Raw genomic sequence first — 230,686 nt, forward strand, 5'->3', positions numbered from 1 at the left:
AGTGCTGGATTCTTCTGCAAGTTTACGTATTTCGTCGGCAACAACGGCAAAACCCTTTCCTGCCTCACCTGCATGGGCGGCTTCAATGGCCGCATTCATAGCCAATAGGTTTGTCTGACTTGCAATATGCTGAATAACATTGCTGGCTTCCAAAAGCCCGCCCGATTCTTCGGCTATTCGTTGAGTTACACTGTTTGCTCCCGCAACGGTTTCCTTTCCGTCAGCGGTGGCTGAAGCGAGTGTCTTTATAACATCATTTGTTTTATCCAGAGTTTGAGTGATTGAGGCGATATTGCCTACCATCTGTTCGATAGCTGAGGAAGATTCTGCAACGCTTGCTGCCTGATTTTCGATACTTCCGTTAAGATTTTTTATAGTCCGGATAATCTGTTCTACGGTAGCTGCCGTTTCACTGACGCTTGCAGCTTGTGTAAGAGCCTGTTTTTTTACTCCGTCAATGTTTGCGCTTATCTCATGCACGGCGCTGGCTGTTTCCGTCATATTGCTTACAAGCTCCGAACCTGTGTTTGTCATCTCGGCACTGTTTTTTCCTACGACTTTAATTGAAGAGCCTATTTTTTCGATTGTTTGATTGAAGTATTCGGATAGATCCGTTACCTCATCATTTCCGACCAAGGGCAGACGGACGGTCAAATCTCCTTCACCTTGGGCAATATCCTTGAGGGCGGAAACTACAACATTTATAGGCTTGATCATTTTATAGGATGTAATGAAAAGTATAACTAAGCTTACCGCTAAGATACTAAAACCTATAAAAAGCATTCTGTTTCTCAGAGTATCAATACTTCCCATAAACTGTTTCATCGGGGCTCTAATAACAACAGTCCAGTCGGTATTACTCATCTTTGCATAAGATGCTATATAGGTTGTTCCATCATATTTATAAAAACCTATTTCACTTTTTGTGCTGTCCAAAGCTTTTTGCGTAAATTTGGCTAATGAAGTCAATTCAGGGTTTGTTTTTGCATTATTTAAAATATTATCCTGAGAATTTACCAAATTAAAATCTTTATGTGCTATTGTTGTTCCGGAGCGGCCTAAAATATAACAGTTTCCTGTTTCTCCGACGATAATATCATTAATATCATCGGATAGGTGTTCGGCTCCGATTGCGCAGTTTAATACACCTGTAACAGTTCGATCTTTATCGTATACAGGAACAGCAAATACAAGTACAAATTTGTTAAGGGAACGGGATAAAAGAGGTTCTGAAGCAAAACGTTTTCCGCTTGCAGCTGATTTAAACCATTCACGGTCTTTTACCGATATAACTTGTCCGTCATTTGCAGTACGTGTTCCTGAAAGGTCGTACAAATTGAGTTGATCCAACCTTTTATTAAAAGATGCTTCTTTGTCCAATACTGCAGCTTTTTCTGCATAGGGCACGGTTTTATCGGTTAAGACAGGCATACGGGCTATCCCTTCCAAAAATTGGAAAAAAGCCGTAACCCTTCCGTCAATAATTTCAGCCGTATCGGCAGCCTTATCTTTAAGGTGAATCTCCACCTTTTCAGTTACAGTTTTTCGGGCTGTTCGTACTCCTAAAACACCCAGCGTAAAACCTGCCGCAAAAATCAAAGTACCGAATATAATCAATAGCTTATTCCGCATTGAAAACCTTTTTTTCATGTAGTTCCTCCCTCAGGTAAAGTAATGTTTAATATGTGAATTGAAAAATATGTATGAAGCTTTCCATGTAAATAATTGCAAGTTTTAATAGTTACATGGTAACTAGTATAAATTTTTAAGAATTTTCAGTATTTTCTCCTTATTCCCAAAAGCCGTTTTTTTTTGTATAATATCTTCTTATGAATAATCAAAATCATGGCGGACACCTAAATAAGCTCATCGTAAAGGGTGCCCGTGAACATAACTTAAAAAACATTGATGTGGAGCTTCCTCGCGATAAGCTCATCGTTATATCGGGCCTTTCAGGTTCGGGCAAAAGCTCGCTCGCCTTTGATACCATCTTTGCCGAGGGGCAGCGCCGCTATGTCGAGTCCCTTTCGGCGTATGCAAGGCAGTTTTTAGGCAGGATGGATAAGCCCGATGTGGACTACATTGAGGGGCTTTCTCCCGCTATTTCTATCGAACAAAAAACCACTCACCGTAACCCCCGCTCCACGGTCGGCACGGTAACGGAAATTTACGACTACTACCGCCTCCTTTTTGCCCGTACGGGGCACGCCCACTGTCCTTCTTGCGGAAAGGAGATTAAGGAGCAGACGGTTGACCAGATTATAGACACCATTATGGCCTGGCCTGAAGGAACCCGCGTTCAGATTCTGGCTCCCATCATAAAGGGAAAAAAGGGAGAACACCAAAAGATTGTAAGCGATGCGATTGCCGCAGGCTTTGTGCGTGCCCGCATCGACGGCCTCCTCGTAAACCTTGAAGACGGAATAAAGCTCGATAAGCAAAAAAAGCACACAATCGAAATAATCGTAGACCGAATTCAACTGTCGGGCGATGTAAGAAAACGCCTTTCCGAATCCGTGGAAACTGCCTTGGAAAGTTCGGGCGGAACCCTTCTTGCTACAAGGCAGGACACCAAGGATTCCCCTGTAATCGAGGTTTTCTTTTCGCAAAAAAATGCCTGCTCTGACTGCGGAATTTCGATGCCCGAATTACAGCCCCGCCTTTTTTCTTTTAATAACCCGATAGGGGCCTGCCCGGAGTGTACCGGCCTCGGAGTGACCCAGCACTTTGACCAAGACCTCATAGCCCCCGATAAGGGCCTTTCGTTCAATGAGGGCGTCTTTGTTCCGTATAACCCCGAATCGGATTGGAACAGGGTGCGCTTTGAAGCCCTCGCGGCCCAATACGGCTTTTCCCTTGATACGCCTCTAAACAAGCTCCCCAAAAAAATTCAAACTATCATTTGGGAGGGCTCGGGCGACACGAAGATTCAGTTTTCGTACACGGCCAAAAGCGGAACAGGCAAGTACTCTTATAACCGCCCCTGGCCCGGCATAATGGCCGACATGAATAGGAAGTATAACGAATCCTACTCGGCCTCTGTCAGGGAGTACTACGAAAAGTTTATGTCGATAAAACCCTGCAAAACCTGCGGAGGGATGAGGCTTAAGCCCGAGGTGCTGGCCGTAACGGTGGGCAATAAAAACATTCATGAGCTCACCTGCCTTTCGGTCGGGGATTCTATCAGCTTCTTTGAAAAACTAAAACTTTCCGAAACGGAAGAACACATAGCCTTTCAAATCTTAAAAGAAATTAAGGCCCGTTTGGAGTTTATGAAAAACGTCGGCCTCGATTACCTGACCCTCGAAAGAAAGGCCGCAACCCTTTCGGGAGGGGAAGCTCAGCGCATAAGGCTTGCGACCCAGATAGGTTCAAGCTTGATAGGCGTTCTTTATATTTTGGATGAGCCTTCGATAGGACTTCATCAAAGGGATAACCAGCGCCTTATCGACACTCTTTTATATTTGCGCAATTTGGGGAACACCCTCATCGTTGTAGAACATGACGAGCAGACTCTCCGCACGGCCGACTACATTGTAGACCTAGGCCCCGGGGCAGGCGTTCACGGCGGAAACATTACGGCGCAAGGCTCGCCTGAGGAAGTAGCGAGGGTAAAAAACAGTTTAACCGGTCAATATCTTGCAGGAACCCTTAAAATGGATATCCCCGAAAAAAGGCGTGAGGGCAACGGAAAGGCCTTGGTGCTTTCAGGCGTGAGTGAGCATAACCTAAAAGACGTTTCGATAAAAATTCCTCTGGGAGCCTTTACCTGCATCACCGGAGTTTCGGGTTCGGGGAAGTCCACCCTGTTGACCGATGTACTTTACCCTGCCGTTTCAAACAAGATTATGCGCTCCTCCCTTCCTGAAGGGGCCTATAAAAGACTGAGCGGCCTTGAACACATAGACAAGGTTATCAATATCGATCAAAGCCCCATCGGAAGAACGCCCCGCTCAAACCCGGCAACCTATGTAGGAGTTTTTACGGGGATAAGGGATCTCTTTGCAAGCCTTCCCGAATCGAAGGCGAGAGGTTATAAGCCCGGCCGCTTTTCATTTAATGTGCGGGGCGGAAGGTGCGAGCATTGTCAGGGGGACGGAACCCTCACAATCGAGATGAACTTTTTGCCCGATGTTTATATAGCCTGCGATGTTTGCCGAGGGAAGAGGTTTAACAAGGAAACCCTCGATGTCCGCTATAAGGGCAAAAACATTGCCGACGTTTTGGATATGACCATCGAGGAAGCTTCGGAATTCTTTGCTCCCATTCCTCACATTGCCCGAAAACTTCAAACCCTCTTATCGGTAGGCTTGGGTTATATAAAGCTTGGCCAATCGGCGCTTACCCTTTCAGGAGGAGAAGCCCAGCGTGTAAAACTTGCAAACGAGCTTGCCAAGCGCTCTACGGGCAAGACCCTCTATATCTTGGACGAGCCGACAACGGGCTTACATTTTGCAGACGTTAAGCAGCTCATGCAGGTTATCCACCGCCTGATTGATCAGGGAAACACCGTCGTTATGATCGAGCACAACCTTGACGTTATCCTGCAAGCCGATAAGATTATCGACCTCGGTCCCGAAGGCGGAACCAACGGAGGGCAAATCATAGCCGAGGGAACTCCTGAAGAAGTTGCAAAGATAAAAAAATCCTATACGGGATATTACATAAAAGAAATGCTTGAAAGAGTCAGGTAAGACGGAATAATGAAAAAAGCTTTGCAGGGGGTAATCTTTATTCTTTTTCTCTTTTCGGTAAATGTTTTGGCATCCGAGGAAAAGCCTGAAAAGCCGATAAAGGTTACGATTAACTCTGCAGAGCTTACCGAGTATGTGAAGGTGCCTTCTGCCCCTGTAACAGAATTACCCGATACAGGTTCTAAACCTAAAAGCGATGAGCTCATTATTTTTACCGGCTTTGTTTCAATTTCGGTAACGGATGAAAATTCCGTATCTACTATCACAGCAGATAAAATAATTCACAATAAGACCCGGGAAACCTTGACAGCAATGGGTAATGTTGTTTATACTCGCAAGATAGGATCCGATGAGGGGGAAAGCTTTAGAGGGGATGCTCTCATTTTTAATATTCAAAAACTTGAGGGTGTCTTTGTTGACGGCATCATAGAGCAGGCTCCTGCAAAAAAAAATCAAGATCCTTTTAGAATTCATACCGGTCTTGCCGGAAGAAATGAAAGCGGTGCCATAGCTTTTAAGGATGCCCTGCTTACGACAAGCAAGGAAAAATATCCCCTGTGGTCTATCAGGGCAAGCCGTCTTTGGATTTTACCCGGAAACGAAATGGCTTTTTTTAACGGTTTTTTGTCGGTCGGTGTTGTGCCTATCATGTACTTTCCGTTTTTTTATTATCCGGCTGACGAGATGATTTTTCATCCGGTCTTCGGTTTTAAAAACAGGGAAGGAGCCTTTGTTCAAACTACTACCTATATTTTGGGCCGCAAACCTGCGCCTAAAAGCGATGAAGCTACTTCGTTTTCAAATTTTATGCAAAGCGATACTATAAAAAAACAAAAACTTGAGGGCTTGTTTTTAAAAAAATTGGATGAACCTGCATCGGATACGGGCGGCTCCTATCTAAAGCTTATAGCAGATGCCTATTCCGGTCTTGGATATTTGGCAGGTATCGACGGAAAAATTATTCCTAAAAAGGGTTATATAAAACAAGCCGATTTTCACGGTCTTTTAGGATTTTCTTATACCTTGTATCCTAGGAACAGTATTTTATTTACCCTGTATGGAGAGCCGGGTAAAGAAAAAGCTGTCAATAGGGCAAACCTTTTCGGTAAAATAGTTCCATTCAGATATAGTTTCAACTTTAACATGAGCGTGACAAAGAGCCCATTCAATGTTTCCATTCTGTTTCCGTTTATTTCGGATCCTTTTTTTAAGAGCGATTTTATGGGAAGAAGCGAAGACATGAATTGGTTTAAGTATTTTTTAAACAAAGATAAGCTGGCTGAAGCTAAAGGGCAGGTAAGTGAAAATTTTTATTCATGGAAGCTTGACGGTTCGATCAATCCTAGTTTTTCCGTATTGAAGCCTTGGATAAGTTATATGTCTCTTGAGTCTTTTTCAGGGAAGGTTAATTTTGAATCAAAGAAAAATGAAAGCCTTAGCGGAAGCGATTCTTTGTATGCTCCGGACAGATTATTTTACTATCCTAAAAATATTTTACCGGCATTAAGAGCCGGCTTGGGCGGTACTATTTTTTCAACATCGATGTTATCTCAAAGAAAGAATAGACAGCAAACACAAGACATAGCAGGCATTAAAAACCCTTTTGAAGAAGATACTGTCAAGGATAAGAACGATAAAGTAAATAATAATGAGGAAAAAAAAGACGAAGCTCCGGCCTTTTCCAATGACCTCTTTCCTGTATATAAAATTGACAGTGTAAAAACAAACCGGTTTTTAAATTTAATAAGTTATGATTTAACCTATAAACTAAACGGTTCCGTCTTTCAAGATATAATTTTTAATCATAAGGATTGGAAAAAGCCTTTTGACATTGACTGGAATGATTTTTATTCAGCCTATTATAAATTAAACGGACAGGCTAAGATCGACAGCCGTCTTTCATATAATCAAGGTTTTTTGAATTTATCCAATTCTATTGAACTTAGCGGTAATAATCAAAAACACACATGGCATAAGGACAAGGCAGAGCAGGATAAGCTCCAATTAAATAATTATAAATTAAATGTTTATAGCGTAAATAATTCAAACAGCGTAAAATTTAGTCCGTTTATTTTTAACGAATTATTTAAACCGACTTTTTTAGAATGGTCTATTTCGGAAGTTCTTCTTCAAAATAAATTTAAGGGAACTGTTGCAAAACCTGAATGGGAAACTATCAAGGCAAAATGGGATAAGGAATATATTAAGACCCATATTGCATCTGCAGGTTTTGGAATTAATTTAAAAAATTATACCCAATTGATTACCTCATCCATGAATTTAAACCCGCTTTTGGAAGCCTATTCCTTTACAGGAAACTTTGCTTTTCCTTACGGTAAACTTAATATTTCTACAAGATTATTTGAAAAAGAAAATAATGTAAAAAAATGGTTTTGGGATCCGCTTAATATCGGCTTAAATTTTTCGTTGCCTTATAATATTTCTCTAAGTCAATCCTATGTTTATAATATTGAAGGAAAGAGAAGTGACAGATATGCCGCTTCTTTTTCATGGAAATATATGTCGGCAGTTTATGCAATGAGTTATGATACTCCGTATAAATTGACTTCGGGAGTAGGATGGGTGTCCTTGCCTTATAAAGAATTTATTCCGAGATCTTTGGATATAAATTTTTCCAACTCATCACAGCCTATTGAATTGTATGCTTGGAAAAATAGAATTAAATTGCAATTTTCATTTAATTCATCTCTTAACTTTAATTTGATAAGAGTAACGGATTCTTCATTTTCGTTTTCACCCCGCCTTGTGTTTAAGATACACGAGTTTTTAGATATAAGTTTTAGTGCATATAGCCGGAATGATGTTATAGCAAGATATTTTCAAGACTCTCTTAATCTGCCGATTGTTATCCCCGGTGAAAAAAATGTTTTTAAGGATCTGCTTTCTTCTTTTTATTTTTGGGATGAAAGATCACGATTGCAGTCAGGATTTAAATTAAAATCTCTTAACCTTGATTTAACTCACTATTTAAAAGATTGGTTAATGAAATTCTCCTATTCGCTAAAGCCGGTGCTCCGTACGGGTGGTGTAAAAAAATATTATGAACTTGTGCCTACTATAACATTTTTTGTGCAATGGAATCCGATAGGAGATGTCAAAGTGCAGACAAAAAAAGAAGACAATGTTTTTTCCGTAACGAGCGGAGAATTAAAATAAAGGGCTGAACCGGATACCGAATTTTAAGCCCTTGATTTTCTTCTTTTTATGGTATATACTCACAATATTATGGAATTTACGAATGAGTTTATTGAAGGTCTCAGTGTAAACGAGGTCGATATTATGAAGCGTATTGCAGAAGAGCTTAACATAAAGCTTGCTCAAGTTTCTGCAGTTATAAGTTTGGTTAATGAAGGCTGTACAATCCCCTTTATTTCGCGTTATAGAAAAGAGATGCACGGCTCTCTTGATGAGGTACAAGTAAGAGATTCAGACCGCCTGTTTAAATCTTATACAAATTTGGAAACCCGCCGTCTTGAAATTGTCCGCGGAATTTTTGCAGCAGGAAAGTTGACCGACTCTCTTTATGAAAATATAATGAAGGCCGGAACCCTTACCGAGCTTGAAGATATTTGGCTTCCCTTTAAAAAGAAAAAGAAAACCCGCGGTATGCTTGCCGTCGAACGAGGTTTGCAAGCCTTGGCCGATTTAATGAAGGAACTTGAAGCCGCTCCTCTTGAAGAAAAGGCTAAGGATTTTGTCGTTACAAATGCAGAAACGGAAGAACTCAATGTTCCCACTGTTGAAGATGCCCTTCAAGGTGCCGCCGATATAATTGCCGAAGAGATTTCCCAAGATACCGAAAACCGCAAAGCCGTTCACGATTATTTTATAAAGACAGGAAAATTTGAGGTTAAGGGATTAGGAGATGAAGAGGCTGCAAAGACATCGGTTTATCAGATGTACTGGGATTATTCCGAAAACTTAAACGAAATTAAACCCCACCGTGTGCTTGCAATTAACCGCGGAGAGAGGGAAGGGGTTTTGGAAGTAAAAATAGATGTAAGCATTGAAGATGCAATTTCTCTTTTACAAAACAAGTACACATTAAATAACGATTACCATAAGGAAGCTATCGCAGACGGTCTTGTGCGCTTACTTGCTCCTGCCGTTTTACGCGAGATAAGAAGCGATCTTGCCGATACCGCTGACGAACACGGTATAAATATTTTCAGCGAAAACCTAAAACATCTTTTGATGACCCGGCCCATCAAGGGTACCAGAGTTCTCGGAGTTGACCCCGGTATAAGGACAGGTACTAAGTGTGCCGCCCTTGACGAAACAGGAAAGTACCTCGGCTCCTTTGTGATGCACCAGCATAAGACAGACGAGGCTAAGTACCTTGTTCTTGAGGCCGTTAAAAAATACAATGTGCAGCTCATCGCTGTCGGGAACGGCACGGGCTCCCACGAGGTGCAGGAAATAGTTTCTGCCGTTATAAAAGAATCTTGTCCCGATGTTTTGTTTACGGTTGTTGATGAAGACGGAGCTTCCGTTTATTCTGCAGGCGATGTTGCCCGCGAAGAGTTTCCGGATTTGGACTTGACGATAAGGGGTGCAATTTCTATCGGAAGAAGATTACAGGACCCGCTTGCCGAGCTTGTAAAAATAGATCCCAAATCCATAGGAGTCGGCTTATACCAGCACGACTTAAACCAAAAAAAATTAAGCGAAGAGCTTGATGCCGTTGTAGGCTCGGTTGTAAACAATGTAGGGGTAAACCTAAATACCGCAAGTGCCTCTTTGTTAAAATACGTTTCGGGCGTAAGCTCCTCCCTTGCAAAAAAGATTGTTGCCCGCCGAGAATCCGAAGGAATCTTTACCGACAGGGAACAATTAAAAAAGGTAAGCGGAATGGGGCCTAAGTCTTTTGAGCAGTGTGCAGGTTTTTTAAAAATCCCTGAAAGCTCCAACCCATTGGACAATTCCTGGGTTCATCCCGAAAACTACGAAACGGGAAAACTCATCTATGATGTAATTCATAAAAATGAAGAAGTATCGGGAGAGCTCCGAAGCGAGATAAAAACCAAGTACAATATCGGAGACCAAACCATAAACGATATTATCGAAGAATTAAAAAAACCTAACCGCGATCCGCGTGAAGATTGCCCCAAGCCCATCATGCAGCAGGGTGTTCTTCAATTTGAAGACTTAAAAACCGGAATGACCGTAAAGGGTAAAATCAAAAATGTGGTCGACTTCGGCGCCTTTGTCGATTTAGGCATTAAGGAAACTGCCCTCTTACACATATCCGAAATGAGCGATTCCTATATCTCCGATCCGCTTGAAGCCGTAAAGGTAGGCGACATTGTAGAGTGTAAAATCATTTCTCTTGATGAAGACCGCCGCCGAATTTCTTTGAGCCGAAAAAGCGGGGAAGGTAATGCCGAAGGAAATGCCCGTCTTACAGCAAAGCAAAAGAGTGAGGTTAAAAAACTTGTCGTAAAAACCAAGGACGGCAAAACCCTTACCGTCAAAACCGCCGCCGGAGCACCGGCAGTGCAGGGAGGCAAGGAACTTTCCGAAAGAGGAGAAAGAAGTCCCGCAGCAAGGGGTGAAAGGTCTCCTGCCCATCGAGGCGACAGAAAAGTCGGCGAACCCCGCTCCCGCAAGGATGATGACGGAACCAAATACAATCCCTTTGCAATTTTATTGCAGGGTAAGAAGTAAATCATAAAAAACCGCCAAAAGCAATTTGCCTAGGCGGTTATTTTATATGATGAAAAATAAAACTATGATTAAAAAATATATTGTTGAAGCAGCGGCAATTATTTTTATATATGCTTTCACATTATTTATTTTTTTACTTTTAGGTTATGTAATAGTAAAGAAAGATATATTTTTATTCCCAATACCGATTTTAATCTTATTCTTTAAAAAAAGCAAATCGCGAAAATTAATATTGACAGAAAACAATGTAGGTGAATCTCTAAAAATATTGATAGCTATAAGTATTAACATATTTTGTGTTGTGTTTCTATTTATATTTGCTGCTGTAACATCAATATTATTAAGATCAATATTTATTACCAAAATTATATTGACGGCTATTATAACGATGGTAGTTTTTATGGATTATTATTACCAATCCATTGGATGTAAATTTTGTAAAATTAATTTTAAAACTTTACAGTTTCCTGTATTGTTAAATAATATAGTTGGTATATTATATACTTGTATGGTAATACAACCTGTTTTTCTCCTTAAATTATTCGGAGGTGCTTTTATTGGTATGGAGGTTGTTTTGCTTTTAGTAAAAAAAACAACTTTGATCTTATTTTGTTTTTATGATAGGGCAGTTGATTAGGTAAAATATAAAAACAAAGATTATGATATATAATTTTATAAAAGTCCTCAGATAGCGATTGGAAGGGAGCAAAATAAAAGGAATTGAAGAAATGAAATATATTAAGTATTTTATATTTATTAGTTGTATTTTTACAATGTCATGTGTATGTTTTATGGGGAGGGAAGATGAGGAACCATGGACTCATCTTATAAGACGGGTATATAAAATTAATGGAAGTGAAATAAATGACAATATTCTATGGGGATATGATGCATATTTTCATAAGTGTAAGATAAGGTTTAAGGGCAAGGTCTCCGGAAAAATTAGGATAAGAATATACGAAAGCCCTGAAGATCATAAGAATGATTCATCTTATAGAGAATATATCTTTAATGAGGGTATTATAAACCGTGAAGGCGGAGGAGAATGGTATTCTGAATATTGTATAATAAAAATAGTTCCTGAAGATGCAAGCGTAACCGGCGAGATAGAATTTGCTTTTAAGGCTTTTGCTTTTAGCCAGGGTAGGGCATCGGATATTGATAAAGAAAAACGAGGGAACTAAAAAAGATGTGTGATAAGTATTATGGACGATTAACAGTATGAACCCAAAACTTTGTATTTATCCACAAACAAGTTACAGGACTTTCCGAATTAGAAGTGGAGGCTCTATAAGAATCAGCCTTTTTGAAAATAGATCGGCTATAAAGTCTTAAGTTTTTATTTTTTATGTGCAAAATAAAATTTTGCCCATTCTTTATCTGAAATTAAGATATGGTTAAAAAGCCAATCGCGCAAAAACCGCACGAAGGTATTTGCAACAAATTGTTTTCCGTTTTGATAGTCTTTTACGGAATGCAGTATTTCCCGTACAAAATCTTCATGGTGCTGCTTATGTTCTTGTATGCCGGGATAGTTAATTTCTTCCATTAGTTTTTCTTCATCCTTAAAATGAATCATCACGTAATCTACAAGGTTCTTCATTACATGGCGGAAGGTTTCATCTAAGGCTCCTTTTTCGCCTAGACATGCCCGGTATAAATCGTTTATAAGCTCAACTAAGTGTCTGTGCTGTTTGTCCACTTGTTCAATATTCAAATCATAACTTGCATCCCATGATACAAAATCATTCATAAAAAACCACCTCAAGAAAAATTATCGGCATTATATTTTTATAAGTAAAATTTAAATTACTTTATTGTACGGCTTGCTCTTAAATTTAGCCATTTTTCAAAGGCCTTTATTGTGTTTATTCGGTCTTGCCGGCCTAAGTCTCTTGAAGAGCCGAGTAAGAGGCTTGCAAGAATATCGTTTCCCCTTATATCGCCTAAGCCTGTTAAACTTTCCTTTGATTGAATAAAAAAGCAAACAGGAAAGAGGGCTATATTTTCCGAAAACTTTAAATCCTTTTCGTTTAAAACAGTGTATGTGCCTTCTTTTAGACCCTTAGGGAGAGGAGTGTCCTCAGAAATTATAAAAAAGGCGCCTGAAAAGGCATTCGGATTTTTGTTGTAATAGTCTAAAAGGCCTTGAATTTGGGCTCCTTCACCGATTAAAAACAGCTCCGTATCTCCAAAAAAACGAAGTATAGCGGACAGATTAGGGGTTAAATCTTTATTGCTGCTGCTTTTCGATGCCTGTGCAGTTTCTGTTTTAAACACCGAATCGAACACGGAAAAAAAGATTTCGGAACTTTTCGGTTTGTACTTATACCCCGGTTTTTTAGGCAGGGATAGGCTTGCAATCTTATACCCCTCATTTAAAAGATATCGGTCAAAGGTTCCGACATATTCTTCATTTGGGAAAGGCGGAACGATTATTATAGCTTCTTTTTCGTTATGGCAGGGTTCCGGTTCATAATAAACCCCTGCTGTTTTTTCTTTCTCATCGGTAATAAAAGAAATCCTTTCTTTTTCGGCAAGGGAGACAAAAACCGGATATTCTCTTTCCGGCGAAAAATAAAAAGCTGCAAAAAAAGAGGCGCCTAGAAGGGCAAGGACGAAAATTCTTAACAAAATTGAAGGAATTGTGTAAAAATTATTAGGAACTTGCCGTAAAAACATTACAAATCTTGAAAATTCTGTTATAATACAGATTATAACTATTAGTGCTGTGGGAATAAGTGAGAAGATTAAGCCTTGGCCGATAATTGAAAGAATTAAGACTATTAAAGATACAAGGGGTAAACTTGAGATTGCGTCAGCTGTTTTAAGAGCTTTTGAGAATGGACGAATCAAAGGTAAAATCAACAAAATTAAAACAAGTATTTCGCTGACAAAAAAATCAGACATAGAATCCTCACAAGTACAATTTTAAGGAGCTTACATGACAGACGGTGCTGCAGAAAAATTAAACCTCGATGAACTGGAATTTTCTTTTCCCGAATCGAAGATTAGGGAATTAAAAAATAACGGAGCCGACTCAACCATAGTAGGTCAAGACCGTGCTCTAAAGGCTATTGAACTGGGCCTCGGTATCGAGGGCGAAGGCTATAACATTTTTGTTATGGGTGCGCCCGGAACAGGCCGAAGAACCGTTATATCATCTCTCTTGCAGAATTATAAACCAAATTTTGCAAAAATTCAAGATATAGCCTATGCTTACAACTTTAGCCGCCCGATTGAGCCCATTGCCCTTTTTTTCCCTGCGGGGGAAGGAAGACTGTTCCGCAAAAAGATAAAAAAAGCTATAGGTCATATTCATACTCAGACTCTTGCCCTCTTAAAGTCGGAAGTTTTTTTAGCCGAGCAAAAGAAGATAATTACCCAAACAGATAATGAAGAAAACCTTCTTTTGATGGAATTTGAATCTAAGATGCTGCATACAGGCTTCAAGGTCTTACAGATAAAGGATGAAAACAACCAATCCTTAGACTTAATTCCCATCATAAAGGGAAAGGAAGTTTCTTTTAGCGAGCTACAATCACGGGCAGCTCGAAAAAAATTCAGCGAACAAGAGCTTGCAGCCTTGCGCGAAAAATACTATGCTTCGCTCGATGAAATGTCCGAGCTCTTTTCTCTTTTGCGGGATAAGCGGATTGAAATGGACGAAAAGCTGATAAAACATCAAAAAGATTCCGTTATGCCGATAATTAAAGATGCACTTGCTCCATTAAGAAAGCTGGTCGATTCCTATACGGCAAAATACGGCAACCCCAAACAAATAGAAGACAATAAAAAGATTCTCCTATTTTTAAAAAAGGCCGAAGAGGATTTAATCAGCAGAATGAATATCTACAGCGCGGAATTTAAGTCTTCGCGGATAAAGAAAAACTTTTTCGGGCGCTACCTTATCAATCTTATTTGTGAAAATAATAAAGATAAAAATTACGTAATAAATGAAAATCTTCCCAGCTTTACGAATTTATTCGGCACTATCGAGTCTCATTCCGATTCGGATGCTCCCGAAATTAACGGGCATTTGCGCATAAGGGAAGGTGCCGTCCACAGGGCCTTCGGCGGCTATCTTATAGTAAGGCTTCACGACTTGCTTGAAGAAGACGACTCTTGGTCCTATTTAAAAAGAGTTTTGCAGTCGGGCAAAATCGAAATACAGATTCCCCCTTCGGGGAACCATACTCCGAGTGTTTTTAAGCCCGAAGCCCTCCCTGCAAATTTTAAGATAATCATAATTGGGGGAGAATACACCTACGATATCCTGTATCAGGAAGACCCCGACTTTTATAAGCTCTTTAAGGTCTGTGCCGAGTTTGATTCGGTAATGCAAAAGAACGATAAAAATATAGCTGCCCTGATTCATTTGACCGAGTACCTTTGTAAAGAAAAAAAAGCTCTCAGCTTCGATGATTCGGGATACAGCCGCCTGATTTCCTATGCTTCAGAGCTTGCAGGTTCCCGGCATCTCCTTACTGCTCAATTTACTAAAATTTCGGATCTCATTATCGAAGCCGATTTTAATGCAAAGCAGCAACAAAAAAATGCCATTTGCGCCGCCGTCTTAAACGACACAATCGAAAAGAGGCACTACCTTCATGCTCTCCCTGAAGAAAAATTTGCAGAGATGGTTCAGCTGGGCGAAATTTTAATAGATGTTTCGGGCTCCAAGCTTGCAAAAATAAACGGCCTCGCCGTAGAGGAAAGGGGATATCATTCTTTCGGTGTGCCCGTTTCGGTTACGGCCCAAGCTTCCCCGGGTACGGGAGGCATCATCAATATAGAAAGGGAAGCCGGCCTTTCGGGCGAAATCTACGATAAGGCCCACCTTATCATAACCTCTCTTTTGCGGGAAAAATTTTCGAAGGATATTCCTCTTTCAATTTCTGCAAGTATTTGTTTTGAGCAATCCTACAGCTACATCGACGGAGACTCCGCTTCTTGCGCCGAATTTTTAGCCCTCATTTCTGCCATCGGAGGCTTTGAGATGAGGCAGGATATAGCCGTTACGGGAAGCTTAAACCAGCACGGCATGGTTCAGCCGGTAGGCGGTATCACCGAAAAGATTGAAGGCTTTTTTAATACCTGTAAAATTTTAGGCTTTACCGGCACTCAAGGCGTTATGATTCCGTTCAGCAATAAAAACAATTTGTTTTTATCCAAGGAAGTCAGAGAAGCCGTAAAGGACGGTAAGTTTAATATTTGGACAATAAAGACGATCGATGAAGGAATAAAACTTTTGTCGGGGCTTCAAGAGGAGATGTACACTTGGATGATTTCTCAAAGGCTTGAAGAGTTTTACAAAAAGGTCAACGAAATTTCTTTGAGGAAAAATTAAGATGGTGCAAACTTATTCCGTATATGAAATTACTTTGCAGATAAAAGAGCTTTTAGAAAGAGGCTTCGGCTATGTTTCGATTGAAGGCGAAATTTCAAACTTCCGCCCCTCGGCGGCCGGCCACCTCTATTTTACTTTAAAGGATGACAAGGCTTCAATTCAGGCCGTGATGTTTAAGGGAAAGACCCGCAGTTTGAGCTTTGAGCCAAAGGACGGCATGACCGTAAAAGCGGAAGGAGCAATTTCGGTATATGAACAGCGCGGTTCTTATCAGATTATTATCGAAGAAATGAGCCTTGCGGGTGAGGGCAATATTTTAAAAATGCTTGAAGAGCGCAAAAAAAAACTCGCCGCTGAGGGGCTTTTCGATTCCGAAAGGAAAAAAGCCCTGACTTATTTTCCGAACCGCATTGCAGTAATTACAAGCCCCACGGGGGCCGCAGTCAGGGACATTATAAATGTGGTAAAAAGACGGAACGAAAAAATCGGAATAGTTGTGCTTCCGGCGATAGTGCAGGGGGAAGAGGCCGCTCCCGCCCTAATCAGGCAGTTAAAAATTGCCGACGAAAAAAACTTGGGCGATGTCATTATAATAGGGCGGGGCGGAGGCTCTTTGGAAGACCTTCTTCCCTTTTCGGATGAAGAGCTTGTAAGGGCAATAGCGGCCTGCAAAACGCCGGTCATCTCTGCCGTAGGCCACGAAATAGACTGGGCCTTATCGGACTTTGCTGCCGACATGAGGGCTCCAACTCCCTCCGCAGCCGCAGAGCTGGCCGCTCCCGTCTTAAACGATATAATGTACTCCATAGACGTAAACCGCGATGACCTTACACAAAACATCGAAAACCGCCTTGAAAGGATAAGGCTCATGCTGAATAATTTTAAGCCCGATTCCTTGGAACTGCGCTTTAGAAACATTCAGCAGCCCCTTCTTGTACGATTCGACAATGCAAAGGAAGAAATCCTTGCCGGTATGCAGGATAGGTGCCGGGAATTTAAGCAAAAGCTTTTAATTTTAAACAAGATTTTGGAAGGGGCGAACCCTCAAGCTATCTTGGACAGGGGCTACTCCATTGTGCGCAATGCCGAAACAGGCAAAACCATCCGCTCCTTTTCGCAAGTTAAAGAAGGAGAGCTGGTTTTAATCCAACCTTCAAAAGGAACAATTGAAGCTGAGGTAAAAAAAGCGAGGGGTTAAAGCCTCTATAAAATAAACATCCGATTTATTTTTCTACAGCAAAGCTTTTCTTATTCCGATACAATAAAAAGGACTCTTTTACAGAGCCTATTTTTAATTTATGGAGGTTCTTATGAAAAGAACTGTAGGTCTTGTAGTATTACAACTTGCCTTAGCCTTTTTTTTGATTGTGGCAGGAATTTTGGGGCTTATCCGCTCCAGTGCAGGAGAATTGGGTCAGGCTGTTGCTCTTTTGGATGCCGTCTTTAAAAGTCAAACAATAACTACTGTTATTATAATAACCTTGGCTGTAGCCGAATTGATTGCAGGCGTATTTTTGATTGTAGAGTTTTTTTCCGGCGAAATTCGCTTAACCAACGTGATATTGGTTGTTTTTATGATTTTATGGATTGTAAATATCGTTTTAATCGATATTATCGGGCCCATAAACGGCAATATTTTTAGAAGCACTATGTCGGTATTAAATTATCTATCCCAACTTTCAAGACATTTGATGATTTTAGGTGCAATAATCGCCGTAAAAGACAAAAGCAGGGTTTAAGAAATTCCGATTGGCGAATGGCAAATGGCGATTGGCCCATGTCATTCGCCGGCTGTCGCTTGTTATTTGATAAAAGCTGTGCTGAACCATGGAATATATGTAATTAAAAGCAAAATAACAAATTGAATAGCCAGATAGGGCAGTATGCTCTTTACTATTTTTACGACAGGCTTTTTAAATGTATAACTTGCTATAAAAAGATTTATTCCTATAGGCGGTGTTAAAAAGCCGAGAGCCAGGTTAGTTAAAAATATTACTCCGGTATGTACCGGGTGTATACCGAAGCTTTCGGCAACAGGAATTATAAGAGGCGATACTACCAAAATAGCCGAGTATAGGTCCATAATACAGCCTACTATCAAAAGCACTATGTTTAATAACAGCAAAAATAAAATTTTTGACCCGACAAAGGTAATTGCAAGCTCCGAAAGCATTTCGGGGATTCCTGCATATACTAAAAATAGGGCCAATCCCTTTGCGGCTCCTATTATTACAAGGACTCCTCCGGCAACCGGTATACTTTGTAAAACAACTTCAAGGGCTTTTTTTATGCTAAAGTCTTTTCTTATAAAAACTTCCAGTACAAACGAATATAAAACCGTAAAAGCTGCGGTTTCAAAAAGGGTAAAATAGCCTCCGAAATATACAACTACTATTAGAATGGGGAGAAGATGCTCAAAAAATGCCGCTTTAAAGCTTTGAAAAAGAGCCTCCCTTGAAAACCTGATTCTTTTTGAGTTTTTATCCTTTATAATTCCTATGGCCATCATCGATAAGGCCAAAAGCGCTCCCGGAAGAACTGCCCCCTTAAAGAGGTCAAATATATTTACGGTCATAAAATTAGTTGCCCCATAGACTATAACGGCCAGACTTGGAGGTAATAAAAGTCCTATGGAACCAGATGCCGTTATAAGAGCTTCCGAGTCATCTTCGGAATAGCCTGAGCCCGTTAAAATTACGCTTAAAATTCCTCCAAGGGCTAAGATAGTTACTCCCGAGGCCCCTGTAAAGGTTGTAAAAAAGGTTGCAACCAAGACTGCTGCAATCACAACTCCGCCCCTTATACAGCCGACAGAGCTTTTTACAAAGTCCAAAAGCCTTTTTCCGGCACTTCCTCCTGCTAAAAGGTAGCCCGCAACCGTAAATAGGGGTATTGCAGCGATTGATGTATCGGTCAAAATATTATAAGTTTCCATGGGGATGCTTTCTACATAGCCTCCTGTGGTCATAAAGGCAAAATATGCCAGACCTGAAAGTACAATGTAAAGCGGCATACCGAAAAGACTGAATACGGCGAATAGAAAAACTATAGCCCAAATTCCCTTTGCCGAAAAAGCTTGCATAAACATAAAAATGTCGCTTAAAACTAAAGCAAAGCCCGAATCGTTTATTTCGGGGTACAATGAACCGAATATCAGATTTAAAAGCCCCAGAATAGAGCCGGTACTTATTAAAAATCCTGCTAATAGCCCTAAAATACTTGAAACTATGCAAGTGTTTCTTTTTATTTCCAATGCAAGCATTATAAAATACATTGGAGGCAGGGCTGAAAAGAAAATTTTTATAGGAATATACAAAACATGATCTTCCGAAGAAAGTATATTGTAGTTCGGGAATACCGAGAAAAATACGGCTGTAAGGATTGCGATATTTGCACAGGATAAAAGCCGGTTGATGATTAGCTGAATTTTTTTATCGAATTTGGAAGTAAAAACTTCTATATTGAGTTGTTTTTTTTCTATTGTTGTTATGATACCTGCAAAACATGCAAAAACAAAGACCAGTTGAACAATCAGGCGTTCATACTCTAAACTATTTTTGCCAAAACCTACGGCTATGTGGACTATAAAAGGCAGTACAATAAGTACTGCCGTAAGAGCTAAAATAAAACCGGTAACTATTTTTTTCATTCTAACATAATATACTTATTTGCGGTATGCTTCAAGCTCTTTTGTTATTTTTTCGTAGATTTCTGTATTTATAAGGTTCGGCATAATCTTTTGAACCTTTTTCATATCTTCATGGAATTCCTTTGTCCAGTCCTTTTTTTGCTGATGGTTAAGGCTTATTATTTTTATACCTGCCTGCTTCATTTCTTTTACATATTGTTTTTCCATGTCCTCAAGGGCTGCATTCAAATTCTTAGTCGTTTTATTCATCGCTTCTAACATTGCCGGTTTGTATTGGTCAGGTATGAGGGCCCAAGATTCGTCCGACATAACAAAGCCTGCCATAATGGGACATAGACGGGCATCAAGCATGTAGGATACATCCTTATATAGCCTGAGTGTGTAAGTAAGGATAGAAACAGATGCAAAACTCCTTGCTCCTGCCGAAGCCTTTAACTCCTGATTAAATTTGGCGGGATCTACGGGTAATACATTAAAACCTGAAATTTTCAGCACATCAGTAAAGTCCTTTGTATCGTTTGAGCATAGCATTTTAATCTTTTTTAGCTCATCAAGACCGGAATATGAATCCTTTGTGTAGAAAGAAAGCCAGCCTACATTGGACCATGTTATAAGCTTACATCCGTTTTTTTGAATTTCACTTTCAAAGGCATATCCGTATTTGCTTAAAATCAAATCAAGTTCTTCTTGACTTTGTATTAAAAAAGGCAGGGAAAGGGTAAAAATTTTTGCATTCGGTGCAAGCTCATTTAGGCCTACGGGAGTTAAAATGGCTCCGTCTATTTGAGGCCTTTGCCCCGGGCGTGAAGGCTTCATTTTTACAACCCCTGCTTTTTCTCCTCCAAGAACGGTCATATCCATAAATCTGACGCTTACAAGGCCCTTGGTTATCTTATTCCACTCTTGGGCTAACTTTTTTAATTCGATATCCCAAGGAGTTCTTGCCGGGGCACTACTTGCAATCTTTAAAACAATTTTCTGTTGAGCAAAGATTCCTGAAACCGTTATAAGTGCAAAAAAAACAAATAATAATTTTTTCTTCATTCTTATTCTCCCAATATGAACATATCTTTGTTTTGCTTTAGCCATCCTGCATATCTTTGTGAAATGCTGATGACCAGTTTATTATTCGGATCCGACTCGGGATTGATTGCTAGGGCTTTTTCTATTGCCTCATCAAATCCCTTGCTATCCTGTTTAGGTACACAAAAAGAAAGGGCGTAGGTTACATATATTGAAGGACTTTTTCCTTGAGAAAGCTCAATGGCCTTTTTATAGGCTTTTTCGGCCTTTTCAATACCGCCGCCTAGGCTGTCAGGAGCCGAGGCATAAAATTTTGCTAAAATTTCCCATGTTGCCCCGCCGGAATAGCCCGGATCAAGGCGGCAAACTTTTTCGAGCATTAAGACGGCTCCCTGCACGGACTGTAAGCTTTGAATATCTAATGGGTCAAGGGAAAAGGCCGCTAAAATACCGGCCCCGGCCCAATGCAGGGCTTCCGTGTCGTAGGACTTGCATTTTTTTAGCATTGCTTCTATTTTTTCCGGATTATCGGAGTTTATTGCTTCGGTAAATCCCGGATAGGCCGTATCCAGGGCTGAAAGGATTTTGTTATAACCCCTTTTATAAAATTTTTTTGCTCTTAAAAAGGCCTTATCCTTTTTATCGTATTCGTCATCCGAAAGATAGTTGGCAGGACCTTCCACATAGACATTTGCATACATTATGTAAAGCTCGCCCGTCATTATGGCAAGCCCCCTATGAGCAGGATTTGCAATGTGCATGCCCTCATATAGTTTTAAAATGATGGGAAAAACCTCGCCGACCAGTTCTACATCGTCTTCTCCCGTTAGGGCAGTAATCGGATCAGGTGCATCGGGAGCCGGTTTTACCTTTTTTTCAGGTAAAGGAGCCATTGCATTGGCTGCAGAATTGTAAGCCATCTTTTTTATCGAGCAAGAAGAAAAAATCAGGCTTATAATAATGATGAGAGTAAAGATAATTTTATTTTTCATTTTTCCAGTCCTCTATAAATTTTTCGTAGGCTGCAATTGAGGCTGAAAGAGCTATTTCATGTACCTTACTGCGCCCGTCGATATTGTTCCCTTCAAGAATATAAAGGGCATCTAAGGTACCTTGAAGATCGTCAAGAGTACAATCCTTGGAATTTTCGCGTCTTCTGGTTAAAACTCTAATTTCGTCATCAAAGAGCTCGTTAAATTTTTTTGTTTCCCAGTCTGTAATTTCCGATACATTTTCTGACATAGAAACAATATACCCAATTTTGATACTTTTTACAAGAAGCACGATTCCGATTTAAGATAGCAATTGTTAATGTGAAGTTCTTCTGTTTAAAATCGTTAATACTCTCGACATTTCATTATATAAAATCATTAAACCTTCATCGACGCCCATTCCCGGTTTAGCTATAGCTTGGATTGGGCAGGTTGCTAATGCGATATTGGCACTTATCCTTGCTGAAATATCTGTTTCGGTACAGCTGCCTCCTAAAAAAGCTCCAAACCTATATTTATTACAAAGTAAAACAGCCTCAATTGCATTGTTAATACCTCCTAGATCAGGAGTTTTAATGTGTATTATATTTCCTGCTCCGGCATTTATAAAATCGCGCATATCTTCTATTGTGTTACACCATTCATCATTTACAATATCTATCTTTATATCTTCTTTTTTCATAAATTGAGTAAGTTCAGAAACATACTTTATTGTTTTTTCTTTACTGCCTCCATCTATTGGAAATTCTATCCGGACTTTATGATTTCCGGCAACATTTTGCACTTTTTTAAAATATTCACAAATATCCTTGTAGTTATCCGACCCAAAGGCTAGCCCAATCGTACCGTATGTATCAAAATGAAGAATTGGGGAATATTTTTCACCCGGCCGAAGTTCTTTAATTCTACTTAATATCCATTGAATATATTCAAGAAGTTTTTCACCTTCGTTTCCGAGTTTTTCTTCAACATTGTTAATTAGCCCATGCGGCAAAACATCAACATCCTTTAATATCATTTTGTCGACATTTTCATATCTTGAATCACCGGATTGTACGTAAATAGGAATTATATCCTTTGATATTTTTGTTCCATATTCTTTTGCAACAACCTCTGCCATTGTTATATGCTTATATTTTGCAAAAGCATCCAGTAATGCACCTGTTAATCCATATCTAATAGCTGCATGAATTTTCCTCCCGCTCGATTTATCATTCATATTATCACATTCTTCAGCAGCTTCTCTAAATGAAGTAAAGTTTCTGCCGATTATTTTTGGAAGTACTTCGTCATCAATAAAATTATAATATGTATCTGCTATAAACAAGGGATCTCTGCCTCCTGCTCCGGAGTATTGAACAGATACACAATCTCCTATAGCTATTTGTCCATCATCCAATTCCAATATAATTGATATAGATTCGCTTCGCTGCCTGATTGACCGGAACCCTTTTGTTTTTATTTCTCCTTTGTAAATAAACCCGTCTGATTTTGCTCCTAGTCTTATAGCCATTTGATCATCATAAAAAAAACCTCCCTGTCCGCGTGAACAGTAAGCATCAATTATTTTCATATTTTAAGCCTCCCATAAATTAAGTATATAAAATGTCATTATTCAAAGACCGATTTACAAATACCAATTGCATTCACAACATCTTCTTGTGTCACATCCTGGTGAAAAACAGCTCTAATGAGATTCTTTTCTACAACACCCAAACACAAGCCGTTATTTGTTAAAATTTCAACAACCTCATTAGCTGTTTTATTTGTTTTTGAAACATCAATCATGACAATATTGCTTTGAACTTTCTCAATATCTACATAAATTTTTTCCAAGTTTTCAATACCTGAAGCAAATTTAAATGCCTTTTTATTGTCTTCAGCAAGTTTTTCAATATTGTTTTCAATGGCATAAATTGCCGGAGCTGTTATAACTCCTGATTGACGCAGCCCGCCGCCTAAAATTTTTCTCATTTCTCGTACTTCTTTTATAAATTCTTTTTCTCCACAAACAACAGACCCAATAGGAGCTCCTAATCCTTTTGAAAAACAAAACATCAATGAATCGGCATATTGACATATTTCTTTTGTTTTTACATTAAGGGCTGCTACGGCATTAAATAATCGGGCTCCGTCCATATAGACATGTACGTTCCTTTTTTTTGCACACTCATATATTTCTCTAATTTCATTTGGAGATAAAACAACTCCGCCTCTAAAGTTATGAGTATTTTCAATACACATAACTTTTACTTCATAAGAACCTAATATAGTTTTTATACTTGATATATCAGGTTTTCCATTATCTTTTAACTTATAAAAAAGAGGCTTAAGATTGGCAATTTTTTTTGAGAATAAAGCTTTTTCCGATCTATAGAGATGCATTGTATCATCTACAAGGATCTTATTTTCTGGTGAACTTAAAGCCATGATCGATACCGTGTTTGCAAATGTACCTGATGGAACAAAACAAGAATCCTCTTTTCCGGTTATATGAGCACAAAGTTCTTCTAATCGGTTCGTAGTTTCATCCTCTCCCTTGCCTGTTATTTCAGATATTCTTCCATCATCACCAAGTTGAGCAGTATTAATAGTCATTAACATTTCTTTTCGAGGAATTGTTATAGTATCGCTTCTTAAATCAATCATAAAACATCCTTATATTTGTTTTTTGCAAAATATACAGCCTGTTTTGCAAGCGCATAACTCGCATCAATTATTGGAACCGGAAGCGTACAGCCATTTAGTAATATCGGGACCTCAGTACATCCGGCAATTATTGTTTCTGCGCCTCTTTCAGCTAAGTTATTTGCAATTATGTTACATTTTTTACAAATATCTTCACTTTTGTCCCCGCTTTTTACACATCTTATAAAGCTCATAAGTTCTTTAATTTCTTCTGGAGAAGGAGATAATATTTTTATATTTGCTGTTTCATACACTTTATGATAAATATTTGATACATACATAGCCTCACTTCCCATCAAGCCTACGACTTTTACATCAGTTATAGTATTTTTTAAAAGCCATAAAGAAGCCTTCATTATATTCAATACAGGTATATCTACAGCATGTATTATTTCGTTATACCATAAATGAGCAGAATTACATGCAATTATTATAAGGCCGCATCCTGCATCTTGCAAAATCTTAGCTGATTCTTTAAGACCGGGAAGAGGAGATGGCCCTATTCCAAAATATGCCTCATTTCTATCCGGAATTTTTGTATTACAATCAATTATAACACGAACATGTTCTTGATCTGTATTAGATATGTCTAAATGTACTAGCTTTTCGAATAAATCTACAGTAGACTCAGGCCCCATTCCGCCTATAATTCCAATTATTTTTTCCATAAAATTATCCTCCATGAAATTCTAATCAGATAAACAGAATAATTGGGCTCTATTTTTAGCTTATAAAGCAAAGAGCCCAAAGTCCTAACATTATGCTTATTTATTTTGTTTTAATAATGGTGAATCCGGTTTTAATAGTTTGTCTATTTTTGCGGCCATTATCGTAGCTGTTGTATCACCAAATACATTATTCATTGTTCTAGGCATATCGGCAATTCTATCCACCGCCATAACAAGGCCTAAGCCTTCGACCGGCAAACCTGCTGAAAGTAAAAGAATTCCTATAGTTGCAGTTCCGGCCCCTGGAACACCAACTAATGAAACACAAACGGTTGCTGCCGTTATAGCAATAATTATTTGTGAGCTTAATGTTATGTTCAAACCATAAGCTTGAGAGATAAATACAACACTTATAACTTGATAAAGAACAGTACCGCTCATTCCTACTACATTTCCAAGAGTTGTGCCGAATATACCAATACCTTTAGGAACACCGGCTTCTTCAACAGCTTGAATATTTGCAGGGAGTGCAGCCAATGAGGAGGATGTTGTAAAAGCCAATATGGCCGGTTTTTTGATAATTCCTAGATATTTTTTCATATTAAGGCCGGATGCGCCTATTAACAAAACATTTGTTCCCGCAATTACTAACTCTCCTATATATATAAGAACAACAAATAAAGCTAAAGAACCTAGAATCTTGGGACCATTAACTCCTATAGAGTAAGCCATTATTATTCCTGCTGCGTATGGAGCAAATTTCATTATTGCATTTAACATATTCATAGCAACATCAGTAAACTCTGTAAAAAAGGTAAGTAATGTAGGATATTTTTTTGATTGGGCAGACATTATGCTTGCAAATACAACAACTACAAAAACTATCTGCAATAAATTTCCTTCAGCAAAGGCTGCAACAGGATTCTTGGGTATTACATTCGTTATCATGTCTATGAAACTTTGCCTGTTAGGTGTATATGTAAATCCGGGAGGAATTTGAGCTGCAGTGCCTACTCCGGGTTTAAATATGTTTACCAGTAATAAGGCTATTGTACAAGCAATAATGTATTGAAGTACAAATAACAATATAATTTTTGTACCGGTTTTTCCTATTTGTTTTGGACTTTCAACAGAACAAAAACCGCTTATCATAGCGGGTCCAACAATGATTATTACCATCATTTGTACCGCTCTGATAAACATTTTTCCTATAGGTTCAAACACAATCAGTGAAGGACCGACGATAGCACCGATAACGCCTCCAACAATAACACATATTAAAACTTGATTGGCAATTCCTAAGTTTTTCCACTTTTTTAACATAAGACCTCTCCTTTAAATAAATATCCTAATTATGCGGAATAATTACAGTTAGGATATCAAAACACAACTACAGTTGTTTGATAAACAACTCCACACATGCTGTTTATATTAAGCTTTACTAAATCTATTTACCCGATAACACCTCCATCAAAGTTTAAATGAAAGATTTTCCTTAATAAATGTGATTTTATCCACTTAAAAAAGAAACCTTGTAATATAACGTAAAGAATATTAAGCGTAAGAACGTATATTATTTTTTTGTAGCGATATGTGTGAAAATAGATAATGCAGCTAAAGCAATTTATACGTAGGAATGTTGAGTCATTTTGACTCAGTGGGGGGGGGGTAAAATGGCACAATTAATTTATGAAAATTTTTTTGGTGAGTCATATAACCAATGGGGAGTGAATCTGTTTGTAGAGATATTTTATTTAATAAAACTACCTTTCTAAGCATACTTATTCCCTCATGTAAGATTATCTCATAGTAATATTGTATTGTCAAGTAAAATTTCTATTATGTATCATTTATTTGATAATTAAATAATCTAAAATAAGGCTGTATAATTCGATTTTTTATATGCACTTGACATAGTACTCTTTTAGTAATAGACTATCTCCAACACGATAGATTTTTTAGGAGGCGGAATATGGCAAGAAAAATAAAACTTGTATTGGGCGTAATAGGCTCTGATTGTCATGCTGTCGGCAATAAAATTTTGGATTACTCTTTAACCGAGGCCGGTTTTGAGGTAACAAACATAGGCGTTTTAAGTCCCCAGGAGGACTTTATAAATGCAGCTCTTGAGACAAATGCGGATGCCATTTTAGTATCATCTCTTTATGGTCAGGGAGAGCTGGACTGCAAGGGCTTACGCGAAAAGTGCGATGAAGCGGGCTTAAAAGGAATTAAGCTATTTGTCGGCGGAAACATAGTTGTAGGTAAACAGGACTTCGATGAGGTACGCAAGCGCTTTACCGAAATGGGTTTTGATCACGTTTATCCGCCTGGAACACCTGTCGAAACGACTATTAAAGATTTACATGCCGATTTCCCCGACCACGCATAGAATTAAACAGAAATTGAGAATTACTGAAAAAAATGAACTGTTATTTATTTGTTGATTTTGGAAGTACGAATACAAAGATAACCCTTGTGGATATCGAAAAAGAAGATATAGTAGGTACAGCAAAGGCCTATACCACTGTCGAAACCGATGTTATGACAGGCTACAATAATGCCCTGGAGCTTTTACATCAAAAGGTCGGAAAAGATTATAAGGTAGTAAAAAGTCTTGCCTGCTCTTCTGCGGCCGGAGGCTTAAAAATTATAGCCATAGGCCTTGTTCCTGAGCTTACAAGCGAGGCTGCAAAGAGGGCTGCCCTCGGTGCGGGAGCCAAGGTAATTCACACTTATAGCCATAACCTCAATAAGAGCGAGGCAGAGGCTATAGTAAATTCAAATGCCGATATCATCCTTTTGGCTGGCGGCACAAATGGAGGCGATTCGCGTTGTATTATCCACAATGCACAGATGCTTGCGGATTACGGAGTACGCGTTCCTGTAGTTGTTGCAGGCAACAAGAGCGCCGAAGACGAAATCGTCGAGATTTTTAAAGGAAGAGTCGATTTTTATGTAGCCGAAAACGTAATGCCCAAGATAAACAAGCTTAATGTGGAAAGTGCCCGTGAAACAATACGTAATATCTTTATGAACAATATTGTGCACGCAAAGGGTATGACCCATGTCGAAAGCAATATCGATAACATTTTGATGCCCACCCCCGCTGCTGTCCTAAAGGCAGCTCAGACTCTTTCAGAGGGTACCGAAGATGAAGACGGCTTGGGAGATATAATAGTTTTAGATATCGGAGGGGCTACAACCGACGTCCACTCGGCTGCCGATGGAGAGCCGACTCAAAATTCGGTCTTTTTATACGGTCTTCCCGAAGCCTTTTTAAAGCGGACAGTAGAAGGCGACCTCGGTATGCGCTACTCCCTTCCGACTGTTGCTGAGGTGCAAGGGCCTCATGGGCTTCGGCACTATCTTTCAAAAGAATATAAGTACAATATCGAAGAAGAGGTAAAAAAACGAAACGAGCACACCGATTTTATTTCTGAAAATGAAAAAGACCTCGCTTTTGATTGTGCCGTTGCCAAGGTTTGTGCCGATGTTTCTATGAGCCGGCATGTTGGAGTTTTAACCCCTGTCTATACGGGCTGCGGTGCCAGTTTTCAGCAAGAAGGAAAGGATCTAACTGATCTTAGATATATAATAGGAACGGGCGGAATTTTGGTTTATAATCCCAATTATAAGGAAATTATGGAGGCCTGCAGGTTCCGTGAGGATGATCCTTTTAGCTTAAAACCTAAAAATCCTCAGTTTTTGCTTGATAAGGAGTATATTCTATCGGCTATGGGGCTTTTGGCTACCGAAGATCCGGATATGGCCATAAGGATAATGAAAAAACACTTAGTATAGGGGCATTTTGTATTGACTTTTTGTGAGTTTTAGTGTAATATGGTCCCTTAAATGTATAACAAGGCCGCAGTGGTGCGGCAAATACGCTTTTTTAATTTTAGATATTTTGTAGTGGAGGATTGAGTATGGCTGTACCAAGAGCGAATACATCAAAAGCTAGAACAAGACGCCGACGCGGTGTTAATATGCGTTTACAAGCGCCAAATCTTGTTGAGTGTTCCGGATGCGGTAACTTGATTATGCCTCATCATGTATGCCCCAAATGCGGGTTTTATAAAGGCAAGCAGGTTATTAACCCCGATAAATTAGACTAAAAGGAGATAGTTTATGGACGATTTATTCAAAAAGATTCAGCAATTAATTGCAGCAAAGTTGGAAATTGAGGAAGACAAGGTTACCTTGGATTCTTCATTCCGGCAAGATTTAGGTGCCGACAGTCTTGACACCTATGAACTTGTTTATGCTCTCGAAGAAGATATGGGTATTAAGATCCCGGACGAAAAAGCAAATGAGTTTGAAACTGTCCGCGACGCCTATGAATTTATCAAATCTCAGCAAAAATAAGTTTTGTTTTAAGGAGCAGCTCTTTGTTTCCGATAAGATGCGGTCTTGAACCCAAGAGGAAGCAGGAGCTCCTCGAGTTCCAAAAGCAAGCGGGATTGAAGTTTAAAGATTTACGCTTGCTTGATCTTGCTTTCCACCACAGGTCTTTTTCCAACGAACATAATAATTTCCACGCAAATAACGAACGCCTCGAGTTTTTGGGAGACTCCGTGCTGGGTCTTGTTGCGGCTTCCTATCTTTATAAGTCTTTTGAAGATAAGCCTGAAGGAGAGCTTGCAAAGATAAAGGCTTCCGCGGTTTCCGAAGAGGCCCTTTCTAAGGCTGCTTCTAAATTAAATATAAGTAATTTCTTGGTTTTGGGCCGGGGAGAGGAAATGTCCGGCGGAAGAGAAAAAAAGGCCATCCTGGCCGATGCCCTTGAAGCGGTTATCGGTGCCTACTACCTTGATTCCGGGTTTAAGTACGTTCAAAAATTTGTCCTAAGAATTTTGGAATCAACAATCAATTCCGTTTTAGAAAAAAAGTTTATAAACGATTATAAGTCCCTTCTTCAAGAGTTGGTTCAAAAGAAATTTAAAACCGTTCCTAAATACGAGCTTAAAAAGGCTAGCGGCCCCGACCATGACCGAACCTTTTGGTTCTCGGTTTCAATAGGCGGTAAGGTTTATGGTCCCCTTTCAGGTAAGACAAAAAAAGAAGCGGAGCAGTCTGTAGCAAAAGTAGCCTATGAAGACCTATCTTCAGATTCTACTGTGTCAAAATAACTCTATTCAAGATGAAATTTTGACACAATAGTATTTTTTGTCACGCTTTAATTTATATTTTTCTATTCTTAAAAATCAAAAATCGGCTTATTTTATTCTTTTTGATTTTATATTTCTATATTAGATATAGACTTATAAAATTGTGCCAAAATATACACTTTTTTCTCATTTCTTGGCATTAAAATTGCTTGTATATAAGTGAAGCTTAAAAGACAGGCGTGAAAAAACCGCTTGACGAGCTTGATAAAACAAATTATAAGCAGGAGGTGCTTTATGAATAGTTTAAGTCTTTTTAGTCCGTCCTTTACAGACAGCGTATTTGATGCAATTGATAGGAGTTTGGCTCCCAATTTTGGAGTATTTGCTCCGATCAAGAATGCAAACTGCGGTCTTCCGAGTGTGGATATCCGCGAAACCGAGAAAGCCTATATCATGGAAGTGGATCTTCCGGGCTATACCGAAAAAGATGTTGAGATCAGCTTAAAGGATAGACTTATGACAATCTCTTCTTCCAAAAATGAACAAAAGGAAGATAAGGGTGCAGAGTACATCATACGAGAGCGAAGCTCAAGGCATTTTATGAGGCGTTTTACCTTGCCTGAGGATATAAACTCCGATGAAGTTTCTGCAAAATTTGAAAACGGGGTCTTGGTTGTAGATATTCCGAGAAAACCGGATACTCAGCCTAAACAAATCGAAATTAAATCTGCATAGGATTTAGTTTTACCTCTGTTAACTAGCAGACTGCGTCCGGCCGTAGGAGTTTGCCTTACGGCGGGGCGCAGTTTTTTTATGTCCGAGTTTGCAATTAAGTTTGTAATGCTTTTTTGAAAAAATACCGATAATTGTATCGATGGTTTCCGTATATAGACAATATGAAAATTCTAACTTCTCGGTATTACACAATTCGCTTTTGCGCAGGGAATTCCTTTACGGTTTAAAATTTTTTGCCGTTCAAGAGAATTTTATGAGCGGGCAAGGGGCTGTATTGCGTATGAGAATTTCGTTAGCCTGTGTAGAAGCCAGAGCTGTGGTAATCGATGCTTATATTCAAACCGACGGGAGCCTCTCATATCTTTTTGTTCTATGTTCATCGATTCTGCCTCCTCAAATTTTTTCTGAAGCCGTAAAAAACATACTTCCGAATGCGGTTATCGAAGAATTTTATAAGTCTCAGGCCGAAGGTTACTTGGAATCGGCATCTCAAGAAACTCTTGCAAAAAAGCCCATTCCCTTTTTCTCACCGGCAGGAGTAAATTCCGAATCAAACCATCTTTTAATATCTCTTTTTATTGAACACAGGGCTGTCCTCTTGGAGAACAAAAAAGGCGGTCTCTTGGAAAAAAGCCTAAAACAAAGGTCTAGGAGTCTTTTAAATGAGGCCTCCGAGATACGGAGGTACTCTGCCGCAAACTTGGATGTAAACATCTTGCTGTTTCAAAAAGAAAATCTCATCCTGTCGATTCCTGTTTTTCAGATCAAAAAAATCGATAAAGATGTTTTTCAAAAAAAGTTTATTCAAATTCTTCCCGAATACGGCGGAAAGAAAATCTATGTAGACGATGTCTTTTGCATAAAAAACATAGATCTTTCCAAAGTGAATTTTACCAAAAGATTGAGACGGGGCATATATAAGATCGTAGTCTCCGGCGCCAAGACAATCTTGGAATTTAACCTTTTAGTCCCTTCAATGTATGAGTGATTTTCTATAAAATAAATATTTTTTTAAAATAGACTATATGTTACAAAAAATTTCTACAATAATAATGAAGTCAGCAAAAATAATTTGCTGTGCTAAGGAGAAATGTAACATGAACGATGAAAAAACTATTTTAAATCCCAAAATAGATTGGGTTTTTAAACTGATGTTTTCAAAAGGCGAAGAAGGAAACAAGGCCCTTATAAGTTTTCTTAATGCCTTTTTGCAAGACTCGTACGGAAAAATAACTAAGGCCGATATCCTAAACACCGAATTGATCCGTGATAAGCCTTCAGGAGAGACCTATCACCTTGATTTTTTAATCCAAACAGATACAGGTCTTATTGTTGACCTTGAGATGCAGCAGTTTTGGAAAACAAACTATCCGCGCAGGAGTCAAATGTATCTTTTACGCCTTGCCTCCCGATTTTTAAAGATGGAGCCTAAGGAGGATAATCCTTTCTATGCTATAAGTATTTCTGTTTTCGGCTGCGATGTTCCCAAAAATGCCGAGCTTGTAAGGATGCCTAAAAGCTCTGTAATCCAGTATCTATATATTGAATTGAACGAGTTAATAGGTTATACTATGAAAAAGAACTTGGAAGAGTACAGTTTGCAGGATTTTTGGATAAGATTTTTATCCCGCTATGAAGAAGATAAAAAAAGCGGGATGTTGGAAAAACTATGCAAATTAGAGGAGGGTATAAAAATGGCGGAAGAAACACTCCTTAGGGTAACGGAAGAAGAAAGACAGATAGCAAGAGAACTGTCTGAAGAAAAGTATCAGATGTATGTCGAATGTGAAAGAAATGATGCAAGAAGAGAAGCTTTGGCCGAAGGCTTTAAAGAAGGTATTGAGCAGGGATTAGAAAAGGGAGTTGAACAAGGCCGGCAAGAAGGTTTTGCAGATGGAGTGAGCAAGACAAGGCTTGAAATGTCAAAAGTACTAAAGGATTTAGGTGTTCCCTTGCAGACAATAGCCCAAGCTGCAGGTTTACGTGGGGAAGAAATAGAAGCTTTATAGATGAAAGTATCTATAGACAGACCCTAATTTTTTGTGTAAACTCGAATCCCTATGCGTTATCCTATTTCACAAAATATGAAAGAAATTGCTTCTATTCTATCCAATGCCGGTTTTTCGGCCTACCTCGTGGGCGGAGCCGTGAGGGATTGGATTTTAGGGAAGCCGTGCAAGGATTACGATATAGCGACCGATGCCGAACCCAAGGAGGTGCAAGCCCTTTTCAGAAAGACAATTCCGACGGGGATAGCTCACGGCACAATCACGATTCTGTATAAGGGAGAAAAAATAGAATGTACCACCTTCCGCTGCGAGGCAGATTATTCTGACGGCCGGAGGCCGGACAGTATCAGCTATGTGCGTTCTATCGAAGAGGATTTAAGCCGCAGGGATTTTACTATGAATGCGATAGCCGTTTCTTTAAAGGACAGCTCCATTGTCGATCCCTTTGAGGGAGTCAAATCCATCAAATCAAAGATTATTAAAACCGTAGGGGCTCCCCTTGACCGCTTTGGCGAAGACGGTCTAAGGCCTATCAGGGCAATCCGTTTTGCTTCACAGCTGGGCTTTAAAATAGAAGAAGAAACCTTAAAGGCGATTCCTCTAAGTATTGAAGTTTGCAAAAAAGTTTCGATAGAAAGGTTTCGCGACGAATTCGTAAAAATGCTTTTAAGCGGGCATCCTATAATTTCTTTAAGGCTCCTGGAAGATACGAGGCTTTTAAAGGCCTTTTTGCCAGAGCTTTCGGCCTGCCGCGGGGTAGAGCAAAAGGGAATGCACTCCTTCGATGTACTTGACCACAGTTTTTTAAGCTGCGATGCCGCTCCGCAAGATAATCTTATTGTGCGTTTGGCTGCCCTCTTCCACGATATAGGGAAGGTGAGCACGAGGGAAAAAAATGAGTACGGCGACTACACCTTTTATAAGCACGAGATAGAATCGGAAAGGCTTACAAAAAAAATCATGCAGCGTTTAAAATTTTCGAATAAAGAAATTGAAGAAGTCTGTCATCTTGTGGGGCTTCACATGTTCCATTATACCGAAGATTGGAGCGATGCTGCCGTCCGCCGCTTTATCGTAAGGGCAGGAGTAGAAAATATACCCAACCTCTTCGATTTGAGACGGTCCGACGGTTTCGGAATGACTGGAAGGGCTCCCGATTTGAGCAATTTGGTTTCTTTTAAAAAAAGGCTTGAAAAGGTTATAGCCGAAGACTCTGCCCTCAGCTTAAAGGACTTGGCTGTAGGCGGCCGGGATTTAATGGAAATTGGGATAGAAGCAGGGCCTAAGCTCGGCATAATCTTACAAAAGCTCTTTGAAGCTGTACTCGAAGACCCTTCACAAAATACTCCGGAGAAGCTTTTAAAAATTGCGAAAGCAATAAACGCAAATTTGAGCTAAATTATTGATATAATATAAAAAATATGATAGGCTAAGCTATGTTTGTAAAATTAGATGCGGAATTAACCCCGATTGATCCTCGGACAGAAAAAATAACGGGCCCTGTTGCAGGCTACATAAAATTTAAAGAACTTATCGAGCTGCAAAGCCTTTTAGATCTCGATCCTCTCTTCATTGAGCAGTGCAGCGATTTTTCACAGCAAAACACCCTCGGCGTTTGGGAAGACTACAGTTTCGGCGTTATAAACATAGTCGAAATGGAAAACATCTTTAAAGACCGCGACACTATAGGCCTTTATATATCAAAAAATCTTTTTTTGGCTATAGAAATTATAGACAAGGACTATTCCACTCAAAAAGCCTTTGAAGCAGCCTTACAGCAAACTATAGCCCGTGAAAGAAACATTCCGCGTATTCTTAACCGCTTTTTTAAAGAGCTCATCAAGTCCCATGCAGGTGTCTATCACCGTTTTAGAAAGAAAATAGCAGAACTTGAAATGCGTGTTTGGGAAAAGATTGAAGAGGACAGTCACTTTGAAACGGAGCTTTCGAATATAAACAACGAGCTTTTAACCCTCTTCAGTTATTACGATCAGCTGGAAGATTTTTGCCAAGAGCTGGCCGAAAACGAAAACGAGATTTTTACCGAAGAAGAGCTGACAATTATAAACCTGCTTTCAAAAAGGGTAGAGCGTTACGGAGCAAATATCCGTATTTTGAGGGAGTATTCAAATCAGCTGCGGGAGTCCTATCAAGCCCAGCTCGACCTGCACCTAAATAAGATTATGAAAATCTTTACGGTTGTAACTACAATCTTTCTTCCCCTTACTCTTGTAGTAGGCTGGTACGGTATGAACTTTACCCATATGCCCGAACTTTCATGGAAGTACGGCTATCTTTCCGTAATAATCTTGAGTGTTGCAATTGTTGTTTTAGGATTGGCCTGGTTTAAAAAGAAAAAACTGATATAAAAATACTTAATTAAAGGCTTAGTTTACTCTTCAATTTAAAATATCCCTAAAGCAGTCCTTATCATAAAAGTTGGCTTCATCGGGGCTGTGGTCATCATACCAAAGTTGAGCGTAAAATGGAACCTTTCTTGCCTGCTCGTCAAAATTCCACGGAGGACATGCACATTCGGGGCACCAGTGGCCGGTTTTTAAAACAAGAAAGGGACTTGCCTTAAACTTGTGCCCGCAGGCACACTTCCACTCAAGCGGAGTGTAGAGGTCGCCTTCTTTCATCTCGGCGCTTAAACATTCGCCTCCCCTAAATCGGGCTGCATCCCTTGCATCGATTATACCAAGCTCGCTTTCTTTTTTAGATTCATCATAGCCGTGGTCAAGCAAAAAGGATGAAGCCTTGCTTTCTTCTTTTAATTCGTCATAGTTTAGCTTTTCGCCTGTTTCGGGATTGTTGTTTTCGCATAAGAGCTTGTAGTCTTCCCAGTTGTGAGGAATTTTCTCAAAACTCTCTTTTGAGCCGAAAAAAGCCCTTATTCTTCCTTCAAAATTGTTTTTCACCCAATAAAGAGGGGCGTTGCTTGTTTTTAAAAGAGGTTCTATGGCAAATTTTCTGATAAGTCGTGGAAAGGGTTTTCCCAGCTTAAAATACCAAAACTTTTTATCGAGCTTTTTAAAAAAATCTTCAAATCCTTCATATTGAAAGTCAAGATAATCGTTTAAAACGCGGGAATCGTAGAACCAGCCGCAGTGAAAGTTTCGGGCTGCGTTCCAATGCGGCTTAAAAACATCCTTTGCCGATCGGCCCATGAGCTTAAAGCCCCTGTCGAGGGTTTCGTAACCTGTAACGCGGGCTTCTTTTCCGTTTCCTATATTGTAAATCCTTCTCCAAAAATCTTCAGGCAGGGTGCCGTCTAAATCTTTTTCGATGAGGTTTTTAAGCATGAGGCCTGAGGTTCGGGCTGTTGCCCATTCTATGGGAGTGTTCCAGCCTGTATGGAACATGAGGCCGTCATCCATGTTTTTAAGCATTATGTCGTCGTACAAAACTCCCGACTGCCTCAAGGAAACCCAGTGTTTTAGACCCGATTCTATTACCTCCCTTTCGGCCATAATCTTTGTAGCCCCGTAAAAATCGAAGGCTGAAATCAAAAGCGGGTCTCCTGTTCTTATCCATGGGTGTTTAAAGGTGCGGTTTCCGTATTGGGCGACCGTTCCTATATGAATGAATTTTACCCTGCCGTTTTGGGGCAGTTTTTTTACGGCATTTATCAAATTTAAGGTGCCCAAAAAGTTGGATTTATAGCCTGCATCCGGATTGTGGTCTATTACTGGCGGAATCATTGCAGCACAGTGGATTATATAATCGGCACTTTCGACAGCTTTTTCGCAGTCGGCAAAAATAGATAGGTCTCCAAAGATAATTTTTAAGTTTTCACGGTATTTTTTTTGCAAAGATGCTGCCAAGCGGCGGTTTGCTTTTTTTTCGCGTAAGATAAGCCTTATATTATATTTTTCCGTTTCGGCAATTTGTTTTAAGGCTTCAGAGCCCATGGAGCCTGAAGCTCCGGTAATTAATATTGTCTTTTTCATTTGCTTATAGTATAAGACTTTTTGTAGTTTTTCAAGACCTCGATATTCTAAACCGGCTACTTGAAACAAAAGAGAAAAAAAGATATAATCCGCTTCGTAGTAATGGATGATTTTAAGATAATTTCGTGGGATGAGCTTGCTGAATCGAGCTCGTGTGTTTTCCCCGAAGGAAAAGAAACAGCGATTAGTGTAGGAGGCTTTGACGGCCCCCACAAAGGCCATGACGAACTTCTAAGACGGGTCTTGGATTATGCTTCTCAAAAAGCCCTTATTCCGGGGCTTGTTACTTTTTTCCGCTCTCCTGCAGCAGTCAAAAATAAGGCTTATTCGGGAGATGTTTCGTCATTAAGGCTGAGATTAAAAAAGTTTCAGGAATTAGGTTTTCATTTCATTGTACTTATTGACTTTTCCGCAGGATTTGCTAAAATAGAAGGAACTGCGTTCTTTGATATTCTTATAAAGACTATCCGTATGAAGTATTTGGCTGTAGGCAGCGACTTTTTATGCGGATATCGCCGAGGGTTGGGGGCGGCCGATTTAAAGAAAATAGCCCCTCAGAAAGGCTTTTGCTTTGATTCCATTGATCCCGTGAATCACGGCTTCACTAAGGTAAGCTCCAGCGCTGTCAGGGAGGCTGTAAGTTTAGGGGATTTTTCCCTTGCAAAAAACCTTTTAGGTTATCCTTTTTTATTTGATTTCGTAAGTTTGCCGTGGGAGGTAAAGGACAAAAATAATATTTTTGCTCCTAAAGCATACATAACGCAGATTCTTCCTCAAAGCGGGAAGTATAGGGTCTTGGTTAGAAAGGTAGACGGACAAGAACAAGAGGCTCATTTGTTTGTAAATGCAGACGGTATTCTTTTAAGCTTTACCCAAGAGGCTTCAAGAGTCTTTGACCTAAAAGACCTAAATAATTTTGACACCATAGAATTTATTTGTAAGGAGTAGGTAATGGCAGTTACTAAAGAACAAAAAGCATCGATCGTAAAGAAATTCGGTGCAAGCGAAAAAGACACAGGTGATATAAAGGTGCAAATTGCCTTATTGACCGAAAAAATTAACCAGTTGACAAACCACTGCAAAGTGCACCCGAAAGATGCAGGCAGCCGACGAGGTTTGATCAGCATGGTAGGTCACAGGCGCAGCTTGCTTAAATACTATCGCCGAACAGACATTGAAGGTTATAGAACTATTCTTAAAGATCTTAACCTTAGAAAGTAGTTTGATAAGGTACAAGGGCAGTTTGTCTGATGACTTGTTGGACAGCTTGTCCTTGTACCTTTATCTTTATTTATTGAGTTTTAAAATTGACGTAATTTTAAAGAAGAAATTTTGAAAGAGAAGAAGATGAAAAAAAGAGTAACTTATAAGATCGGCGAACATGATTTAATTTTAGAAACCGGTTATTTGGCAAAACAGGCCAACGGTTCTATTTATGCGGAATATGCCGGTTCCGCAATTTTAGCTACAATCTGCGCCTCGGGACAGGCTCAGGAAGGTTTAGACTATGTCCCCCTAACGGTTGACTATAACGAAAAATATTATGCAGCCGGAAAAATCCCCGGCGGCTTTATAAAGAGGGAGGGTAGACCCAAGGACAAAGAAATCCTTGTATCCCGCCTTATAGACAGACCCATGCGTCCCTTGTTTAAAAAAGAATTCGGAAGAGATATTCAGCTGGTTCCGACCTGTATTTCGACGGATATGATAAATCCGCCTGATATCCTTGCCGTTATTGCAAGCTCTGCGGCTGTTCATATTTCGGACATCCCCTTTGACGGCCCTGTTGCAGCTGCACGTGTTGCCTATAAAAACGGCGAATACATTATAAACCCGACCTTTAGCCAAATTGAAACTGCCGATATGGAAATTGTAGTTGCCGGAACAAAAGAAGGCATTACCATGGTTGAAGGCGGTGCCAACGAGGTTTCCGAAGAGGTTATGCTCACAGCCTTGGAAAAAGCCCATGAAATGATCAAGGCCCTTTGCAAGATGCAGGAAGACTTGCGCGAACTTGCAGGAAAAGAAAAACTTCCCCTAGTTCCCCTCGAAGCCGAGCTTGAAAACAAACAGGCCATTTATGATGAAGCCTTCCCCCGCTTAAGCAAAACCCTCTATCTTTCCACAAAGATGGAGCGCCGCGAAGAATCGGACAAGGTAAAAAAAGAATTGGCCGAAAAATATGCCGAGCAGCTTGAAGACGAAATTCAGCTTAAACTTTTTAATGCCCTCTTTGAAGAGATGGAATATAATATTTTAAGAACAAACATCTTGGACAAGGGCTTGCGCGTTGACGGAAGAGGAACTAAGGACATCCGTCCCATAACCTGCGAAATCGGAGTTCTTCCCCGGCCTCACGGTTCGGCAGTCTTTACTCGAGGCGAAACCCAGTCCTTGGGTGTAGTAACAATCGGAACGGTCTTTGACGAACAAATATACGACGATATCGAAGGCGACAGAAGAGAAAACTTTATCCTTCACTATAACTTCCCGCCCTTCTCGGTAGGAGAGGTAGGAAGGCTCGGAACAGGAAGAAGAGAAATCGGGCACGGTAACCTTGCTCACCGCTCCCTCTATCCTATGGTTCCCGAAAGAGAAAAGTTCCCTTATACTGTCCGCGTAGTTTCTGAAGTTTTGGAGTCGAACGGATCTTCTTCAATGGCTACAGTATGTTCGGGAACCCTCTCCATGCTTCACGCAGGCGTTCCCATGAAAAAGCCTGTTGCAGGCATTGCCATGGGCCTTATCACCGAAGGAAATGACCGCTACGCCATTCTTTCCGACATTCTCGGAGAAGAAGACCACCTAGGCGACATGGACTTTAAGGTCGCAGGTACGGCCGACGGAATAACGGGCTTCCAGATGGACATAAAGATTGCAGGTGTTTCGCCTGAAATTATGAAAAATGCCCTTGCTCAGGCCAAAGAGGGAAGAATGCATATTCTCGGCATAATGAATCAATGTATTTCCGCTCCTAACGAAGAGCTTTCCCAATATGCGCCCAGGGTTGAAGTTATGACCATCCCTGAAGACAAGATAGGAGCTTTAATCGGGCCCGGCGGAAAGAACGTAAAAGCTATTTCCGATAAGTATAACGTAACAATTAATACCGAAAATGACGGAACGGTAACCATTTACGGCAAGGACGGATCTTCAGACCTTAAGGGTGCAAAACTCATTGTTAAGGGTATTACAAGCGATCCTGAGGCAGGCGTAATCTATGACGGAGTTGTAAAAAAGATTATGGACTTCGGCGCCTTTGTCGAAATCCTTCCCGGAAAAGAAGGGCTTTGTCATATTTCAAAACTTTCCAAGGCACGCGTAGAAAAGGTCTCGGATGTGCTTAAAGAAGGACAAGAGATTCCTGTCAAGCTTTTGGAAATCGATAAACTCGGAAGGCTTAACCTTTCTTATATCGATGCCCTTGAGGAGCGTTCCAAATAAAACTAAAAAGCATGGAGCTGTTTTGCCTGCCCATGCTTTTCGATTTTTCATGGGGAGATTTTAATGGAAGTTTTTACAAAATTAAAAGAAGGTGCCGTTTTGCCCGAATACAAAACAAGCGGATCTGCCGGAGCGGATTTGCGAGCCCTTATCGAAGAACCCATTATCCTAAAACCCATGCAAAGATGTTTAATTCCTACAGGGCTTTCGGTTGAACTGCCTAAGGGAATTGAGCTTCAAGTGAGGCCGCGATCGGGACTTGCCCTAAAATACGGTGTTACGGTTTTAAACACCCCGGGCACTGTAGATTCCGACTACAGGGGAGAATTAGCCGTGCTTTTAATCAATTTCGGCTCTGAAGATTTTAAGATAGAAAACGGAGACCGCATTGCACAGGCCGTTATTGCCCAAGCTATTCAGGCCGACTTTGTTCAAAAAGATGAATTATCCAACACGGAACGAGGAGCAGGGGGGTACGGCTCTACCGGAATCTCATGATTAAAAAAAGAACTTAAGCTTATGGGACGTCTATCATTTAATCATAAAACAATCTTTGTCTATGTTTTTAGAGAACTTCTTTTATATTTTATAGTTTCTTTCCTTTTTTTCTTTTTTATTTTTTTTGTAAACCAGATTCTTTTAATGGCCGAAGAAATCCTATCAAAAAAAGCACCCATAAAAGATGTCTTATTGCTCTTATTTTATTCTCTTCCGTTTATAATAGCGACGACTGCACCCTATGCAGCCTTGATTGGAACCCTTATGTGCTTAGGCCGGTTTTCGGCTGATCATGAATTTATTTCGATGAATGCCTTAGGTATTTCTACCTCATTTATTTTGATTCCGGTTTTTGCTCTGGGAGTTTTAGTTTCGGTAGGTTCATTTATAACCAATGATATTTTGATTCCTCGAGGAACTATAAGATTTAATGAGATTCTTTATAACATTGCATCTTCGACTCCGGCTCTTGAGCTTGAGTCGTATTCGGTTAAACGCAATGAAAATTCTATAGTTGTTTCCGGTTTAATAAAGGATAATTCCATCCATGATCTTTTGATAATCGATTCAAGTCAGAGGGGTGCAAAAAGATTTTTATCCTCATCAAGAACAGATGTAAAAAAATCCAACGATATATCGATTATTATGCAGCTTGAAATGCTCAATCCCCGTCTTATAAATTTGGATTTAAACAATAGGTCTAAATTTGACGTTGTATACGGAGAAAGTATAACCTACAATGTTCTTGCAAAGGATGTAGCCCCTAAATTTATTTCAAGTTCAGGTCCGGACAAGATGACCTCATATGACCTGATAAAGGATATAAGGCAAAAACGGGAGGCCGGGGATACAAGTCCGCGTCTTTTAAATATCTATATTATGGAACTTCACCGTAAATTTTCCGTCCCTTTTGGAGCCTTCTTTTTTGTATTGTTGGCTTTCGCGATAAGCCGTGCAGGAAAAACCCATGATCAAAGTACCGGTTTTATAGTGGGGCTTTTAATTTCGGTTGCTTATTGGGCCTTTTTGATAGGCGGGCAGATGCTATGCCTTGAATCGGGACTGCACATAAACGGAGCCCTTGTGATGTGGTTTCCCAACGTCTTGCTTGTAATCTGTACGTCAGTGATTGCAATAAAGAGGATTTTCAAATGAGGCTGCTTCAAAGGTATCTGCTTAAACTTTTTATACCCACCTTCATTGTTGCGATGCTTTTTTTTATCTTGCTTTTGCAGCTGGGAGATTTATTTGCCAACATAGTTGCATATCTTCAAAACGGGGCTCAGTTTAAAGATATTGTCAAGGTTATGTGGCTATATATTCCTAAATGTATTGCTTACTCCGTTCCTCTGGCTATTCTGTTTGCCGGCTCATATACGATGGGAAATTTATATGCTCAAAATGAACTTACCTCAATATTTTCGGCGGGAATATCTTTAGGCCGCTTTACTCTTCCGCTTTTGGTTTTGGGATTTTTCTTTTCAATAGGAATGATTTTTTTTGAAGACAATGTGGTCATAAAATATTTTTACGAAAAAACAAAGCTTTCAAAAAAACTTTTGCAAGAAGAAGAAAGCTTAGATACGCAGGATTTGGTAATTTTATCTGAGCTCGGAAAAATTGTGTACACGGCCGATTATTTTAATGCCGAAGCACAAACCCTTTCAAATGCCTATATAATAATTCGGGATGAGGACGGAAACTTGTCGCTTATTATCAAAAGCTCCCGCATGGTATGGGAAAATGACCGTTGGAAAACCGATGATGCTGAAGTTTACAGGTTTAATGAAAAAAATATTGTAATCTGTTCGAGTTCGATTCCCGATGATATAATCTTGTCTGAGCCTCCTTCCAATTTTCAAAAAAATTTAAGCTCGGTAGATGAAATGAGAATTTCAGAAGCTAAAGAATTTATTGCTGCTCTCAAAAAAAACGGCCTTCCTTATTATGAGGCTCTTTCAAAATATCACAGGCGCTTTTCATTCCCGTTTACTATCTTTATAGTCTTGTTTTTTTCGATTTCTTTGGGCGGTAAATTTAAAAAGAATATCCTGTTGATGAGTATCTTGTTTAGTTTAGGAATAGCGACTCTTTTTTATGTTACCGAAATGGTTACCATGTTAAGTGCCAAGTGGGAGTATATTTCCCCCCTTGCAGGAGCTTGGACTCCCATCTTTATATTTTCGATTTTAAGCGTTTATCTACTAAAAAAATCGAGAACATAGCGGCGAAAGGCGGGGTGAACAGCCTATGTTTTTTGCTAAGATAAAACTCTGATGCATTTGCCCTGCCCAATTACTTGATAAAAATTAAAAAATAATGTAAATTATGTCTTACTAGAGGTGAAGAATATGAAGATAATAAATATTTTTTGGATTGCTTTAGGCTTTATTTGTCTCGGTCTGGGAGTTATGGGGATTATAATGCCTATTTTACCTACAACTCCATTTTTTATGGTAACAGTCGTCTGCTTTGCTAAGGGGTCCGAGCGGCTAAAAAAATGGTTTATAGGTACATCTTTTCACAAAAAATATATTCAAAGCTTTTACGAAAAAAAGGGTATGACTCTAAAAAATAAAATTATCATTCTCTCATTTGCCTCAATAATGCTTGCGGCAGCCTTTTATTTTTCGGCTAAGCCCTATGCCCGCATCTTAATAACCTGCGTTATAGCGGCAAAGTATTATGTTTTTATCTTTAAAATCAAAACCCTGCCTCCCGATAATGCAGCCTACATTGAAACAAGATAAAAACGCTTTTTTACGGCATTGACATTTTTTTTAAATTTATGTTATAATATACTTTCTGATATTCCGTAGTGCTGGCGGATAAATTAAGGAGATAAGGCTTATGCCTACAATTAATCAATTGATAAAGAAGGGACGCAAATCTGCTGCGGTTAAGACAAAGAGTCCTGCCTTGCAGTCTTGCCCCCAAAAGCGCGGTGTTTGCACCAGCGTTAAGACGATTACGCCTAAAAAACCGAACTCGGCTTTAAGAAAGGTTGCCCGTATCCGTTTAAGTAACGGTATCGAAATTACCGCTTATATTCCCGGTATCGGACACAACTTGCAGGAGCACTCTGTTGTTCTCGTAAGAGGCGGACGTGTTAAGGACCTCCCGGGTGTACGCTATCACATTATACGCGGTACTAAAGACGCTCTCGGTGTAGAAGACAGAAAACGAGGCCGCTCCAAGTACGGAGCCAAGAGGCCCAAGGCTTAAGGAGTAAAAAATGGGTAGAGGAAAAATTACTGCAAGACGCCCTGTTGCTCCCGATAGCAAATACAATAGCGTGGTCGTTACCCGCTTTATCGGAAGAATGATGCTTTCAGGTAAAAAGAGCATTACTACAAAGATCATGTATGATTCTTTTGATAAGATTAAAGAAAAAACCGGCGAAGAACCCTTGGCAGTTTTTTCAAAGGCCTTGGACAATGTAAAACCGGTTGTTGAAGTAAAATCCCGCCGAGTCGGAGGCGCCACATATCAGGTTCCTATGGACATTCCGGAGGGAAGGCGAGAAGCCTTGGCCATGCGCTGGATTATCGGCGCCGCTCGAAAAAGAAGCGGTCACGAAATGTCCGAGAGATTGGCTTCAGAGCTGATCGATGCATACAACAACACCGGAACAGCCTTCAAAAAGAAGGAAGAAGTTCACAGAATGGCCGAAGCAAACAAAGCTTTTGCGCACTTCAGGTGGTAGTACAAAGGGGAGTTCAGACTACGAACTCCCTTTTTTGTATTTAAATTTTTTATCGCCCCCTTGTATATTATTCTTTTTTTTATTATACTGTAACGTCTTGTATCTTGAAAAGTATTATTAACTTTTCGGTTTTATGAAAACATTTAGGGGAAAGTGTTTTTTCTCCTAAAAATCTATAAAGATGAGGTATTGATTATGGGTAATGATATTTCTAAGATGAGAAATATCGGTATTAGTGCTCACATTGACTCCGGTAAAACTACTCTTTCGGAACGAATTCTTTTTTATTGTGATAGGATTCATGCTTTACACGAGGTCCGCGGAAAAGACGGTGTGGGTGCTACGATGGATAATATGGAGCTTGAAAAGGAACGAGGTATCACGATTCAGTCGGCTTCAACTCAGGTTAAATGGAAGGATTATACGGTTAACGTAATTGACACTCCCGGGCACGTAGACTTCACTATCGAAGTTGAACGTTCTTTGCGCGTTTTGGACGGAGCTATCTTGGTTCTTTGTTCTGTCGGAGGTGTTCAGTCCCAGTCTATCACTGTTGACAGGCAGTTAAAACGCTACCATGTTCCCCGAATCGCCTTTGTAAATAAGTGCGACCGAACGGGAGCTAACCCATTTAAGGTTCGAATGCAGCTTAGGGAAAAACTAGGGCTTAATGCTTATATGATGCAGATTCCGATAGGTTTGGAAGATAAGCTTGAAGGCGTTGTAGACCTTGTTACAATGAAGGCTATGTATTTTGAAGGCGAAAACGGTACCCAGATCCGCATGGCCGAAATTCCCCAGCATCTTTTAGCCGATGCCCAAAAATACAGGGAAGAAATGATTGATGCCGCTACCATGTTCTCCGACGAATTGGCCGAAGCCTTTTTGGAAGGTGCCGAAACCGAAGAAATGATCAGAGCAGCCGTTAGAAAGGGAACCCTTGCTGAGCAGTTTGTTCCCGTCTTCCTCGGTTCAGCTTATAAAAATAAGGGAATCCAGCCCCTCTTGGATGCAGTAGGTTACTATCTCCCCGACCCGACCGAAATTGAAAATACGGCTTTAAATATTGATGAAGATGAAAAGCCCATCGTATTGGGAACGGACGAAAATGCTCCCGTAGTAGCTTTAGGCTTTAAGCTTGAAGACGGAAAATACGGACAGCTTACCTATGTTCGAGTCTATCAGGGAACTTTAAAGAAGGGTGAAGAGCTCTTTAATACCCGTGCCAAAAAGAAATTTAAGGTAGGCCGCTTGGTTCGAATGAACTCGGCAACCATGGAAGATATCAACGAAGGCGGCCCCGGCGACATCGTAGCCCTCTTCGGTATTGACTGTGCTTCAGGTGATACCTTCTGCGGAGGAAACCTAAACTATGCCATGAGCTCCATGTATGTTCCGGATCCCGTTATCTCTCTTTCTCTTACACCGAAAGATAAGCAGGCTGCCGACCAAATGTCCAAGGCTCTTAACCGCTTTACAAAGGAAGACCCGACTTTCAGAAGCTATGTAGACAAGGAATCAAACCAGACCATCATTCAGGGTATGGGCGAGCTTCACTTGGAAGTTTACATTGAACGAATGAGAAGAGAATATAAGTGCGATGTTGAAACAGGTATGCCGCAGGTTGCTTACCGCGAAGCCATCACTCAAAGAGCCGACTTTAACTATACTCATAAAAAGCAGACAGGAGGTTCAGGTCAGTTCGGCCGTGTCGCAGGCTTTATTGAACCCATCACCGAACAGGATTATGAGTTTGACAATCAGATAAAGGGAGGAGCAATTCCTTCGGAATTCATTCCTTCTTGCGATAAGGGCTTTAAGGAAGCCGTCAAGAGAGGAACCTTGATCGGATTCCCGATTGTAGGAACTAAGATTACTATAAATGATGGACAGTCCCACCCTGTAGACTCATCGGATATGGCCTTCCAGGCTGCTGCAATCGGCGCCTTCCGTGAAGCATACAAGGCCGCAAAACCTGCCATACTTGAGCCTATCATGAAGGTTTCTATTGAAGGACCTCAGGAATTCCAAGGTAATATCTTCGGTCTTATAAATCAAAGACGAGGAATTATTGTTTCATCAACGGAAGACGACAGCTTTACCCGTGTAGATGCCGAAGTTCCTTTAAGTGAAATGTTCGGATTTTCTACCATTTTGCGTTCTTCCACACAGGGAAAGGCCGAATACTCTATGGAATTTGCCAAGTACGGCAAGGCTCCTGCAAGTATTTCGGAAGAACTGATAAAAGAATACGAAGCTAAACGGCTTGCAGAAAAAAAATAAGGAGGCTCTGTAATGCTTAAAGAAGATTTGATTGAAAAAAGCCCCATGAGAAAACTCGAAAAAGCTCTCGGCGGCGGCTTGGCATCAGGTGAGGTAGGTGTTGTTACATCTAAAAAGGGTGTAGGAAAAACATCTATTTTAGTTCAATTCGGTTTAGATAAACTCTTACAGGACAAGCCTGTTGTTCATATATCGTTCAGCCAGCATGTGGATTATGCCATAACATGGTATAACGATATGTTCAATGAACTTTCGAAGAAAAAGAATCTTGGGAATGCTCAAGAGGTAAAGTCCCAAGCTTTTGCTAAGAGGATTGTCTTAAACTTTAATCAGGATACGGTTAGAACTACTCAGATTTTAAAGACAATCAGAGCCTTGTCAGAAGGAGGTTCAAAGCCGTCAGTAGTTATGATTGACGACTTTAACTTTGCAAAGGCCCTGCCTGAAGCAATGAAGGAGATGAAGGCCTTCGCCAAGGAAATGGATATAGCTGTTTGGTATACGGCTGCTGCAGATGTTTCTTCCTTTGAAATCGATGAGAGCTTAAAAAAGTATGTTGATGAGATTGATGTACTTCTCTATCTTGAAAATGATGGGGATTTCGTAAGAATTAAGGCCTTAAAAGAACACGGAAATGGAGCTTCCGATACCGGATCTTCTTTTGATGCCAAAACCATGCTTTTGAGCGAAAAATAAGTTTTAGACTAGCATCTATGACAAAAAGCCGTGTAAGGTTGATACCTCGCACGGCTTTTTTATTTTTAATGAAAAATTAATTCAAAACAAGTAATTACCAGACAAGTCGTTTTTTGACTTCAACCTTAGAGACTCCGAAAAGTCTCCTAATTTGTTCTTTTTTATAATTTGACCGGGATAGTTTATTATATCCATCGGCCACTCTTTGAAGGTCTTCTTCGGATTCGGTATAAACGGCATAGGCTGCCGCAGCCCTGAAAGCTCCTGCTTCCAATAGTTGGTCAATATTTTTATTAGAATTTTTTGAAAGTCTTGCCTTATCTACTATGGCAGAATTCCCGTCATAACCTATTGTATTTATAAAATCATTGATTTCCATAACTTCTCCCAAACGTAACTTTTTATAAATAAAGCCGGCCTTGTTTTAAAAGCCGGCTCCGTTTTTGATGCCTTAAAGCATCACACCTTTGTAAAGCTTTCTTTTCCTACTCCGCAAAGGGGGCATACCCAATCATCAGGTATATCTTCAAATGCTGTTCCTGGGGCAATACCTCCATCGGGATCGCCTAGGGCCGGATCATACACATATCCGCATAAATCGCATACATATTTATCCATACTTATACTCCTTGTCTTTATGTTTGTATATCGCATAGAGTACGACACACATTCATAATACACTTTTTTTTGTTAATCGGCAAGTAATTTATTTAAGTTTTCCGATAAATTAATGATATTTTTATTTGAAGGATCGAGGGCTAAGACCTGCCCCAGATAATATTTTGCCTTTTTATAGTCTTTATTTTTTAGATACCATTCATACATGGCAAAAAGAGAATTTTTGTTTCTTGGATTTGACAAGAGACTTGATTGTAAAAAATTCAAATATTCACTTGGATTCCCTTGTTGCAATTTTGCATTATAGTAATACAAAATAGATTTGAGCTCAGAATCGGCTCCCTTCATTTTTTGATTTATTACCTGCTTTACGGTTTGATAATCCTTTCCGGCATATAAAGCTTCCATATAAAGATTTATAAAGGCGTTTGAAGGATTTTTTGTATTTGCATAAAGTTGTTTTGCAAGGCTGAGAGCCTTTGATGTTTGGCCTGCACCAAGGTATGAGGTCAATAAGAGTTCTTTGTTTGTATCGCTTGGATATTTAGCTGCCAGGTCTTCAGCCAATTCTACTGCCTGCTGCCATTTTCCGTTATTAATATCGTTTTTTACCAAAAGGGCTAGGGCTGCCGTATTTTCCGGGTAGCCGTCTAATACCTTGCGGATAAAAAAATCGGCAGGCTTATTATCTATTTTTGTTGAGGCTTCAAAGCAAATTTCTGCACAAGATAAAAGAACATTAAAATCTTCAGGGTAGTATTTATAAGCCTCGGTTAAAAATTCGGAGGCTCGAATCAGGTTTTTATTCCACTCCCTTGTTACTCGGGCTCGGTATAAAAGATAGTTTTTTGCGGTTTTATTCTTTGTCGAATAAGCATCTAAAAGAGAGTTCGCCTTTAAGTATTCTTTTTGTTCTATCAATATTCTTATACGCAAAAGAAGGGCTGAAATATTTTCAGGCTCTTTTTTTAGAACCGATACAATGTTCTCCGAAGCCTTGTTAAAATCATTTTTTGCTATATGGGCTCTTGCATATAGGAGTTTGACTTCGGTATTGTCACTATAGAGGTTGTTTAGCTCATCAGCTATTTTTAAGGCTTCGGTTCCGTTACCTGATTCGGCAGCAAATTGCCCGTATTTAAAACCGGCAGGATAACATGAGGAGTCAAGCTGCCATGCCTTTTGGTATAAGGCAACGGCTTCCGTCAATTTATTGTTTTTTTCCTTTAAAAGGCCTAAAAAATAATAGGGCAGAACTGACTGAGGTCTTAGCTTTTGAGCCGCTACAAGCCTTGATTCTATATCTTCCGCATATGGTTCAAGCACTGCTTCCGAAAAATCATCATAGGTTAAAACCAATGCCGGAATTATAAGGCTTAAAAAACCGTCTCTTTTTGTTGAAACAGGATATAATCCTACTTTTACTTCGCGCAGGGCCCGTAAATAAGGTTCATCTTCTGCATAGATGGGAGGTTTGACACCGTTTGTTTCTAAGGGATATACAAGATACATTATATCTGCAATTATTTTTAGGTAAAGTTTATTTTCGTTTGTGAGTCCCTTGCTGTCGTTTTGAATAAAAAGGACAGCCTCTTTTAAACTTGCAGGGGAGCCTTTTTCTATGAGGGAGGCAAGGGTTGAATCAAGCTTTTTTTCGACGAGTTCATCTTTTCCGGGGAGGGAAAGAATTGTACCTTCTCCTATAGGTTTTAAACCTGCTCCGTTTTGTTCTATAGAGCCTGCCGGTACATCCTCCGAAACCGCTTTTTTTGTGCTTACACAGGAAAAAAAAGGCAGACAGCACATTATTAATGCAAAAATGAAGAGAGAACGATGTTTGACTGCAAAATTTTTTACGTAAAAGCTCACTTCTATATTATAATATATTTTAGTAATGTTGCCAATATCTTTTTGAGATCTTAATTAAGAATTTTAATTGCAATTTTTTTTAAGCTATGATAGCATATATCGATAGGCCGATTCAGGAGATGAGAATGCAAAAGGTTCTTATTATTACTATTTCCTCAAAGGTTGCTGAGGGATATAAAAATTTTTTAAAAAATTTTTTTGATGAAGATATCATTATCGGCACTAAAAGTGTAGATGCCGATAATTTCGATTATATCGAATGTGCCGATGTTTATTTGATAGGTGCTACTTCGAGTGAAAATTTTGAGCCTATTATGGCTAAAATCGATAAATCAAAAGCTGTATTTATACGTTTGACTTTCAGGCAAAAAGAGATAGATCTGCTTAAGGCCATAAAAAACGGAACTGAAGCTCTTCTTGTAAATTTGAGCAGGCAGATGGCTATAGAAACCATCTCGGATTTACACAGGCTTGGTGTAACAAATATTATCCTGTATCCTTGCTATCCCAATCAAGAAAATATACCTAATCTTGATATGGCTATAACTCCCGGAGAGCGCCGTTTTGTTCCCGGTCATATTTCTGAAGTTTTGGATATTGGAGACAGGCTTTTAACGGCGAATACTATAGCTGAACTGGCTTTAAGGCTTGATTACTCTCATATCCTTCAAAGCGAAAGCTATAGGCAATATGTTTCAACCCTTGCCGAGCAAAATTACAGCATAGATCTTCTTACAAATAAGACGATGAGCATTGAAAATGCTTATCAAATGCTGATGGAGTCGCTGGATGTTGCCGTTATCGGTATTGATGTAAGGGGTAAGATATTTGTATGCAATAATGCCTTTTGCAAGATTATGAATATATCTAGGTTTGAACTTATCAACAGGGAGTTTAAAACTGCATTAAAAAATATTTATAATCATTTGGAAGATTCCGGTCTTACAAAAAAGGTTTCAAAAATTATCCGGATCAACCAAACAAATTTTGCTTTAAATGTTTTTCCGTTTTATTGGGAAAATCAATATGCAGGCAGATATATTCTGCTCCAGCGTTTTAGCGACACGGAAAAAAATCAACACCATCTTAGGATGCAGCTTATGAAAAAAGGTCATACTGCTAAATATACCTTTGATGATATAATCGGCAACTGTCAGGCAATTTGTAAAATAAAGGAAATAGCAGGAAAGGCTGCAAGGTCTGATGCCTCCATTCTTTTGACTGGTGAAAGCGGAACGGGAAAAGAATTATTTGCTCATTCCATTCACAAGGCATCAAAAAGGTCTTCTATGCCCTTTATTGCCTTAAACTGCGCCGCCTTCCAAGACAGCCTTTTGGAAAGTGAGCTCTTCGGCTATGTAGAAGGGTCGTTTACGGGAGCAAGAAAGGGAGGTAAGCTGGGGCTCTTTGAGTATGCCCACGGTGGTACTCTTTTTCTTGATGAAATAGAAGGAATGAGTGCAAACCTTCAGATTAAACTTTTGCGGGTTCTTCAAGAAAAAGAAATAATAAGGGTTGGCGGAAACCGCATCATCAAAATTGATGTCAGAATAATTGCAGCTTCAAATGAAAACATAAGGGAGCTTACCCTTCAGAACAAATTCCGAAAAGACCTGTACTACCGTTTAAATACAATACCTATTGAAGTTCCTCCTTTGAGGGAAAGAGAAGCAGATGTTTTGGTTATATCCGAGTATATTATGAATAAGATAAAGGCAGGTTTTGTGTTATCTCCTCAGGTAAAAGAATTTTTTTTAAAATACCGATGGGAAGGAAATATAAGAGAGCTTTACAATGTTCTTGAATATTTAAAGTATCTGGATGAAAAAGAGATAAGGATTGAGCACCTGCCTAAATATATCATCGATTTTGAGCCTCAGGAACCGCATGCTGCCTTATCATATCGGGAAAAAGAAGTCTATATTTTAAGACTCTTGGAAAGCGCTTTTCCTTTAGGCCTTGGAAGAAGAAAAATTTTAGATAGGTGCCGTACGGATGAGGTGGGTATTTCTGAAAGTCTCATACGCAAAATTCTTTCCGATCTTGAAAAAAAAGATTTTATAACGATAAATGAAGGCCGCTGCGGTACAACGATAAACGATAAGGGTGTCATGTATCTTAGGAGCTTAGTCCTTTAAATTATGCTTAGTAATGGGATGTAAATGGGGTTATCGGGATACCTCAACCAATTTATGCTTGTGTAAAAATTCTATAAAAAGTCATTTTTTTCTATAAAACCGTAAATTTTTCTTATTGATTTTTGCTTGGTATACTTTTTGCTTTGTATAAAATAAAGTATCATTTTGGAGTAAAGTTGTATGAAGTATGATTTTGATGAAATAATAGACCGGTCTTCAAATTATTCGGCAAAGTTTGAAGAAGCTCATTTGCATTACGGTACAAATGATGTGATTCCCTTATGGATAGCCGACATGGATTTTAAAACTGCAAGACCCATAATTGATGCAATAATAGAAAGAGCAGAGCAGGGTATTTTCGGATACACCTTTAGGCCTGATTCTTATTTTGATGCTGTTGCAGATTGGCAGATTAAAAGAAACAATTACAAACCGGATACAAATCTTATGGCCTTTGCTCCGGGGGTTGTGCCTGCAATGCGTATGATGCTGCAGATGTTCAGTACCGAGCAAGACCGTATGATGATAACGACCCCTGTTTATCATCCCTTTACCGATATAGTTTTAAATACAAAAAGAACATTGGTGAACATTCCTCTTATAGTAGAAGGGGAAAAATATAAAATGAATTTTGAAGGTATTGAAGCGGAGTTTAAAAAAGGAATTAAGTTTTTTATATTTTGCAATCCTCATAATCCTGTCGGCCGTGTTTGGACAAGGGATGAACTTGAACGCTTAACCTCCCTTTGTTTAAAATACAAGGTCAAAATCATTTCGGACGAAATTCATTCGGATTTAATTTTTTCAGGCTTTAAGCACATACCTACGGCTTCTATTTCTAAAGAGGTTGAAACAATTACCTATACTATGATAGCTCCCAGTAAAACCTTTAACCTTGCAGGCTTACAAGCATCTACAATTATTTTCCCCAACATGGAAGAAAAAGATCAATACATTGCAAACTTAAAAGAGATGGATGTAGCACGCAATAATTGTTTTAGTCTTGTAGCAACTATTGCTGCCTACCGAGAAGGAGAAGAGTGGCTTAGTCAGGCAATAGATTATATTCACGGCAATATGGAATTCATCTATGAATATTGCAAAAAAAATATTCCGGTTTTAAAACCGAACAAACCTGAAGCAACCTATCTTTGCTGGATAGATGCAAGAGATCTAAAAATGAATGACGATGAGCTTAAAAAATTTCTTGTAGAAAAAGCAGGACTTGCTTTGGGAAGCGGAATAGAATTCGGTGAAGGCGGAAGCGGTTTTGTGAGATTTAATGCAGCAACTTCTCGCCGGGTAATTGAAAGGGCTCTTATGCAGTTGGAAGCTGCAATAAAAAAAATATAGGAGAAAATTTATGGATGAAAGTAGAAGTTCAAAAAGGTACGGCTTTATAGCCTTTGTTCCGTTACTGGTTTTTTTAGCCTTGTACATCGGATTCGGTTTGTTTTTTACGGCTCAGGGAGTTCCTAAGGCTTTTAAACAATTTCCAAGGCATGTTGCTCTTTTAATCGGTATCTTCATTGCTGTTCTTATGAACCGCAAGGAAAAATTCGGTACAAAGGTTGATGTGTTTTCTAAAAATGCCGGAAATGAAGGCGTAATGCTCATAGGCCTTATCTATCTCTTGGCCGGAGGTTTTCAAGGTGCTGCAAAGGCGATGGGCGGTGTAGACAGCATTGTCAATTTAGGTTTGACCTATATTCCAAGTGCCTTGTTGATTCCCGGAGTATTTTTAATGAGCTGTTTTATTTCTACGGCAATTGGAACCTCCATGGGAACGATTGCAGCTATGGCCCCGATCGCAATTGGAGTTGCAACAAAGTCGGATCTAAATTTGGCTGTAACTTGCAGTGCAGTAATCGGCGGAGCCTATTTCGGCGACAACCTTTCAATCATATCGGATACGACTATTTCTGCAACGAAGGGTGTAGGCTGTGAAATGAAGGATAAGTTTAGAATGAACCTTTTAATTGCCATACCGGCTGCAGTTTTTGCCTTTATCTTGTATGCGATTATGGGCGGTAAAGGTACAATTACGGGGGATTTGGAATTCCATTTGATTAGAATTATTCCGTACATTGTAGTTTTAATTACAGCCTTAACGGGTATGAATGTTGTTGCCGTCCTCTTTGTAGGAATTATTATGGCGGGTTTGATAGGTGTTTTGCAGGGTACCTTGACATTTATGACCTTTGTTCAATCTTTAGGCGATGGTATGGAAGATATGATGAGTATTACTATCGTTGCCATCTTAATCTCCGGTCTAATCGGTTTGATAAAATACTACGGCGGTATTGATTGGCTTATCAATAAGATTACTTCAAGAATCAAGAGCAGAAAAGGTGCAGAATACGGAATCGGTTTGTTATCGGGACTTCTGTCCATTTCCTTGGTAAACAATACAATAGCCATCATTATATCTGCTCCTATTGCAAAGGAAATCGGCTTTCAATACAAGATTTCACCGAAACGCTTAGCAAGTTTACTTGATATCTTTGCTTGTGCCTTCTTGGCCCTTTGCCCGCATGACGGAGGTATGCTGATTGTAACAGGTCTGTCAGGTGTTGCTCCTACGGCAGTTCTTGCACACTCATATTATATCTTCGGATTGATAGCGGCTGCCGTTATAACTATTCAATTAGGTCTTTTAAGAACCAAGGAAGAAAAGGCTGCTATCTGATTAAGTTAAAAAATAAGGTTTCCTAGAAAACTGTCCCGTTTTTAGAGTTTACATTCTCTGAGGACGGGACTTTTTTTCTTTTATTACTAGATATTTTTGATAAAATGTATTAAAATAATGAATAAATATTTGAATCGAGGCTATAATGAAAATTAGAACATCAGTAAATTTGTTTTTAACCCTTACCTTGGTTATTGTTGTATTCGGAGCTTTAACTTCAACCCTTTATTATACAAGATCATTTATCGAGGGTATTTTTTATAAAAATATTCAGTATATCTTAGATTCTTCTTTTTCGGAACTGCAAAGAGATCTTGAAAGCGGTTTAACCATTTCAAAAAATTTTGCGAGGCAGGACAATTTAATAAGATGGTTCGAGTCTTACGAAGAGGATGGAAAAGACGGGGAAGATATCAAATCAATGATGCTAAAGCTGGCAGGTGAGGAAAAATTCAGTACATGTTTTGCAGCTTCCGGCTTGACCGGTTCTTATTACGTAGTTGATAAAGATAAAAATATTGTGCGGGATCAATTATCTCAGGACAATCCGGATGACTCATGGTTTTATGCCATTTTAAAAGAAAAAGAAAATATATTTTATGACATTGATTACAATAAGACCTTGGGAACTACAAATTTTTGGTTTGATTGTAAGGTTTTTAATGATAAGGGCGAGACCTTAGGCTTTGCAGGCTTATCCGTGAATTTGGATAGTGCAATAGAAAAAATGAAAAAATCCGCCCCCAGTAATAATTCATGGCTCGGGTTTATTGGAAAGGGGGATGAGGTTTTAATATCCTCAAACTCCGAATTAATAGGAAAAAAGATAGAACTTATTACGGGCAGTTTGCTCTCTGTCGAAGGCTTCCCCGAGCTTTACCATTACACGGATAAGGATTTGGGCAAGGTGCTTATTTCAAAAAAACAGTTACAAAATTTCCCTTATTCAATCATGCTTGCAGCTCCCATGAATGAGTTTATTCCTCCCATATTTTTAATTTTACGTTTGCCTTTTATATGGTCATTTGCCATTTTGCTGATTATGCTGGTAATCAGTTCATTCTTATTACGGATCTTTTTCGGCCGTTTTGCTAAAATGAATTCGGTATTTAATAAGATAGCCGAAGGAGATTTTAGTATAAGGGCTGATGTTTCAAATGATGAGGTGGGAAGCATAACCTCAGTTTTAAATAATGCAATCGAAAAAGTAAGTGCTGCCCTTGCAAGTATAGGTAAACATACTGATAGGATGCAGGGAATATGTGAAAATTTATCCGCAAATATGGTTGAATCTGCCGCTGCCTTAAATGAGATTACTGCAAATATTGAAGGGGTGAGGGGACAGGTGCTCACTCAAAACTCCAGTGTCGAAAACGCTGTCAGCAAGGTAGATGAAATATCAAAAAATATTTCGGACCTTGATGTTCATATCGACAATCAGGCCGAAAGTTTTACATCTTCTACAAAGTCCGTCGGAGAAATAGTTTCGAATATAGAAGGAGTGAGAAGTAAGGCTCAAGACAATTTAAAGGCCATTAAGGAGCTCGAGCAGGCTACCCATCAAGGAAAAGAAACTGTAAAATCGGTGGTGGATATTACCGGAATCGTAACGGAACAATCAGAAGGACTTTTGGATGCAATTTCGGTTATCCAAAATACGGCAAGTCAGACAAACCTCCTTGCAATGAATGCAGCAATCGAGGCCGCTCATGCAGGAGAATCCGGAAAGGGCTTTGCCGTTGTTGCCGATGAAATCAGAAAACTTGCCGAAGAATCCGGAGAGCAGGGTAAAAATATTACAAAGGTTTTGGAAGAGTTAAAAAGCAAGATCGAAAACCTAAACGGCGCAGGGCCCCGCGTTTCAGAACAATTTGAAAAGATAAGCTCTATGATGGATTTTATCTACCGCCAAGAAGACGGAATGATCAGAACCATGAATGAGCAGCTCAAAGATGCAGAGGCTGTCCTACATGAAATACACGGAATGGAAGAGGTAAGCAAAGCCGTCAAAAGAGGTTCAGATGAAATGCTTGCAAAAATAGAAAAAATTTCACAAGAGCTTAAAACCCTTTCTTCTCTTTCTGAAAATATAACTCAAAGTATGACCGAAATGTCGGTTGGTGTAGGGCAGGTCAACAAAACGGTTCAAGATGTAACCGATATTGCAAGCCTAAATAAAGAAACGGCTATAGGGGTTGCTTCCGAGATTGCAAAGTTTAAGGTGTAGGTTGACAATAATTTTATTCTTCTTTTGCTCCTATTAAATTTACAAAGTAGGGGCAACTTTCTAAAAGTTCATCAAAGCTGCCTTGTGCAAGGGCCTTCCCCTCCTTTAACACCACAATTTTATCGGCGCTTTTTATTGTCGAAATTCTATGAGCAATAACGAGGCAGGCTCTTCCTTCCTTCAATTTTTTTAAGGCTAAATTTATAAGTCTTTCATTTTCTGAATCGAGATTTGCCGACGCTTCATCTAATACCAAAACGGGAGAATTTTTTAAGAAGGCTTGGGCTATCGAAAGCCGCTGTTTTTCTCCGCCTGAAAGTTTTAAGGCTCGCTCTCCTATTACGGTATTTTTACCTAAGGGAAGCTTTTCGATAAACTTATCTGCTTCGGCTTCATTTATTGCATTTTGGATTTCTTCCGTACTTGCCTCTCTTTTTGCAAGCCGCAAATTTTCTTCTATACTTATATTAAATAAGTATACATCTTGAGGAACTACGGTAATAAGATCCCTTAAAGACCTCAACCTTAATTCTCTTATATCGGTACCGCTGATTTTTATTGAACCTGCATCGGGTTCTCTAAATCTTTGCAAAAGACGGGCTGCGGTAGTTTTTCCGGAACCGGAATGTCCTACAAGGGCAAGGGTTTCGCCTGTTTTAAATTTGAACGAAAGTCCGTCTAATATTTTAGGATTCTGCTTCTCCTCATTTTTTTGAGGATAGGTAAATTCTACATTGTCGAATTCTACGCAAATTTCTTTTACATTGTGTTCTCCTTTGGCGATTATTTCTTCAGCCGTTTTTGTTCCCGTATCGTAAACTTCGGGCTCCATAAAAAGAAGATTAAATACTCTTTTTGAGGCTGCAGCGATGAGACCGTATTGGGTACTCATTTGCAGGGCATCGGCTATGGGATTTAAAAATGCCGAAGAAATTACCAAGACGGGCAAAAACCAAAGAGGGGCTAAGGAACCGTTTTTTACTAAAAAGGCTGCGGTAATCATTACAGAAAAAGAAGCCGTCAGCATTAGAATCGATAAGATTAAATTTTGGTCTGTTCTCCGTTTGGCATCCGTAAACACAGCTTTATTAAAACCTGTCACGGAGTTAAACATTTTTTTTAGATAGTGTTCTTGGTATCTAAAAGAAATAATATCCTTTAAGCCTTGAATGCAGTCAACAGATTCGGCATTTAGGCCGCCCGCAGCCTTCATGTAATCGAAGCCGTGTTTGTCTGCCTCTCTTTTTTTAAATTTAGGAAATAGCATGAGTAAGATAAGTGTGGGTAGGAGAACCAGAGAAAGATAAATTGAAAGGCTTCCCAAAAATATTAAAACTGCAAGGGGAATAAAAATTGCAACAAAAATCTGAGCAATGGTGTGAGCATAAAACCATTCCAGAATTTCTACATCGTTTAAAACTATTGAAGTTAAATTGCCGCTTCTTTCGTTTTCAAGTCCTGCAGGAGCTATCTCATCTATTTTTTCGTAGGCTAACATTCTTAGCTTTGTCAAAATTCTATAAGCCATGTCATGGCCAACATAAATATCAAGATAGGCAAAGACTGCTTGCAGGGCAATAAAAATACAAATCAAAATGAACAGTAGTTTTATTCTTTCAGTCCGGCCTAAAAGTATTGCGCTTATGGTATAGGAGGTTAAAAGTGAAAGTGCTATTGGAATGAGTTTAAATATTGCATTGCACAATATCGAAATAAATAAGTAAATTTTAAAACCTTTAATATATTTGGTCAGGGCAAAGATAGTGTCGTTTACTTTAATCATATAATTTCCTTTTTAATTTTTTGTTTTAAGATTTGCTCTCCCATGAGCTTACGGTAAGATTCCGACTTTGAGGAGAGCTCTTCATGTGTTCCTGCATCTTCTATTTTTCCGTTATCGATTATGCAAATTTGTTCCGCTTTTTGAATAGTTGCAAGCCTGTGGGCAATTATCAAAACGGTTTTACCCTTACATAGTTCCGAAAAGCTTTTTTGGATTTCCATTTCGCTTTGCCTGTCAAGAGAGGAGGTGGCTTCATCAAAAATTAGAATAGGAGAGTTTCTTAAAAAGGCCCTTGCTATGGCAATGCGCTGTCTTTCTCCTCCTGAAAATTTTGCACCTCGTTCACCTAGGACTGTGTTATACCCGTCAGGGAGACTTGAGATAAAATCGTGAATGCGTGCTTTTTTTGCAGCCTCTATTACTTCTTCTTTTGTTGCATCCGGCTTGCCTATTAAAATATTTTGGTAGGCTGTCCCGAAAAAAATATGACTGTCCTGCCAAACGGCAGAAATCAAATTTTGAATTTCATCCACAGTTTTTTCGGATAGAATTTTTTCGCCCACCCTTATTGTTCCGTTTTTAATAGGATAAAAACCTGCAAGGAGATGTGCTATTGTGGACTTTCCGCTGCCTGAAGAACCGACAAGGGCCGTTGAAGTACCGTTCGGAATTGTAAAAGAGATATCTTTTATTACGTCAGTTTCCTCATAGGCAAAGTTTACATTTGTAAAAGAAATATCTCCAGTAAAATTATCTGTTGCCTGTTTTGATTTAAGTTCACTTCCTTCCTTTAGATTATCTTTTTTGCTTACGTTTAAAAGATTTGCCGAAAGAGAAAGTTTTACCGGTGTTTTTAAAAAATTATAGATTTCATAAGAGGCCGTAACACCTCGATAACCCAAGTGCCAAATATTTATGAGAATATACATGGGTGAGAAACAAGCTGCGGTTAAAAATAAAATGTAGATAAGGTTGTCGGGCGAAGAATATAGGTAAGCTCTTAATGCTGCAACTGCCGCCGATAAGGTTCCTCCGATTGCCGCACAAAGCTGTAAAACTCCGCTGTCGATCATAGTAACCTTTAAGTGATTCATAATTGTAACACGCAAGATTTCGCCCTGCCCTTGAAGTTTTTCTTTTTGGTACTCATCGGCATTTAAGGCTTTTAAAGAAGTAAGGCCTTGTAATGCATCCAGACAATCAGAATAGTATTTTGAATGGGCTGCATGTTCTTCCTTTCCTCTTTCTTGCATAATTTTAAAAAAGAACATTGGAAACCCCAACATACCTGCAGCTCCTAAAAGGCAGATTATACCTACTACATAATCAAGGTAAAATAAAATCGAAATTAATACTATGTCTAGTAATATGGTGCCGCTTACAAAGGGAAGGTATTGGTAAAAGTAGGGACTTAACCATTCTGTTTTTGCAAAAACCATGGAGGCAAGTTCTCCTGAACGTCTGTTGATAGTATAGGCTGGGCCTAGAGCAAAAAGTTTTTTAAAAACTTTTTCGCGCAAGATATCTTTAATTTTAATACTGCATTCTTGTCCTTTTAAGCTTGTTGTACGCTGTAATATGATGGAAAAAACCGCTAAAATTCCCAGACAAATAAATATTTGATTTAAGGAGGTAAAACATAAAATTTTTTCTTTTCCGAATATTAACTGCACCATCAACGCCGTGCATAAGGTAATCAACACCTTTGACGAAAGTAAAAGAAAATTTAAAACAGAAGAAAGAACTAAAAGTTTTCTTCCTCCCTTTGAAAGAAAAATGAGTTGTTTGTTTATAAACATAAAAACTCCGAAAATATTTAATTATAAATTTAATTTACCGTAAGTAGTTTATATGTTTTTATTATTTTGGTCAAGTTAGATATTTCAAACAATTTAAAATTCTTTCTTCTCTTAACAAATCTTTTTTCTGTAAAAAAAATAATAAACCGTAAATATAATGCTTGTCAAAGTCCATGAGATAGGAAATGCCAGGACAATCATTTCGACGACAGGATTTATAGGGACAAATAAAAATATCCAAGCAATGCGGGAAGCACAAACACCAAGGAGGGTTATGACCATGGGCTTAAAAGTTTCTCCTGTTCCGTGAATAGCAACCGAAAGAATTTCTGCAAATACAAATACCGTATAAAAAGGAGCGAGAATGTGCATGAGCCTTTCGGTGATTATAAGAACTTCATAGTCCTTTGAGTTGATAAAAAGTTTTCCCAATGGCAAATTCCAAAAATAAAGAATTACACAAACGCTTCCTATTATAATACTTGACATAATAAGACCCAATCGTACAACCTCTTTGATGCGATCATATTTTTTGGCTCCGTAATTTTGCGCAACAAAGGTTGCAACCGATGATGTCATAGCTTCAAGTAAAATCCAAACTAAAAAATCCAGTTTGCCGCAAAGAGCCCAAGCCGCAATATTGGATGTTCCCGTTCCATTTACCGTTGCTTGAATTATCATATTGGCGATGGGGAAAAAGGCGGACTGTATGCCGATAGGAAGTCCCAGTCTTGCAATATTGATGGAAGAAAATCTGTCAATTTTTATCTTTTTAAGGATTAGAGGACAGTGACCGTTTTTTTTGGTGAGAGCAAAAAGAATTATTACGGCACTTATAAGCTGCGAAACTACAGTTGCAAGTGCAGCTCCTCCTATTCCCCAATTAAAAATTCCTATAAAAATCAAGTCTAAAATTACGTTTAATGCCGAAGAAATTATCAAAGCATAAAACGGAGTTTTGGAATTTCCCATTGCACGCAAAATTCCCGAACCGATATTATAAAAAAGAGAAACTCCCATTCCGGCAAAATAAATTCTGACATAGCTTAATGTCATATCGAAAATATCTTGAGGAACTCCCATCATAAAAAGAAGCAGGGGCGAAATAAGAACTCCTATTATTGAAAGACTTATGCCGAGAATAAGAGTTAAGCCTATCGAAGTGTGAATTGCATCAAAAAGTTCATTAGTTTTTTTTGCACCGAATAATTGGGAGATAATAATTGCCGCACCTGCCGATAGTCCTCCGAAAAGGTTTATGGGTAATTTTAATAAACTGAAAACGGAGTCGATAGCAGCAAGGCCCTCCTTACCTGTAAACTTTCCGACAATAACGGCATCGGCCGCCGTGTATAAGTGCTGAAAAAAGTTTCCTGCCAGGATGGGGAGTGTAAAAATTATCAACGTTTTCCAAATTACGCCTTCGGTAAGATCCAAGTTTTTTTTGTTCATAGCTTTTTTCCGTTTTGAGGTTTACTATTGCTCAATGTGTAGTCTGTATAATAGAGATAAAATTGAGGCTTGTCAATATTGGATAAAACCTTCCTCTTATAAAAAGTTAAAAAATATGCTATAATTAATTCGCAAGGGGGTAGAAAATGACCAATAGAAAGCTGCCTATAGGTGTTCAAAGTTTTGAAGTTTTGCGTAAGGATGGCTTTATTTATGTAGATAAAACGGAATATATTTTTAATCTTGCAGCTGAAAGCCGAGTTCATTTTTTAAGCCGTCCACGCCGATTCGGGAAGAGTCTTTTTCTTTCTACATTAAAGGCCTACTTTTTAGGTAAAAAAGAACTTTTTAAAGGGCTTTATATAGAAGATGCAGAGCAAAAATATGCTGAAATCGAAGGGCGCGAAGCATGGGTGCAATATCCCGTTTTTCATCTGGATTTTAATCCTGCAAAATATGAAACAAGGGAAGATTTAGAAGGGCTTTTACATAATTATCTTTGCAGATGGGAAGATTTATATTGCCGTAACGAGTCTGAAAGATCCTTGTCTGAGCGCTTTTTTGGTCTTATCCGCCGAGCTTATGAAAAAACCGGTAAACAGGTTGTAATCCTTGTAGACGAGTACGATAAGCCTCTCCTTGAAACCATGATTATAAATGAAGCCTTAAATGAAGAGTATAGGCGTATCTTAAAGGGCTTTTACGGGGTTATTAAATCCTGCGACGAGTATATCCGCTTTGCCTTTTTAACGGGAGTTACGAAATTCAGCAAGGTCAGCATCTTTAGCGACTTAAACAATTTGCGGGATATTTCCCTTGAAAAAAAATATGCAGGTATCTGCGGTATTACCGAAACCGAAATGAAGGATGCTTTTAAACCCGAAATTGAAGCACTGGCAGAAGACCGAAAGCTAAGCTATGAAGATGCCCTTGCTCTGCTGAAAAAACGTTATGACGGCTACCTTTTTCATCCTGAAGGAGAGAGTTTGTACAATCCCTTTAGTTTGATTAATGCCTTTGCAAAAAAAGAAACGGGTTTTTATTGGTTTTCAACAGGAACCCCGACCTTCTTGGTAAGAACCCTAAAAGAACAAAAAGAAATCTGTATCCGCGATATTTTGGAAAATGCCGAAATGAGTGAAAACTCTCTACAGGACTATCGTCCCGATATGAATAACCCTGTACCCGTTTTATTCCAGTCGGGATATTTGACTATAAAAGATTATGATGAAAGGTTGGGCTTGTACAAGCTAGGCTTCCCCAATGACGAGGTAAAATACGGTTTTTTGGATAACCTTGTGCCGGACTATACCTCAATTTCAAAGGATGCAAGCGGCTTATTTATAGGAAATTTTATCAGGGATATAGAAAAGGGCAACATCGAATCTTTTATGAAAAGAATGTACACGGCCTGCGCAGGTCTTCCTTACAGTATGGCTTCAAAGGAAAATGTGCAGATGAGGGAAAGAGATTATCAGGTAGCCTTTTATATACTCTTTAGCCTCATGGGGCAGTTTGTCCAAACTGAAGTTGTAAGCTCAAAAGGGCGGGCCGACTGCGTAGTTCACACCGATGATACTATTTACATCTTTGAGTTTAAGCTTATGAATTCGGGAACACCTGCCCAAGCTGTCCAACAGATAAAAGACAAGGGTTATGCCGAACCCCACAAGATGAGCGGGAAAAAGATAGTCCTCATAGGTGCAGTCTTCGCCGACGGCATCGACGAAGAAACCGCCGATACATGGGTTGCCGAGGAAGTTTAGAAAAGGGCTCGCAAATTTTTTATCTTGACATTTTGCAGTTTGTAGAGTATACTCACCTTTATGGTAAACGCTCTTTTTTGCTTAACATTAATTTTTTCTCTTTCCCTTTTAAGGGCTTGTGATAAAACAAAAATATTAGCTATGGCTTACCCCCCCCCCCAATTTATCTATTAAATAAAATATCTCCAATTAAAATTTTTAATACATATTTTTCTCATATATTTTGTTTCTTTTTTGAAAATAAACCGCAACGGACGCAAAGTCACTTGAGCTGTGCAAAGGTTATAAATAAAATTTTTCCTTAATCTAAAAACCTCAGGACCGGATTTATTCTGTCTTGCGGTTTTTTTGTATAAATTTAAATATTTAACAAGGAGAAAATTAGTTATGGAAAACACTAATTTCAAACTTAAGACTAAGGTCTTAAATCGGGCAGTAAGTTTTACTTCATTGTTGTTGGCTGCGGGAGTTTTTATTGTCTTATTGACTGCCTGCCCGAATACTGCAGGCGGTTTAGGAGGAGAAAGTACTCCGAGTGGAGGATCGGTTACACCATCTGATTTCGGCTCTTTTGAAGACGCCGGCGACTATGTAAAAATAACCCCTTCTGCCAACGGTATTATAGGAGTAGCTCCCGATGAGAGCACCCTGCCAGGAACTGAAGATTATTGGAAGGGCGTGTTTATCAAAGATAGGAAGGTAAAATTGAGTCCCTACATGCTGGGCAAGACGGAGGTAACCTATGAGAAGTGGTATGAGGTAAGAGTATGGGCAGAAGGAAATGGCTACACCTTTGCCAACAAAGGGCTTGAAGGCTGGGACGGCACAGGCGGTGGTTCTTGGCCTAATTATGCAAATATCGGTAAGCCTCCTACGGGAAACAAAAATCATCCTGTAACCAATATTTCTTGGAGGGACTGTATAGTATGGTGCAATGCCTATACTGAGATGGTAAAAGGCTCAGATGCCGAATGTGTATACCGAAAAAGCAAAGTCGATACTGCCGTGTTAAAAAGTGCAAATGATACATCTGCATGTGATAATGCCTATGCCGATATGAACAAAAAAGGCTACAGACTTCCGATCGAAGTGGAATGGGAATATGCAGCCCGCTGGCAGGGAAGCGACAGCACAAATGCCGAAAAGTACGGAGACTTATATTTGACAAAGCTATGGAGCGCAAGCGGGGCAAAGGACAAGTGGGATACGGACGAAACGGGTAAAGTTGCATGGTATCATAACAATTCCGGAGGAAAAACGCATTCTGTGGGAGAAAAAAGAGCTAATTACTTGGGCCTATACAATATGTCAGGAAATGTGTGGGAGTGGTGTTTTGATTGGTGGAATAATGATCCTAAAGCAGGGGATGAACCTGATGGAGATGGATTTGTGACGGATCCGCAAGGAGCTGTTGACGGTAGTACCCGCGTGGTGCGCGGAGGCGGTTGGGACAACAACGCTGACTACTGCACTGTAGGCGCACGGAACAACGGCTATCCTGACGAAAGGAACGACTATATTGGATTGCGGTTGGCTTGCCGGCCCTAGGGTACCCCAGAAGGGGTACACATTTTGCCGGGGACTTGCTCAAAAATGTACATCCTTGTACATTTTTGAGCTTCGAGTGTTTTTGCTTCGCAAAAAACTCGTAAGTATGGAACCACCGCCATCCGTGGCGGTTAAGCAGCGTAAGCCGCCCGAAGCGGTGAAACCGAACAGGCAAAATGTTTTGGTTGGTGTAGTAAAATCTTTGAAAAAGGAGATAAACTGCATTTTAGCCGCTTTAGCGGCTTCGAAATTTTTGCGATTTTTGCACCCCTTGCGGTTAAATAACTCACTATATCCTTAATTTACAGTTTTTCTATTTCTGCTTCGGAAAGACCTGTCATTATCAAAATTTCAGACATCGGATACCCTCTTTTTTTCATAAGTTTAGCTGTTTCTATAGCTTTATCATGAGCCCCTTTATCTCTGGCATCCATCTCAAAAGTAGACATCAATCTATATTCTTGCCTTGCTTGTTCATTGTTTTTTATTGTTTGTATCATTTCTTCTATCCTCCTTGTAAATTCATTTGTTGTTTTACCTGTTTTAAGATATTCTAAAAAGTCCTTTAATTCTTTGTCTTCAGTATTTTCAAAAGCTGTTGCATTTATTATAATCTTTTTTGTGCCGTCTTGTAAAGATACGTTTTTATCTTCAATACAGAGATTTTCAAAGGTGTAAACCGGCCTTTTCTTCCCTATAGCATCAAAGGTGCAGATAAAAATTATAAAGCTGTCGTTTAAAGCATTATAAGAATTGCCCTTATCCAAAAAAGAAATATCCATAGCAGCTTGATAAAACCTCATTCTTTTGGGGATATTTCTTTCGTTGCTGACCTGCATTTCTACATCGTAAAATTTTCCGTCTTCTGTTTGAACAAGGACATCAAATCGGATAGACTTTGCCTGTTCATAGGTGCTAATATTATGCTGTACCGAAACATACGCAATTTTACCTATCGTATCAGATAGTATTATTTCGATAAGTTTTTTACATAGCTTCGGATTTTGCATAACCTTACAAAACATAAAATCGTCTTGTAATGTCAAATCTTCAAATCTTTTTACTATTTCTTTCTCCAATTAATTTTTTCATATTTCCCCTCTCATTATATTTATACTTATTATTTGAAAAAAATAGTAAAACCTGAAAAAGATTTTTGTAAATCCGCCTTTGACACTTCCCCCTCTTTGTGTTATCATCTTTAGCCTATGGAAAAAGAGGAAAATAAAAAAGAAGAACCTATAAAATACGGGATTTTAAGCAATGTTTTGTTTATGCTTAAAACATCTTTTAGAACTTATAAGTCTGTGCCTGTTTTGATTTTACTGGAAGCCCTTTTATATGCGGGCGATAATTTAATTTCGATATTTTTTGCGCCTGCCGTTTTAACCCTCATTCAAAATAATGCGGCTATTAAAAATCTTTTAATGGTTATTTTCGGCTTTGCTTTTTCTTTGATGCTCCTCCGCGGTCTCCTTTCTTATTTGCAGACAAACCATCTTTTTGGGCGCATCGGCGTAAGGAGTGAGCTTATTTTTATGATAGGCGATAAGGCGATGACCACCTCCTATAATAACCTTGATAATAAGGATTTTGAAGCAAAGAAAAATAAGGCGATGGATGTTACAGACGGTAATTCGGAAGCAACCGAAGCGGTTTGGACTACCTTGCAGGAACTTCTTCAATACCTTCTTTGCTTTATCATCTATCTTATCATCCTTGCTTCCTTAAACCTTAATATCATTTTAATTACCCTTTTGACGGCTTGTGTGAGTTTTTTTATTACCAACAGTGTAAGCTCTTGGATGTATAAAAAGCGTGATGAGGAAAATAAGCATGTAAATCATTTGCGTTATATAACCCAAATCGGGAAAAATAAAAACCTAGCAAAGGATATCCGTCTTTTCGGAATGGAATCTTGGCTTAAAGAATTATACGAAAAGCATTTAAGGCTTTACAGCAATTTTCACCTCGAAGGAGAAAAGCGTTATTTTTTTGCCGACCTTGCAGATCTTCTTTTAACCTTTTTGCGAAACGGACTCATTTACTTTTGGCTGATAAGTCTTGTCCTGCAAAAAAATATAAGCGTTCCCCAATTTATCCTTTACTTTGCCGCAGCGGGAACCTTTACCCAATGGGTGAGCGGTATCTTAAATAAGGTTTCGGTTCTGCATAAGCAAAGTCTTGATATTTCCCGCCTCAGAGAATTTTTTGAATTTAAAGAAGATTATCGCTTTGAAAAAGGCGAAGCAATTCCTCTAAAAAATGAAAACGTCATCGAGCTAAAAAACGTGAGCCTCTTATATTCTGAAGGCGGAACTCCCGTTTTGGATAAGTTTAATTTGACCTTGAAGCCTAAAGAAAAACTTGCCATTGTCGGCTTAAACGGAGCAGGAAAAACAAGCCTCGTAAAGCTGATTACCGGCCTTTATGACCCCACCGAGGGAGAGGTCTTGTTTAACGGAAGAAACATAAAAGACTTTAACCGGGACGAATACTATAAGTGTTTTAGTGCAGTCTTTCAGGAGTTTTCGATATTGCCTACAAGTATTGCGGTGAACATTACGCAAACAAGAGAAGGCATTAACAAGGAGAGGATTGAAGAGGTCTTAAAACTTTCGGGGCTTTACGATAAGGTTCAAAGTCTTCCGCAAAAAGAAGAAACCCGTCTTTGCAAGGATGTCTTCTTTGATGCCGTAGAACTTTCAGGCGGCGAAACTCAAAAGCTCTTACTCGCAAGGGCTCTTTATCGGGACAGGCCCTTTTTAATCTTGGATGAACCTACCGCTGCCTTAGACCCCATCGCTGAACATGAGCTTTACACCAAGTATAACGATTTATCGAAGGATAAAACCTCTATCTTTATTTCGCATAGGCTTGCTTCCACCCGCTTTTGCGACAGGATTATTTTTATAAAGGACGGAAAAATAATCGAAGAAGGCACCCATGATGCTCTTTTAAAAAAGGGCAGGGAGTATGCTCATCTTTTTGAGGTACAAAGCAAGTATTATAAAGAAGAACAGGATAAAGAATTGCATGATGATTTAAAAGAAGACGGAGGAAATTTATGAAAACCGAAAAAAAAGATAATAAAAAAAGACATAACAAGGGCTTGAATCGGCGGGCTTTTTTTCTCCTATTTAAAAAGGCTCCTTTGTTTTTTATTTCCGTGCTTGGAGAAAAAGTTTTTACGAGTCTCTTGCCCTTTATAGGTATTTTCTTTTCGGCAAGGATTGTAAACGAGCTTGTTTTAATTTATTCGGGACAAGGCGATTTATCGAAAATCAAAAGCTTGGTACTGCTCTCCCTTATTTTAACGGCTCTTTGTATGCTTGTTTCTTCCTTATTTAAAAGATGGGCAAACTATGAAGGACGGAGTATAGACTACAAGGTAGAAGACATCTATGTTCAAAAATTTTTAAGTATGGATTTTCAAGATGCGGAATCCGCAAAAACAAATGAGATTTATACAAGGATATGGCAAAATTCAAATTACGGAGGCTGGGGATTGTACAAAATTCTTTGGATTTATACAAAGTGTTCCACCCATCTTACTTCCGTAATCACGTCGGCAGCCTTGAGTATAAGCCTTTTTAGCTTTAAGGTTCAGACTGCGGAATTGCTTTTTTTAAACAATCCCCTTTTTATCTTTGTAATTCTTTTTAGCATTGTGCTTTTAATTATCATTCCTGCAAAACTTCAAACAATGTCGGACTCCTACTGGGCCCTTGTTTCGGAGGAAGCCACAGAAGGAAACAGGGTGTTTAGTTTTTTCTTTAGACTCTTTAACGAAAAAAATCGTGCAATGGATGTGCGTATGTACGGCCAGCAAGGAGAGGGTAACATAATAAGATTTTCCACTAATATTTTTCTGCCCGGAGGGAGACTTGCAAAATGCGCTAAAAAAGAAATGGGCTTTTTTGCCTTTTTATCTGCCTTTGTTTCGACTTCCCTTTTAATAGTCATTTACGGCTTTGTGGGCCTAAAAGCTCTGGGAGGAGCCTTCCCGGCAGGTAACCTCATGCAATATGCTGCAAGTATAACGGCTCTTTCTTCCGCCCTCACCGAAATCTTCACGGTCGCAGGCGAGGCAAAAAACAATAGGGCTTTTTTAAAGGATTTATTCGACTTCTTGGATATCAAAAACGGAATGTGCATGAATAAGGCTCCCCTCGATTATTCCGGCAATGCCGAAAACACAATCGAGTTTAAAAGCGTTTCCTTTTCATATCCCGATTCCGAAAGAAGAGTTTTAAAAAACTTAAACCTTAGCCTAAAGCAGGGCGAGCGGCTTGCCGTAGTCGGTAAAAACGGAAGCGGCAAGACCACCTTTGTAAAACTTCTATGCCGCCTCTATGACCCTACGGAAGGTGAAATTCTTTTTAACGGAAGGAACATAAAAGAATATGACTATAAAGAATACCTAAATCTTTTTTCCGTCGTCTTTCAGGATTTTAAACTCCTTGCCCTCCCTCTTGCTCAAAACCTTTCCGGCGGAGAGGCTTACGATAGACCTAAGGTCTTGGACGTTTTAAAGAAGGCTGATCTTGATCTTTCTAAGTTTAAAAAAGAGGAAGAAACTTATCTTTATAAAAACTTTGATGATGAGGGCGTAAATATTTCGGGCGGAGAGGGACAGAAAATTGCAATAGCCCGTGCCCTTTATAAGGATGCTCCCTTTATAATCTTAGACGAACCTACAGCCGCCCTCGACCCCATTGCCGAAGCCGAAATATACTCCAAATTCGACGGCCTTGTAAAAAACAAAACCTCCCTTTATATTTCGCACCGCCTTTCCTCGTGTAAGTTTTGCTCCCATATCTTGGTCTTTGATGAAGGCCGAATAGCCCAAGAAGGCAGCCACGAAAAGCTCTTAGCTGAACAAGGCCTTTACAATAAATTATGGAACGCCCAAGCCCAATATTATCAAGACAAATCTTGACAAAGGCTTTGATTTTGTGTATATTCATTGCGGAAGCAGATGGGGTCTGGTGGCTCCCGCGGTCTTCAAAACCGTAGGTTGCATAATTCGCAATGGCAGGTTCGATTCCTGCCTCTTCCGTCCTTTCTACCGGCTAAAACTAATTTTTATCAAGGTAGTTGATTTTTTTCTCATAATAATCCATAATTATCCCCATGAAAAGAAAATTAGTAACCTCGGCTTTGCCTTATGTAAACAATTTTCCCCATCTGGGAAATTTAATTCAAGTATTATCCGCTGATGTATTTGCACGCTTTTGCCGCCTAAAAGAATATGAAACCCTGTATATTTGCGGCACCGATGAATATGGAACTGCAACCGAAACAAAGGCTGCAGAAGAAAATAAGAGCCCCGAAGAGCTCTGTTCATTCTATCACGCTATCCATGCGGATATCTACAACTGGTTCAATATTGCTTTCGACTACTTTGGAAGAACTTCAACCCCCCAGCAAACAGAAATAACTCAGGGAATTTTTAATGACCTCGATAAAAACGGCTATATTACCGAACACACAATAGAGCAGCTTTACTGCCCCTCATGTAAGCGTTTTTTGGCCGACCGCTATGTGCTGGGTACCTGCCCCTCCTGTTCCTATGACGGAGCAAGGGGCGATCAGTGCGAGCATTGCGGAAAGCTCTTAGATCCTACCGATTTAAAAGAGCCGCGTTGTTCTTCCTGCGGGGCTTCGCCTGAACTGCGCTCTACAACCCATCTTTATATAAACCTTCCTAAAATCGTACCCGAATACGAAAAATGGATGCCTAAGACGGCAGAGGAGGGCAAATGGTCAAACAACGCCCTTCAAATGTCAAAAAGCTGGCTGCGCGACGGGCTTCAGGAAAGGGCTATCACAAGGGATCTTAAATGGGGAATCCCCGTACCCAAAAAAGGCTTTGAAGACAAGGTCTTTTATGTATGGTTTGACGCACCCATAGGCTATATTTCCATTACAAAGTGCTGGGCCGACCTTGCAGGCAAGGATTGGAAGGCTTGGTGGCTTGATCAAAAAGACGTTGAACTTTTTCAGTTTATCGGAAAGGACAATATCCCCTTCCACACGGTAATCTTCCCCTGTTCTCTTCTGGGCTCAGGCAAAGACTGGACAAAACTCTTTCATATGTCGGGAACCGAATACCTCAATTACGAGAACGGTAAGTTCTCAAAATCTAAGGGCGTGGGCGTTTTCGGAAACGATGCCAAAGAATCCGGCATCCCTGCCGATATGTGGAGGTTCTACATCTTTTATAACCGCCCCGAAAAGAACGACACCCGGTTTACATGGAAGGATTTTCAAGAAAGCGTAAACAGCGAGCTTATCGGAAACCTCTGCAATCTTGTAAACAGGACAGCTACCTTCGTTCACCGTTACTATGAGGGTAAAATACCTCAAGTTGACGGAGCAAAATCGGCTCGGGAAGACATAAGAAATATGGTACAATCTTTAAGAGAGGCAGCCTCTGCAAGCTTTAAAAAGATAACCTGCCTTTCCGACTGGGCGGAGCTTAGGGATTCCTTCCATGAGGTCTTTGCTCTTTCTTCCGTTGCAAACAAGGCCTTTCAGGATGGAGAGCCTTGGAAGAGGCGCGAAACCGATCCCGAATATGCCGAGGCCCTTATGGCTGAACTTTGCTACCTCATAAAGGATATTTTAATCTTAATTCATCCCTACATGCCCCAATACGCCGATCAGGCCGCAGGCTTTTTCGGTCAAAAGATTTGGTCCGGCAACATATTTGACGGCAAGGCCCCGCAATTCAATAAGCCTGACGGAGCTTTCCTTACATGGAAAAATTTGGGCGAAAGGGGAGGGCTTAAAACAATAGAAAGCCCAGTCATCATCTTTAAAACCCTTGAAAATAAGGCCATAGATGCTTACAGGGAGCGTTATTCGGGAAGTCAAAAGGACAGAAAAAAATCGGAAGAAGGCTGTTCTTCAAAAGCCGATAAAAAATCAGGCTCCTCAAAGTCCGATGCTCCTGCCGCATCCGAAAAAGAAGAAAAACTCTCTCCTGCAGAGCTCTTTTCAAAGAAGATTGCCTTAAAAACGGCTAAGGTAGTTTCTGTTGAAAGGCATCCCGATGCGGATAAGCTCTACATCGAAAAGCTCGATGACGGCTCAGGAGAAGAGCGAACAATCCTTTCAGGTCTCGTTCCCTTTTTAAAAGAAGACGAAATCTTGGGAAAAACCGTCATAATTGCCGACAACCTAAAACCTCGAAAAATGCGCGGTATCGAATCTAGGGGAATGCTTTTGGCGGCAAGCTGGTATGATGAAGAAGAAAAAGAACATGTCGAACTTCTCCAAGCTCCTTGGGCGGCTCCCGGCACTCCCGTAATCCTTGAAGGCGATGCCGACACTTCCGATCCTGAGGCAGTAAAAGCCTTTTATACACAAAAGCCTGCTGCAATAGATGCCGACACCTTCTTTGCCGCTCCAATATTGATAGAAGATTATATTCCTAAAATTGAGGGCAAAAAACTTTTAGTTGCCGGAAAAGAAATGAAGCTTGAAAAGGTAAAAACCGGAGAAGCCGGCTAGGCCGGTTATCGTTAAAAAAGGGATGCTCCTTTCGGAAAGCATCCCTTTTGTTTTAAGTCTTAACCGAATAAAAACATCGATATAAGATAGTAGGCTAAAAGGCAGATTACAGCGATAGGCACTAAGGTAGTAAAAGCTGCAATTATTATTGCAAGAAAATCTCCTTTTTCAAGAGGCTGATTTTCTCTAAGCTCATTTAGCTCTTCCATTTCTTCTATAGCTTGCCGTTTGCCGGATTTTAAGCTATGTTCATTATTTCTAAAAAACATTACAGTTCGGCTCCGCTAAAGTGACAGGCTACAAAATGTCCCGGCTTTTCTTCCTTAAATTGAGGAATTTCGCGTTTGCATATATCCTTTGCAATAGGGCACCGTGTATGGAATTTACAGCCTGTGGGCGTAATAATGTTGGATGGAATATCTCCTTCCAATAGAATTCGCCTCTTTGTCCTCATCTTCTGCAAGTCAGTTTCGGGAATTGCCGAAAGAAGAACCTTTGTATAAGGATGAAGAGGATTAGCGTATAATTCTTTCTTATCGGTAAATTCGACCATATTCCCCAAATACATAACACCTATTCTGTCGCTTATGTGCTTTACAACCGAAAGGTCATGCGAAATAAACAAATAGGATAGGTGGAATTCCTTTTGCAAGTCATTTAGAAGGTTGATGATCTGAGATTGGATTGATACGTCCAAGGCAGAAACCGCCTCATCGCATACTATGAATTTAGGCTTTAAGGCCAGGGCTCGGGCTATACCGACACGCTGCCTTTGACCGCCTGAAAATTCGTGAGGATACCTGTAAATCATGTAATCTGCCAAACCGCAGGTATTCATTATCTTCTTTACATATTTTTCGTATTCGGGATCTTTCTTTTTGAACATTCCGTGTTCAAGTAAGGCCTCTCCTATGATCTGTCCTACAGTCATCTTAGGATTAAGAGAGGAGTAGGGGTCTTGGAAGATAATCTGCATTTTTTTTCTTAAGGGCATCATTTGAGTCACAGTATAATTTGTAATGTTTTCACCCTCAAAAAAGATTTCGCCGGCAGTCGGTTTATATAGCTTGAGGATTGTTCGTCCTAGGGTTGATTTTCCGCAGCCTGATTCGCCTACAAGGCCTACGGTTTCTCCTTCGTATATAACAAGGTCTATACCGTCATTGGCTATTACGCATAGGTGCTGACCGTGCAGAGCCGAGTATGTTTCATAGTCCAAAACGAGGTCTGTAAGCTCCTTGCCGAGATCCTTACCGCTTTTATGCATATCGACAAGCTGATGTATATCCGCCTCAGCATTGAACATTTTTTTGTAAAGTTCTATAGCTTCGTTTGCTGTTCTTTTGAGATTTTTCCTCTCATTGCGTGTTTTTCCGGTAGGAAAATACTGTTTAAGGCCCCGAGTTTCCAATAATATCTTACTCATGTCTACCTCCTGATTTCGGATAAAAGCATCTGATTAAGTGTCCTTCTTCTACTTCAACCAATTCGGGCTTTTCGTTTCGGCATTTGTCGGTTGCATACTCACATCTTGTCGAAAATCTGCATCCCTTGGGAAGTTTAAGAGGATGCGGTACACTTCCCTGAATTTGAGCGAGATATTCTACTTCTTCATCCAACAGAGGGATTGACTCAAGTAAGCCTTCCTTGTACGGATGAGAGAATTGAGTTTTTCGGTCAAAGATAACATCTACGGGAGCTCTTTCAACGATTTCTCCTGTGTACATTACGGCAACATCATCGGCTAATTCTGCAATAGCTCCTAAGTCATGGGTTATAAACATGATGGCCGTGTTGTGCTTTTTCTTTAAATCGTTCATCAACTTAAAGATCTGGGCCTGTATCGTAACATCAAGGGCTGTTGTAGGCTCGTCAGCTATCAAAAGGCGGGGCTCACAAGCCAATGCCATTGCAATCATTACACGCTGCCTCATTCCTCCCGAAAGCTGGAAGGGGTAGTTGTAAACTACATTTTCAGGGTTAGGGATTTTTACTTCCCGCAAAAGATCTATGGCGGCATTCCAAGCCTCTTTTTTCGACATATGCTGATGAAGGATTAAGGGTTCACTAAGCTGCCTGCCTACCCTGTGAACAGGGTTAAGAGAGGTCATGGGTTCTTGAAATATCATGGATATGTCGTTACCCCTTATCTTTCTTATTTCTTTTTTGCCGAAATTTACAAGGTTTTTTCCTTCAAAATTTATTTCTCCTTGAACAATGCGTCCGGGATATTCCAATAAATTGAGAATACTGAATGCAGTAATAGACTTGCCGGAACCTGATTCTCCTACTATTCCTAAGGTTTTACCGGCTTCAATAGTAAAATCTACACCTTGAACGGCTTTTACCGTACCCTTGTTTGTAAAAAAGTATGTATGTAAATTTTTAACTTCAAGCAGGGGTTTTTTCATATAGCCGCCTCCTTTACCGCTTGTTTAGCTTGTTTTACAAGAGCCTTTTCTTCTTTGCGTCTGGCTCTGGCTTCTTTTCTCTGTTTTTTTGTTGTATATTCTGCTTTCGGGTCGATAGAATCTCTAAGCCCTTCGCCTACGAGATTTATACTCATTATAAACAAAAAGAGCATTGTTCCGGGAAATACCCAAATCCACCAAAAGGCTCTAAGGTTTGTGCTGTTTTCTGCAGCCTTGGATAAAAGAGCTCCCCATGTCGGAATAGGTTCGGTTACAGATAAGTTTAAAAATGATAAGAAAGATTCGGTTAAAATTGAGGAAGCAAAGGTAAGGGTTGCCGATACTACAACAGTCGGCAATACATTGGGAACAAGGTGGCGTAAAATTTGGTTCCGTCTTTTTATACCTAATGCCCTTGTGGCTACAATAAATTCCTGCTCTCTTAGTGCTAGGATTTGCCCCCGTATCAAGCGGGCAAGTCCTGTCCAGCTTAAAAGTCCTAAGATTATAACTATTACATATAGCCTGAACTCAGGCGGACTTTCTCTGAATATTGCCGAAATTGTATAGGCAATCGCCAAGAATGGGAATGAGGAAAGTATTTCTATAAGCCTCATAATAATATTATCAACCCGTCCGCCGAAAAAACCGGCAATTGCACCCATGGTTAAACCTATAGTTACTCCCATAAATGTGGATAAAAAACCTACTTGTAAAGAAATCCATCCGCCTTCAAGAACTCTCATAAAGGTGTCTCTTCCGTATTTATCTGTTCCGAACGGATGTGCCCAAGATGGGGGATTATTTCTCAATGTAGGATCGGTTTTTGCAAAGTCATAGCCTGTGAATTTGGTGTAAAAATGCGTTACTATAACAAGGAGAACTATAGTAACAAACATATAAAAGCCTATCATTGCAAGCCTGTTATTTTTGAATTTGATCCTTATTTGTTGTGTCGGGGATAGAATAACCTCATCTTTTTCGCTGAAATTTTTGTCTTCGTTAGCCATTTTTAAACCTTTCCTTCCCGAATTCTCGGATCTACAATCATATATCCTACATCTATAAATATATTTCCTAATAATGTAAGAAGCCCAAAGAACAATAGAACAGTCTGCAATACAGCCCTGTCCTTAAAGCCGTATGCATAATTCATCAGTAATCCCATTCCGGGGTATGCAAATATTTTTTCGACAACTATAGAACCGCCGAAAAGGCCGGGGATGTATAAACCTATGAGGGTAACAACCGGTATCAATGCATTTTGGAAGGCGTGTCTATATATAACTATCTTTTCTGCAAGACCCTTTGCTCTTGCCGTCCTTATATAATCGGATTTTAAGATTTCTATCATAGCTGATCTTATGTATCTTATAAGACCTACAAGGGAGGTAAGAACGACTACTGTTACCGGCAGTATTATATAATGCCAGTCAGGCAGAACTCCTCTTGGATCCGACATCCCGGAAAAAGGCAGAATTTTCATAAAAATAACGAATATCATAATTAAAAGCAATGCCAAAAAAAACGAAGGCAGAGATATTCCTATTATTGTAAGCACCGTTACGATTTTATCAAAAAAGCTGTTCTTTTTTACGGCTGCCGTAATTCCAAGCGGAATTGAAATTAAAAAGGCTAAAAGAAAGCCTCTTATATTTATTTTAAAAGATCTTCCTATATAAGTTCCGATAAATTCATTTACCGGTTTATTGTATTTTACCGAATAACCGAATTCTCCCCTGAATGTATCTCCCATCCATAAAAAATACCTTTCAATGGGCCCTTTATCATATCCTAAAAATTTTCTCATGTTTTCTACATAAAGCGTTTTTTCTTCAGGTGTCATAGCCTTGGTCTTTTCCGGATCAAGCATCGCCAGAATAGGGTCTCCCGGCATCAGGTTAATAAGTATAAAGATCGCAATCGACATAATTATTAATACGGGGATGATTGATACTAAACGCTTGAAGATATATCGAATATATGGAAAAAGGATTTCAAACAGCGACTTTGAACCGCTGACACTATTATTTGCCATAAAATCTCCTTTAGGTAAAAAATAAGACCTCCCGATTAAAAATAAACAAGAGGTCTTATGATTAAATTAAACAATCAGTAATGCCCTAATTATTTTTTCCAGTTAGCATTAGGTAATGCTCTTGCCCATCTCCACAAAGCGTTTGTATGGAAGTTTTCGAGCTTATCTGTGAAAAAGTCAAAATAATTATTTGAGTAAACGGGAATAACAGGAACTTCTTTGTTCATTGCTACTACAAATTTTCTCCAGTTTGCCCTATACTCATCTCTTCCCGTTACGGGGTTAGCATTTTCGATGTCGTCAAGAAGCTGATCCCATTCTGCAGGGGTATAGGAAGAACCGCCCGAGAACATTACATTGTTGCTTGAAGCCTGTCCCCAGGGCATAATAAGTTTTGTTCCATAGTCAGCTTTAGGATTGGCTTTGAGAACATAGCTTACACCGCCTACAAAAGCGTGGTACATTCTTTCTTCTTCGGTGTCTCCTGTCCAGTGGCTGTACATTACGGGCCAGTCAAGACCTGTTAACGATACTTTAAAAGCTAGCTTTGAAACATAGGCTTCGTTAAATACTAGGTTGTATGTATCCGACCAGAAAGGTGTGTAAGTTACCTTGATTTCAAGGGGTTTTCCTTCCCAGAGATAGCCTGATTTTGCGTTACCTGTAAGTTTTGCATAATCACCGTCTGTTCTTGCAGCAGCCTTATCAAGGAGTTCGTTAGCCTTTGCAATGTTTGCAGCTTCATCGAATTTACCGTCTTTATCCAAGATATCATAGCTGGTTAATGTGCTTTCAAATTTACCTACGGCAGCAGTACCTATAAGGTTTTTTTCATCATCATCCCACAATACCCAGTCGTTTTTGGAATAGGGTCCGTTGGATGCAATACCATATTGGCCTAAGAAAAGCTCGATAATTTTCGGTCTGTTAAGAACATAGGCAAAAGCCTGTCTTACTTCAGTAAGGGCTGTGGGGCCGAAGTTACAGTGCAAGGCTATTGTTCCTCCTCCGTGCCTATAGTAGTTTGTATAAGCAAAACCGGGCTTGTCTTTTACTGCATCGATTTTTTCAGCCTGTCCCTGTTGTGTAAGCATGTCTACCTCTCCCTGCATGAGCTGATCAAGTTCAGTTTCGCTGGGAACAACCTTAACGATAACTTCCTTAATAGCGGGGGCTTTTCCTAGGTAGTCTTTAAAGGCTTCCAATTTAACATACTCGCCTTCTTTGTATTCGACCATCTTGTAGGGGCCGTAACCGATGGGCTTTGATATGTTCTTTTTAACATATTGCTGAACGGTAAGACCTTCTTCCTTTGCTCCCTTTTTAAAGGTTTCTTCCGGGAAGATGTAGTAACCGAATACGGCTGTGTCGATGGTGTAACTTGCCTTTTTAAGATGGAAAGTTACGGTATTTGCAGCTTCATCAATATCGATTTTTTCAACATAATCGTTAATGGTTGAAGTTCCGCCTGTATCGCCCAAAGCCTTGGTATCCATGTAAAACTCATAGGTAAATTTTACATCGCTTGCAGTTAAAGCCTCACCGTTATGGAATTTTGCACCCTTTACAAGTTTGTAAGTCCATGTTAGAAGGTCATCGCTTACCTTTTTTTCGGCAACGAGGGGAGAGTCGATTATTTGACCTTCAGGTGTGTCTTCGATAAGACCAAATGCCCAAACCAGTATTCGAATATCGTTGTCATAAGATGAATTTGTCCAGCCTGAATAAAAATCTCCGTTAAATTCGGCTGTAGCGATAACGATTGGTTTTTCGTTTGTCTTAGCTGCTGTACTGTTTCCTCCGCATGCTATCAAGGAAAAAGCGAGCACCAGTGTTACAATTAACACCATAAATTTTTTCATAGTGTCCTCCAAATATTTTATTGTCGGTAATAAAAATCACCGCTCGGTATTGTATCATAAAATAATGAATGTGTAAAGATTAAGACAAAAAAAAACGGCAAATATAGAAAAAAATATTTGACAAATGGAAAAATATGTGCTTTAATATTAGACAGGTGTTTAATACGCACAGTAAAACAATTAGGAGGAATTTAATGAAAAGTTTTGTTAAATTTTTATCGTGTATGCTTGCAGTGGCTTTGGTATTTACTGCATGCGGAGGCGGCGCCGGAACTGCCGCAGGCGGCAAAAGCCCGGTAAAAAACGGTACCTATGTGGATAAGGTTATCTACTCTGTAAGTACCGACCAGACAGTTGCCTTAAAAGATGTTATTGAGGGAAAGGCCGATCTCATGTTTACCTCTGTTCCGCCCGTACTTTTGTCAGGTTTAAGCGATGAAGACAGAGATAAGATAGATGTTTATCCTGTTTCGACTGGTTATTGGTCTATTCTATTTAACCCCATTCCTAACAAGGCTCCCTATGTTTGGAAGACTGAAGCCGGTGAGGAAATGTTTAACCCCGTTGCCATCAAGGAAGTCCGATATGCCTTTAACTGGTTAATCAACCGAAAAAAATTGGTAGATGAGCTTCTTCTGGGCGAAGGCTCTCCTATGTACACTCCCTGTACTGTAGGTCTTCCCGGAGCATACCGCTACAATATTTTGGCTTCAAAATTCGGTATTACAGAGACCGGTGATGAGCAAAAAGCAATCAACATGATCGAAGATGCTATGAAAAAGGCTTCTGAAATTGCTGAAAACAAGGGAAAGCTTGTAAAAGAAAACGGAAAATGGATGTATAAAGGTAAGCCTGTTACAATCAAATCAATTATGCGTGTTGACGATCCTACAGGCCGTCTCCCTGCTGCCCGCTATATCCATGCACAAATCGAAAAAGCCGGTCTTACAGTTGAACCCTTTGAGCGTGACAGAAAAACAGCCGGTGCCATTGTTTACGGCGGAAACCCTGCCAACTATGATTGGACCATGTACCTTGAAGGCTGGGGCTCAGGCGGTTTCTATGTAACATGGGAAACTCCTCTTTGCCAGATGTATACTCCCTTCTATGGTTACATGCCCGGAGGCGGAGAAGCCGAATTCTGGAATTATACAAACGAGAAACTTGATGTTTTAGGTAAAAAGGCTGCTTATGGACAGTATCTGACTGCCGAAGAGTTCTTTAAAGAAACTAATGAAATGTGTGCTATGGGTATGAGTGAGGCTATACGTGTTTATGTTGCTTCACAAAATGACCTTTATGTTGCTAACAAGGCAAGATTTAACTCACGCCTCTTCTACGGAACCTCTGACGGCTTTAACGGCTGGACTGTAAGATGTGCAGATGTTAAGCCCGATGCTGACGGTCCCTATAAGGGTAAGAGAATTTTGCGTGTATTGCAGTATTCGGCTCAAGGTTCCTTGTTTATGTCGGAATGGGATCCTGTAGGCGGTCAAGGCTTTAGCGATACTTACAGCTCTGCCTTTACAAATACAGTTACCGATCGTGCAAGTTTTGATAATCCTGCTGTAGGACGCTTGGAATTTGCTATGTCAACTGTTGATGTTGCAGGTGCAAAATTTGCTCCCAAATTTGTTCCTACCGGCAAGAAAACCGATGAAGGTGATGATGAGCTTGAAATGGGCGGCGATATTCCCGTTCCTGCTGAGGCCGTTATGTATGATACAGCTTCAAAAAAATGGGTTCCTGCCAAATCCGGACAGTCAGTTGCAACAGCTGCAACAGGTAAACTTGTGGACGGATACTACTGGCATCACGGCGAACCTGTAGATATTAACGATGTTCGATATGCCTTTGCCTTTGCTTATGAATGGGCTATTCAAGACGGAGAAGGCGATCTTTACTATGATGCACCTTTAAGCGGTGTTACCCTTCCCAGTCTTAAAAACACAAAGGGTATAGTGTTTAATAAGGATGGTTCAATTACTACTTATAGCAACTTCTTCCATGCTCCTATACCTAGAGATACAGCTATCAGTGTAGGCGGTTTGAGCGTAAAGGCTGCTAACCCCGGACGAAGAACAAACGTACCTTGGGAAATTTATGAAGCCTTGGCAGAAATGGTAGTACACGGCTCAAAGAGCGGAACTGTTTATAACTTTGCAAAGGACGGCGGAGAGCGCGGTGTAGAAGCAAACGTTAAAAATCCTGATGCCCTTGCAGATATCAAGGCTAAATTGGAAGAATTTGTTGCTTCAAAACATATTCCTCTATCCTTAAAAGGTTTTATAAATGAAGACTATGCCGTTAAGAGATACAAGGCTTCTATTGCATTTATCGAAAAATACGGAAATGCCTATATCACAACAGGCCCCTTAATGTTCGAAAAAATCGATCCTATTACAAGCTCCGTTGTATTGACAAACTTCGATAAGTATCCCTATAAGAGCGACTACTTCCCGAATATGTTTAGAACAGATCTTACCGAAATTCAATATATCAAGGCTCCTGTGGCGCCTTCAGCCGACAAGGATGCCGTATTTGAAGTTACGGTTTCTAAGTATGCATATCCTGAAGTTGAAAGAGTACCTCTAGATAAGGGAAATGTTGAAGGCCGTCTCCAGCTTCCTTCAGGCGGAGAAAAGGTTTATCCTGCTAAATCAATCGGCGGCGGTAAATTCACAATTACCGTACCTGCCTCCGACTTAGCTACATTTGAAAAAGGCGTAGAGTACATAATGGTCGTATTAACCTCGATCTCTGATGAGCCTCCTTCAGCTAATTCGGCAAGCCTTACAATTCTTAAATAAGGTTAAGATTTTAGTTTAAATCGAGATGCCTTGAAGCCCTAAAGGGCTTTGAGGCGTTTTCGGCTTTTTTAAAACCGGCAAAATAAAAATACTCGTTTTGCCGAAAAAGCCGGCAAGGCCGTTTTGACGGCCGCGTGCCTTGAGCTCAAGCCTAAATTTTGTAGGAGACTTTTATGTACAAGTGGTATGCACTTAAACGTATTTTACGCGGTGTAATAATATATTCCATTCTTATTTTTATTTTTTCTTTTTTGTTTAATCAGATAAATGAAAAGGTTCAGCGCAGCCAGATAGCCGAAATAGTCCGTGCTGAAGCAAAGGGTCTAAAAAATATGACTGCCGAACAGATAATGATGTGGCGTAAAGACCAAGAATTAACCCTTATTAAACAATATAAATTAGACAGACCCCTAGTTGAGCGTGTTTTAAATAACGCAAAGAGGGTTCTGACCTTTGATTTTGGTAAATCGACAACGATTAAATCCTTAACCGGTTCTCAAGATGTTATTAAAATACTCGGTGAGGCAATCCCCAGGACCCTTCTCCTGTTTACGACTGCCTTCGTAATTAATACGCTGATTGGTTTAGCCTTGGGTTTAAAAAAAGCCCAAAAGCCGGGAGGCAAATTAGATAAGGTAACAAGTTTGATCACCCTTATCATTTACGGTATGCCCAGCTGGTGGCTTGCAATGCTTTTAATATTTTTGTTTGTTTATACCATTCCGATTTTTCCATCGGGAGGAGTAAACTCGGTTCCCGTTCCGGAAGGAATTTGGTTTGTTTTTGATAGAATTAAGCATCTTGCTCTTCCTATTCTTACCTTGGTTTTCTTAGGTTTTTGGAGTACGGCTTATGTTATCCGAAACCTTGTATTAGGTACCTTACAGGAAGATTTTATAATGAGTGCAAGGGCTAGAGGTATCCCTGAAAAGAAGGTTCTTCACGGTCATACTTTGCGCACCTGTGCCCCTCCCTTGGTGACAATGATTTTATTATCATTTTTGGCCTCAATGTCAGGAAGTATTATATTTGAAGGTATTTTTTCTTGGCCGGGACTAGGTCAGCTGTATTGGATCGCTGTTCAGCAAAACGATATCCCTGTCTTAATGGGCGACTTAGCTATAACTACAGGGCTTTATCAAGCAGGTCTTATAATTCTTGATTTGATTTACGGCTTTTTAGACCCGCGTATAAAAGTTGGAGGCAAGGCATGATGCAGAATTTCATTGATAGATTTAAAGAATTTTGGGATGACTTTAAAAAAGAAAAAATAGGTATAGTTGCTATAGTTCTTTTGGGTTTACTTGTACTTTTGATTATACTTGAACCTATTGTTTTACCTTTTAAAGGAACGAACGATAATTGGCATAATATTTCGTATTGGGAAGATAATCCTGCTTCCGCTCCTCCCATATGGTCCGAACTTTTTAGTTCAAAAAAGTCGGCTAGGACGATTCAGCTTACTGAAGCCGAAATAACGGAAGAAAACTCGGATCATTTCGGTTCTGCTGTAGTATATAGCTTTAAATATAACTATAAATATGATAAAAATCCCAACAACATTATTTTTAGGGCTGAACTTACAGGTGATGTAATAATGAGTATGGATGTTATCCGTCCGGATGGCAGTCATATAGAGCTTGGGGTATTTCAAAAAGGAAATTTAAAAGATCATCATAGCCGCTTTTCTGTTTTAACAGATGCGAAATCCACGATGCAGCAATTTGCAGCCTCTTATGGTGCAACTTCCACCTCGGGAAATGCAAATCCTGTTCAGCTTTTGTTCTCTGAAGCTTCAAAGACTATGTACAGGGATAAAAAGCCTTTAAAAGGAGAATATGTTTTTAAATTCGTTGTTCCGAAAGATGTTGCAAATAATCAGGCAAACAAGATTGAAAATCCAAGAGTGATAGTTCCCGGCTCCGTTTCGGGGCTTTTGGGTACCGACTTAAATAAAAGGGATGTTTTTTCGGGTGTTATGGCCGGTTTAAAATGGGCTCTTTTAATAGGTCTTGTAGCAAGTATTATTTCGGTTTTGGTAGGAGTTATGTACGGTATTATAAGTGCCTACTTCGGCGGAAAGGTTGATACGGTTATGATGTTCATCTTTGAAATAGTAGTATCTGTTCCAATCATTCCTATATTGATTGTGTCTGCTGCCGTTTTTAAACCGAGTATATGGATGATAATCCTAGCCCTTATTATCTTCGGCTGGACCGGTTCGGTAAAGACTGTCCGATCCATGGCCTTGCAGATAAAAGAAGAAACCTATATTGAGGCTGCAAAGGCCTTAGGGGCCGGAAAATGGAGAATCATCCTTAAACATATCGCTCCTCTTCTTTTACCTTACTCCTTTGCAATTATGGCAAGTTCTGTACCCGGTGCAATTATCTTTGAATCTTCTCTTTCTCTTTTAGGTTTGGGAGATCCTTCTATTGTAACCTGGGGGCAAATTCTTCACGATGCCCAGACTTCGGGCGCAACCTTAAACGGCCTATGGTGGTGGATTATTCCTCCGGGCCTTTTTATAGCCCTTTTAGGTATGATATTCGCATTCTTAGGCTTTGCAATGGATAAGATTCTGCATCCTAAACTAAGGACAAGGTAAGGAGGTTTTAATATGGAAAATAAAGAAGTAGTTCTTGACGTAAAAAACTTGAGATTGTACTATCACACCTCCGCAGGTATAGTAAAAGCCTTGGATGATGTGAGTTTTCAGCTCCATGCCGGTGAAACGCTTGGGCTTGTAGGCGAATCGGGCTGCGGTAAAACCACAACCGGTATGGCTCTGCTTAAAATGCCCTCTCCTCCCGGCAGGGTAGAAGAGAATTCTCAAATTATAATCAATGGAAGGGATATTGTTCCCCTTTCCGATTCGGAAATAAGAAAAAATGTCCGCTGGCAGGAAATTTCGATGGTCTTCCAAGGCGCTATGAACAGTTTGACTCCGGTTTACACAATCGGAAAGCAGATGCTTGAGACCTTAAGGGAACATAAGGAAATGGGCGATAAAGAGGCTCAAGATCTTATGGAAGAATACCTTGGCTATGTAGGTCTTCCGCCTGAGGTCTTAAACCGCTATCCTCACGAGCTTTCAGGAGGAATGAAGCAAAGGGTTGTTATAGCAAGCGGCTTATTCCTAAAGCCTAAACTTGTTATCTTGGATGAACCTACCACAGCCCTCGACGTTATCGTTCAGGCCCAGATCATAAATCTTTTAAAAGAATTAAAACAAAAATTTAAGCTTTCGTTTATATTTATTACCCATGATCTTTCTCTTGAAGCCGAGATTTCGGATAGAATTTGTGTTATGTATGCAGGAAAAATTGCCGAACTTGGAACTAACGAGCAGATATACGGTAAGGAGCCTCTGCATCCGTATACACAAAAGCTTTTACAGGCAACGCCTCTTTTGAGAAAGAGAGTGAGCGAGCTTTCCTATATTCCGGGAACTCCGCCGGATCTTATTTCTCCGCCTAAGGGCTGCCGCTTTAATCCGAGGTGCCATTGTACAATGGATAAATGCTTTGAAGTTGAACCTCCGCTTATTGAGGTTGAACCGGGACATCAAGTAGCATGCTGGAGGTGTGTAAAATGAGCGATAACGAAAAAAAGATAGATCCTAATGACTATGTTCTTGAACTCTTAAATATAAAAAAATATTTTGAGCCCCATCAAGGTTTGGTCCAAAGTCTTTCTAAGGGAAAGGCAAAAAAAATAAAGGCCGTAGATAATGTTACCCTGCGTCTAAGGAGGGGTGAAATATTCGGGCTTATAGGGGAATCCGGCTCCGGTAAGACTACGATAGGAAAGATAGCCATGAAGCTTCACACGCCTACCGAAGGTACAATCCTATACAATGGAGAAGATGTTACAAACAGCGATAAGGAAAAGACGGCCGTTTACCGCCGCCGTGTACAGATGATTTTCCAAGACCCTTATGCTTCAATGAATCCTCGTTTTAAAATAAGGGATGTAATGGAGGAACCTCTGATTATCCACAAGATTAAGGGAACCAGGGCAGAAAATGATGAAAAAATCATACAGGCAATTTCGGAAGTAAAGCTTAACCCGCCTGAGGAATTTATGACAAGGTATCCTCACATGCTTTCGGGCGGTCAAAGACAGCGTATAGCTACGGCAAGAACCCTTATCCTAAACCCCGAGGTTATAGTTGCCGATGAGCCTGTTTCGATGATTGACCTTTCAACCCGTGCCGAAATTCTTCATATGATGAGGGACGTTCAAAGGAAGCTGGGGCTTACCTATCTTTATATTACTCATGACCTTTCAACTGCAAGGTATTTTACCGACAGAATAGCGGTTATGTATCTTGGCCGAATTGTCGAGATGGGTGATGCCGATGATGTTATAGATAACCCCATGCATCCTTATACTCAGGCCTTGATTGAGGCTGTTCCTGAGCCTAAGCCGGGAATGCTTGAGGTAATTAAAAAACTCCCCATTTCGGGAGAAATTCCTTCTCCTGCAAACATTCCGCAAGGCTGCCGCTTCCATACAAGATGTCCCTATGCGGATGAAACCTGTTCTTCTATGGAAGAACCTTCTTTGACGGATATAGGAAAGGGGCATTTTCATGCCTGCCGAAAGGCTGACGAGATTAAGGAAAAGCAAAACAAGGAGCAAAAATAAACTTAATTCTCTTGAGTAAATGCATTTCTTATGATATATTTAAGCTGCGGGTTACTTTTTAATCCGCAGCTTTTATTTTATGGAGGTATTAATTTTTATGGAAGCAAAAAAACTGACAGAAACCGTATATTGTATTCATGCCGATATTCATGATAGAACTGCACGCTTTGAAGGCATATGGCTATTGCCTCACGGCGTTTCTATAAATTCTTATGTTGTAAGGGGTGAAAAAACAGCCCTTATCGATATCGTAAAGGATTGGGACGGCTCGGTAGATTCTTACCGAAAGCAGCTGGAATCCATAGGACTTTCTTTTTCTTCTTTTGATTATGTAATCCTAAACCATCTTGAGCCCGACCATGCCGACCTTATCAATCTTGTAAGGGAAGAAAACCCAAGAGCCGAAATCTTGGCTTCTACGAAGGGGGCCGCCCTTGTCGAAAACTTTTTTAAGATAAAAGAGGGGGTAAGGGCCGTAAAGGACGGAGAGGTTTTGGATTTAGGCGGAGGAAAAAAGCTCGTCTTCTATGAAACTCCCAATATCCACTGGCCCGAGACAATGATGACCTATGACCCGGACGATAAAATTTTATTTTCCTGCGATGCCTTCGGTTCTTACGGCTGCATAGGCGAAAAAATATTCGATGATCAGCACACGGAAGATGAGCTTAAATTTTTTGAAAACGAGGCCCTCAGGTACTACGCCAACATTGTTGCAAGCTTCAGTACCTTTGTAAACAAGGGTATAGAAAAACTCGGTTCCCTTGAGCTTAAATTTATCTGCCCGAGTCACGGTTTGGTTTGGAGGGGAAATCCTGCCAGAATCGTAAACCTCTATAAAAAATTTGCAGATTACAATACCGGAGACGGAAGCGGGCTGGAAAAAACTATCTGCATTATTTGGGGCTCTATGTACGGCTACACCAAGGACGGCTTGGATGCGGTTATTGAGGGCATAAATGAAGAGGGTGTTGAATACTCGATTTACCGAATACCAGATACTGACGCAACCTTTATTTTAGGCGAGGCTTATCGCTCGGCAGGGCTCTTGCTGGCTATGCCGACATACGAATACAAGATGTTCCCGCCTATGGCTCATATTCTTGACCTCTTTGAAAGAAAGCACTTTGTCAATAAAAAGGTATTCCGTATAGGAAGCTGGGGCTGGGTTGGAGGCGCCAAAAAAGAGTATGAAACCCGTATCGAAAAATTTAAGTGGACCAATATCGAATCCCATGAATGGCAGGGCAAGATAAGCGATGAAGATAAACGCATATTAAAAGAAAGAGGAAGAGAATTGGCGAAGGCTGTAAAAAACGGAGCCATATCTTGACATATTCGTACATTTAGTGCAAAATATTTGAGCTCATTTTGTTTTTTAGTATATTGAGTTTAAATATTTAGTGAGGTGGATTATTGGCAAGCGAAATTTTGACTATTGAAGAAGTGGCCCGTTATTTGCGTGTTTCCGAAAGAACCGTCTACGAGTGGGCGCAAAAGGGTGAAATACCTGCCGGAAAGATCGGGACGGTCTGGCGTTTTAAAAAAGATGATATTGAAAGCTGGGTGGATGAGCGCTTAGCCTCTTCAAAAACTTCAGCTCCTAAACAGCATAAAATAGCAACGGAAAATGTTTTGTCGCCCGATAGGGTTGTCCTTTTAGATTATGCTTCAAAACATGACGTCTTGGTTATGATGGCTGAAGTTTTGGCTAAGGCTCCTCAGGTAAAAAATTCTGCCGAGCTTTTGGATTCCATACTAAAGAGGGAAGCCCTTATGTCAACGGCTGTAGGAAGAGGAATTGCCATTCCCCATGTGAGGCTTTCTTCCGTAACCGACTTGGTTATGGCTGTGGGTGTTTCTAAGAGGGATATTTTAGATTTTGATGCTATTGACGGGAATCCCGTACGGCTGGTCTTCATGATTGCCGCTGCAAACAACCAGCACGATTATTATTTGCAGACTATTTCTCATTTTAGCGCAAAGCTGCGTAATGACGAACCTAAAAGCCGCCTCTTAAATTCTACCGATCCAATGGAGATTTACGCCATCTTGTGCGAATAGGATGCTGTTTTGATGGAATCCGGGGCTTTTTTAGGTCTTCCAAATTATGACTCTCCGGCAGAACTCAAGGCTCTTTTAGAAAGCCTGGGTTTTGCCATGCAAAAAAAATTCGGACAAAATTTTTTGATCGATAAAAAGACCCGTGAGAACCTGGTTTCCTTTTTGGATATCGATGAGGGAACAAGGATTTGGGAGGTAGGCCCTGGCCTCGGAGCTATGGCTGCTCTTCTTTTAGAAAAAGGCGCTTTTCTTACAGCCTTTGAAATAGATAAGGGCTTTATCTCCCTTTTAAAAAAAATCTTTTCGGAAAAAGGGCGGAATTTTACTCTTATCGAAGGAGATGTTCAAAAAAACTGGCTCCCTTATCTAAAAGAACATGGGAAACCCGATATCTTTTTCGGTAATCTTCCGTATAACATAGCTTCCGAATTGATTGCTTCTACGGTAGAAGCCGGAGTTGTTTTTGATACCATGCTTTTTACAGTACAAAAAGAGGCTGCCGAAAGGATTATTGCAAGGCCCAATCAAAAAAACTATACGGCATTTTCGGTGCTTTGTTCCTTGTTTTATGAGTGCAAAATTTTAAAGACAATCCCCGCTTCAGCCTTTTGGCCCCAACCCAATGTAGAGTCTGCAACTGTCTTGTTTAAGGCAAAAAAAGATTTTGCTGAATATAAAAACTATAAGCTTTTTATCAAAATAGTAAAGGCTCTTTTTTCTTCGCGCCGAAAAAATATAAAAAATAACTTGGGGGGTTGGATGAAATCAAACGGATATGGGGATAAGATCGAGCTTGTTTTACAAAAAGCCGAATTAAACGGAAATTTAAGAGCCGAGTCCTTGACCCTATATGATTTTTTGCTCTTATCTGATATAATCTCTTCTTTGGATAAATAAATGAAGCATACAAAAAAAATTGCTTGTTTGATTTTCTTTGTTTCTCTTTTTTCGGTTTTCCCCATTTATGCGGATGACTCCAAGGTTTCAAGAACTCCCGACCCCTATGGAGCCGAGGAATTTAAGCAGTGGCAAAAGGATTTGCGCCGTTTTGAGATTATAACCTTCGGAGCCCTGCCCTTTGTTTCGCTTTTGTCCTTTTGGGCCTATGACATAAGCCGTTCAATCATACATAAGGGTGATCCTGCCTATAATCCGTGGCCGATTAAAGATGCCAAAATTGCAGTAAAACTTACCGAAAAAGAGCAGCGCAATATTTTTTTTACGGCTATAGGAATCTCTTTGGCTGTTGCCGTTATCGATTTAACCTACCGCTCAATTAAAAGGGCTAATGAAAAAAAACTTGAGCAACAAAATGAAGATGCAGCTATCGTTTTGATTCCGCTTGAAGAAAATAAAAGTTTAAACCTTGAGGAAGCTGAAAATTTAAAAGCTGAGGATGCCGATGGCTCCCGGTAAAAGTCTTGTTTGTAGATCAATATCCGAAAAATTTAAGGTTGAAGGCCTTGTCTCTCCTTGCAGGATTGATGTTTATTGTACAGAAAGGCTAAAAAATTTAAGCCGCTCTCAATTAAAGACAGGTCTAAAGTCTCTCCATGTAAATTCACAAAAAGCTAAACTTTCCCGCAATGTTCAAAACGGGGACCTGATTGAGCTTGTTTGGGATAATCCGGTTCCCGAATATGCCGGGCCTCAAAAAATACCTCTAAGGGTAATTTATGAAGATGAGAACATACTGGTTATAAACAAGGAAAGGGGAATGGTAACCCATCCTGCAGGCGGAAATTGGGATAATACCCTTGTAAATGCCTTAAATTATTACAGGCTCTATGATTCCAAAATCAAGGATGAGTTTTCAATAATTCTTAGCGGTTTGCTGAGCCAAGAAGATTTTTTGCCGCAAGAATGTTTTTTTAAAAATATTGAGAGTTTTCCCTCAGATCCTTACCGCATGGGTATTGTCCACCGTCTGGATAAGGAAACTTCAGGGCTTATAATTACCGCAAGAAATTTAAAAACCGAAAAACTTTTAAAATCTTTTTTTAAAAAGAGGATGGTAAAAAAATATTATCTTGCAATCCTTGACGGTGCTCCGCCTAAAACCAAGGGCCGGATAAAAACTTCGGTTTTTCGATCTTCTTCAGACAGAAAAAAATTTAGGGCCTCTGCCGACTTGTCTAAGGGAAAGAAGGCTCTTTCATCATATAAGGTGCTGAAGTCCAACGGAAGGATGTCCTTGGTTCTTTTTAGAATTTACACAGGCCGCACCCATCAAATCCGTTTGCATGCAAAATTTATGGGCTGCCCTGTTGCAGGCGATAAGGTTTACGGCAAAAGAAAAGATACTCCTATGATGCTGCACGCTTATAAGCTTGTAATTCCTCAAGCCGTAAATTCAAAAAAAGAATTTACGGCACCTATACCGAATGATTTTAAACAAATACTTATACGGGAGGCTCTATGCTGATTAATTGTGAATTTTCTTTCCAAGCTGAGGCGGTTTTTGAAAATGAAGCTTATGCCGTTCTATATAAACCACGCGGAATGCCTACTGCTCCTCTCGCAGAAAATGAAGAAGGAACCTTGGTTTCGTGGTTTTTAAAAAGATGTCCTGAAGCTTCTTCGGTAAGGGGTAAAAAGGATATTGAAGCCGGCCTTATTCACAGGCTCGATACGGCAACAAGCGGCTTGGTGCTGATTGCAAAAAATCAAGAAAGCTATGATGCCTTAAATTTAATGCAGGCAAATAATTTGATAAAAAAAACATATGCCGCTTTTACGGACGTTGACAGAGATGCGGACTTAAATCCGGATTTTTCTCAGTCTAACCTTCCGTATAGAATTTCAAGCCAGTTTAGAAGCTACGGCCCCAAGGGAAAAAAGGTCCTTCCGGTTTTTTACGGTATGAGAGATTTTTGTTCTACAGCAAAAATCTATACGACAAATATTATCGAAATAACTAATTTTCCGCCTAAGGATAATTCCATTCCGATGGTAACATGTACCTTAAATCAAGGCTTTAGGCATCAGGTAAGGGCTCACCTTGCTTCCATAGGGCTGCCTATTTACGGAGACCCCTTATACAACGGAAAGTTCAAAGATTTTCCGCAAGAAAAAATAGATGAGCACTCCTATCCCTTGCAGCTATATGCCGTATGTCTTTCCTTCCCTGAGCCTAAAAAAAACTTTAAGCTTGATGATCCAAAAGAGTATGTATCCTTTTCGCTTCAGCCGCCAGATAAAATGATCCTGTAATCAAAAGAGGCCTGTTTTTTTTGCGAGATTCGATAATTTCTTTTTTTATTACGGCCTCATAGTCTGCATTTTTTTCTATAATACATGCCGAACCCTTTAGGGCTTCTTGGAAGGCTTTGTAGCTTAAATCGGGATTGCTTTTTTTTGCCGCTCCCGGAATCGTGATAACTATTTTTGTAAAATGATCCTTAAAAAACGGCACCATATCCTTTACGTTTTTGTCTTCTGCACAGGCAAAGATGAGAGTGCCTTTTTCTTTTACAAGTGCGGTATAAGTGCTCATGCAAAGGCCGATGCTGTTTTTGGTATGCGCTCCGTCGATTATGATTTCAGGCTTATCCGAAAGCAGCTCAAAGCGGGCAGGGAGCCACGCCTTTGAAAGTCCCCTTTCGATAATTGCTTCATCCATTTCGGGAAATAGATATTTGATTGTACAGGCTGCAAGGGCTGCATTTTCTGCCTGAATGCAGTCAAGGAGTTTTAGGTTTGAGCTGATAGGCCTTTTAAACTGCTTGCTTAAATTATGCGAATCTTGAAAGTTAATATCTATTTTTAAGCCCGCCTTTGAAAGGCTGTAGCTCACAGGTTCTTTTACGATTTCGGGGGTATAAAAAAATTCCGCATTCAGCTCGGCCGCTCTTTTTTTAAAGACCCTTAATGCCTCATCAGGCTGCTTACAGCAAAAGACGGGAGTGTTTTGCTTGATGATTCCTGCTTTTTCAAAGGCTATTTTTTCTATCGTGTCTCCAAGATATTGGGTGTGCTCAAGCTCAATGGGCGTTAAAACGCAGGCGCTTGGTTTTAGGATGTTGGTCATATCCAGCCTTCCTCCCATACCTGTTTCGATAACGGCCCAATCCGTTTTTTGCATACTGAAAAGCAAGAAGGCGGTAACCGTAACTATTTCGAACCAGCCCGGGTCTATTTCCGGCTCTTTTTTGAGGATGGCATCAAAGCCTTCGATAATTTTTTTATAAGCAGAAGAGTAGGCCTCGTCATCAAAGAAGCTTCCGGCCTCGGTCATCCTCTCTCTAAAGTCCGACACATGAGGGGAGGTGTAAAGGCCTGTTTTTTTTCCGGCTTCTTTTAAGATGGATGCAATCATGGCAGAAACGGAACCCTTTCCCTTTGAGCCTGCAATATGCACCGATAAAAAATCGTCTTGAGGATTGCCGAAAAAATCGGCGAATTTCCTCATTTTTTTGAGATTATTTTCATTCTTATGCGCATTTCTTTCATAATTTATAAAGGCATCCAGCCATGTACTGAATTTATCCGTATTCATAAGGCACCTCTTGTTTCGGCTCATGTTTAAAACCCTATTGCTAAAAAACAGAATATAGAATATTATATATATATGTGTCAAGTTATTCTACCCGATAATTTAAAAGGCTTTAAGATTTATATGATCGGTATTAAGGGTACGGGAATGACGGCTTTGGCGGAAATTTTGGTTTCGCGGGGAGCTGTTGTTTCAGGAAGTGATGTGCCTGAAAATTTTTATACTGATACTGCTTTAAAGAAACTTAATATAGATATTTTTTCTCCGTTTTCTCCCGATAATATCCCCGATGGTGTGGGGCTTGTTATCTATTCGGCTGCCTATTCTCCCGAAAATAATGAAGAAATGTATGAGATAGAACAAAGAGACCTCCCTAAGATGTCATATCCTGAAGCAATAGGGGCCTTGTCCCGGCATTCCTATTCTTGCGGCATTGCAGGCGTTCAGGGAAAGACAAGTACAACGGGCATTACCGGTTCTATCTTAAAAGAATTAAAGCTGCCGGTTTCGGTGCTGGCCGGAAGCGTGATAAAGAGTTTCGGCGATTCATGCACGATGCTTGCAGGTTCAAAATACTTTGTTGCCGAAACTTGCGAATATAAAAGGCATTTTTTAAACTTTTACCCTAAAAAGATAATTTTAACGGGTATTGAGCCCGATCATCAAGATTATTATCCGACCTATGAGTCTATATTAACCGCCTTTTTGCAGTATATAGACAGACTTCCGCAATTTAGCGAACTTTTTTATTGTGCAGATGATGAAGGCGCTTGCGAGGCTGCCCGTTTAAGTTTTTCGAGCAGGCCCGATCTTATCTTTATTCCCTATGGGGAAAAGGCTACGGGCGATTATAAACTTACCGTTTTAGGCGTCCGAGATGAAAAACTATATTTTTCTCTTGCCGGTTTTTCGGGAGAGTTTTATCTTCAGATTCCGGGAAAGCACAATGCCTTAAATGCAGCGGCTGCAACAGCCCTCGCTGTGAGTCTTTTAAAAGAAGAATACGGCGAAATTTCTATGGCCAATGTTTCTGCCATAAAAAAGGCTATATCTTCCTATGCCGGAGCAAAGAGGCGTACCGAGTTAATAGGCAAGATAGAATCTAAGGATATCTTGGTTTACGATGACTATGCACATCATCCCACGGCCATTAAGTCTTTATTGAGCGGCTTACGTCAATTTTATCCGAAAAGACGGATAATTGCAGACTTTATGTCTCATACCTATTCCCGAACCGAGGCTCTTTTGGAAGAATTTGCTTCTTGTTTTGGAGATGCCGACATGGTGATTTTGCATAAGATTTTCAGTTCTGCGCGAGAACAATACCGGGGGCAGGTAGATGCAGAGCTCCTTTTTACCCGCACAAAAAAATACCATAAAAATGTCTTTTTCTTTAATGAGGTCTTGGATGCAAAGAAATTTGTTTCAGAAAAATTAAGACCGGGGGACATTTTTATTACGATCGGCGCCGGGGATAACTATGTTTTGGGAACCGAAATCTTAAAGGATTTGAATTCTTAATCAAGATGGGAGAAAGATATGAAAAGTATGACGGGCTATGCCCTTACCGAAAAAAATGAACCTAATTCCTTTATAAGTTTGGAAATAAAAAGCTATAACTCAAGATACTTGGACTTAAATTTAAATTTTCCTTTTTGGCTTTCGGCGCTTGAGCCTGTCTTTAGATCCTACTTTTCTGAAAGGATAGCCCGCGGAAAGGTAGAAGTTTCGCTTCATGTAAAGGATGCGGATATAGACGTAGACATTCTCACAAATACTAAGGTTGCAAAGGCCTATGCAAAGGCTATGAGGGAGGTGGCGGAGGCTGCCGGTATACCATCCGAAATCGATATAAACCGCTTTTCAGAAAAAGACGGCGTCGTCATTATAGAAAGAAATATCGATATTCCCGCTTGGGAAAATATTCTGCTTCCCATATTTGACGAGACCTTTATAAAATACGATAAGACGAGGCTCGATGAAGGCGCCGTCTTAAAAAAAGATATTTTAAGCAATCTTGACAGAATATATGCTTCATTGAAGGTAATAAAAAAATATGCTCCGCAAATGGAAGAAATTTTTTGCCAAAATATCAAGGAAAGGTTTACCGAACTTTTAGGCAGCGAGATAAATGAACAGCGCATTATGCAGGAAGTTGCCGTGATGCTTGTTAAGTACACGATAAATGAAGAAATTGTCAGGCTTGAAGCCCATTGTAATTCTCTATCCCATGAGCTTAAAAAGAATGAGCCCATAGGTAAAAAACTCGACTTTATTTGTCAGGAAATAAACCGGGAAATAAATACCATAGGTTCAAAAAATCAGATGATTGAAATGTCTCAGTCGATTATCGAAGTAAAAGACGCTCTTGAAAACATAAGAGAACAAAGCAGGAATGTAGAGTAAGTTTTATTGGAGAAAATATGAAAAAGACGGCTTTTAAAATCCCTGAAGGAAGGGAGCTGAGGATTGCTATTTCCGGCCCTTCCGGCTGCGGAAATACTACGGTTTCTACCTTGACTGCGAAGACCTTAAATTTACCCTGCATTAACTACACCTTTAAAAACATAGCTAAGGAGCTGGGGCTTTCCTTTGATGAAGTTTTACGAAGAGCTCAAAAAGATTTTTCCTTTGATAGAACAGTAGATCAAAAACAAATCGAACTTGCAGAGGCGGGTTCTTGTGTCTTGGGATCTAGATTGGCAATTTGGCTTTTAAAATCGGCAGACTTGAAGGTCTATCTAAGGGCTTCGATAGATGTCCGCTCAAAAAGAATTCAAAAAAGAGAGGGCGGGGATTTAGAAAAAATAAAAGCCGATACAAATTTGAGGGATCTGGAAGATACCCGGCGGTATAAAGAATTGTATGGTATCGACAATACAAAATACGAAAAGGCTGATCTCATTATAGATACGGATAAGCTTGCTCCCGAGAAAATTGTGGAAAAAATATTGGATGAACTTTATGCTAGAGGGCTTTTAGTTTAAGAAGTCTGTAATAGTTTTTTTATCCTCATCGGATAAATCTACAAATTTTAAATTTAGTACACTGTCATTTGAAATTATTTTACAATTAGGAACTATAAAGCTGTGTTCTATTTTTAAGGAGCATTGATCTAAAATCATGTCAACATTTAAATTGCCTACATTGGCAGGCATATCCGGTAAAAATACCATATCGCTTTCGGTTAAGTGTTTTACTGTTCCGGTTATTATGGTTTCATTTATCGGATTTGTAAATAAAAATTGAACGCTCTTTGAAAGGTTTTTGACATTCTTATAATTATACCGGTCAAAAATCATACGCAATTCTTCAAGGATGTCCTTAAAATTATCGTTTTCCTTTATGTTTATAATACCCTGAACTCCCAAAAACATTGCCTTGTCTGCCTCGTCTGCCGAAAAATCCGGCGGAGTCAAAAGTATTACCAGAATTTCTTCCCTTGAAGTATCCCATCGGATATGCTGTGTAATAGGCTTCCAATGACGCGGAAAGTCTCTGGCATTTATTATTACCATATTCGGACTAATTTCTTCTATGTTATCCAAAGCTTTCAGGGGAGAACGGTAATGTATAAGTTCAAATTTATACTCCGAAAAGAGAGGTTGTAAATCATCAGTTGAGCGCGGTAAATCCGAAATCAATAATGCTTTCATTAAAACTCATCCTTATTCTGTTCCTAAGTTTTCGACTATATAATCATATACTGTCCATATACCGTCTTTTGAAGCTAAAAAGTACGTAAAACGTTTCTTTTCTCTAAAATTAGAGTATTCGAACCATTCTATGACCTTAACTTCAGCCTTAACGGCTGTATAACCTGTATGTTCTATCTTAAATTCTACCGGAATAACTGCAATGTCCTTGTCGACCCTTTCCTGGCTTAATTCGTGTTTGTATACTTCGATCATTTCCATTCTGCCGGCTTCAGACTCGGCCTTAAATCTTCGGCTGCGGGAAGGATCCCTCGATATCATTTTTTCCAAGTCCATGTATAGGAAAAACTGTTCCCAAAGAGATTTTTGACGGGCTGTTAAAAGGTAGCTGATTACCTGATCGGGCGGAATGGGTTTTGCCTGCAAGATTTCTCCTGAAAGGGGAGAAACGGGAAGAGAACCCAAGGCAGCTGCAGAAGGTGCAGGTTTTACCTCAAGGCTAAGCTTATTTGAAACCACGTGTAATTCCGAATTATCCGAATATCGTTTTAACTCAGGAAAAAACATGCCATTGACCAAAAAGACTCCGGGCTCATTAATTTCTATGTAGTCTTTTAGGTTTTCGATAAAGGAATAGGTTTCTCCCGGTTCCAGAGTTATCTCGCGGAAATAAATTTGGCGGTTTGTGTTGCGCTTTCTCATCCATTCTGTTGTATGGCGTAATTGCCTGTTTTTACTGTTGATAATTCCAAAATCAACGCTAAAAGATCTGTCATCTGCAAGTTTAAACCTGAGGCTTTCAGAGTTATTGTTTGTAATCGAAATTTGCACAAAAATAGGTTCGGAGGCTCCGGATCCCGGATAATAGACGCGCCTGTCGTAAAATCTTATAGAAACATCGGCCTTTGAAACAGGCTCGGTCATGTTTTGAGCGAATATAAATAAAGACTGAATAATGCAAAAAATAATTATAACTACTTTTTTCACGTCAACATCCTCCGTTTTAGATTAAGAATCTCTCAATCCATTATCGGCAATTTTTTTCTTTTTCATTAGTTTATACATTATACTCTATTGACTCAAGACTAATCAATAGAGTATACTAATCTTGGTATGCTAATGTTTATTTTAAGTTATAACAGTATATAGCTTTTTTTTAAAATTAACAATACATATCAATATAAAATAGAGGAAAATATGTCAACTTTACAAGAAAAGTCAAAAAAATTAAGCACTCTTAGGCATAGTACTGCCCATGTTATGGCTGAAGCCGTAGTCAAGCTCTTTCCCGGAACCAAGGTTGCTATAGGTCCGTCCATTGATTACGGGTTTTATTACGATTTTGAACTTCCTCGTCCGATAAATAACGATGATCTGCCTGCAATCGAAAAAGAAATGCGTAAAATTTTAAGTACACATTCAAATTTTGAAAAAGAGGTTATCAGCCGGGAAAAAGCTCTTGAAATGTTCAAAGAGCAGCCCTTTAAGATTGAACTTATAAACGGACTTGCTGCAGATGAAGAGATAAGTATCTATAAATCGGGTGAGTTTACCGACCTTTGCCGAGGCCCTCATGTTTGCTCGATGGCCGATATAAATGCTCAAAGCTTTAAGCTTATGAAGACTGCGGGAGCTTATTGGAGGGGAGATGAAACAAAACCCATGCTTACCCGTATTTACGGCACCGTTTGGGAAAAACCGAACGATTTAAAAGAGTATTTGGCCATGCTCGAAGAAGCCGAAAAAAGGGATCACCGAAAAGTAGGCAAGGCTATGGATTTATTTCATATTGATGAAGAAAATCCCGGTCAAATATTTTGGCATCCTAAGGGCTGGACCCTCTATTTAACCGTACAAAACTATGTACGAAAACGCATAAAGGAAGACGGTTACCTTGAGGTGCATACCCCCTTTGTTATGCCTCGCTCCTTGTGGGAGAGATCCGGCCATTGGTCTAAGTATAAAGAAAATATGTTTATCACCGAAAGCGAAAAGAGGCTTTTTGCCTTAAAGCCGATGAACTGTCCGGGGCACGTCGAAATATTTAAGCAGGGTATTAAAAGCTACCGCGACTTACCCCTGCGCTTAGCCGAATTCGGTTCTTGTACCCGAAACGAGCCCTCAGGTTCATTGCACGGTATTATGCGTGTCCGGGGCTTTGTTCAAGACGATGCCCATATCTTTTGTACCGAAGAGCAGATTTCTTCCGAGGTTTCAAAATTCTGTACCCTGCTAAAAAGCATGTATAAGGATTTCGGCTTTGATGAAGATAGAATTCTCGTTAAATTTTCTACCCGGCCGGAGCAGAGGGTTGGAGATGATGCAACATGGGACAGGGCAGAAAAAGCTTTGGCTGATGCCTGTATAGCTGCCGGCCTTGAATACGAGATTGCCGAGGGCGAGGGCGCCTTTTACGGGCCTAAGTTGGAGTTTACCCTGATTGATGCCCTAGGCCGCGAATGGCAGTGCGGTACCATACAGGTTGACTATCAGCTGCCTTCCGCAGAAAGACTAAATGCCGAGTACATAGGAGATGACAACAATAAACATCATCCGGTAATGCTTCATAGGGCTGTTTTAGGTTCTTTGGAAAGGTTTATAGGAATTTTGATAGAAAACTGTGCAGGCATTATGCCTGCCTGGTTGGCCCCTGTGCAGGCTGTAATTGTTCCTGTAGCTCCGGCTTTTAACGACTACGCTCAAAAGGTGCAAAAAATATTGGATGAAAAAGGCTTTAGGGTTATAGCCGATGTCGGAACAGACCGAATGAACGCAAAAATCCGAAAGCACCAAGAAGAAAAGGTAATTTATCAGCTCATTGTAGGTCAAAGCGAAATGGACAATAATTCCGTTGCCGTCAGAATGAGAAAGGGCGGACAAAAGGTTATGACTATAAATGAATTTACCTCTTTCTTACAAGAAAAAGTAGATTCTTTTGCCGTTGATGCCGAATAAGGACTGATAAAAACTTTTAAATCTAAAATATCTATCTTTTGACAGCGGGGTGTAAAACAATGCCTGCCTGAATCATTAAGCCGTCTGAGCTCTTATTTTTTAGCTTATCCCAAATGTTTGAGAGGGGCAGGTAGGTTTTCAGCTGCACTCCGGCCTTCCATCCTGACGGCAGGGTATACTCGGCCTTTATGCGTAATGAGGGGTAAATAAATCGCCCTTGCTGCCAAAAGTATCGGTTTATTTCTTTTACTTCCTCTGAGGTCTTCAATCCTTCAGTGCCGGGATCATCAGGCTTTATGCCGGGTTCAAGCAAGCCGAAGCGCATAAAAAAAGCAAGCCCTCCGCCCATGCTGATTGTCCAAGGTTTGAATTCAAGTCTTACTAAAAATGGAACATCAAGTAAAAAACTCATTGTAAGAGCCGATCTATTTTCGATTTCGCAGATATAGGCTTTTTTTTTGTAAAGACCATAGTGAAAAAGGGAAAAATCCAAGGACGGAACTATGCTGAGTGTACTGATGCCCTTGTATTCATATTCAGCCCCTAGGTTTAAGGCTGTACCCATGGGTGGGGCTGTATGTTTTTTTAGGCTTGAAAATATAATCGCCGTACCTATGTAAAAGCCGAAATCCGAGGGGGTCTTTGTTGAAATTTCAGTTTGATTAGCCTCATTTGTTTTTTCAGCTTCTTGTTTTTGTTCAGCTTCTTGAGCATAGATACTAAAACTTAAACAAATTATAAGCAATGTGGAAAAAAATAAGTTTGTTTTTTTGATCATAATTTCTCTCCGTTTTATTTTCGGTTCTGCCTATCTGTCTTCCGTTTGTTGTAAAATTTTTTCGTTTTCAAGGGTTTTAGGTATATCGCTGTAAATTTCCGGCACAAATGCAGACCTTGGTTTTACCATGTTTTGAATATTTGCATAAGCAAGGTTTATGGTTTTTGCCCGAATCATAGTTTCGGGATTTCTGTTTAGGGCATCCCAAGCCCTTGTCGATTCTCCGAACAAGGATAGCGCCCTTCCGTTTTTATTGGAATCTCCGTTTTGAACGGCTATCCTGTTTAGGACTACGGCAAGGTTATTTGAGGTGTGCATATAGTCTTCTACAAATTCGGCATGGTCAACACGGGTTTGCGGAAAAATAATACCCTTTCTTATTTTTTCGGCTTCCAATAATTCCATCAATCTTTCATAGTAAGCTTGAGCTGCAAAATAATTAGTGTATTTAAACAAAACATTTCCAAATCCGTATAATAGATTCCTGTCGTTAGGTTTTTCGCTGTAAGCCAGGGTCATAGCCTTCATCGCATCCGAATAATTTTCTTTTTGATAGTGGATGTAGCCCATCTTGTATTGAATTGAGGGGCTGTTATTTAATTCACGAACTGCATGTTCGTAAGCATCCAAGGCTTCATCATAATCTCCGGCTATAAAGTAAGAAATATCTCCATAGTTTGCATAAAGTTTCCCTACGACAGGTGAAGGATATATACCTTTTTGTGCTGTGTAGGTTTCGTATTTTGCAAGAGCTCTTGCGTATACTTCTTGAGCGTCGTTATACATTTTATCTCCGGCTATGAGTTCTCCATAAAGACGCATCGCATCTATCTGTCTTATAGTACGTTTGGGTGTCATTTTTATGCTGTCTTCATAAAGGTTTATTGCATTAGCGAGGTAGTCCTTTGCTGCTTCATTTTTTTGGTTATGCAAGAAAAACTTGCCCATATTGTAATTAGCCTCAGGACTATCAGGGCGTTTTTTTATGGATTTTTCCAACAATTCTCTAAGGTCTTCTATTTTTCCTATCAGATTTTCGGAATCTGTGGGTTTAGGCTCATATCGTTTTTCAAGAAGATAACCGCTGAGCTCAATAAGGTCTTCGTCGGGCAGTTTTTTGTTTAAAAAATGCTCTTTTAAGGGTAAAACTTCAGCCAAATTGTCTGTGCGTATAAAATAACGCATCATTCTTCCCGAAAATATGTCCTTGGCTCCGTAAAGATTGATAAGGCTTACATAGGTTTTTCTTGCATCTTCATACTTTGTTGTGTCCTCATCAGCCCAGTCCAAGTAAATATCTCCTAAGGCTAAAAGAGCATTTTGGTCGTTTATGTGATAATCCAATACGCCTCTTTTGAGAACTTTTTCGGCTTTTTCATAATTACGTAAATCGGTACTCAGCATATCGGAGTATTCTATACCGCCTTGGCGGTCATGATTAAAGTCGGATAGAAGCCTTTCATAAATTGCTTCTGCAGATAGAAACTGCTTTTTTTGACGGAAGGCATTTGCAAATCTAAAATACCATTTTCGTTTTTTCTTATAAGTTCCGGCCTCATCAAAGCGCTTGATAGCTTTTTCATATTGACCTGATTCTATACTGGTCATACCTTCCTTATAGAAGCCTTCGGCGACAACAGGTTTGTATATAAATTGCCATACAAGAACAAAAATAGAAAATATAAAGCCTAGGGCTACAGTGGTTAAAATTGCAACAGGCAAGATTTTATGTATAAAGCGGTACTTAAAACTGCGTTTTTCTCTTTCGTATTCTTCATAGGATTTTTTATCGAATCCTCTCGGAATAGGGATGGACTTATCTAAGATACCTTCTAATTTGCTTACTATCCTTTTTAGAGAAACATCGCTTACAATTAAATGAACGATTTCCATCTTGTTTAACTCGGAATCGTCCACATTGACAAGGTAATCTTCAAGTTCTATTCTTAAATTAAGAGGGAATGAAGAAATTCTTTCTATTAAGTAGTCATAATCTTCTTCGGAAATTGAAAGAGGAATCTTTCCCTCATATTCTTCTTCATCAATGGGCTTTTTTGATTCAAAAAATTTAAAATTTTTATCGGGAGAAAACTGAATAAAACTTTCCGGAACGGAAAAGTCATCCATTCCTCCCCCCATTTCAGTATTTAAAACATTATCGTCTATAGCAAAGGCTGTGTGTTCATCTATTTCGGGGATATCTATATCGGTGAATCCTGTTCCCTGGGATGAAGAATCTTCTTGTGAAAAGCCCGGCTCTTCCGAATTTGTTAAGTCTTCTCCGGGCAGGGAGTTTCCAAAGGAGGTTTCCAATGACTCCGATGAGGCTGAAAAGCTTGAAAAATCTCCTTCATCAGATTGTGAAGAAGGCAGGTCTATGCTGTCAGGTCCATCGGAGAAGGGGGAAAGATCCATGCTTTCTAGATCATCATCTTCAGAAGAAAGATCCATATCTTCAAGTTCATCGGCTTCGGAAGACAGGTCGAGACTTTCAAGCTCTCCGTCCTCACTATCAAAATCCATGCCTTCAAGCTCATCGAATTCCGGTGACATGTCTATGCTGCCGGGGTCATTGGATAGGGGAGAAAGGTCCATGCTTTCAAGGCCGGCATCACCGGATGAAAGGCTTATATTTTCAGGTTCATCTGCATCCGATAAAATATCTATGCTTTCCAATTCGCCGACATCTGATGAAAAATCTATATTTCCATCTGTATCACCTGATGAGGTTATGCCTAAATCTGCCGGTTCAAAAGATGTACTGTCGGCTTCAAGGGGCTCTATTGATTCAAGATCAGAAAAATCTTCAGTTGAAAGGTCTATTTCTTTATAAGGAGCTTCTTGTACATCATTTACTTCTTCAAGATTTGTATTATCAATATCGTTAAAAGCGTCTAAATCGGCTATGTTTTCTATGTCAGGCTTATCTGTATCGTCTGAATCCGGCTCTTGTGTAGCAAAGTCCGTATCAAAATCGGGGAAAATATCATCTGTTCCGCCGCCTTCACTTCTGGCATCTTCAACCATATCCCCAAGGCCTGAGAGTAAGGCTTCGGGCACATCAAGACCGTCATCATCTAAGCTGTCTATGTCATCCAAGGAGCCGGGGCCTTCAAGGTCCAAACCTGAAAGCATGGTGTCAAAGTCTTGGGAAACTCCATCGCTTTCATCTTTTTCTGCCGAAAAGATATCTGCCGCATCAAATTCCGAAGAATCATCCTGTCCTTGTTCAGGCGAAATTTTGTCTTCTTCTTTAAAACCTAATAATTCATCCACATTTACATCAGGAACAGGCATTTCTTTGGGTAAAGGAAGATCTTCACGCCTTTCACCCCATTTAGCCGTAATTTCGGGTTCGTTTGCTATTGTGAGAAGTTGATTCTTAAATTTTTCAAGCTCTTTTATACTAGGCATATTGAGCGGGCCTCCCCCCTTATTTTCGGCTTATTTTGATTCAACTTGATATATTATTTTATACCATAAAAGGAGTTTTTTTTCAATGAGTTTTTTGCTCTGATTTTGTTCAGAAATAAATCAATAAAGCCGACAATCTAATAGAGCTTGTTGTATGCGATAAAAGTTGATGATTAATAGGGGTGATGTGTGAATTTATCTAAAAGTTATTTACAATCCGTTTCTACGGATGAGCTTTTACAAATTGCCGATGCTCATGGTGTATTTGTGGCTGGGGGACTATGCAGGAATTTAATAATTGAAGAGCTGCTTGAAATAAATGAAGATACAGATTTATCTAATAACAAGCTTTTAAAGATCCGCAATGATGACTTGTTTTTGGATGATGAAGGGGATGACAAAGGCAATGCGGGCTTGGCTATTTCCTACAACAAGACTGAAATTCATGTGCTTCTCAGAGATCCTATGTGGGCTTTTACTTTTTGGGATTTTTATAAGCCCGAATTTTTAAATTTGACAAATGATCCCGATTTTGACTCTTTCTTTTTAAGGGTTCTTTTATTTTATGAAAATAATCTGTCGGAACCGTATGATTCTTTTGATATTGATGTTACGGAATCGGATAGGAGCAGGTATTTTTATCTTTCTTTTAATGATTCGGTAACAAGGGTAGAATTATGCTCCCGTAAAATTGAAGGAGAGATTTCCGTTTTAGCAAGGTCGAATCTTATAAGGCTTCGAAGGGAAAATATTGCTAATAACTTATGTGTTCTTGACAATGATGTAAGCTCGCCGGTATATCTTTCAGGAATTTCCGCATTAAAAAAACACCATTTTAAAAATTATCGTCAGGCCTTTAGGGTAAAAGAGGAGCCGAAAATTGAAAGATTATAAACTGATTTTTATTTTGGATGCTCATTTGCCGTATGTGCGAAATGAAGTTGAGCTGGGCCTTATAGAAGAAGAATGGCTTTTTGATGCCTTATCTTATCTTTATCTGCCTATCTTGAAAATGTGTTCTAACTTGCAAAAAGAAGATATTCCGTTTAAAATCGGTGTTGTTTTTGAACCCGCATTATGTGATATGCTTGCCGACAAGGTTTTGCAGGATAGATACCGTCAAAATGTTCAGCGCAAAATTGAGTTTGCAAAAAAAGAACTTGAACGTTTTGCAGAATGTGCAGAGACAAAAAGACTTATTCAGTACAACTTAAAACGTTTTAATGATGATAAGCGTATCTTTGAAGATTGCGGAGGAAATGTTTTAAAGCAGTTTGATTATCTTGCCCGGCAAGGCTATGTAGAATTATTGGCAACGGCTGCAACTAATTCTTTTTTGCCTTTCTTTTTAAACATGCCGGAAGCTATTGCCGCACAGATAGAAATGGGGCAGATAAACTACCGAAAGCATTTCAGCGCTGTTCCTTCAGGCTTTTGGATTCCTTCAATGGCTTATTTTGACGGTTTGGATGATATTATAAGAAGCTACGGTTATGATTATACTGTTGTTTCTTCGGAAGGTTTTTTACTTTCGGATAAGGTTCCGCCTGCCGGCGTTTTTTCGGCAGCAGCTTCAAAAAACGGATTAAAATTTTTAGCCTGTGATCTTTCCGCTTGTAATTCCCTTTATGATGAGCCCGGCGGTTTTCCTCAAAATAAGGTTTATATTGATGTCGAAAATGATGTCGGCTTTAAACTATCCGAAGAGTATTTAGCTCCCGTATTCGATACTTCAAAGGGCAGAAGGGCAATAGGTTTCCGTTATTGGTCAAGGGAGGAAGAAGAGACTCCTTATGATATACAAAAAGCTCATGCTCAAATTTGGGCAGATGCCGAAGCCTATGTTAACTCCCGTGCAGAAGCCTTAACGGCTGTTAAAGAAACCGGGGTTTGTGAATCCCCTTTTTCTCTCTTGATTATATCATCCGATTTTTTCGGTAAAAAATGGTGCGAGGGGCTGATATGGCTTGAGCGGGTTTTTAGGCTGATACATGATAATAAAAACCTCGAAACTATTTTGCCCTCCGGTGCTGCCAATTTGTCTAAGCAGCTTTATACTATTAAACCATTTTTTTCTTCTTTCCTGAGGTCAGGTTATGCGGATGAACTTTTGACAAAACAAAATGACTGGATGTATAGATATATAATCAAGATTACGGAAAGGATGATAGATTTGGTTGAAATGTTTCCTGCTGATGGAAGTTTGAAAGAGCGTGTTTTAAATGCTGCAGCACGAGAGGTTCTTCTTTTACAATCTTTATATTGGCCTCTTTATGCAAATGATTCCCAGTTCAAAGATTTTGCCGAAAGGCGCTTTGTAGAACATGTCAATTCTTTTACGGCAGCCTACGAGGCTCTTGGAGCCGATTCACCGGATGCAAAATGGCTTTCTTCGCGTGAAACGAAATATCCTGTTTTTAAAGATATAAATTACCGTATTTTCAGCCGTAAAAAATAAACGCGGCAGCCTAAAACTTGAAGATGAAAAATGTGCATGGACGCACATTTTTCCATCGGTCTTGAACAAAACTTTGTAAATGTATAAAATATTCTTATGAGAGCGACAAAGGCTATTATCCATTTGGATAACTTACAATATAACATTAAAGAAATAAAAAAGCGGCTTAACAAGGATGTAAAGATTTGTCTTCCGGTTAAGGCCGATGCCTACGGACATGGAGCTGTCCGGACGGCTGTTGCGGCAATAAGGGCAGGCGTTTCTCATCTTGCTGTTGCTTCTATTCAAGAAGCTGTGGAGTTAAGGGATGCCGGTATCGTAGCTCCGATTATTTCTTTAAGCCTTCCCGTACTTGAAGAAATTCCTGAGATGCTAAAATACGATATTGAACCCTTGGTTATAGATGAAGAGTTTATAAATGATCTAAACCGTTTTGCAAAAAAACTAAATAAAAAGGCCGGAGTTCATCTTAAAATAGATACCGGAATGCGCAGGATAGGCTGTTCCCCTATGGAGGCCGTTAAACTTGCAGTTCAGATAGACCGTGCCGAAAATCTTGAGCTTAAAGGCGTTTGTACTCATTTTGCCGTTTCGGATTCTACCGATGATGAAAATATTAAATTTACAAAAAAACAGATTTCGGTTTTTAAGGACTCAATAAAAGAAATAAAAAAAGCAAGGATAAATCCCGGATTGGTTCATGCTGCAAACTCCGGGGCTGTTCTTCAATATCCCGAAGCCCAATTCGATATGGTGCGTCCGGGAATCTTGGTTTACGGTTATGCACCTTCTCAGGCTTTAAATTCTTTGATAGACTTAAAGCCCGTTATGGAGCTTGTTACTCAAGTTGTTCTTATCAAAAAAATTGAAAAGAACACAAGCGTTTCTTATGACAGGTGCTGGACAGCCGAAAAAGAAACATTTGTTGCAACCCTTCCAATAGGTTATGCTGACGGCCTTATGCGCTCCCTGACAGGTTTAAGGGTAAGAATAGGAAAAGACTTTTTTCCGATTATCGGACGAATCTGCATGGATCAATGTATGATAGATATAGGTGCTTCTCCATGGGTTCAAAGATGGGATGAGGTTTGTATCTTCGGCCCCGGTTCAAAAGAGCATCCTAAAAACAATACGGCTCAAGATCTTGCAAAGATTGCAGGAACAATTCCCTATGAGTTGACATGCGATATAAATAAAAGAGTGCCGCGTGTTTATATTGATGAGACCATACAATGAGCTTCCGATATTTTTAGAAGCTCCCAATAAATATTTACAAGGCCGGTGTCTATGATCGTAAAGCGTGCGGAAGTTTTAGGTTATTGTGCAGGTGTAAGAAAGGCCGTTGAAGCTGTTCTCAAAGAAGCAAAAGAAAATGCTCAAAATAAATTGAGGCTTTATACATTCGGTCCGTTGATTCATAATCCGCCTACAATGCGGCTATTAAAACAAATGGGTGTTGAAACTATTGATGCCGAAAAATTTACGGGGGATGAAAATTATAAAGATTCCGTTATCGTAATAAGGGCTCATGGTGTTCCTCCTCTAAAAAAAGAGGAACTTCAAAAAAGCGGGGCTAGGATTATAGATGCTACTTGTTCCAGAGTGAAGGCAAGTCAGGGGCTTGCACAAAAACATGCGGAAGATTCTTTTGTTATTTTGGCAGGCGATAAAAATCACGGAGAGCTTATAAGTATTGCAGGATTTGCAAAAGGTAAATGCTTAATTGTGCACAATGCAAAAGAAGCTGGAAGCATAGAATTCCCTCCTCTTTTAAAAGAAAGGGGAAGGGCCGTTTTAATTGCTCAAACTACAATTAAGGATTCGGAGTATGAGGCAATAGCTTCGGCTCTAAAAAAGAGAATAGCCGATTTAAAAGTTTTTAATACTATATGTCCTGCAACTTCCGACAGACAGGCTGCCTTAAAAAAATTAGCGCATGAGGTTGATGCCGTTTTGGTAATAGGCGGAAAAAATTCCGCAAATACAAAAAGACTTTACCAAACGGCTATAGAAGAAAATAAACCTGCATGGCTCATTGAAGATGCTTCCGAAATCCCCGAAGAAATTTTTTCTTATTCTGTAGTCGGCTTAACTGCAGGAGCTTCAACCCCCGATTTTATAATCGATGAGGTAGAAAAAAAACTACTGGATTTTCAAAAATAAGCCTTCAAGAGGTTTTAAATTTATTTTTGTACCGTCAGCAAGTTTAAAGCTTTCTTCCGTTTCGGTTCTATTATAAGCTATAATTCCTTTTTGATAAATCTTATAGGCAATTCCTTCTTTTATTTTTACCATTCCTGAAACAGCTTTGCCTAAATCGGTTTTATAAAAATCATAGTACTCATGTTCATGATCGCTTGATTCTGTGTCTCCATTATTGTCCGCATATAAAAAGTATCCGTTATCGGGAATTACACAAGCCATGGCCGCAAAAAGTTTTGCGTACTTAATGTTTTTTTTGCTTACTCTGTCTTCTATATAATTACCTTCAGTAATCTTCCATGTTTCAAAGGCTATGAGTTTAGGCCATTGCAGGGCCTGATTCCAATATAGCAAGACTTTTTCCATTTTTTCGATAGACATTTCGGGATTATCTTTATTGTAAAGAGCATAGCCCTTATTTAATTCGGGCTTCCAAAGTTCCATAAAAGCACCTGAAAGATATTTTGATGTAGGATCGTTTATAGTCCAATTTACATTTCCCATTAAAATAAAATCGTTCCCAACCTTTTCCCTGATTGATTTTAATATATTTAAACGCGCCTTTTGAACTCGTTCTTTGTTTCTTCCATTCCCGGCTTCATCGCTCCACCAGTCGAAGATAAGACCGTCAAAACCTGTATTTTTATAACTTAAAGCTTTTTTTCCCAATAAGTTATGCCACTCTTCTTTTTCAAAGTTGAGAACAAAGGTTTTAGGGTATTCGGAATTTTCGTGGGGTTTGAAAACTTCATCAAGGTAAAAGGGTGAAGTTTTAGGAAGAACATCGTAATCGGGATACCGGCAATTCCATTGAGGGGAAATCAGGTAGATGGTGTTTTTGTCTTTTTGCATTCTGTAACTTTCATTGGAAGATAACTCCGTTTTGATCGATTCAATTTCTTTAGGAATCCCTATGCTTGTCCATATTAAACTGTATGGATTTTGCTCGGTATCGCAGTCATCAATGGTTTCTTTAGTGCCCCATGCATTAAATACAGGGATCGTAGGTTTATTTTCAATCTTTGTTTTTATGCTTTCATGGGAAACGTCTATTTTAAAGATTGAAGAGCCTACATCCAGAGATGCAATTATTTTTCCGCTTGAGCTTTCTTTTATGCTTATATTATCAATAGCAAGAGAACCTCTTTGTATTATATTCCACGATATCTTATAATCGTCATAGTTTTTTAATCTTCTTTTAAAGCTGATTTTCTTTTTTTCTCCGTTTTCATCATTAAATTCCAGATTAGGCATCCAGTTGTTTTCTTTTGCTGCTTTTTCCGAATAAAAGGTTACTTCAAATCCCTTATCCGCTTTTTCTAGAATTTTATAGGTAAAAGAAACTTCGTATTCTTCATTTGGTTTTAAAGGTATATTTGTTGACAGGACTTCACTGTATGTTTTTGCGCCGTGGTAAGAGCCTTTAAGAACATAGGAGCCGGATACTGATTCGCCTGGATTCAAAGATAAAGAACCTGCTTCTTCTATAAAAAATAAATCGGTATCTAATACTAATCTTGTGTCCTCTTCCGCATTATTATGTGAGACTTTTGTTTCCAAGTTGTATTGACGGCAGGCACATGCAGATATAAGAATAAGGATACTTAAAAAAATAAAATTTGTTTTTTTCATATTTTCTCCATAAAATTATCTAATCGAGTACATATGTATTATACGATTCTTTAGAGTCAATCTCTAGAGCATTTATTAATGGAAAAGCATAATAATCGGTATCATCTATTTCAAAACAAATTTGTTCATAATAAGTTAATAAATTATTGATTATAACTTGAAAATAGTTTAGATAAATACCGATGTCTTCAATAGTTTTCCCTCCAAGGTAACCGATTTCAGGAAAGTCTTCCATATAGACTATCATGTAGGCTAGGATTCCATTATTAAAAACCAAACATGAGGATTTTTCTTTATCACAATCGGCTAAAAGCTCTTTTGAAAATTCTTTTATGCTTATGTCTGCATTTAAGGGATTTATGTTTTTATGTGTATCGGCATAATTAAAATAAAAAATATTTTTAAAATTTTCTTTTTCGGCTGCATTTAATTTTATAAGAGATTTTATCTGCATGTTTTTAAATTCATTGGAAGATTCTTTTGACAAAAACATATTTTGAGATTCTTTTTTTAAATCGAAACTGTATGACCTTCTGATTAAAGTAAAGCCTTCTTTAATTAAAAATTGAATAAGCCCTTTTTTTTCGGAAGAACACATAACCTGAAATCTTTTTTTATCGGATTTTTCTTTTAGAGCTTTTAAAAGAATTCTTCCTAATCCCATATTCCTGTAATCTTCATCGATATAGACATTTATATAATCCCTGTATGGGTGGAAATAATTTGTATAAAGACTGCCTGCGCCGATTATTTTTTCTTTATCGAATAAGCCTATTAGTTTTCCCTTTAGGTTAAGATTTGCTTTTTTAAGAAAGTCTTTAACTTCTTTTTGTGAAATAATTATATCGGTGAGGATGATTGAATCTATGCTCATTATTAAAGAACCTCTTCAATTGTGCAATTTAATATTCTATCGAGCGTTTTATCTTTTTCGGAATAATCTATTTCTTTTTTTTGCCAAATTTGAAAATAAAGCTCCCGTAAAAAGCTTAAAATTGCAAAGGCTTTTATTTGTAAAAATGCCTTATTTTTACTTTCGCCTATTTCGGAAAAATATGCGTTTAAAACTTCTTTTGCTTCATCGGTAATATTATACCATTCTTTTTTATTTAAGCCTAAAATATTTATATGCTCAAACTGGTATAAATTTAAACCGGAAGTAATATGTTCGCTGTCTATTATTTTTAAATCGCCTTTTTCGGTTTTAAACATATTTCCGGTATTCATATCTTCAAGGATAATGCAGCCTAAACTTGAGTTTAGATTTTCAATATTTTTTTTAATAATTTTTTTATCGTGTTTGCCATTGTATATTTCGAGATAGGGTAGGGCTTCAGCATTTATCATATCTTCGATTGAAGGATAAGTTTTACCGTCCAAGTACATAGAGGAAAAAGAGCTTGAAGATTTATTTTTTAAATTTAAGTATGCAAGTTTTTTAAAAAATTCTTTTATCAAATGTCTATCGGTTTTGATAGGCTGAATCCCTTTAAGCCATTCGCTTATAAAAATATAGTAATTTTCCGTTTCAATAGTATTTTTATATTTTAAAATCAAGTTTTCACTGTCATTTAAAGCATTTAAATATTTAAGTGAATTTCTAATGCTCTCCGATTTTTGCCGTATTTTTACCGCAAAAAAATCATTGTTCCCTGTTATTCCTTTAAATAAGTCCGGATAAGTATGCCCTTCCATGAGCACATATTCAATGTTTTGAAATTCATTTTGTTTAAGCTGTGAATTGAGGATAGTTTTAATTGCATCAGGTGTAATATTTTCTTTCATTTGTTAAAAATAGTCTACATGCTTTTTATAATAAGGCTCTCCGATTTTAGCGGATAACTTAACCATGTATGCAGCTCCTGTTTTATTTATAAGTTCTTCAAAATCGGATACCCTTTTTTCGGGTATAAACCGACTTATAGTTTTCGACGTTTCGTCTACTACTGCCCTTGCAATGCATATTTCCTTATTTTGGAAGATGTGTGCTTTCCCGGAGCTTACAGTGTGTGTGCATACATATTTAGGTCTCCTTGAAAGCTTGCACTTAATTTCTTTTCCAATATTTCTCCACCATCTATTCTTTTAATGGTTTTATAATTTAAGTGTTTATACATATTATATGCAATTGTATTACTTAAAAGTACGTGAAGTCTTATTTTATTATAACCTAAATTGATAATTTCTTTTTCAAGCAGTATCATGGTTTGTTTTCCATAACCTTTATTTTTATATTTTTCATCTATGTTTATATCCATCACAAAAGGAAATGTTGCTTTATTATGTGTAATTATAAAATACCAAAGATAGCCTATTTTTTGACTGTTGTTTTTAATAATATATAGATTGTGATTCTTTGTTTTTATGCCTTCTGTCAATATGTTGTTAAGTTCTTTTTCTGCTAGATCAATAGCTGTTAATGCTTTTGCTTTTTTAGTTTGAATAAGAGCTTCGGCTAGATTTTTAATCATATTCTGTTTTATAAGCTTATAAGAGTTCTCATTTATTTTTTCTAATAAGATCATAGAGTGAGCTCCTTTAAGAGTATTTTAATTATATTTTGATAAAAATTCAAGGGAGCAGATACCGTGTAACCGGCTATTTTTATTTATTACAGATTACACGGGTTTATAAAAATTATTTGGTTAATTTTTTCAGTTCTGAAAGTTCTTGGAAACAAAATAGACCCTTTAAATTCATAAAATTTACTGTTCGTGAAAATTTCTCTTGACGATTTTCCTAAAATTGAGTAAATTCTATCTTATATCTTACTTTAAGTATATTATGGTATTTTGTAACTAAATATCAAATTAAGCCTTTAATATAAAGCATTTATTATGCCGAAAATTATAGCAATCAAACAAGGTCAGGAGTTATTTTATGAAGTGTAAATATTGCGGAAAAGAAGTTAGGCCTGTAGGACCGAACTTGGAAAGTGACGATAACGGATATAAGTGTCCTGCGAGCGTGTCAAAAAAACATGTTATCATAGCTGACGGTTCGCATTGTATTCACTGCGGCCGTGAGACAAAAACTTTAGGAGACAGAGTTGTAACCAGCTACGGTATACGCTGTTCGGCTTCTCCTTCAGGAAGACATGCATTACAGTAAGTTAAAAAAATAGACTTACCGTCTAAAAGGCTTAACGTTTTGAATTAAAGCGCTAGGCCTTTAGTTTTTTATAACGGTTTCATATTTCAAATAGTTTTTGCTTATTCCTATAATACCTATCCATAAATTATCGCAAAATACACATGTTTTTTTCTTCTCTGAAGCTGAGCCGTTGGTATTTTTGAAAACTTCTTCATCGTTTAAAAACCAATTGGTTTTCATTTTTTTCCCGTTATAAAAATCGTTTAGATACCTTCTATCCAAAAAGATTTGAGGTAATCTTAGGCTTTCTGCCGTTTTAGGCGAGAATGAAAAAGCCTTTGCCTCTATTTCTGAAATTTCAATCTCTTTCGGTTTGTAGAAAACCGGCTTATCATCCATATTGCAAAAACTCTCATGAGGTGCTGCAGAAAAATCATCTAATAGAGAAAAACCTGCAGCCTCTTCAAGCTTAAAGCTTCCAACGGCAGTTCTCCGCAAGGCCGAGACATAGGCACAGGAGTGAGCTTTTTTTGCCATGTCCCTTACAAGGGAGCGTATGTAGGTTCCCTTTGAACATTCCACGCTTATATGGGTATATTTTATCTTTGTATCGGCATTTATGTTTAAAAAATCACTTTCTGTAAATTCCAAACCGCCATCGGTAATTATTTTTTTTAAATTTAGCTTAAAAATTTCTATTTTCCGCGATGCAATTTCTATCTTTTCTCCGCTGCGTATTCTGTCGGAAGCCCGCTTTCCGTTTATCTTTATTGCAGAAAATTCGGGCGGTCTTTGGAGTATTTTGCCTAAAAAAGAGGGGATTGCTTCCGTTAAATTTTTATAAGAGGGAAGGGGAGCCTCGGCGATAATCTCGCCCTCAGGATCGAGGGTATCCGTTTCTATTCCGAATTCCATCCATGCTTCATAGGCCTTTTTTTCGGCCGAAATTATATCGGCAAGGCGGGTTAATTGCCCTGTAAGAAGAACCAAAAGGCCGTCTGCAAAAAGATCCAAGGTTCCTGTGTGGCCTACCTTTTTTGTCGAAAGGGCTTTTTTTACGGCCGACATTGAGGCAAAGCTGGTTAATCCCGCCTGCTTTGCAAACGGGACTATCAGGTTTTTATTTTGTTCCATTTTTAAGATAGGTCTTCATCAGGCTCGGTAAAATATTCAAGGCTTTCAAGTTTGTTTACCATGTCGATTCCTTCCTTTATACTCTTATCGAATATAAAGCTGAGTTCGGGGCACTGCCTTATGTGAAGTTTTTTTGCAAGGCTGGTTCTTATAAAGCCCGATGCATTTTCCAAGCCGCGGACACCCTGCTTTGTCTTATGTTCATCCAAAAAGCTTGAAACATAGACCTTAGCATAGGCAAGGTCGCCTGAAACAATTACCCTGTTAACCGAAAGAAGAGAAGAAACTCTCGGATCTTTTATTTTGCCCGAGCAGATAAGGCTTGAGATTTCTTCCCTTATCTGCTCTCCTAATCTGGCAAGCCTAAACTCACTCATTGGTTTCGGTTCCTTCTTCTTTGATTTCGGGCGCCTTGTAGTGTTCGCTGTCGCTCAACTTTCGGGCAACCTGAATCATCTCGATAATTTCTAATTGGTCATCGACCTGTATATCGTTAAAGTCTTCGATGCCGATACCGCATTCAAAGCCTGCTGCAACTTCTTTTGCATCGTCCTTGAACCTCTTCAATGAAGAAAGTTTTCCCGAGTGAACGACTATGCCTTCACGGATAACGTGTACTGCACAGTTTCTCTTTACGACGCCTTCAAGAACATAACAGCCGGCAATCTTTCCGATTTTGGGAACCTTAAAGGTATTTCTAACTTCAACCATACCGATAACCTGTTCTTTAATATCGGGCGAAAGCATTCCTTCCATGGCCATCTGAATTTCTTCAACAGCCTTGTAGATAACGGTGTATTTTCGTATGTCGACCTTTTCCTGATCGGCCAAAAGTTTGGCCTGAGGAGTGGGGCGTACGTTAAATCCTATAATAAGAGCGTTCGAGTCCGCTGCTGCAAGCATAACATCGGAGTCATTGATTGCACCTGCCGAAGCGTGTATTACGTTGAGCCTTATTTCTGGCGTAGAAAGTTTTTCCAAGGATTGCTTTAAGGCTTCTACCGAACCTTGAACGTCTCCCTTGATGATAACCTTGAGCTCCAATATTTCGCCGTCATGGATTGTTTCATAGAGGTTATCGAGGGTAACCTTCTTAACGTTCCTTGAATCTTCAAATCTTTTGAGTTCCTGCCTCTTATCCGAAATCTGGCGGGCAATGCGTTCCGAATCGGTAACTTGGAAGGGATCTCCTGCATTGGGCATACCTTCAAGACCGAGAATTTCAACAGGCATACTGGGGGTCGCTTCGTCGATTTTTTCTCCCCTGTCATTGAAAATGGCTCTTACACGGCCCGAATAAATACCTGCAACATAAGGATCTCCCGTTCTCAAGGTTCCGCGCTGAACGATAATTGTTGCAACGACGCCTCTTCCGTGGTCAATGCGGGATTCTATAACCTTTCCTTCCGCATTGCATGTATAGTTGGCCTTAAGCTCAAGCACCTCGGCTTGAAGGAGGATTGTATCAAGGAGGTTATCCAATCCCAATTTTTTTAGAGCCGAGATTTCGACAAACATGGTGTCTCCGCCCCATTCTTCGGGCATAAGACCCAATTCGGAAAGGCGGGTTTTTACCTTGTCTACATTTGCCTCAGGTTTATCGACCTTGTTTACTGCAACTATTATAGGAACCTTTGCATCGCGTGCGTGGTTGATGGCTTCGATTGTTTGGGGCATAACGCCGTCATCGGCAGCAACTACCAAAACAACTATATCGGTAATTTCCGCTCCTCGTGCACGCATCATGGTAAAGGCTTCGTGACCGGGAGTATCGAGGAAGGTAATTTTTCCTCCGTGGGTGTTTACCGTATAAGCACCTATGTGCTGGGTAATTCCTCCGAACTCTCCTGCTATAACGTTGGAGCTTCGGATTGCGTCAAGGGTCTTAGTCTTACCGTGGTCAACGTGTCCCATTATGGTTACAACGGGCGGCCTCGGGTTCAGTTCCGATAAATCGTCTTCCTTGCTTTCGATAACCGTTTCATCATAGAGGCTTACAATCTTGACATCGCATTCATATTCCGATGCAAGAATGGTGGCCGTGTCGGCATCGATGGACTGATTCATGGTAACCATCATTCCCATGCCCATGAGTTTTCCGATAAGCTCGGAAGCCTTTAGGTTCATCTTCTTGGCCAATTCGGAAACGGAAATCGATTCCATTATCTCGATCTGTTTAGGAATATTATGAATTTTTTCTTTTTGCTTTTTCTTTTGATTTAAGAGGCGTTCTTCAAAAAATTCGTCTTCCTTGTTTTTCTTGTTATATATTTCTTTTTTGGCCTTGTGGGCTTTTTTATTTGTTTGAGCCTTGTTTTTTTCGACAGGAATAGGGGCCGGAGCTGCTCCGGGCCTTGGGCCGCCGAAGCCGGGCCTGTTTTGAGGCCTGTCGCCTGTTCGTCCCTGCTGTCCGCCTTGACCTGTTCTAAAGCCCTGCTTTTTTCCGTCCGAGTAGGCACGGGCTTGGGCTCCCGAAAAATTGCTTTCACGTCTGCGCCCTTGTCCGGTTTGGCCTTGACCCTGACCTCCGGGTCTTTGAGGGCGGTTACCTTGGCTGCGGTTATTTCTTCGGCCTGAGTCTGCAAGGTTACCGGCTTTTACATTAGGCCGTTTGCTTGCAAAATCTATCGATTCTATCGAAGAAGCTGCCGGCTTTTTTCTTTCAGGCTGTTTTTCTTCCCTTTTTACCGAATCCGGTTTTACGGAATCGGAACTTCGCTTTTCATTTTGTGCGGAAGGCTGATCGCTCCTCTTATCTTCAGCGCTAGGTGGAGCCTTCTTTGTTTCATCAAGCCTTTCATCCGGTTTTCTTTCTTTTGCAGAGGTATCTACAGGTTTTGAGCTCTGGGGCGAAACCTTTTTAACGGAAATAACCTGTTTTCCGGATGTTTTACCGCCTGAAGATTCTTCGGAAGATTCAGGCTTCTTGGATTTTCCTGTCGAAGTTTTTGAAACCTTTACAACGACCTTTTTTTTAGAGTCTGTTTTTACGGACTCAGGCTTAGCTTCTGCTGCTTTACCGCTTTTTTTGTTGAGAATTACATCAGGTTTATTTGTGTTTTCTATATCCATATTACTCCTACTCTTCGTCCTCATATTCAAAAGCAAGATCTACTCCGCAATTAGGGCATTTTGTCATATCTATCGTTATTTTATGACCGCATTCAGGGCATTCGAATTCTTCAACCTCTCCCTCATCATCCGAAACAGGTTCGCTTTCTTCATTGCTTTCATCTTCATCGTCTTCTACAACTTCAACGGCATTAGCTATAATGTCAAGAAGAGTATCAGCCATCTCGGCAGTAAGACCTTCCAAGGCCCTGATTTCATCATCTTCCATATTAATCAAGTCTTGTACGTCTTCAATTTCGTTATTACGTAATACCGTTAGAATTTCTTCGGTAATTCCGGGAAGTTCGGAAACATTGGAAATTTCCTCATATTCTTCCTCTTCATCCTTATCTTCATCGGTAAATAAGTTTTCAACAGCTTTTCGTGCATCAGTATAAATATCCATTTTTTTATACTGTTCTTCGGTTTTTACTTCTATGTTCCAGTCTACAAGGCGGTTTGCAAGGCGCACATTTAAACCTTGCTTTCCTATCGCCAATGACAATTGGGAGTCGGATACTATTGCATATGCTTTCTTTTTTTCTGCATCAAAGATAATAACATCCATAATCTCAGCAGGCGAAAGGGCACTTTTTATGTAGGCTTTCGGATCCTCGGAGTACGGGAGAATATCTATTTTTTCATCATCCAGTTCTGCGATGACGGCTTGAATTCTGGCACCCTTTGCCCCTACACAGGCTCCTACAGGATCTATATCATCCCTGTCTGTTGAAACCGATATCTTTGTCCTATAACCGGGTTCTCGTACAATATTATGAATTTTTACTATTCCGCTTTCAATTTCAGGTACTTCCAGCTCCAGTATCTGTCTTACAAATTCTGCATCGGTTCTTGAAAGGATTAGCTGTACTACGTTTGACTGGCGGTGTTTTTTTACTTCCCGGACAAGGGCCTTTATTCTTGATTCTTCTCCGGCAGCCACATTCCGTCCGAAATGGTCTCCAGGAGACTGATATTTTTTAGGTAATAAACCTTCGACCTTTCCTAAGTCGACATAAATGTTTCCGTTGCGTTCTCGGTGGTAATAACCTATGATGATTTCGCCAACCTTTGTGCTGTATTCCGCATAAAGAGAGTCTTTTTGCATTTCTCTTATACATTGAATTGCTCTTTGCATTCCGACCTTGACAGAATTAATTCCGAAGGTTTTCGGATCGACTTCAACTAAGAGTTCATCGCCTGCTTCGCAGGAGGGGGCAAGTTTCTTTGCTTCTTCTAAGCCGATATCAAAAACAGGATTTTTTGCCTGCTCAGTTATTATTTTCTTTGAGTATATCTTTCCTGTTTCTTCATTAAATACGGCATTTGCATCTGTTCCGAATTGTTTTTTATAAGACGCTTTTAGAGCTTGCTCTACAATGTGTAAAACAAAATCGTCATCAATCCCTTTTTCCTGCGCAAATTCCCGAATTGCCTCGATTATTCCTTCAGACATTTCATTAAATCTCCTTAACAAAGCTAAAATTATTCTTAAAGATTACATCTGGCTTTTTTTATATCCTGATATGGAATTTGAATGTCTTGATTATCAGAATTTAAAACAAGGCCTTCGGAATTTACTTCTTTTATAATTCCGTGCCGCCAATCAGTAATACTGTTGTCCCAAATTTGGGCTTGTTCTCCTATAAAGGCATAAAACTCAACCGCCCGCTTTACAAGCCGGTTTATTCCCGGAGAGCTGACTTCCATTGTTACGTCTTGCGAGCCTATGAGGGCTTCAATACGGGGTTGAAGGCTCCTGTGTACGGAGGTACAGTCTTTGATACCGACCCCTTTTTCGGATTTTATTACCGCCTTAACCTGCCAAACATCTTTTTTGTGAAGAACATTCAGATCAACCAGTTTAAAGCCGAGTCCTTCAACAAGAGGTTCACATTCGGTAAAGTACGGAATATCTTTTTTTTGAATAAATTCCACTTCAACCTCCTCTCAACATAGCCTTTGCATACAAAAAAGGAGCCGTTTGAACGACTCCGAATACATAAGGATAATATATGTTCTAAAATTAATAGTACCACAAAATTGAAATATATTCAATACATATATATAGAAAAATATTAAGTTTTTTTGTTTTTTAGATTGAAAATATTAAAAAAAAACCTTTTTTTGCCTTAATACTATTGACAGTTATGCAAAATAGCTTTATAAGGTAATCTATTATTACTATTTTTTGGGAGGTCGGCCTAATGGAAAGAAAGGATTACATTAGCGATTCTGAGTGGAAACACTTTATGAGTTTTTCAGAAAATCTGGAAACGCCCTGTGTTGTTATCAACCTAAAAACAATCAAAAAAAATTATCAAAAGTTAAAGGAAAATTTCCCCTATGCGGATGTTTTTTATGCAATTAAGGCAAACCCGCACGAAGAAATTATAACAATGCTCAATGAGATGGGCTCATGCTTTGACATAGCTTCACGCTATGAACTCGATAAGGTTTTAAAATTAGGTGTAAGCCCTGAAAGAATCAGTTACGGTAACACCATAAAAAAGGCAAAAGACATTGCTTATTTTTATGAAAAAGGCGTTAGAATGTTCGCTACCGACAGCAAGGACGACCTTAAAAATATAGCTCAATTTGCTCCCGGTTCAAGAGTTTATGTGAGAATCCTTGTTGAAAATACCACTAGTGCAGACTGGCCCCTGTCAAGAAAATTCGGCTGCCATCCGGATATGGCTTATGACCTTTGCATTCAGGCTAGAGATTCAGGCCTTATTCCTTACGGTATTTCTTTCCATGTAGGAAGTCAGCAGAGGGATATAGGTCAATGGAACGATGCCATTGCAAAGACAAAGTACCTCATGGGCTCATTGGAAGAAGAAGAAGATATAAAGCTTGAGATGGTAAACATGGGAGGAGGTTTCCCTGCTTCCTATGTTACACCTGCAAACGATTTAAGCGAGTACGCTTCCGAAATCAACAGATATTTGGAAGATGACTTCGGCGATGAGCGCCCCCGAATTATTTTGGAACCCGGCCGCTCTCTTGTAGGAGACAGCGGTATATTGGTAACTGAGGTCGTTATGATTTCGCGCAAAAACAATACGGCCCTTTTTAGGTGGGTATATCTTGATACAGGTCTATTTAACGGTCTTATTGAAACTCTAAACGAGTCCTTAAAATATCCTATCGTTACAGATAAGGATGAGAGCTGCAAAAAGTGGGGTGAGGTCGTTTTGGCCGGTCCTACATGCGACAGTATGGATATCATGTATGAAGACTATAAATACAGTCTTCCTACCAACCTTAAGCCCGGAGACAGGGTCTACTTCCTTACTACCGGTGCCTATACATCCAGTTATGCTTCAGTAGAATTTAACGGTTTCCCGCCGATTAAAACCTACGTAATGAAGTAAACACTATTGAAAGAGTCCGGCTATGTTAAAGACCTTAGCAGCTTTGATTATTTTTAGTTTTCTTGTTTTTTCGTGTTCCGATAAGGAAGAAAAAATAGGTTTTGAAAATAAAGAAGCTCAGACTGCGGCAGGTTCGCAAGCCGGGCTTATCCTTGAAAAAAAAGATAAAGAGCTTCAATCAACTGATAATGAGAAAAATGAGGCCGATGACTTATACCAAAAAGCCTTAAATGAAGCCTCCCTTGTTTTTGAATTTGAGGCAGTAAACAAAAAAATCGGTTTAAGCGTTAAAGCCGATAAAAACATCAAAATTGAAGGTGCCGTCCCTTCGGAAATCCCTGCCGACGGTTCAGTAACCGAAATATTTATAGCAAAAAATTCTCTTGCATTCTTGGGCGATATAAAAGAGCTTAAAATCCATAATGCAGAAATTTTAAGCAGAGTTAAAATAATAAAGGCTCCGTCTTTGAAGCTCTTGGATATCTCTTTTTCGGGTTTAAAGAATATAGAATTTTTCGACTGTCCTTCTCTTGAAAATCTGATTCTTGAAGGAAATAAGAAAATGGATAAGCCTGATTTTTCTTCGTTAAAAGACTTAAAAAAACTTGGCTTAGCTAAAACAACGATTCAAGAGGTAGATTTTTCCGCTTTTCCAGGTCTTGAATACCTTGATATAAGCTTTTTAAACTTAAAAACCCTTGATCTTACAAAAAACATTGAGCTTAAAGAGCTGGATTGTGAGAATTCCGGTTTAACTAATCTTGACTTAACCAAAAATACAAAATTAACCAGACTTAATTGCAGGGCTAATAAACTTACCGACTTAGCTCTTTTTCAAAACAAGGAGCTCAAGTTTTTGGATTGCGGAAAAAACGGGCTTGATAGGCTTTTGATAAGTCTGAACACAAAGCTTCAAAAACTTTCTTGCGATTCTAACGAAATAAAGGATTTGGATCTTTCTTCATTGAAGGAGCTTGAAGAGCTTTATTGCTACCGCAACAAAATAGAAAATATTACCGTGAGTTCAAATTCTAAGTTAAAAAATCTTTTTTGCTTTGAGAATGAGATTAATGAAAAATCAATGAAGGCTCTCTTCGATTCTTTAATCGCCGGGGACGGATATGATTTTAAAACTCTTGTCGTCTATGCCGAAAAAAATCCCAATCTGACATACAAGGCAGATAAATATTTCGACCATAATTTTGTGCCTAGCCAAGAAATGCTTAATTCTTCCTCCTTTAAATTCTGGAAGGTATATTTTACTCTTTACGGTCTTGAAGATATGAGCAGTATAATCGACTCCCTTGTTCAAACAACGGGAGAAGCTTTTTAGTCTATTGACTCAATCATTTTCTTTTTGTAAAATGAACCATGAAAATTTGGATAAAATATCTTATAGGTTCTGCTCTAGGTATTATAATTGCAGTCCTTTCTTCTTCCGATAGTGCGTTTTTTAATGCAGCTGTTGATTTTGCTTCTAATATTGCTATTCAATTCGGCCGCTATTCCTTATATCCCGTTTTATTTTTTGGGTTTACCGTAAGTATATCTAAATTGCGCGAAAGCCGTTCATTACTAAAACTTTCGATATATATTGCCGTCTTTATTATTCTTTCGTCCTTTTTGGCAGCCTTTTTAGGTTTGATTTCTATTTCTATCAGCTCTCCGCCGAGAATACCTATCTTTGTTGAAGAGACAAGTTCTGTCGAAAATTTGGGCGTTATGGAGTCCTTTTTACGGCTGTTTCCTTCAAGCGCCTTTGAAGCCCTTATGGACGGACTTTATATTCTTCCCCTCTGTATCTTTGCAGGTTTTGCAGGGGCCGCTTGTGCCGTCGATAAAAATATTTCAAAGCCTGCTTTAACCCTCTTTGATTCGCTTTCCAGAATTTCTTATGCCGTTATGGCCTTTTTTGTAGATATGTTTTCGATAGGGCTTATAGCCGTATCGGTGAACTGGTTTATCAAGTTTCAAGCCATGCTTTCTACCAAATTTTTTACGGGTCTGGTTGTACTTTTGTTGATAGATTTTTTTATAATAGCCTTAATCATATATCCTATAATCTTAAAAATAATATGCAGGGATATAAATCCTTATAAAATTCTTTATGCTTCGATAGCCCCTGTTTGTGCTGCCTTTTTTTCGGGCGATACCAATTTAACTCTGCCTGTCTTATTGCGCCATTCCAATGAGAGCTTGGGTGTAAGAAGGAGAATTTCTTCAGTATCCTTGCCTGTTTTTTCGGTTTTTGGCAGGGCTGGGAGTGCAATGGTCGTTACGATCAGTTTTATCGTAATTTTAAAGTCCTATTCCAGTTTGGGTATAAGCGTAAAGGATATGTTTTGGCTTGTAGGTGTTTCAACCGTTTTTTCGTTCTTTTTGGGCCGTTTCCCCGTAACGGGAACCTACGTTTCCCTTGTTGCAGTTTGTGCTATATACGGCAGGGGCTTTGAATCGGGCTTTTTAATTTTGCGCCCGGCAGCCTTTTTTATAGGCTCGGTAGCTGCCGCAATTGATGCCTTAACCGCCATGGTGGGAACATACATAATCGGCCACTTATCTAAAATGACCAATACACGCACTTTAAGGTTCTTTATATAAATATTGTTAAAAAAGGAAGAGAAAAATGAACTGTATTTTTTTGGGCCCTCCGGGCGCAGGAAAGGGAACCCTCGCTTTTGAGGTTTCAAAATCGTATAAGATCCCCCATATTTCAACCGGAGATCTTTTTAGGGCTGCAATAAAGGATCAAACCGATTTGGGAAAAAAGGTTAAGGCTGTCATTGATTCCGGGGCCTTGGTAAGCGACGATCTTACAATCGCCCTTGTAAAGGAAAGATTGGAAAAGGATGACACCAAAAAAGGCTTTATTCTGGACGGCTTTCCCCGTACAATTGCTCAGGCCGATGCTTTGGAGCATATAGTGAAAATTGATTCCGTTGTCAACTTCGATATAAGCGATGATGAGGTTATCAAGCGGCTTTCAGGAAGACGGGTTTGTTCCTCATGCGGTCAAAGTTTTCATATCGAATTCGTAAAGCCGAAAAAAGAAGGTATTTGCGACTCATGTTCGGGAGAGCTCATTACCCGCCCCGACGATAAAATCGAAGCTATCCAAAAGCGCCTTGAGACTTACAGAAGTCAAACAGCCCCGCTTATAGATTATTATGCAAAAAAGAAATTAATAGTAGATATAGATGCCCGCCCGGCAACAGACAAGGTATTAGCTTCTTTTGAAAATAAATTCCCGCATTAATTGCGAAGTACAAAGTGCGAGTGTCGAAGTACAAATGGCATTCGCACTTTGCCGTTTGATAAAAACTAGTTTTCTGTGCTCGACATTTCCTAATTTTTTTAAATTTTACTATCTATTACAAACAATCTCTATAATAATTATGAAAGGGAAAATTTTTCTTCTTTTAAAAAATTATTGAAGAGGTGAAATATGAAAAAACTTTTTAAAATAACCCTCCGCAATGATTACGCTTTTAAACGTATATTCGGAACAGAGGAAAATAAGGATGTTTTACAGGATTTTTTAGAATGTATCTTAGACATTCCGCCTGAAACTATCGCAGGTTTGGAGCTGCTGGACAAGGAGTTTCATAAGGAACTTATAACTGAAAAATTGGGCATCTTGGATATCAAGTTACGGCTAAAAGACGACACCTTTGTCGATATTGAAATTCAAAATAGGTGGCATCGTGATTTTCCTGAAAGGACCTTATATTATTGGTCTAAAATGTACAACGAGGGTATAAAACAAGGTCAAGACTATACAAAACTTCCAAAGTGTATTACAATAAACTTGATAGGGGAAGGCTTTAACAAAAATAGGCGTTTACACAACAAGTATGTTGTATTGGAGCAAGATACAAAAGAGCCCTTAGTTTCAAAACTTGAGATTCATATATTAAACCTTGAAAAGGCAAGGCTTTTAAAAGAAGGTCAATGCAAAAATGATAAAACAAAACACTTATTAAATTGGCTGAAATTTATCGAAACTGACGATCCGGAGGTACGTAATATGCTGGCACAAGAATCACCGATGATGAGAAAAGCAAATGCAACGATAGAAATTATGGAAATGAGCCCCAGAGATAAGTGGCTATACGAGTCCCGAATGAAATACGAACACGATAGAGCTTCATGTATAAGTGAGGGGTATCATCAAGGTATGCAACAAGGTCTTGAACAAGGTCTTGAACGCGGCTTTGCTGATGGTGCATACCAAAATAAGCTTGAAACTGCAAAAAACTTGCTTGATATAGGGCTTGCCGTAGAAATTATTTCAAAAGTTACAGGTCTTAGTAAAGAAGAGGTGGAGAAGCTGTAAATTAGGGGGAAAGAGAAACTTGTGAACTGCCCCCACATTTTAGGACAGTTTAAGCATATTTTTCGACCGGCGGCTGCCAGCCGAGATTCTTTTGAATACGCTCATTATTGTAATATTTTATAAAATTGTCAATCAGAGCTCTCACTTCTTGTTCTGTCGGAGTTCTGATTTTTATTAGCTCGTTATATCCGCTTTCTATTTTGAGAGTTCCGAAAAAATGTTCCATACAGGCATTATCCCGGCAGGTTGCCCTACGGCTCATACTTTCAATGATTTTCTTTTCCCTAAGGCGATTTGTATATGCTTTGGAAGTGTATACTGCGCCTTGATCGGAATGGAGAAGCGCTCCGGGTTCAAGGAATGGAAGTTTATCCAACATATCCATAACCGGTTTTTCATCATTATGAGTCGACATGTGGTATGCACTAATCTGATTTCTATATAAATCAAGCACAGGACTTAGATACAACCATCCTTTTGTGGTACGAAAATATGATACATCCGTACAGAGTTTTTTAAGCGGTTCTGCTGCATAGAATTGACGATTCAGAATATTCTCAGGTAGGTTTTGCTTGTTTTGCTTGCGCTGCTCGTAATAATGTTTAGGAAACTTTCTTCTTCTATTCTTCGCAAGAAGGCCATATGCTCGGCAAATACGCTCGATGCGCTTGTGATTCACAAGAACACCGAATTTTTGTCTTATAATATTCGCTTTCGCCTTGTTTCCTCGCCGTAATAGGACTTCCTTGGGCAGTTTCTTAAGCAAAGTTACGATTTGTGCATCCTTCTGTGCCTGACTGTCGTTCTTCCGGTTATAATAGAATGTTGACTTTGAAACTCCTGCAACTTTACACAATTTCCGTATCTTCGTGTGCGGTGTTATTGATAGGCAGTCCTCCATCGTTTTCAAAACGAGTTTTTTTTTACCTTGTTTTGCAAGTCCCGCTTCGATATTCTTTGCATAGGTTTCCCAAAAAAGAGCAGCCGTTTTATAATATTCAAGGTCGCACTCTTCGTTGTTAATTTTCTTTTTCCGAGTCATAGTTGTTATTTCATGCAGATGTAGATTGTATCATCGGTGTGAAGCACGCAATCGGCTCTTCCTTTTGAGCTTACTACCTCTGTTTGTACAAACTGCCCCATGAGGCTGAAAATTATGTAAAATGCTATCTGGTAATCCCTTTCCCTCATCTGCACATTTTCCTTTGAAGCAAGACTGTAAGGAAGGCCTGCGCAAGCCGCATACATTCTTTTCATAAAGGATTCGGTTTTGCCATTTTCGATATCTCTTACAAAATTTGCGATAAATAAACCGCTTGCATCCTTTGCAATAGAGGTATAAGCAGGCACAAGGTTATCCAAAAAACCGTATTTTACTTCGTCATTGGGAAAGCCTAATTTGTAAAGCTGAAATTCCTTGTCATAATCTTTTATCGTTAAATAACCCGATTGGAATAAAATGGGAATAGGGTTATTCATATCGGGGCGGTAATCCTGTAAGGCATTTTCGCTCATTTCCGCATCTTCCAAAATATCGCGAATGTAAATTTCTTTTTGATGTTCTAATGTTCTGACCAAAAATGTGGGCGTTCCTGTTGCAAACCAAAAGCTGCGGAATACCTTTCCTGCAAAGACATTTAAGAGGCTGAACGGATTATACACATTTACAAAGTTTTCTGAAAAATGATAGCCGTCATATTTTTGTTTTAGCTTTGTGAGGGTCTCATCTTCGGTCAAATCTTGAGCTTTTCCAAGCGCGATTATTTCGGGTTTAAAAACTTCTTCCATTTCTTTTTGAGTAATACCGCATACAGCATCATAATCGGGAAGCATACTTATGTCCCGCAAATTGTTTAAATCGCTAAAGATGCTGACCTTGCTGAATTTGGTAACCCCCGTTAAAAAGGCAAAACGGATATAGTCATCACAAGACTTAATTACCCCGTAAAAACCTTTTAAGATACGCCTATACTCTTCGTTTAAGGGTTCATTTATAATCATGGTTTCAAGGAGAGGTTTATCGTATTCGTCCACGAGAATAACAACTTGCCTGCCGGTTGTCTCGTAAATCTTTTTTATCAGGTTTTTAAAGCGGTCGGGGATATCGAGTCCTGTGCTTTTGTAGATTTCTTCGTATTCGTTAAAAAACGAAAGAAAACGGTTTATAAGACTCTCCCTTGTATCATAAATCCCCGCATTAAAATCCAAGTGGAGAACAGGATAATTTCCCCAGGATTCGCACCCTTCTTTTTCCGCCTGCCTTTGTTCTGCTTCTTCAATATAAAGCCCTTTAAAAAGTTCTTTTTTACCTAAAAAGTAAGCCTTTAAGGTGGAAAGAAAAAGACTTTTACCGAAACGGCGCGGACGGCCTAAAAAGTATACTCTGCTTTCGGCTGCAAGTTTCAATATATATTCCGTTTTATCTATATAGACAAAGCCCTCATTACGCAAAACCGAAAAACTTTGAACACCAATAGGCAGTCTTCGAATATCGCTCATTTTCTACCCACCCCTGTAAAGTAATTCATAATTAGGAATTAATTGTAGCATATTTTTTAAACTTTTATAAGGGGAATCCGGCTTTTATAGTCATCCATCCGTAGATCCATCCCGATCCTTGACTTTTTTATTATTTTTTTGTAATTTTAATGCCGTGCAATTCCATAAGGATTAAAAATGCTAAAAAATAAACACAACCATTTTTATATTTCTCTTTTTCTTTTCTTAGGTACTCTTTTTGCGGAAGAAAATGTTTATGCAGACAAAAATATTTATGTTCAAGAAAATATTTATAAGAATATTTTGGAATACCGCTATAAAAATGATCCCGATCTTATTTTGACTGAAAACGAAGCAAAAATAGCCTTAAATAATTATAAATCCGTAAGACTTAACTCCATTTTTGTCTTTAATTTTGGTTCTACCTTAAATTTTAATCTTAGCACCGAAAAAGATAAAACTTTTTTTTCCATCGATCCCTCGGTTTCGGCGGGGCTGCCTCTTTATAATAATCTTGGACTAAAGCTGTCGGCTCCTTATTCTTATACGGGAAATGAAATGCAGCGCACATCAGGCTTTTCTCTCGCCCTGTCGGGAGATATTTACAGTCAAGCCCGCAAAAGAAAAAAGCAGGAGATTGAAGCCTCATTGGATGCTCTTAAAGAGGCCGAAAAGAAGGCCGGGATGAAAAAAGAGCTTGCCGACAATAAACTTTTAAGCGACATTCAAAAGATTTTAAGCGAGTATTCTGGGCTTCTTGCAAAGCGCCTTGCCGGCATTCAGGCCGATATAAACTACAAGCAAATTCTTGCAGAAGGATATTCTCAAACCTCTTCCAAATTAAGAACCGCCCGGCTTAATTTGATAAGTGCCGAGCGGGCCGAAAAAGAAACAGAATTTTCTTTTGAAGTGTCTGCCCGTCTTTTTTTTGAATCCTGCGGTCTTAAAATAGAAAAAAAAGATGAGGATGCTTTTTTTATAAATCTTGCAAAAAGCATACCTCAGCAAAAATTGATTTCTATCGAAAATCTAAAAGCCGAAAACTATAAGCCCCTTATCAAAGCTGAAAGGGCCTATGACAAACTCCTCGAAAAAAATAAAATGGATTTAAGCCCATTTTCGGCTTCTGCCAATTTAGCTTATTCGTATACCGATTCATATACGAGTAAGACCAAGAGTTTAAGTTCCGGTCTTTCTATGATGTTGCCGGGAGTGAATATTAATACGGGGCTTACCATGCCCTTGGAAAAGGCTTCAGTTCCTTCTATGCAGATATCTTTTTCGGTAAACCCGCTGGCAATTTATGATTATTCTCTTAGCAAAAAGAATGCGGCCCTGACCGAATCAGGCGAAAAGATAAAGCTCGGCACCGTAAGGCAAAACTTTGCCAAGGACTTCAACACTTTTAAGCTTAAGTGGGAACGGCTTGAATGGCAGCAAATCCGTTATGCCGAAGAGCTGGACATTTATAAAGAAAATGCCGAAGAACATGCAAAATGGTTTGAGCGGGGACTTATAAACTCTCTGGAGAATAGGCAGGCCTACTTACAATATATTAACGCGCTTTTGGGTTTGACCGATTCTCATATTGCCGTAAATGCTTTTAATGCCGAAATAAAAGATGCTTTCAATATAGAGGAAAAATAAATGCAGGATAAAAAACGGAAAAAGAGTAAAAGGGTTATTTTGATAATATTAACCGTAATTATAACGCTTTCGATAGTTTGGATTCTTTTTTTACCTAAAAAGAGAACTGAAGATTTTTCTCGAACAGTCACAGTAACGAAAGAAATAATACGGGATATAATTCAAATCTCAGGTTATATTCAGCCCGCCCAACAGCAAAACCTTCAATCACCGGGAGAGGGCCTTATAAAGAAGGTTGCGGTAAAGGAGGGAGATACCGTAAAAAAAGGCGACCTTATCTTTGCCCTTGACAATACCTATCAAACCTTTCAGGTTGCAAAACAGGAATTTCTCATTGAAAAGGAACAATTACAAGGTTATTCCAAGAACCTTGAATTGATGAAACTTGAGCTTGAATCTTTAAAACGAGCCCTGAGGGATAGAAGCGTTTATGCAAAGTTTGACGGTATAGTCGTTTCCTTTGATTTGACCGAAGGCTCCTATGTTATGCCCAAGGATAATTTCGGAGTCATTATAGACCGCTCCTTTTTTAAATCCACAGTGGATGTTTCCGAAAGGGATGTTCCAAGGTTAAAGATAGGGCAGAAGGTCATCCTTAACTTTCAAGCCTTGGGAGATGAAGAGGTTGAAGGCCGCGTTACCTACCATTCTTCTATAGCCAAATCCAGTGCCCAAAGGGGTTCCACTGTGATAGAAACAAAGATAGTTGTCGATAAGCTCCCCGAGAACGTCTTGCCCGGCTATTCTTTTAGCGGCAGCATCATTGCAGGAGAAGACGAAGAGGTTCTCCTTTTGGATCAAGCGGCAATTTCCTACGATAAGGGCGAGCCCTACGTTGAAAGACTTCTTGAAAACGGAAAGTTTGAGAGAGTAAATATCGAGGTGGAAGCCTATACTCCGGGTACCGTAAAGGTCTTGTCGGGCTTAAAGGAAGGGGACACTCTGAGGGTGAACACTCCGGGCATGACGCCTCCTGCTTGGTAGAGGTTTTAGTTATGGCCGATATTATACGCCTTGAAAATGTAGTTAAAACCTTTGAGATGGGAGAAACAACCGTTAGGGCACTTGCCGGGGTTTCCTTTAAAATAGAAGAATCTTCTTTTGTTTCTATAATGGGGCCGTCGGGCTCTGGTAAGTCCACCTGCATGAATATGATAGGCTGTCTCGACAGGCCGACTTCGGGGAAAATTTATGTGGACGGTGTAATCACTGCCGACATGACAGAAAACGAGCTTGCCGCCTTACGGAATAAAACCGTAGGCTTTGTTTTTCAGCAATACTACCTCCTTCCCAATCTAAATGTGCTTGAAAACGTAATGCTCCCCTTGAGATATCAGGGGCTTTCCTTAGATAAAAGAAAAAAACGGGCTGCAGAAGAGCTTGAAAAGGTTGGCCTTTCCGACAGGTTAAAACACAGGCCGGGTGAGCTTTCAGGCGGACAAAAGCAGAGGGTTGCCATCGCGAGGGCCCTTGTTACAAATCCTAAGATTATTTTGGCCGATGAGCCCACGGGTGCCCTTGATTCCGAAACGGGACATTCTGTCTTGGATCTTTTTATAACGATAAACAAAACGGGGACAGCTGTCATAATGGTAACTCACGATCAAGAAATTGCTTCTCTTGCTCCTCGTTCAATCCATCTAAAAGACGGGCTTGTGGTAGCCGATTCCCTTAATGCCGCCGGTATAGAAAAAACGGGAGGGGGTAAAAATGTTTGAAGATTTTATAAATGCCCTTCATAATTTTAAAACGAACAAGATGCGCACCCTTCTTTCTCTTTTGGGTATAGTGATAGGAGTTACCTCGGTTATAATTGTTACAAGCCTTGCAAGCTCCCTTTCAAACAGCATGGTAAAGGAGTTTGAAGAGTTCAGCATGGATATAATCAATATAGGAACCCAGATGGGAAATCCCGAATTCGGCGGCAGCGGAGACATAAAATTTGATGAGGCTTTCCGCAAAAAGCTTATAAAAAAAATCCCTGAGATAAAGCATGTTTTTTATTCAAACCGTTTTCAAGCCGCAGTTGTAAGGAATAACTTGCGGATTGAAATTAGCGATATAGAGGGAATAGAGGCCGAAAGGCTTGAGTCTCACCGAGTAGTCATGGATTACGGCAGCTTTTTTTCTTCTTCGGACTATTCTTCAGGAGCGGAAAAGGCTCTTATAGGCGACAGGATAGCTTTCCAGCTTTTTCCTGAAGGCCGGGCTGTCGGAAAATTTATTACCTTGCAGATTCCTTCAAGTGCAGAAAATGCTCCTCCCAGAACTCTAAGGCTTGAAGTGATAGGAGTCGTAAAGCCGAAAAACACTTGGATCCTACGCACATCGGACGCAATCTTTGTACCGAGAAATTTTGCCTTAAACAAGGTTTTAGGAAATAGAAACGAACCTGTTTGGGCGGCCGAGGTAGTTATCTCGAATCCGGAGGACACCTCAAAAGTTGAAGCAAAGATTCAGGATTTTTCCGAAGAGGTTTCGGGAGGTAACCGTTTTGCTATCTGGGTTTATTCTGCCCGCCAGCAATTTGAGCAGATGAGTAAGATTACGGGGATGGTAAGCCTTGTGCTTTCCGCCATCGCCGGCATATCCCTCCTGGTCGGAGGCATTGGCATTATGAACATAATGCTTGTTACGGTTACCGAACGCCGAAAAGAAATAGGAATACGGAAAGCTCTCGGGGCTACAGGCAAAGCAATAAGGATGCAGTTTTTAATAGAGTCGGCATCTCTTACTCTTACAGGGGGGCTTATAGGGATTGTGCTGGGGCTTGTGATCAGTAAACTGATTGTAAACTTCTTTTTTCCGCCCGAAATCGTTTTTTTGCCCAATTTTTCGGGCTCCCTTATAGCCTTTTCGGTAAGTGTATGTACAGGCATCTTTTTCGGCCTTCATCCTGCGATCAAGGCTTCAAGGCTGGATCCTGTGCAAGCCCTCGCGGAATAGAAACTCTTTACAAATACTTGAGGTCTATTTATGGATATTGAAGCTTTGGAATTGCGTGCCCTGACCATTCAGGCTGCAAGGGAATTTTTTATTAAAAAGAACTATCTGGAATTGGATACTCCTGCTCTTTCGGGAGAGCTCATCCCTGAAACTTGTTTGGAAGTTTTTAAAACGGAGTATCTAAGCCCTGCCGCATCAAAGGGATTGAACGAAAAAAAGCTTCTTTTTTTGGTGCCTTCCCCCGAAGTTTATATTAAGCCCGTCATTGCCCAAACTTCCCGCTCGGTTTTTCAAATCTCCAAATGCTACCGCAATGTAGAGTCTATAGGCAATATCCATAGCCCCGAATTTACCATGCTTGAATATTACACTGTAAACGCAAACTATAAGGATTCCGTAAAGATAACCGAAGCGTTTTTAAATCATGTTGCCGAGAGGGTAAAAGAAAATCCTATAGCTGACGGGGAGGTTTTAAAAACCCTATCAAGGGGCTTTGACTGCCTTACCATGGATGAGGCTTTTAGAAAATATGCAGGAGTGCCTTTAAGCACCGAACATTCTCATGAAGAGCTTGCTGCCTATGCGGAAAAATTGGGCCTTGGCGAAGCTAAAAACTATTCGGATTGGAAAGAAGACGATTTATACGAGCTTATTTTGGTTCATGCGGTTGAACCCAATCTTCCCCAAAATAAGCTCATAGCCCTTTTGGACTATCCGGCCTTTGTCCCCTGCCTTGCCCAAGAAAATTCTCAAAAAGTTTTAAACAAAAAAAACGAAGATCTCGAATGGAAGACGGTTGAGCGCTGGGAGGTTTATTTGAACGGCGTTGAGCTTGCAAACTGCTACACCGAAGAAAGAAATCCTGAAAAAATCGACTCTTATTTTAAAAATGAAAACGCATTAAAACAAAAAAATGCCCTTGTTCCTCATCCTCCGGTAAAGGATTTCGGGAAAATTTGCTCTAAGATGCCGCCTTGTTCCGGGGCTGCGATGGGCTTTGACCGTCTTATCATGCTTTTGGCGGGAAAAAAAACTCTCGCCCCTATAATTTATCATAATAATTTTTAAATTCATTGACAAGAACTTGTTTTGTGTTTAGAATAGTTATAGATGCTATAATTAACTATTTAAACTTGGAATTTTGCAGGAGGACGATATGGCTTCAAAAATAGGAATCAAACTTGCTGATGGGACCTTTTTCCCGATTTTGGACGAAGACGCTTTGTCGGAACAGTCTCTGGAATTGACCACAGTCAGAGATAATCAAGAGAGTGTTCAAATAAATTTATTTAAGCAATTTGAAGAAACAGAGCCTGAATATATAGGCTCCCTTATTGTGGAAGACGTTTCAATGGGGACTGCAGGAGATCCTACTATAAATTTAAAAATAAAACTTGATGAAGAAAAAAATCTTTCTGCCGAAGCCATAGATGAAGGATCAGGATCACATCAGTCTTTAAGGGTTTCCCTAAAAAATCTTGATGAGGCAAGTCTTGACGGTATAGACTTTGATTTTGCCTCCCTAGATGACTCGTCAGGTCTTGAAAGCGGTGATGATGATTATTTTATAAAAGAAAGCGATCTGTCATCAAAAGAAGATTCTTCTTTTGATGAATCTTTCGAATCTCATACTGCCGATTCTCAACTTTACGGTAATGATGAAGAAAGGCCTGAAAAAAAGAAAAAGATGCCTATGTGGCTTATAATTCTTATAATAATCCTCTGTATAACGGCCCTTGTATTTGCCATTCTTCTTTTGACTAAAAAAATGCCCTTTGCAGATAAGGATATGATAGCTTCCGCACCTGAAAAGGTTGAAAAGGTGCAAGAGCAAAAAAAAGACGTAAATGCTACGACCTCGAATGTTCCTAAGGAAGATGCTTCCGAAAAGGCAGCCGCCGAAGCTAAACGCAAGGCTGAGGAAGAAGCTAAACAAAAAGCCGAAGCCAAGAAAAAAGCTGAAGAGGAAGCTAAGCAAAAGGCCGCTGCTGAGGCTAAAAAGAAGGCGGAAGAAGAAGCTAAACGGAAGGCTGCTGCCAAGAAAAAGGCTGAGGCTCAAAAAAAATCGAATGTAACTTCCAAGGGAGCGGTAAGGTATAAGATCAAATGGGGTGATACCTTGTGGGATCTATCCGAGACCTTCTACAAAACACCTTGGCTTTACAAAAAGATAGCGGATTACAATAAAATTAAAAATCCCAATCTTATTATAGCCGGTACCTATATAGATATTCCGCCTAAATAAGTTTGAAGGGATAGTTTTATAAACTCTAAATTTTTTATACGCTTTGGTTTTGTCTTATTCTGCTTTTGCTTTTGCCTTTCGAGCTTGTCGTGTGCAGGTTCCTATGATAAGACCGCAGAAGATCGTTTAATTGAGGATCTGTATTCGGAAAATTTTTACCGTTTTTTAAAACCTCAGCCCTTGGAATTGAAACGATTATATAATACCGATCCTTCATCCTTATACTATATAGGCCTTGCTCTTAAAAAAGCGAGGGTAAGGTCTGCCGATAAAAAAATCTATGATGAATCGGCCAGGGCTTATTTTGAGTATGCGGTAAAAAATACTCCTATGCCGTATAAAAAACTGGCCGATGATGAACTTTATGCGCTTTTATCCAATGAAGAAAAACTTAAAAAGCTTGAAGAAAAGCTTGCCGGTTTGGAAGCCGCTCAATCGGAGGCAGAAAAAGAGAAGGCTGTAAGGTCCGAAATCCAAAGGCTCTTATTTTTATCGGGTAATTTAAAAAAAATGGACAAGGCCTTGCCTGACTATCTTAATGCTCAAAAATTTGATGCCGAACTTATTGAAGGCTTAGAGAATATCGAAAAGAATAAGACTGATTTAAAAGTCTACGGAGATGATTTTTTTAGAATTCTAACCGCAAGAAAATTAACATTTGAATCTAGGTTTAAAGATGCATGGCCTATTTTTAAAAACTTAATGGAAAAGGAAGATAATCCGTATTTTGAAAACAGGACTGTTCTTTCCGATGCAGGAAGGTCCGCCTTATCAGGCTCCTCCGATTATGCTGCAGATGCCCTTCTTTTTGAAAATAAGCTTGAACTTTACGAAAAAAAATCCGCAAAGCATTCGGATTACATCGTGCAAAAATACATGTACTCTTTTTATGCTGCCCGCCTGCGTTTAAAAATGGGCGGAAAGGAAAATACCGAAAAGGCGCTTTTACTTTTTAAAAAGGCTAAGACCTATCCGCCTCAAGCCTATGATTATGATGTTGCCCTTTGGTACATTCTCGATATAGAAAAAAATAGATCGTTTAAGGTATTTTTTGATGAGCTTTGTGTTTCTGCTCCTTCATGGAAAAATGTTTTAGTTTACGAAGAGCTTGCAGCTCATGCCTGTATGAAGCTGGTTCTTTCACGGGATTGGAAGGGCCTTGAAAAACTTCAAAAGGCTGTTCAAAAAACCAATCTTTTTTCGGCTCAGGCTCGCCTTTCCTATATTCTTGCACGCTCTAAAAACTTATCGGGTGAGGAGTCTAAAAAACTGTACCGTGAAGCCTATGAAAAAGACCATAATTCTTTTTATTACAGGCTTATGTCCGCTTATCAGCTTGGGCTTCCTATCGCATCTTCCCCATACGGAAAAAATTATAAAAGAAAAGGCTCCGGCTCCTTTTCGGAGGAAGATACCATACAAATTTTAAAAGGTTTTGTAAAATATAAACTTTATTCCCAATTGTACAATAAGATTACCGTTTTATATCCTCAAATCGGTACGGAAGATGCCGCTTTTTTTTCGCAAGTTTTATCCGAAAATTCTAATTATGCCGACTCCATGAGGATTATGACCTTTGCGGTCAACTCCGAAGGTGCCGAGTTTGGAGAAGAACACTTAAAGCTAATCTATCCCCGGCCTTGGCTTGAGTCTGTCAAAAGATATGCTGCCGAATACAATTTACCTGAATATCTTTTATATGCCCTGCTTAGAAGTGAAAGCTATTTTAAGCCTGAGGTTGTTTCCCATGCGGGAGCCATAGGGCTTGCCCAGCTGATGAAGCCCACGGCTGCCGATATTGCCCGCCGTCTAAAGCTGGAGACTTATGACCTTAACAATCCCGATACAAATATCCGTTTCGGAGCCTTCTATCTTTCGGATATGATACGCCGTAACGGAGGAAAAATTATGCATGCTCTTTTTTCATATAATGCAGGTCCCAATGCCGTCAAACGCTGGGTAAGGCAGGCCGGCGATTTGCCGACAGACTTATTTTTAGAAGGTCTTGCTTACGCAGAAACAAGAGGCTACGGCAGAAATGTTCTTGCTGCAGCAATTATATACGGGCATCTATATTACAATAAGAACTACCGCGAGATTATAAAGGAGCTTTTTCCTGATATTTAATGCTGATATTTTTATGGTTCTTACTTTGAAAAAGCGAATTCAAAGCGTTCACAAAGTTTTCGAAGCTGTTCTTCCGATTTTATTTTGAACCTTTTCAGCAAGGCTTCAGGAATCTGGTAGTAATCTATTTTTTCTTGTGAAAAATTGAGCATAAAGTCTGCAAAGCAAACGCTTTCAACCAATTCCCGGTGCTGTTCGGGTGCGTTTTCAAAATTATCCTGATATCTTATTGTTACTATTATCGGCTCAGGGAAATTCCATTTTTCTGCAAGGGTGGCTCCTATTTCTGCTTGAGCCATTCCGCTCATAATCATGTCCATAACTTGCGGAGGAATGTTCCTTTCGGCTTGAATTTCTGCCAGCTTTACAACCAGCTCAGGGTACATAGAGCCTAAGATGATTTTTCCAAGGTCATGCAGAAGGCCGCAAATATATGCGTCATCGACTATAGTACGTTTTCCTGTAAGTTTTGCAACATTTAAGGAGAAAAAGGCCAGCCTATAGGCATTTTCCCAAATTTGCTTTTGCTCTTTTTCTGTTGTTTCCAATATTTTGATGGTTCCCATCGAGTAAAGCAAGTTCTGTATGCCTCTTAAGCCTACGAACTTAACGGCTTCGACAATGTTCATACACGGCTTGGAAAGTCCGAATGCCACCGAGTTTACATGTTTTAAGAGGTCCGTTGCCAAGCCTATATCGCTGCTTATAAGCTGTGCAATCTTTTGCATCTTTGAGTCAGGATCGTTAATAGCCCTCTGTATCTGCATAATATTTTCGGGGAATTGTGGTATTTCGTTGATATATTCTACAATAGCCCTTGTAAGAGGTTCTGCTTCTTTTTTTAACTCTAATCTTAGGGGGATTGTAACTCGGTTTATTGTAACGCCGTCTACAACATCTATTTGATAGGCCTTTTCGTTTAGCCCCATCTTTTTAAGCATTAAAACCATTATTACAAGGCCCAAACCGGCTCCTTCGGTGTTGTCTAAAACTTGAGTAAAGGCCTCATCCAATGATGAAAATTGCCGTGCTCTGACTATTTTGTCAAAAATACGCTTAAATTCTTGGCGTGTCAGGGCCGAGTTATTGCTTACTTCAAGGACTATATTGTCATTTTTAAGTTGAAGGGCCATTTTGATATAGAGGCCGGCTTTTTTTTGAAGAGCAAGGTAATGCTCCATGTTTGATATTGTATCTTCTTTAAAATCCTTCATACCAAGGTCATAATCTTCGGCATCGGAAATATTTAGCCCTCTTTCTTTAAAATAGACCCTCTTGGTATTGGCTTTTTTTGCGTTTGTTGTGAGCTCATTTGTGTAGTATACGATGTAGTCTGTAATGTCTGTACAATGAAGCTGCTTTAAAAATTCGGAAATGACATCCGTTATATAAACTTCAGTTTCTTTAGGCAAAGTATATGAAGTTATAGCGATAGGAACACCCAAACGTATGGCCGTTTCAATTTTTTCTGAATCAACGATTATTCTTTTATCTTTTTCCATGAATAACATCCTAACACATAAATAAAAAAAAATAAATACCTTTTAAGCAATTTACTGTAAATCTTTCTCAATTATTTATCGGTTTTGATGTCTTAAATCTTAAATGCCTACACTGTATGTTATAGATAAAAAAATCGCTCCGGGAGTATGCGGACCGGAGCGATTAAAATAGAGTATAAACCATTCACATACAAATACTTTTATGAACGCTTTACGCAGGTAATTTTGGATAACTACCCGCAATCTGTGCCTAGATGTAAGTTACCATATTCTTACTTTTTTGTCAAGCGAATTTATAAAAAAAGTTATAAATTCTTTAATTTTTTGTCGATTTTTTCAAAGGTTTCTTCCAAATCATCGAATAAAATCTCGGCATAGGAGTCTAATTGAGTCGGCTGATTGTTTACGATCGCTATTTTGCCTCCGTTTCTTAAAGTATAGGCGGGGAGGGCTGCTGCAGGGTAGACCAAGAGGGTTGTACCCAGAACCAGCATAAAATCAGCTTTAGAGGCTTCAGCTTCTGCCTGCATCAGGGCTTTTTGAGGCAGGGCTTCTCCAAAAAAGGTTATAGCCGGTTTGATAGGACTTCCGCATTTGGGACATCGGGGTACTGCTCCGGTTTTAGCTGTTTTTGCCGTTTCCTCAAAAGTTTCTGTGTAAGAGCAGTTTATACAATAGTGAACGGAGGGGGAGCCGTGTATCTCAATTACGTTTTTGCTCCCTGCCTTTTGGTGGAGTAAATCAATGTTTTGGGTTATTACGGCTTTTAGAATATCTCTTGTTTCAAGCTCGGCTAGGACGGTATGCACGATTGCAGGTTTTTTTTCTTCCAATCCGTATATAAATTCCTTGGCCATTCCGTAATAAACGGAAGGATCCCGATGGAACACATCTATATCGAACATTTTTTCGGTATTAGGCTGTTTATAAAGTCCGTCCTTTCCCCGAAAATCCTTTATTCCGGCAAGCGTGCTTATTCCGGCTCCCGTAAAGGCAACGAGGTGTTTTGCGTTTATTATTGACGAAAAAAGCTTGTCATAATCATCTTTTTCTTTATCCATACTCTTTCCTCCCATAACAGTATAAGTTATTTTCCTATCAAAATAAAGACCTTGTCCGATAAACCCCTTGAATTTAATTCTTTTTCAATGTATGCTTTATATATGCAGATTGCCGCAATTATGTTTCTTTCTTTTGCACTTTCAATTGTTTGGGCTCTTATCATTAGAAGAAAAGAAAATTTATCGGTTAAACCATTATTATATATTTTTTTGTTTTCATTTTTTGCTGTCCTTATTTCGATTTTAATGCAGACCATCATATATTTTTTGTTTCAGGATTTTTTAAAAACTAAAAGCTATGCTTACGGCATTCTTTTTGACTGTTTTGTTCATTCTTCTTTGCCGGAAGAAGCTGTTAAGGCTCTGCTTTTTTCTATTTTTGTAAAATTGCTTTGGGCAGATAAGATGAAAAATATGGATGAGATTACTCCGGCTCAAACGAGGGCTAATATAAGAATCCTAATGCTTTTATCGGTTTTTTACGGTTTAATTTTTGCCTCTTTTGAAAATCTTGCTTATGTGATACGCTATCCCGAATCGATTTGGCTTAGATCTTTTACTTCAAATATCTTGCATGCAGGCTTAGGCGTATACTATCTTGAAATAAGTATGGTGCAAAAAACAAGGAATATTATAAGGCCTTTTCTTTTTACATGGATAATACACGGCCTTTATAATATGTTCTTTTCTATAGGTTCTTATTTTATGATTTTTGGAGCTGTCCTTGTGCTCTTTACGGTTTCTAATGCCGTGAACAGATATGACCGCTTTAAGAGTAATTAGCTTTATTTTCTATTAAAAAGTATCCGGCTGGGTTTTAAGCAGGTCTTTGGGATATTCTATAGACCATAAAAAAAGGCCTTGGGGCGGAGCAGTGGGGCCTGCCTTTTCCCTCATCTTTGATTCTAGGATTTCCTTAAAATCTTTTTTTGAAGCTCCGATTTCGTCTAAATGCAAAAGAGTTCCCACTATCGACCGGACCATCTTCCATAAGAAGGCGTTTGCGCAAATTTCAAAAATAAGATAATCGTTTTCGATAAAAAAAACTGCCTTTTTGATATAGCGTGATTTGCTTATACTTTGATCCCCTGCCGCAGAAAAGGCTGTACAATCCAATTCTCCCGAAAGACAGGAGGCCATTTCATTTAAGACGGCTATATCGGGATACCGCCTTATGTGCCAGGTATATGGCTGTTCATGAGCAAAGATTGTCTTCCCGCATTTGATCTTATAGCGGTAAGTTCTTGAAAGAGCATTAAAGCGAGCATGTAAAAGGGTGGAAACTTCGGCTGCATCCATAACCCTTATATCCTTAGGTAAGATTGAGTTGAGGGCCGGTAAAAAATTTGAGGCCCTCATGCTTTTTATATCGCTAAAAAAGTTTACGGCTTGGCGGGCTGCATGAACTCCCGAATCCGTACGGCCTGAGCCGTTTGTTTCGATTGGATGCTTGTGTATTTTGGCTAAGGCTTTTTCCAATTCTCCTTGAACCGTTCTAAAGGTTTCGTTTCCTTCCTTGGTTTGCTTTTGCCAGCCGCAAAAATTTGTGCCGTCATAGGAGAGGGTAAGGAGAATATTTTTTTGGTTTTGGGTGCTCTCCATTAATCGTCGACATCCTTTAATTCTACTTTTAGAATATCATAGAGACTTCTTGCCGCTTCCAAGATTGGGCCCGGCTTGGCCTTACTGGATCTGCCTAGACCGAACATTTTTGCAAGGGCAAATTTGTGATAGTCCAAGCGTTTTAGGCGCATTTCCATATCTATTTTTTGGCCGTACTTGTATTCGAGAAGGGCGGAAAGATAAATGATTCCGTCATATCCGTAGTTTTTATCTACATCGGGGCCGAAAGATTTTAAGCCGGCAATGATTTCTTCTCCGGTCGATTCCAATTCAAGGGCTCTGCGATAAAGGAAGGTTGCTTTTTGGTAAAAAAGATCCGAAACATATTTATAATTTTCTTCAGGATATTTTTTACCCAGTTCGTCAAAGAGCCATGCCGCCCTTATTGAACATATAGCCTGCTTTATTGTGGGCGAAAATTTTTCTTCAAAAAGTTCGTAACACAAAATAGCGAGGTAGTAGGAAGCCGCCCCTTCATTTAGGCCGCGTGATTTTGTAAAGTCTATATTGTGAAAAAGGCCTTTTATTGCATCATACCTTAGTTCGGTGTTTTCAAAAAGCTTTTCGATAACCGGACGGGAAGGAATTGAAAAATCCTGAGGAAATGCTGTATAAAGACATTTGTGACAAACGGTCAAATTGTACACTGTAGGAAATATTTCTCCGTATTTTGCCGAGGGTTCATAAAGTCTGCGTAACTCATCGGTCAGATCTCCGGCTATAAGCCTTCCTCCGCCCGAATGCAGCTCTTCTCTCTTAAATTTTGTACTGCATACGGGGCACTGGACCTGTTCCTTTGAATAAAAAGTTATACTTCCTGTTCGAGATTCTTTTTCTACATGTTTTCTTATCATAATTTTGCTCTCCGTCTTTAATTATCGGTATTTTTTGTCCTCTGACGACTAATAAACCTAGTCTTTTTATGGAAAAACTCATTTTTTTATTGATAATTTTTTGAGCCCTTATAAAAAAAATGAAAAACTCATTTTTTGGGGGCGATAAAAATGAAAAAACATCCAAATAATCTTTTTTTTAAAAGTTTTTTCAAACCGCCGCTTTGCACTCTTTTTGCTTCTATAAACATATAATTATTAAAGTTAAAGGAGATAAAAAAGTGAATTTCAGTTTAGAAAAAGGAGAGGAATTTGTCAAGGCCTACAATCTTAATAAAACCAATCCTTCAATGAAACAAAAACTTTTAATGTTTATCTTTGAGATGATTTATGTAAACTTGGAAAGTTTTGGCGTGTGTTTTAAGGATGAAGATTTACGCAGTGATTTTTTACTTAATTTTTATTATAAGCTTCCTAAGATTTTGGAAAATTATAATCCTTCACTGTCAAGTTTTTATACTTATTTAACAAATCATATTCGTTTTTATTATTTGACGTTTAAATGTAAAACCGTAAGACTTGAGATAAACGATACCGTTCTTGCAGATCAAGAAGAAGCAAGATGGGAGTATCTTATGGGCGAGTATGATTTAAATGAAAATTTTAACTTTTATGTTGCTGAGCCGGCTCCTGCATACTGCGATGTAAACCTAAGGGACTTGGGATTGAAAGATGAAAAAAGATCCTCAAAAGAAACTGCTCATATGAGAGAGCTTTATTTTAGTATGCCGTGTAAACATAGAAAAATCTTTTTACTTGCTTGCAGGGCTTGTTTTTTTCTTGATGATGATTTGATCGATAAAATAGCTGCCGAAATTAAAATGGATTCATGGCTTCTATGTTCTATTCTTCATGATCTAAAGTCTGCTTGCTTTAGGAGATATGAAAAAATAAATTATTGTGTCGGCAATAGAAACAGGTATTATGTAAAGGCTCAGCTTTTTAAATATCTTTTACTCCATACTTATAATACAAAAACTCAGCTTAAAAAGATTTGTTTTTCACTACAACATAACCGGCATTTATGGGACAAAACAAAAAGATTAAATAGAAGACAGATAAAGGCTCCAAGCAGCACCGATATAGGAAAATATATAAATCTATATAAGGGTACGATCGATAAAAATATTGCCAAGAGTCTAAAAATGTGGTATACTCCGGAGCATGAAAATATATCTGGCATCGGGAAATGTAAACAAGCAAAGGGAAGTACAAGAGCTTCTTCCGTCTCATAAGATTGTTTTGCCTAAAGACGAGGGCATAGACTTTGATCCTGAAGAAACGGGAAGCAGCTTTTTTGAAAATGCTATGATAAAAGCTAAGGCCCTTTACGATATTGTGAGGGCTCCGGTTCTTGCAGATGACTCCGGTCTTTGTGTCGATTTTTTAAACGGTGCTCCCGGAATTCATTCGGCCCGCTATGGTGCTGTCAATGGAGAGCATGTTTCCGCCGAGGCCGGTATCATCAAGGTTCTTGCAGAATTAAAAGGGGTAAAAGAACGCAGTGCCCGATTTGCCTGCTGTATGATTTTTCTTTTAAATGAAAACCGTTTTTATTCGGTGCAGGAAACTTGCGAGGGAACTATAACCGAAAAAGCTGCCGGGGCGGGAGGTTTCGGCTACGATCCTATCTTCTTTGTAGAGGATTTCGGAAAAACCTTTGCAGAACTTAAACCGGAAGAAAAAAATTCGGTCTCCCACAGGGGCAGGGCTCTTAGAGCTATAACAAAACTGATAGAAGGTCTTTATAGTTTGTAAGAGGTGAATCTAAAATCGCCTATTTACTTTTTTTTATTTATCGTATATTATTGTGAACTATGCACAAAAAAAGCACCTTTTTAAAATTTGCGGACTATTACAAGCCTTATAAATTCTTATTTTTCTTTGATCTGTTTTGCGCTCTTTTAGTTTCTGCGGTAGATTTGGTATTCCCTCAGGTGATAAGGTACTTAACAAGGATAATTCCAAAAATAAGAAGCGGAGAAGTCCTGCTTTTTTCAGATAAGACTATTTTTAGTTTTGATGTAGAGGCTTCGGCCATTATATACCTTGGGATTATAATTGCCGTAATTCTTTTGGGCCTTTATATAATAAGGTATTTTGCCCAATATTTTATAACCTCATGGGGGCACATAATGGGAGCCCGCATGGAAAGGGATATGCGGAATGACCTCTTTAATCATATGCAGCGTCTTTCCTTTTCATATTACGATAAGAACAAAACGGGAGATATGATTTCCCGAATTGTTTCAGACCTTTTCGATATTTCGGAATTGGCCCACCATGGCCCCGAAAACCTTTTTATTTCTTTTCTTAAGATAATAGGTTCTTTTTCGCTTCTTTGTTTTATCAACGTAAGGCTGACCCTTATTTTAGCTTCGGTTACCTCCCTTATGTTCATCTTCACTTTTTTCCAAAACAAAAAGATGCGTAAAATTTTTATGCTCAACCGCAAAACAATAGCCGGAATAAATTCGCAGGTGCAGGACACTCTTTCGGGGATAAGGGTTGTGCAGTCCTTTGCAAACGAAGAGTTGGAAAGCAAAAAATTCTATACTGCAAACGAGGCCTTTGTCCACTCCAAATATATAAACTACAGACAGATGGGAGAATTTTTTGCCGTAAACGGTCTCTTGCAGGGCTTATTCTTTATTGTAACGGTTTTAGCCGGAAGTTTTTTTGTTGCAAAAAATGAACTGACCATTCCCGACTTGACCATCTATGTCTTGTATATAAATATCTATATAGCCCCGATAAATCTACTTATCAATTTTACTGAGATGTTCCAAAAGGGAGCTGCCGGTTTTAAGCGCTTTTTACAGATTGTAGAAACGGCACCGGAAATCACCGAAAAGGAAGATGCCGTCGAGCTAAAAGATGTAAGAGGAAATATCAAATACGAAAATGTAGATTTCAGCTACAATGAGACTACAGCAATCTTAAAAAATATTTCCATAGATATTCCTGCAGGCAAGACCCTTGCTCTGGTCGGCCCATCGGGCGGAGGAAAGACGACGATATGCTCCCTTCTTCCGCGCTTTTATGATGTGATAAACGGAAAGATAAGCATAGACGGAAAGGACATAAGGGATTTAAAACTAAAGTCCTTGCGTGAAAATATCGGAATTGTACAGCAGGATGTTTATCTTTTCGGCGGAACCATAAAAGAGAACATAGCCTACGGTAAGCCCGATGCTTCCGATGAAGAAATTATTGATGCCGCTAAAAATGCTCACATTCACGATTTTATTATGAGTTTGGAGGACGGTTATAATTCTTATGTGGGGGAGAGGGGTGTGAGACTTTCAGGCGGGCAAAAGCAGAGAATCTCGATTGCCAGAGTCTTTTTAAAAAATCCTCCGATTTTGATATTGTACGAGGCAACTTCGGCCCTCGATACCGAAAACGAAATTTTAATTCAAAAAGCTATTGAAGAACTTTCGGAGGAGAGAACGACAATAGTTATAGCTCACCGTCTTTCTACAATAAGAAATGCCGATACGATTTTGGTAGTTACCGATGAAGGAATAATGGAAAGAGGCACTCACGAGGAGCTTTTAAGTTTAAACGGTATCTATGCAAATTTACGCAAGCTCGATGAGTTTTAACCGATACCCTAAAACCAATTAATTAAATGGAGACATTTAAGTGCAAAACGAATTGAAGGATTTACGCGAGTTAAAAAAGAAATTTAAAAAGGCCGTTCTTTCTCGAAAACATACCATAGACGAGTTGCGGCTTGCCTATGACGATATTCTTTATTCTCCACATGTACCGAATAATGTAGACTTATCCGAAATCGAATTGCGCGGTGTTGATACCGATGTATTAAAGCCTGAGATGGCGGTTTCAGGCAGGGTAATCCTATATGCTCATGGAGGCTCTTTTATAAGCGGCACAAAAAAAGCTTACCGCTCCTTTTGTGCAGGCCTTGCTCATGAGGCTTCTGCCGACCTCTATTTACCCGACTACAAGCTTGCCCCCGAATATCCCTTTCCTGCCGCCCTTGAAGATGTTTATAAGGTTTATGCAAAACTTGTAGAAACTCATACTGCAGATCCCGGCAATCTTATTTTGGCAGGAGACGGAGCCGGAGGCGGTTTAATTCTTTCGCTGATTCATTATTTAAAAAATAAACATCTTCCTCTTCCTGCATTAATTGTCTTATTTTCTCCATGGGCCGATTTAACCTGTTCAAGTGAAGGACTGAATGCTAACCGAAAGAAAGACTTTGTTTTTTCTCAAGGGACTCTTGCGGGCGCTGCCCAATTATACACCGAAGAAAAAAATCTTAGCAATGAACTTGTTTCTCCCATTTTTGGAAGTTTTGAAAACTTTCCTCCCGTTTTTATTCAATGCGGAAGTAATGAGATTCTTTTGGATGATTCGATCCGTCTTTGCGAAAAAATCGAAAAGGCCGGAGGAAGGGCCGAGCTCGATAAAATGAAAGACATGCCTCACCTGTTTCAAGCCGTTCCCGACTATTTTGCCGATGCTCACCTCGAAGTTGAAGCTATAGGAAAAAAAATAAATTCGTTTTTTGAGAGCGGCTCTTTGATAGAAAATCAAGCGAATTTATAGGGGAATAAAAATGGAACTTCTTGCGCCCTCGGGCAATTTTGAAAAATTGGATTATGCATGGGAGTACGGAGCCGATGCAGCTTATATAGGATTAAAGAATTTTTCGCTTAGGGCTAAGGCCGATAATTTTTCGGGAGAAGAATATAAAAATATTTCTCTTTTAAAAGAAGCCTACAAAAAGCGCGGCTTAACAAAAAAACTCTATTGCGCAATAAATATAAGCTTTCACAATGAGGACTTAAAAAACTTTTTAAAAGAAGTTCAATATTTTAAGCAATATCCCTTCGATGCCTTTATCGTCCAAGACTTGGGAGCTGCCCGAATTTTAAAAGAAAACTTTCCGGACATTCCGCTTCATTTAAGCACTCAGGCAAACTGCATAAACTATGAGGCCGTGAAGGTTTACAGGGACTTGGGCTTTTCCCGCGTGGTATTGGGAAGGGAAGCAAGCCTTGAGGAGGTGCGCGAGATAAAACAAAGGGTTCCCGAAATGGAGCTTGAATGTTTTGTGCACGGGGCCATGTGTATTTCTTATTCGGGGCGCTGCCTTATAAGCGCCTACCTTACCGACCGAAGCGCAAATGCCGGGGCTTGCACCCATTCTTGCCGCTGGAACTACAAGATGTATTCCGAAAGACCTAAGGAAGAATTCTTTGTCGAAGAGTCCGAGCGGAAGGGAGAACTTTTCCCCGTAGAAGAGGGCGAAAATTATACGGCTCTTTTTTCTTCAAAGGATCTTTGCATGATAGACTACCTCGACGAGATGAAAGAAGCTGGAGTAGATTCACTAAAAATAGAGGGCCGTATGAAAAGCATTTACTATACTGCCTTGACCACAAGAGCCTACCGCAAAAAAATAGATTTTTTAAACGGAAAGATAAGCGCCGATGAAGCCTCTCCCTTTGTTGAAGAATTGTATAACACTGCCCATAGGGAATTTACCACCGGCTTTTATTTTTCGAGTGCGGAAGCAAACAAAACCACAGCAGGCGAGTCAAAGTCCCCCTACATGCTGGCAGGCAAAATCGGCAAAAAATTGTCAGAAAACGAATACGAGTTTATTTCGATGAACAAGATAGATGCCGGTATTCCTCTCGAATATGTCGGCCCCGATATTTGTTCTATTGTAGATACGGGCTATACCCTTCTAAAACCAGACACAAAGGAAAAAATGGACTGGGTCTGCCACGGCCACCCCTGTATCATCAAAACCGATAAGCCCATCGCCGAAAAGTTTTTGGTAAGGTGCAGGGAAAACTTAGTTACAAATTAACCCGCCTCGCTTAATTGAAAAAATGCCTAACCTATGCTATAGGGCACCTCTAAAAACCCCCTTTAAAAAAGATTAAAAAGATGATAAAATGAGGTATGAAACAAAAAGGATTATTTGATGAAGAAGATCGTTTAAGAGTATTAAGCAAGTTAGGAGATAGTCTTGAAAAATTAAACGAAAAAATAAATTGGGAAATATTCAAACCCCTATTAAAAAAAGCATTAACCAAAGAGTCAAAAGGTTTAGGCGGAAGACCTGCATACGATTATGTAATGATGTTTAAAATAATAATCTTACAAAAATTATACAACATAAGTGATGATCAAACGGAATATCAAATAAACGATCGGCTATCCTTTATGAGATTTTTAGGATTGGAATTAAAAGATAAAGTACCCGATGCAAAAACAATATGGCTTTTTAAAGAAAAACTCATTGAAGCGAGAGTATCAAAAAAGTTATTTGAAAAGTTTGGAAAAGAATTAGCTAGGAATAACTTAATAGGAAAAGAGGGAACGATAATAGATGCGACAATAGTAGAAGCTCCGATACAGCATAACAGCAAAGATGAAAATGAACAAATCAAAAACGGAAAAATTCCTGAACAATGGCAAGAAAAATAAATTTGTGAAAGAGGAGCAAGAGGAAAACCTCTTACTAAAAAACAAAAAATCAGTAACAGAAAAAAATCAAAAATACGGGCGAGAGTAGAACATGTATTTGGCTTTATGACAAACTCAATGAAAGGTATCTATGTAAGAACGATAGGATTAGCTCGTGCAACATTTTCGATAATAATGATGAACTTAACAGCTAATTTGTGTTATTGCTATCTAAAGAAATAAAATGAGGGAGCATATAGGTAATAAAATGAAAAGTAAGGGAAATAAGATAAAGAATCCAAGTTTTACACTAGACAATTTATAAAAAAGCTACTAAAATAATAAATAGGTACACTAAAAATAGGTTTTTAGGTGCCGGCCTTGTCCAAAAAACTGTGTAAATGCTTTCTTTTAATTTATCAAAAAGGAACCCTTTTGTCAAATAGTATAGCAAATTGATTAACGGCAAGAGGCCAATTCCTTATAAGTCTCGTCCACCTTTTACTCGCATTGCGTATCGCAAGATACATCACTTTATATATCGAATCATCGTCCGGAAAGCTTGATTTATTGCGAGTGATTTTTCTTAAGCTGAAGTTTAACGATTCAATCGCATTCGTCGTGTAAATAGCTTTTCGGATTTCTTGGAGGATAATTAAAAAACTCACTTAGCTCATTCCAATTCCTCTGCCAAGCTGCTTTAATCATTGGATACTTGTCATCCCATTTCTTTCCAAAATCTTCAAGAGCTTCAGCGCCGCTTTTTTCATTTATAGCTGAATATACTTCTTTCAAGTCTTTGCATACAGCTTTAAGGTCTTTGTAAGAAACAAATTTGGTAGAGCTTCTAACCATATGAACTATGCAATGCTGTATATGAGTATCCGGAAATACAGCCTTTACCGCTTCAGGAAATCCGGTAAGTCCATCCATACAGGCTATCAGAATATCTTCAGTCCCTCGGTTCTTTATTTCCGTAAGAACTCCCATAAGGCTTTCAGCCTTGTACTGTAAGGAAGTGATTGTACATGTCCGCTTTTCGCAGACTGCGTCTCCAAAATTTTGCTCCCTCAGTATTAGATAGCCAAAGCCCTAATACTTCTTTTTTGCCTTCCCAATTGATTGCCAGAGCTACATATAAGGCTTTATTGACGTTTTTTCCGTCTTGACGGCAATTAACACGTAAAGCATCTAGAAATAAAATAGGGTATGATTTATCTAGCGGACGGTTTTGCCATTCTCTGACATCCATCATTACTGATTCCGTTACATGCGAAATAAGCTCCGCTGAAACATTTACACCATACACTTCCTGTAAGTGCCGCTGAATGTCACGGCAACTCATACCGTATGAATACATCGAAATGATCTGATCGTTGAATAAGGGACTGCGTTTCTCATGTTTTGGTATAATAACAGGCTCAAATGTACTGTTTCTGTCTCGCGGTACATGTATATTGGTAGTACTGTTATCATCCAAAATTACAGTCTTCTCACTATAGCCGTTACGGCTGTTACCCGAATTATCCCCTGCATTATCGTGCTTAAGATAACCAAGATGTTCATCCATTTCTGCCTGCAATACCCGCTCATAGAATCTACTAGTAAGCTGTCTCAAGATTCCATCACATCCGTTAAGTTCTTCTTTTGTCATTCCATGAAAATCGAGTTGGTCAAGCATCAAATCGATTACATCTTTTTCTTTGTTCTTTCTTTTGGCTGTCATAATATTTCTCCTAATATATCATTTTTCAGCCATTTACACAATTTATTTTACAGGGTCCGTAAAGCTGCCGATAAAGATTATGCTTTAGGTATAACTAATGTTGGTCTATATTATGCACATGGACTTGGCGGTTTGAAAAAGGATGAAAAAACTGCTCTTGAATGGTTAAAAAGAGCCGTAGATAAAAACCACAATCAAGCAATGTATGCATTGGCTCAATATTATGAGTATGGTTTTGGAGGTCTGCGTGTTGATTATAAACAAGCTAAATACTGGTATCAAAAAGCCCTTGATAATGGTTATACCGATGCCAAAAAAGATTTGAAAGCTCTCGAAAGAAAAGGTTATTGATTAAGGTAATTTTTATAGTTATTGAAAATAATTCCCCCTTTGCGTAGCTCAAGCCTCGGCTTGAGCGGCTTTGCGCTCCTTGCGGTTCCTTTCACAAGTCTTTACATTATTTATTAGACTTAAAATGAAAAAACTAGGCTGTTACGGCCTTTCTTCTTAGAAAGGCAAAATGAACAGCCTAGTTTTGCTATAGGAAAACTTATGATTAGTTTACCCTTTAGAGTTTAGATGTGTTCAAATCTTGCTGTAAAGAAGCGGAGCTGTTTGGGTTCGTAGACGAACTTTAAGCCCTTGATGACTTCTTTGTGATTGTAAAGTTTGATAACCGCATCTGCTACAATGTCCATGTGTTTATAGGTGTAAACACGGCGGGGAATTGTCAAGCGGACTGTTTCAAGTTTGGGTACGTGGTTTTCCCTTGTTTTGGGATCGCGTCCTGCTGAAACGATACCTCGCTCCATACTGCGCACGCCTGATTCTATATAAAGCTCTGCGGCCAAGGCTTGGGCCGGGAACTCGGTTTGCTTGAGGTGAGGACAGAAGCGTCTTGCATCGAGGAAGACGGCGTGTCCTCCTACGGGTTCGATGATGGGTACTCCTGCTTCCAAGAGCTTGTCGCCTAAATAGCGAACCTGCTTGATTCGGTGTTCGATGTATTCAAATTGCAAGGCTTCTTTTAGACCGATGGCCATAGCTTCCATATCTCGGCCTGCCATACCGCCGTAAGAGGGCATACCTTCAAATACGACAACGAATTCTTTTGCAGCCTGGAAAAGCTCTTCGTCATTCATGCAGAGGAAGCCTCCGATGTTTACGATACAGTCTTTTTTACCGCTCATGGTGCATCCGTCGGCATAGCTGAACATTTCTCTTACGATTTCTTTGATGGTTTTATTTTCGTAACCTGCTTCCTGCTCTTTAATAAAGTATGCGTTTTCTACACAGCGGGTTGCGTCATAAAAGACCTTGATGCCGTGTTTTTTTGTAAGCTCGCGTACAGCCTTCATATTTTTCATGGAAACGGGCTGACCGCCTGCGAGGTTTACCGTAACAGCCAAACATACATAGGCAATGTTTTCGGCTCCCTTTTCGTTTATAAGTTTTTCAAGCTTATTGAGGTCGATATCGCCTTTGAAGGGAACTCTTTTTCCTGCATCATGGGCATCATCGTTTATGATGTCTACGAAGATACCGCCGTTTGCTTCTTGATGGTATCTGGTAGTAGTAAAGTACATATTTCCGGGTACATATTGACCGGGTTTAATTGCTATTCTTGAAAGAAGGTTTTCGGCACCACGCCCTTGATGGGTCGGTACAAGATGCTTAAAACCGAAAATATCTTGAACGGTTTCTTCCAAGTGATGAAAGTTGCGGCTTCCGGCATAGGCTTCATCGCCTATCATCATACCGCCCCATTGCTTGTCGCTCATGGCATTTGTTCCCGAGTCGGTAAGAAGGTCAATGTAAACATCTTCCGAGTTAATAAGGAAGGTATTGTAACCTGCTTCCTTGGCAACCTTTGCCCTTTGCTCTTTATCGATCATCTTAACAGTTTCTACAACCTTAATTCTATAAGGTTCCGCAGGATAGTTTTTAATATCCATAAAAGTCCTCCATCTGTTAGTTATACAGAAAATGATATGCGGGAAAATTCCCCAAGTACTATAACATAAAGATAAGGTATTGTCTAGTTAGTATAAGATGTGATATAAATATTATATGAAGTTAAAAAAATATCGGATTATCTTAAGTTTTGTATTGCTTTTTAGCCTTTATAACGGAATTACAGCGGAAGAAAACTCCTTTCCAACAATATTGGAAGAAGCAAAAAAATACTTTTCAGATATAGACTGGACAATATCCGAAACAATCTCAGCTTCTCCTATGGCAGAGCCCTTTACCTTAGAAGAGATAAGGACGGAGAATTTGCTCTCCTATGGGGATACCGATTTGCAGGAATGCTTGTTTCCTTCTTTGGACGGGCTGGGGGTATTGGACTATACCGGTATTGAAAAATCCGTATTGAATTTTTTGAATAATTTAAGTTTACAATTTAAAGAAAACAAGGTGGATATAAACCTTTGTTCAAAACAAAAGCCTTTTTTATCATATCTTATAAATTACAGGCTGGATTTCTTTAAGCCCATAGTTTCTGTTTTTTACGGAAGGCCCGAAAATAAACCTGATCAAAGGGTAAAGACCCTGTTTAAATGCAATATCAGGGAAGAAGATAAAATATCTTATATTATTATTGAAGTCTGCCTTGTTTTTACCGAGGAAAAATGGTACTTGGACTCTTTCGATATTATTGGAGATAAAAATGAACAAAGCGCTCAATAGAATCGAATATGAATATATTGCCGATACCTTTGTCAGAGAAAAACCTCCTTTAAGCCTCTTATGTAAAAATACTTTTGTAAAAATAGACTCTTTTTCTTATAAGCTTATAGATGATTATATTTTCTTTAAAGCGGAGGGGGTTGAAGTAAATGATGATATAAAGGTTTTTTTTAATCATAAAAAACGCCCTCTTTATTTTTTTAGCCGAATAGAAAAAAAAGAGGGGATTACTGTTTTTAAGCTCTCCGATAAATTTTATAAACATGACGATGAGCTTAAAAACTGTCAAATTTCATTGCGGAATTCCGGAGGCTTTAAACTAAAAGCAGGTATTTCAAACGATTTCCCTCTTAGCTTTCCTTTTCCTCCTATTGTAGACGATGAAGACAGTGAAGTCTTTTTTGGCTTTTGCTCCAAGGTTTCTGCCTTAATGAAGATAAGTTCGGATAAGATCCCTGACGCTTTTTTTTACCGCCTTTACGATATAGCAATAAAGCACAAGGCTCCGGATTTCAGCCCCTGCCTCTTATATATTGATGCAGAATTTATACTTATTTTTTGTATTGAGGAAAAGGCTAAAGAAATTTCGGCTCAAATTTCAGCTCAAATGGAAATAGCCTTCGGCAGCCGAAAGGTTAAATGTTTGTCGATATTTTCTTTCTTTCTTCCAAATCTGAATTTCAACTCTACAGGGGAAAGCTGCGGAGCTCTTTGCCTTACAATTAAAAATATCCAAGAAGAAGACAAACGCTTTTTACATGAAAAAGCTCATACGAGTAAGTACGGATATCCAAACAAATAAGTCTTAATCTAAACCTATATCGAAATACCGTGTTTTTTTTGCGGATATTTTTTTAACATCGCGACACCGTTTTTTTTCTTGTTGAAAATAAAACCTCCATCCCAGTACTCAAGGGCTGCGAAGAGGGCATTTCCTCCATCATATTCGTCGCTTCTGTCTGTTCTAAAGGAAACATAGGCCCCAAGGTTTGCAAAGTCCTGCTTATGCAGACACTCCAAGCGTTTTCTATTGAATTCGTTCCACTTGTCTATTTCTTTGAAGCCGTCTCCTTCATCCTCAACTATTAAATGTGCATGGGTAGAGCTGAATTCGTACCATACCTTGACTTTTTTTGACGGATTACATCTGTTTCCGTGTTTTACTGCATTTTTAATAATCTCGCTGATTTGCTGTTCCAAGAGGTTGATTCCCTTTATTTCTAAGGGGGCTGATTGTACTATCAAAAGTGTAAAATATCTGATTTGTCTGAAATCAGAAGGAAATTCTTTATATAACATCCCCGTTTTATCGAATAAGGGGCTTTTTTCATCAACTTTAAGTTCTTTTATAGCTGTCATGTTCTTCTCCTCCGCTTTAGCTTTCCATTTTTTGTAATGCTTCTTCCAAGCTGTTTGTTATGGGAAAGTAGCCCATCAGTTTTGTCAGTTCTATAACTTTTTTCACTGAACCGTGAATATTTGTTATAAACAGCCGTAGATTCATCTTTTTTACGGTAGAGCAGATATAAATCAATGCTCCTATTCCTGAAGAGTCAATGTAATCCACGTCTTCAAGATTTATAATCATACATTTTATTTGACGCTCTATCATCTTCATAACAAGCTCCTTTAATCTGTATGAATTGTATAGGTCCATTTCACCGCTTACGTCAATAATGTAAACCTCTTTGTTTTTTCGGATTTTTAGTTCCATAACAATCTCCTTAACAACCTCTCTATTACCTAGCCTTAATAATCAGCAAAGTGCGATCATCATGAGTCTGGGTCTTTCCTATAAACGAAATCATATCGTTTTTTATTTTATTTACTATATCCTTTGAATGTTCGGAATGATTATCGGCCATTAGTTTTGCAAGTCTGGTAGTTCCATACTGCTCTCCTGCGGCATTAAGCGTTTCGATAATACCATCCGTATAAAGCGCTGCTACATCACCTTTTTTCAAAGGAACCTTTATACTTTTATATGTTGAACGGACATCTATCCCTATGGGGTCCGTTTTTTGCTGGAATAATTCGATCTTATTTTTTTCTTTGTTCCATACCATCATAGCCTGATGACCTGCCCCTATGAATTCTATCGTATTTGTTTGCTGTTCATAGGATAAAAGAGAAATACTTGCAAAATGGTCTATGTCTATCTTGCCTGTAATACCCTTATTTAGCCAGTCTAAAATAGCCTCCGTGTTTTGATCCGTGTTTGTGATGAGGTAGAGGATGGCTCTTATCATAATCATAATAATTGCAGATTGAATACTTTTACCGGCGACATCTGCAAGAACAATAAAGACTCTTTTTTGTTGAACGATTACGTCATAATAGTCGCTGCAAATACCCCTCTCCTGTAAAAAATATTCTCCGATTTCAAGGCCGGGAACTTTTTTTAAGTTTTTAGGTAAGAGAATCTTTTGAATTTTGGCAACCGTATCGGTTATATTTTCAATTTCGGCATGTTCAGAGGCCTCGGATATACTTAAAGTAAGGTTGATCATTTCCGCCGCAAAACCCGATAAGTATTCGCCCGTCCTTACTTCATTCTCCGAAAAAGGAATCTTATCCGGACGGCGGGATACTGCCGCAACTCCCACTACAACAGTGTTTACCATTAGGGGGAAGAATATGAGACTGCCGTGCTGTAAAAATTTTTCGTTTCCATTGTCGGGAAGTAAGGGGTTGTCTTTCCAATCTTTAATGAGGAGGGTTTTGCCTCCGGAGGCAACTTCCGTAAATATTGATTCGCCCATCTCAAAACGAGCATATTTAAAATTGGAAAACACGTGATCTTCTTTGCGTGCAAGGTCGTCAGGTAATTTATACGGAGGAGGAAAGGTTCCAACCAAGGCCTTTACGGCCAAGACCTCTTCAAAGCTTTGTACCGCAAGGACTACAGCACCATCAGCTGCCAGCTCCGTTAAAAAAGATTCTGCAATGTATGGAAACATCTCCGACGAGATATCTTTTTTCCCCGAGATTAATCCGTTTGTTTTTTGGATAAGGAGGCGGGCTGTGTTTATAAGTTTACGTGCCCGTAAAGACTCTTCAGAGGGTAGATTTTGTAGTTCTTTAATATAATCTGCATTTGCCTTGTCTTTTTTCATCTTTTCGACTTGATCCTGCAGGTACATCCTTTCCGATAAGGTTATATAGACAGTAAAAACAACAAGAACAACAGACAAGCCTATATTTAAAATCATATAGCTTTTAAAAAATACCGAGGCTGCAGCACTTATGCTTATAATAAATGCAGAGGCCAGGGTAGAATATGTTGACAAAACAAAAGGCCTCGACACCTCTCTAGCCTTCTTTTTGTTTATAGCCATAATTCTTATGAGAAATAACAGTAATAAAATATTCAAGACCGAAAGAGTAATCAATGCATAAACGTCAAGAGAATCAATTTCTTTCATTGTAGTAATTCTATCATCTATAGGGAATATCGTCAAGATTTATTTTGAAAATAATGGTAACAATTTATAGATTTTAGGGCACCTCCAAAATATGCCTGCTGTATGCGTTGATTATCTCCGTTTCACCATGCCTTGTACTGCGGCATTGTTGAGGGTCATATATGTGGACTTGTCCGTGTATAAGATATTTCGGTTTAAAAAATCTTATAAATTTGGTAAAGCATTCAAAGGCTTCTTGTTTGTTTTCTTCATTTTCGCCTTCAATCAACGGAGGGCTGTGGGTTACTAAGATATCCAAATAACGCCCGTATTTTAGCTTATTTAAAAATAGTGCCGGAATCATTTTTGAAAGCTTACGCTTCATTTGTTTTTCGGTAAACTGATTTTTACCGTCATTTTGTTTCTTTGCTCCCGAAACTCCGGCTATTATCATGTTTTCATGCTTAAAGCTTTTAAAGCCTATATAAGTTCCCTGATTGCTTTTTTTTGTGTTTCCTTTTTTAAATATATTTACCTCTCCGTCCTTTGTATTTTCAGCCATTTCGGGATGATAGTGAGTAAGAGCTTTTAAGTGATGGCTTCCGAAAACAAAATAAAGAGGTTTATTTAAGGAGGTTTGTACAAAGTCAAGGTAGTCGATCGGCAGATCTCCCGCCGATATTATGAAGTCCACATCCCCGTATTTTTCTTTTATGTCTTTGCTGTAAATCACAGGATCTATCTGATCCGAAATACATAGAATTTTTTTCATTATCCGTTTCCTAAAATGTAAATTTTACTTTTTCTACTATTCTTTCAAGTTTTTGTCTATCAATAAGGTTAAAAGGCCTGTTTTCTGCAAACTTTATAGCATCAGGCGAAAAATTGCCCGATGTTATGATATGAGAGGTAACCACGGCTTGTTTTTTCATCTCTTCATGCACGGATCGTAAAAAAGATTCCGTTATCGTGTGTCCGTCCCTCGAGAAGATCAAAAGTTGGGGCTTTTTTCTTGTGTTAAGCCATTGCTCCGAGCCCTTTTCGACTGCAAGGATTGTACAGCCTATCTTTGTTTCTTTTAAGGCTTGAACGGGATAATCAAAGTGCTGTTCGGTAATATCCCGGCACATTTGGAAAAATTCTTCCTTGATGAGGGTTAAATATTCTTTCATGTGGTCGTTGGTGCGAAGGTCCGAATATTCTTCAAGTTTTTGAGCCGTGTTCCTGAATTTAGGATTGACTGCACTTATAGCTTCCCATTGCTCTATTGCCTGATCTATGTCTCTTTGCTTTTCGCAGCATTCCGCTAAAAGATATCTCGAATAAAGAACTTCCGGCGCCGAAGGCTGTTTTGAAGATTTTATCGCCCTTGTGAATTCGAATTCGGCCTTTTCAAGGCTGTTCGTTTCCATGTAGCAGCACCCTCTTTCAAAAAAGCATTTTGTTCTTATCTCCTGCTTTCTTGCAGCTTTTTCAAGGGCTGAAAGAGCTTGAGCATAGTTTTTTTTGCTTTTTAAGATTCTTCCGTGATAATAAAGGGTTTCACTGTTATCGGGTGCCAGTTTTAAGGCTGTGGCAATGGCCTTTTCGGCCTCGGGGATCTGATTTGCCTTAAAAAGTAAGAGGCCTAATGAAGCATAGGCTTCTGCAAAACGGGAATCAACCTCTATAGCTTTTTGAAAATAGACTATTGCCTGATCCGACATATTTTTATTTTCATAGATTTGCCCGGCCTGAAAATACGGTTTTGGGTTTTTAGGATCTTTTTTATTTAAAAGCATAAATTCCTTTAAAGCCTCATCCGGCTGCTGGAATTTTAAATATAAATCTGCTATAATAGTTCTGAATTCGATTTCGGTTGCAGGATTGTTAAATACTGCTGTCTTGTTTAGAGTTTTAAACTCGATAAAGGCAAGGTCAACTTTTTTATCTGCAAGATAGGCCTTGCCCAAAAGATATCGGGCTTCCGAATCTCTTGGATTTTTTGAGAGTATTGATTTTGCATCCTTGATTGCGGCTCCGTATTTTCCGGATTTTAAGTTTTTTTCGATTCTTGCCCTTTTTTTTGGGAAAAGAAGCGATTTTAACAAAAAAATAATGAGAAAAATGAGGCTCGCACTTATCGCTGCAATCAAAATAATCGTTAATGAAGACATACCTATATGGTATAGCTTTTGGGAGGGAATGTCAAATATGAAAACGCATTTTTATCGATTAAAATTCAAAAAAAGCATTCTTTTTGCTGTTTTTTTATCTTTTTTTTCGTTGCTTTTTGCCGTAGATTATTTTGAAGAAGGTAAAAAACTTTTGTATTCGGATAAGCCTCAGGAAGCCGTCTCAGCTCTTTTTAAGGCTGTTAAGGAGCCCGGAACTCCTAAGTCGGTTTACCTTTATCTTGGCGTTGCTTATTTTAGGATAGGGAATTACAGTGATGCCTTAACCTATCTTTCTCAAGGTAAGGATAAGGATCTTCTTAACGGCCATCTGTATTATTACAATATAGGCAATGTTTATTTTTTACAAAATCAATTTGAAGCCTCTGAGTTGGCTTATAATGAGGCTATTTCTTCAAACGGCCTCTATGCTCCGGCTTTTTTGAACAGGGCCAATACACGTATCAAGCTGGACAAGCCTGAGGGTGCTTTACAAGATTATAAAATTTATTTAAACTTAAAGCCTGATACTCTGCAAAGATCTTCAATCGAAAAAATGATATCTCTTTTGGAAGGCCTTGCCGAAGAAGCTGAAAGAGCGAGAGCCTTGGCTGAAGCAAAAAAGGCTGCGGAAGAGGCTGAGCGTTTGGCAGCTGAGGAGAGGTATAAAAAACTTATGGAAGATGTAAACGCCAACCTTTCATCGGTTGACAATGCGGATGCCGTATCGGCAGGAGCTGACGATACAATAGATTATTCGGAGGAAAACGAACTTGACTGATTTTCAAAAATTTTTAATAGGCATTTTAACGGGTATTTTTATAGCCGTATTAGTTGTTGTAGGTATCTTATTTTTTACAAAGAGCAAGACCTCCGATTCTGCTGCTGCCGATATGCAGACCCTCGCTAAAATTGAGGCTGAGAAAGAAGAGCTTGCCCGCCTTCAAGAACAAACAGCAAAAATTGAAGCTGAACTTGAAAAAGCAAAAAAAGAGAGTGAAAAAGAACTTGCTCTTTTAGAAGCGGAAAATCTCAGACTGGCTGAAGAAATAAATAAAAATCTTGCCGCTTCCTCCGAAAAAGAGAAAAAGGCTGCCGAAGAAGAAAAGAAACGAAAGGCCGCAGAGGCTTTAAAACGGGCTGAAGAGGCAAAAAAACGGCAGGAAGAATTGATTAAGCAGCAAAAGGCCTTAAAAGAAGCTGAAGAAAAGAAAAAAGCATCGATAGATGAAGCCAATAAGATTGCTGCTGCTAAGGCTGAAGCAGAGCGGAAAGCTAAGGCAGAACAAGAAAAAAAAGCCAAGGAAGAAGCCGAAAAAAAGGCTAGGGCAGCTGCAGAACAAAAAGCAAAAGATGAGGCTGCAAAAAAGGCGGCTGATGCAGAAAAAAAGAGACTTGAAGAAGAAAGAAGAAAAAAGGCCGATTTAGAGGTTCAAAAAGCCTCAGAAGCCGAGAGACTTGCAAAGCAAAATGCTGATGCAAAAACCAAGGCCCAGATGGAAGAGGTATCCCGCCTTGTGTCTGAGGGAATGAATTTTTTAAAAAACGGAAATCTTAATTCGGCCCTTAGTATATTTTCAAAGGCCTCTGCTAAAATGCCCGATTCTGAAGTTTCGTTTACCGCGAAAAAATATTTGGATATGGCTTCTGCCCTGAATGACTATGCTGCAGAGCGTGAAGGAACCGGAGATGCCGAAAGAGCCCTCTCGGATGCCGATACATACATAAAAAAATCCGTAAATGCCGACGGGCAAAATGCAAGGGCTCATTATGTTTATTCTCAAATTGCAGATGCTCAAAAACAGCCCCAGGTTGCATTTGTAGAGTTGGAAAAGGCTCAAAACTTAGACCCGGATAATTATTTATACAATTATGAACTTGGTAAAAAATATTATGCAAGGGGGCATTATCAAAAAGCAAAGACCTCTTTTGAAAGGAGCGTAAAGTCCAACCCCAAATTCGATAATGCTTTTTTTAATTTGGGAATGGCATGTAGAAAACTGGGTTTGGAAAATGAAGCTTTTTCAGCTTTTTCTTCAGCTGTAAGGTTAAAGCCTGACTATGTAAAAGCTTTTTTGGAAATGGCCCGTATACGCAAAGCTCAAAGGAAATTTGATCAGGCTGTACAAAACTATAAAAACGCTCTTTCTTATGAGCCTACCAATCTTCCGGCCTTACGGGAAATGGCTCAAGTATATGCGGATTTGGGACAAAATAATTTGGCCGAGCGTCACTTTAAGGAGGCTATCACTCTGGGTGAAGATGATGCCATAACCTATTATAACTTGGCAACGGTACAGGTTGATTTGGGGAAATACGGAGAAGCTCTGTCTAATGCCGAAAAAGCCTATAAGCTCAAGCCTGCGGATGCAAGAGTCCTATATACATACGGCTTAACTCTGGAAAAAAATGGAAGAAGATCTGAGGCTTACGATTATTACACGCAGGCTGTTTCTGCAAATAAAAACTATGCTAAGCCCAGAATAAACTTAGGGCGCATGTATTTGGATGAGGAAAAATTCGGAGAAGCTGAAGAAAATCTTTTGGCTGCCTATAGGCTTGAACAAAATAATTTTGAAGTAAACACTAATTTAGGCAAGTTATACGGCTTAAAAGGTGACTACAATAGGTCGGTTACTCATTACTCCAATGCCGTAAAGACCCAGCCTCTTAATATTACGGCAAAGCAGAATTTGGCTGCCGCCTATATTTCTGCCGATCTAAAAGAAAATGCCGTAAGCGTTTATGAGCAGATTATAAAGGTTGATACTAAAAACTGGGATGCTTATTATGAACTGGGCAAACTTTACATAAGCTTGGATAAAAAGGCTGATGCAAAGCTTATTTTGGAAGGCGTATTGAATAAAAATCCGAATTATTCAAAAGCATCGGAAATCCGATCGATACTTTCATCCCTTTAATTAACCTATAGAATTTTTCGTAAAATTATGCTAAAATGAAAAATGTAATTAATTGTATGTTAGTATAGGGGAGAGGAGATTTTATGGCTGCAAGTGAAAAGAAAAGAATTTTGGATCTTCCGCTAAAGCTTATTTTGACTCAGGAAGGTTCTACGTTCTTTATAAAAAGAAATAAAAAACTCCTTAAATTTAAACTTGCCGGAAATATCGAAGAATACGGCATTTCTCTAGAAAAATTTATGCCTGAAACTATTCAGCGCTTGCTTTTGGTGGATTATATCTCAAAGATTGAAATCTCAAAACCCGAATTCGTTTCTTCACGGCAGGAGGTTATGGACCTTTCAAAGCTTATAGTATATTCGGTTTTATATAAGCAATATGACGATTATATTTTTAAACAAATCTTAAACTCTCCCGTTATAAAAAAATGGAACAGGCAAAATCCTGCAAGTATAATTGACGAGAAAACCCGCATAAACGAAAAATTTTTGGCTAATGTATTGCAGCAAAACGAAAAAGTAATTTATGAAGCAAAACAGGAAATAGTAAAGCCTCTTTTTTCTTTTATAACAAAGAACAATGCCCTGTCGCCCGAAGAAAAAAATATTCAGCTCTTTTTGGCTGAAAAATTTTTAAATATGATGCGCCCGTTTACTTGGTTTATCATAACTAAATTTAGGATGCACAAGGACTTTGATCTGATTCTAAAAACAATACGGACTTCCCTTACAGAATACATGGACAAAACGAAGATAGCCGAGTACATAGCTTTAATGCTTATGGAATTGATCTTGAGTGCAGAAAACATGAATTTGCGGAAAGAAGCTGTAAGCTTGTTTCCTGAACTGGATGACCCCCAAGAGGCTCTCTTTGATCCCGAAATACGCCGCCGGCTTGTTGCCGAACTTGAAAAAAAACAAGAACTGGTATTTGTTTCATGGAAGTTGGGAAGCGGAGGCACTGCCTCGATAGGTACACAGGGCAAGCTTCAGGTTACCCTTTACAGTAAAAATGAACAATCGGATGCCGTCAGGGCAAACCTAAATGACTTAAAGATGGCAGACGTCGACAAAAATTCTTTAATAGACTTTTATCGTGCTCTTCCTGAAGGTTCCGAAGATTTAAATTTGGGAATGTATTATATTTCTTACTTAAATGATGCTTGCGAAAAGGTAAATGTCCGTTTTGAATCGAGTGCAAACCGCTTTGAAGATACGGATCTGACAGTGATGAACATGTCCTTTATGTTTTAGCATGAAGATGATGCGGATAATTCAATGAACAAAATCATAGAAAAAAAATATCCAAAAAAAATTTCGTTTTTTTTTATTGCTGTTTTTTTGCTTTCATGCTCCTTTGATAAACCTGAGATACCTGAGCTTTCCGTAAAAATTCTACGGATGGAAACAGATTCAGGGAAAATTGAAGAAAGACTTTCAGTATTTTTAATGTATAAGGATGAAAACGGAAGAAACGATTACTCTTCCATACAGCTGATCCATTTGGAGTCCGGTCTGACATGGGTTTTGAACAGGGAAAATACTTCTTTTTTTTCTTCCTCACAGCTTAGAGCTTCGGATTCCGAAAAAACGCTCTGGGCCGGTTCCAACAAGATAGCCTCTCCGTTTGGACAAATTCCCATAGGAGAATACTCCATTGTGCTGGAAGATCTGTCGGGAAATAGGGTTATAAAAAAACTTACCTTAAAAGAGCCTGAAAATCCCTCATCTCTTTCCCTTGTTTTTCAGGTTCAAGATGGAAGGTGGAAGATTGAAGCTGCTGAAGATTCTGCGTTTAGAACTTTTTTTCTTATTCTTTCTGGAGCCGATAAACAGCCGCTTTTTGTTCAAATTTTGCCCCAAGGTTCTAAATACGAGGATTCTATCGCTCCCCTGCTCGAAAAGTATCCCGACTCCCGTTATATTCAATGTATGGCTCAAAATGCTCAAGGCAATACAGCCTATTTGACAAAGTACCATAGTTTATATTAGTATCAAAGAATGAATAGTACTGAAATTACTCAAAATACCGATGCTCCGCCTCATTTTAGATCTATAAAAACCTTTGTTTTAAGAACAGGGCGGATGACTGAGGGGCAAAAAAGAAATTATGAGTCTTTTTATCAAAAGTGGTGTATTCCATATACCGAAAGTCTGATAGACTTTAAAACCTTTTTTCAAAATGATAATCCCGTAATCATAGAAATCGGTTTCGGTATGGGAACTGCAACTGCTCAAATTGCCGAGGACAATCCCGATAAAAATTATCTTGGTATTGAAGTTTTTAAGGCCGGGGTGGGAAAGCTTTTAGGCGAAATAGAAGAAAAAAAATTGAATAATTTAAGGATTATTGAACATGATGCAATTGAAGTTTTAGAGAATATGATAAATGATGAATGTGTTGACGGCTTTCACATTTTTTTCCCCGATCCGTGGCAAAAAAAGCGAAATCACAAAAGGAGGCTTGTAAGAAGACCTCGAACCGATTTGCTTTCAAAAAAATTAAAAAAGGGCGGCTATATTTATATGGTGACAGATTGGGAAAATTATGCAGAAGATGCCTTTGAACAGTTGAGCGAAACTCCCGATCTAAAATCCAAGTACGAAAAATTCGCTCCTGCCCAAAACTGGCGTCCTGCAACAAAGTTTGAAAAAAAGGGCTTAAAAAAAGAACACGTGATAAATGAGCTCATATTCGAAAAACTTTGCTGCAAAAAGTTTTTATAGGGGAAGTTATGGGGGCAAATTCTTTTGGGCGGTTTTTTACGGTGACAAGTTTTGGCGAAAGCAGGAGTGCCGGGGTAGGGGCTGTGATAGACGGATGCCCTGCCGGAATTCCCCTTTGTGCAGAGGATATTCAAAAAGAGCTTAACCGCAGAAAACCTAAAAACTCGTTTGACGATAGTGACAGCATAAAAAATGTTTTTTCTACCCGCCGAAACGAGACTGATATCTGCGAGATTCTTTCGGGTGTTTTTGAGGGTAAGACCCTCGGAAGTCCTATTGCCGTTCTTGTTAGAAATAATGAAACCTCATCCAAGGATTATGACAACTTAAAAGATGTTTTCCGTCCGGGGCATGCCGATTATGCTTATGAGGTAAAATACGGGCATAGGGACTACCGAGGCGGGGGCCGCGCTTCAGGCAGGGAAACAATCGGGCGTGTTATAGGCGGAGCTGTTGCAAAAAAGATGCTTGAGGTCTTTGCCCTTAAAACGGATAAAAAACCTATTGAGGTGAGGGTAAGAGCCGAAGAAATTGCAGGCCTTAAAGCGGAAACGCCTATTAAAGAAGATGATGAGCTCCCTGAGAATATTTTTGAAAGGCTTAAGGCTTTAGCTTATAAGGGGGACTCGGCAGGCTGTATTTTGTCTTGTTCTATTTTAAATGTACCTGAGGGCTTGGGTTCCCCTGTTTTCGGTAAGCTTGATGCGGTTTTGTCCCAAGCCATAATGTCGATAGGCTCCGTTAAGGGCATAGAAATAGGAGGCGGCTTTTACTCGGCTTCTATTCCCGGCAGTGAAAATAATGAAATTTCAAAAAACTATTCGGGAGGCATTTTAGGCGGTATTTCCTGCAACATGGATTATCCCTTAAATTCCAATTATGAAGCCGGAAGAAAAGGTGAGCAAGGATGTCAAATAGATCTTAAACTTGCCGTAAAACCGGTTCCCTCTATAAAAATGAACCAGGGCACCTTTAATAAAAGAGGAGATAGAGTTACGCTTTCTGTAGGAGGAAATCACGACATCTGCCTTTTCCCCCGAATTGTTCCTGTAATTGAAGCTATGATCTATCTTGTGCTTGCAGATGCTTTTTTAGCCTCAAGGATAGAAAGGTTTTAGAAATGTAAAAACACTCTTTAGGATTATGATAATAAACAATAAAAAAAGGCACTCAAATGAGTGCCTTTGAAACAAGCTAGCGGCAATAGGGCTTATCTAATCTGTGATTTTATAAGTATATATTGAATATATACTTACACAATTAAAATAAAACTTGCTTACATAATGCTTACATAAATAAAGGGGCTGCTTCATTTTAAGCAGCCCCTTTTCATTAAAATTTTATTTTTCCTTTAACCTGAAATAAATATACAATCCAAGACTTGCAAACCCGAAAGCTGCAAGAACAATCACGCCCTTGAACTGTATAAACCCGGTAATTATTAAAATTAAAATTCCAATCCATAGCGGTATAAGTGCAACCTTACGCCGGGAGTATTTGATGGTATCAAATACCGCCAAGGCTCCCCCCGCTAAACCGATAGCTGCGCCGATGCAGTCTAATAAAGTTGTTTGTCCATAATTGATGATAAATACTGAAAGTATTATCATCCCAATGATCACAAAAAACATAAATTTATTTTTCATATAAACCTCCTAGTTTATAAAAATTTTAATTTCATTTTTAAAATAAAAAATCCTATACCGCCTAAAATTAAAAGCCCTAAAATGCAAGACAAAATCACAAGAGCTATTTTTAGCCTGTAATTTTTAGTTTTTAGCCTCTCAATCTCCGTTTGTTTTTTCTGGATTTTTTCTTCCTTCTGTGCTATCAAATCCTTGCTTTCTTTTTCGTATTCTTCTAATGATTTCTCGGATTTCCTCAAAGATAACCTCGCTTGCGTTAATTGATTGGTTAAGCTCTCTTGATATTTCCGAGCCTCGCTTAATTCTGTTTCCAAGTTCTGTATTTGAGATAATTGCATCTGTTTGGTGTTCTCTAACTTCTCCAACAGACTCTCTAACCTCATGAGCTCTGATTCTGTCATCATGTATTCCACTTGTTGTCCGACAGCTGGTAAAAAGCAAAATACAAATAATAAAAATAAAAACCTTCTTTTCATCCATTTACACCTCCATCATTTTAGCAGCTGTGTTTTTGAATATCTTACATAATTGCTCCGATATTCCGAACCTATTTTTGTTTATTTCAATCGATCTAAAAATATCCCCATCATCGTGCCTTTCACTTGCTGCTTTCCAATCAATAAACATTTCAACTAAATCTACAAGAGTAAAATCATCTATTCCATTTTTATAATGTTCAGGATGATGGGAGTTGTTTGCATAGTGATGATCAAGTGCAGGTTTTAATTCATCAAGAGCCTTTTTATAATCATCGCTTCCATAAGTAAGCCCTTTTAATAAGGGTGTCATTTTGTCAAATAAAGGCTTTTCAGGCTCTTGAAGTTTTGAATTGTCGTGTTGTATTGCTCTATCAATAATTTCTTTTGTAAATTGTAGAAGTAGTTCATTTACTCTTTTGATGTGAAGCAATGTATCTTTTATAGAGTCATATTTCATTTACCGCCCCTTTTTAAATTCTTCAAAGATATTTTTAATCTCAAAAGTTCCGGACTCCCAGCCTGTGATTATGTTTTTATCTAAGCCGGAAAAATCCAAGCCTTCATGCGGATAGGGCGGATTTCCAATCATCTGATGAAAATCGGTACTGGGCTTACTGTTGCAAGGATATATCCCTCCATCAAGAATATAAGTTTTAGGATCTATGATTGCATCTTTACCCATATATGGATCTTTAGTTGTTGCAGGATATACACTAACGTGTAAATGTTTATTCGGCCCCGGAATACCACGGCCTGTATCGCCCATAATACCTAAAAAACCGCCTGCTTGAACCGTCTGCCCGACATTAACCGCTATCGATTTCAAGTGTGCATACCTGCTGATTATGCCCTGCCGGTCTTTAATTATGATGTAGTTACCATAAACACTCGCCTTTGCATCTCTATTGATTTTTATAATTCGGCCCTCTTTAATGGCAAATACGCCCCATTTTTCAATTCTCATCTTTTTCCTCCAAAAATTAAATCGTTCTTTTTGTCAGTTTTTCTAAAACAGCCCGCAAATTTTCAGCCTGTTTCAATTTCTTTTCCATTTTTTCACGGCAAAAATCGGCCCTTATCTTATCTCCAATTTTTTCAAAAAGAGGCTTATAGTTTAAATACATATCAGCTTTACTTTTTACCTCCTTTAAGTAAATTCTAGTAACTCTTTTTGTAAAATCCTGGGCGATAAAATAAATTTTTTCTTTTTTTAACTCATTTAATGGACGAGTAGTACAAGATTTAGATATCAGAATCTCTTTATTTAGTCTGATAAATAATTCTTCGGCGAGTTGCTTTATATAAGAATTAACAGAATCAACAGTTAATTCTTCAAAGCCGTTTTTATAAAGCCTTTTGTTTAAAATAGATTCAGCCCTATACATACAGCAGGCTAATACGCTTATATCACTCAAAAGATAAGATAAATCCGGCAAAATATCTTCGATTCGTTCTTTTCTCAAAAGCTCAATCTTTTCACAATTATCCTTCATCAGGTACATAAGACCGATACTATCTATCTTTTGAATTTTTCCGCCTTCATATACTTCAATAGTTTGCCCTAAGATGGACATCTTCCCACCTTTTTTTAAAAGTAAAATAAAAAGAGGAGGAATTACTATAATACCGATTATCAAAATAACCACCCAGCCGATTGCCGGCATACTGCTAATCTTGTCCATACACTAATCTTAGCAAAAATAAAAAATTTTGTTACATAAGTTATAAAATTTTTATAAAAGTTAAATAAAGATATGATGAATTTATGAAAAAATTACAATTCTAAGTTTTATTCTTGTAAATTTGAAATCATATAAATACCGCTATCTGTTTTTATTCTAAAAATTGAAGAAAAGTGTGAAAAAGGTTTGACAAGCATTATATGTCTGATTTTTCCATTATGGAAACATGATAGAGGTGAAGGAAATGCTGTTTCTGCAGGTTTAAAAATTTTATTGTTTCCCATTATTCTTAATCCGCTGTCTTTTATAGGTCTTTCATAAATAAGTAACTCATAAAAATTATAAGTAAAGGTTGCATCTATAGTTCTTCCATACCCAAAAATTCCTATAATAAGTTCTTTGACTTTAAATTTAACATTCTTTTCATCATAAGATGATATTGAACCTTTACTATCTCTTGGAAATACAGAACCCAGTCTAAAAGGCCCATGTATCTCATTTGATGCTGATACTGTAGTGTATGAAATAGCTCCATATGCAGGAATATTTTCATTACAAGTCATTTCTATTGTTAAACCTAATCCATACATAATAAATTCATTATCAAAAGAGATTCTAAAAACAGGTTCAGATGGAGCCGGGCTCCATACCGCATAATTGCATGAAGAATTTATATTTTCATCTTTTAAACATTCAGTATCACCTGTAATATATCCTCTTGTGTTTATTTTTGCAATATTTCCAAATTTTATAACATTCCTTGAAAATTCAGTTAAGGGAAAATCCATATTATATTCCTTTTCTAAACCATATTTCGCCAAACACGGCATTTTGAGGATCTTCTGTTAGTGTAGGTGCAATTAATTTATTTGCTGTAACAGTAGCCCCCTTTATATATATATCCCCATTCGTATCAATCTTAAAAATCTCTTCTCCCTTATTCCTAATCTTCAACCCATTCAGCTCATCAAACCACGCTTCAAAATCCTGATTAGTTGTATCGTCTGTATCAATTTTTAATTTTTGAACCACAAGATTTTTAATAAATGCCTGATTGACTAAAAGCTCATCAATCATCGCTTTTTGAGCGACTAGCACCTTAGCAAACAACGCCCCATAGTGCCCCGTTTGTTGTTTTAATTCTTCAATTTCAAACATGTGTACCAAACACGCCTGATACGCTTCGGCATAGTTTACTTCCGGCTCTAAATTTATCCATTGAGCACCCGTCCATTTATAACACACTCCAACCTTCCAGCCGCCTATCGTCTTCCCCGATAGCACCCAGTCTCCGGGATTAGCGTCCACGGCTCCGAGCTTTTCGCCTTTGGTAATAATGGCCGTCCGTGTAGAAGGTACTGTTTCCACAACACCTAAGTATCTAGGCGTATTGTTTGCAATGATGTTTTCAAGCTGCTGTACCGGTGTGCCTTTGGTTATAAGAAAGTATAGACCTCTTATTTCAGGTTCTGTTACAACTTTCTTATAAAACCTAAACTCGTCAAAAGTAGCGTGTGTTCTTCCTCCTCCGAGCTTTAGCCCTTCGGAAAAATCCACGGGGTCGTTCCCTGCGGTAAGTTCCGCTCTTAATTCGGCGTTTTTGTAGATTTTGAAAAAACTGTTTTTTGCAAACAAAAAACACCAGTGCGTTTGCTCTTGGTCGTCTTTGATGTCGGTTACTTTTTTAGTATCTTCAAGCTCAACGGTTAAAAGGTCTGTTCCTTGGTCAAAGTAAACCTTAATATTTGCCGTTGCAAAAACACCTCTATAGTCGTCTGCTTCAACGACTCCATCCCATTGCCTCCATAAAGAGATTGTAAGCTCATTCCTATCACCGGCAATATTTACTTTTCCGAAACCTGCCGGTAAATAAAGAGCATTACCCGATACTCCTTGAACAAATTGAGCATCGGCGGGTAATGTCATGTTCGCTCCGCCTGCGTAATTGATAGACTCCATAGATTACACCTCGCTTTCCGTAAACATTCCTGCAAAATAAAAATGTCTTTCGTTTTCCGGAACATCAATATTAAACTGCAAAAGTTTAAGGCCGTTAATCTCTACCGTGTTTTGAATAACTTCTTGTTCAGGAACATGGACAAAGCCCCATTGATAATCATGCAAGGGTTGTTTTATCTTTGCAAAGTTACCGCAAATAATTTTGTCAAATGGAAATTCCGTGTTTGTTTTAAAGCCTGAAAAAGCAGGATTCGGAGTGAGATGATCAGTGCTACAAAATATTCCTATTATTAAATTTCCCGTTTTTGAATAAGGTATTTTTATATTAGTGTGTTTTTTATTTGCAATAAAATGGGATAATGTCAGCCCTCTAAATAGTGAATTGTGAGTGCTCTTGCTTGCCGGATTATAGAATTCTAAATCAAAAATTCTTGCAGGTGTCCATAAGAAATCCGTGTTTCTTTCGGCGACAGCCCAGCCCCCGATGTTCCAAGTTGCGACAGAGCCGGAAAGGGCTATGTAAGAATAGCCTTCATCATCTTTGATTATATCTTCTTTGTTATAATTAAACCCTATCCATTGGTAGTATCTTGAATCCCATGCGTCTTGGTTTTTAGGATTAAAAACAACGCTTTTGGCGTAGTCTGCGTGTTTATCGGCAACCTGCGACCCTAAAAGTGTTTTAATGCTTTTATCGGCATTGCACATCCAAGCGGTAGCAATCCCGTGGCTCCAATTGTCGGAGTTTGCGTATTTTATAAAAAATGTACCGTCTTTATTTTCAGGCAATTTTATTTTTACAACAATATAATTTGTAGGCGTTTGAGTTTCACAATTTGAGATGACGGTATGCCCCGTTAATTTAATCATGTATTGGGCATACCATTTCCCGTATTTAGTGATAGCCTGCGTTCCGACTCCAATTAAATTGGTAATAGGTTCGTCCGTCATTTGGAAATCTTCCCGTCCGTCCCAAATTATTTGACCGTTTTTGTAAAGCGGTTGTAATAAAGCCGCTTGTTTTTTAACTTCCCCCAAGCCTGCCTTAACCTCGTTGTAAGTTTCCGTAAGCCGATTAACGGCTTCTAATATTTGTTCATTTGTCATTTTTTTATCTCCTTATATAACTTTTATAAAGGGGTATACCCCGTATGATTTAGCTCTATTGTCTTCGGCTGTAGGGACGACTTTTGAAGCATTAAATCCTAGAAGTCTTAAGTAACTACTGCTTTGAGATGTTCCGGAGTCAATATAACCTGTATCTAGTGTTTGAAATACTCCAGTTGTAACATTGGGGTACCCATCGTTACCCTGAACGCCAACACGGCCCTTAATATTCCTTATTGCATCTCCTTGATATTCCAGAGCTAAGTCAGCTCCTCCTCGGCCGCTGCCGTCATCGACAGCTCTTAAAGCTACGCCCCGTAAGTCAGGCAGTTTTGGATAGCCGAAAGCATCATAGCCCAGATAGTTTTTCTTATTCTTATTCCCAAAATTTTCAAGCCAGAATTGATAAAATTCGGGGTAAAGTTCCGGGATAAAAGAATAGCCGTTAGCATACAAATAGCCATATACAAATTTTTTGCCGGTGAAGTATCGAATTTCGCCGATAGGGCCTGACTCTTTTATAAGGCGGTCTTTGTGAGCATTTTCCAGCTCGTTTGTTTTTTCTTGGATAAAGAGAAGCATTTTATTTTTTTCTGTAATGAAAAAACTATTTACTTCGTTTTGAAAATTTGTTATTGTTTGAAGGGCTGTATTGTTTAGCGTGTTTTCTGTATTTTGTAAAATCTCATCAATCAAAGATTGCTTGATGTTACCTTCAAATGCCCACACATTCCCTCTAAAATCCACCACTGCATAGCAGCCCAGCCCATAAGTTTCGGTATTTATATTTTGCGATATTTTGTTTGTGCCGGCTTCTTCGGTTCCGATTGTAACATTAAAATTTCCTGTCAACTTATAAACTATCAAATACTGCTTTGCACCGTTGCCGTTTTGTTTGTTAAAGAAAAGTTTTAATTTAAAATCATTTTTTAATTCTCCTGAAAGAATAATTACATTATTCACGGCCTCTTCAAAAGTCATTTTGATTTCTGCCCTGTTCGTGCAGTCGTACTCGATTATTTTAGATTGCCAAGCGGTAAATGATGGATCGGGGGCGGGCAGGGCCTGCGGAGTTTCGTCAAAGTTGATGAGGCCTAAAAGGTCGGTGTCGGGAGGGAAAGATAAATTATTTTCGGCATCACTCGCAACTTGCAGTACCGCCCTGGACTTATAATAATCTGCAAATTTTTTATTAAAAGCCTCTCTATCAACCTCTAAAGCTTCAGACATCTCATCAAAGATTTTTAATTCTACAAAAAGATAATCTCTTAAAGCCTTAAAAGCTGCTTTATAAGCATTTATCTCTGATTCGATTTTTTTTGCTTTTTGTAAAATAATAGGATATTCCGTTTCGATAATGCTCACTTCTTTTTTTAAAATCTGCTTTTCATTCGCCGTAATAACCCCGTCAGCCGATATATTCTCATGCAGTTTTTCAATATCGGCAATGATCTTAGACTGTGCAGCATCCGAACTTTGTAAATGTGTATGAATAGAATTTATAATTCCGCTGTCTATATTGCCTAAAACTTTTAAACTTCCTACAGTCAAAGCCTCATGGCTTTTATCATTTGATTGTAAATTCATTATTTCCTCCTGCCCCATAAGGCACTAGGCGCTTCACTGTTTATAATCTGCTCGCCTGCATAAAAGGCTTCTTTTACTCCTGATGTTGGTAATCCCAATGTAAGGGCTGATGCCTCCCAATATTTTTGGGCCGCTTTTTTAATATCTGCATCGGTTAAAGCTTTTGAACCGTCTATAAATTTTTCTGCAGCAACAAACACATTCGAGTTGCCTCTATATTTTGTCTTACCTGTGATTGCTTTTTCTGCAAAGCCTGTTATCATTCCGTTGATTAAAGGTACGCTGTCCGTGGCTTGTGTAAAGGCATAAAAAACTCCTCGGCGTATTTTATCTTCAGGTTCATCTTCATCGTCTCCAAAACCTTCGGTAACCGCACCCACTGCAATACCGGCTAAGGCGTAACCTGTAATTATTCCTGCGGCTCTTGCATATTGCTTATTTTTAATTGCATTTGGTAGATCATGCCTTATATTGTTATAGATGACATTAAGAGAACTTTGGAATTGCAGTAACATTCTTAAAGCCTCACCGCCTTCTCTAAAAAGTGGGGCTAACTCCTCAGCTCTTCCTGACGGTTGAGTTCTTACCAATACATCATCGGCCCATTGCGTGGCTTGTAAATCTATTTCTAAATCGGTTAATGGCTTTTCAAGGTTTGAGTTTTCTTTTTCAAGCATTGCTTTTTTTTCTCTAAAAGCTGCAAGCCAACCCGGAGCAACACAAGCCTTGTCTATCCACTCTAAGCCCTCCATGCCTTTTTGTTGTAATTTGGTAATGGCTTTACCGCCCTTAGTCTTAGCTTCTTTTGCAAGTTCATCTACTATACCCTGCATCATATCAAAGCTTCTGTCCTGCATTAGTTTACTATGTGAATGAATAAATTCCATCATTTCCTTATTATGCACTGTCAAATCTAAGGCTGCCTTTGCGTAAGATATGGGATTGACATATTGCATAAATGGAGCAGGGCTTGTTAAGCCTTGCTTTATAATACCTGACATTTTCCAGCCTAGATAAGCGGCTGCCGTATTACCCCGTAACATTCTTAACATCTTATCCGTATCGGAATAAACCCTTCCGGCTGTCGGATCTATAATCGTATTTACCTGTTTATCAAGGTACCTTAACGCCTCGCTTCCGTAGGCTGTTTCAAGAGTTCTCCTAAATTGTTTTGAATCATAACCTTTTATAACCCTGTTTAATTTTTGAGCATATTTGTCATAAGCATAAAGTCTTTCGTTTGCTTCTATACTTTCTAAAAACGTATTTACTGCGTTCAGCTTAATAGGTGATTGATTGCCTTTTCCTATATCAATACGCGCCTTAGTCTGTCCTTTTTCTATACCGTGCCTTGTGCCTGTTGCGTGCTCTCCCACAATCTTTTTTTGAGTTTTTCGAGCGTCTTCCTCTCCTGATACATCAAGCCTTAACATTGGAAAGTAATCATCTCTTATTTCTGTGATAATATTATTTACAGTGCGGTTGTGGTCTTTTAATCTGATACCCTCGGCTTTGTATTCTTTTTTTAAATAATCTACAAAGTTTTTAATCCTTTCATCGCCCCGGATTAGGTCTTCTGCTTTTTCAAGAACCCTGCCGTATCGCATTTCGGAAAAAGTATCTAATGCTCCATAGCTGTTTGATTGCTTAGCAATATCTCTTTCGTCTTGCTCTGCAAAGTTTCCGTATTGGACGGCGGCTCGGCTCTTTTCGTCAAAACCGGCAAGGTAAGCTCCTATTATCTCACTTACACTTAATGTTAAATCCTTTTTATCTTTTCCTACATAAAAATTTTCAAACAATATTTTTTTTTCTAGGTCTGCAACTTTTAATCCGTTCTTTTCCATGAACTCGTTAAAATTACTTAAGCGGGTATCCATTCCTGCTTTAAACCTATTGTAACATTCTCGCTGTTCAAATTCCAATAAGTCATATAGAACGCCTCGATTTCCGCCGTCAAGCATTTCTATAAAAGCGTAAGGCCTCATGGCTGCATACTTTAATTTTAACCTCAAATTCTGTAAGCCGCCTTTTTTTTGCTTTTCCGCATCGCTCCAAGTTGCTGCCTTTTCATCAAATCCTTTTTTGTGTATAAAGTTTTTTATACCCATATCTCTAATTAAAGCAGCTTCAAATTTTTCTGTTGCTTTTTTTGCAGAATATTTTTGTCGCCCCTCTCTATAAGTTTTTTCTATAACCTTTGCTAAGTCTATAAGCTCATCAACAGTCCATTGACTTAAAGGCTGGTGTTTTAATTTAGCAAGCATTGATTCAGGTAAAACGGTTGAGGCTAGTTTTTCTATTTGCTCATCCGTTAAATTCTCTGTTTTCATGTCTAAAAAGTTCTTTTCGGTACGGTTATAGATACCCAGGCTAAAAAACTTATTGCGAGCCGGTATTAGTCTTCGTGCGAGTTTTTTATCATCGGCCGTCCATTCTCCGATAGGTTTATTTTCAAGAAGGTTTCTTAAAGTCTCCCAGCCTTTTTTGTTTCCTGACATTCTACCTAATGTTTGCCGGTATTCCTGACTTGTTGACCATAGTGCATAAGCTTCCCTTATTCTGGGATCATCTTTATCTACTGTTGCATTTAAAGCTTTTTGTGCCTCTTTTTTTAAAAACCATTGAACTGCTGCTAAGGCTTCGGCTTCTTCGGCGTTACATACTTTTAAGTTTATTCTTTTCATAACTGCTTTTAAAGCAACATCACGGGCTTTAACCGTATCGGTTAAGACTTTTCTATTTATTCTTTCATTTTTTAATTGTTCTTCCAAATTGTGAATAATCCGGCTATCGTATGCGTTATCTTCTTTTAATTCGGCAATATGTTTTTCAAGCTCTTTTATATTTTTATTTTTTTCTTTGATAAGTTCTTCTATCTGTTTTATGTCCTCACTTGTGATTGTTCCCTTATTGATTCGATCTTCCATTTCCTTATTATTGATTGCCTTAAGAAGTCGTTGCTTTTCTGCAGGTCTCATATTTTCAAGTTTTAATTCATCCAACTTAATACCTATATCAGGCCTACTTTTAAGTTTTGTAGTAATAATTGCATCGGTTGTATCGGCATCTTTAACTTTCATATCTTCACGGCCCATGATATCTGCATAAAGAGAACGATAAGAGCGAGGACTATTTCTCATTTGCCCTTGAATATTTTTAATGGAATTTTCGGAAAAACTCTTGCCTCTAAAAGCATTTGACATTTGGCTTTTCCATGCGTGATTTTTCATCTCTCTATTTATTCTTGATTGTTTTCGTTTTAAATCATCACGGTAATCCGCTTCTTGCTCGTCTGCCGGCTTAAAGTTATCAAAATCAAAATAGTAAATATTTGCCGCTTCTTTTATAAATTCATATACTTTTTCAGTATCTTCAATTTCCTCAACAAACATCTCATCTTGAATTTCAGCCCTGGACTTAGGCTTATGTTTTTCCTCTGCATGATTTTCACTAACCGCCTTTGCGTAAGTTTCAGCCCATGCTTTCTCTTTTTCTGTTAAACTTCGTAAAGCAGTAAATCCGTTAAGTTCTGCAAAAATATTTCTAAAGCCTTGTAAATCCTCTTTAATATAATTCAAGGCTAAATTATACTGTTTTTCGGTTAAAGGTTTACCGTTTGTTATTTGGTATGCGATTGTAGAAAATGCCCCGTCTGAGTTTTGCATTAAATTTTTTAGTTCCGTAAAGCCTTGATTTTCTGCTTTTATATAAGCTTTCATAAACTCGCGAATAGCTTCACGGTTTTCCATCATTTTAAGGAATGTATCGTTTTTAACGTTTTCGTCTTTTAAATCTTTTTGTAAAGCTTTTTCAAGCTCAGGCGATAAAGCGTCCCTATAAGCCTTATCAGCTTTAGCCCTTTCTTCATTATTTGAATATAAAAACTTATAGGCTTCACTTGGATTTTCTCCAATAACAATTCTTTCTAAATGCTCCCTCGCAGCTTCTTCTCCTCCCGATTCCGCAGCCTCGGCCGTATCCTTATAGGTTTCTACCTCTGTTTGAAAATAGATATTATCATTTCCGGCATCAAAAGAACCCTCATTATCTACGGCCGATTTTATTTGATTGGATTCAAAAGCAATGTATATATGTGAACCATCGGTGCCGTCTACTATAATACCGTCTCTTTCATCTTCCTTTGCGTTTTCATAAATATCTTGTGCGTAGTAGTCAAAATAAGCGGTTGCACTGTCATTTGCTTCAAGCTCTCTTCTTTCTTCTCCTTTCCAAATTTTAATAGGATATCCGTCTTCTTCGGCTTCTTCTTCACTGTCATATCCTTCACCTGATAACAGCTCATTTATTTCATATTCAACATCAATATGATTTGCATCTCGAATATTTAAAAATACAGGCATAATAATGCCGTTTCCATACATTTCTGCAACTTCATAATTTCCGAAAAAAAAGGCTTTTTGATCTTTATTTAGATAGCTACCCTGACTAAATCCTCCGTTCTGTTTAAAAGTATCAAACTCATGACGTGTCCCATGATACACAACTAAAGGCTCACCATTTACATCAACTACCTTACTTGAATTTTCAGAATCATTTTCCCAATCGCCGAACCACTTCTTAAAGCTATCTGTTCTAACCTGTAACCATTGATCCTCGTCTAAATTAGTATCTTCCCCGTTCGGAGCTTTCAGCCATTTATCCGTATTCTCATACTTCGATCTGACATCGTCGATTTCTTTTAACTCTTCTTTTGTGGGCTCTGTTTGAAAAAATACATCTCCCATCTCGTTAAGCCGTCTTTGTTCAAGAGCCCTGTTTCTATTAAACTCCTCATAACTTGTATGTGATCTTTTTGCTTCCTCCTGTATTTTTGTCTTTATAGCCTCATCATCAAGATCAGGATGATACTTTTTATAATATTCGATAGTTTCAGCTTCATACTGTGCCCCGTTTAATCTTATATCCTCTTTGCGTTCTTCTGCTGCCTTTATGCTGTTTTGCATTGCTTCCCGTGCTGCCTGCGTCGCCTTTTCGTATGCCTCGTTTATCTTTCCTTTTTCTGTCTTTTCTGTATTGACGGCTTCGGCATTTTGAGGTATACTGTTATCGGAGCCGTGCAATAATGGCTGGTTACCTCTTTCATTTAAGGGGGCCAGAGGACTGAGCGCGGCTTCTTTTTTTATCTGATCTACAAAAATATCTTCAAAACTGACATCTTCCAAATAATAATGATAAGCCTTATTATCGGTTTCTTGTATCTCCTTAACGGTAAGATGAGCCTTATATGTTTTATCGTTGACGGTAAAACCTGTCTCAAAATATTTTATACTTGTAGTATATTCTTTGTTGTATTTGTCTTTTGTTGCATTCGTTTCTACTGCTGTTTCAATCATTTTATCAAGCAGCTGCATAGAGATTATTTGTTCTCGGCTCTTTGTTTTAGCTTTCCATTCACCTATAATATCCCTTGATACCCTTATATCAAGGTTTGTGTCTGCATTATGGTAGGTATTACCTTGAAAATGTTCTTTTGCATAAGCCTTATACTTTTCTTTTAAAGCCGTATCATCTAGGGCCTTATCTTCTTCTGTTTCGCTTATTTTGTTATTTTCGTAATCTTCAACAGATGGATATTTGCCTGTAGTGTTTTTCTTTGATTGCTTTATTTGTTCTGCTTCATTAAACCGTGTTTCAGCCTGATATATTCCCGATTCTTTTTTCCCCAGCATTTCATCAAATACTTCTTTAATTTCCGGACTGATTTCGGTTACAAACATATTTTCGATAGCTTTATATACCCTTAAAATAAAATCGGCGGCTTTTTCAAACAAAGTTTGTAATTCAGGTGTAGGGGCTTTGCCGTCAACATAGTATCTTTCGAGACTATAACAAAAGTTATCTTTATCTTTAGCCGTCCACTGCCCGTTTTGTACATCTAAAGCTGCTGCGGCTTTGGTTTTTAATTCTTCCGGTAAGGTCTCCAAAAAGACATGCCCTAATTCGTGCGCTAGTGTAGAAAAATCGCTTTTCTTGCTTAAATAAATAACGGCTCTGGCATAACCGTCTATATTTTTCCATGTTGTAGCTCCTTTTACATCGGAGGGATCTACACCTTGCTGTGCTGCAGCTTCGTCCATATTTTCAAACTTTTCATCAGTGAAAAAATTTTCTGCAAAAGTTTTAGCTATATATTCATCTGCACTCTCTTTAAAATTCGTTTCTGCAAAACTTTTAACAAGTTCATACCCCATTTGCCGCTGTTCGGCAGTCATATCGGGTTTTACTTTTTTTAATTGTTCATCAAACTTTATCCTTTGGTCGATAGTTGTTCTGTCTGTGTTTTCCGTAAAATACTGTAGGCCGTTTTCTTTTCCGTTCGGGTTTTCGGCTATAAGTTCAGCCTTAATCTTTTGTAAAGTTTCACCTTTAGGATTCCATTCAATTTTTGCACCCTCAAATTTCTCTCCAAAGTCTCTTACAAATTCTTTTATAATGCCTTGGTATTCATCGCTTTGAACTCTTACATTTTTAATCGTTACGGTGTTTTTCTCCTTGTCAAAGGAATAATAAATATGTCCGTAATCGTTATATTCGGTTTCCTGCGTGGGGTCTCCCACTATATACTCGCCCTCTATATTCCCGTTTGCTTTCTCGTGTCTTTGCCCCTCTGTAATATAAAGCCTATCACCATGTCTTACAACATCGGCTGCCTTGCCCCATCTTTTGGGTACGGGCTTTTCTTCTCCGTTTTCATCTTGTTCTTTTATGATGTTTCCTTGTTCGTCTGTTTCATAGATTATATTACCTTCCTTATCCCTCATTTCCTCGCCTTCAATTCTGGCGTTTTCATGAAGCCATTCATCATAATCGTTAATTTTTGCTTTTTGAAAACTTTCACGGGCTTGCTTTTGTGCTTCATAGATATTGTCAAGGTTTTCTTTTTTATCTTCATCAGTCATGCCTTCAAACATAACATTATCTTTATTCTTTCTGATAAAGTCCTCTTTTGAAGGATTTACTATTGCCGATTTTTTTAAATTGCTTGCTTCCTGCACATTTGCATTTGTATACTTTACGGCCCCCGGGACTCCCAACACCAGAGAAGCAGCAATACCGCCCTTAAAACTTTCCCAAACATTACCGGCAATAGTCCATGCATCGTCCGTTTCGACACCTTCCCCTTGTAAAACGGCGGCTAATTCCTTATTACCTGCGCTTACTAATTCCTGTACTGCTTCTTCAACTCCTTCACTAAATGTATCTACTCCATAATGCAGTAATCCCTTAGCAATATTTCCCATTGTTCCTTTGGCGTTCAGTCTTGTAATCATTTTACTGACTATCTTATCCGCTCCCAATCCCTTGCCTGTAATACTTGCAACATTTCCTAAAGACACTTCAATAGCTGCTTGTAAGCCTCCCGACATTACAGCCATTTTTTTAGCAAGTTCCGGTTTTACTCCTGCCTTTTTCAAATCTAAATATTCCAGTCCTGTCTGCATTTCCATAGATCGGGCAAAACCTGCAGCCGTTCCTATTCCTGGTGCAATTATAGAACCTAAAGCAGAAGGAATAAAAACATGAGCCGAAAAAGGGATCGTTTGTGCTCCTGATTGTAATAACTTGGTGAACCATGTACGGGGCATATCATCTTTTAGATATTCATTATCTTCTTCTATCTCTTTTATTTCATTTTGCAACCTTTGAATTTCTTTTACATCGCCGTTATGTTCTGCCTTTAAAAGTTGGGCTCCAAGCCCGCCTAATTTTACGGTGTTGTTTCCTAAAGAAAAACTATTGACTATGGAAGTAAAAGCGCTTTGAGGTGTTTTTTTGACAGGGCCTAACCACCAGTTATTCAAATCTTCCAAGTGTTCATATGTGTAGGATAAAGGCATGTTAAATTGTTTTGAATATTTATATGCAGAAGCAAATCTATAGGCTTCATCTTCAGGTATTTCAGCATTTGCAATCGCCGTATTTAGTATTTCATATTCTTCATCACTCAAATTGATTAAATACCTATCTTGATTCTTCTTTCGTTTTTTTTCTCTTTCCTCTATTTCTCTTATCTGATTTTGCGTGTTTAAAAAAGATAAATCGGCATTTTTATTTTGTAATCTATTATTATCAAAAACAGTGTTAGGTTTTCCAAAATCTAAATAGTGATAAGTCGTCTGTCCTCGCCTTCCTTGATTTTGTCCTAAGATTATGTCATTAAAATCACTCATTATTTTATCTCCTTATTTAAAAACTGCTCATGTTTTTATTTGATTGTCTAAAGTCTTTCTTTTTTTCTTTATAACTTTCAATAAACCTTATTTTTTCTTCATCCGATAATTTATCATATTCTGCTTTTATTTTAGGACTCATAGTTTTAATTAAACTTTCATTGATTATATCAACCGGTGAAATTTCTTTTTTGAAGGCTTGAATGACTTCATCTTTATTGAGTTTGTAACCTCTACCTATATTTTTATCTTTTTCTCTTTGATTTATTGCGTTATATAATTGCAAAAAGCGTTGCCTATCTTCTTGAGTATTAAGCTTATCATAAAAAGGTTTAATATCCCGTTGTATGCTTTCAGCTTTAAAACTGGAATGGGTTAGTTTATCAATCGCTTTTTTCTCTGCTTCTATTTTTGCATCTTTTTTATCCTGTCTGACTTCTTCAGATAACTTTTCCGTAATTTTCGCTTCTTTAGTTTTCCAATCAACAGTTTTTAATATAGCCTCGCCGTTTTTATTGGTTTCAAAGTAGGATGCCGTTTTTCCGTCTGTACAATAAATTCTATTTGCTTCTGTATCATAGAATATAGATAGCTTACCTATATCTTTTTCATTGTTAGGATTCAATCCTAGAGCAATCGCTGTTTCCCGTCTTAAATCGTTTTCATGAGCTGCTACGGCCGGCCTGGCTTCTTCTCGGATAACTACAGTTCCGTTTCTATCCCGTGTAATAACTCCCGGTTGGGTTGTTTCTGCTACTACCTTGCCTAAGTTTTCGGCTGATTCTTTTTTCCACCACAAGGCACCGCTTGAACCCGTATGTGCATCAAACATACTCGCTGTAGATTTGCCTGTTTGCTTTTCCATTAAAGACAATAAGCTTTTCTCGTCTAAATCCGTATATCTTGATTTTTCTACAATATTCAATAACCCTTCAACAAAATTTCCTGCATTTTCTAATGCTGTTTTTTGTTCTGCAGGCGGTAATTTATCTACACCTAATTGAGCTTTTCTGAGAGTCTCATATGTTTCTTTGTATTTTTTTACGGGGTCTTTTAATCCCGGCGGTAAAGCATCTTCTACCTGCTTATAAAATTCTTCTATGATGCCCGGATAAACATATTCCGGCGGGATTCCTTTCATTTCGGCAATTTTATTGATATCGCTTAACATCTGATTTTTCATATCTCTTGCACTGATATGAATCTTTGTTCCGCTCCCATCGTAGGCGTTTATTCCATACTTCCATTTTTCCGCATAAACGGCAGCGAATTTTTTCATATCCATAGAGCCCAATGCAGCTAGGGGGCTTCCCGATTTTATATATTTGTCTATGTTTTGTAAAAAGTCATAGTATTTTTGAGTATATGAAACCGCTGTATCAGGATTTATGGGCTCTCCCGACTGTGCTTGAATATTTTGTAAAATATTCATTCTCTTTTCGGCAAGACTTCTAGCCCCTGCATAGTCTCCATTTTGTACTGTAGTTAAAATATTAGTCCAGTTATTAGCCTCAACTTTTTCTGCCTTTTGCCATTTTATACTTCTTTGTTTATAATAATATCTTTCCACTTCCTCCGTTGCTTTTCCTTTTACGGCTTCTTCCGTAATTCTGCCTCCTGCAACTGTAACAAACTCATTTTTGTATTCTTGTAATTTGGATGTTACCTCATCAATCGAAGCGCCCTTATCGATTAAGTTTTTTCCAAAAGTTACCATGTCGTGATTCATAAGGTTTGCATAAGAATCCCTCATGCTTTGATTAAGCTGATCATAGCTTAATAATCCTCTTTCATACATGGTATGAAGTTTAGTGTCTATCAATTCCTTTTTTTGCTGACTACCGGTTTTAATAAATTTATTCCCGGTTTCATCCATTTCCTCTTTATCTGCAAAAGAATTGCTCAATATAACATTGTTTATATAATCAAAGCCCTTAGTAAAATCTTGAGTTCTCATCTTTTGATTTGCAATGCTTTTAACTAAAAGCCTTTGTTTCATTTCTTCATTTTTATATTGACTGTCGTATATTCTTCTTGCAAAAGGACTTGATAAACCCTTAGAAGTATCGTTATAAACATTAACCTTAAAATTTTCCCAATTTTTCTCGTAGTTTTCCCAGTCGTTACTGTTCTGCATATCAATGGTAAATTGATTAAAAGCCTCCATATCTTTAAGGGCTGCATCCTGCACTTCCATTTGAGCTTTTAACTGTAATTCCTTATCAATATCATTCAAAGCACCTTGAACAGCCCCGGAGGCTGCTTGAAAAGCATCAAAAATTCCCCGTCTACCCATAACTTAAACCTCTCTACTTTAACATATTCATATAAGGGCTTCTGTGTTTTCTTTGGTAATTTGATAGAGCTGCGGCCGTGCCTCCAAAGCTTCCTGCTCCACCGCCGAAACTTCCGCCGCCCCACTTATTAGCAAAACCTGCAATGCTTGTTCCAAAATTCCAACCTGAACCAAATCCGCCAAAAAGGTCTGTTAATCCATCCAAAAAAGAATACTCGGCTCTGTCATAAGCCCTCTGCATAGCCTGCTGCTTAAAAAATCCGCCTAGGTTTTGCAAATCTATACTTCCCTCTAAGTCGGCTCTGCGGTTTGCTATTTTTTGATTAAACAAATTGACAGCTCGTCCGCCCTCAGAGTAATCTGCCCTTAATTGCTTTGAATCCCTAAAGGCCTTGTTGGCGGCATCTCTCTCTTCATCTATCCTAAACATACTGCCCTTTAAATTACTGAAAGCACTCATAAGGCTTATTTCCTTTTGAGTTTCTCTTTGAGTTTTCATCAGGGCTAGATCCTGATTAAAATTTTCCTCATTTTGACTTAATAAAGCCTCGCTTGAATTAGCTCCGGCCCTTACACCGCTTGTACCCAATGCAGCCTTAAAAGAGCCTTGTGTGTTTTGAAAATTCTGTTTTCCTCGTTGCTCTTGATGTAAAAGGTTCTCATCCTGAGCGTTGTTTTGTTTTATCGCAAGATTAAAGGCTCGGCCTGTTAAGGTTTCGTCAAGGTCTGCTCTCATGTCTATACGCTCGCCCTGATGCCATATGTCGTCTGCCTTTCTAAAAGCGTCCTCTTGTTCTATCTTAAAAACGGACTTTGCATAATTTATATCTCTTTCTGCGGCCGCTCTTTGTTCTGCAATTTGAGCTTCCCGCATGCGCCTTTCTTCTTCACGTCTGGCACTTATTTCGGCTTGTTCTTCCTGAGCTCTATTCCAGCCTTGAAAAATACTAAACCCTGCACCTAAAGCACCAAAAGCTAAGCCTAATCCTAACATTAACCCCATGTAAAACACTCCTTTAAGCTAAATTAGCATTAACGGCCAAAATCTCACACCGCTCCGGCCTTTTCATTTCAAGTTTAAAAAAAACATCCCTATTAAAATTCCCCTCAACAGGAACTGCAACCACACCGCTAAAAGGTTCATCCTCATATATAGTTTGATCCCTTGTTTCTGTCTGACTTACAAGCGGTAAATAAGAATCTAAGAATCTTATCAATAAAGCTACAATCCGCTTTTTGTTGTTGTCTGCGCTGTTAATAACAGGTAAACTTTCAACTATGGATGTATATTCATAACCTATATACATCTCTTTTGAAAAATCTTTATATTCATCAGGAAGTTCTGCTAGTTTAAAGATCTTTCTTCCGTCAGGGATAAATACGCTTGATAACTCGTATTCATCCGCTTCAGTTTCTGCGTTGTATTTACTAAATGAGTCAAGGTAAATTGTTTTATCTCTTTCTTTTTCTGCAATTTTTTCAAGATAGAATTTATCGCCTCGTTCAACTTCAAAATAAACATCATCAAATCCTTCAAGGCCCGGAACCGTAACTATATTTTTAATTTTTCCGTTCCCTAAAATAATCTTACTCCACGCTGCAATACCGGTATTCTTGTCGTAAAGTAAAACGCAAGCCGTTCCGTCTTCACGCGATAAATAAATCTTTTGTACGGGCGAGTTTGTATAATCAAAATCTACCGCCTTACTTTCGATAAGCAGGTGCGATGCTGCCTGTGTAAGATCAATAGACTTATAGGTACGCTCTTGGTAGTCATAAGCATAATCCCTTAAAGTACGGCCTCCTTGTCCTATATAAATTACCGATCGTCCTATTAAAGAGCCTTGAAAATCCGCAACCCCGTACCGGCTGTGTAATTGTACCTCTATTCTTTGGGCCGTAACGCCTTCGCTCATAATCCACTCTGAGCTTTCAGTACCTATAATCAAATCTTTCGATGGGGTTATCCATTTTATTTTGTCGTTTTTGTCGCTTCCTATTTCAAAATAAAAAGCATGATCGGGGGCTGTAACATTGTTAATTATTTCTATGTCCTTGTAATCATCTGCCTGCGGGCTGTCTGCATTTTTCCAAAGATGAATGGATAAGACTATATCTTCTTTATCGACTGTTGCAGGTTTTGATAACTTCATTGTGTCCGAGCTTACCGATAAAACCTTAGTATCTTTAGGTATACCCTTATGTCCTGATACGTAATAATCCGTTATATTTGCGATATCCGTAAAATCTTTCGTAAGCTCGGTTAATATATCACTATCCTTTGTTGCTCTTGCACTAAAAATACGCAAGTCAGGATTTTTAAGTTGTGTAGTTTTAGAAACGATTGTATCAAAATAAGTAAAGTTTTCGTATTCAAAAACTTTGCTGGCCCAAATTTTCTGCGGCTCCCTTATCGTGCTTGCAAAAAATAACCGGCCTTGAAAAAGAGCAACACAAGCAGGGTAGTTGTCGCTTCCTTGGAACGGCAGCTTGTGAGCATTGCCGGTAATGTTAAGGCTTCCAAATGTAAAAGTATCGCCTCCCTGCCATTTTATTACATAAGGCTTATAATACCTGTGTGCCAAGTAAAGACTATCATAGGTTTGAGCATATTGAATTTCCTGTAAGTCGCTTTTTTGATAAAGCGGTAAATCGGGGGTAGGGGTAAACTCTACAGGAAAACCTGCAAGAGTAAGAAGCGTTCCGTTTTTCCAAATACGGATATATTCGGGTCCTATTTCAAAAATAAAAGATAAGGTATTGTTTACGATAAACGGAATAAGGCGTGCATAACCTTTTAGCTTTCCTATCCTTTCGGTTCCGCCTCGTCTTTTAATTCCTCCTGTTTGCATAATATCAAAGTTTTCAAGGCGTGAAACACTATTTTGATAAATAGGTAAATCGATACGTCCATAAAGATTTTTACTAACCTCTCCGCCTGCAAAATTCGTAATCAACATATACGCCTCATTTTTAGTCGATCCACCAGGAATTACCTTTTTTCTTTCCTGCACTTAAAGTCTTTGTATTTCTATAAGCTGCTTCTTCAATCATTGCAGCTTCCTGTAAAAGCATTTTATGTAATTCAGGCTTACCCGATAATTCCAAGGCTAATTTACTTGCAAGCCTTAATTCGAAGGCTTGATAAAACATAGCCTCATATTCGGGCGGATCGTAATCGGGAAAATCATCGTCAACATTTCCCGTTCCTTCCGGTAACTTCCCGTTTGTAATATAAAGTAAAACCGCATCGCTTGAATCCGTATAAAGCGTTTTGCCTTCAACGATATAATAACTTTTATCTTTTAACTCTATAATTTTCCCGCAATCTATAGGCAGCTTAAAAGCTCCCGAATAGTCGGTGTAATTTTCCGATAAATCTTTTTCTAATTTCTTTCTTTTTTTTCCGCTAGTCCACGGAACCATTTCAAGGCTTTCCAACATGGTAGGTAAATAAAACTTTTTGATAAGTAAAAAACTTTTAGAGGTTGTGTCCGTCTCACTTAATTGAGGTTCTCCGACGGCCGATAAGGCCCTGTTCGCTAACTGTCTATCTATATTCATCCCTTCACCTCTTTTTAAAGATGAGGCTTTAAGGCGTTAATCAAAATAAAAGTTAAGTGAGGAGAAAGAACTTTTAATCTTTTTCACGCCTTATTGCCTCAAAAGTAATCAATCTATACGGGATCAAAGAATTCTGATACTTCTTTGCTCGTAACCAAAATATCGCCGGCCCTATAATAGGCGCCGTCAAAAGTACATGCAGTGTTGCAAACATACTCTTGTTCCTCGCCTGTAAAAGCCGTATCAAGCTTTTCACCTAAGCCTGTAAGCTTTTTGTCAAGCTCGGCCCTGTCCTTTTCAAGCTCTGATCTTTCCAAGGCTAGGGCTTCTTTTTCTTTTTCGAGTGCAAGCCTTTCGGCTTCAATTTCGGCCTTTAAAGCTGCTGCTTCTGTACCGCTTCCGGTTAAGGGTTCATCCTTTTCGGTATCGCCCTGGTCAAAAGATTCCGCTAAAAGTTCATCAATCTGCTCATCGGTAAAATGAGGATTTGCGGCTTTTAACTCTTCCCTTACCTCATCCTCTGTCTTCTTTCTTCTAGGCATAAAAACCTCCTTACATTTCCGTGTTCAAAATTGCGTGAATCTTGCCCTTACTAAAAGTGCCGTTCACTTCGTACTTAACCCTGATGTACCGGCGTAAGCCTTTAGGGATAACAAGAGAATACAAGGGCTCTTTTTGGCTTTCAACCAATGCTGCAGTATTAAAAACGGGCGAGGTAAGCTTATCCTCAAAGCTTGTACCGTTTGCACTATCCTGCAAGATAAACTTTAAGGATGTACCTCCTACAAACTTTTCCTTGATTCTAAAATCAATTCTCTTGCCGTCTGCACTGCAAGAGTCCACACCAAAATCGATAGCATTTTGACTTTCTGCCGTTGTTGTAATTGCCTGATCGCTTGAAAGCTCCAAGCATTTATCCAAATAAAGATTAGTCATTTTTTTTTCTCCTTATAAGATTTAATCTTCAATAAGCCATTCTTCTGAAAATAGCTCGATCATTGTTTCCTTCCACGGAACCCTTCCATGTCTACTTTCAACATAAAGATAAGGTGCTGTCATTTTAGAATGTTTATCAGGATACTGAGCTCTAATAATGACATCTCCTGTCCAATGCGGTAATCTCATACCTTTCCCTTGTTTTACCTGTTCAAATGCTTCTCCAAATTTCATATAAAAACTCCTTATAAAAATATTTTATTAAACGGGTAATCGGAATAATTACCCATTATCCGTTACCGATTAAACAAGCGCTTGTTCGGTTGAAAGAATTGCATCAACCCTTCGGCATCTTCCTGCTCTGATGTGGGTTATCATGTCTCCCCACGGATCTTCTTTGGTAAATACGGCATTGCCCTTGCTCCAAGCGGCCTTGTCGATTTTTACCAGCATATCCTGATTACAATAGATAGATACGCCTTGAGCTCCCTGCGGTAACCTAAGCATAGCTTCAAGGATCATTTCTACGATTTTATCTCCCGGTACCGTGTTGTCGATATTACAAATACGCTTAACGGCATCAGGATGAGCGATTGAAAGTCCGTAATGTGTTGAAAAGAATTGTACATAGGCCGGCATTACCTTGCCATTTTCCATAGGCCAGTCTTGAAGGCCCTTGTCTTCCGTTTTAACTCCGCAGTCCTTTCGGCCCCGCGGGTAAATGAGGTGAGCAAACCTATTGCCTACTGCACAAACATAGATTGATGTGCACTTATTGCCGCTTCCTCCTGCGTTCATAACGTTTTTATTGGAAAGCTTATTAAGCCTTACCGCTAGTCCGTTAATTTCCGCTTCGTTTCTTCCATGGTCGCCGTAAATAAGTTCTTCGGCCTGTGTCTGGCCCATGCCCTGTAAAAAGGCATCGGCTTCACTTGCTCTTAAAGCCTTTACGTTTCCCGAATGATCTGCCAAGTCCTTATCTACAATGCTGTAATCTTCAAGCATAGTGATACGGTCTCTGATCGTGTCGGTTGTGGTCGCTCCCGGTGCAATTCCTTCGTTATACTTTCTGTGTGTTCCGCTTCGTAAAGAAGTGCGTACAAGCGTGTTGTGCACTGTTCCGTCGTTAGCCTCAATCATAGGCATATCTTTCAATATCTCATTCGTTTGAGCCATAAGCTCTACGATATGGAACCCGTCCTGATTGTTAGCCCTTCGCATAACCTCCAGTGCTGTCATGCTGTCTGTCATAGATAAATTAGGCATTTATTAACTCCTTATTCATTAAAAAAAGAAAAGGTACCTCCCTCCCGTGCCGATTTTATTCCGCCTGATGTTGCCGTTCCGTTTCCTATCACGGTTTGGCTTTCCTTAAAAGCTTCACCGGCATTTATCATCAGTTTGACAAAACCCGGATCATAGGCAAGCCCTGTTTCTTCAAGCTGCTTCATAACTTCACCGCCTCCTAAAAGTTTTAGGCCCTTGGTGTAGCTAGCCATTTTTTGCTCAAAATCTTTGCCGTATTCTTTTTGTAATAAGGCATCCGTCTCTTGTGCTTTTTTTGCAAGAATTTCTTTGTATTGAGCCGTTTGACTTTGTCCTATGTTTATGAAAAAATCATAAAGCTCCTTAGCCTGCCTGTCTGATAGGTTAGCCTTAAAAGCTGCCTCCGCAAACCGTTTTTCGGCTTCGTATTTCTGATCAAAAGAATACTTATCGGCTGCCTCCGGTTTTCCCAATCTTTTATAAAAAGCATCAAGTTCTTCTTGTGTTGCTTTTTCGCCCGGGATTGTGTGCATGCTTCCTTGTTTTTTTTCAAGTTCGATGTAGGAATTGGCAAGGCCCGATATATCCTCGAATTTGGATAAAACCTTAACCGCTTCCGCATTTTCCTTTAATTCCTTTGAAAGCTGTGCTCCCCAAGCTTTTAAAGCATAAGTTTCTGCTTCTTTGTTAGCCTGTCCGCCCTTAACATTATCATTCCCATTTGTAGGTTCCTGATTGCCTCCGCTTCCTGCTCCCTTAAAAGCATCTAAAACTGATGTACCGGTCGTCTGTGTTTCTCCGCTTCCGTTACCCTGTGGTGTCTGATTTCCATTATTCTGATCTAGTTCACCCATCCCCTTACTCCTTGTTTTATTTAAGGTCAATCAAGGTTATTGATTAAGGCATCAGTTATATCCAATGTCTTTGTAACTCCCAATCTTTCCCTTAAAAAGAATTTTGCATATTCACACAAGGCTTTTTCCGCCTCGGTTTTTGCCTCAGTAAAATAAAATAAATCGTTTAAAAGAGCATTGAATACTATTCTGCCGTCCTCGGTTTTAAATACTCTTTTAAAAGTTTCTCTTAAAGCCTTTATCTGATCTTCGGGGCTGCTTGTTTCATACCCCGGTATTACGCACTTACTCATTAGCTCCTCCAAGTCCTCCGGCAAGCTGTTCCGATAATTCCTGAATAGGCGAGCCTTCTTTTACCGGCTCGTTCAGTTTATCGAAGTTATTCGTTATATCACTTTGAGCCTGCATTTGCATTTGTGCCTGCATAGCCTGCATTTGAGCCTGTGCTCTTTGCTCCCTTAATTGTGCAACCTCATCATCTTCTCTTATTGCCGATTGCGGGAATCCGTTTGTATCAAGTACGTTTTTAAGCAGTTTATCGGTATCTATATAATCAAGTACTTCGGGGTTCATTTGTATAATGGGTTGTGATATGGCTAAACTTGTTTGTACTCCTCCCGTTTGATGATAGCGTTTTTGTGCCTGTGCTAAAGGCCCTACAAAGTCAACATTTAAAACCGCATCCGAGCCGTTTAAAATATTGGGAGGCTCCGGAAAGCGTCCCTGCCTGTACATAATATTTAATGTACGGATAACTATTTCAGATAAGGCCTTATTTTGATTGACGATTAAGCTCGATAAAAGAGCCGACTTTTCACCCTGTAATTCTATAACTTCCGTTGCCGTCTTTTGTGCTGTTTGGGCCTGTAACATAAGCATAAAATCGACATGGAACTTATCTCTTAATCTTGATTCTATATCCTGTATAGTTTCAAGCGTAATAGGGAAGTTAGCTCCTATGTTGATAGGTGTCATTATCATATCGGGCCTTTCGTAATAGTTGTATCCTGCCGGGACTACAGACTCAAAACCTCTCATAGAATCCGGCACATTCATAGGCGGCTCCGATACAAGCTGTGCTAACTTTAATCTTGCTTCTTCCACCTTGTTTAAAAGCCTCATATCAGGGATTGCCTCTCTTGCAGGGCTTCCTCCATAAGCTGATGAAGTTTCTTTTTCCCAAATAAAAACGCTGTAAGGCAATTCATAATAACCCGATTCTTCTAAAATCGTGTTATTGTCCATATCGATATAATAGCTTGCGAATTCCATATTTTTACCGTCAAGCTTGCTTTCATCGTAATCATCTCTAGGTAATACCGCATGCAAGATTTTAACTTCTTTGTTTTTACCCTTAATGTCCTTTGCATCGTTTTTTATCTGCTCGTTTACATTTTCCTCTCCAAAGCGGGCTATAATATTTTTTACCGTCATGGAAAAATATCTAAAAACGGTATCTATATCGCCGTATTCGTTTTCTGCAATATAGATTTCGGGTTCTGCTATAGTTAAAAACCTTATAGCGTTCTCTTTCTTTTCATCTATAAGCATAACGCCGTGTCCGAAAGATGCAGCATTGCTTATAAACAAAGAAACCTGACTATATAGATTGTTCCTGTTGAACTCCTCATACAAGGCTTTTTCAGATTGTTCTAGCCAATCTTTAACCCCTGCATATTCAAGCATTTCAGTATTATTTAAAGATAGCTTTAGCCATGTAACATTGGGGCTTATAGTGTAACCCATAAGCCCCGATACCAACTTTTTAAGATATTCGGACGGCCGGCCGGTATGACGCTTCGGCCTTTTAATTTCGGCCTTGTTCTCATCCCAATCAAAAACATTAGAGCCTATATAAGTACAAACATCCTGCCATTCCGCCTCATGCATAGAGCGCTTATTTTTTAGAATGTCAAAAAGAGCCTTTATATCGGCTAATAATTCTTTACCGTCCTTTTTAGTTTCCATACCGACATTCTATCAAAATAAAATTTTTCTGTTACATAACTTAAAAAAATAATTAATTTTTTTTAAAATAATTTACTCCTCCGGTTATTTATAGATACCACGCATCATAATTTTCTAAGATAATTTCATTTTTATAAGCAATTTCCGAAAATCTTCTAAGTGCTTTTATATCCCGCCTTTTTATTGCTAAATAAACGTATTTGATGTCATCCTCATGAAAGCAATAATGCTTTAAATAATAGGATACATCACGAATCAGCTGATCTATTTCCATTTCTTCTTCGATAACTTTATCAAGAATTTTTTGAAGTTCTGCCGTATTTTTTTCTTTTATATTATAAAGCACATATAACCAGTGATCGTGATCAAAACTATTTCTAAAAGCACTTAAATCTTTTACAAGCCTTTTTAATTTCATCTCATCTGTCATCTTTTATTTTCTCCTCTCTTATTTTAGCGGCTGTCAACTTTTAATTGACAGTTCATCTATAAAATTACCAATTACTAATTTACTTACTCCTCCGCTAATTCACCGCAAGGGGTGCCGTCATCGGCAAAGACATAATCATAAAATATTGCTTCTAAAGTGAACCAACCGTCAGACAATCTCAATGAAGTGGAGCTTTTTGCAATTACAATATACTGATATCTATTGCTTTTTTTCTTTATCCACCCACCGTGTTTTTTGATTGCTTCCATCGCTTTATCAATATCTTTAAAAGGCTTGTACTTAGGTTCGGCGGGCGGTTCAATGAGATAGGCTAGAAGATACCAATTCCCATTCTCTGCTTCAAATCGAGAGGGACGATCTGTCGGCTTTATTAAGGCGAGTTCCATAGATACCTCATTATTATTCTCTACTTTGTCTTGTAAATTACCCACTGCGTCAGCAAAAATACACTTGCTCCCAATTTGTAATTCATCGGCGTTTAATGCCGTGTAAACTCTTAATTTGTCAAATTCCATAAACTATATCTCCTTTTATTTATCCCAATCAGGATGTCTTTTAATCCATAGTTTGATATTAACTTCTTTTGTACAAACAGGTACATAATTAGAAACTTCATAATCTTTTAATACTTCCCTTACAAACTTTTCTGCCGCCTTTTTCATTCTTTCTGTGGGTTCTGTAGCAACGTCATCGAAATAATTAAAATTACAATCCAAAGATTGTAGAAAATCATCTAAAAGACAAGCCGCCTCACCTTTTACATCGGGCTCCATTTTTGCAAAACCTGTTAATGTTAGGACTTTCGGTATTTCTCTTTCTTCTTTTTGGAATTTTTTTAAAATTTCCTCAACTGCTTCATTTACGCTTGTATAATACAAACGCTCACTGTCGGCTAAATCCCAATAATCAATCTTTTTCATTTTTCATCTTCTCCTCTTAAAAAATATTTACCCATACGGATCAAAGCTTGCGCCTCTTGTCCGCTTGTTTCTAAAATTCCATTGTCCATTCTGTTTTTCTAAGGCCCTGCCCGGGTGCCTTGCGTATTCGCTCATAATCGCATAACGTGTTTCATCATAAATATGATCCTCCAATGTAGTGTCTATATCTTCCGGCCTCGTAGTGCTTGGAAGTAATAGCGGTATAGTCCTTATAAAATCAAAGCAGGTATCAAAGACTAAAAGCATAGGACGGCCGTCCTCGCCTTTACTCTTTAATAACTGATGGAACTGCATCTTGCCGTTAAGTCTATCGTTATCGGCCTTAACCATCTTCCAGCCTTCAGCTTCAAACTTATCGGCGATTGAAGGTCCGTCATCTACCTTACCCCAAACTGCGGGGTCTGCAACCATCGTGTTAACACCCTCGGCAATGGATAAGGCGTAAGCTTCTTTTGCAATGCTTCCGGCACTACGCCTGACTCCCTTATTTGCTTCGCCCTTTTCGCAGCCGTAAAGCTCACGGTATCTAATCATACGTCCGTCTCTTGAGACTGCCCACCAGCCTATGCTAAAAGGCCTTGAATATCCCCAGTCCATAGAACAAAACTTAAACCATACACCCGGATCAAGGGCTATAGGCTTAATGACATGGCTTTCTCGGCTAAACTCCTCAAAAGCACTTCCGGCAATAATATCCCAGTTGCCTTTTCTTAAAGCCTCATAAAGATACTTAGGCAAAAGGCGTAATCGCTTTTCATAGCTTTTGTCATTCTTTATTAAATAATCGTTATCATCCAATCGGCTAGGAATAAAACACCTTGTATTCCCGTCCTCGTCCGTATAAATTGTATTAGGATTTTGATTGTCTATAAATCTTTTTTTTAACCAGCCGTGCCCCACGCCTCCGGGGTTCCCCGTTCCTCTCATATAACAAGGAATACCCTTAGCACTTCTGCAGCGGCTCATCATATATCTCCAGCAATAGTCGCTGGAATAATTGCCTAACTCATCAAAGCCTATCCATGTATACTGATGGCCTTGATAATTGCTTACATCATCATCTCGCTCCAGGTATCTTAATCTTAAAAATGAACCTGTCGGAAAATTAAAAACATTATCGGTTTTGTTATAAACCGCTCCCATAGGAATATAAAGCTCCTTGGCCCTTATTATAATGTCCTCTAATTCTTTATAAGTTCTACGGAATAAAATCCCCCTCCAGTTTTCCCTATGCTTATTACAACCGCCTAAAAAGTCCATAAGTAAAAAGTCCGTTTTACCGCCTCCTGCAGCTCCTCCATAGAAAAGCTCGAAAGCAGGGCATTGCAAGGCTAGTGATTGTTTTTTAGTCGGTTTCCAAATAATCATATGATCCTCTTAACTCGTTTTAGTTTCCGTCTGCCAATCGGCAATAGCGGTTTTGTCGGTAATCATAGCAACCGGCATCATGGCCTCCATATTGATTTCGGGCTTGACAAGGCTTAAGTACTTCATTAAGACAGCCAAAGCTTTATGCCTGTTAGCAAGCTTCACAACAGTGCAAGGAAAGCCATCCTTGGTATAAAAGGTCTGTATCTGTTCCACACAAACAGCAAGCGGTCCTAGCTCGCTTAAAGGTTTTAGTAACGCTCCCGTGTCCGTTATTATGTCTGCGGGGTTATAAAAGGCTAAAGTCTCATAAGTGTGTAAAATCTTATAGGCAGCAAGCTCATCTTCTGTTTCCCTCGTCAATTTTAATAACATTCTGATACTCTTTTTTACCTTAGCAATTCTTAGCAATTTTGACGCTGCGGTTGCGGCCGCTTCATCGCTCCGGCATTTGGGATAAGCTTTTCTGTACGTTTTCGTTCCGTTTAAAAAACAAAACTCATCCGTGCAGTAATAAAGCACAAAAAGCCTCTGTTGCTCGTTTAAATCTTCTGCCCAATCTTCAACCTTAGGCTTTATTTTTGCCTTGCTCTCCTCCTTTGCCTTCGCTATCTTTGCCATTCCTTAACCTTTTCTTTTTTGAATTTCAGTTGCAACCATCTTTTTCAATAAGTCCTTGTCGTTAGGATCCAGTCCATACTCCTTTGCAGCCTCCTCAAGGTTCTTTTTTGCCTCCTCCTTCGTAATTTTATTAAATTCGGCGGCCCAATGAGCTCCTCCGGCATCTTTCGGATGAAGGATTTGAGAAACGGAATAAAAAACCTTAGAATAATTGCCGGGTTTTAAAAGCATTTGAGGCGTGCATGGCATGTTTTCAAAATAACCGCCCTTTTTTAAAAGACGGTTAAAAGAATTCGTAAACTGGCAGGCAATAATTTCGGCATTATTTTTTTTATCCTCCAGTTTTGTCATTCTTTTTGCCAATTCTGCACAAGCTACAAGCTCGGCTTCTTCGTCGACAAAACCCATCGGGTTTTTATCGCTAAAAAATTTCAAAAAAATCTTAAAACACGCACGCTTCCGGTCTGCCTCTCTTTTTGTCTTTTCTGCATCTTCCGCAAGTGCAGCCGGTGGTGCAGACTCTGTAGGCTCAGCCGGTTCTCCTATGTCTCGCTCGGGCGGCTCGTCTGTTTCTTTCTCCTCTGCCTCCCTCTCTTTCGGGATCTCTCCTGTCGGGGCAGGACTAGCAGCTCTATCTATGTGTGTCTTGTCTTTTCTCTTTCTCCCCTTTCTCTTTTTCTGTTCCGTATCCTCTCTTTCTGTCTCTCCTATGTCTATTTCTCTCTCCGTCTCTCTATCTCTCATCTCTCTTTCTTCTGTCTCTATCTCTTCTCCCTCTGTCTTTTCTGTCTGTCTGTCTCTATCTCTTCTGTCTGTCTCTTCTGTCTTAGGGAGTGTCGGGTAACGCTGTGTTACCTCGCCGTTTTCGCGTGTTACCTTGAAATTTTCGCCGGTAACGGGTGTTACCAGCTTTTTTTCTTGGGTAACGGGCGTTACCTCACGGTAACGCTCGGTAACGCTTTTAGGATTTTCGGCGGCCGCCGGTTCCTGCACTTGGGCCGTCTCGGCCGCGGCCTCCGGCTCATCTTCGCCTAGGCGTAAAAAAAGAGCCTGTATCTCATCATCGCTTAATTCGGCAGCTTCAGCATAGATAGCTTCCGTCTCATCGTAAGGCTCAAACTCCGGGGCCTCTATAGGGTTTGATTCAGGAACGGGATGCCTTCCTCTTGAACCTAAAAAACTTCGCTTTTCGGGAGGCTTTTTTTCGGCAAGGCGGTTTCTATAGGCGGCCTGTTTTTCTGCAGCAGTCATCCGCCCGGGATAAGGATCAAGCCATCCGGCTATCCTGTAAGCCTGTACGCCGTTAATGGTAATTTCTTCTATTATATGGCGGTCTAAAAACCGATAAAGCAAATCAACAAGATCATCTTCGCTCATTATGCATGTATAAGAAAAGACCGCTAAATCGCTTAAGTCTACAACGCCGTCATCATCGGCATTGCAATACAAAGCAACAAATAATGTAAAAACTTGGTGCTGCCTTTCTTTAGGCAGCTTCTTGGCAATAAAAAGAAGTGCCGGGTTTGTGATTGTATCTCTTGGGAATTTTCTCCATGTTAAAGTTTTACCGTCTGCCATTTATAAGTCCTCGTCTTTAAGTAATGCGTATTTTCCATAACCCTTTTCGTAGATCGGGTAGGTGAGTGATAAAGTTGTGATAATTCCTTGCACCGAGCTTTCTGTAGCTCCGGTAAAGGTCCTGATGTCGTTAGGCGTAAAAAAATCCTTTTCCCGGATGTATTCATAAATTGATTCATAATCGTAAACCGTCCGCCCGTCCAATCTGCAGTTTGATCTTCCGTCTTTAAATGTAACATACTTTTTCTCCGTCCTCGTCTTCTTCGCTCCGAAAAGAATCATCGGTAAGATCCTCATCTTCCGACTCTTCATCTTCTGTTTCTGCGTCCGATTCATCATAATCTTCTTCATCATCTTCCGGGGCTTTTTTTAAATTTTCGATTACAATATTTTTTAATTCTTCGCTAAAGATTTTGGTGGCTTCTTTAACATCAAGGCCTAAAAGCGGTATGGTTTCATCAAGATCTTTATAGAGAATGGAATCAGCAACTCTTAAAATATAGGTGTAAAAAAATAAGTTCAAAAAATCTATATGTTTAAAATTAAATCTCTTTGTATCCTTTAAGTTATTAAGATTGCTTCCCGTCATAATTTTAAAAGCATTACAAATAAACTCGTTATCACCGCTATCAATAAGATAATCAAAAAAATCGTCCGATAAATAAAAGGAAGGGATGGGTTTTAAAAATTCTTTTTTTAATAAAGAACAAACCGTGTTTGTTTTAGCTTTATGTTCCATGCTGTAAGTGAATAGCTGTTCTTTACTCACCTTTTTTATCGCCTCTTCCTTGTATTCATCAGGAAGAGATTCAATAATAAGTTTTTCTTCCTCGCTTACTTCTCGGTTCTTCCTAAAATATTTGTTATAATCTTCATATGTAATCACATATTTCATTTTGTCATCGATAACATCATACCAATGAACAAGACAAGCCCTTACTTCATCGGTTAAGGCATCAAAATTACGCCCCTGATCAAGCTGCGTATAATCATTAAAACTGCAAAGATCTATTTTAAAATCAAAGAATTTTTGTAAGGGTATTAAATATTCTTTTTCTACTCCGTTTACAAAAAGAAAATCAAGATCGCCGTAATTGCTTACGCCTTCTTTTATTCTTTCTTTATATAATTTTATCTTTTCCTTTTCGTAACATTCGGGATCAAGGCAATAGTCATCCCTTTCGTTAAGTTCCGGAAAAAGATTGTTATCGGTATACCGTGTTCTTTTATTGCAATACTTACAAATACTGCAAGGAAAATCCAACCTGTTTTTAGCATATCTTCTGATAGCATAATCGGCATAACCGCTGAACCATTTATCTTTTGAAATTTCATTGTAAATTTTTTCTTGCACTTCAACAGGTAAACATGCAATTTTTGCGGCCTCTGTTATGTTTATTTTTCCTTGTTTGAAAAACTCTTTCATGTTGTCGGTAAGCTCTGTAAGCTTAATCCGCTGGTAAATATGTGAGGGCGAGCGGTCAAAGGTTTTTGATAGCTCGTCAATCGTTTTTCCTTCTTTAAGAAGTTTTTTAAAATTCGCCCCCTCATCTACGGGGTGCATGTCCAATCGGTTGACATTTTCGGCAAGGGCGATTTCCTCATCAGGAATACTTTCATCCTCGCCATAAACGACAGCCTCAATATTTTTTAAGCCTAGTTTTTTTACGGCCTCAAGCCTTCTTCTTCCGGCAATAATCGTATAAGGGAATTCGTTATCCCCCGATTCATACCTTACGGTAATAGGGTTGATAAGCCCGATCTCTTTAATTGAAGCGGCTAGGGTATCGAGGTTTCCATAGCCTCCCATCTTCCTATCGATGTTCGGTAAAATTTCCGAAACTAAAATAGTTTTTCTTTCTGCCATTTGTTTTTCTCCTCTTAATGGTCTTTTAAAAATTCGATGCCGGTTACTTCTCCGTCAAAAAGCTTTTTTATCCTATGTACCCTTTTGGGAAACTTAGGCCTTGGATCTGCAAAGCAGCATAAAAAAACTTCTTTATCGGAATAGTGCACTCCGTCCTCTGTGTCTATCTCGTACTTGCCGTCTGTCTCGGTAATCGTGATCCTTTGATTCAAAAGCTCCGATTCTACCGTATAGATTGTTTTCATTGTTAAAGCTTGTAATCTATAGTCTATAATCTATAGGTTCGCCGATTACCACTTTTTTGGCTCCTGCTTTTTCCATAGCTTCATCCAAAAGATAAAGCATGTATGATGCCGGCTTTCTGCCTCTTGAGGTTAAAAACTCAACGGCTCTTTGCTTTTCTTCAATACTTGGAAAGGTCAAGGTAACCCCTAAAACGGTCTTGCGTTTTTCGCTCCATTGTTTTGACGTTTTCACTCTTTATCGCCTCCGTTAAAAATTCTTGTTTAATTCAAGGCTTAAATCTTCTTTTAAAAGATTTCGGGCCTCGTTAATATTCCTGTTGATTAAGTCGTAAAGCTTTTCCTTATGAGTATTGATAGGATTGCTTGACTCATAAGAAGTTTTTAATTCGATAATATTACCGGTTAAATTATCAAGCACCTCGTTCATTTGTGCGTAAAAGTTTGCTCCCGTATTCATCCTTTACCCCCTTATTGCTATTTCGATAGAGTTCGGCACTTCCACCTTTCGGCCGTCAATCCTGACAAAAACCGGCTTAGGCTTTTTATCGTCGGTAAGCAAGGCTTGTCCGTTTTTGTGCGGTAACCTGAGCTGCTTATAAGCCGATTTTTTTGCCCCGGATAGGCTCCTGCGGTAAAGCTTTTCTGTCTGCTTGCCGTTGTGCAAAATAAAAACATGGTATTTATAGGTTAATTCGGGGGTGTTAAAAATAACGGCCTCGGTTATGTCTCCGTGGGTATGAATGTTTTTATAGTCTACCTGCTTGCGGTAATAGCTAATCTGCCTTTTCATCTACTCCTCCTTAATTATTTTAAAGCTTCTTACTAAAGATTTCCTGCAAGGGATTTTTTCACCTTTAATCCAGCATTTACTCATACCTTTCAAATACTCGTCTGCTAAAAATAGAGGATACCATTCGTCATTAGAATCAAAGTCTTTAATGGCTATAGCTTTATAGATAGGATGACGAGATGAATTGATTTGAATGAGAGTATTTTTTTTAATTTTCATTTGCTCCTCCTTTGGGTTCTGCGGGCTCCCATTTCCAATAAGATTTTATCGGCCGTTGCATTAAGCTCTTGGCTTGTAAGCTGACGGCCTCCCATAAGCCATTGTTCGATCTCTTCTTTTACAAAAAAGAGCCTTCCGCCCGTAGGCTTGTGGACGGGTATCATCTTTTTATACACAAGGTTATAGATATAAGACCGTGTGTACCCGGTAAGTTCCATAACTTGCTGCATGTTCATGATCATAGTTTTTTCTCCTCTATAAGTGATAACGCACTTACAGTATTTATAATACATATTCTGCGTTATTTGTCAATACTTTTTTTACAATTTTTACTATTTTTTAACGCATTTACAGTATTTTCATATATTTGTATGATTATTTTTCCGATAAATCATATAATGACATTTAATCAGCGGTTAAAAGATTTAATAAAGGAAAAGAATCTACTCCAAAAAGAATTTGCAGTTAAAGCCGGTATAAAAAAGCGGGCTTTAGATATGTATTTGGGAAGTAGAAATTCTCTACCAAATGTGGATCTTGGCGTAAAAATCGCTAAGGCCCTGGATACTACCGTTGAGTATTTAGTTACCGGCGAGGATTCGTCCTTGGGATTGGAAAATCCAAAACTGAATAAGAAGTATACAAGATTTATAAATAAGTTAGAAATTTTAGATGATGTCGATCAGGCTATCGTAGAAAATTTAATCGATAGCTTAATCGATAAAAAACAATCTGGAGCTTCCGAGATGGAATCATCCCAGATTGGCTGAGGTGAGTGTGTTTATGAAAAAATTCTTTTGCTGTTTAATACTGTGTATGGCCGGTCTTTTTTGTTTTGCAGATGAAGATCTTATGTTTGGTAGTATTCCGTGGGGCGTATCAGAGGCTTATGTGAGAAAATTTGTATCAGAAAATACCAACTTTTCTGAACGAGGCTTGAGTAGGGCTTTCTCTCCAAATATTTTAGATTATATTGATGAGAACTCTACAATAGAGTTTAAATTCATAGTGAAAAATAGCATTAAAAGTTTAGTTGAAGTTTCAATAGAAACAAAGTTAGATGTATTTTCAGAGTATTATAATGAGAGTGTTGAGTCGTTAATAAAAAAATATGGAACTCCTTTATATTTAAAACCTATAGGAGATAAGCTCTATCAAAAATTATCTGAAGAACAACTCATTAAAGTATATGAAGATATAGATAAAGGGTTAAATAATGGTTTAATCCTTTTATGGCGTAAAAATAAAACGGCTATTATTGTGGATTACATTTATAAATTTTCAAACGACAAAGTATGTAAAATTATATATATTGGATACGAAAATGTGTTTAAAGAGCATATTAAAGATATTTTAACTTATTCTGAAAAAGAGAAAAAAGACTTAAAAGATCTTTTTTAGACATGATAATTAAAAAAAGGAAGTAATGGAAGATATTGGGTTTATCATTTTTCTCATTGTTTTTATTTCAATTATTGGACTTATAGTCTTTATCAGTTCTGCCAGAGCTACATCTAAAGAGTTAGATGAAAAAAGAAAAGATTTAAGAGAAGCAAATCAAATCATCTATGAATATAAAACCACAGAAGAGGCTAGACAAGAATTTCACAATCAAACTATAGAATTTAACGAACATCTGAAAAAAGAAAAAAATGAGCTGCGTAAAAAGTTATGGGAAAATTGTAAAAAATATATGGAAAGTCAAGCTGTTTCTATGCCTTGGCTTGCTGCAGGTATGGCTGACTTTATGACTTTACAGGAAACTTTACTTGTAGACGAATTAAATGCGACTAAAAATAAAAGAAAATGGGATAGAGCAATAAAAATAAATGACTTAAAAAACGAAAAAAAAGCCCTAATTAAAGAAAATAAATTGCTTCGCTATCAAATAGATTATTTTAAGCATGTTATTCCTGAACTTGAAGAACTTGATGACTTTGACTATGTGCCTGTTCAATACGACTCAAATACCGATGAAATAAAGCAATTTTTATCCGATGAAGAATATAACGAATTATCCGATACCGAAAAAAATCAGCTTGCCCTGGATAGATACTGGAAAAGAAAAAAATCCAAATGGGAGATAGGCAGGGACTTTGAGCGTTACTATGGTTATCTTTTGGAGCGTATGGGTTACAATGTTACATACTTCGGCATCGATAAACGGCTTGAAGACTTAGGAAGGGACCTAATCGCCGAAAATGAAAAGCATATCTTAATCATACAGTGTAAGTATTGGTCAAAAAATAAAAAAATACATGAAAAACATATATGCCAATTGTTCGGCTCTGCCATTGAATACCGCCTTGCTTATGAACCCAAAAAAGAAGTTATCCCCGTATTTGTAACTCACACTGATATATCTGATATGGCCCGAACTTTTGCGCAAGCCTTGAAAGTTGCAGTTAAAGAAAATGTCGACTTACAAGAATACCCGGCTATAAAATGCAATGTTGCAACAGGAATATATCATCTACCCATGGATCAGCAATACGATAATTTTGAAGTCAAGCCCGATCGGGGTGATCTTTACGCCCTCACAACACAAGAGGCCGAAGACTTAGGCTGTAGGCGTGCAAAGCGTTGGTTTAAGCAGGGATAATTTATTCCTAATGCCCCACAATCCCGTAATCAGGCAGCAAATCTATAGCCTCTTTTTTCTTCCTGTCCGTAACTTGTGTATACTGTGCTGTGGTGCTTATCTTGGTATGTCCTAAAAGTTTTTGAACCGTATATAAGTCCGCCCCGGACTCCAAAAGAAGGGTAGCGTGGGTATGTCTTGCCAAGTGCCAGCCTATCTTCTGTCTGACTCCGGCCCGCTTGCCCCATTCTATTAAGTACTGATTCATATTGGTGCCGGTCGTTGCAACATGAGGAAAAATAAAATCTTCATCCGTTCTGTTCGGGTTTTCCTCTGCAAGAAGGTGTAAAAAGGCTATAGCCTCATCTTTAATAGGCAAATATACGGCCCTTTTTGTTTTCTGTTGAATCTTTGTAAGTGTCTTTTTCTCAAAAGACACGCCGCCCCATTTTAAGCTTTTTAAGTCGCTTATTCTCAAGCCCGTGCAGCAGGCAAACAAAAAAGCCTTTTTAACGTCTGCCCCCAAAATTCCGCCCATGGGTTCTGCAGCCAATTTTTTAATATCTTCAGGCATTAAGAATTCTTTGATACTTTCGGGGCAGGGTATGTGTTTGACTCCTATTGTTGGATCTTTAACCAATACTCCGTCTCTTACAGCCTTTTTAAAAAGAGTTCGCAATGAGCAGGCGTAATTTTCGCAAGTGTAGGGTGAAAGTGTTGTTTCTCTTTGTAGTGTCTTTTGGAAGTTTTCAAACCAAGTCGGGGTTAAGGCATCCATTTTCAAGGTCGGCGATATTTTTTCAATCCATAGAACCACTTTATGAATTGGGTGTTTTTTATTTTTTTCTGCGGCCGCTTTTTTTACATATTCAAGAACCGTTATTTTTGTAAGAGCCGGATCCGATAAACCATTGCTTACGGCAATCAAAGAAACCTCCCTTTTGCTTCGTAAAATTTCTGCCATATCCATAACAGCCTTATTTTGCTCTTTATTATTAGTAACCGTCAGCCCCGTGCTTTCCCTCCACCTTTTACCGCCGATATATATACTAAGATATATTTTATTGCGGTTAATCCATAGTTTTACACTCATAATCTCCTCTTTTAGTAAGTTTGATAGCTTACATATAGTTTACATATCACTTACAATATCGGTAAAAATAAAAGAAAATAAAGCAAAAAGAGCCAAAATAAAGTGAAATAGTGCTTTGCGTGATAATCTTGTAAGTCTATATAAGCTATAGAAATGTGAAATAAACAATAAAAAAAGGCACTCATTTGAGTGCCTTTGAAACAAGCTAGCGGCAATAGGGCTTGAACCTATGACCTAACGGATATGAGCCGTTTGCTCTGCCAACTGAGCTATACCGCCGTAAGAGTCTTGAGTATATAAAAAATATACATTTATGTCAAGCCCCAATTTAGAAATCTAGGCTTAAAACTTTAAATATCGAAATAATTTTTGGGTTGATACCTTCATACAAATATATATCTTCTCTATCCTCTTCTTTAACACCTTTAAGTTCTCTAAGTTTTTTTATGGCCTCCATATCTTTACTCTTTTTCGCATATATTGCTCCGATATCAACTAATTTTTTGCTTACAATGAGCTCTCCTCCTTCTGCCAGGTTTTGAAGGCGGCAGGCAAGGTTTATACCGTAACCGACATAATCGCGGTACATTAATTGTGAAGCTTCAGCTGATATCTCATACTTGTAAACCTTATCCAAAACCAAAGCGCCTCCAATTGAAAGATTCTTATGGTCTTTAAATAATTCTTCATCGGCAAATTCTATAAATGTTGTAAAAACCGTAACAGCTTCTTTGATTGCAACACCATCCAGTTTGTCCCATATTACCAGTGCTCCGTCTCCCAATAACTTGTAATAAGAACAGTTATAGCCGAATTGATTGATACATGAAAGGAAATTTGATGTAAAGGACTTAATCAAACTAAAAACTATAGGTTCATCATTATCACGCATAAAACTGCTGAATCCGCGTACATCAATACACAGAATAAGAGAATGAGGTCTCGTTTCACCTAGGTATAGATTATTGAAAATATCTATGGGGCCTTTTTTTAAGGCTTCCAAAGTTAGTGAATCAAGCTCTACCGTATCACTTTCAGATGTATTAATGCCCAATTCCGATATTATATCATCACTCATAAGGCCATTGTAATATATATTTTAAAAAATAGCAAGATAAATTTATTTTAATTTTAAAATAAAAAAAGCCTCGTATCATTAAATACAAGGCTCTTTTTTATGAATCTAAAGTCTTAGTACATACCCGAATACGGTATGCTTAAATTCTAATACATACCCATGCCGCCCATGTCGGGTGATGGCATCGCGGGTCCGGCTGCTTTTTCGGGGATATCCGTAATTGCACATTCTGTTGTTAAAAGAAGGCTTGCAATTGAAGCTGCATTCTGTAAGGCAGAGCGAGTAACCTTGGCAGGGTCAATGATTCCGGCTTTTACCATGTCTGTCCATTCCATCTTAGCGGCATCAAAGCCTATGCCCTTCTTTTCCTTAGCTTTTTCTGCAATAACTGCTCCGTCCAAGCCTGCATTTTCTGCAATTTGGCGGATAGGCTCTTCGAGGGCTCGCTTTACAATCTTAAAGCCTACTTTTTCATCCTCTGTAAGAGAGCTCATATCTGCTTTTTCTAAGGCTGAGATAGCCTGAATCATTGCAAGACCGCCTCCTGCAACAATACCTTCTTCGATAGCGGCTCTTGTTGCCGAAAGAGCATCTTCAACTCTGTGCTTTTTCTCTTTCATTTCAACTTCGGTTACTGCTCCGATCTTGATAACGGCAACACCGCCTGAGAGCTTAGCCAATCTTTCTCTTAGCTTTTCGCTGTCGTATTCGGAATCGGTTGATTCAAGCTGAGCCTTAATCTGGGAAACTCTGTCCTTAATGTCTTTTGATTTTCCGGCCCCGTCGATAATCATTGTATTGTCTTTATCTATTTTTATGCTCTTGGCCTGTCCCAACATTGAAATTTGAGCAGCTTCAAGCTTAAAGCCTAATTCTTCTGAAACTACCTGTCCGCCCGTTAAAACGGCAATGTCTTCAAGCATTTCCTTCCTTCTGTCACCGAAACCGGGAGCCTTAACTGCACAGGTCTTTAATGCACCTCGGAGGCTGTTTACAACCAAGGTTGCAAGGGCTTCACCTTCAACATCTTCTGCAATAATCAAAAGAGGGCGGCCTGACTGGGCTACCTGCTCCAAGAGGGGAAGAAGGTCTTTCATTGTTGAGATTGATTTATCATAGATGAGGATATAGGGATTTTCAAAAACGGTTTCCATTCTGTCTCTGTCTGTTACAAAGTAAGAAGAAATATAGCCCCTGTCGAACTGCATACCTTCTACATAGTCGGTAACGGTTTCCATTGTCTGGGCTTCTCCTACGTCGATAACGCCGTCTTTTCCTACCTTGGCGATAGCATCGGCGATGATCTTACCGATTTCCGCATCATTGTTTGCAGAAACTGAGGCAACGTGGGCAACTTCTTCAGAGCCCTTAATTTCTTTTGAATTTTTTTGGATATCTTCAACGGCGATAGCTACAGCCTTGTCGATACCTCTCTTTAATTCAAGCGGTGTCATGCCGGCTGCTACGGCCTTTAAGCCTTCTTTTACCATGGAGTATGCAAGAACTGTAGCCGTTGTGGTTCCGTCTCCTGCAACATCGTTTGTCTTTGTTGCAACTTCTTTTAAAAGCTGGGCACCCATATTTTCAAATTTGTTTTCAAGCTCGACTTCGCGTGCTACAGATACGCCGTCCTTTGTAACGGTCGGGGCACCGAAACTCTTATCGATAAGAACATTTCGTCCCTTGGGTCCGAGTGTAACTTTTACTGCATTTGAAATTTGTTCAACACCGGCGAGAAGGCTCTTTCTAGCCTCTTCATTAAACAATAGTTGTTTAGCCATTTTAGCTCTCCTTAAGAATCTATAGTTAGTTTATTAATTATCGTGGATATAAGATACAAAAAAAAGGGCAAAACGGCAAGGGGGTGAGCTTGAGATAGATAAAAATTGCCGGCATGACTGTTAGAAAATGTGAAAAAAAAATGTGTAATCGGTTTAATTACCGATTACACATTGCTTATTACCGATTAATTGATTCTATTTTCCCTTCTTGAGAAAGGCATCTTTAAAACCTAACTGCTTAAAGCGTTCAAGAACGGCCCCGGTTTCTTGCGGCTTTAAGGGGCCTACAAAGATAGTATATCTTGTGTTGTTTTTTACAAAACTTTCTTCTACTACCATAGGGTAGTTTTTACCATATTTTTTTACGGCCTCATCGCGGTTATACTTATCGTTATAAACAACAATTTGAACATAGGTTTTGCCCTTTTCAAGTTTACTTGAAACAGGTTTGGGCTCATTGAGGATTGCTATAGAGCTTTCTTCAGTTTTTTCTTCATTTGCAACACTGTATATATCCGAATCGGCTTCATCGTATGAGCCCGTATCTTCTTCAGCGGGTATTTCTTCAACCGGAGCAGCCTCTTCTTCCTTTTTTTCGGCCATAGGAACATTTTTTGGACTAGCTGAAGCAATGCTGTCAACAGTTTTTTCTTCAGCCGGTGCTGTGTAAACAGGCTCTACTACAGGATCTACAACTTCAACGCTTTCTACAACTTCTTGAGTTTGTTCAGGTTCTTGCGGTTCCGATACCTCGGTTACCGGAGCCGGAGCGGCTTCAGGTTTTGCTGCAGGTTCAGTTATAGGATCTACCGTTATGGGAGGATTTTCATTTGCCGGTTCCATATAGGTTTCGGCTATAGGCTCAACCTCTTCAGGTTCTTCAACTACCGGATCAAGTATAGCTTCTACATTAGGAACTTCTTCCGCTGTAGCTGTGTTTTCAATAGGAGGCTCTGCAGGCGGAAGCTCTTCTGCTATAGAAACTTCTTCTACTGCGGAAACAGCTTCAACTGTTTCAGGATTTTCGGTTTCATCAACAGGGTTTTCAACCTCATCATAGAGAATTGTATCTCCGTCCGTATTTTCAGATACCGGTTTATTTTCTTCTTTTTTTAGATTTGTATTAGGCAAATCGGAATGGGATGCTATAAATAGGGCCGGGTTGGTATCTAGGTCTTGAGACTCAGGTCCTGCTGAAACGCTTTTACCGTCGTCTTCATTTACCGGGCTGGGCGTAAGGACTCTTATTCTGATAACCTTGCCTCTGGGAACGTTTAGTTTTTCTCCTAATTCGGGAGAGAGACTGACCAAAAGACCCGGAATTCCCGAAGGCCCTATAACGACGGCCCTGGCCTTAACATTTTTTTCAAGGTTTGTTATTTCCAAAAGAGTATGTTTCGGAAACATATCGCTTCTGACAAATAAGCCTTCCGAAGGGAAGTCGGTAGGAGAGCCTATTCCTCCGTTGCCTTCCCAAACCGCCCATATACATGAAAACGATATAATGAATATCAATGAAAATAAAACTTTTTTGTTCATATCCCTCTCCTTATCTCCTGCTAATTGCCTCGAAAATTTCTTTTGATATTTGATCAGCCAGCTTTTCGGCTTTTTTTTCTATATCTCTTTCTTTTATTTTAGTAATGTCGATAGTTTTTTTGTATATCTCTTTTTCAGCCGCACAATCTAACATACGGACAGTCATTTTTTGCCAATCCGCTTCTTTTAATTCCGTTTTTTTGTTAAATAGAAGTTCTTTCCCATATTGCATATAAAAAATAATCAGGTAATTTGGGCCTTCTTCAAAAAAAGATTTTATTTCTGCAAGCGAAATATCATTTTCCGATTTTATTTCGGTTACCGGAATGCTTGTAGCGATAAAGCCTTCATCAAAAAACTTGTCAAAAAGAGTATCTTCAAAAATTTCTGTAATATTTCTGCATTTTTCGTGAGCTTCCTTATTTTGAAAACAGGCAAAGGCTGCCGTGTCGGCGAAGGCGGCTCCTAAAAAAATGCAAAATAATATACAGCCTATGTATTTTTTTAACATAATAGTCCTCGGTGTAGATTATCGGTATTCCAAAAAAAAGATTAAGAGAATTTAAAAAATAGAAAAACTCATGCAGATGAAATAATTCGGAATAGATGATATAATATAAATTAAATGAAATGTAAATTAAGTGTTATGGAGGAATTTATATGCTGCTGGATGATGAAAGATATGCTGTTGTTGTTTCTTATGGCAAGGATGCCGTAACCAAACTGCAAGAAAATAAAGTAGAAGAAGGCTTTGCTGCCGCCGAGAAAGGATGGAAGGCTTTTCCCGGTTCGGGAGCGAGATGGAATCAGGGATATAATTATGCTAAAAGCTTTTTCATTCACGCTATACAAAAAAATAACATGGGTATTGCTGAATCTTGGTTAAACAGAATGATAGAAAATAATGATGAATTGCATTTATTTGATTTTGAAATTGAACATATGAAAGCAAAATATGCATTTGAAATAGGAAATTTGGATGAAGCCTTTAATTTATGGAAAAATCTTGTGTCTAAAAAAGGGGTAGGTTACAGATATTTTGACTTTGATGATGTAAAGTATAAAAAATTTTACCAATCAAAAAAATAAATTTTAAGCGTGTTTTTTTCTGAATATGAAGTTAAAATACAAAGGATTTTGTCTGTTTTTTTTAAGTTGTGTTTTTGCCTCTGTGCTGTTTGCTCAAGAGCAAGGTTTAAAGGTCCGTTCTTTGAACCAAGACTTTATATTGGGGCTTACGATAGATGACTCATGGTATGAAACCGTTAAACTTGAAGCTGTGGTAAAAGCCCTCAAGGATATGAAGACAAAACCTACAGTACGTATTGTTATGTCTAAGGACGAGCCTCTTTCAACATATATTCCTATTTTTAGGGAAATTAGCAAAGTTGCCCGTATATTGGCTTGTCCCGTGGATTCTTATGATATGAAATCATACAAAACGATATCTTCCTATAAAAAGCGTTTTAGAACAGCCTATGAGATTCTCGGAAAATACACCCACATGTGGGAGATCGGAAATGAAATTAACGGAGAAAATTGGCTCGGTAAAAATCCTAAATTGATTGCAGATAAGGTAACGGCAGCTTATGATTTTATCAAATCAAAAGGAGGCGTCACCGTTTTAACCGCTTATGCTTTTGCGCCCGGAATGCAAAAAATTCCGATGCTTGATTGGCTTAAAACCTATCTTCCTTCCCGCATAAAAGAGAATGTAGATTATCTTTTGGTGAGCTATTATGAGGATGATAATGAAGGCTTTCAGCCTGACTGGGAAAAAATCTTTATCGATTTGGAAGAAGTTTTCCCCAATTCAAAACTGGGCATAGGAGAATGCGGAAGTACCGATAAAAACGCCGATGAAAAAACAAAACTTAATATGATACGCCGTTATTACGGTATGCCCGGATACACGAAGAATTTTATAGGCGGCTTTTTTTGGTGGTATTGGGTGCGAGATTGTGTACCGCATGAAGGTAATGTTTTATGGGAGGAGATAAACCGTCAGGCAACAAAAAAAGGGGCTTTTTAAGCCCCTTTAATTTATAGGTTTTCCAATATCTTGTTTAAACTATCCTTTGCATCGCCTAAAAGCATCATGGTGTTGGGATTAGGCTCATACAAGGGGTTGGGAACTCCCGCATAGCCGGGCTGGAGGTCGAAGTTGCAGATTATGAGCTTTTTAGCTTTTTCTGCAGCCAAGACAGGCATTCCGTAAATAGGAGTACCTTCCGCCGTGTTTGCGGCAGGGTTTACTACGTCGCTTGCACCGATTATGATAGCCAAATCCGTCTTGTCAAAATCGGGATTTATGGTTTCCATTTCGTAGAGCTTGTCGTAGGGGATGTCTACTTCGCAAAGGAGCACGTTCATGTGGCCGGGCATCCTTCCTGCAACGGGATGAATGGCAAAGCGCACATTTTTTCCCATTGATTCGAGCTTATCTGCCAGCTGTTTTACCAAGCCTTGGGCCTGTGAAAGAGCCATACCGTAGCCGGGGATAACTATTATTTCCTTTGCTTCGCTGAACCATGTCCCGATTTGAGCTTCGGCCGGTTGGCTGCCGCTCGATGCCTCACCCTTATTACCATCTCCGGCACTGACTGATGCTCCGCTTGCACCGGTGCTTGCACTCTTAGTTCTAAGAGAGTCGAGCATGGTGTTTATGCTTTCCTTTGCATCGCCTAAAAGCATCATGGTGTTGGGATTAGGCTCATACAAGGGATTGGGAACTCCCGCATAGCCGGGCTGGAGGTCGAAGTTGCAGATTATGAGCTTTTTAGCCTTTTCTGCAGCCAAGACAGGCATTCCGTAAATAGGAGTACCTTCCGCCGTATTTGCGGCAGGGTTTACTACGTCGCTTGCTCCGATTATGATAGCCAAATCCGTCTTGTCAAAATCGGGATTTATGGTTTCCATTTCGTAGAGCTTGTCGTAGGGGATGTCAACCTCGCAAAGGAGTACGTTCATGTGACCGGGCATTCTTCCTGCAACGGGATGAATGGCGAACCGCACGTTTTTCCCCATTGATTCGAGCTTATCTGCCAGCTGTTTTACCAAGCCTTGGGCTTGAGAAAGAGCCATACCGTAGCCGGGAATAAAGATTATTTCCTTAGCATCGCTAAACCATGAGGGAAGCTGAGACTTATCGGCATGCCCTGTTGCCGTAAGCTCGTTTTGAGCCGGTTTTGTTTCTGCCGATTGCGTATTTTGCTTCTCTGCTGCTTCTTTAGCTGAAAGTTCTGAAGGCTGAGCCGGCTTTGCCGATTTGGCGGGGGAAGCTGCTTTGCTGAAAAGAATTGAAGCGAGGCTTCTATTCATTGCCCTGCACATAATCTGGGTAAGCAAGAGGCCTGAAGCTCCGACTATGCCTCCAACAGAAACCAAAAGAATGTCTCCTATTGCCATACCTGCAATTGAGGCGGCAACACCCGATGTGGAATTCAAAAGAGAAATCGTAATCGGCATGTCCGCTCCGCCTACGCGTATTGCAAAGAAAATACCGAAAAGAAGGCTTATAAAAAGCCCTGCAATCGAAATACTCATCATAAGTTCCGGCTTAATAGGAAGAAGAACAATGAATGCAATCATTCCTAAAAAACTGATTGTGGTCAAAGCCTGGTGTGCCGGTAAAACCGTAGGCTTTTGAGGAAGAAGCTTATGAAGCTTTCCTGCTGCAATTAAGCTGCCCGAAAAGGTCAGGGCTCCTACTGCTAAGGCTATTCCGCCTGTAACAATAGCAAAGATGCCGGTTTTGCCGTTAGCAGCAGCCAGAGTGAGGAGGGCTGCAACAGCCGAAGCTGCTCCTCCCAAGCCGTTGAGCAGGGCAACTGTTTGGGGCATGGTAATCATTTCTACCTTTATTGTGAGGTAAATACCTGTTGCCGCTCCTATTGCGAGTCCTGCCCACATCATTCCTGCAGAAAAAATCTGATATTTATACAGAGTTACGCATACGGCTGCAAGCATACAAAGGGCGCTTAAGCGGTTTCCCTTAACTGCCGATTTTACCTTACTCATCATGTTAATTCCTAAAAGAACCCCGATGCTGAGTACTCCGCAAATAATATAATAAACCGTATCCGTCATTTTGTATCCTCTTTGGACTCGTTGCCTGTTTTAAACATTTTAAGCATTCTGTCCGTAAGACCGAAGCCTGCAACTACGTTTATTGTAGCGCAAATGATCCCTACACAGCCGAAAACCTTGCTTCCTGTTGTAATTGCTGCTGCTGTCGCGGTCATAGTTGCCAAAATGGTAATGCCGGACAAGGCATTCATACCCGACATGAGCGGGGTATGTAAAAGGCTTGGTACGTTCTTGATCAGTTTGTAGCCTATAAGGGTTGTTACAACAAAGACAAGAACCAGTATCAATTCCAGACTCATATACCCATGGCCTCCCTGGCGCCCTTATGAACGATTTCGCCGTCAATAGTGGTAAGAATACCCTTGACGATATCGTCGTTTCGGTCAAGCTCGATTTTTCCGTCCTTGATAAGATAGCGGGTGAGGTTGCAGATGTTTTGGGCAAACATCCATGTAGAGCTTGAAGGAAGAAGTCCCGGTATATTTTTAATACCTACAAGGTGTACATTATGTTTTTTAAGAACTTCGCCCGGAGGTGTCAACTCGCAGTTTCCGCCTTGGTCGATCGAAATATCAACGATTACAGAGCCCGGTTTCATGGTTTTTACCATTTCTTCTGTAACAATAACAGGTGCTAATTTTCCCGGAACAAGGGCTGAAAGGAAGATTATGTCCATGTCCTTAATGTGGGAGCTGAGCATCTTTCTTTCGTTTTCTAATGTTTCTTTTTTAAGATGAAGGGCATAACCGCCTTCACCGATTGCTTCTTCTTCGGGAACACCTAAGTCGATTATCTTGGCTCCCAAAGACTGAGCCTGTTCACGGGCTGCAGGACGGATATCGGCTGCGTATGTTACGGCTCCGAGTCTTTTGGCAGTTGCGAGAGCCTGTAAGCCGCCTACGCCTGTTCCAACGATTAAAACGTTCATGGGTTTAATCATACCGACAGCACAGAAAATTTGAGGGATAAAGCGCGGCAAGAGGTTTGCAGCAATTAAAATTCCTTTGTAACCTGCACAGGTACTCATCGAAGTAAGAGCATCCATGTTTTGTGCTCTCGAAATTCGCGGAACACCGTCTAGGGTTAAAGAAATAACGCCTTGTTTTGCCATATTTTTAACCATCTCGTGGTTAACCGGAGCTGCAGGGTGAATGAAAGTGATAAGATACTGTCCTTTGTGCATCATATCGATTTCGTGACAGCCCATTGCATCATTATAAAGGGGTTCTTTTACCTTTAAAATTATTTCCGAATCGGAAAAAAGTTTTTTTACATCCGAAACAATTTCCGCTCCGGCCTTTTCGTATTCCGGATCATGGAAATAGGCGCCTTCACCGGCCCCTTTTTCTACCAAAACCTTGTGCCCATCTTTAACCAGAAGCTCGCATGTTTCCGGGGTAGCGGCAACACGGTCTTCTCCATGCATGATTTCCTTAGGAATACCAATAATCATAAAATCCTCCTATAGAGCGCAGTTTTTATATATACTGAACTCTTAATTTAATGTCGATTATACCATAGTAATGCCTTACCGTCAAGTTTTTTTGTGCAGCAGAATTCCTAATACTTTCGATGTTCAAATTATTATTTAATAAGCTCTTATATATTTTTATTTATTATGATAGAATCAAATTGACAACAAATGTAAGAAATTTGTTTATAAATCTTAAGGAGAAATTAAAATGATTAAAAAGGTAAGTCTTTTTGTTTTGATGCTGTGTTTTTTATTTTTTTCTGCTTGTACAAAAGAGAATGGAAAGAGTGAGTTCAAAAAGTACAAAACTATGGCAGAGGCCTTGAATAAGCAGTGCCCTACAAAGATAGGGGATGATATTCAGCTTGATTCAGTAGAATATATTGAAAGCACTCATACTCTTCAATATGTTTACTCGTTTATAGGGATGGCTAAGGAAGATAATAGTGCCGAGACTTGGAGTTTGATTGAGGCTGCAACAAAGGAAGCTCTGAGTACCCAATTTAAAGGTCAAACCAATGTTGAGCAGTTTAGAAAGGACAAACTGAATATGAATTTTGTTTATAGGGACAAGAATCAGGAAAGTCTTTTTACGGTAATTTTAAAACCCGGAGAGTATTAAAATTTATTAGAATTTTATAAAAACCTTATAAAAAGTACTTGACAAAAGTTACGGAATGGGCTATATTCGCTCTCACCGTCGGTTACGGCGGTGAGCTTAGAAAACTGTAGAAAATACTAGAAAAGTTTTGAAGGTCTTACTCTTTGAATGAAGGTAAGGCTCTTTATTTTTGCAAGGTAAGAAACTTGCAGAAAGGTTAAAAAAAGTTAAAAAAACTTTTAAAAAGCTCTTGACAAAAAGTGAGAAAATAATGTATACTCCTTTTTGCTCGCTAAACAACTTTCACAAGTTGCCGGCGAATGATATTTGAAACTAAGAGGGAAGGGAAAGAACAAAAATAGCCAAAGCGTAAAGCTTTTGGTAAGGAAAGTATCAAAAATAACCGGTAAAGGCTAGCTGATTAGCTTTTACCAAATTCCTTAACATGTTAAGGACAAACTTACGTTAAGAAATCAACCGCTCTTTAAGGGCGGATTGAAATAATAATGATGGAGAGTTTGATCCTGGCTCAGAACGAACGCTGGCGGCGCGTCTTAAGCATGCAAGTCGAACGGTAAGGGAGAGCTTGCTCTCCCCTAGAGTGGCGGACTGGTGAGTAACGCGTGGGTGACCTGCCCTGAAGATGGGGATAGCTAGTAGAAATATTAGATAATACCGAATGTGCTCATTTACATAAAGGTAAATGAGGAAAGGAGCTACGGCTCCGCTTCAGGATGGGCCCGCGTCCCATTAGCTAGTTGGTGAGGTAAAGGCCCACCAAGGCAACGATGGGTATCCGGCCTGAGAGGGTGAACGGACACATTGGGACTGAGATACGGCCCAAACTCCTACGGGAGGCAGCAGCTAAGAATCTTCCGCAATGGACGAAAGTCTGACGGAGCGACGCCGTGTGAATGAAGAAGGCCGAAAGGTTGTAAAATTCTTTTGCAGATGAAGAATAAACACAGGAGGGAATGCCTGTGAGATGACGGTAGTCATGCGAATAAGCCCCGGCTAATTACGTGCCAGCAGCCGCGGTAACACGTAAGGGGCGAGCGTTGTTCGGAATTATTGGGCGTAAAGGGTATGTAGGCGGTTAGGTAAGCCCGGTGTGAAATCTACGAGCTCAACTCGTAAACTGCATTGGGTACTGCTTGACTTGAATCACGGAGGGGAAACCGGAATTCCAAGTGTAGGGGTGGAATCTGTAGATATTTGGAAGAACACCGGTGGCGAAGGCGGGTTTCTGGCCGATGATTGACGCTGATATACGAAGGTGCGGGGAGCAAACAGGATTAGATACCCTGGTAGTCCGCACAGTAAACGATGTACACTAGGTGTCGGGGCAAGAGCTTCGGTGCCGGCGCAAACGCATTAAGTGTACCGCCTGGGAAGTATGCCCGCAAGGGTGAAACTCAAAGGAATTGACGGGGGCCCACACAAGCGGTGGAGCATGTGGTTTAATTCGATGATACGCGAGAAACCTTACCTGGGTTTGACATCAAGAGCAATGACATAGAGATATGGCAGCGTAGCAATACGGCTCTTGACAGGTGCTGCATGGCTGTCGTCAGCTCGTGCCGTGAGGTGTTGGGTTAAGTCCCGCAACGAGCGCAACCCCTACTGCCAGTTACTAACAGGTAAAGCTGAGGACTCTGGCGGAACTGCCGATGACAAATCGGAGGAAGGTGGGGATGACGTCAAGTCATCATGGCCCTTACGTCCAGGGCTACACACGTGCTACAATGGTTGCTACAAATCGAAGCGACACCGCGAGGTCAAGCAAAACGCAAAAAAGCAATCGTAGTCCGGATTGAAGTCTGAAACTCGACTTCATGAAGTTGGAATCGCTAGTAATCGCACATCAGCACGGTGCGGTGAATACGTTCCTGGGCCTTGTACACACCGCCCGTCACACCATCCGAGTCGAGGGTACCCGAAGTCGCTAGTCTAACCCGTAAGGGAGGACGGTGCCGAAGGTACGTTTGGTAAGGAGGGTGAAGTCGTAACAAGGTAGCCGTACCGGAAGGTGCGGCTGGATCACCTCCTTTCTATGAGAAAGGGTATTTGAAGGTTGTTTTTAACCTTCTATTCAAGTCTTGAAGTACACAAGACAATTTGATACTTCCTTTTCGTTCTTTCCCCAAACTCTTTTTTATAGGGCCTGTAGCTCAGTCGGTTAGAGCACTTCTCTGATAAGGAAGGGGTCATTAGTTCAACTCTAATCAGGCCCATACCGATTGAAAAAATCGGCTCAATAGCTTAGTTTTTATGAACTTAGGCGAACAGATATTTGACATAACTAGGGAAGGGAACGAAGGCGTTTAAAAGTTTTAAGACTTTTAGGCGTAAAAGAAAAATAAAAAAATACAAAACTTCTTTTTGAAAAGAGTAAGAAAGAAGGGACAATAATATGGTCAAGCGAATATAGGTTTATGGCGAATGCCTATGGAGCTAAGAGGCGAAGAAGGCCGTGGTAAGCTGCGAAAAGTTCCGTGTAGGAGCACACATCCTGTGATACGGAAATAGCCGAATGGGGTAACCCGTCAGTAGTGATACTGACATTACACTCTTGAATAAAATAGAGAGGTAAAGCGATACTGAGTGAACTGAACCATCTAAGTAACTCAAGGAAAAGAAATCAAGTAAGAGATTCCGAAAGTAGCGGCGAGCGAAATTGGAGGAGCCTAAACCCTTTTGAGGGAGTTGTAGGGCTGCATCGGCGTAGGACCGACAAGTTACAAATTCGATTTATAGCAGAAAGGTTTTGGGAAAGCCTGGCGAAGAGGGTGAAACCCCCGTAAGCGAAATAAATCGGACTTGTTGATGCAGTACCTGAGTACGGCGGGGCACGAGAAACCCTGTCGGAAACCGGGTCGACCACGATCCAAGGCTAAATACTACTTAGCTACCGATAGTGAACAAGTACCGTGAGGGAAAGGTGAAAAGAACCCCAGTAAGGGGAGTGAAATAGAACCTGAAACCGTAAACCAACAAGATGTTACAGCCCTTTAAGGGTGGTAGCGTGCCTTTTGTAGAATGAGCCTGCGAGTTACGATATGCAGCGAGGTTAAGGAATAGAAGTTCCGGAGCCTAAGGGAAACCGAGTCTTAATAGGGCGAATAGTTGCATGTCGTAGACCCGAAGCCGGAGTGATCTAGTCATGAGCAGGTTGAAGCAGCGGTAAAACGCTGTGGAGGACCGAACTATAATCTGTTAAAAAAGGTATGGATGACTTGTGACTAGGAGTGAAAGGCTAATCAAACCCGGAAATAGCTGGTTCTCCCCGAAATGCCTTTAGGGACAGCCTCATACAAAATTATCGGAGGTAAAGCACTAGTTGGACTAGGGGGCGTCAAAGCCTACCAAACCCAGTTAAACTCTGAATGCCGATAATCAACGTATGGGAGTGAGACTGCGTGCGCTAAGGTTCGTAGTCAAAAGGGAAACAGCCCAGACCGTCAGCTAAGGTCCCCAAATACTGCTTGAGTGTGAAATGAAGTGTGGATACAAAGACAGCCAGGAGGTTGGCTTAGAAGCAGCAATTCCTTTAAAGAGTGCGTAACAGCTCACTGGTCGAGTGTCCATGCGCAGATAATGTAACGGGGCTAAGCAGTATACCGAAGCTACGGGTCTTACGCGATTAATGCGTAAGGCGGTAGGGGAGCATTCCATTAACTGAAGAAGGAATACCCGCGAGGGATTCTGGAGGAGATGGAAGAGAGAATGCAGGTATAAGTAACGAAAAGGGAGGTGAGATCCCTCCCCGCCGAAAATCTAAGGTTTCCTGGGTAAAGGTAATCTCCCCAGGGTAAGTCGGCCCCTAAGGCGAGGACGAAGGTCGTAGTCGATGGGAAATCGGTTCATATTCCGATACCTTTTATAATTTCGATGGCAGGACGCATGAGGTGAAACCCGGCCGGCTAACGGATGCCGGTCAAAGTAAGCGAGCCGTTAAAAAGGATGATAGGCAAATCCGTCGTCCAAGGTAAGCTGCGACAGCGAGGGACACTACGGTGGAACGAAGCGGGCGTAATCAAGGTGCCGGGAAATACTGTCTAAGGCTAGGTTATAAAAGACCGTACCGTAAACCGACACAGGTAGATGGGATGAGAAATCTAAGGCGCTCGAGAGAACTCGCGTTAAGGAATTCGGCAAAATGCACACGTAACTTCGGAAAAAGTGTGACCTCCTTTTTATAAAAAGTGGAGGTGGCAGAAAGCAGGCCCAGGCGACTGTTTATCAAAAACACAGCCATCTGCGAACCAGCAATGGGACGTATAGGTGGTGACACCTGCCCGGTGCCGGAAGGTTAAGAGGAGAGGTTAGCAGCAATGTGAAGCTTTGAATTGAAGCCCCGGTAAACGGCGGCCGTAACTATAACGGTCCTAAGGTAGCGAAATTCCTTGTCGGGTAAGTTCCGACCCGCACGAATGGTGTAACGATTCTGGGCACTGTCTCAACGCGAGACTCGGTGAAATTTATATACCGGTAAAGAAGCCGGTTACCCATAGTTAGACGGAAAGACCCCGTGAACCTTCACCGCAACTTATTATTGGGACTTGGTTTATCATGTGTAGAATAGGTGGGAGGCTATGAAGCTTGACCGTTAGGTTGGGTGGAGCCGAAATGTGAAATACCACCCTTGATAAATCAGGTTTCTAACCGCTGTCCGTGAAACCGGAAGCGGGACAGTGATAGGCAGGCGGTTTGACTGGGGCGGTCGCCTCCTAAAGAGTAACGGAGGTGCGCGAAGGTCTCCTCACGCCGGTTGGAAATCGGCGCAGCGAGTGTAAAGGCACAAGGAGGCTTAACTGCGAGAGTGACAGCTCGAGCAGATACGAAAGTAGGTCTTAATGATCTGGCGGTAGCGAGTGGAAGCGCCGTCACTTAACGGATAAAAGGTACTCCGGGGATAACAGGCTGATATTCCCCAAGAGTTCACATCGACGGGAATGTTTGGCACCTCGATGTCGGCTCATCGCATCCTGGGGCTGAAGCAGGTCCCAAGGGTTTGGCTGTTCGCCAATTAAAGCGGTACGTGAGCTGGGTTCAGAACGTCGCGAGACAGTTCGGTCCCTATCTGCTATGGGCGTTGGATACGTGAGAGGAGCTGTTTTTAGTACGAGAGGACCGAAATGGACGAACCTCTGGTGTACCGGTTATCCTGCCAAGGGTAATTGCCGGGTAGCTAAGTTCGGAAGGGATAACCGCTGAAGGCATCTAAGTGGGAAGCCCGCCTCAAGACTACGTATCCCTGAGGGTTTAACCCTCCTAAAGACTCCTTGCACACTACAAGGTTGATAGGTTGGAGGTCTAAGCACAGTAATGTGTTAAGCCGACCAATACTAATAAGTCGTGAGGCTTGACCATATTATTGTTTCTTTTTTCAAACTTTAAAAAACTTCTTTTTCTTCGTTCTCTTTCTTAGTACGCTTAAAATAATTAAAGTTTTAAGTCCTTATTTTGTTTATTATTGCCAGGTGGCCATAGTGGAGAGGTAATACCCGTTCCCATCCCGAACACGGAAGTCAAGCTCTCTTACGCCGATGATACTGCTGATCAAGTGGGAAAGTAGGATGCTGCCTGGCTTTTTTTTGTTCCTTTCTTTTTAATTCATTCTGTTGAAACACTATGATAATGACCCCTTGTAAGCACCGTAAAAATGTCCCCATAATAAAATGTGGAGATAACGGTGATGGATGAAAAATTAAGTATGGGCATAAAAGAAAGAACAAGGGGAAAAATACTGGTAATGGTAGTCGAAGGTCAAATAACCTTAAAACAAGCCGCTTTAAAAATGCAGGTATGCTATCGCCAAGCAAAGCGTATTTACAAAAGGTATATGGAACAAGGCGATAAAGGTCTTTTGCATAGAGGCTTAGGAAAACCTTCAAAAAAAAGACTTGATGAAAATATTAAGAAAAAATGCTTGGAACTGTATGCTGAAAAATATCCGGATTTTGGTCCTACTCTGGCAGCAGAAAAACTTGAAGAACTTGACGGGATAAAAATAAACCATGAAACTCTTAGACGATTACTAATCAAAGAAGGTCTTTGGAGTAGAAAGAGGCGGAGAAACATTCATCGGCAAAGGAGAGAAAGAAGATCATGTTTTGGGCAGCTGCTGCAATTTGACGGAAGTCATCACAGATGGTTTGAAAAAAGAGGGCCTAAATGCTGCTTAATGAACATAGTAGACGATGCAACAGGTACAACAGAATCATTTTTGACGGAGCAGGAGACAACGGAAGCTGCTATGAGGCTTTTATGGGGATGGATAGACCGTCATGGAATACCTCAAGCGGTATGTTGCGATAAAAAGAATGCTTATGTTATTACTCGGGAGCCAACCATATCTGAAATAATAAGAGGGATAACTCCTAAAACTCCTTTTCAAAAAGCATGTGAAAAGCTTGGAATACAGATAATAGTGGCAAATTCGGCTCAATCTAAAGGACGGGTAGAAAGAAATCATGGAGTTTATCAAGACAGATTTATAAAAGAATTACGTCTTGCAAAAATAAACACTATTGAAAAAGCGAATGAATTTTTACAAAAAGAGTATTTACCCAAAATAAATAAAAAGTTCGCCATTGAACCTTTAGATTCACAAGATGGACATGCTCCTTGTCCAAGTAGAGAACAGCTTGCCGATATTTTCTGTTATGAAGAACACAGAGTTGTAAGTAATGATTTTGTTATTCGATATGAAAACAGGCTTTTTCAAATAACAAAATCGAACCGAAATATACCGAGGCCTAAGACAAACATATTGGTAAGAGAGCTTTTGGATGGAACGATAAAATTAATATGGAACAACAAAGAGCTTGATTTCTTAGAAATAACTAAAGAATATATGAAGGAGGTAAAATTATCCTCATCGGCATAACAAAAGGGGACATTTTTATTGTGCTAAAATAGGGGACATTTCTATGGTGTATTGACATCTTTTTAATTCATTCTTGCATTATTTTAAAAAAAATGATAGTATCTAGCTCTTTAAGACGGAGTTAGGTTATGGTATTAGTTGTTCTTATTGCAATTGCCCTTATATTATATATTATTATATTTCCTATCAAAAATGCTTTTCAAATAAAAGAGCAAAAAGAAGAGATTATTCGTTTAAAAAGTAAGATTTCGGATTTGGAATTTAAATTTCGTTCCTTCGATAATGTTTCTCCTGAGACTGAGGAGCAGAATCCTATCAATGAAGAGATTAAAGCTGTAAATACTGAGCCGGAATCCGGAGCATGGATTAAGGCCGCTGAAGCCTCACAAGAGGAAGAAGATGCAACTTATTCTTTTATAAAAGAATCCTGCGAAGGTTCGGCAAAAGCAGAAATTAAAGAAAAACATTCTGCCATTTCTCTGTATATCAAAAAATTTTTTTCTATCGAATCCATTATCAGTAAGCTGGGAATTATCCTGCTTTTGATCGGGGTGGGCTTTATCTTTAAATTAAGCTATGACAAGGGATATATAACCCAAGAAGTTGCTTTGATTATAGGCGGTTTGATCGGCGTGGCTCTTTGCTTTTTCGGGTTTAGAAGCTCGGCAAAATCCCGCCTTCTTTTAAGTCAGGTTCTATTCGGGGGCGGTATAGCCGTTTTTTATATTACGGCCTACGCAGCCTATTTAAGGTACGGCCTTTTAGGCGATTTTTCTGCCTTTATATTTTTGAGTTTGATTACAGCCCTTTCTTACACTCTTTCGATTATGACGGCTTCTTCATCGATATCTATAATCGGCTTGCTCGGTGCTCTCATAATACCCTTTGCCGTAGATTTGGGCTTTTTGGGCTTGACAGGCTTCGGGCTCTATGTACTTGCCGTTTCTGTGCTTTCATCGACTGTTTACTTTTTTAAACGATGGAGACTCTTACAGTTTACCTCCTTAATTTCATTTTTAGGAATTTTAACCCGTCTTTTACTTATCACGCCTTTAAATGTAGAGGATGTGGTTTTGTTTTTCGGCCTTATTCTTTTGTTGATGGCCGTGCACACCATTCCCGATCTTTATTTTTATTTAAAGGATGATGAAAAGAAAAAAGATAAAATTTTGTCGCCCGCTCTTGCGGTTTTAAATTTGGGCTTTTCCTTATTTTTAACCTATAAACTTTCGGTTTATAAATTTGCACCTCAAAGTACTGCCTACCTTATTTTTTCTTTTTTCTATATAGTTTTAGCTTATCTTGCCTTCAGAAAAAAAAGAATGGATAACTTGGGACTTATTTACCTTGCAGGAGTCCTGATTTCTCTTTATGTAACGGTGGTAGATAGATTTACCTATGATGTTCAGCCGGTTCTTATACTCAGCATAGCTTTTTTAGGATTTTGGCTTTTCCGCAAGCGCGAAGAAACTAAGGTGTTTGTCTTGCTGCATATTCTTTTTGGAACGGCTTATATGATGGCTATAGCCTCTCTTTTAAAAGACGGTGGTCGTCTGAGCGCTTTAAGATTTTTACTTGAAGGAAGTTTTTATCTTGTTCCGATGGCGCTATCTATCTTTGTTCAAAAAGAAAAATTTAAAAGGGCTTATCAGGGTTTTGTTTTTCAAGCTTATGCCCTTATATTTTTGATTGCGGTCTTGTATAAGTTTGATATCAAAAGTACGGAATTTTTTGTTCAAGGTCTTATTCTTGCGCTAGTAGCTCTTTATAACCTTATGCATCATAAACTAAAAAAAGGGTGGTACTATGAAAGGGCAATAGATGCTGAAGTTTTTATTTTGTTTATTTTTTCCCTTGCTTACACTTTAAATTACTTTTTTGGATTAAACCGCTCTTATTTATTTCTTTTTTTTGGAATTGAAGCAGCTATGAGTTTTGCCCTCTATGCTCTTTCTTTAATAAAAGAAAAAACCGAAAATGCCCGATTTTTTTACAGGCTTTGCTTTTTTGTTTTTATGGTTAAGATTATGCTGGCCGATTTTTCGATTGCTGCAGAAGAATTTAGATACGGAATTTTACTTTCGGGGCTTTTTATTTTGGCTTTGGATAAATTTTATAAAAATAAAATAAGTAAGGATAAGATAACTTTAAACATAGGCAGGATATTTTTGATTGTCATTGCGTTTTTTTATTACGGATTTTTTTACAGCCGTATGCCTCACCAAGATACAGTCCTCATCAAAATTTGGAATGTAGATATTCTTTCGGTTGTGATAAATATTTTAAATGCACTTATTTTAATTGCGTTCTTTAAGATGTTAAAGCTGCCTCAAATTCTTTATTTTGCAGTTCTCAGTCTTATCTTTGTTTTTTTGAGCGTTGTGGATATTTACCTTCCCATAAACAACGGCGGAGTCTTAACCCTTCTTTGGGCCTTTTATTCGATAGTTTCTTTTATTTATTATTTGCGGAAGGGAAGGGCCAAGATGGTTTATATTTCGCTTGGGCTGATAATTTTTGTTGCCGGAAAGCTGATTGTTGTCGACCTAAGCACCTTAAACATTTTGTCAAAGGTTATCACTTCCTTGGTTTTCGGCGTCGCCCTTCTTTTATTGAGCTATGCAATTCAGCCCATGTTAAAAAAGTTTGGAAAACCGGATGAAAATTAGAGAGCCCTAAAAGATAATTTTTAAGGCTCTCCTTACAGGTTTAGATTTTATGGCCTGTTTGTTTAAAGATAAAGGCATAGATATCGGCTGTTTCTTCTATTATCTTTGCCGTGGGTTTCCCTGCTCCGTGACCTGCTTTTTCGGTTATGCGGATTAGTATCGGGTTTTCTCCCTTGTAGGTGTCTTGCAAGGCTTGGGCATACTTAAAGGAGTGTGCAGGAACAACCCTGTCGTCATGGTCTCCTGTACATACCATAATGGAAGGATAATCGATTCCTGCTTTTACGTTATGGAGGGGAGAGTAGGCGTAAAGGTACTCGAACATATCCTTACTGTCCTCGCTGCTTCCGTATTCATCGACCCAAGCCCAGCCTATGGTAAAATGCTGGTAGCGGAGCATATCCAAAACTCCAACCTGGGGAATTGCAACTGCAAAAAGATCTGGGCGCCGGTTTGTTACGGCTCCTATTAAAAGACCTCCGTTTGAACCGCCTTGAATTGCGAGCTTTTTATTTGAAGTATATTTTTGTTCTATCAAATATTCTCCTGCCGAAATAAAATCATCGAAGACATTTTGTTTTTTCATCTTTTTTCCGGCTGAGTGCCATTCTTCTCCGTATTCAAGACCGCCGCGTAAATTTACGCAGACAAAAATGCCTCCTTTTTCTAAAAAAGCCATTCGGGCAGGAGAAAAGGCTGGCGGGAGAGAAATAGCAAAGCCTCCGTAGCCGTACATAAGGGTAGGATTGTTTCCGTCGAGCTTAATGTCTTTTTTTGAAACAATGTGCATGGGAATCTTTGTTCCGTCCTTGCTCTTAAAAAAGACTTGTTCGCATTTAAACAGGTCCGTATCAATAGGGATAGCCGGAACAAAAAAATCTTTTAGGCTGTTTGTTTTTATATCGTACCTTATGATTTTGTTGGGAGTTGTATAAGAAGTAAAGTTGAAAAATATCAGATCTTCATTTTTTCGGGCTCCCGAAAAACCTATGCTTCCGTTTTTCGGAAGGTCAACCCTTGTTTTATTTTTTCCGTTTAGATCATGGATAAAGACCTCATCTTGAACATCCCGCAGATAAACCGTAAGCAGCTTTCCTCCGCAAAGGGCTGCACTCGATAAAAGACAGTCTTGTTCGGGAATAACTTCTTCGATATTTTTTTCATCTGCCGCATTTAGGGGTGTCTTGATTATGCGGTAAAGGGGGGATTTGTGATTTGTCAATAAATATAAGAATCGATTGTCCGTTTCAAGCGGCCACACATTATCGTTAAAATGCGTATTGTATTGTTTAAAGCTTTTTGGCAGACCCTCGCTTAAATCTGCAACAAAGAGCATGCTTCCCTCGTTTCCTACTTCAAAGGCCGTAACAAGGATGGTTTTCTCGTCTTCAGTTGTGCTTGCAGAAAAGGAGCGCAGGGGATGTTCCTTATCTTCAAATATGAGAATGTCTTCGCTTTCTTTTGTTCCAAGTTTGTGGTATTTTAGCTTTTGAAATTCATTTTTTTCGGTTAAGGCTTTGCCTTTATCCGGAGCATCATATGAGCTGTAAAAAAAGCCGTCCTTGTACCATGCGATATTGGAAAATTTGACCCAATGTATGTGTTCTTCTGTGCCGGTTTTCTTTTCGGCATCGAAGACAAAGATTTCTTCCCAGTCAGAGCCGCTTCCGGATACGGAGTAGGCCATGTATTTTCCGTCTTTGGAAAATGCTATATTCTTTAAGGCTATGGTTCCATCCGGGCTTAGAGTGTTCGGGTCAAAAAAAACTTCGGGAGAGCTTTCTGCCTTTTCCTGTCCCTTTTGCCGGTACATTATGCTTTGGTTTTGCAGGCCTTCAGTTCTAAAAAAGTAATAAAAGTCTCCTGCCTTAAAAAGACCGGAGCGCTTTTCGTAGTCCCAAATTTCTTCGAGGCGTTTTTTTAATTCTGCCCGAAAAGGAATTTTTGATAAAAATTCTTCCGTTTTCTTGTTTTCTTCTTTTACCCAGGCTATGACCTCCGGCGCGTTGTCGTCTTCAAGCCATCTATATGGATCTGCTACTATGGTTCCAAAGTAGTTATCGGAAACATTTGATTGTTTGTATTGCATAAAAATCTCCTAAATTCACTTTAAAATATTGGTAAATAATAGAAGAAAGTTTGTTTTTTTTCAAGTAGTTTAAAAAAAGACTAAAAAATCTAAAAAAAATGCACTTTTTTGATATAAACCGCTTGACATTCTAAATTTTTATGGTAAAATGGGTTTAAGTGGGAGAAAGTAGTAAAAAGTGGGTAATTTTGCAATGACCGGAGAATATAAGAATACTCTTGACGAAAAAGGAAGAATTATGTTCCCTGCAAAGATCCGTGCAGAATTACCCGACTCAAATTTGGTTATTACACGCGGTGTAGGCAACTGTCTTTGGATTTTTACTGCGGATAAGTGGAAAAAGTTTTCGGATGAAATCATGAAGAAAACTTCTTTGTTTAAAGCGCAATCCTTGCTTGTTATGAGGCGTTTAATTGCCCCTGCCCAAGAGCTTGAGATTGACAAGAACGGCCGTATATCTATCCCCCAGAGCCTTAGGGACTGCGCCGGGCTCGAAAAAGACTGCATTATTTTAGGTCTCGGTAAATGCTTTGAATTGTGGGACCTAAAGCAATATGAAAAATATTTAAAGGAGAGTGAGCCGGATTTTTCTGAAGCTGCCGAGGCTTTGGGGGAAATAGGTTTTTAAATTTTATGCAGCCAGTTCATACATCGGTCTTGCTTGAAGAATGTCTTGAGCTCTTAAAACCTGATGCTTCCCATAATCTTTTTGTAGACGGAACATTGGGAGAGGGCGGGCATACTGAAGCTTTTTTAAAAAGATATCCTCAACTTAATGCTGTAGGTGTTGATGCCGATGCTTCTATTCAAGAACGGGCAAAGGAAAGGCTGAAGCCCTTCGGTGAGCGTGTCCAGTTTCACTTAGGCTGGTCTGATGATTTTTTTAAAAATTACCCAAAAGACTCTGCTCCCCCCGATTTAATTCTTTTGGATCTGGGTATATCCATGTTCCACTATATAAAGTCGGGAAGGGGGTTTTCTTTTTCTTCGGCTGAACCCTTGGATATGCGGTTAAATCCTGACCTTAGTGTAAGCGCTGCGGATATTGTCAATTCTTATAATGAAAAAGATTTGGCGGATTTAATTTTTAATTACGGTGAAGAGCGTTACTCAAGGAAGATAGCTTCCCGAATACTTGAACAAAGAAAGGTTTCGAGTTTTACCAATGCAAAGGAACTGGCTGATTGTATTTATAAGGCTGTTCCTCAAAACTACAGGCACGGAAAGATTCATCCTGCGACAAAAACCTTTCAGGCTCTTAGGATTGCAGTCAATGGAGAGTTGGAAAGATTGCCCCGCCTTTTGGAGCTTGCTTTTTCTGTCCTTGCTCCTAATGGTAAGCTTGGTGTTATTACTTTTCATTCTCTTGAGGATAGAATTGTAAAGATGTATTTTAAAGACTTGGGGAAAAACTGTACCTGTCCTGAAAATATGCCGATATGTAAGTGCGGGGGCAAGCCTAGGGCTGAAGTTTTAACAAAAAAGGCTGTTAAGGCTTCTGATGAGGAAATAAGGCTGAATCCTCCGTCGAGAAGTGCCCGCCTTAGGGTTGTGCGTAAAATTGATTATCGGGAGAATTAAAATGAAAAAAATACTTGCTGTGGTCTTAACATTGTTTATTCCTCTTTTTTTATTTGCGGTGGTTTTACAATCTTCGCGTTATACAAGCATCGAAAAAGATTTGACTGACTATAATAAAGAGCAGTCTAAAATTATTGAGGAAAATAAAAAGAAGATTTCCGGTATTTCAATTTTATCTAAGCCTGAACGTATCGAAAGGATTGCTGTTGAAGAGTTAAAAATGAGGAAGGCTTTGTCGGCTGAAATTTTGAGGATTTCAATTTCAAAGGAGAATAAGGATGGATAGAGAAAAAGAGAACAAAGATTTAGATTATTCTCTTATGACCCTTGAGGAATTGCTTAGAAGCACCGATGGAAAGCTTGTTTATAAATCCGATTCCTCGAATGCGTTTTCGTCGGTAGTTATAGACAGCCGAAATGTAAAAGACAATTCTCTCTTTATTCCTTTACGCGGTGAAAAGCAGGATGGACATATTTATATAGAGTCTGCTTTAAAGAATGGTGCTAAATTTTTTGCCGTTGACTTTGAACATCTTAATGAAAATAAAACTGCATTGCTGTCCCTGTGCAAAATCTACAATGCTTCGTGTATTGCCGTAAATAATAATTTAAAAGCTCTACAGGATGCTGCAAGATATTATTTATCGAAATTTCCTAATCTTTATAAGATAGGTATTACGGGATCGAGCGGTAAAACAACTACAAAAGAAATTTTATCTTCGATATATTCTCAAAAATATAATACCGTTTCGACAAAGGGTAATTTAAATTCCGAAACTGGTTTGCCTCTTTCCGTTTTTGAGGTTCGTCCCGAACATGAGGCCGGTATATTCGAGCTCGGTATGAACCGCAGAGGTGAAATAGCCGAAATAGCAAGTGTTCTTTTACCAAACGCCGCTATAATTACAAATATAGGAACTGCCCATATCGGTATTCTCGGCACAAAACAGGCTATAGCTGAGGAAAAAAAAGAAATTTTTTCATATTTTAATGATGATGCTCTGGGCTTTATTCCTGATTGTGAGTTTAAGGAATTTTTAAAAAATGTTTCTCGCGGTTCCATTTTTACGGTTTCAGATAATGATTCTTCATTGGTTCAAAGGATTGAAGATGCCGGTGTATCAGGTTCTAAAATTTTTTATAAAGGAGAAGAAATTTTATTTCCATTACCCGGAGTTTATAATGTAAAAAATGCTCTTTTATGTATAGCCTTGGCGGAAAAGAAAGGTTTTTCGGCTAAGGAAATTAAATCGGGTTTAGAAGCCGTGCGGCCCCTGTTTGGTAGATCGCAGGTTTTGCACGGCTTTGTAACCTATTTTTTAGATTGCTATAATGCAAATCCCCATTCGATGAAAAGCTCAATAGAGTTTTGCGACTCTATAAATACCGAATATGCAAAACATTATGTCTTGGCTTCAATGCTTGAGCTCGGCGCAGAGTCAGAGTATGAACACAAAAAAATTATTGAAGCTGCTTTGAATTCCGATGCAGATAATTTATATTTTTTTGGAGATGATATTTTTTCCGCTTTTGAAGATTTAAAACTTTCCTCTTCAAAAAAAATATATAAGTTTAAAACAAATCAATTTGATGCCTTAAAAGAACAGCTTAAAGAAAATTTATCTAAAGATGATTTTGTTTTATTAAAGGGTTCAAGATCAATGGAGCTTGAAAGATTGGAATCTGTTTTAAAAGAGAGGGAGGTTTAAATGGTGAAACATATTATTGCAAAGAAAAATATTCACTCCGAAAAATATGATTTTGTTTTTGCAATGTCTGTTCTTCTCCTTTTCGGTGTAGGCTTTGCAACCTTGTATTCAGGTTCTATTCATTATGCTCAACGTTTTTTTGATAATCATCTTTATTTTGTCAGTAAACAGATAAAGCATTTTATTGCAGGCATCATTGCCATGACCTTTTTTCTCTTTGTAGATTTTTCTACAATAAGAAAAATGCTTCCTTTTATTATGCTTGTAACTTTTATTTTTTGTCTGCTTCCTTTTATTCCCGGAATCGGAGAAGAAAGAAACGGTGCTTCCAGATGGGTAAATATTGCAGGTTTTATGTTTCAACCTTCGGAGCTTTTAAAACTTTCATTGATTTTATTCTTAGCCAATTTTTTCGACAAAAAAAACGGTAACTATGATCAGCCTTTAGTTTCGATTATTACGCCTTTTATAATAATATCCGTATTTGCTCTTTTGGTTTATTTGGAAAATGATTTTTCTTCTTCAATGTTTATATTTTTTATCGGCGGCTTAATGTTCTTCATAGCGGGTGTGCCGATATTGTGGTTTATTAAAGGTTTTTTAAGTTTTGCTCCAATCTTTGTTTTAATGATTATAACAAAAGAATATAGAATGGAAAGAGTTTTGTCGTTTTTGGATCCTTCAAGAAGTCCTTTAGATTCAAGTTTTCAAATACAGGCCGCCCTTAATGCTTTAACAAGCGGAGGCGTTTGGGGACAAGGATTGGGTAACGGATTACGTAAAATAGCAAGCGTACCTGAAATATATTCCGATTTTATATTTGTAGTTTGGGCTGAAGAAATGGGATTTATCGGTGTAGTGTTTTATATTGCCTTGCTTGCCTTTTTTGCAATTTTCGGATATAGAATAGCTTTTGGTTGTAAGAGCAGATTCGGTGCTTATGTTTCTTTTGGAGCTGTAAGCTGCATCGTATCTCAATCTCTTTTAAATTGTGCTGTTGTTTCAAAACTGCTTCCTGCAACCGGAATACCGCTTCCTTTTTTTTCATCGGGCGGTTCATCATTGGTAGTTACGTTTTCTTTATGCGGGCTAATTTTAAATGCATCAGGATATGTAAATAAAAAGGAGAAATAGATGGCTGATATTTTGTATACTTGGAAAAAAGATGAATATTTGAATGATGCATATGTTAAAGAGAAGGCTATTAATGATAATAAATCATCAAAGCTTAAATCGGCGGCAATTAGATTTCTTATTATCAGTTTTGTTTTGCTTTTATTGGGTGAAGCTGTCTATTATGCAATAATTTTGCCCTATAGTTCTATAGCGGCAATAAATATTTCCGGTTGTTCCGATTTAAGTTCTATAGAAGTAAAAAAACTCGCAGGAATCGGCAATAATACCAAATGGCTCTCGGTAAATTCTTCCGAGGTTTCTAAAAAACTTGTATCATATCCCGGAATTGCATCGGCTACCGTAGAAAAAAAATTCCCCGATAAGGTTTTAATTAAGATAGTTGAAAGAAAGGCTGTTGCCTTGGCTTTTACGGAAGTTGAAGGAAGAACAGTTCCAATGGAAATTGACGGCTATGGTGTTGTTTTTAGGATAGGTTCTCCTATAATTCAATCAAATTTGCCGATTATTACGGGACTAACATTTAAAAATCCTCGTGAAGGAATGCAGATTAACGAAAAACTTTCTCAGCTTTTTGTTCAATTGGATATTTTACAAAAAAAACATCCTGTTTTATTAAATGAAATATCCGAAATAAAAATTCAGCCTAAAAAATATGGAGGTTATGATTTGATTCTTTATCCTGTAAAAAGCAGATTATCGGTTATAACCAATAAATTTTTGACTGAAGAATCTTTACAATATATGATTCTTATTCTTGATGTACTTAAGGATATAAATTTAGAAAAAAATATTGTTGGAATTGATCTGCGTGGTGCTAATGCCGTTTATATAAAAAGAGAGGCTAAAGATGAGTGATGATATAATCGTAGGTTTGGATATCGGTAGTAAAAACATTCGCGTTGTTGTTGCCGAAAAAAATGAAGAAGGTCATTTACAGATTACGGGTATCGGTATGAGTGAATCGACAGGTATGCATAGGGGTATTATCACTAATATAGAGAATACCGTTCAGGGTATAAATAAGGCTGTCGATGAAGCTGAGGTTATGTCCGGTATAG

Annotated in this window: 194 protein-coding genes, 3 tRNA genes, 3 rRNA genes and 2 pseudogenes (2 of these 202 running past the window's edge); 106 read left to right on the top strand and 96 right to left on the bottom strand. The window is 39.1% G+C overall.

Features of this window, described 5'->3' with window-relative positions:
- A protein-coding gene (locus tag E4O04_RS05220) for a methyl-accepting chemotaxis protein (protein ID WP_253685013.1) crosses the window boundary here: on the bottom strand, positions 1–1,650 show its 5' portion. 444 nt of this gene lie to the left of the window's left edge; only the first 1,650 of its 2,094 coding nucleotides appear in the window; it begins with the start codon at positions 1,648–1,650; its stop codon lies off the left edge, out of view.
- Positions 1,651–1,829: 179 nt separating this feature from the next.
- Here E4O04_RS05220 and uvrA point away from each other — a divergent pair, with 179 nt between their 5' ends.
- The 5 genes from uvrA to E4O04_RS05245 all read left to right on the top strand — a co-directional run bounded on the left by uvrA (position 1,830) and on the right by E4O04_RS05245 (position 11,566).
- On the top strand, positions 1,830–4,694 hold the full coding sequence (gene uvrA / locus E4O04_RS05225) for an excinuclease ABC subunit UvrA (protein ID WP_253685012.1): 2,865 nt from the start codon (positions 1,830–1,832) through the stop codon (positions 4,692–4,694).
- Between the two features lie 9 nt (positions 4,695–4,703).
- Positions 4,704–7,871: an LPS-assembly protein LptD gene (locus E4O04_RS05230; RefSeq protein ID WP_253710389.1), complete on the top strand. Its 3,168-nt coding sequence runs from the start codon at positions 4,704–4,706 to the stop codon at positions 7,869–7,871.
- Between the two features lie 48 nt (positions 7,872–7,919).
- Positions 7,920–10,382 carry a helix-hairpin-helix domain-containing protein gene (locus tag E4O04_RS05235; protein ID WP_253710391.1) on the top strand — a complete coding sequence of 821 codons (2,463 nt, stop codon included), beginning with the start codon at positions 7,920–7,922 and terminating at the stop codon, positions 10,380–10,382.
- 46 nt (positions 10,383–10,428) lie between these two features.
- Positions 10,429–11,019: a hypothetical protein gene (locus E4O04_RS05240; protein ID WP_253710393.1), complete on the top strand. Its 591-nt coding sequence runs from the start codon at positions 10,429–10,431 to the stop codon at positions 11,017–11,019.
- A 136-nt stretch (positions 11,020–11,155) separates the two neighbouring features.
- Positions 11,156–11,566 carry a hypothetical protein gene (locus tag E4O04_RS05245; RefSeq protein WP_253710395.1) on the top strand — a complete coding sequence of 137 codons (411 nt, stop codon included), beginning with the start codon at positions 11,156–11,158 and terminating at the stop codon, positions 11,564–11,566.
- Between the two features lie 155 nt (positions 11,567–11,721).
- Here E4O04_RS05245 and E4O04_RS05250 read toward each other — a convergent pair whose 3' ends face one another.
- Both E4O04_RS05250 and E4O04_RS05255 read right to left on the bottom strand, forming a co-directional pair.
- The gene (locus tag E4O04_RS05250; protein ID WP_253685007.1) at positions 11,722–12,135 is read right to left on the bottom strand and encodes a bacteriohemerythrin; all 414 of its coding nucleotides are present in this window, start codon (positions 12,133–12,135) and stop codon (positions 11,722–11,724) included.
- 56 nt (positions 12,136–12,191) lie between these two features.
- Positions 12,192–13,292: a hypothetical protein gene (locus E4O04_RS05255; protein WP_253710397.1), complete on the bottom strand. Its 1,101-nt coding sequence runs from the start codon at positions 13,290–13,292 to the stop codon at positions 12,192–12,194.
- Positions 13,293–13,326: 34 nt separating this feature from the next.
- Between E4O04_RS05255 and E4O04_RS05260 the strand changes: the two genes are divergently transcribed.
- The 3 genes from E4O04_RS05260 (at position 13,327) to E4O04_RS05270 (ending at position 17,471) form a co-directional block, all read left to right on the top strand.
- Positions 13,327–15,732, top strand: coding sequence for a Lon protease family protein (locus tag E4O04_RS05260; RefSeq protein ID WP_253710399.1), 2,406 nt, complete (start codon positions 13,327–13,329; stop codon positions 15,730–15,732).
- Position 15,733: 1 nt separating this feature from the next.
- The gene (xseA, locus tag E4O04_RS05265; RefSeq protein WP_253710401.1) at positions 15,734–16,930 is read left to right on the top strand and encodes an exodeoxyribonuclease VII large subunit; all 1,197 of its coding nucleotides are present in this window, start codon (positions 15,734–15,736) and stop codon (positions 16,928–16,930) included.
- 112 nt (positions 16,931–17,042) lie between these two features.
- Entirely contained in the window at positions 17,043–17,471 is a 429-nt protein-coding gene (locus E4O04_RS05270; protein WP_253710402.1) for a hypothetical protein, read from the top strand.
- 62 nt (positions 17,472–17,533) lie between these two features.
- Here E4O04_RS05270 and E4O04_RS05275 read toward each other — a convergent pair whose 3' ends face one another.
- From E4O04_RS05275 to E4O04_RS05310, 8 genes are all read right to left on the bottom strand, one after another.
- Entirely contained in the window at positions 17,534–19,381 is a 1,848-nt protein-coding gene (locus tag E4O04_RS05275) for a TRAP transporter large permease subunit (RefSeq protein WP_253710404.1), read from the bottom strand.
- Between the two features lie 15 nt (positions 19,382–19,396).
- On the bottom strand, positions 19,397–20,425 hold the full coding sequence (dctP, locus tag E4O04_RS05280) for a TRAP transporter substrate-binding protein DctP (protein ID WP_253710406.1): 1,029 nt from the start codon (positions 20,423–20,425) through the stop codon (positions 19,397–19,399).
- A gap of 2 nt (positions 20,426–20,427) precedes the next feature.
- Positions 20,428–21,396, bottom strand: a complete 969-nt coding sequence (locus E4O04_RS05285) for a TRAP transporter TatT component family protein (protein WP_253710408.1) — start codon at positions 21,394–21,396, stop codon at positions 20,428–20,430.
- Positions 21,386–21,646, bottom strand: coding sequence for a hypothetical protein (locus E4O04_RS05290; protein WP_253684999.1), 261 nt, complete (start codon positions 21,644–21,646; stop codon positions 21,386–21,388). Before E4O04_RS05290 ends, E4O04_RS05285 begins: the two co-directional genes overlap by 11 nt.
- A gap of 66 nt (positions 21,647–21,712) precedes the next feature.
- Positions 21,713–22,969, bottom strand: a complete 1,257-nt coding sequence (locus tag E4O04_RS05295; RefSeq protein ID WP_253710410.1) for a methylaspartate ammonia-lyase — start codon at positions 22,967–22,969, stop codon at positions 21,713–21,715.
- Between the two features lie 38 nt (positions 22,970–23,007).
- Positions 23,008–24,045, bottom strand: a complete 1,038-nt coding sequence (locus E4O04_RS05300; protein WP_253684997.1) for a threonine aldolase family protein — start codon at positions 24,043–24,045, stop codon at positions 23,008–23,010.
- Positions 24,042–24,752, bottom strand: a complete 711-nt coding sequence (locus tag E4O04_RS05305) for a cysteate racemase (protein ID WP_253710412.1) — start codon at positions 24,750–24,752, stop codon at positions 24,042–24,044. Before E4O04_RS05305 ends, E4O04_RS05300 begins: the two co-directional genes overlap by 4 nt.
- Positions 24,753–24,848: 96 nt before the next feature.
- On the bottom strand, positions 24,849–26,075 hold the full coding sequence (locus E4O04_RS05310) for a dicarboxylate/amino acid:cation symporter (protein WP_253684995.1): 1,227 nt from the start codon (positions 26,073–26,075) through the stop codon (positions 24,849–24,851).
- Positions 26,076–26,724: 649 nt separating this feature from the next.
- On the opposite strand from E4O04_RS05310, the gene glmS reads away from it, so the two are divergent.
- The 10 genes from glmS to E4O04_RS05360 all read left to right on the top strand — a co-directional run bounded on the left by glmS (position 26,725) and on the right by E4O04_RS05360 (position 34,976).
- On the top strand, positions 26,725–27,144 hold the full coding sequence (glmS, locus tag E4O04_RS05315) for a methylaspartate mutase subunit S (RefSeq protein ID WP_253684994.1): 420 nt from the start codon (positions 26,725–26,727) through the stop codon (positions 27,142–27,144).
- 32 nt (positions 27,145–27,176) lie between these two features.
- Positions 27,177–28,556, top strand: a complete 1,380-nt coding sequence (gene glmL, locus E4O04_RS05320) for a methylaspartate mutase accessory protein GlmL (RefSeq protein ID WP_253684993.1) — start codon at positions 27,177–27,179, stop codon at positions 28,554–28,556.
- A gap of 125 nt (positions 28,557–28,681) precedes the next feature.
- The gene (gene rpmF, locus E4O04_RS05325; RefSeq protein ID WP_002670496.1) at positions 28,682–28,870 is read left to right on the top strand and encodes a 50S ribosomal protein L32; all 189 of its coding nucleotides are present in this window, start codon (positions 28,682–28,684) and stop codon (positions 28,868–28,870) included.
- A 13-nt stretch (positions 28,871–28,883) separates the two neighbouring features.
- Complete coding sequence (gene acpP / locus E4O04_RS05330) at positions 28,884–29,120, top strand: acyl carrier protein (RefSeq protein WP_253676991.1); 237 nt, start codon at positions 28,884–28,886, stop codon at positions 29,118–29,120.
- Positions 29,121–29,143: 23 nt separating this feature from the next.
- On the top strand, positions 29,144–29,884 hold the full coding sequence (rnc, locus tag E4O04_RS05335; RefSeq protein ID WP_253710414.1) for a ribonuclease III: 741 nt from the start codon (positions 29,144–29,146) through the stop codon (positions 29,882–29,884).
- 273 nt (positions 29,885–30,157) lie between these two features.
- Entirely contained in the window at positions 30,158–30,598 is a 441-nt protein-coding gene (locus E4O04_RS05340) for an Hsp20/alpha crystallin family protein (protein ID WP_253684991.1), read from the top strand.
- Between the two features lie 139 nt (positions 30,599–30,737).
- Positions 30,738–31,586 carry a hypothetical protein gene (locus E4O04_RS05345; protein ID WP_253684990.1) on the top strand — a complete coding sequence of 283 codons (849 nt, stop codon included), beginning with the start codon at positions 30,738–30,740 and terminating at the stop codon, positions 31,584–31,586.
- Positions 31,587–31,695: 109 nt separating this feature from the next.
- Positions 31,696–32,607, top strand: coding sequence for an Rpn family recombination-promoting nuclease/putative transposase (locus tag E4O04_RS05350; RefSeq protein ID WP_253710421.1), 912 nt, complete (start codon positions 31,696–31,698; stop codon positions 32,605–32,607).
- A gap of 51 nt (positions 32,608–32,658) precedes the next feature.
- Complete coding sequence (locus tag E4O04_RS05355; RefSeq protein ID WP_253684988.1) at positions 32,659–34,005, top strand: CCA tRNA nucleotidyltransferase; 1,347 nt, start codon at positions 32,659–32,661, stop codon at positions 34,003–34,005.
- Positions 34,006–34,043: 38 nt separating this feature from the next.
- The gene (locus E4O04_RS05360; RefSeq protein WP_253684987.1) at positions 34,044–34,976 is read left to right on the top strand and encodes a magnesium transporter CorA family protein; all 933 of its coding nucleotides are present in this window, start codon (positions 34,044–34,046) and stop codon (positions 34,974–34,976) included.
- A 30-nt stretch (positions 34,977–35,006) separates the two neighbouring features.
- On the opposite strand, the gene E4O04_RS05365 is transcribed toward E4O04_RS05360, so the two are convergent.
- Entirely contained in the window at positions 35,007–36,560 is a 1,554-nt protein-coding gene (locus E4O04_RS05365; protein ID WP_253684986.1) for an NAD-dependent epimerase/dehydratase family protein, read from the bottom strand.
- 102 nt (positions 36,561–36,662) lie between these two features.
- Here E4O04_RS05365 and E4O04_RS05370 point away from each other — a divergent pair, with 102 nt between their 5' ends.
- From E4O04_RS05370 to E4O04_RS05420, 11 genes are all read left to right on the top strand, one after another.
- The gene (locus E4O04_RS05370) at positions 36,663–37,508 is read left to right on the top strand and encodes an FAD synthetase family protein (protein WP_371922281.1); all 846 of its coding nucleotides are present in this window, start codon (positions 36,663–36,665) and stop codon (positions 37,506–37,508) included.
- Positions 37,509–37,511: 3 nt separating this feature from the next.
- Entirely contained in the window at positions 37,512–37,781 is a 270-nt protein-coding gene (gene rpsO / locus E4O04_RS05375; protein WP_253710425.1) for a 30S ribosomal protein S15, read from the top strand.
- A 126-nt stretch (positions 37,782–37,907) separates the two neighbouring features.
- Positions 37,908–40,004: a polyribonucleotide nucleotidyltransferase gene (pnp, locus tag E4O04_RS05380; protein WP_253710427.1), complete on the top strand. Its 2,097-nt coding sequence runs from the start codon at positions 37,908–37,910 to the stop codon at positions 40,002–40,004.
- 63 nt (positions 40,005–40,067) lie between these two features.
- Positions 40,068–40,502, top strand: a complete 435-nt coding sequence (dut, locus tag E4O04_RS05385; protein ID WP_253710429.1) for a dUTP diphosphatase — start codon at positions 40,068–40,070, stop codon at positions 40,500–40,502.
- Positions 40,503–40,523: 21 nt separating this feature from the next.
- Positions 40,524–41,657 (top strand): LptF/LptG family permease, encoded by a 1,134-nt coding sequence (locus tag E4O04_RS05390; protein ID WP_253710431.1) that lies wholly within the window; start codon positions 40,524–40,526, stop codon positions 41,655–41,657.
- Complete coding sequence (locus tag E4O04_RS05395) at positions 41,654–42,727, top strand: LptF/LptG family permease (protein ID WP_253710433.1); 1,074 nt, start codon at positions 41,654–41,656, stop codon at positions 42,725–42,727. Before E4O04_RS05390 ends, E4O04_RS05395 begins: the two co-directional genes overlap by 4 nt.
- A gap of 126 nt (positions 42,728–42,853) precedes the next feature.
- A complete protein-coding gene (locus E4O04_RS05400) occupies positions 42,854–43,252 on the top strand; it encodes a YbaN family protein (RefSeq protein ID WP_253710434.1) in 399 nt (132 codons plus the stop codon).
- A gap of 100 nt (positions 43,253–43,352) precedes the next feature.
- Positions 43,353–43,727: a 30S ribosomal protein S12 gene (gene rpsL, locus E4O04_RS05405; RefSeq protein ID WP_253676978.1), complete on the top strand. Its 375-nt coding sequence runs from the start codon at positions 43,353–43,355 to the stop codon at positions 43,725–43,727.
- Between the two features lie 10 nt (positions 43,728–43,737).
- Complete coding sequence (gene rpsG / locus E4O04_RS05410) at positions 43,738–44,208, top strand: 30S ribosomal protein S7 (RefSeq protein WP_002670537.1); 471 nt, start codon at positions 43,738–43,740, stop codon at positions 44,206–44,208.
- A gap of 195 nt (positions 44,209–44,403) precedes the next feature.
- A complete protein-coding gene (gene fusA / locus E4O04_RS05415; RefSeq protein ID WP_253684978.1) occupies positions 44,404–46,491 on the top strand; it encodes an elongation factor G in 2,088 nt (695 codons plus the stop codon).
- Positions 46,492–46,503: 12 nt separating this feature from the next.
- Positions 46,504–47,187: a P-loop NTPase family protein gene (locus E4O04_RS05420; RefSeq protein ID WP_253710436.1), complete on the top strand. Its 684-nt coding sequence runs from the start codon at positions 46,504–46,506 to the stop codon at positions 47,185–47,187.
- Positions 47,188–47,281: 94 nt separating this feature from the next.
- Here E4O04_RS05420 and E4O04_RS05425 read toward each other — a convergent pair whose 3' ends face one another.
- From E4O04_RS05425 to E4O04_RS05435, 3 genes are all read right to left on the bottom strand, one after another.
- Positions 47,282–47,566 carry a hypothetical protein gene (locus tag E4O04_RS05425; protein ID WP_253684976.1) on the bottom strand — a complete coding sequence of 95 codons (285 nt, stop codon included), beginning with the start codon at positions 47,564–47,566 and terminating at the stop codon, positions 47,282–47,284.
- 80 nt (positions 47,567–47,646) lie between these two features.
- Complete coding sequence (rd, locus tag E4O04_RS05430; protein ID WP_002670545.1) at positions 47,647–47,805, bottom strand: rubredoxin; 159 nt, start codon at positions 47,803–47,805, stop codon at positions 47,647–47,649.
- A gap of 72 nt (positions 47,806–47,877) precedes the next feature.
- Positions 47,878–49,674, bottom strand: a complete 1,797-nt coding sequence (locus E4O04_RS05435; RefSeq protein ID WP_253710437.1) for a tetratricopeptide repeat protein — start codon at positions 49,672–49,674, stop codon at positions 47,878–47,880.
- Positions 49,675–49,799: 125 nt separating this feature from the next.
- On the opposite strand from E4O04_RS05435, the gene E4O04_RS05440 reads away from it, so the two are divergent.
- From E4O04_RS05440 to E4O04_RS05455, 4 genes are all read left to right on the top strand, one after another.
- Positions 49,800–51,812 (top strand): sigma-54 interaction domain-containing protein, encoded by a 2,013-nt coding sequence (locus E4O04_RS05440; RefSeq protein WP_253710439.1) that lies wholly within the window; start codon positions 49,800–49,802, stop codon positions 51,810–51,812.
- 180 nt (positions 51,813–51,992) lie between these two features.
- The gene (locus tag E4O04_RS05445; protein ID WP_253684973.1) at positions 51,993–53,165 is read left to right on the top strand and encodes a MalY/PatB family protein; all 1,173 of its coding nucleotides are present in this window, start codon (positions 51,993–51,995) and stop codon (positions 53,163–53,165) included.
- A 10-nt stretch (positions 53,166–53,175) separates the two neighbouring features.
- Positions 53,176–54,501, top strand: coding sequence for a Na+/H+ antiporter NhaC family protein (locus E4O04_RS05450; protein ID WP_253710441.1), 1,326 nt, complete (start codon positions 53,176–53,178; stop codon positions 54,499–54,501).
- 145 nt (positions 54,502–54,646) lie between these two features.
- Complete coding sequence (locus E4O04_RS05455; RefSeq protein WP_253710443.1) at positions 54,647–56,728, top strand: HAMP domain-containing methyl-accepting chemotaxis protein; 2,082 nt, start codon at positions 54,647–54,649, stop codon at positions 56,726–56,728.
- A 13-nt stretch (positions 56,729–56,741) separates the two neighbouring features.
- Here E4O04_RS05455 and E4O04_RS05460 read toward each other — a convergent pair whose 3' ends face one another.
- The 3 genes from E4O04_RS05460 to E4O04_RS05470 all read right to left on the bottom strand — a co-directional run bounded on the left by E4O04_RS05460 (position 56,742) and on the right by E4O04_RS05470 (position 61,762).
- Entirely contained in the window at positions 56,742–58,511 is a 1,770-nt protein-coding gene (locus E4O04_RS05460; RefSeq protein WP_253710445.1) for an ABC transporter ATP-binding protein, read from the bottom strand.
- Positions 58,508–60,310 carry an ABC transporter ATP-binding protein/permease gene (locus tag E4O04_RS05465; RefSeq protein WP_253710446.1) on the bottom strand — a complete coding sequence of 601 codons (1,803 nt, stop codon included), beginning with the start codon at positions 60,308–60,310 and terminating at the stop codon, positions 58,508–58,510. The genes E4O04_RS05460 and E4O04_RS05465 overlap by 4 nt, the downstream gene beginning before the upstream one ends.
- A 111-nt stretch (positions 60,311–60,421) precedes the next feature.
- The gene (locus tag E4O04_RS05470) at positions 60,422–61,762 is read right to left on the bottom strand and encodes an MATE family efflux transporter (RefSeq protein WP_253684968.1); all 1,341 of its coding nucleotides are present in this window, start codon (positions 61,760–61,762) and stop codon (positions 60,422–60,424) included.
- 146 nt (positions 61,763–61,908) lie between these two features.
- Between E4O04_RS05470 and E4O04_RS05475 the strand changes: the two genes are divergently transcribed.
- Together E4O04_RS05475 and E4O04_RS05480 are read left to right on the top strand one after the other, a co-directional pair.
- Positions 61,909–63,528 (top strand): ATP-binding protein, encoded by a 1,620-nt coding sequence (locus tag E4O04_RS05475; RefSeq protein ID WP_253710448.1) that lies wholly within the window; start codon positions 61,909–61,911, stop codon positions 63,526–63,528.
- 387 nt (positions 63,529–63,915) lie between these two features.
- On the top strand, positions 63,916–65,076 hold the full coding sequence (locus E4O04_RS05480; RefSeq protein ID WP_253684965.1) for a formylglycine-generating enzyme family protein: 1,161 nt from the start codon (positions 63,916–63,918) through the stop codon (positions 65,074–65,076).
- Positions 65,077–65,378: 302 nt separating this feature from the next.
- Here E4O04_RS05480 and E4O04_RS05485 read toward each other — a convergent pair whose 3' ends face one another.
- Positions 65,379–66,143: an Rpn family recombination-promoting nuclease/putative transposase gene (locus tag E4O04_RS05485; protein ID WP_253688129.1), complete on the bottom strand. Its 765-nt coding sequence runs from the start codon at positions 66,141–66,143 to the stop codon at positions 65,379–65,381.
- A gap of 141 nt (positions 66,144–66,284) precedes the next feature.
- Between E4O04_RS05485 and E4O04_RS05490 the strand changes: the two genes are divergently transcribed.
- The 4 genes from E4O04_RS05490 (at position 66,285) to metG (ending at position 72,597) form a co-directional block, all read left to right on the top strand.
- Positions 66,285–68,147 (top strand): ABC transporter ATP-binding protein, encoded by a 1,863-nt coding sequence (locus E4O04_RS05490; RefSeq protein WP_253710450.1) that lies wholly within the window; start codon positions 66,285–66,287, stop codon positions 68,145–68,147.
- Positions 68,144–70,018, top strand: a complete 1,875-nt coding sequence (locus E4O04_RS05495; protein ID WP_253710452.1) for an ABC transporter ATP-binding protein — start codon at positions 68,144–68,146, stop codon at positions 70,016–70,018. Before E4O04_RS05490 ends, E4O04_RS05495 begins: the two co-directional genes overlap by 4 nt.
- 31 nt (positions 70,019–70,049) lie before the next feature.
- Positions 70,050–70,138 (top strand) — tRNA-Sec (locus E4O04_RS05500).
- Positions 70,139–70,212: 74 nt separating this feature from the next.
- Positions 70,213–72,597 (top strand): methionine--tRNA ligase, encoded by a 2,385-nt coding sequence (gene metG, locus E4O04_RS05505; protein ID WP_253710454.1) that lies wholly within the window; start codon positions 70,213–70,215, stop codon positions 72,595–72,597.
- 59 nt (positions 72,598–72,656) lie between these two features.
- On the opposite strand, the gene E4O04_RS05510 is transcribed toward metG, so the two are convergent.
- From E4O04_RS05510 to E4O04_RS05535, 6 genes are all read right to left on the bottom strand, one after another.
- A complete protein-coding gene (locus tag E4O04_RS05510; protein ID WP_253676956.1) occupies positions 72,657–72,866 on the bottom strand; it encodes a hypothetical protein in 210 nt (69 codons plus the stop codon).
- Positions 72,866–74,023, bottom strand: coding sequence for an ABC transporter ATP-binding protein (locus E4O04_RS05515; protein WP_253710456.1), 1,158 nt, complete (start codon positions 74,021–74,023; stop codon positions 72,866–72,868). Before E4O04_RS05515 ends, E4O04_RS05510 begins: the two co-directional genes overlap by 1 nt.
- Positions 74,016–75,008 carry an ABC transporter ATP-binding protein gene (locus E4O04_RS05520; RefSeq protein ID WP_253676954.1) on the bottom strand — a complete coding sequence of 331 codons (993 nt, stop codon included), beginning with the start codon at positions 75,006–75,008 and terminating at the stop codon, positions 74,016–74,018. The genes E4O04_RS05515 and E4O04_RS05520 overlap by 8 nt, the downstream gene beginning before the upstream one ends.
- Complete coding sequence (locus E4O04_RS05525; protein ID WP_253684959.1) at positions 75,005–76,018, bottom strand: ABC transporter permease; 1,014 nt, start codon at positions 76,016–76,018, stop codon at positions 75,005–75,007. Before E4O04_RS05525 ends, E4O04_RS05520 begins: the two co-directional genes overlap by 4 nt.
- Before the next feature lie 2 nt (positions 76,019–76,020).
- Positions 76,021–77,046, bottom strand: a complete 1,026-nt coding sequence (locus E4O04_RS05530) for an ABC transporter permease (RefSeq protein ID WP_253710458.1) — start codon at positions 77,044–77,046, stop codon at positions 76,021–76,023.
- An 89-nt stretch (positions 77,047–77,135) separates the two neighbouring features.
- A complete protein-coding gene (locus E4O04_RS05535) occupies positions 77,136–78,908 on the bottom strand; it encodes an ABC transporter substrate-binding protein (protein WP_253710459.1) in 1,773 nt (590 codons plus the stop codon).
- Positions 78,909–79,102: 194 nt separating this feature from the next.
- Here E4O04_RS05535 and E4O04_RS05540 point away from each other — a divergent pair, with 194 nt between their 5' ends.
- The 11 genes from E4O04_RS05540 to E4O04_RS05590 all read left to right on the top strand — a co-directional run bounded on the left by E4O04_RS05540 (position 79,103) and on the right by E4O04_RS05590 (position 91,648).
- Positions 79,103–81,718: an ABC transporter substrate-binding protein gene (locus tag E4O04_RS05540; protein WP_253710461.1), complete on the top strand. Its 2,616-nt coding sequence runs from the start codon at positions 79,103–79,105 to the stop codon at positions 81,716–81,718.
- Positions 81,719–81,891: 173 nt separating this feature from the next.
- Positions 81,892–82,932 (top strand): ABC transporter permease, encoded by a 1,041-nt coding sequence (locus E4O04_RS05545; protein ID WP_253684955.1) that lies wholly within the window; start codon positions 81,892–81,894, stop codon positions 82,930–82,932.
- On the top strand, positions 82,932–84,326 hold the full coding sequence (locus tag E4O04_RS05550; RefSeq protein WP_371921971.1) for an ABC transporter permease: 1,395 nt from the start codon (positions 82,932–82,934) through the stop codon (positions 84,324–84,326). Before E4O04_RS05545 ends, E4O04_RS05550 begins: the two co-directional genes overlap by 1 nt.
- 12 nt (positions 84,327–84,338) lie before the next feature.
- Positions 84,339–85,316, top strand: a complete 978-nt coding sequence (locus tag E4O04_RS05555) for an ABC transporter ATP-binding protein (RefSeq protein ID WP_253684953.1) — start codon at positions 84,339–84,341, stop codon at positions 85,314–85,316.
- Positions 85,313–86,371: an ABC transporter ATP-binding protein gene (locus E4O04_RS05560; RefSeq protein ID WP_253684952.1), complete on the top strand. Its 1,059-nt coding sequence runs from the start codon at positions 85,313–85,315 to the stop codon at positions 86,369–86,371. Before E4O04_RS05555 ends, E4O04_RS05560 begins: the two co-directional genes overlap by 4 nt.
- Before the next feature lie 97 nt (positions 86,372–86,468).
- Positions 86,469–87,704 carry an FprA family A-type flavoprotein gene (locus tag E4O04_RS05565; protein WP_253684951.1) on the top strand — a complete coding sequence of 412 codons (1,236 nt, stop codon included), beginning with the start codon at positions 86,469–86,471 and terminating at the stop codon, positions 87,702–87,704.
- Positions 87,705–87,787: 83 nt separating this feature from the next.
- Positions 87,788–88,435: a PTS sugar transporter subunit IIA gene (locus E4O04_RS05570; RefSeq protein ID WP_253710463.1), complete on the top strand. Its 648-nt coding sequence runs from the start codon at positions 87,788–87,790 to the stop codon at positions 88,433–88,435.
- 12 nt (positions 88,436–88,447) lie between these two features.
- Positions 88,448–89,332: a 16S rRNA (adenine(1518)-N(6)/adenine(1519)-N(6))-dimethyltransferase RsmA gene (rsmA, locus tag E4O04_RS05575; RefSeq protein WP_253684949.1), complete on the top strand. Its 885-nt coding sequence runs from the start codon at positions 88,448–88,450 to the stop codon at positions 89,330–89,332.
- Positions 89,333–89,851 (top strand): hypothetical protein, encoded by a 519-nt coding sequence (locus E4O04_RS05580; protein ID WP_253684948.1) that lies wholly within the window; start codon positions 89,333–89,335, stop codon positions 89,849–89,851.
- Entirely contained in the window at positions 89,838–90,860 is a 1,023-nt protein-coding gene (locus E4O04_RS05585) for an RluA family pseudouridine synthase (RefSeq protein ID WP_253684947.1), read from the top strand. Before E4O04_RS05580 ends, E4O04_RS05585 begins: the two co-directional genes overlap by 14 nt.
- On the top strand, positions 90,854–91,648 hold the full coding sequence (locus tag E4O04_RS05590) for a pseudouridine synthase family protein (RefSeq protein ID WP_253684946.1): 795 nt from the start codon (positions 90,854–90,856) through the stop codon (positions 91,646–91,648). Before E4O04_RS05585 ends, E4O04_RS05590 begins: the two co-directional genes overlap by 7 nt.
- Here the strand turns inward: E4O04_RS05590 and E4O04_RS05595 are convergent.
- Positions 91,581–92,933, bottom strand: a complete 1,353-nt coding sequence (locus E4O04_RS05595; RefSeq protein WP_253710465.1) for a bifunctional folylpolyglutamate synthase/dihydrofolate synthase — start codon at positions 92,931–92,933, stop codon at positions 91,581–91,583. The genes E4O04_RS05590 and E4O04_RS05595 overlap by 68 nt on opposite strands.
- Positions 92,934–93,005: 72 nt before the next feature.
- Here E4O04_RS05595 and murC point away from each other — a divergent pair, with 72 nt between their 5' ends.
- The 3 genes from murC to cmk are packed head-to-tail and all read left to right on the top strand — an operon-like array spanning position 93,006 to position 95,917.
- Complete coding sequence (gene murC / locus E4O04_RS05600; protein ID WP_253710466.1) at positions 93,006–94,451, top strand: UDP-N-acetylmuramate--L-alanine ligase; 1,446 nt, start codon at positions 93,006–93,008, stop codon at positions 94,449–94,451.
- An 18-nt stretch (positions 94,452–94,469) separates the two neighbouring features.
- Complete coding sequence (locus E4O04_RS05605) at positions 94,470–95,336, top strand: YicC/YloC family endoribonuclease (protein WP_253710468.1); 867 nt, start codon at positions 94,470–94,472, stop codon at positions 95,334–95,336.
- Between the two features lie 17 nt (positions 95,337–95,353).
- Complete coding sequence (gene cmk / locus E4O04_RS05610) at positions 95,354–95,917, top strand: (d)CMP kinase (RefSeq protein WP_253684942.1); 564 nt, start codon at positions 95,354–95,356, stop codon at positions 95,915–95,917.
- Here the strand turns inward: cmk and E4O04_RS05615 are convergent.
- Both E4O04_RS05615 and E4O04_RS05620 read right to left on the bottom strand, forming a co-directional pair.
- Positions 95,909–96,586 carry a hypothetical protein gene (locus tag E4O04_RS05615; protein WP_253684941.1) on the bottom strand — a complete coding sequence of 226 codons (678 nt, stop codon included), beginning with the start codon at positions 96,584–96,586 and terminating at the stop codon, positions 95,909–95,911. The genes cmk and E4O04_RS05615 overlap by 9 nt on opposite strands.
- Before the next feature lie 12 nt (positions 96,587–96,598).
- Positions 96,599–97,573 (bottom strand): hypothetical protein, encoded by a 975-nt coding sequence (locus E4O04_RS05620; protein ID WP_253684940.1) that lies wholly within the window; start codon positions 97,571–97,573, stop codon positions 96,599–96,601.
- A 210-nt stretch (positions 97,574–97,783) separates the two neighbouring features.
- Here E4O04_RS05620 and thrS point away from each other — a divergent pair, with 210 nt between their 5' ends.
- On the top strand, positions 97,784–99,541 hold the full coding sequence (gene thrS, locus E4O04_RS05625) for a threonine--tRNA ligase (protein ID WP_253710470.1): 1,758 nt from the start codon (positions 97,784–97,786) through the stop codon (positions 99,539–99,541).
- Positions 99,542–99,572: 31 nt separating this feature from the next.
- Here the strand turns inward: thrS and E4O04_RS05630 are convergent, their stop codons facing one another.
- Positions 99,573–100,319 (bottom strand): hypothetical protein, encoded by a 747-nt coding sequence (locus E4O04_RS05630; protein WP_253684938.1) that lies wholly within the window; start codon positions 100,317–100,319, stop codon positions 99,573–99,575.
- Positions 100,320–100,349: 30 nt separating this feature from the next.
- Positions 100,350–103,733 (bottom strand): periplasmic flagellar collar protein FlcA, encoded by a 3,384-nt coding sequence (flcA, locus tag E4O04_RS05635; protein WP_253710472.1) that lies wholly within the window; start codon positions 103,731–103,733, stop codon positions 100,350–100,352.
- Positions 103,734–103,922: 189 nt separating this feature from the next.
- On the opposite strand from flcA, the gene E4O04_RS05640 reads away from it, so the two are divergent.
- The 4 genes from E4O04_RS05640 (at position 103,923) to ispH (ending at position 108,354) form a co-directional block, all read left to right on the top strand.
- Entirely contained in the window at positions 103,923–104,627 is a 705-nt protein-coding gene (locus tag E4O04_RS05640) for a DUF4912 domain-containing protein (RefSeq protein ID WP_253710473.1), read from the top strand.
- Positions 104,614–106,191: a glycoside hydrolase family 57 protein gene (locus E4O04_RS05645; RefSeq protein WP_253710475.1), complete on the top strand. Its 1,578-nt coding sequence runs from the start codon at positions 104,614–104,616 to the stop codon at positions 106,189–106,191. The genes E4O04_RS05640 and E4O04_RS05645 overlap by 14 nt, the downstream gene beginning before the upstream one ends.
- A 96-nt stretch (positions 106,192–106,287) precedes the next feature.
- A complete protein-coding gene (gene alr / locus E4O04_RS05650) occupies positions 106,288–107,427 on the top strand; it encodes an alanine racemase (protein ID WP_253710477.1) in 1,140 nt (379 codons plus the stop codon).
- A gap of 51 nt (positions 107,428–107,478) precedes the next feature.
- A complete protein-coding gene (ispH, locus tag E4O04_RS05655; RefSeq protein ID WP_253710479.1) occupies positions 107,479–108,354 on the top strand; it encodes a 4-hydroxy-3-methylbut-2-enyl diphosphate reductase in 876 nt (291 codons plus the stop codon).
- On the opposite strand, the gene E4O04_RS05660 is transcribed toward ispH, so the two are convergent.
- The 4 genes from E4O04_RS05660 to E4O04_RS05675 form a co-directional block, all read right to left on the bottom strand.
- Complete coding sequence (locus E4O04_RS05660) at positions 108,334–110,025, bottom strand: putative glycoside hydrolase (protein WP_253710480.1); 1,692 nt, start codon at positions 110,023–110,025, stop codon at positions 108,334–108,336. The genes ispH and E4O04_RS05660 overlap by 21 nt on opposite strands.
- A 19-nt stretch (positions 110,026–110,044) precedes the next feature.
- Complete coding sequence (locus tag E4O04_RS05665; RefSeq protein WP_253710482.1) at positions 110,045–110,899, bottom strand: GNAT family N-acetyltransferase; 855 nt, start codon at positions 110,897–110,899, stop codon at positions 110,045–110,047.
- Positions 110,900–110,901: 2 nt separating this feature from the next.
- Positions 110,902–111,810 (bottom strand): hypothetical protein, encoded by a 909-nt coding sequence (locus E4O04_RS05670; protein ID WP_253710484.1) that lies wholly within the window; start codon positions 111,808–111,810, stop codon positions 110,902–110,904.
- 215 nt (positions 111,811–112,025) lie between these two features.
- A complete protein-coding gene (locus E4O04_RS05675) occupies positions 112,026–112,550 on the bottom strand; it encodes a GNAT family N-acetyltransferase (protein ID WP_253684929.1) in 525 nt (174 codons plus the stop codon).
- A gap of 355 nt (positions 112,551–112,905) precedes the next feature.
- On the opposite strand from E4O04_RS05675, the gene E4O04_RS05680 reads away from it, so the two are divergent.
- On the top strand, positions 112,906–113,136 hold the full coding sequence (locus E4O04_RS05680; RefSeq protein ID WP_253684928.1) for a hypothetical protein: 231 nt from the start codon (positions 112,906–112,908) through the stop codon (positions 113,134–113,136).
- A gap of 60 nt (positions 113,137–113,196) precedes the next feature.
- On the opposite strand, the gene truB is transcribed toward E4O04_RS05680, so the two are convergent.
- Genes truB through rimP form a run of 5 tightly spaced genes read right to left on the bottom strand, consistent with a single transcriptional unit; the run spans position 113,197 to position 119,301 of the window.
- Positions 113,197–114,252: a tRNA pseudouridine(55) synthase TruB gene (truB, locus tag E4O04_RS05685; RefSeq protein WP_253684927.1), complete on the bottom strand. Its 1,056-nt coding sequence runs from the start codon at positions 114,250–114,252 to the stop codon at positions 113,197–113,199.
- A 2-nt stretch (positions 114,253–114,254) separates the two neighbouring features.
- Positions 114,255–114,629, bottom strand: coding sequence for a 30S ribosome-binding factor RbfA (gene rbfA, locus E4O04_RS05690; protein ID WP_253684926.1), 375 nt, complete (start codon positions 114,627–114,629; stop codon positions 114,255–114,257).
- Positions 114,622–117,324 carry a translation initiation factor IF-2 gene (infB, locus tag E4O04_RS05695; RefSeq protein WP_253710486.1) on the bottom strand — a complete coding sequence of 901 codons (2,703 nt, stop codon included), beginning with the start codon at positions 117,322–117,324 and terminating at the stop codon, positions 114,622–114,624. The genes rbfA and infB overlap by 8 nt, the downstream gene beginning before the upstream one ends.
- A 7-nt stretch (positions 117,325–117,331) precedes the next feature.
- Complete coding sequence (gene nusA / locus E4O04_RS05700; RefSeq protein ID WP_253710488.1) at positions 117,332–118,819, bottom strand: transcription termination factor NusA; 1,488 nt, start codon at positions 118,817–118,819, stop codon at positions 117,332–117,334.
- A 35-nt stretch (positions 118,820–118,854) separates the two neighbouring features.
- Complete coding sequence (rimP, locus tag E4O04_RS05705) at positions 118,855–119,301, bottom strand: ribosome maturation factor RimP (RefSeq protein WP_253710489.1); 447 nt, start codon at positions 119,299–119,301, stop codon at positions 118,855–118,857.
- 269 nt (positions 119,302–119,570) lie between these two features.
- Between rimP and E4O04_RS05710 the strand changes: the two genes are divergently transcribed.
- From E4O04_RS05710 to E4O04_RS05730, 5 genes are all read left to right on the top strand, one after another.
- On the top strand, positions 119,571–120,740 hold the full coding sequence (locus E4O04_RS05710) for a type III PLP-dependent enzyme (protein ID WP_253710491.1): 1,170 nt from the start codon (positions 119,571–119,573) through the stop codon (positions 120,738–120,740).
- 22 nt (positions 120,741–120,762) lie between these two features.
- Positions 120,763–122,073: a leucine-rich repeat domain-containing protein gene (locus E4O04_RS05715; protein WP_253710492.1), complete on the top strand. Its 1,311-nt coding sequence runs from the start codon at positions 120,763–120,765 to the stop codon at positions 122,071–122,073.
- A 38-nt stretch (positions 122,074–122,111) separates the two neighbouring features.
- Positions 122,112–123,341 carry a dicarboxylate/amino acid:cation symporter gene (locus E4O04_RS05720; protein WP_253684920.1) on the top strand — a complete coding sequence of 410 codons (1,230 nt, stop codon included), beginning with the start codon at positions 122,112–122,114 and terminating at the stop codon, positions 123,339–123,341.
- A gap of 25 nt (positions 123,342–123,366) precedes the next feature.
- On the top strand, positions 123,367–123,996 hold the full coding sequence (locus tag E4O04_RS05725) for an adenylate kinase (RefSeq protein WP_253684919.1): 630 nt from the start codon (positions 123,367–123,369) through the stop codon (positions 123,994–123,996).
- A gap of 189 nt (positions 123,997–124,185) precedes the next feature.
- The gene (locus E4O04_RS05730; RefSeq protein ID WP_253684918.1) at positions 124,186–125,076 is read left to right on the top strand and encodes an Rpn family recombination-promoting nuclease/putative transposase; all 891 of its coding nucleotides are present in this window, start codon (positions 124,186–124,188) and stop codon (positions 125,074–125,076) included.
- Positions 125,077–125,125: 49 nt separating this feature from the next.
- Here E4O04_RS05730 and E4O04_RS05735 read toward each other — a convergent pair whose 3' ends face one another.
- Both E4O04_RS05735 and E4O04_RS05740 read right to left on the bottom strand, forming a co-directional pair.
- A complete protein-coding gene (locus E4O04_RS05735) occupies positions 125,126–126,118 on the bottom strand; it encodes an IS3 family transposase (protein ID WP_253710494.1) in 993 nt (330 codons plus the stop codon).
- Positions 126,119–126,123: 5 nt separating this feature from the next.
- Positions 126,124–127,575, bottom strand: coding sequence for an ATP-binding protein (locus E4O04_RS05740; protein WP_253710495.1), 1,452 nt, complete (start codon positions 127,573–127,575; stop codon positions 126,124–126,126).
- A 177-nt stretch (positions 127,576–127,752) separates the two neighbouring features.
- On the opposite strand from E4O04_RS05740, the gene E4O04_RS05745 reads away from it, so the two are divergent.
- The 7 genes from E4O04_RS05745 (at position 127,753) to E4O04_RS05775 (ending at position 136,540) form a co-directional block, all read left to right on the top strand.
- Positions 127,753–129,222 (top strand): hypothetical protein, encoded by a 1,470-nt coding sequence (locus E4O04_RS05745; protein WP_253684915.1) that lies wholly within the window; start codon positions 127,753–127,755, stop codon positions 129,220–129,222.
- Positions 129,223–130,206: an efflux RND transporter periplasmic adaptor subunit gene (locus E4O04_RS05750; RefSeq protein ID WP_253710497.1), complete on the top strand. Its 984-nt coding sequence runs from the start codon at positions 129,223–129,225 to the stop codon at positions 130,204–130,206.
- An 11-nt stretch (positions 130,207–130,217) separates the two neighbouring features.
- The gene (locus tag E4O04_RS05755) at positions 130,218–130,940 is read left to right on the top strand and encodes an ABC transporter ATP-binding protein (RefSeq protein WP_253710499.1); all 723 of its coding nucleotides are present in this window, start codon (positions 130,218–130,220) and stop codon (positions 130,938–130,940) included.
- Positions 130,933–132,168 carry an ABC transporter permease gene (locus tag E4O04_RS05760; protein ID WP_253710501.1) on the top strand — a complete coding sequence of 412 codons (1,236 nt, stop codon included), beginning with the start codon at positions 130,933–130,935 and terminating at the stop codon, positions 132,166–132,168. Before E4O04_RS05755 ends, E4O04_RS05760 begins: the two co-directional genes overlap by 8 nt.
- Positions 132,169–132,198: 30 nt before the next feature.
- Positions 132,199–133,236 (top strand): EF-P lysine aminoacylase GenX, encoded by a 1,038-nt coding sequence (locus E4O04_RS05765; protein WP_253684911.1) that lies wholly within the window; start codon positions 132,199–132,201, stop codon positions 133,234–133,236.
- A gap of 88 nt (positions 133,237–133,324) precedes the next feature.
- On the top strand, positions 133,325–134,413 hold the full coding sequence (locus E4O04_RS05770) for a LysM peptidoglycan-binding domain-containing protein (RefSeq protein WP_253684910.1): 1,089 nt from the start codon (positions 133,325–133,327) through the stop codon (positions 134,411–134,413).
- Between the two features lie 36 nt (positions 134,414–134,449).
- Positions 134,450–136,540, top strand: a complete 2,091-nt coding sequence (locus E4O04_RS05775) for a flagellar assembly lytic transglycosylase (RefSeq protein WP_371922282.1) — start codon at positions 134,450–134,452, stop codon at positions 136,538–136,540.
- A 20-nt stretch (positions 136,541–136,560) separates the two neighbouring features.
- Here E4O04_RS05775 and E4O04_RS05780 read toward each other — a convergent pair whose 3' ends face one another.
- Entirely contained in the window at positions 136,561–138,042 is a 1,482-nt protein-coding gene (locus tag E4O04_RS05780) for an HDOD domain-containing protein (RefSeq protein WP_253684908.1), read from the bottom strand.
- Positions 138,043–138,347: 305 nt separating this feature from the next.
- Positions 138,348–139,103 carry an NAD-dependent protein deacylase gene (locus tag E4O04_RS05785; RefSeq protein ID WP_253684907.1) on the bottom strand — a complete coding sequence of 252 codons (756 nt, stop codon included), beginning with the start codon at positions 139,101–139,103 and terminating at the stop codon, positions 138,348–138,350.
- Positions 139,104–139,205: 102 nt separating this feature from the next.
- Here E4O04_RS05785 and E4O04_RS05790 point away from each other — a divergent pair, with 102 nt between their 5' ends.
- Positions 139,206–139,886 (top strand): PrsW family intramembrane metalloprotease, encoded by a 681-nt coding sequence (locus E4O04_RS05790; protein ID WP_253684906.1) that lies wholly within the window; start codon positions 139,206–139,208, stop codon positions 139,884–139,886.
- 12 nt (positions 139,887–139,898) lie between these two features.
- On the opposite strand, the gene truA is transcribed toward E4O04_RS05790, so the two are convergent.
- Positions 139,899–140,705 carry a tRNA pseudouridine(38-40) synthase TruA gene (gene truA, locus E4O04_RS05795; RefSeq protein ID WP_253684905.1) on the bottom strand — a complete coding sequence of 269 codons (807 nt, stop codon included), beginning with the start codon at positions 140,703–140,705 and terminating at the stop codon, positions 139,899–139,901.
- The gene (locus tag E4O04_RS05800) at positions 140,705–141,580 is read right to left on the bottom strand and encodes a DUF2225 domain-containing protein (protein WP_253684904.1); all 876 of its coding nucleotides are present in this window, start codon (positions 141,578–141,580) and stop codon (positions 140,705–140,707) included. Before E4O04_RS05800 ends, truA begins: the two co-directional genes overlap by 1 nt.
- A gap of 260 nt (positions 141,581–141,840) precedes the next feature.
- Here E4O04_RS05800 and E4O04_RS05805 point away from each other — a divergent pair, with 260 nt between their 5' ends.
- The 6 genes and pseudogenes from E4O04_RS05805 to E4O04_RS05830 all read left to right on the top strand — a co-directional run bounded on the left by E4O04_RS05805 (position 141,841) and on the right by E4O04_RS05830 (position 148,318).
- Positions 141,841–142,854: a nucleoside-triphosphatase gene (locus E4O04_RS05805; protein ID WP_253684903.1), complete on the top strand. Its 1,014-nt coding sequence runs from the start codon at positions 141,841–141,843 to the stop codon at positions 142,852–142,854.
- Entirely contained in the window at positions 142,784–143,377 is a 594-nt protein-coding gene (gene rdgB / locus E4O04_RS05810) for an RdgB/HAM1 family non-canonical purine NTP pyrophosphatase (protein WP_253684902.1), read from the top strand. The genes E4O04_RS05805 and rdgB overlap by 71 nt, the downstream gene beginning before the upstream one ends.
- Before the next feature lie 59 nt (positions 143,378–143,436).
- Positions 143,437–145,227 (top strand): ABC transporter ATP-binding protein, encoded by a 1,791-nt coding sequence (locus E4O04_RS05815; protein ID WP_253710505.1) that lies wholly within the window; start codon positions 143,437–143,439, stop codon positions 145,225–145,227.
- 40 nt (positions 145,228–145,267) lie between these two features.
- Positions 145,268–146,200, top strand: coding sequence for an alpha/beta hydrolase (locus E4O04_RS05820; RefSeq protein ID WP_253710507.1), 933 nt, complete (start codon positions 145,268–145,270; stop codon positions 146,198–146,200).
- Positions 146,201–146,210: 10 nt separating this feature from the next.
- Complete coding sequence (locus E4O04_RS05825) at positions 146,211–147,473, top strand: peptidase U32 family protein (protein ID WP_253684899.1); 1,263 nt, start codon at positions 146,211–146,213, stop codon at positions 147,471–147,473.
- A gap of 95 nt (positions 147,474–147,568) precedes the next feature.
- A pseudogene (locus tag E4O04_RS05830) lies at positions 147,569–148,318 on the top strand (transposase).
- A gap of 176 nt (positions 148,319–148,494) precedes the next feature.
- On the opposite strand, the pseudogene E4O04_RS05840 reads toward E4O04_RS05830, so the two are convergent.
- Positions 148,495–149,756 (bottom strand): annotated as a pseudogene (locus tag E4O04_RS05840) (transposase).
- Between E4O04_RS05840 and E4O04_RS14085 the strand changes: the two are divergent.
- Positions 149,733–150,152 carry a tetratricopeptide repeat protein gene (locus E4O04_RS14085; protein WP_256488890.1) on the top strand — a complete coding sequence of 140 codons (420 nt, stop codon included), beginning with the start codon at positions 149,733–149,735 and terminating at the stop codon, positions 150,150–150,152. The pseudogene E4O04_RS05840 and the gene E4O04_RS14085 overlap by 24 nt on opposite strands.
- Before the next feature lie 224 nt (positions 150,153–150,376).
- On the opposite strand, the gene E4O04_RS05850 is transcribed toward E4O04_RS14085, so the two are convergent.
- Entirely contained in the window at positions 150,377–151,756 is a 1,380-nt protein-coding gene (locus tag E4O04_RS05850) for a tyrosine phenol-lyase (RefSeq protein WP_253684897.1), read from the bottom strand.
- Between the two features lie 115 nt (positions 151,757–151,871).
- Here E4O04_RS05850 and E4O04_RS05855 point away from each other — a divergent pair, with 115 nt between their 5' ends.
- Together E4O04_RS05855 and E4O04_RS05860 are read left to right on the top strand one after the other, a co-directional pair.
- Positions 151,872–152,492 carry a hypothetical protein gene (locus tag E4O04_RS05855; protein ID WP_253710510.1) on the top strand — a complete coding sequence of 207 codons (621 nt, stop codon included), beginning with the start codon at positions 151,872–151,874 and terminating at the stop codon, positions 152,490–152,492.
- Entirely contained in the window at positions 152,473–153,294 is an 822-nt protein-coding gene (locus E4O04_RS05860) for a hypothetical protein (protein ID WP_253710512.1), read from the top strand. The genes E4O04_RS05855 and E4O04_RS05860 overlap by 20 nt, the downstream gene beginning before the upstream one ends.
- 14 nt (positions 153,295–153,308) lie before the next feature.
- On the opposite strand, the gene E4O04_RS05865 is transcribed toward E4O04_RS05860, so the two are convergent.
- The 5 genes from E4O04_RS05865 to E4O04_RS05885 form a co-directional block, all read right to left on the bottom strand.
- Positions 153,309–153,851 (bottom strand): ATP-binding protein, encoded by a 543-nt coding sequence (locus tag E4O04_RS05865; protein ID WP_253684894.1) that lies wholly within the window; start codon positions 153,849–153,851, stop codon positions 153,309–153,311.
- Between the two features lie 16 nt (positions 153,852–153,867).
- The gene (locus E4O04_RS05870) at positions 153,868–154,206 is read right to left on the bottom strand and encodes an anti-sigma factor antagonist (RefSeq protein WP_010696721.1); all 339 of its coding nucleotides are present in this window, start codon (positions 154,204–154,206) and stop codon (positions 153,868–153,870) included.
- Positions 154,207–154,231: 25 nt separating this feature from the next.
- Positions 154,232–155,917, bottom strand: coding sequence for a PP2C family protein-serine/threonine phosphatase (locus E4O04_RS05875; RefSeq protein ID WP_253710513.1), 1,686 nt, complete (start codon positions 155,915–155,917; stop codon positions 154,232–154,234).
- Between the two features lie 73 nt (positions 155,918–155,990).
- Positions 155,991–156,668: a metallophosphoesterase gene (locus E4O04_RS05880; RefSeq protein ID WP_253710515.1), complete on the bottom strand. Its 678-nt coding sequence runs from the start codon at positions 156,666–156,668 to the stop codon at positions 155,991–155,993.
- Between the two features lie 10 nt (positions 156,669–156,678).
- Complete coding sequence (locus tag E4O04_RS05885) at positions 156,679–158,052, bottom strand: tetratricopeptide repeat protein (protein WP_253710516.1); 1,374 nt, start codon at positions 158,050–158,052, stop codon at positions 156,679–156,681.
- Between the two features lie 37 nt (positions 158,053–158,089).
- On the opposite strand from E4O04_RS05885, the gene E4O04_RS05890 reads away from it, so the two are divergent.
- The 6 genes from E4O04_RS05890 to aroC all read left to right on the top strand — a co-directional run bounded on the left by E4O04_RS05890 (position 158,090) and on the right by aroC (position 164,814).
- Positions 158,090–158,830, top strand: a complete 741-nt coding sequence (locus E4O04_RS05890) for a tetratricopeptide repeat protein (protein ID WP_253710518.1) — start codon at positions 158,090–158,092, stop codon at positions 158,828–158,830.
- On the top strand, positions 158,823–160,970 hold the full coding sequence (locus E4O04_RS05895; RefSeq protein ID WP_253710520.1) for a tetratricopeptide repeat protein: 2,148 nt from the start codon (positions 158,823–158,825) through the stop codon (positions 160,968–160,970). The genes E4O04_RS05890 and E4O04_RS05895 overlap by 8 nt, the downstream gene beginning before the upstream one ends.
- A gap of 83 nt (positions 160,971–161,053) precedes the next feature.
- The gene (locus E4O04_RS05900; protein ID WP_253684888.1) at positions 161,054–162,223 is read left to right on the top strand and encodes a DUF8084 family protein; all 1,170 of its coding nucleotides are present in this window, start codon (positions 161,054–161,056) and stop codon (positions 162,221–162,223) included.
- 24 nt (positions 162,224–162,247) lie between these two features.
- Positions 162,248–162,961 carry a hypothetical protein gene (locus tag E4O04_RS05905; protein WP_253684887.1) on the top strand — a complete coding sequence of 238 codons (714 nt, stop codon included), beginning with the start codon at positions 162,248–162,250 and terminating at the stop codon, positions 162,959–162,961.
- Positions 162,962–162,970: 9 nt separating this feature from the next.
- Positions 162,971–163,696 (top strand): tRNA (guanosine(46)-N7)-methyltransferase TrmB, encoded by a 726-nt coding sequence (gene trmB, locus E4O04_RS05910; protein WP_253710522.1) that lies wholly within the window; start codon positions 162,971–162,973, stop codon positions 163,694–163,696.
- Between the two features lie 8 nt (positions 163,697–163,704).
- Positions 163,705–164,814, top strand: coding sequence for a chorismate synthase (gene aroC, locus E4O04_RS05915; RefSeq protein WP_253684885.1), 1,110 nt, complete (start codon positions 163,705–163,707; stop codon positions 164,812–164,814).
- A 222-nt stretch (positions 164,815–165,036) separates the two neighbouring features.
- Here the strand turns inward: aroC and E4O04_RS05920 are convergent, their stop codons facing one another.
- The 34 genes from E4O04_RS05920 to E4O04_RS06085 form a co-directional block, all read right to left on the bottom strand.
- Positions 165,037–165,342: a hypothetical protein gene (locus E4O04_RS05920; RefSeq protein WP_253710523.1), complete on the bottom strand. Its 306-nt coding sequence runs from the start codon at positions 165,340–165,342 to the stop codon at positions 165,037–165,039.
- A 14-nt stretch (positions 165,343–165,356) separates the two neighbouring features.
- Positions 165,357–165,818 carry a hypothetical protein gene (locus tag E4O04_RS05925; RefSeq protein WP_253710525.1) on the bottom strand — a complete coding sequence of 154 codons (462 nt, stop codon included), beginning with the start codon at positions 165,816–165,818 and terminating at the stop codon, positions 165,357–165,359.
- Positions 165,819–165,822: 4 nt separating this feature from the next.
- Positions 165,823–166,278: a DUF5662 family protein gene (locus E4O04_RS05930; RefSeq protein WP_253688331.1), complete on the bottom strand. Its 456-nt coding sequence runs from the start codon at positions 166,276–166,278 to the stop codon at positions 165,823–165,825.
- Entirely contained in the window at positions 166,279–166,785 is a 507-nt protein-coding gene (locus E4O04_RS05935; protein ID WP_253710527.1) for a M23 family metallopeptidase, read from the bottom strand.
- Between the two features lie 16 nt (positions 166,786–166,801).
- On the bottom strand, positions 166,802–167,503 hold the full coding sequence (locus E4O04_RS05940; RefSeq protein ID WP_010699103.1) for a hypothetical protein: 702 nt from the start codon (positions 167,501–167,503) through the stop codon (positions 166,802–166,804).
- Positions 167,504–167,610: 107 nt separating this feature from the next.
- Complete coding sequence (locus tag E4O04_RS05945; protein ID WP_252508049.1) at positions 167,611–168,324, bottom strand: hypothetical protein; 714 nt, start codon at positions 168,322–168,324, stop codon at positions 167,611–167,613.
- A complete protein-coding gene (locus tag E4O04_RS05950; RefSeq protein WP_253710528.1) occupies positions 168,293–169,462 on the bottom strand; it encodes a LamG domain-containing protein in 1,170 nt (389 codons plus the stop codon). Before E4O04_RS05950 ends, E4O04_RS05945 begins: the two co-directional genes overlap by 32 nt.
- Positions 169,463–169,465: 3 nt before the next feature.
- Complete coding sequence (locus tag E4O04_RS05955) at positions 169,466–170,569, bottom strand: hypothetical protein (protein WP_253710530.1); 1,104 nt, start codon at positions 170,567–170,569, stop codon at positions 169,466–169,468.
- A gap of 12 nt (positions 170,570–170,581) precedes the next feature.
- Positions 170,582–172,156, bottom strand: a complete 1,575-nt coding sequence (locus E4O04_RS05960) for a phage tail protein (protein ID WP_253710532.1) — start codon at positions 172,154–172,156, stop codon at positions 170,582–170,584.
- Complete coding sequence (locus tag E4O04_RS05965) at positions 172,156–180,351, bottom strand: ADP-ribosyltransferase-containing protein (RefSeq protein ID WP_253710535.1); 8,196 nt, start codon at positions 180,349–180,351, stop codon at positions 172,156–172,158. The genes E4O04_RS05960 and E4O04_RS05965 overlap by 1 nt, the downstream gene beginning before the upstream one ends.
- A gap of 16 nt (positions 180,352–180,367) precedes the next feature.
- Positions 180,368–182,647 (bottom strand): hypothetical protein, encoded by a 2,280-nt coding sequence (locus tag E4O04_RS05970; protein WP_253710537.1) that lies wholly within the window; start codon positions 182,645–182,647, stop codon positions 180,368–180,370.
- Positions 182,648–182,660: 13 nt separating this feature from the next.
- Entirely contained in the window at positions 182,661–183,650 is a 990-nt protein-coding gene (locus E4O04_RS05975) for a hypothetical protein (RefSeq protein ID WP_253710538.1), read from the bottom strand.
- Between the two features lie 13 nt (positions 183,651–183,663).
- Complete coding sequence (locus tag E4O04_RS05980; RefSeq protein ID WP_253710540.1) at positions 183,664–185,607, bottom strand: phage tail protein; 1,944 nt, start codon at positions 185,605–185,607, stop codon at positions 183,664–183,666.
- 13 nt (positions 185,608–185,620) lie between these two features.
- Positions 185,621–186,211 (bottom strand): phage connector family protein, encoded by a 591-nt coding sequence (locus tag E4O04_RS05985; RefSeq protein WP_253710542.1) that lies wholly within the window; start codon positions 186,209–186,211, stop codon positions 185,621–185,623.
- 113 nt (positions 186,212–186,324) lie between these two features.
- The gene (locus tag E4O04_RS05990; RefSeq protein WP_253710544.1) at positions 186,325–186,753 is read right to left on the bottom strand and encodes a hypothetical protein; all 429 of its coding nucleotides are present in this window, start codon (positions 186,751–186,753) and stop codon (positions 186,325–186,327) included.
- A gap of 10 nt (positions 186,754–186,763) precedes the next feature.
- Entirely contained in the window at positions 186,764–187,147 is a 384-nt protein-coding gene (locus tag E4O04_RS05995; RefSeq protein WP_253710545.1) for a Bbp16 family capsid cement protein, read from the bottom strand.
- A 21-nt stretch (positions 187,148–187,168) separates the two neighbouring features.
- Positions 187,169–187,381 carry a DUF2829 domain-containing protein gene (locus E4O04_RS06000; protein ID WP_253710547.1) on the bottom strand — a complete coding sequence of 71 codons (213 nt, stop codon included), beginning with the start codon at positions 187,379–187,381 and terminating at the stop codon, positions 187,169–187,171.
- Between the two features lie 69 nt (positions 187,382–187,450).
- A complete protein-coding gene (locus E4O04_RS06005; protein ID WP_253684870.1) occupies positions 187,451–188,413 on the bottom strand; it encodes a major capsid protein in 963 nt (320 codons plus the stop codon).
- Positions 188,414–188,424: 11 nt separating this feature from the next.
- Complete coding sequence (locus E4O04_RS06010) at positions 188,425–189,267, bottom strand: hypothetical protein (protein WP_253710549.1); 843 nt, start codon at positions 189,265–189,267, stop codon at positions 188,425–188,427.
- Positions 189,268–189,293: 26 nt separating this feature from the next.
- Positions 189,294–189,560: a hypothetical protein gene (locus E4O04_RS06015; protein ID WP_253710550.1), complete on the bottom strand. Its 267-nt coding sequence runs from the start codon at positions 189,558–189,560 to the stop codon at positions 189,294–189,296.
- Positions 189,553–191,235, bottom strand: a complete 1,683-nt coding sequence (locus tag E4O04_RS06020) for a portal protein (RefSeq protein ID WP_253710552.1) — start codon at positions 191,233–191,235, stop codon at positions 189,553–189,555. The genes E4O04_RS06015 and E4O04_RS06020 overlap by 8 nt, the downstream gene beginning before the upstream one ends.
- A gap of 88 nt (positions 191,236–191,323) precedes the next feature.
- Positions 191,324–191,665, bottom strand: a complete 342-nt coding sequence (locus E4O04_RS06025) for a hypothetical protein (protein ID WP_253710554.1) — start codon at positions 191,663–191,665, stop codon at positions 191,324–191,326.
- Between the two features lie 83 nt (positions 191,666–191,748).
- The gene (locus tag E4O04_RS06030; protein ID WP_253710556.1) at positions 191,749–192,201 is read right to left on the bottom strand and encodes a hypothetical protein; all 453 of its coding nucleotides are present in this window, start codon (positions 192,199–192,201) and stop codon (positions 191,749–191,751) included.
- A 15-nt stretch (positions 192,202–192,216) separates the two neighbouring features.
- On the bottom strand, positions 192,217–192,606 hold the full coding sequence (locus E4O04_RS06035; RefSeq protein ID WP_253710557.1) for a hypothetical protein: 390 nt from the start codon (positions 192,604–192,606) through the stop codon (positions 192,217–192,219).
- A gap of 27 nt (positions 192,607–192,633) precedes the next feature.
- Entirely contained in the window at positions 192,634–193,995 is a 1,362-nt protein-coding gene (locus tag E4O04_RS06040) for a terminase (RefSeq protein WP_253710559.1), read from the bottom strand.
- 9 nt (positions 193,996–194,004) lie between these two features.
- Positions 194,005–194,616, bottom strand: coding sequence for a terminase small subunit (locus E4O04_RS06045; RefSeq protein WP_253710561.1), 612 nt, complete (start codon positions 194,614–194,616; stop codon positions 194,005–194,007).
- Between the two features lie 3 nt (positions 194,617–194,619).
- Positions 194,620–196,194 carry a hypothetical protein gene (locus E4O04_RS06050; protein WP_253710563.1) on the bottom strand — a complete coding sequence of 525 codons (1,575 nt, stop codon included), beginning with the start codon at positions 196,192–196,194 and terminating at the stop codon, positions 194,620–194,622.
- Positions 196,195–196,420: 226 nt separating this feature from the next.
- A complete protein-coding gene (locus E4O04_RS06055) occupies positions 196,421–198,061 on the bottom strand; it encodes a ParB/RepB/Spo0J family partition protein (protein WP_253710565.1) in 1,641 nt (546 codons plus the stop codon).
- 14 nt (positions 198,062–198,075) lie between these two features.
- The gene (locus tag E4O04_RS06060) at positions 198,076–198,306 is read right to left on the bottom strand and encodes a hypothetical protein (RefSeq protein WP_253684858.1); all 231 of its coding nucleotides are present in this window, start codon (positions 198,304–198,306) and stop codon (positions 198,076–198,078) included.
- A 16-nt stretch (positions 198,307–198,322) separates the two neighbouring features.
- On the bottom strand, positions 198,323–198,538 hold the full coding sequence (locus E4O04_RS06065; RefSeq protein ID WP_253684857.1) for a hypothetical protein: 216 nt from the start codon (positions 198,536–198,538) through the stop codon (positions 198,323–198,325).
- A 15-nt stretch (positions 198,539–198,553) separates the two neighbouring features.
- The gene (locus E4O04_RS06070; protein WP_253710567.1) at positions 198,554–198,763 is read right to left on the bottom strand and encodes a hypothetical protein; all 210 of its coding nucleotides are present in this window, start codon (positions 198,761–198,763) and stop codon (positions 198,554–198,556) included.
- A gap of 3 nt (positions 198,764–198,766) precedes the next feature.
- Positions 198,767–199,096, bottom strand: coding sequence for a hypothetical protein (locus E4O04_RS06075; protein ID WP_253710568.1), 330 nt, complete (start codon positions 199,094–199,096; stop codon positions 198,767–198,769).
- Entirely contained in the window at positions 199,097–199,315 is a 219-nt protein-coding gene (locus tag E4O04_RS06080) for a hypothetical protein (RefSeq protein WP_253710570.1), read from the bottom strand. It abuts the gene before it with no gap.
- Entirely contained in the window at positions 199,312–199,557 is a 246-nt protein-coding gene (locus E4O04_RS06085) for a helix-turn-helix transcriptional regulator (RefSeq protein WP_253710572.1), read from the bottom strand. The genes E4O04_RS06080 and E4O04_RS06085 overlap by 4 nt, the downstream gene beginning before the upstream one ends.
- A 156-nt stretch (positions 199,558–199,713) precedes the next feature.
- On the opposite strand from E4O04_RS06085, the gene E4O04_RS06090 reads away from it, so the two are divergent.
- From E4O04_RS06090 to E4O04_RS06100, 3 genes are read left to right on the top strand one after another with little or no spacing between them, the layout of a single operon-like run.
- Positions 199,714–200,085 (top strand): helix-turn-helix domain-containing protein, encoded by a 372-nt coding sequence (locus E4O04_RS06090; protein ID WP_253710574.1) that lies wholly within the window; start codon positions 199,714–199,716, stop codon positions 200,083–200,085.
- 46 nt (positions 200,086–200,131) lie between these two features.
- Positions 200,132–200,716, top strand: a complete 585-nt coding sequence (locus E4O04_RS06095; RefSeq protein WP_253710575.1) for a hypothetical protein — start codon at positions 200,132–200,134, stop codon at positions 200,714–200,716.
- 25 nt (positions 200,717–200,741) lie between these two features.
- Positions 200,742–201,917 carry a restriction endonuclease gene (locus tag E4O04_RS06100; protein WP_253710577.1) on the top strand — a complete coding sequence of 392 codons (1,176 nt, stop codon included), beginning with the start codon at positions 200,742–200,744 and terminating at the stop codon, positions 201,915–201,917.
- A 7-nt stretch (positions 201,918–201,924) separates the two neighbouring features.
- Here E4O04_RS06100 and E4O04_RS06105 read toward each other — a convergent pair whose 3' ends face one another.
- The 6 genes from E4O04_RS06105 to E4O04_RS06130 form a co-directional block, all read right to left on the bottom strand.
- Complete coding sequence (locus tag E4O04_RS06105) at positions 201,925–202,989, bottom strand: tyrosine-type recombinase/integrase (RefSeq protein WP_253710579.1); 1,065 nt, start codon at positions 202,987–202,989, stop codon at positions 201,925–201,927.
- Positions 202,990–203,195: 206 nt separating this feature from the next.
- Positions 203,196–203,268, bottom strand: a tRNA-Met gene (locus E4O04_RS06110).
- A 49-nt stretch (positions 203,269–203,317) separates the two neighbouring features.
- Entirely contained in the window at positions 203,318–204,067 is a 750-nt protein-coding gene (locus E4O04_RS06115) for a hypothetical protein (protein WP_253710580.1), read from the bottom strand.
- 146 nt (positions 204,068–204,213) lie between these two features.
- Positions 204,214–205,848 carry a chaperonin GroEL gene (groL, locus tag E4O04_RS06120; protein ID WP_253710582.1) on the bottom strand — a complete coding sequence of 545 codons (1,635 nt, stop codon included), beginning with the start codon at positions 205,846–205,848 and terminating at the stop codon, positions 204,214–204,216.
- A gap of 195 nt (positions 205,849–206,043) precedes the next feature.
- A complete protein-coding gene (locus E4O04_RS06125; RefSeq protein WP_253710584.1) occupies positions 206,044–207,387 on the bottom strand; it encodes an SPOR domain-containing protein in 1,344 nt (447 codons plus the stop codon).
- A gap of 10 nt (positions 207,388–207,397) precedes the next feature.
- Positions 207,398–207,898 carry a hypothetical protein gene (locus E4O04_RS06130; protein ID WP_253710586.1) on the bottom strand — a complete coding sequence of 167 codons (501 nt, stop codon included), beginning with the start codon at positions 207,896–207,898 and terminating at the stop codon, positions 207,398–207,400.
- Between the two features lie 149 nt (positions 207,899–208,047).
- Between E4O04_RS06130 and E4O04_RS06135 the strand changes: the two genes are divergently transcribed.
- Positions 208,048–208,476, top strand: a complete 429-nt coding sequence (locus E4O04_RS06135) for a hypothetical protein (RefSeq protein WP_253710588.1) — start codon at positions 208,048–208,050, stop codon at positions 208,474–208,476.
- A gap of 25 nt (positions 208,477–208,501) precedes the next feature.
- Positions 208,502–209,419, top strand: a complete 918-nt coding sequence (locus E4O04_RS06140) for a hypothetical protein (RefSeq protein WP_253710590.1) — start codon at positions 208,502–208,504, stop codon at positions 209,417–209,419.
- 11 nt (positions 209,420–209,430) lie between these two features.
- On the opposite strand, the gene E4O04_RS06145 is transcribed toward E4O04_RS06140, so the two are convergent.
- The 3 genes from E4O04_RS06145 to E4O04_RS06155 are packed head-to-tail and all read right to left on the bottom strand — an operon-like array spanning position 209,431 to position 212,929.
- On the bottom strand, positions 209,431–211,476 hold the full coding sequence (locus tag E4O04_RS06145) for an NAD(P)(+) transhydrogenase (Re/Si-specific) subunit beta (protein ID WP_253710592.1): 2,046 nt from the start codon (positions 211,474–211,476) through the stop codon (positions 209,431–209,433).
- Entirely contained in the window at positions 211,473–211,775 is a 303-nt protein-coding gene (locus tag E4O04_RS06150; RefSeq protein ID WP_253710594.1) for an NAD(P) transhydrogenase subunit alpha part 2, read from the bottom strand. Before E4O04_RS06150 ends, E4O04_RS06145 begins: the two co-directional genes overlap by 4 nt.
- Positions 211,772–212,929 (bottom strand): NAD(P) transhydrogenase subunit alpha, encoded by a 1,158-nt coding sequence (locus E4O04_RS06155; protein WP_253684841.1) that lies wholly within the window; start codon positions 212,927–212,929, stop codon positions 211,772–211,774. Before E4O04_RS06155 ends, E4O04_RS06150 begins: the two co-directional genes overlap by 4 nt.
- A 229-nt stretch (positions 212,930–213,158) precedes the next feature.
- Here E4O04_RS06155 and E4O04_RS06160 point away from each other — a divergent pair, with 229 nt between their 5' ends.
- From E4O04_RS06160 to E4O04_RS06190, 7 genes are all read left to right on the top strand, one after another.
- Positions 213,159–213,572 (top strand): hypothetical protein, encoded by a 414-nt coding sequence (locus tag E4O04_RS06160; protein ID WP_253684840.1) that lies wholly within the window; start codon positions 213,159–213,161, stop codon positions 213,570–213,572.
- 485 nt (positions 213,573–214,057) lie between these two features.
- Positions 214,058–215,602 (top strand): 16S ribosomal RNA (locus E4O04_RS06165).
- Positions 215,603–215,711: 109 nt separating this feature from the next.
- Positions 215,712–215,785: transfer RNA gene (locus tag E4O04_RS06170), tRNA-Ile, on the top strand.
- Between the two features lie 181 nt (positions 215,786–215,966).
- Positions 215,967–218,924, top strand: a 23S ribosomal RNA gene (locus E4O04_RS06175).
- Positions 218,925–219,030: 106 nt separating this feature from the next.
- A 5S ribosomal RNA gene (gene rrf, locus E4O04_RS06180) occupies positions 219,031–219,142 on the top strand.
- Together the 16S, 23S and 5S rRNA genes with 1 tRNA gene alongside form the textbook arrangement of a ribosomal RNA operon.
- A 107-nt stretch (positions 219,143–219,249) precedes the next feature.
- Positions 219,250–220,443, top strand: coding sequence for an ISNCY family transposase (locus tag E4O04_RS06185; protein ID WP_253710817.1), 1,194 nt, complete (start codon positions 219,250–219,252; stop codon positions 220,441–220,443).
- 128 nt (positions 220,444–220,571) lie between these two features.
- On the top strand, positions 220,572–223,112 hold the full coding sequence (locus tag E4O04_RS06190; protein ID WP_253710595.1) for a DUF2339 domain-containing protein: 2,541 nt from the start codon (positions 220,572–220,574) through the stop codon (positions 223,110–223,112).
- A gap of 40 nt (positions 223,113–223,152) precedes the next feature.
- Here E4O04_RS06190 and E4O04_RS06195 read toward each other — a convergent pair whose 3' ends face one another.
- Positions 223,153–225,201, bottom strand: a complete 2,049-nt coding sequence (locus tag E4O04_RS06195) for a prolyl oligopeptidase family serine peptidase (RefSeq protein WP_253684838.1) — start codon at positions 225,199–225,201, stop codon at positions 223,153–223,155.
- Between the two features lie 193 nt (positions 225,202–225,394).
- Between E4O04_RS06195 and mraZ the strand changes: the two genes are divergently transcribed.
- The 7 genes in view from mraZ to ftsA are tightly spaced (at most 5 nt apart) and all read left to right on the top strand, a layout consistent with a single transcriptional unit that may run on beyond the window.
- A complete protein-coding gene (mraZ, locus tag E4O04_RS06200; protein WP_253688128.1) occupies positions 225,395–225,829 on the top strand; it encodes a division/cell wall cluster transcriptional repressor MraZ in 435 nt (144 codons plus the stop codon).
- 5 nt (positions 225,830–225,834) lie between these two features.
- Positions 225,835–226,782: a 16S rRNA (cytosine(1402)-N(4))-methyltransferase RsmH gene (gene rsmH / locus E4O04_RS06205; protein WP_253710597.1), complete on the top strand. Its 948-nt coding sequence runs from the start codon at positions 225,835–225,837 to the stop codon at positions 226,780–226,782.
- Between the two features lies 1 nt (position 226,783).
- Positions 226,784–227,068, top strand: a complete 285-nt coding sequence (locus E4O04_RS06210; protein ID WP_253684836.1) for an FtsB/FtsL family cell division protein — start codon at positions 226,784–226,786, stop codon at positions 227,066–227,068.
- Positions 227,061–228,491 carry a UDP-N-acetylmuramoyl-tripeptide--D-alanyl-D-alanine ligase gene (murF, locus tag E4O04_RS06215; RefSeq protein ID WP_253710599.1) on the top strand — a complete coding sequence of 477 codons (1,431 nt, stop codon included), beginning with the start codon at positions 227,061–227,063 and terminating at the stop codon, positions 228,489–228,491. Before E4O04_RS06210 ends, murF begins: the two co-directional genes overlap by 8 nt.
- Positions 228,492–229,625: a putative lipid II flippase FtsW gene (gene ftsW, locus E4O04_RS06220; RefSeq protein WP_253684834.1), complete on the top strand. Its 1,134-nt coding sequence runs from the start codon at positions 228,492–228,494 to the stop codon at positions 229,623–229,625.
- Complete coding sequence (locus E4O04_RS06225) at positions 229,626–230,483, top strand: cell division protein FtsQ/DivIB (RefSeq protein WP_253684833.1); 858 nt, start codon at positions 229,626–229,628, stop codon at positions 230,481–230,483.
- On the top strand, positions 230,476–230,686 hold the 5' portion of the coding sequence (ftsA, locus tag E4O04_RS06230) for a cell division protein FtsA (RefSeq protein WP_253684832.1). 1,034 nt of this gene lie beyond the right edge of the window; the window shows 211 of its 1,245 coding nt (coding positions 1–211); it begins with the start codon at positions 230,476–230,478; the stop codon falls past the right edge of the window. The genes E4O04_RS06225 and ftsA overlap by 8 nt, the downstream gene beginning before the upstream one ends.

Source organism: Treponema sp. OMZ 799, from assembly GCF_024181365.1.
Classification (GTDB): Bacteria; Spirochaetota; Spirochaetia; order Treponematales; family Treponemataceae; genus Treponema_B.

Excerpts from the sequence above, each read along its gene's own strand:
- uvrA (WP_253685012.1), top strand. The coding sequence starts at position 1,830 with ATGAATAATCAAAATCATGGCGGACACCTAAATAAGCTCATCGTAAAG.
- E4O04_RS05230 (WP_253710389.1), top strand. The coding sequence starts at position 4,704 with ATGAAAAAAGCTTTGCAGGGGGTAATCTTTATTCTTTTTCTCTTTTCG.
- E4O04_RS05235 (WP_253710391.1), top strand. The coding sequence starts at position 7,920 with ATGGTATATACTCACAATATTATGGAATTTACGAATGAGTTTATTGAA.
- E4O04_RS05240 (WP_253710393.1), top strand. The coding sequence starts at position 10,429 with ATGATGAAAAATAAAACTATGATTAAAAAATATATTGTTGAAGCAGCG.
- E4O04_RS05245 (WP_253710395.1), top strand. The coding sequence starts at position 11,156 with ATGTCATGTGTATGTTTTATGGGGAGGGAAGATGAGGAACCATGGACT.
- E4O04_RS05250 (WP_253685007.1), bottom strand. The coding sequence starts at position 12,135 with ATGAATGATTTTGTATCATGGGATGCAAGTTATGATTTGAATATTGAA.
- E4O04_RS05255 (WP_253710397.1), bottom strand. The coding sequence starts at position 13,292 with ATGTCTGATTTTTTTGTCAGCGAAATACTTGTTTTAATTTTGTTGATT.
- E4O04_RS05260 (WP_253710399.1), top strand. The coding sequence starts at position 13,327 with ATGACAGACGGTGCTGCAGAAAAATTAAACCTCGATGAACTGGAATTT.
- xseA (WP_253710401.1), top strand. The coding sequence starts at position 15,734 with ATGGTGCAAACTTATTCCGTATATGAAATTACTTTGCAGATAAAAGAG.
- E4O04_RS05270 (WP_253710402.1), top strand. The coding sequence starts at position 17,043 with ATGAAAAGAACTGTAGGTCTTGTAGTATTACAACTTGCCTTAGCCTTT.
- E4O04_RS05275 (WP_253710404.1), bottom strand. The coding sequence starts at position 19,381 with ATGAAAAAAATAGTTACCGGTTTTATTTTAGCTCTTACGGCAGTACTT.
- dctP (WP_253710406.1), bottom strand. The coding sequence starts at position 20,425 with ATGAAGAAAAAATTATTATTTGTTTTTTTTGCACTTATAACGGTTTCA.
- E4O04_RS05285 (WP_253710408.1), bottom strand. The coding sequence starts at position 21,396 with ATGAAAAATAAAATTATCTTTACTCTCATCATTATTATAAGCCTGATT.
- E4O04_RS05290 (WP_253684999.1), bottom strand. The coding sequence starts at position 21,646 with ATGTCAGAAAATGTATCGGAAATTACAGACTGGGAAACAAAAAAATTT.
- E4O04_RS05295 (WP_253710410.1), bottom strand. The coding sequence starts at position 22,969 with ATGAAAATAATTGATGCTTACTGTTCACGCGGACAGGGAGGTTTTTTT.
- E4O04_RS05300 (WP_253684997.1), bottom strand. The coding sequence starts at position 24,045 with ATGATTGATTTAAGAAGCGATACTATAACAATTCCTCGAAAAGAAATG.
- E4O04_RS05305 (WP_253710412.1), bottom strand. The coding sequence starts at position 24,752 with ATGGAAAAAATAATTGGAATTATAGGCGGAATGGGGCCTGAGTCTACT.
- E4O04_RS05310 (WP_253684995.1), bottom strand. The coding sequence starts at position 26,075 with ATGTTAAAAAAGTGGAAAAACTTAGGAATTGCCAATCAAGTTTTAATA.
- glmS (WP_253684994.1), top strand. The coding sequence starts at position 26,725 with ATGGCAAGAAAAATAAAACTTGTATTGGGCGTAATAGGCTCTGATTGT.
- glmL (WP_253684993.1), top strand. The coding sequence starts at position 27,177 with ATGAACTGTTATTTATTTGTTGATTTTGGAAGTACGAATACAAAGATA.
- rpmF (WP_002670496.1), top strand. The coding sequence starts at position 28,682 with ATGGCTGTACCAAGAGCGAATACATCAAAAGCTAGAACAAGACGCCGA.
- acpP (WP_253676991.1), top strand. The coding sequence starts at position 28,884 with ATGGACGATTTATTCAAAAAGATTCAGCAATTAATTGCAGCAAAGTTG.
- E4O04_RS05340 (WP_253684991.1), top strand. The coding sequence starts at position 30,158 with ATGAATAGTTTAAGTCTTTTTAGTCCGTCCTTTACAGACAGCGTATTT.
- E4O04_RS05345 (WP_253684990.1), top strand. The coding sequence starts at position 30,738 with ATGGTTTCCGTATATAGACAATATGAAAATTCTAACTTCTCGGTATTA.
- E4O04_RS05350 (WP_253710421.1), top strand. The coding sequence starts at position 31,696 with ATGAACGATGAAAAAACTATTTTAAATCCCAAAATAGATTGGGTTTTT.
- E4O04_RS05355 (WP_253684988.1), top strand. The coding sequence starts at position 32,659 with ATGCGTTATCCTATTTCACAAAATATGAAAGAAATTGCTTCTATTCTA.
- E4O04_RS05360 (WP_253684987.1), top strand. The coding sequence starts at position 34,044 with ATGTTTGTAAAATTAGATGCGGAATTAACCCCGATTGATCCTCGGACA.
- E4O04_RS05365 (WP_253684986.1), bottom strand. The coding sequence starts at position 36,560 with ATGAAAAAGACAATATTAATTACCGGAGCTTCAGGCTCCATGGGCTCT.
- E4O04_RS05370 (WP_371922281.1), top strand. The coding sequence starts at position 36,663 with ATGGATGATTTTAAGATAATTTCGTGGGATGAGCTTGCTGAATCGAGC.
- rpsO (WP_253710425.1), top strand. The coding sequence starts at position 37,512 with ATGGCAGTTACTAAAGAACAAAAAGCATCGATCGTAAAGAAATTCGGT.
- pnp (WP_253710427.1), top strand. The coding sequence starts at position 37,908 with ATGAAAAAAAGAGTAACTTATAAGATCGGCGAACATGATTTAATTTTA.
- dut (WP_253710429.1), top strand. The coding sequence starts at position 40,068 with ATGGAAGTTTTTACAAAATTAAAAGAAGGTGCCGTTTTGCCCGAATAC.
- E4O04_RS05390 (WP_253710431.1), top strand. The coding sequence starts at position 40,524 with ATGGGACGTCTATCATTTAATCATAAAACAATCTTTGTCTATGTTTTT.
- E4O04_RS05395 (WP_253710433.1), top strand. The coding sequence starts at position 41,654 with ATGAGGCTGCTTCAAAGGTATCTGCTTAAACTTTTTATACCCACCTTC.
- E4O04_RS05400 (WP_253710434.1), top strand. The coding sequence starts at position 42,854 with ATGAAGATAATAAATATTTTTTGGATTGCTTTAGGCTTTATTTGTCTC.
- rpsL (WP_253676978.1), top strand. The coding sequence starts at position 43,353 with ATGCCTACAATTAATCAATTGATAAAGAAGGGACGCAAATCTGCTGCG.
- rpsG (WP_002670537.1), top strand. The coding sequence starts at position 43,738 with ATGGGTAGAGGAAAAATTACTGCAAGACGCCCTGTTGCTCCCGATAGC.
- fusA (WP_253684978.1), top strand. The coding sequence starts at position 44,404 with ATGGGTAATGATATTTCTAAGATGAGAAATATCGGTATTAGTGCTCAC.
- E4O04_RS05420 (WP_253710436.1), top strand. The coding sequence starts at position 46,504 with ATGCTTAAAGAAGATTTGATTGAAAAAAGCCCCATGAGAAAACTCGAA.
- E4O04_RS05425 (WP_253684976.1), bottom strand. The coding sequence starts at position 47,566 with ATGGAAATCAATGATTTTATAAATACAATAGGTTATGACGGGAATTCT.
- rd (WP_002670545.1), bottom strand. The coding sequence starts at position 47,805 with ATGGATAAATATGTATGCGATTTATGCGGATATGTGTATGATCCGGCC.
- E4O04_RS05440 (WP_253710439.1), top strand. The coding sequence starts at position 49,800 with ATGCAAAAGGTTCTTATTATTACTATTTCCTCAAAGGTTGCTGAGGGA.
- E4O04_RS05445 (WP_253684973.1), top strand. The coding sequence starts at position 51,993 with ATGAAGTATGATTTTGATGAAATAATAGACCGGTCTTCAAATTATTCG.
- E4O04_RS05450 (WP_253710441.1), top strand. The coding sequence starts at position 53,176 with ATGGATGAAAGTAGAAGTTCAAAAAGGTACGGCTTTATAGCCTTTGTT.
- E4O04_RS05455 (WP_253710443.1), top strand. The coding sequence starts at position 54,647 with ATGAAAATTAGAACATCAGTAAATTTGTTTTTAACCCTTACCTTGGTT.
- E4O04_RS05460 (WP_253710445.1), bottom strand. The coding sequence starts at position 58,511 with ATGATTAAAGTAAACGACACTATCTTTGCCCTGACCAAATATATTAAA.
- E4O04_RS05465 (WP_253710446.1), bottom strand. The coding sequence starts at position 60,310 with ATGTTTATAAACAAACAACTCATTTTTCTTTCAAAGGGAGGAAGAAAA.
- E4O04_RS05470 (WP_253684968.1), bottom strand. The coding sequence starts at position 61,762 with ATGAACAAAAAAAACTTGGATCTTACCGAAGGCGTAATTTGGAAAACG.
- E4O04_RS05475 (WP_253710448.1), top strand. The coding sequence starts at position 61,909 with ATGACCAATAGAAAGCTGCCTATAGGTGTTCAAAGTTTTGAAGTTTTG.
- E4O04_RS05480 (WP_253684965.1), top strand. The coding sequence starts at position 63,916 with ATGGAAAACACTAATTTCAAACTTAAGACTAAGGTCTTAAATCGGGCA.
- E4O04_RS05490 (WP_253710450.1), top strand. The coding sequence starts at position 66,285 with ATGGAAAAAGAGGAAAATAAAAAAGAAGAACCTATAAAATACGGGATT.
- E4O04_RS05495 (WP_253710452.1), top strand. The coding sequence starts at position 68,144 with ATGAAAACCGAAAAAAAAGATAATAAAAAAAGACATAACAAGGGCTTG.
- metG (WP_253710454.1), top strand. The coding sequence starts at position 70,213 with ATGAAAAGAAAATTAGTAACCTCGGCTTTGCCTTATGTAAACAATTTT.
- E4O04_RS05510 (WP_253676956.1), bottom strand. The coding sequence starts at position 72,866 with ATGTTTTTTAGAAATAATGAACATAGCTTAAAATCCGGCAAACGGCAA.
- E4O04_RS05515 (WP_253710456.1), bottom strand. The coding sequence starts at position 74,023 with ATGAGTAAGATATTATTGGAAACTCGGGGCCTTAAACAGTATTTTCCT.
- E4O04_RS05520 (WP_253676954.1), bottom strand. The coding sequence starts at position 75,008 with ATGAAAAAACCCCTGCTTGAAGTTAAAAATTTACATACATACTTTTTT.
- E4O04_RS05525 (WP_253684959.1), bottom strand. The coding sequence starts at position 76,018 with ATGGCTAACGAAGACAAAAATTTCAGCGAAAAAGATGAGGTTATTCTA.
- E4O04_RS05530 (WP_253710458.1), bottom strand. The coding sequence starts at position 77,046 with ATGGCAAATAATAGTGTCAGCGGTTCAAAGTCGCTGTTTGAAATCCTT.
- E4O04_RS05535 (WP_253710459.1), bottom strand. The coding sequence starts at position 78,908 with ATGAAAAAATTTATGGTGTTAATTGTAACACTGGTGCTCGCTTTTTCC.
- E4O04_RS05540 (WP_253710461.1), top strand. The coding sequence starts at position 79,103 with ATGAAAAGTTTTGTTAAATTTTTATCGTGTATGCTTGCAGTGGCTTTG.
- E4O04_RS05545 (WP_253684955.1), top strand. The coding sequence starts at position 81,892 with ATGTACAAGTGGTATGCACTTAAACGTATTTTACGCGGTGTAATAATA.
- E4O04_RS05550 (WP_371921971.1), top strand. The coding sequence starts at position 82,932 with ATGCAGAATTTCATTGATAGATTTAAAGAATTTTGGGATGACTTTAAA.
- E4O04_RS05555 (WP_253684953.1), top strand. The coding sequence starts at position 84,339 with ATGGAAAATAAAGAAGTAGTTCTTGACGTAAAAAACTTGAGATTGTAC.
- E4O04_RS05560 (WP_253684952.1), top strand. The coding sequence starts at position 85,313 with ATGAGCGATAACGAAAAAAAGATAGATCCTAATGACTATGTTCTTGAA.
- E4O04_RS05565 (WP_253684951.1), top strand. The coding sequence starts at position 86,469 with ATGGAAGCAAAAAAACTGACAGAAACCGTATATTGTATTCATGCCGAT.
- rsmA (WP_253684949.1), top strand. The coding sequence starts at position 88,448 with ATGGAATCCGGGGCTTTTTTAGGTCTTCCAAATTATGACTCTCCGGCA.
- E4O04_RS05580 (WP_253684948.1), top strand. The coding sequence starts at position 89,333 with ATGAAGCATACAAAAAAAATTGCTTGTTTGATTTTCTTTGTTTCTCTT.
- E4O04_RS05585 (WP_253684947.1), top strand. The coding sequence starts at position 89,838 with ATGGCTCCCGGTAAAAGTCTTGTTTGTAGATCAATATCCGAAAAATTT.
- E4O04_RS05590 (WP_253684946.1), top strand. The coding sequence starts at position 90,854 with ATGCTGATTAATTGTGAATTTTCTTTCCAAGCTGAGGCGGTTTTTGAA.
- E4O04_RS05595 (WP_253710465.1), bottom strand. The coding sequence starts at position 92,933 with ATGAATACGGATAAATTCAGTACATGGCTGGATGCCTTTATAAATTAT.
- murC (WP_253710466.1), top strand. The coding sequence starts at position 93,006 with ATGTGTCAAGTTATTCTACCCGATAATTTAAAAGGCTTTAAGATTTAT.
- E4O04_RS05605 (WP_253710468.1), top strand. The coding sequence starts at position 94,470 with ATGAAAAGTATGACGGGCTATGCCCTTACCGAAAAAAATGAACCTAAT.
- cmk (WP_253684942.1), top strand. The coding sequence starts at position 95,354 with ATGAAAAAGACGGCTTTTAAAATCCCTGAAGGAAGGGAGCTGAGGATT.
- E4O04_RS05615 (WP_253684941.1), bottom strand. The coding sequence starts at position 96,586 with ATGAAAGCATTATTGATTTCGGATTTACCGCGCTCAACTGATGATTTA.
- thrS (WP_253710470.1), top strand. The coding sequence starts at position 97,784 with ATGTCAACTTTACAAGAAAAGTCAAAAAAATTAAGCACTCTTAGGCAT.
- E4O04_RS05630 (WP_253684938.1), bottom strand. The coding sequence starts at position 100,319 with ATGATCAAAAAAACAAACTTATTTTTTTCCACATTGCTTATAATTTGT.
- flcA (WP_253710472.1), bottom strand. The coding sequence starts at position 103,733 with ATGCCTAGTATAAAAGAGCTTGAAAAATTTAAGAATCAACTTCTCACA.
- alr (WP_253710477.1), top strand. The coding sequence starts at position 106,288 with ATGAGAGCGACAAAGGCTATTATCCATTTGGATAACTTACAATATAAC.
- ispH (WP_253710479.1), top strand. The coding sequence starts at position 107,479 with ATGATCGTAAAGCGTGCGGAAGTTTTAGGTTATTGTGCAGGTGTAAGA.
- E4O04_RS05660 (WP_253710480.1), bottom strand. The coding sequence starts at position 110,025 with ATGAAAAAAACAAATTTTATTTTTTTAAGTATCCTTATTCTTATATCT.
- E4O04_RS05665 (WP_253710482.1), bottom strand. The coding sequence starts at position 110,899 with ATGAGCATAGATTCAATCATCCTCACCGATATAATTATTTCACAAAAA.
- E4O04_RS05670 (WP_253710484.1), bottom strand. The coding sequence starts at position 111,810 with ATGAAAGAAAATATTACACCTGATGCAATTAAAACTATCCTCAATTCA.
- E4O04_RS05675 (WP_253684929.1), bottom strand. The coding sequence starts at position 112,550 with ATGATCTTATTAGAAAAAATAAATGAGAACTCTTATAAGCTTATAAAA.
- E4O04_RS05680 (WP_253684928.1), top strand. The coding sequence starts at position 112,906 with ATGAAGTGTAAATATTGCGGAAAAGAAGTTAGGCCTGTAGGACCGAAC.
- truB (WP_253684927.1), bottom strand. The coding sequence starts at position 114,252 with ATGGAACAAAATAAAAACCTGATAGTCCCGTTTGCAAAGCAGGCGGGA.
- rbfA (WP_253684926.1), bottom strand. The coding sequence starts at position 114,629 with ATGAGTGAGTTTAGGCTTGCCAGATTAGGAGAGCAGATAAGGGAAGAA.
- infB (WP_253710486.1), bottom strand. The coding sequence starts at position 117,324 with ATGGATATAGAAAACACAAATAAACCTGATGTAATTCTCAACAAAAAA.
- nusA (WP_253710488.1), bottom strand. The coding sequence starts at position 118,819 with ATGTCTGAAGGAATAATCGAGGCAATTCGGGAATTTGCGCAGGAAAAA.
- E4O04_RS05710 (WP_253710491.1), top strand. The coding sequence starts at position 119,571 with ATGGAAAGAAAGGATTACATTAGCGATTCTGAGTGGAAACACTTTATG.
- E4O04_RS05715 (WP_253710492.1), top strand. The coding sequence starts at position 120,763 with ATGTTAAAGACCTTAGCAGCTTTGATTATTTTTAGTTTTCTTGTTTTT.
- E4O04_RS05720 (WP_253684920.1), top strand. The coding sequence starts at position 122,112 with ATGAAAATTTGGATAAAATATCTTATAGGTTCTGCTCTAGGTATTATA.
- E4O04_RS05725 (WP_253684919.1), top strand. The coding sequence starts at position 123,367 with ATGAACTGTATTTTTTTGGGCCCTCCGGGCGCAGGAAAGGGAACCCTC.
- E4O04_RS05730 (WP_253684918.1), top strand. The coding sequence starts at position 124,186 with ATGAAAAAACTTTTTAAAATAACCCTCCGCAATGATTACGCTTTTAAA.
- E4O04_RS05735 (WP_253710494.1), bottom strand. The coding sequence starts at position 126,118 with ATGACTCGGAAAAAGAAAATTAACAACGAAGAGTGCGACCTTGAATAT.
- E4O04_RS05740 (WP_253710495.1), bottom strand. The coding sequence starts at position 127,575 with ATGAGCGATATTCGAAGACTGCCTATTGGTGTTCAAAGTTTTTCGGTT.
- E4O04_RS05745 (WP_253684915.1), top strand. The coding sequence starts at position 127,753 with ATGCTAAAAAATAAACACAACCATTTTTATATTTCTCTTTTTCTTTTC.
- E4O04_RS05750 (WP_253710497.1), top strand. The coding sequence starts at position 129,223 with ATGCAGGATAAAAAACGGAAAAAGAGTAAAAGGGTTATTTTGATAATA.
- E4O04_RS05755 (WP_253710499.1), top strand. The coding sequence starts at position 130,218 with ATGGCCGATATTATACGCCTTGAAAATGTAGTTAAAACCTTTGAGATG.
- E4O04_RS05760 (WP_253710501.1), top strand. The coding sequence starts at position 130,933 with ATGTTTGAAGATTTTATAAATGCCCTTCATAATTTTAAAACGAACAAG.
- E4O04_RS05765 (WP_253684911.1), top strand. The coding sequence starts at position 132,199 with ATGGATATTGAAGCTTTGGAATTGCGTGCCCTGACCATTCAGGCTGCA.
- E4O04_RS05770 (WP_253684910.1), top strand. The coding sequence starts at position 133,325 with ATGGCTTCAAAAATAGGAATCAAACTTGCTGATGGGACCTTTTTCCCG.
- E4O04_RS05780 (WP_253684908.1), bottom strand. The coding sequence starts at position 138,042 with ATGGAAAAAGATAAAAGAATAATCGTTGATTCAGAAAAAATTGAAACG.
- E4O04_RS05785 (WP_253684907.1), bottom strand. The coding sequence starts at position 139,103 with ATGGATAAAGAAAAAGATGATTATGACAAGCTTTTTTCGTCAATAATA.
- E4O04_RS05790 (WP_253684906.1), top strand. The coding sequence starts at position 139,206 with ATGCAGATTGCCGCAATTATGTTTCTTTCTTTTGCACTTTCAATTGTT.
- truA (WP_253684905.1), bottom strand. The coding sequence starts at position 140,705 with ATGGAGAGCACCCAAAACCAAAAAAATATTCTCCTTACCCTCTCCTAT.
- E4O04_RS05800 (WP_253684904.1), bottom strand. The coding sequence starts at position 141,580 with ATGATAAGAAAACATGTAGAAAAAGAATCTCGAACAGGAAGTATAACT.
- rdgB (WP_253684902.1), top strand. The coding sequence starts at position 142,784 with ATGAAAATATATCTGGCATCGGGAAATGTAAACAAGCAAAGGGAAGTA.
- E4O04_RS05815 (WP_253710505.1), top strand. The coding sequence starts at position 143,437 with ATGCACAAAAAAAGCACCTTTTTAAAATTTGCGGACTATTACAAGCCT.
- E4O04_RS05825 (WP_253684899.1), top strand. The coding sequence starts at position 146,211 with ATGGAACTTCTTGCGCCCTCGGGCAATTTTGAAAAATTGGATTATGCA.
- E4O04_RS14085 (WP_256488890.1), top strand. The coding sequence starts at position 149,733 with ATGAAAATCGAGTTGGTCAAGCATCAAATCGATTACATCTTTTTCTTT.
- E4O04_RS05850 (WP_253684897.1), bottom strand. The coding sequence starts at position 151,756 with ATGGATATTAAAAACTATCCTGCGGAACCTTATAGAATTAAGGTTGTA.
- E4O04_RS05855 (WP_253710510.1), top strand. The coding sequence starts at position 151,872 with ATGAAGTTAAAAAAATATCGGATTATCTTAAGTTTTGTATTGCTTTTT.
- E4O04_RS05860 (WP_253710512.1), top strand. The coding sequence starts at position 152,473 with ATGAACAAAGCGCTCAATAGAATCGAATATGAATATATTGCCGATACC.
- E4O04_RS05865 (WP_253684894.1), bottom strand. The coding sequence starts at position 153,851 with ATGACAGCTATAAAAGAACTTAAAGTTGATGAAAAAAGCCCCTTATTC.
- E4O04_RS05870 (WP_010696721.1), bottom strand. The coding sequence starts at position 154,206 with ATGGAACTAAAAATCCGAAAAAACAAAGAGGTTTACATTATTGACGTA.
- E4O04_RS05875 (WP_253710513.1), bottom strand. The coding sequence starts at position 155,917 with ATGAAAGAAATTGATTCTCTTGACGTTTATGCATTGATTACTCTTTCG.
- E4O04_RS05880 (WP_253710515.1), bottom strand. The coding sequence starts at position 156,668 with ATGAAAAAAATTCTATGTATTTCGGATCAGATAGATCCTGTGATTTAC.
- E4O04_RS05885 (WP_253710516.1), bottom strand. The coding sequence starts at position 158,052 with ATGTCTTCATTAACGATTATTTTGATTGCAGCGATAAGTGCGAGCCTC.
- E4O04_RS05890 (WP_253710518.1), top strand. The coding sequence starts at position 158,090 with ATGAAAACGCATTTTTATCGATTAAAATTCAAAAAAAGCATTCTTTTT.
- E4O04_RS05900 (WP_253684888.1), top strand. The coding sequence starts at position 161,054 with ATGGCTGCAAGTGAAAAGAAAAGAATTTTGGATCTTCCGCTAAAGCTT.
- E4O04_RS05905 (WP_253684887.1), top strand. The coding sequence starts at position 162,248 with ATGAACAAAATCATAGAAAAAAAATATCCAAAAAAAATTTCGTTTTTT.
- trmB (WP_253710522.1), top strand. The coding sequence starts at position 162,971 with ATGAATAGTACTGAAATTACTCAAAATACCGATGCTCCGCCTCATTTT.
- aroC (WP_253684885.1), top strand. The coding sequence starts at position 163,705 with ATGGGGGCAAATTCTTTTGGGCGGTTTTTTACGGTGACAAGTTTTGGC.
- E4O04_RS05920 (WP_253710523.1), bottom strand. The coding sequence starts at position 165,342 with ATGAAAAATAAATTTATGTTTTTTGTGATCATTGGGATGATAATACTT.
- E4O04_RS05925 (WP_253710525.1), bottom strand. The coding sequence starts at position 165,818 with ATGAAAAGAAGGTTTTTATTTTTATTATTTGTATTTTGCTTTTTACCA.
- E4O04_RS05930 (WP_253688331.1), bottom strand. The coding sequence starts at position 166,278 with ATGAAATATGACTCTATAAAAGATACATTGCTTCACATCAAAAGAGTA.
- E4O04_RS05935 (WP_253710527.1), bottom strand. The coding sequence starts at position 166,785 with ATGAGAATTGAAAAATGGGGCGTATTTGCCATTAAAGAGGGCCGAATT.
- E4O04_RS05940 (WP_010699103.1), bottom strand. The coding sequence starts at position 167,503 with ATGGACAAGATTAGCAGTATGCCGGCAATCGGCTGGGTGGTTATTTTG.
- E4O04_RS05950 (WP_253710528.1), bottom strand. The coding sequence starts at position 169,462 with ATGGAGTCTATCAATTACGCAGGCGGAGCGAACATGACATTACCCGCC.
- E4O04_RS05955 (WP_253710530.1), bottom strand. The coding sequence starts at position 170,569 with ATGACAAATGAACAAATATTAGAAGCCGTTAATCGGCTTACGGAAACT.
- E4O04_RS05960 (WP_253710532.1), bottom strand. The coding sequence starts at position 172,156 with ATGAATTTACAATCAAATGATAAAAGCCATGAGGCTTTGACTGTAGGA.
- E4O04_RS05965 (WP_253710535.1), bottom strand. The coding sequence starts at position 180,351 with ATGAGTGATTTTAATGACATAATCTTAGGACAAAATCAAGGAAGGCGA.
- E4O04_RS05970 (WP_253710537.1), bottom strand. The coding sequence starts at position 182,647 with ATGGGTAGACGGGGAATTTTTGATGCTTTTCAAGCAGCCTCCGGGGCT.
- E4O04_RS05975 (WP_253710538.1), bottom strand. The coding sequence starts at position 183,650 with ATGGGGTTAATGTTAGGATTAGGCTTAGCTTTTGGTGCTTTAGGTGCA.
- E4O04_RS05980 (WP_253710540.1), bottom strand. The coding sequence starts at position 185,607 with ATGTTGATTACGAATTTTGCAGGCGGAGAGGTTAGTAAAAATCTTTAT.
- E4O04_RS05985 (WP_253710542.1), bottom strand. The coding sequence starts at position 186,211 with ATGAATATAGATAGACAGTTAGCGAACAGGGCCTTATCGGCCGTCGGA.
- E4O04_RS05990 (WP_253710544.1), bottom strand. The coding sequence starts at position 186,753 with ATGCCTAGAAGAAAGAAGACAGAGGATGAGGTAAGGGAAGAGTTAAAA.
- E4O04_RS05995 (WP_253710545.1), bottom strand. The coding sequence starts at position 187,147 with ATGACTAATCTTTATTTGGATAAATGCTTGGAGCTTTCAAGCGATCAG.
- E4O04_RS06000 (WP_253710547.1), bottom strand. The coding sequence starts at position 187,381 with ATGAAATTTGGAGAAGCATTTGAACAGGTAAAACAAGGGAAAGGTATG.
- E4O04_RS06005 (WP_253684870.1), bottom strand. The coding sequence starts at position 188,413 with ATGCCTAATTTATCTATGACAGACAGCATGACAGCACTGGAGGTTATG.
- E4O04_RS06010 (WP_253710549.1), bottom strand. The coding sequence starts at position 189,267 with ATGGGTGAACTAGATCAGAATAATGGAAATCAGACACCACAGGGTAAC.
- E4O04_RS06015 (WP_253710550.1), bottom strand. The coding sequence starts at position 189,560 with ATGAGTAAGTGCGTAATACCGGGGTATGAAACAAGCAGCCCCGAAGAT.
- E4O04_RS06020 (WP_253710552.1), bottom strand. The coding sequence starts at position 191,235 with ATGGAAACTAAAAAGGACGGTAAAGAATTATTAGCCGATATAAAGGCT.
- E4O04_RS06025 (WP_253710554.1), bottom strand. The coding sequence starts at position 191,665 with ATGACAGATGAGATGAAATTAAAAAGGCTTGTAAAAGATTTAAGTGCT.
- E4O04_RS06030 (WP_253710556.1), bottom strand. The coding sequence starts at position 192,201 with ATGGAATTTGACAAATTAAGAGTTTACACGGCATTAAACGCCGATGAA.
- E4O04_RS06035 (WP_253710557.1), bottom strand. The coding sequence starts at position 192,606 with ATGAAAAAGATTGATTATTGGGATTTAGCCGACAGTGAGCGTTTGTAT.
- E4O04_RS06040 (WP_253710559.1), bottom strand. The coding sequence starts at position 193,995 with ATGATTATTTGGAAACCGACTAAAAAACAATCACTAGCCTTGCAATGC.
- E4O04_RS06045 (WP_253710561.1), bottom strand. The coding sequence starts at position 194,616 with ATGGCAAAGATAGCGAAGGCAAAGGAGGAGAGCAAGGCAAAAATAAAG.
- E4O04_RS06050 (WP_253710563.1), bottom strand. The coding sequence starts at position 196,194 with ATGGCAGACGGTAAAACTTTAACATGGAGAAAATTCCCAAGAGATACA.
- E4O04_RS06055 (WP_253710565.1), bottom strand. The coding sequence starts at position 198,061 with ATGGCAGAAAGAAAAACTATTTTAGTTTCGGAAATTTTACCGAACATC.
- E4O04_RS06060 (WP_253684858.1), bottom strand. The coding sequence starts at position 198,306 with ATGAAAACAATCTATACGGTAGAATCGGAGCTTTTGAATCAAAGGATC.
- E4O04_RS06070 (WP_253710567.1), bottom strand. The coding sequence starts at position 198,763 with ATGAATACGGGAGCAAACTTTTACGCACAAATGAACGAGGTGCTTGAT.
- E4O04_RS06075 (WP_253710568.1), bottom strand. The coding sequence starts at position 199,096 with ATGAAAAGGCAGATTAGCTATTACCGCAAGCAGGTAGACTATAAAAAC.
- E4O04_RS06080 (WP_253710570.1), bottom strand. The coding sequence starts at position 199,315 with ATGAAAATTAAAAAAAATACTCTCATTCAAATCAATTCATCTCGTCAT.
- E4O04_RS06085 (WP_253710572.1), bottom strand. The coding sequence starts at position 199,557 with ATGATCATGAACATGCAGCAAGTTATGGAACTTACCGGGTACACACGG.
- E4O04_RS06090 (WP_253710574.1), top strand. The coding sequence starts at position 199,714 with ATGACATTTAATCAGCGGTTAAAAGATTTAATAAAGGAAAAGAATCTA.
- E4O04_RS06095 (WP_253710575.1), top strand. The coding sequence starts at position 200,132 with ATGGCCGGTCTTTTTTGTTTTGCAGATGAAGATCTTATGTTTGGTAGT.
- E4O04_RS06100 (WP_253710577.1), top strand. The coding sequence starts at position 200,742 with ATGGAAGATATTGGGTTTATCATTTTTCTCATTGTTTTTATTTCAATT.
- E4O04_RS06105 (WP_253710579.1), bottom strand. The coding sequence starts at position 202,989 with ATGAGTGTAAAACTATGGATTAACCGCAATAAAATATATCTTAGTATA.
- E4O04_RS06115 (WP_253710580.1), bottom strand. The coding sequence starts at position 204,067 with ATGAGTGATGATATAATATCGGAATTGGGCATTAATACATCTGAAAGT.
- groL (WP_253710582.1), bottom strand. The coding sequence starts at position 205,848 with ATGGCTAAACAACTATTGTTTAATGAAGAGGCTAGAAAGAGCCTTCTC.
- E4O04_RS06125 (WP_253710584.1), bottom strand. The coding sequence starts at position 207,387 with ATGAACAAAAAAGTTTTATTTTCATTGATATTCATTATATCGTTTTCA.
- E4O04_RS06130 (WP_253710586.1), bottom strand. The coding sequence starts at position 207,898 with ATGTTAAAAAAATACATAGGCTGTATATTATTTTGCATTTTTTTAGGA.
- E4O04_RS06135 (WP_253710588.1), top strand. The coding sequence starts at position 208,048 with ATGCTGCTGGATGATGAAAGATATGCTGTTGTTGTTTCTTATGGCAAG.
- E4O04_RS06140 (WP_253710590.1), top strand. The coding sequence starts at position 208,502 with ATGAAGTTAAAATACAAAGGATTTTGTCTGTTTTTTTTAAGTTGTGTT.
- E4O04_RS06145 (WP_253710592.1), bottom strand. The coding sequence starts at position 211,476 with ATGACGGATACGGTTTATTATATTATTTGCGGAGTACTCAGCATCGGG.
- E4O04_RS06150 (WP_253710594.1), bottom strand. The coding sequence starts at position 211,775 with ATGAGTCTGGAATTGATACTGGTTCTTGTCTTTGTTGTAACAACCCTT.
- E4O04_RS06155 (WP_253684841.1), bottom strand. The coding sequence starts at position 212,929 with ATGATTATTGGTATTCCTAAGGAAATCATGCATGGAGAAGACCGTGTT.
- E4O04_RS06160 (WP_253684840.1), top strand. The coding sequence starts at position 213,159 with ATGATTAAAAAGGTAAGTCTTTTTGTTTTGATGCTGTGTTTTTTATTT.
- E4O04_RS06185 (WP_253710817.1), top strand. The coding sequence starts at position 219,250 with ATGGATGAAAAATTAAGTATGGGCATAAAAGAAAGAACAAGGGGAAAA.
- E4O04_RS06190 (WP_253710595.1), top strand. The coding sequence starts at position 220,572 with ATGGTATTAGTTGTTCTTATTGCAATTGCCCTTATATTATATATTATT.
- E4O04_RS06195 (WP_253684838.1), bottom strand. The coding sequence starts at position 225,201 with ATGCAATACAAACAATCAAATGTTTCCGATAACTACTTTGGAACCATA.
- mraZ (WP_253688128.1), top strand. The coding sequence starts at position 225,395 with ATGACCGGAGAATATAAGAATACTCTTGACGAAAAAGGAAGAATTATG.
- rsmH (WP_253710597.1), top strand. The coding sequence starts at position 225,835 with ATGCAGCCAGTTCATACATCGGTCTTGCTTGAAGAATGTCTTGAGCTC.
- E4O04_RS06210 (WP_253684836.1), top strand. The coding sequence starts at position 226,784 with ATGAAAAAAATACTTGCTGTGGTCTTAACATTGTTTATTCCTCTTTTT.
- murF (WP_253710599.1), top strand. The coding sequence starts at position 227,061 with ATGGATAGAGAAAAAGAGAACAAAGATTTAGATTATTCTCTTATGACC.
- ftsW (WP_253684834.1), top strand. The coding sequence starts at position 228,492 with ATGGTGAAACATATTATTGCAAAGAAAAATATTCACTCCGAAAAATAT.
- E4O04_RS06225 (WP_253684833.1), top strand. The coding sequence starts at position 229,626 with ATGGCTGATATTTTGTATACTTGGAAAAAAGATGAATATTTGAATGAT.